Source organism: Nostoc sp. CMAA1605, assembly GCF_021596505.1.
In the GTDB taxonomy this organism is placed as follows: Bacteria; Cyanobacteriota; Cyanobacteriia; order Cyanobacteriales; family Nostocaceae; genus Trichormus.
In genome coordinates, this window is record NZ_PJIZ01000001.1 from 1 (window position 1) to 185,829 (window position 185,829).

Sequence of the window (185,829 nt, forward strand, 5' to 3'; positions counted from 1 at the left end):
CTGGGACATTAAGTCACCAAGAAAAATTGCTTTAGTGAAGCTTACAGGACTACCTGCACAACGCTGGACACCACAAACTATCAAAACGAAAGATTTATCTTGTTATCAAGGTTTAGTTTTAATTGATAACCAAGGAACAACCAGTCAACTACTGACATCTGTAGAGCAAGCAGGCATACCGATAGTAGCCGTAATCGACCATCACAGCTTACAAGCCGAACTCAAGTCAGAGTTTGTGGATGTGCGTCCTTATGTACGTGCTACAGCCACAATTTTTACACAGTATCTGCAATCTGGGTTATTGGCTTTAGATAGTAGCATTAGTCAACACGTCAAATGCGCTACGGCTTTGATGCACGGTTTACGCTCAGACACGAATCGCCTGATGCAAGCCCAAGAAGAAGACTTTATGGCAGCAGCTTATCTAAGCCGATTTTATGATGCCCAACTGCTGAATGCAATTCTTCAGGCTAACCGTTCTAAGCGGGTGATGGATGTGATTGAGCGATCGCTGAAAAATCGGATCGTCCAAAATAACTTTTCCATTGCTGGTGTTGGGTACTTACGCTATGATGACCGCGACGCTATCCCCCAAGCAGCAGATTTTCTAGTGACAGAAGAAAACGTGCATACTGCTGTAGTTTACGGCATTGTTCACGACGAAGATGATGAACTAGAAGTAGTCATTGGTTCGTTGAGAACAACTAAACTCACCCTTGACCCTGATGAATTTATTAAAGAAGCCTTTGGACAAGATAGCACCGGGCGATTTTTTGGTGGTGGGAGAACGGGTGCTGGCGGCTTTGAAATTCCGATGGGTTTCTTATCTGGTGGTAATGAAAATTCTGCTTATGCCAGAATGAAATGGGAAGTATTTGACGCGCAAATTAAGCAGAAATTGCTGAAATTGGTGAACCCTAAAGATAATCCCATTCAGTCAGAGTAGGTTTTGTACTCAAGTAATCATAATCAAGAAACAAAATCCATTAAAACTGATTTCAATCAAGTAAATACTGAGCTTTAACTCAGTCAAACCTGAGCCAAGAAATTTATTTCTTGGCTTTTTATGTATGGTGTTCTTGCCTATAATTTGGTATAAAGTTCGTATAAGACCATTTATGCCTGAAATTTCAGAAATCAGTTATGAAAAGTTATGTAAGTTTTCTAGCTATCATTAAAATATCAATTTAGAATGTCAATAATATATTTACCTTTTGAATTTATTATTCCCAGAAGGCCAGTTGCGATACAAGTAAAAAATCAGAAAAAACTTCAGGCATGGAAGAATTTTGTGCGTTCTGAAGCTCAAAAAGTTTGGAAAGGTAGTAGTCCAATTTAAGACCTTAATCTACAGTTGACGCTAGTTTATTTTTGTGATGATTATCCCCCCGACACCGATAATATTATCAAGCCAATTCAAGATGCACTTGTAGGCTTAGTTTTTGAAGATGATAATTTGATATCAGATGTAGACAGCCATCGTCGTTTTATGTCTGATCCGATTGATTTGATAAGTTTACCTTCTTTATTGCAGAATGGTGTCCTCATCGGTGAAGAGTGTGTTTATGTAAAAGTTAGTGAATCTCAACCATTGGAAAAATACTTATGACTAATAATACTAAAACTCTACATGATGAAAAAATTATATCTCTAGCAAATAAGTATGTTCGTGAGGGTTTTCAGGTTTTAATTGAACCTAAAACAGATCAATTACCCTTTGATTTGGGTAATTACCAACCAGATATTATTGCTACTAAAGATAACACAGGTTTTGTAATTGAAATAAAAACCAGCCTTAGTAGAATTTCTGTGGAAAGGTTAAAGGCTGTAGCAGAGGAAGTTAGTAAGCATCCGGGTTGGCGTTTTTTATTAGTAAGTCTTGAAGATATAGAAGCAAAATTATTACCTGGAACAACACAAAAACTTCCTTCATGGCAAGAGCTAACAGACCGTTTTATTCAGACTCATAATCTCATTGAAAACGATGCAATTGAACCAGCATTTCTTTTTCTGTGGAGTATTTTTGAGGGGGCTTTAAGAAAGCGAGCAGTCGATGCGTCAATACCTATAGAACAGTTTCCAATTATAGGTTTACTAAGACAAATGTACTCTTTAGGAGAGTTGTCAATTTCTCAATTTGATCTTGTTCAAGATTGTTTGAAAATTAGGAATCGTCTAGCACATGGATATATAGAAACATTAAACTTAAAAGTTGTGCATGATTTTGATAATTTAGTTGGTGAATTATTAGAAGAATGGAGAAATGAAAGTAAGAGAAACTAGAAATGTTGTTAATTTACATCGGGTGCGACTGTGGAAGTTTATCTGATTCGTCATGGCATAGCCGAAGAACAACAGGCGGGAATTAAAGATGAGGAACGCCAACTGACCAAAGAAGGAAGACAAAAAACTGAGAAAGTAGCCCAGCGATTAGTAAAACTGGGTTTGCAGTTTGATTTGGTTGTCACTAGTCCTTTAGTACGCGCTAGACAAACCGCCGAAATTCTCCTAGAAGTAGGATTGAGTTCTCAGATGGAGGAATCAAACCATCTAGCTCCCAATGGTCATATTTCCAGTTGGTTAGATTACTGGTTGCAACCCAAAAATTTTGCCCCAAACACCCAATTAGCCGTAGTAGGACATGAACCTTGTTTGAGTAATTGGGCAGAAATTCTGCTATGGGGGGAAGTCAAAAGCGTCTTAGTCCTCAAAAAAGCAGGTATGATCGGAGTAAAACTGCCAGAAAATGGTTCACCTGTGGGTAGAAGTCAGATGTTTTGGTTGACACCTCCCAGGTACTTACTATAACAGTTTGGCAATAATTTGTTAAAGAATTGTTGTTAGCTAGGTTACTGTTATGGCAACCATCATTTCTGGTAAGTTAGCGTGTCGGATATTTCATTAAGCAAATGGTGTTGCCATGATGGTGTGCGAATACAAGCCTGGTTTAGAAGGCATTCCCGCCGCCCAATCGAGTATCAGTTATGTAGATGGGCAGAAGGGAATACTTGAGTATCGTGGCATTCGGATTGAGGAACTAGCAGCTAAAAGTACGTTCTTGGAAACTGCTTACCTTTTAATCTGGGGAAAATTACCCACGAAAGATGAATTACAAGCATTTGAGGAAGAAGTCCGCCTCCACAGGCGAATTAAGTATCGCATTCGGGATATGATGAAATGTTTTCCCGAAAGCGGTCATCCGATGGATGCGCTGCAAGCCTCTGCTGCGGCTTTAGGCTTGTTCTACTCCCTACGGGATTTACATAATCCTGCCTATATTCGGGATTCTGTGGTGCGCCTCATCGCGACAATTCCCACGATGGTGGCAGCATTTCAGTTGATGCGGAAAGGTAATGACCCCGTTAAACCCCGCGATGACTTAGATTATTCTGCCAATTTTCTCTACATGCTCAACGAGAAAGAACCGGATGAATTAGCAGCGAAAATCTTTGATGTCTGCTTGATTCTCCATGTTGAGCATACGATGAATGCTTCTACCTTTAGTGCTAGGGTGACAGCTTCCACTTTAACCGACCCTTATGCGGTGGTTGCTAGTGCTGTCGGAACTTTAGGCGGCCCGCTTCATGGTGGTGCTAACGAAGAAGTCATTCAAATGTTGGAAGAAATTGGCTCTGTGGAAAATGTCCGTCCTTATGTTGAGGAACGGTTACAAAATAAACAGAAGCTCATGGGCTTTGGTCATCGTGTCTACAAAGTGAAAGACCCCAGAGCTATTATTCTGCAAGACTTAGCCGAGCAATTATTTGCTAAGTTTGGCGCAGATAAATACTACGACATTGCCCAAGAAATGGAACGGGTGGTGGAAGAGAAGTTGGGTCACAAAGGAATTTATCCTAATGTTGACTTTTACTCTGGTTTGGTGTATAGAAAGATGGGGATTCCCACAGATTTGTTTACACCAATATTTGCGATCGCGCGTGTGGCTGGTTGGCTAGCCCACTGGAAAGAACAGCTAGCAGAAAACCGGATTTTCCGTCCTACTCAGGTTTATAATGGTCATCACGATATGCCTTACACACCCCTCAACCAACGCTAAAGAGGCAGAGGGGCTTCAGAAGTAGGGCGCAGGGGGAAAATTACTGAGCGACTTTGCCACACTCCTGCATGAAGGCACTTAGGACGATTGATTCCATTGTCAATCACTTCACTACAATCTCAGGTTGGTAAATATCAACCTTGTGACAATGGAAAACTGTTGCTAAAAGAAAGGGGTAGTAAGTCCAAAGGTAAGAGGTAAAAGGCAAAAGAAAGAAATCTTTTACCCTTTTACTTTTTACTTTTGCCTTTTTTTATGCTCTATCTCCCAAGACATAGCAAATCTCAATCCTAGCTATAAGTAGAAGTTCTTGTGTAGCTACAGAAGCCAAAAACCATCGGGCGATATACTAGGCATGGGTATTGGCAAAAAATATTAACTCAGGTGTCATCTCAACAGAGAGATAAATGGGTGTTATTTCAATTATTAGTTTAACTAATGATTGTGCAGCACCATGACTTGATGACTTAAAGAGCAGAAACATGAATTCAGGAATTGACCTCCAAGGAACTTTTATTAAATCCTTGATGGATTTAGGACTCCCACAGGGGGCAGCTAAAGCAATTTGGATGCCTCTACCCATGATCCTGATGCTCATTGGGGCAACAGTGGGTGTACTTGTTTGTGTTTGGTTAGAACGGAAGATTTCCGCCGCCGCACAACAGCGAATTGGCCCCGAATACATCGGGCCTTTGGGCTTATTAGCTCCCGTCGCCGACGGTTTGAAGCTGGTATTTAAAGAAGATATCGTACCAGCACAAGCTGACCCTTGGTTATTTACCCTCGGCCCCATTCTCGTTGTGTTGCCAGTGTTTCTGTCTTATTTAATTGTTCCGTTTGGACAGAATATTGTCATCACCAATATTGGGACAGGGATATTCCTGTGGATTGCTTTATCGAGCATTCAACCGATTGGGTTATTGATGGCTGGTTACGCCTCCAACAATAAATACTCCCTCTTGGGTGGCTTGAGAGCAGCCGCGCAATCAATTAGTTATGAAATTCCCTTGGCGTTGAGTGTGTTAGCGATCGTGATGATGTCTAACAGCCTCAGCACTGTGGATATCGTCAACCAACAGTCCGGCTATGGTCTTTTGGGTTGGAACATTTGGCGACAACCTTTGGGCTTTCTCATTTTCTGGATTGCGGCTTTAGCTGAATGCGAACGCTTACCCTTTGACTTACCAGAAGCTGAAGAAGAACTAGTTGCAGGTTATCAAACCGAATACTCTGGGATGAAATTCGCCCTGTTTTATCTCAGTTCTTACGTCAACCTAGTGCTTTCTGCATTATTGGTGGCAGTTTTGTACTTGGGTGGTTGGGATTCTCCCATTCCTATCAATGTTTTAGCAGGCTGGTTAGGAATTACTGAAGTCAATCCCATACTTGAAGTAGTTAATGCTGCTTTGGGTATCATCATGACTCTAATCAAAGCTTACTTCCTTATCTTCATTGCCATTCTCTTACGCTGGACAGTACCACGGGTACGGATTGACCAGTTGCTAGATTTGGGATGGAAATTTTTATTACCAGTGGGATTAGTAAATCTACTAGTAACCGCAGCCTTGAAACTGGCCTTTCCCGTCGCCTTCGGTGGTTAGTCCAATTTGAGATTTGAGATTTTAGATTTATGCCAAAATCTAAAATCCAAAATCCAAAATTCCCAAGAGAGAGAGACAAAATGCTAAAGTTCCTCAAACAAGTTGTTGATTACGGCAAAGAAGCGATACAAGCTGGCCGTTACATCGGTCAAGGATTATCCGTCACCTTTGACCATATGCGCCGCCGTCCGGTCACTGTACAGTACCCCTACGAAAAACTCATCCCTGGTGAAAGATTTCGCGGTCGGATTCACTATGAATTTGATAAGTGTATCGCCTGTGAAGTGTGTGTGCGCGTTTGTCCCATTAACTTACCTGTAGTTGACTGGGAATTTGACAAAGCTACCAAAAAGAAAAAGCTCAAGCACTACAGTATTGACTTCGGGGTTTGTATTTTCTGCGGTAACTGCGTGGAGTATTGTCCTACAAACTGTCTTTCCATGACAGAAGAGTACGAGTTAGCCGCCTACGATCGCCATGAACTCAACTATGATAATGTGGCGTTAGGTCGTCTGCCCTACAAAGTTACAAATGACCCAATGGTCACACCATTACGCGAATTGGTTTACCTACCTAAAGGCGTTCTCGACCCCCACGATCTACCCGCCGATGCACCCCGCGCTGGCGCACGTCCAGAAGACCTAGTAGAACAAGTGGAAAAATGAGATTAGTTCAGAGTCAAGAGTCAAAAGTCCATAGTGTTTTACCTATTGACTGTTGACTATTGACTATTGACTATTTGACTATTGACTATTAACTGAGGACAAAAAACAGTGAATCTAGCGGAAGGAGTACAACTTGTTACCTTCGGCATACTGGCCGTAATGATGATTGGAACAGCCCTTGGTGTGGTGCTAGCATCCAGCATTGTTTATTCTGCCTTTATGTTGGGAGGAGTGTTTATCAGCATCGCGGGTTTGTACCTGTTGTTGAATGGTGATTTTGTCGCCGCCGCCCAAGTGCTGATTTACGTGGGAGCAGTCAACGTGCTGATTTTGTTTGCCATTATGTTGGTGAACAAACGCCAGAATTTTACTCCCTTCCCCAGTGCTGGCGTAAGAAAAATTCTGACTGCGATCGTTGCTGTCGGTTTGTTCGCGCTATTAAGCACAATGGTATTAGCTACACCTTGGGCTTACTCCACTACTCCAGTAACTGGAGAAAGCACCATTGTGTTGATTGGTGAGCATTTCTTCTCTGACTTTTTATTACCTTTTGAATTGGCTTCGGTATTGCTGTTAATGGCAATGGTCGGAGCGATTATTTTGGCGCGTCGTGAGTATTTGCCAGAAGTCACCCCTTCAGAATTGCCTCAAACAGTGTTGACTTTACCAGAACGTCCCAGAGAACTTGTCGGGGCTGGTAGCGATACTCAAGAATAAATACAAGCCAGATTGTTCAAAAGGGATACGAGAACCGATGCAACTCCAATATTTTTTGTTACTTGCAGCCGCTTTATTCTGCATTGGCATTTATGGCTTAATTACCAGCCGTAACGCCGTCAGAGTATTAATGTCTATCGAATTACTGCTGAATGCTGTTAATTTGAATTTAATGGCATTTTCCAACTTTCTTGACTCAACATTAATTAAGGGTCAAGTATTCACAGTGTTTGTGATTACTGTGGCCGCTGCTGAAGCGGCGGTAGGTTTAGCGATCGTGCTTGCCATTTATCGTAACCGTGATACCGTCGATATGGAGCAGTTTAATCTCCTGAAGTGGTAATTGCGTGTGCAACTCAAGCAGATAATCATTGCTTATAAAGCGCGAGACTCCCAGAGCAAACGCTGGGCAGAAATTTGTGCTAAACAGCTAGAAAGTCGCAATTGTCAGGTCTTAATGGGGCCAAGCGGGCCAAAAGATAATCCTTATCCGGTATTTTTGGCTTCCGCAGGACAACCAATTGATCTGGCAATTGTCCTCGGTGGTGATGGCACAGTCCTTACTAGTGCCAGACATTTAGCACCGGCTGGTATCCCAATTTTGGGAGTCAATGTCGGTGGTCATTTAGGGTTTTTAACTGAATCGGTAGAAGAATTTCAAGATACGGAAGCAGTTTGGGATCGGCTGTTTGAAGACAGGTATGCTATTCAACGGCGGATGATGTTACAAGCCGCAGTGTATGAAGGACATCACACAAATTTAGAACCTGTAACGGAACGCTTTTTGGGGTTGAATGAATTTTGTGTCAAACCTGCTTCTGCCGATCGCATGATCACCTCTATCTTAGAAATGGAAATTGATGGGGAAGTCGTAGATCAATATGTGGGTGATGGGCTGATTGTTTCGACTCCCACAGGTTCTACAGGTTATACTGTCTCTGCTAATGGGCCAATCATGCACGATGGTATGGAAGCAATTACCATCACGCCTATTTGTCCGATGAGTCTTTCTAGTCGTCCTCTGGTTTTACCCGCAGGTTCTGTTGTGAGTATTTGGCCTTTAGGTGACTATGAGTTGACGACGAAATTATGGATGGATGGAGTCTTAGCAACCTCAATTTGGCCTGGACATCGCGTTGACATCCGTATGGCTGATTGTCTGGCTAAATTTATTATCCTAAGAGAGAACAACTCTTACTATCAGACGCTACGAGAGAAATTACTCTGGGCAGGTACTAGGGTTCGCTACACTAATAATCATCAAAATTGAGGATATCTGCCCAGTAATTTAACTACTAATCTCTGTTTTAATTTATCTTACCCCTAGTCATCAAACTGGGGGTTTTGTGATTTAGTCAATAGTCAATAGTCAATAGTCATTAGTCATTAGTCATTAGTCATTAGTCATTAGTCATTATTCATTAGTCATTAGTTTTTCCCCCCTTCTACCTTGTCTACCTTGTCTACCTTGTCTCCCCAATCCCTAGTTATGTAAGCTTGATATTAGACCAATTCTGTATCCTATTGCCAGATTTTTTAGGAATTTAAGCTCATAATAAACCTACGTTGAATCAAAAATGTCCAACAGGTGGTATGCTACCTGCTACAAATGAAACAAACATATCAAATTCTCTTCAATTTCACTTGTTACCTGTCACCTGTCACCTTTGTTTTTTAAGAGACAGATGGAAATTTCATACAGATATATCGATTATTCACTTAGCAATCCTTCTGCTTTTAAAGATTTTCCTATCCTAGAAACTGATAAGTACATACTGAAAATTGCTTTAACGCCTCACGAATTAGAATCTATTTTTCGTTTGCGATTTGAAGTATTTAATTTAGAGTTAGGTTTAGGTTTTTCTTGTTCCCAATTAACACAGATGGATGAAGATCAATTTGATAGCATTTGTCATCATTTGATGTTAATTTGTAAAGCCACTGGTAAAACTGTTGGTACTTACAGAATGCAAACTTATAAAATGGCATCTCAAGGATTAGGATTTGATGCTGCTGATATTTTTAATCTTCAGACAATTCCTGACAGTGTATTACAAGCATCTGTAGAAATTGGACGTGCCTGTATCGCCAAAGAATATCGCAATATCCAGTCGCTTTTATTACTTTGGGAAGGATTAGCTAAATATCTCATTTGGAGTGGTAGTGAATATTTTTTTGGCTGCTCTTCATTACTTACACAATGCACCTGGGAAGCAGCTTGTGTCTATGATTATTTTCAAAAAAATGATTTGATGCACAAAACTATTTTAGTTTATCCTCACTCACAATATTGCCTGAATTTACCCCAAATTCATAATCATAGATGCCATGTGGAAATTCCAAAAATTGTCCAGGCTTATTTGAGTATTGGTGCTAAAATCTGTAGCCTGCCAGCACTTGACCATAATTTTAAAACTATTGATTTTCTAACTATATCTAGAATCCAAGATTTTACACACTTGCATTCATTGCCTTAATATTCACTGTATACTGATACTGTTTGTAGATATGAATATCGAAAACAGTCATAAAAATGTCATCTAAAAAATTAATTAATCGTTTTACACAGTTATCTTTTGATTCTCCCTGGTTGATTATAATTATTTTTTCTGTGCTGGGTTTAGTAGGAATAATCAACCATGCAATGTGGAGAGATGAACTAAATCCTTGGTTAATTGTGAGAGATAGCACATCCTTTGAAGAATTAATTAATAATATTCGCTACGAAGGTCATCCTGCTCTCTGGTACTTTTCTTTGGCTGTAATCAGGATGATTGCTGATACTCCTGTAATCATGCAGATTTTTCATTTAAGCATCACAATTTTAGCTGTCATACTTTTTTGGTTATACAGTCCTTTTAATTATCAGCAAAAATTGATTTTTACATTTGGATATTTTCCTTTTTATGAGTATTTGTTAATTTCGAGAAATTATGCGTTCAGTTTGCTGTTTGTTTTCGCTTTCTGTGCTGTTTTTCCATCCAGAAAGAAGACTTATCTTTATTTAGCAATTTTATTAGGGTTACTGGCTAATAGTAGTGCTTATGCTCTATTAGTTGCGTTATCATTATCATTAACTTTATTGGTAGAGTTTTGCTTTGATAGAGAACATCGTCAGCAATACATACATCAAAGTCAGAGATATGATTTGTTTTTGAGCATTAGCATTATTATAGTTGCTTTTATTTTATCCATTTTAACTATTACTCCGCCATCTGATAGTTATCTTCACGGAGGTTTAGATAATGGATGGTTATTGCAATTAGACTTTAGGCATTTTTTAAGAAGTATCAGCAGATTATTTGGTACTTATTTTCTGATTGTTCCCCACAAAAGATGGCTGGATTTAATAGTTTGTAGTTTGATTGTTATATTTATTTGTGTCTTGACTGTAATAAGATTATCGAAAAAACCATTTTCTGTATTTTTATTTATTACGGGTAATTTGATACTGTTAACATTTACTTACTTAAGATTTGCTGGACATACTAGACATTTTGGGCATTTCTATTTAGTTTTAATAGCTGCATTATGGCTGGGCAGATATTACCATGAATCTGATTTTATTATCAATAAGTTTCGGATTACAGAAAGATTGTTTATGTGGGGTCACAAATGGCAAAATCTCGCCTTAATGCTGATTTTGTATGCCCAACTGCTAGGAGGAATATACGGTTTTGCTAGAGATATAATTATACCTTTTTCTGCCAGTCGTGAGACTGCAAATTATATCAAAAAAGAGAAATTAAATGATGAATTTATTTTTGCTAGTCGGGATGCAAACATGGCTGCATTATCTGGGTATCTTAACCGTAAATTGTATTATCCTGAGTTGCAAGATTTAGGTAGTTACACATTATTTAAATCGGGACGTAAACCAGTTGGACAGGGGGAAATATTAGCTCAGATTAATGAGGTATTGAAAAATCCAACTAACAAAAACCGAATTTTATTGGTTTTAAATAAAAAGCTGACTTTCAACCATGAAAATTTACAGGTTGTTTCTATTAAGAGTTTTGAAAGATCATGGGTGGATAGTGAAAGATATCATCTCTATTGGGTGTCTGAAGTAAATTATTAACAGAAGCATTAATTTTTGCTGTAGTTGTAGCACTGGGGAAAAACAAGGCCAAACCCCTATCTAGCTGGTATCATACACCTAATTTCTCTATAAGAGTGCAAGCTATTATGTATGGGAAACCATGCGCCATACATATTGAGGTTTTGCATGAAAGTAGCAGTCTTCAGCACCAAAGCTTATGATAAACAGTTTTTAGAAGCTGCAAATTATCCCCAAAAACATGAATTGGTGTTTTTTGAACCTCGGCTGAGTCAAGATACCGCTATCCTAGCCGCCGGTTTTCCGGCGGTTTGTGTATTTGTCCATGACCAAGTTGATGCACCAACGCTAGAAATTTTAGCCGCCAGAGGTACGCGCTTAATTGCGCTGCGTTGTGCTGGGTTCAACAATGTAGACTTAAAAGCCGCCGCCACGTTAGGAATTACCGTGGTACGTGTTCCAGCCTATTCACCCTATGGTGTAGCAGAACACGCTGCGGGATTAATTTTGAGCTTAAATCGCAAAATTCACCGTGCTTATAACCGTGTTAGAGAAGGTAATTTTTCCTTAGAAGGACTACTGGGATTTAACTTAAATGAACGGACTGTGGGGATAATTGGTACTGGTAAAATCGGTTTGATTTTGGGAAAAATCATGAGGGGGTTTGGTTGTCACCTACTGGCTTATGATATGTATAAAAATTCTGATTTAGAGGTATTGGGTGGCAAGTATGTAGAGTTGCCAGAATTATTTGCTAACTCTGACATTATTTCTTTGCATTGCCCCTTAACACCAGAAACTCATCATCTCATTAATGCTGATGCGATCGCACAAATGAAATCTGGTGTTATGTTAATTAACACCAGTCGCGGTGCGCTAATTAACACTCAAGCCGTAATTGAAGGACTCAAGACAGGTAAAATCGGTTCTCTGGGGGTAGATGTCTACGAACAGGAATCAGAATTATTTTTCGAGGATTTGTCTGATGAAATCATTCAGGATGATGTCTTTCAACGCCTAACAACATTTCCTAACGTACTAATTACCGGACACCAAGCATTTTTCACAGAAGAAGCCTTGCGTAATATTGCAGACACAACACTAGCCAATATTACAGATGTTGAACAAGGCCGCACCTGTGCCAATGAACTACACACACCACCGGAAATAGGGAATAAGGTTTTGGTAAGTTAATCTTTGAAAATAGGGAATTGGGCATTGGGCATTGGGAATTGGGCATTGGGAATTGGGCATTGGGCATTGGGCATTGGGCATAGGTATAAAATCTACCTTGTCTCCCAGTCCCCAGTCCCTAGTCCCCATTCCCCTAATTACTCGCTTCATTGGCGATAATGCCAACCAAATTCAAGCGATTTAAAATTTCCACTGCTTGAGTAACTTCGGTTTGAGTGACCCAACCTACACGCCCTACCATCATAATGCCGTTACACAAAGAAGCGACGATTCTGGCATCCACTGTACCTAAAATGGCTGGCGCATCGATTAATACTAAGTCATAACTTTGCTCGAATAACTCGATAAGTTCCTTCATACGCTGAGAACTCAGCAATTTTACAGGATCTTCTGGCGGAGAACCAGCAGTCAAAATATCGATGGAGGGGTGAATAGGCTGAATATAGTCGTGGACATTTTCATTAGTCTCATCAACTAGTAAAAGAGATAGTCCCCATTCGTTGGGTAGTTGGAGAATTTTGTGGAGTTTAGGCGATCGCAAGTTAGCATCAATTAATAATACCCTTTGGTGCATATGTGCAGCACTGGCAGCTAAACCTAAAGCTAAAGTCGTGCGTCCCTCTCCTGGTAATGCAGAAGTTAACATCAAAGAATTAAAAGGAAAAGGATGCTTCAAGATTTGGGTATTTTGATACACCATATCTAGGGTTTCGTGACAAGGTAGCCAGGAGTTAGTTTCTACTAGAGGCGGTTTTGTGTTGCGTCGCCAGTTCCAAGCTAAACTCGGTAGTCGCTTTTCCATTGCATGGGATGCAAGTTTCGGTACAGAACCTAATAATCTCAGGTTGCTGATTCGTTGTAAATCTTGGGGTGAACTAATGACACGATGACGCATTCCCCAAATTAGTGCAATACCTATACCCAAAATAGGCCCCATCACCATACCCCCAAACACTAGCCACAGTTTGTCATAACTGTTATATGTTGCTAAAGTTGGTGTTTCTAAAAATTGCCAGTCAAAGCCTGTTTGAGTGATTTTTAAGCCGACAAACTGTTGTGTTTGTAGTAATTGTTCCAAAGCTTGACGTTGAGTTTCTACTTCTGGTAAGAGACGTTGGTATTCTGTAATTAAGCTGGGATATTTCTTTAACTCTGTACTAATTCGCTGTTCTGAGAAAACTAAGTTTTTTTCCTGATTTTTTAATTTATCAGCAGTTGCTTTTAATTGGTTTAACTCTTCTACTATCTGCCCTTGTGTTAATGCTGCTGCTTTTGTAGTATCGATTTTTAATTGCTTTTTCTCCTGTTGCAAGAGTTGTAACTGATGTTGATATTGCTGTTTGAGACTGACGATAATCGGCGAGTTATCTGTATAACGTAACTGTTCCTGTGCTAATGCTTGTTCAGTTTTCTGCACTTCACTTAACAGCATTTGATAACGAGTTGATTCACCCAAATTAGCATCAATCAGTGATTGTTGAGTTGAGGTGGCTAATATCTGTTCTAAATTTTGCTGACGTTCTTGGACATTTTGTAACTCTGTGCGAGTTGTTTGTAATTGTTTTTGAATATCCGTTAATGATTTCAACAGAATTTGACTTTGTGATTGGGGATCTAATAAGTTGTGCTTTTTGCGGAAATTCTCTAAATTGCGTTCAGCTTGTCTAACCTGTTTTTGTAGTAGTGGTATACGGGTATTAACAAAAGCTAATCCTTTATTGAGACGTTCTTGCTGCTGTTCGAGATTATAATCTTGATAAACTTTTTGTAAGGCTAATAATACTTTTTGGGCTTTAACAGGATCACTATTCTGAAAAGAGACTTCAAATACTGGACTAACTAGCTGATTAGCTCCTCTTTTCTTTTCTATTTGTGTAACTTGCAAAGGTGAATTAAGTCCGTCACTTGATGTGCCTTTAATGTCATTTACAGTAATATTAGGATAAGTAGAACGGAGTAAAGTTACTGCTTTTTCTAGCAAGTTAGAACTCAGCATCAGATTTTTCTGAGCAGCGTAGTAATCAATCACCTGGGGCTGAGGATTCGCTTGCTGATTAACGCTATTATTGGGAATATTAGTTAATTCTATACCTTCATACACATTAGAATTTACTAAAATTTGCATATAGCTTTTGTAGTTAGTCTTAGTCATGACAGCCATGAGGCTAGTAACAGACATGACAATACAAGAAACTCCCAAGACTACAAACCGCCGCCGCAGTAAGATTTTAGATATATGTCTAAATCTGGCTTGTTTTTGGAATGAGTTAGTAACAAATTCCTCTTGATTTAAACTTACTTTAGACATTAGTAAAATCCTCAAGTGTTGTGAAAACTTGAACCGTTATTTTTTATGTATATGCAATTTTCCATACCAATTTTTAGGATATTGGCATGGAGAATATAGAGCCTAAAATAATCTGCTCCTTGATGTCAATGTTCTGTGCAAGCCTTTAATGTATCCTTATTAAAGATGCACAAGTTATTTTTTAGTTTCTCTGGAGTTGATATTTTTAGCAGTATTTATAGTTATTAATGTTTCTCGTCAACTCTCAAATTTGTTAAATAATGATTGGATATCTAAAGGACTATGCAGAAATATGAAAACTAAATTCATTGGTAGTGTTGTTTTCAATACCAACAAAGATGAATCTAAGTTTACTATGAACCTCAAAATGCTGAAATAATGGCTATTTTACTGGCATCTAGCTCTAGAAAAATAATCACTGTTAAATATATGGATGTTTGTACATTCACAATTTAGTGAATAAATATACTTTGTATACAAAATAAAATCATAAATAACCATTAACTAAATATAAATGTATAATATGGTTCTACCTATTGGGTAACTTCTGGTAAGAAATCAAAAGACTCTTGACTTATTTATCATTTAATTGGCAGGAGAAAATTAAGCTTAGATAAAATTATCTACTACTTTCCGGTTATTTCCTCAGAATTGTTTATGGCGGAAATAGTATTTAAGTATACTATTTCGGAGTGCGATCGCTATCTTTGGGTGGAATAAATTAGAAAATTACAGTGTGTTATTTAACGACATACCACGTTGATAGATTGCATAAGCGTAATCTGTCCATGTACCTTGTCCCCAATAGCGGAAACAACTTGTTTGCAGTAACAAATTATGTAACAGTGCTTGGCGATATTCAGCTTTTTTAGTCACAGATATTTCTGAAGATGATTGCAATAATTGATCAAATTTTTGATGAAATACACTACTTAATTCATACATGGGAGATAACACATTTTCATAACCCTTTACCCAACTGATATGATTTGTCCAAGATGCCCCATCCATGTGAAAGTTTGGGTTATTTTGCTTTAATTCCTGAATCGCATTTTCTACTGCTTCAGGCTGACTATTGTCGGGTTCTACTCTTTGCCATATTTGATATTGTCCTACTGGCTGACACATAGGAAAATCGGCAGATTTACAGCCAGCAGACTCAATTAATTCTAAATATTCCGTACCACACACACCCACAACCCCTGATTTACCGCCACCGTGATTTACCATATCCCACCAAGCTTGTTTAAAAGCACTGGGAAATTCATTCATCATCACGCCACCATTTTCACCGTCACCAATTTGGCTAACTATAGGTGGTATAAATACATCACCTAATTGTTGTGGGGATAAGGTTTTAGCTTCATAATAAGGCTGCATTTGACCAACTAATTTTGTATCTGAACCTTGAGTTTTAATTAAGGCTGTAATACTAATAGTTTCCCCATAGGAATTACGCGCAATTAAACGATGTGGTAAATGTTTATGAGTGAGTACATGACCATCAATTGTTTCTACGGAATGTTCTTGTACTAGTAACCAACGATAACCACATTCTTTTAAAGCTTTGACAAATGCAAATAAAGTATCAGGATGATTTGGTAAGTGCATTTCTGGTGGCGAAAATCCCTTAACTCGTGCCAATGCTTCCCAACCAAAAATTGCTGCAAAATGTTGTTGCCAAGCTAATATATGTAATTTAATATCGGGAATCGGGGTAGAAGGTACGACAGCATGACCCCACATTGTTCCTAACCATTCTACATAGGGTTGATAGATGTTATCGCAGGTAATCCGCTTGAGATTATCGATAATATCATCGCGTCCCATTTGTCTGAGTCCCCACAGCAGATTACCAGAATAATCCAGCATGACACGGGGATTGCAACCTTGATGGACAAGTTCAGGAATGAAATCCCCCATACGGCTGTAGCAATAAGCAAAAGGTGCGGCGTTGTGGTTGTCGCCTTCATGGGGATGTTCAAACATATATTGCAGATTGCTAATGAGTTTACCATCATGACCAGCCGGAATTGTGGGTTGGTGCATATGTAACGCGATCGCAAATACTGCATTGATATTCTCTAACTTCAAGTTGGTTTTTGGTAAAAACACAGGTGCGTCATGGTTAACCACATTCATCACCTCTGGTTCCCAACCGCAAATATTCGGTAAGCCATCAATGATTTCTGGTGGTAGGGTGTGAGGAAAATTCAGCATCACTGATAACTCCGAAATTAGAGAATATCTAATTATCTAACGAAGATGCTCAGGAGTGGAGAGTGCTGAGTTTTGAGTGCTGAGTTGTGAGTTCAACCCCATAGTTAAAACCAGGGAAGTGAAATAAGAACGTACTTTTTCTTGCAATACGCCTCTTGTAGCCGCAAGACTTCTGTTTACTTGTTACTCAACACCGGCTAAACGCCGCGCTTCCGCTAACAGCACTCCTTACTCAGCACTCAGCACTCAGCACTCAGCACTCGTTACTCTCTTACACCCCTATACTTTACGTGCAGAAACGAAAGCCAACATATTTCTAGATAGCGATAAATCAGCAACACGCTGGATTTTCGCCAACCAGCTTGGTTTTTCTGATGTTTGCGCTGTTGGTGGTGCAGCTATTTTTAAAACAATTTCCAGCAACCAAGGTGCTAAACGTTGACACCATACAGCTAGGTGACTTTGCCATCCTACTATGATTTCTGGGGAATCTTTTTCTAGTCCGGTGACTAGTGCTTTGGCGACTTGCTGGGGAGTCATGGGGATCACCCAGCGAAATAATTGCAAGTCGCGCACCATGTCTGTGTCGGTGAGGGTGGGTAATAAGGCTTTGACTTGAATGTTGTATTCTGCTAGTTCTTGGCGCAAAGCTTGGGTAAAGCCTAAGATGGCGAATTTTGTGGCTGAATAGGTAGCCATCGTTGGTGCGGCGACTTTCCCCATTAAGCTGGAAACGTTGATAATTGTCCCCTGTCTTTGGCTAGCCATACGTTTGGCGATGAGACTGGTGAGGGTATACATTCCTAATAAATTGACTGAGAGTTCTTCTTGTACCTGGGGGAGTTTGGAACGTAAAAAGGAATTTTGGTATGCAACCCCAGCACAGTTTACCAGCAGGTGAATTGGGCCATAAGTGCGCCACAATTGCGCTATGGCGATATTTACTTCTGTAGCTTGGGTTAAATCAATCGCTAAAACTGTGGCTTGAACACCCATCGCTTCGATTTCTTGAGCTAATTCTCTCAACTTTTGGCGATCGCGCGCCACTAAAATTAATCTTTGTATTCCTTGTTCTGCTAATTCTAATGCGATCGCTCTTCCAATACCACGGGAAGCTCCCGTCACTAGAGCTACTTTACCTTGAATCTTCATCGGTTTTCACCTCCAAATTCTGAGCCTTACCCCAGTTCTGCATTCATCAATCAGCGCAAATCTCAATCCCCAGGGAAGACAAATTATCAGTTACATTTCTATTAACAACAGCAATCAACCTGTAGCAACGACGTATTTTTGAATTAATCTGCGTTTTTCATAACTTGCAGATTGTAGATTGCAAATCAATTGTTCCCACAATTGGCTAAACGGATACGGCTCATAGCTTTACCTCTCTTTAATTCGGAGCGTTCATCAGCATCGTTGCTGATACACACGTTAGCAATTAAATCAATGACTTGCAATATTTTTTAATAAGTATTTCTTAATACTTGTTTACAATGTATATATAAACTACTCAAAATTCAATAAGTTTTTATAAATACTATTTCAAAAATATTGTGATCCCCTGACAATAAATTCCAAGAGTCAGAAATACACAAAATTGTCATACATAAAACAAAAAAAAGACATATATTTTAGGAACAAAATTTCTCCAATTGTCGTCAGCAATTGTACTGAATTTGGTCAATAGTCAATAGTCAATAGTCAATAGTCATTAGTCATTAGTCATTAGTTATTAGTTATTACTCAGCAACGGCTAAACGCCGCGCTACCGCTAACAGCACTCACTACTTTTGCTTGACTACTTGATTTAACTCGTCTGTAGTTAATGACTGTAAAAGACTAAGATTTAAAGGTGGTTGACTAATATATTGAGCGTAGGAAGGCTGTAAATAAGAACGATATTCAGCACGATTCAAAAGATTAGCTTTTAAAAAAGCTACACTCAAAGCATTAAGATAAGAATAAGCTGTATTACGTTCAGGGCCTAACAAGCCATTAGGGACGGGTAAAACATTACTCTCTTGGGGAGATTCACCAATAAAGGTGAAATGAGTGCCATTTTCAACTAAAAATAAATATTTATTAGGATTAGGTAATTCAGTAAAAGGGCGAATTTGTTCTGGCAAAGGTGGGGCAAAAATATCTTGAGTACCTGCGATAAACATTGTCGGTAGTTTCACTTGACTAATCCCACTATCACCGAACACAGCACTATTAATCGGATTAATAGCAATAATCGCCTTGATACGATTATCCTGCAATTGATAACTATCTAAATTTAATTCGTTGGCTTGACATTGCAAAATCAACGATAAATTTAAATAAGAATTATCAGGTAAACAATTCTTATTCAGATTATCAAAGTTAATTTGCGCCCCAGCCAAAGCTAAAATAGTGTAACCGCCAAACGATTGGCCTATAGCCCCAATTTTCTCAAAATCTAGTTTTCCTCTCAGCTTGGGATCAGCTTGTTCCATACGCTGGAGTTCATCTAATAAAAATTTGATATCTAAAGGTCTATCAATAAATTCTCTGGGTGCTGGTGGTTCTGCTAAACCGGAAAAGTATTTTTGAAAGCGGCTAGCATTACTACCAGGATGTTCTATTACCGCAACAGCAAAACCGTAGGATGCTAAATGTTGAGCTAAATAGGCGAATGTGTAGCGGTCGGAAGCGACACCATGAGAAATCACAATGAGGGGAAAAGGTGGTTGGGTGTTATTCTCTGCCGTGGCTATGGGTAAGTATAAATCTAAAGGTAAACGGCGATCGCGCCCAGGATCAATTAAATTAAACTGACTAACTTGCCAGCGCAAATTTCCAGGCTTTCTTAAATCTGGTAACTTGGAAAAATCAACCTCAGAGGAGGTAGACTGCCTTAATGATTCTTTTTGCAAAGCTGCTACAACTTTATCCCTAGTTTTGAGTAGCTGTGACAAATCATCAACTATTTTCACCGCTTCTGTAAAATTTAGTCGCACATCATTACTAGGAAACTTCCGCAGCAAATTGGTAATTGATAAACCCTCTGATGAAGCCGCCGATAAAATTAAAGCCGAACGCAAAGCGTAAAAACCATTCTTCCGAGAGTCAGTTAACAACAATTCCCCTATTCGTTGTAAAACCTCTTCTCCCACGGGAGAGTAAGTAACTTGGGATACGAGAGTTGGTGTAACATTGAAACGTATTTGCAGCAGTTCCCGTAATTGTGCTAGTTGTTCAGGCGTAGCGCGTTCAGCATAAAATCTGAGATTCCTATCTATCTTCCCTTCCTTGGCAAAAGTTTCTAAAGAACTAACAGGTAAAGAGAATTCTCCAAAAGGAGGATAAAAGAAACTAATGCGTTCAGCCGCAATTCCAGGGTTAGCAGTTAAAAACGTAGATAATAACCCCAAAGTGAGGTACTTTAACATTCTTTTCATCAGAAAAACCCACTGTTGACTTTATCTTTGCAAGTTTGGGACTAGGAGAAAGCAAAACAAGAACTAGGCTGCATTCCTACTTAATTTAAGTTTAGATATTTAAAATCGGCTATAAGCATCATAAAGCAAGTGCTTACATTCATAAATCTGCTATTTGTAGCATAAATCAAATATTTGCCTGCAAGTATTCATACTTACGGATATATTGCAGTTGAACCCGATAAACTCAATCAGGAGTGCAATAATAGGTTATAGATAGCAAAGTACAGAATATGACTGTTAATAGTTGCGCCAGTTGTGCTGTTGTCCTCAACCAACAGCAAGAAGAAAATATTGCTCATCAACACCAATGTCAGGATGAGCCAATTCAACAAAACCAAAATATAACTCAAGCTAAGACTGTAGTAGAAAATGGCAAGGTTGTAGTTAAAGCAGCACAACCATCAGGCGATGAGACTTTGAATAATGCTTAGTTTAATTGTTTCAAATGCACATCATCAGCCGGAAAAAGCTACGAGAATTTAGTCAAGCACACGCTGATTCCGGTGAACCTCTTGATAACTGGTATATAACTGCGAGTCAAGCCACCTGGGTAAATCTATTAGAAGTTCAAACTGTTTATCCTCAAGCTGAAGCAGTAAGTAATTTTACAGTTTTTAATATTAAAGGGAATAAATACCGCTTAATTACCAGTATCAACTATGAGCGACAGATAATATATATAAAATATGTCTTAACTCATGCCGAATACGACAAAGACAAATGGAAAAATGACCCTTACTTTTGACTCCAAAGTTTACAGTCAGTTATTGTCTGAGTATCAACCTCGAATCATTAAGACAGAAGCCGAAAACGAACATTTTTTAGCAATTGTAGAAGAATTGCTGTCTCGTTCTCATCTGACACCTGAAGAAAATACCTTGTTAGAGCTATTAGTGAGACTAATTGAAGATTTTGAAGACCAGCATTATCAAATAAATTTATCCACTCCTCATTCAAGGCTATTACATTTGATGGAAGCTAGAGATTTAACAGCAGCTAATTTAGTAGAAATTCTCGGCTCTGAAGAAATTGTAAATCAAGTGATTAATGATCAAACTAGATTCACTCAGCAACAAGCTGAAGCTTTAGGAAAGTTTTTTCATGTTAATGTAAAGTTGTTTTTAGACTAGGCGATCGCTTAATCTTGATCAATCGGTTTTATATTTATATTTTCTCACATATATTGATAATTTTGTCCTTGAATAAGAATTCAGAATACCCTTTCAGGTAATCAATCTAAGTTAGTCATAACAAGGAAGTAGTGGATTCAGCAGCCCTATTAGTGGACTATTATAAATTTTATTATTGAAGTATTAAAAAATGTAAATATTAATAATTAATTGATTTTCAGTAAAAATACTGAAACAGTTATTAAGTGGCTAGATTTAAACTTGGTTGTTGAAAGTTTTGGCAAATAAAAACATTGTTTAAATAGCAACAACTATTTTAAGTTGATGCTTGATTTTTGCAGTCAATATACTATCAAAAATTCACTAATAACAGTGTTTTAATTATCTGCTTTAAGCAGAAAATATCCAAAAATTGCTAGGAGCTAATCATGTATCCAGTCAGAATATTATCTATTGATGGTGGTGGAATTCGTGGGATAATACCCTTAAAAATTTTAGAGTATATTGAAAGTAAAACAGGTAAACAAATTCATCAACTGTTTAATATATTTGGTGGGACATCGACGGGAGGCATCATTACACTTGGTTTAAATGTCATCAACCCTGCAACTAAAAGAATATATAAAGCAGAGGAACTGATGAAATTTTATACACAGGATGCTGATCAAATATTTTGCTCTTGGAATCATGGTAGTGGGCCTGGTTGGTTTTCGTCTCAATATTCTCCTGAAAACATTGAGAATTACCTACAGAAAAAATTCGGTAAAACTACAATTTTGAGAGAGTTACCAACAACAGAAGATTGTGATGTAACAGTTTATAGTTATGATCTCAAAAGCAATCAACCGTTCTATTTTAATAACCGTGATAAAGTGAACGGTTCTTTTTTTGTTTGGCAAGCGGCTAGAGCTACATCAGCAGCACCAACGTTTTTTCCGGCTTTCAGGTTGAAAAGTGAAGAAATGGATTGCCTATTAACTGATGGAGGCGTTTACATCAATAACCCATCACTCAATCTTCTGATTCGTGCCAGAAAACAGTTTCCCCATATTAAGAGACAGAGCCAACTTTTAGTTTCTCTTGGAACGGGTCAATTTAGCCCATCTAGAGAAGATTTAGAGAATTCTGGCTTAGGTAATATTGGCAACATTTGGCACGTAGATAATGGTTGGGGCAAAGCTATTTTTAATATTGCCTCAATGGGAACTTCTGCTGAGTCCGAGTCCCAAATATTTGAACTTCTAGAATACGTAGATCCTCACGTACTCCACGACGAAGAAGCGTATGAACAAAGATATTACCGATTTCAGAAACACTTTAAGAAAGATGTGCCTATGGATGGTAAGACGAAGGAAGAACTTAAACGTCTCATGCAGTTAGGAGATGAACTTGTTCAAGAAAGAAAGGATGAACTTGATCAGTTATGTGCAACCCTAATCACACCTTTAGAAATTAGTGACTCAGATATTTTAAACACACAGTTTGCCTACGTTTAGGGCAGCAAAATCATCATAAAGCGAACACTTTTTTAATTTAAAAAAGTGTTCGCTTTTTAATGAGGTAATGTCATGTCTGTTTCATCAATTACGATATGTAATTGTGAGTACAACGGAGTGGAATAAAGCGATCGCCTCTAACTCTGCGATTACTTCACTTCGCTTATTGCTGGATACTGCTGTAAAACTTGCTGTAAATATTGCCCAGTATAAGACCGAGAATTTTTAGCAACTTCCTCCGGTGTTCCCACAGCTATTACTTCTCCACCTTTATCGCCACCTTCTGGCCCCAAATCTATCACCCAGTCAGCACAGCGAATCACATCTAAATTATGTTCAATTAGTAAAACAGAATTACCTTTATCTACCAATCTTTGCAACACATCTAATAATTTATGCACATCATAAAATGATAAACCTGTGGTCGGTTCATCGATTAAATAAATCGTCTTACCTGTAGCACGACGTGCTAATTCTGTGGCTAATTTCACCCTTTGCGCTTCACCACCAGATAAAGTAGTGGCGGGTTGTCCTAACTGCACATAACCCAAACCAACATCAACTAATGTTTGTAGACGATTAACAGCTTTAGGGATGTTTTGGAAAAACTCTAAGCTTTCTTCCGCCGTCATATTCAAAACATCAGAAATTGACTTATTCTTATACTTCACCTGCAAAGTTTCGCGGTTATATCTCGCACCTTTACACACTTCACACTGGACATAAACATCAGGTAGAAAATTCATTTCAATGACATTGACACCCTGTCCGCCGCAAGCTTCACAACGTCCACCTTTGACGTTAAAAGAAAATTGTCCTGGTTTATAACCTCTGGTTTTAGCTTCTACGGTTTGTGAAAATACCTCTCGAATGACATCAAAAACCCCTGTATAAGTTGCGGGGTTAGAACGGGGTGTGCGTCCAATGGGAGATTGATCAATAACGATTGCTTTATCAATACTATTTAATCCTTGAATTTTTTCAACATCTTTTGGTAAAGGTACTTTTTTAGTTAAATGATGTTGTAATGATGGGTAAAGTAATTCATTAATTAAGGTCGATTTACCAGAACCAGAAACACCAGTGACCACTACAAGTTTACCTAAAGGAATTTCCACATCAATATTTCTTAAATTGTTGCGATGGGCATTTTTAATAATTAAGCTGCGTCCATTCCCTTCGCGGCGTTCTTTGGGGGTGTGAATGACTTTTTTTCCTGATAAATATGCACCTGTTAATGATTCTTCTGAAGTGAGTAATGATTGTAAATCACCTTGGGCGATAATATTACCACCATGAATTCCCGCACCAGGGCCGATATCAACTATATAGTCGGCGGCGCGGATGGTTTCTTCGTCGTGTTCTACGACAATTAAAGTATTACCTAAATCGCGTAATTTAGTTAAAGTTTTCAGCAATCTGCTGTTATCTCTTTGATGCAAACCAATACTTGGTTCGTCTAAAACGTAGAGAACTCCTGTTAAGCCAGAACCGATTTGTGTAGCTAGGCGAATGCGTTGCGATTCACCGCCAGAAAGGGTCATGGCGGCTCTATCTAAACTGAGATAATCTAAACCGACATCTAATAAAAATTGCAATCTAGCTCTAATTTCTCTTAAGACTAAATCAGCAATTTTCATTTGGCGATCGCTCAATTTTAAATGATTAATCCTTTCCAGACAATCCCGAATCGATACACCAGTCAAATCTAAAATATTGTATTGTCCTAATCTCACCGCTAAAGCTTCCGGTTTTAATCTTTTACCGCCGCAAACTTCACAGGGTTGATCAACTAAATACTGCTCTAATTTTTGCTTAATTAACTCCGAACCACCTTCATATTGTCGCTGCAAAATGGGAATTGCACCTTTATATTGGGGTGTTTTTTGGTCTTTACTAGTTTCCGTTTCCCCATACAGAATAATTTGCTGCTGTTGGGGTGTTAACTTACTCCAATTTGTTTGTAATTCAAACCCATGATTACTACCCAAACTATAAAGTAGTTCTAGATAATAAGAATTTTCCTTATCTGACCAAGGCGCGATCGCAGCGTATACTGGAGCTTCAGGATCAGGTACTACCAAATCCGGCGAAAATCTCCGCAACGTCCCCAAACCGTGACAGTTCGGACAAGCACCATAAGGGGAATTAAACGAGAATAAGCGCGGTGATAATTCATCCATCACCGCGCCGTGTTCTGGACAAGCAAAGTTTTCGGAGAAGACTAATTCTTGTTCTTCTTCAGTAGAATCATCACTATTGGGACTGACAAGAATTCTAGCAATACCACCAGATTGTTTCAGGCACGTAGACAAAGAATCTACCAAACGTTCCTGAATATCAGGCTTCTTCACCAATCGGTCAATTACCAACTCAATATTATGAGTATAATTTTTATCTAATTCAATAGAATCTGACAGTTCCCGAATTTCCCCATTGATGCGGACACGCACAAACCCTTGGGAAGCCAAACTAGATAATAACTTGCGGTGAGTTCCTTTTTTACCCCGCACCACAGGGGCGAGAATTTGGAACTTAGTGCGGTCTGGTAGTTCCATAATGCGATCGCACATTTCGTCTATAGTTTGAGGTGCAATAGAGCGATCGCATATGGGACAATGGGGTTCACCAGCTCGACCATACAATAACCGCAGATAATCGTAAATTTCCGTTACCGTCCCCACCGTAGAACGGGGGTTATGAGAAGTTGATTTCTGGTCAATGGAAATCGCCGGACTTAAACCTTCAATCGCTTCGACATCTGGCTTATCTAATTGTCCCAAAAACTGGCGAGCGTAAGCACTTAGAGATTCTACATAACGCCGTTGACCTTCCGCGAAAATCGTATCAAACGCCAAAGACGATTTACCCGAACCTGAGACACCAGTAAACACGATCAGGCGATCGCGTGGCAATTCTAAGTCAATATTCTTCAGATTATGCTGTCTTGCGCCGCGAATCCGAATTGTATTCTGGGGGTTAGAGTTGGGGTAGGGAAGGTGTCCATTTAAGGATGCGGCTAGCTTGTGATCTGACATATTGACAGGCCAAATAATGAGAGGCAGCGTGAAACAGTTCTTAATAATACTATCTTTATTAAGCTTTGTTATCACTACACCCATAGCAGTACAATAATACTACTTTGCTTCACATTTGAGCTAATTACACCTGAACCTGTTGGTAGTAAGGACTTCAGTCCTTGGAATATTCAGGACTAAAGTCCTGACTACAAACTACCATCTGCTAACTTGGAAGCATCATGATCAACCATCCTCCTGAGAAGGCTTTGGCTTTTAAACGGGCAATAAACAGTTATCTAATTTGCTATGGGTCTAAATACTCTGCTACTGCTGCTAAATCTTCCATTGCCCGATTCAGACGATTTAGCATTGCTTGGGCTACTTCCGGTTGAGTGCTAATGGTTTCTAGTTTTTCTTTTAGATGACAATCTAGGGCTTCTATCCACAATGACAATTGTGTATGACGAACTGCTGTAAGTAGCCCCATATTTCTTAACACAGCCAAATGAAACCCTAATTGGTCTTGTCCACCGTAGCCCAAGTATCCGTTCCACAGTTCCAACTTTTCGGGAGTAAATTCTGCATACTGGTCGAAGGTAATACCAGCCGGCTCTAGTTGTGGTTGTGGCAGTGGAGGTTGAGGGTTAGTCATAGTAAGACACCTGTTGATTTTGCTAAAACCCTATCTAAATAGGATAGACGCATTCTGCACGGGATGCCTGCGGTGTTCTCGTTGCCATCGCCTATGATTTTTCTTAGAGGAAATTGGTAGTGTGCGATCGCTAATTCCTTCTAATTTCCTGCCAAGAACACTTGAAACAAGTCTGATATTTTCGCCTTGAGTGCTGAAATCGCCTCTTCTAAAGTTTCACAAGGGTCTGTATTGACTAGATGAGCGTCCCCCACATCAGCACTTGACCATAGATAGCTGTGTAGTCCTACCGTTAAACATCCTTGCCATTGATCCTCATGATTAGTATCAAGTGTGATAAAAAACCGCCGTGGTATTATTAGTTCTTCGGTTTTAATTTCAAACTCTCCCCATACCGAGAATCCAAAATACTCACCGTTTTTTTCATTGTTGTATTCCCAGTTGGTGAAGTTGGGAAAAGCAACTTTAACCCGTTCTAAAACTTGTTGGATTTCTGGTTGTGTTAGTAGCATCATTTTTTCCTCTTGTGATTTTGCAAATGGACGATTGGGTAAGTCCACGCTTGAAAATCCGGTTTGTGCTATCCCCAGAGGGTTTACAGCTATATCGCCCAGATGGTAAACGGTTCTTATCTTATTAGAAATCTCTCAACAGGCAGAACAGGAACGCCAACTTGCTGAACAGGCAGAACAAGCTAGATGCAATGCGATACCGCAACTATGACAAATGGGTTTAAATTTAGAGCAAATTGCCCAAGCGTTGAGTTTATCACTTGAAGAAGTAAAGGCGATCGCCAATAAGTAAGATTGATTTCATACATATCCATTACATGGGTAGAGACGTTGTCTACAACGTCTCTAGGGACTTCCAGATAAAAAAATATCCAAACTGTAGGGTGCGTCAGTATGAATAATCTCTTGGTATAGTTAGGTTTTATCGCACTGACGCACCCTACTAAGCCGTTTATTGGCGATAATTTATTTTTTGGTGTTACCCTACAAAAACCGATAAACATCAATAAAAAGTATCAAAAGATTCAACATATTTGTAATTTTCTTAATAACACATAAAATCAATGTTAAAAATTACTCATCAAAATGTAAGTTCTGTTAACCTTGCCTAGAGGTCATTACTGTAATTATTTGATTTGTATTGTAGATTGCTGCCAGTGTAGTCAATAGCTAATCACACTTATTTTTCCAGATCCAACTGGAAAAATTTGTCATGAGTAAGATGACCTTCAAAGCGCAAATAACTACACTGACATAGAACAGAAATTCGGCAAAATTATTGTGTAATGGAGTTGAAGATGACTTTAGCAAGTCCTCCACAGACAAAGCCTTTAACCGATGCAGAATTGCATAAAATGAATGCCTACTGGCGGGCGGCGAATTATTTGTCAGTAGGGCAAATATATTTATTAGACAACCCTCTGCTGAAAGAACCTCTCACCTTAAAACACGTTAAACCTAGACTATTGGGACATTGGGGAACAACCCCAGGTTTGAATTTTATCTACGTTCATCTCAATAGAATCATTAAAAAGTATGACCTGAATATGATCTACATTGCTGGCCCTGGTCATGGAGGGCCGGGACTGGTAGCCAATACATATTTAGAAGGAACATACAGTGAATATTACCCCAACATCTCCCAAGATACGGAGGGGATGAAAAAGCTGTTTAAACAATTCTCCTTCCCTGGTGGTATTCCCAGTCACGTAGCACCGGAAACCCCTGGTTCGATTCATGAAGGGGGAGAATTAGGTTATGCCTTAGTTCATGCCTATGGTGCGGCGTTTGACAACCCTGATTTAATTGTGGCGGCGGTTGTAGGGGATGGGGAGGCAGAAACCGGTGCTTTAGCCACTAGCTGGCATTCTAACAAGTTTCTCAACCCCGCTACTGATGGGGCGGTGCTACCGATTTTACATTTAAATGGGTATAAAATAGCGAATCCTACGGTCTTGGCGCGGTTGAGTTACGAGGAACTAGAAAGCCTATTTGTTGGTTATGGGTATAAACCTTACTTTGTGGAAGGTTCAGATCCCGCCGATGTACATCAGCAAATGGCAGCAACCTTAGATACCATCACTAACGAAATTCGGAATATTCAACGAGAAGCCCGTGTGCATGGGTTTACCAAACGACCCATGTGGCCGATGATTGTCCTGAGAACCCCCAAAGGTTGGACAGGGCCAAAAGAAGTAGACGGGAAAAAGACAGAAGATTATTGGCGATCGCATCAAGTCCCCTTTGGTGATTTAGCGAATAAACCCCACCACATCCAACTCCTCGAAGACTGGATGAAGAGTTACAAACCCGAAGAACTCTTTGATGCTAACGGCAGATTAATTCCTGAACTGGCAGAACTTGCCCCCACAGGCGATCGGCGCATGGGTGACAATCCCCATGCTAACGGCGGTATCTTGTTGCGTGACTTGAAGATGCCCAACTTCCAAGATTATGCAGTCAACGTTCCCCAACCAGGAAGAGTCATTGCTGAAGCCACCCAAGTCACCGGCAAATTCCTGCGGGATGTGATGGAACTCAACTTAGATAGCAAAAACTTCCGCGTGTTCGGCCCTGACGAAACCGCCTCAAACCGTATCAATGCCGTCTTAGAAGTCACAAACCGGACTTGGGTAGCCCAAACCCTCCCAGAAGATGACCATCTTTCCCCCGACGGACGAGTCATGGAAATCCTCAGTGAGACTTGCTGTCAAGGCTGGTTAGAAGGATATCTGCTGACAGGTCGTCACGGTTTCTTCTCTTGCTATGAAGCATTTATCCACATCATTGACTCGATGTTCAATCAACACGCCAAATGGTTGAAAACAACTCGTCATATACCTTGGCGTAGACCCATAGCATCCCTCAACTATCTCCTCACCTCCCACGTTTGGCGACAAGACCATAACGGCTTTTCTCACCAAGACCCTGGTTTTATCGACCATGTGATGAACAAAAAAGCCGAAATCATTCGCGTTTATCTCCCACCCGATGCCAACACCCTCTTATCGGTGACAGACCACTGTTTAAGAAGCCGTCAATATATCAACGTCATCGTGGCAGGGAAGCAACCAGCATTGCAATACCTAGATATGGATGCAGCCATCAAACACTGCACCAAAGGCATTAGTATTTGGGAATGGGCAAGTAATGACCAAGGTGGTGAACCAGATGTAGTCATGGGTTGTGCTGGCGATGTCCCCACCTTAGAAACCCTAGCTGCTGTGGATATTTTGCGGCAAAACTTCCCTGACTTAAAAGTGCGGGTAGTCAACGTTGTAGATTTGATGACCTTACAACCCCAAACAGAACATCCCCACGGTTTAACAGCCAAAGAATTTGACACCATCTTTACTACAGATAAACCCATTATCTTTGCCTTTCATGGCTATCCCTGGTTAATTCATCGTCTCACCTACCGCCACACCAACCATAAAAACCTCCATGTGCGCGGTTACAAAGAAGAAGGAACTACCACTACCCCCTTCGATATGGTTGTCTTGAATGATTTAGACCGCTTCCATTTAGTTATGGATGTAATCGATCGCGTCCCCAAACTAGGGTACAAAGCAGCTTACGTCAAGCAACACCTCCAAGACAAACTCATCGAACATAAACACTACATCGATAAATACGGTGAAGATATGCCAGAAATTCGGGACTGGCAGTGGCCGTATTAAGAGGCAGGGGGGCAGGGGGCAGGGGGCAGGGGAGACAAGGAAGACAAGGAAGACAAGGGAGGCAGGGGGAAATTCAATGCCCGATGCCCTATTCCCCATTCCCAATGCCCCATTCCCCATTCCCAAAACCTTAAAATATGCCAAGCAAATGAGCTTTTGGCAGCCAGGACTGTCACGATCAGCTCAGTCATACTAAAATTCACCCGGCTAAATCCAATTTTGCGGCTAGGGTAAAACGTTTTTGCGCCTTAAGTTTGAGGCGTTAATCAGGGTGCATCATACTAATTCGCCAAAATCAAGATTCAATCTACATTTTTGAATTTTGAATTTATGTTTCAAGGAGGTTTGTTTTGGCAAAGTTAAAAGTAGGCATCAATGGATTTGGCCGTATCGGTCGGTTGGTGTTTCGGGCTGGTATTAACAATCCTGATATTGAGTTTGTCGGGATTAATGACCTTGTACCACCAGATAACCTAGCTTACTTGTTAAAGTACGATTCTACTCACGGTAAGTATCACGGTCAGGTGGAAGCTAGAGAAGATGGCATCATTGTTGATGGACGCTTCATTCCCTGTGTTTCCGTGAGAAATCCGGCTGAATTGCCCTGGGGTAAATTAGGCGCGGATTATGTTGTGGAATCAACTGGATTATTTACTGACTACGAAGGCGCATCTAAACACCTACAAGCAGGTGCAAAGCGCGTAATTATTTCTGCACCCACCAAGGAGCCAGAAAGAGTTAAGACACTGTTAGTAGGCGTTAACCATGAAACTTTTGATCCCAGTAAGGATCTAATTGTTTCTAATGCTAGCTGTACTACAAACTGTCTAGCTCCCGTCGCTAAAGTGATTAATGATAACTTTGGTTTAGCAGAAGGCTTAATGACCACAGTCCATGCCATGACTGCTACCCAACCCACAGTAGACGGCCCCAGTAAGAAAGACTGGCGCGGTGGTCGTGGTGCAGCCCAAAATATTATTCCCTCTTCCACAGGTGCAGCTAAAGCTGTGGCTTTGGTGTTACCAGAACTCAAAGGTAAGTTGACTGGGATGGCTTTCCGAGTCCCTACCCCTGATGTGTCTGTAGTGGATTTAACCTTCAAAACCGAGAAAGCCACCAGCTACAAAGAAATTTGTGCTGCCATGAAAGCTGCGGCTGAAGGAAAACTGGCTGGAGTTTTGGGTTACACCGACGAAGAAGTTGTATCTACAGATTTTCAAGGCGATCGCCACTCCAGTATTTTTGACGCAGGTGCTGGTATCGAATTAAACTCCAACTTCTTCAAAGTGGTCGCCTGGTATGACAACGAATGGGGCTATTCTAACCGTGTAGTTGACCTAATGTTGTCAATGGCACAGAAAGAGCAATTGGCCGCAGTTTAAGAAGAGAACAGGGCGAGGAAGAAGCAGGGGAGCGGAGGTGCAGGGAGCAGAGGAGAAAAAATCCCCCTGCCCCTGCCCTCTGCCCCCTGCCCTCTGCCCCAGTCCCCAATCCCAAACTCCTCACACATATGCGTCGAACAAAAATTATCTGTACTGTAGGGCCTGCTACCTCTGCACCAGACAGACTACAAGCATTGGTAGAAGCCGGGATGAATGTGGCGCGGTTGAATTTTTCCCACGGGGCTTATGAGTTTCATGCCCAAACGGCTCAATATATCAGGCAAATCAGTGCTGATGAGCAAAGACCTGTGGCTTTGTTGCAGGATTTATGTGGGCCGAAAATTCGGTTGGGAACTTTACCCCCAGACGGTTTGACGGTGGAAGCTGGTGATCAAGTCACTTTTGTTTTGAAGGAGAAGGGTGACAATATCCACGAATTACCCTTACCTTTGCCGACTTTGTTCGCAATGGTACGACCAGGAGAGCCAATCTTAATTAATGACGGTCGGGTCAAAATGATGGTATGCGATCGCGATGCCGATCGCATTCATGCTTTGGTCAAAACTGGTGGGGTTATTTCTACCCGCAAAGGGGTCAACCTGCCTGTAACTCGCTTACCTGTCAGTTCCATCACAGAAAAAGACTTACATGATTTGCGTTTTGGTATGGAATTGGGTGTTGATTGGGTGGCGGTTTCTTTTGTGCAGTCTCCCCATGATTTAGAACCAGCCAAACGGATGATTGAATCGGCGGGATTGTCGATTCGGGTAATTGCTAAAATTGAACGTCCAGAAGCAGTAGAACAAATTGATTCTATTATTGCTGCTGCCGATGGGATTATGATTGCCCGTGGGGATTTAGGGGTAGAAATGCCCATTCACCAAGTCCCCTTGATCCAAAAAGATATCATTCGCCGTTGTAATCAGGCAGGTAAGCCAGTAATTACCGCCACCCAAATGCTAGAGTCCATGATTAGCGCACCTGACCCCACCCGCGCTGAAGCTACTGACGTAGCAAATTCTATCCTCGATGGTACAGATGCCGTCATGCTTTCTGGCGAAACTGCTGTCGGACAGTATCCCATAGCAGCCGTGCAGGTAATGAATGATATCGCGATCGCCACAGAAAAATCATTACAGGAGGGTAGTAAACACTGTTGGACTCATGACGCTGGGAGTTTAAGCGTTACCGAATCCGTAGCGGAAGCCGTCTGTCGCATCGCCTATGAAACCGGCGCACGGGCGATTTTGTGTAACACCTCATCAGGAAGTACGGCTAAACTTGTTTCCAAATACCGCCCCAGCACCCCAATTTTTGCCTTCACTCCTGAAGAAACTAGCTATCATCAGTTAGCTTTATCTTGGGGTGTTGAACCCTTACTCATCCCGCCTGTTTACAATGCTGAAGAAATGTTTACGAATGTAGTCAGCACCGTCCTGAGAACAGGCTTAGTCCATGAAGGAGATAAGGTAGTTATTACCTCTGGAGTGCCAATTGGTAAATCAGGAACAACTAGTTTAATTAAAGTGCATTCTATCGGACAACCAATCACTGCTTAACAGCCTAGAATTAGGCTGAGGCTTCCGGCGATCGGCAAGAGTTAAGAAAAATTGCCAAAATCAGAATTGTTAAGCAGAAAAATGGGTGTAAAGAAGAGGGGAAGTGTAGATCCTTATTTGAAGAAGTAGAGGGCGGATGAGGCAGGGGGGCAGGGGGCAGGGGGCAGGGGGAAAAATTTTATACCCTATGCCCGATGCCCGATGCCCTATGCCCAAAGCACAGATCAACAACAATCATGGAGTATCTTATGTCTAAAAATTTACTGGAACAATTGCGGACAATGACCGTTGTGGTGGCAGATACAGGTGATATCCAAGCCATTGAAAAGTTTAAACCCCAAGATGCTACTACCAATCCCTCTTTGATTACGGCAGCAGCTAAAATGCCGGAATATCAAGACATTGTGGATCAGACTTTACTGCAAGCTAAAAAAGATGCAGGTGCAGGTGCTAGCCAAAGTCAAATCGTGACTTTGGCTTTTGACCGTTTAGCGGTTTCCTTCGGTCTGAAGATTCTACAAATTATCCCTGGTCGTGTGTCTACAGAAGTAGATGCGCGTTTGTCCTACGACACTGAAGCTACTGTTACTAAAGCACGAGAATTAATTGCTCAGTACAAAGCTGCTGGAATTACTCCAGAACGCGTTTTAATTAAAATCGCTTCTACCTGGGAAGGGATTAAAGCGGCAGAAATTCTAGAAAAAGAAGGCATTCACTGTAACTTAACTTTACTGTTTGGTTTGCATCAGGCGATCGCCTGTGCTGAAGCTGGTGTCACCTTAATTTCTCCCTTCGTTGGACGCATTCTCGACTGGTACAAAAAAGAAACAGGTAGAGATAGCTATCCTTCTGCGGAAGACCCCGGCGTATTGTCAGTTACTACAATCTACAACTACTACAAAAAATTTGGCTATAAAACCGAAGTTATGGGCGCAAGCTTCCGTAATATCGGCGAAATCACTGAACTAGCTGGTTGCGATTTATTGACCATTTCTCCCTCTTTGTTGGGTGAATTACAAGCTACTATCGGCGACTTACCCCGCAAACTAGAAACAGCAAAAGCAGCTACTTCTGATATTCAAAAGATATCCATTGACAAGGCTACGTTCGAGCAAATGCACGCTGCTGACCGCATGGCTTACGACAAACTTGACGAAGGTATCAAAGGCTTTACCAAAGCACTAGAAGATTTAGAAAAACTCTTAGCAGACAGACTCACTGCTTTAGAAGGAGTAGTAGCTAGCCATTAAGCTACTCATACCATTTCACGAAAAACCTGATACAGACGTAAACCCTGAAAGTTTTGCTGCATCTAAGTTTTTTAATTGCGAATTGCGTTAGCGTAGCGGGACGTTAGTCCATTGCGAATTGTGAATTGGTATCACCGTTGGTGAGAAAATGTTCTGTTAAAGATTATTTTCAGTGATTTCATACAAGTAGAGACATTGCATAGCAACGTCTCTATTTTTATGGAAAAAGCACTGATCGATAAAAGTTGTAAACTCTCTCTTGCGCTCTATCCCTGGGAATATCAATAGCGTCTATCGTATCGCCGACGGATGTATTGCCGTCTGGCTCTTTCATGTCGCCGGATGTATTGCCGTCTGGCTCTTTCGTGTCGCCGGATGTATTGCCGTCTGGCTCTTTCGTGCCGCCGGATATACTGCCGTCGATCATATCGGCGAGCTATGAGTAACTCGTCGTTACTAACGCTAACAACATTTTCCCCTGTATCCAAACTTGATGTTTGCAGAGAATTATCCAGAGAAGTAGTTTTAGCTTCAGCAATTGAGGATGGATAAGCAAAAGCACATAATAATAATGCGATCGCAGATAGCTTTTTGAAACTGTTCACCTGATTTTTCCTTGGTTACAAAAAGATTAAGTATCACACTTAATAAAAAAGAGACTATTAAAGTGTGCATGGATAATCTTCTGCCGATAGAGAGATACTTACGCAATTGTCAAGGTGAATTTTTCTGAAGTTTAATGCTGATTTAGGGATTTTCTCCCATATATTTCTTCATAATTTGCGTAAAATCCACATTGCCACCACTGATAATAATACCGACCCTCATTTGGGAGGCTGTAATTACACCTTCTAACAAAGCGGCGGCGGCTAATACGCCAGTGGGTTCAACAACAATTTTCATTCGTTCCCACAGGAAAAACATGGTGCGAACAATTGCGGCTTCTGAGACTGTCACCATGTCATCAACGTATTGCAATACTAAAGGGAATGTAATTTTACCTAAGCAGGGAGTCCGCGCACCGTCGGCGATGGTATCGGGATTGTGGACAGTTTGCAAGGTTTTACTATAGAAAGAACGGGTAGCATCGTCAGCCAGTGCTGGTTCTACCCCAATAACGCGCACATTGGGTAACAGGGTTTTCGCCACGATCGCACTCCCAGAAATCAATCCCCCACCACCACAACACACTAACAATAAATCTAGTTCGCCTACTTCTTGAATCAGTTCTAAGGTGGCTGTACCTTGTCCGGCGATCACATGGGGATGATCGTAAGGAGGAATTAAACTTAAACCGCGATCGCTGCTCAAATTTCGCGCTAATTCTTCACGGTTCGTAGTTTGACGATTATATAAAATTACCTCTGCGCCATAACTGCGAGTGGCTATTTGCTTCACTAGGGGCGCATCATCGGGCATTACAATTGTAGTTGGGATATTCAGTAATTTTCCGGCTAGGGCGATCGCTTGTCCGTGATTTCCCGATGAAAATGTCAGTACACCTTGTTGTTTTTGTGCTGAAGATAGTTGTGCCAAGGCATTATACGCACCCCTAAATTTAAACGAGCCAGTGCGTTGAAAATTTTCACACTTGAAGAACACGCGGCTATTAGTGTGTTCATTGATGGTTTGAGAAGTGTGTATTGGTGTGCGGTGAGCAATACCAGCCAGTCGTCGTTGTGCTGTCAGTACATCATTGATGCTGAGAATATCAGAGTTAGACATCACTAAGCCTGCTCGCGGAAAATTGGGAATTGAGAGTTGGGCATCGGGAATTGGGCATCGGGCATTGAATTTCTCCCCTTGCCTCCCCTGCCTCCTGCCCCCTGCCCCCTGCCCCCTGCCCCCTGCCTACGCAATGATAGTATATCTTCTAGTAGGAGTTCCCTGAGTGCGCGTAGACGAAATGAGCCGCAAATTCTCTTCGTTCAGGCTAAATATACCTAAATCAGCCTCAATTGGGAATTTTGAATATAGAACTTACGCAACGCCGCTCATGTCATTGCAACCGGAACGAATTGTAGGGAAGCAATCCCAGTGTCAAGGGAGATTACTAACCTGCGGGAACACTTTGTGAACGCGATCGCTCGTAATGACGAAGTTATGTTATTTTTGCGTCAGTCTTGGAATAGTTTTGTCCCAGGCTGATTAAAAGTTAAAACGGTATTATTCTCAGTGTTTATTTGTGGATTTTTTCCCAAAGGGGATGGACGATGTACTTGAGCAAATAAACTGAGAGTAAATGTTAAAATCCCCGCTAATAAAAGTCTTTCCATCATAATTTTCACTCCCCACACAACCAAATAATAAATTATACTTATGTTGTAGTTCAGCATAATTTATCTTTATTTAAATAATGCGATCGCCCCAGACAACAGCTAAGGGGTTACTGATTTTGAATCAGCACATTAATTTATATTTAAATAATATTTGTGATGTATGATGCTAGTTAAGGCGGAAATTACGCAAAAATATTTTTTTCTGAACACCATATAAAATAACCCCAGTCTCTTGATGAGAATGGGGTTATAGGTTTTTACAGATGTGATTTTTAACCAGGTAAAGATAAGCCTGTGACAGCAATTACACCAGCAATTACACTAGCAACCAGGGAAGATAGAGCCGTACCGAATAACCACCAAGCTGCACTAGCAACTGTGTTTCTGGTGGCTTCAGCTTGCTGTTTAGCTTGCTGTTGAACTGCTTTGATGCGTCTTTGGGTTTCCTGCTGAATTTTTTCGGCGCGTTGCAGTACGCTATCTCTGGCGGCTTCGATTTGGTTGATAATGCGGTTAGCGTCTTCTGGGGAAATATCCTCGCGAGAACTGAGGATGGCAACTAGGGTATCACGGTTGAATTGACTAAGGCGATCGCCCAAAGCGGCAAATCCCACTTGTGGATCATCAAACAATTTTATAAAGTCTTGTCTAATCCCCTCATAGCTGAGTTCTGGACGTTCCAAGGAGTCGAGATACTGACGAATCTTCGCAAAGATTTGGTCAATTGCTGACTGGAATCTTTGTTGGACTTGTTGGATTTGCTGAACAATTGAGTTTCGTACAGACTCGATTTGCTCAACAATGCGGTTGGCTTCCTCTTCGGAGATATCTTCCCTTTGGGATAGCAACGCCACCATTGTGGAACGGTCAAATTTAGACAAGCGATCGCTGAAATTTTCCACTCCCAAACGAGGATCTTGCAAAAGCAATCTTAAATCTCGTTTGATACCTTCAGGATTGAGTTCGTCTTTATTGGTTTGACGCAGATAGTTTTCCAGATTGGTGACAAAATCTCCCACCCTTTGAGTAGTCCGCTTTGCTAAACTGCGGGGTGTTCTGATCATGTTGCCAATTGCCTCTTGTACTTGGTCAATGGTGCGATTAACTTGCTCTTCAGTTAAATTTCCCCGTTGAGTCAGGAGTTTAACTAAAGTTTCGCGGTCAACCTGCGCCAATCTTTCCCGCAAAGCTTCTACACCCTCCTGTGGCTGAGTCAGTAAGGTTTCTAAATCCTGTCTTATACCTTCAGGGTTGAGTTCTTCTAGGTTAGTATCCCTCAGATAATCACCAATAGCAGCAATAGTGCGATCGTATTGTTCTCTAGCTTGCTCTAATGCTGCTTGTGGTGCGTGTAAAACGTTATCTCTGACAGACTCTAGCTGATCAATAATTTGATTGATTTGCTCTTCATCCAAATCTTGACGCTGACTCAGAAGTTGGACAAATGTATCGCGATCGAACTGCGATAAACGGGAGCTAATTTGCCTAATTCCTCCTTGGGGATCTGCCAACAATGCTTGAAAATCACGTCGAATACCTTCAGGATTTAACTCATCTTTGTTGGTATTGCGGAGATAATCTTCTACCTTTTGCCATAGTTGATTCACTCTAGCTGTGGCTTGTTCTTGCTGGTCTCTAGATTGATTAGAGATATCATTGCATATACCTTCTAATTGACCCACAATCTTATTAGCTTCCTCTTCGCTAAAATCTTGCCGTTGCACAAGGATCTGCACAAAGGCTTCCCGGTCAAATCCTTGTAAGAGGGTGCTAAAATCTATCGATTGATTATCTAATTCCGTTAACAGGTTGGTAAAGTCTTGCTGAATCGCCTCTGGGTTGAGTTGTTCTTTTCCGGTTGCACGTAAATAATTTTCGATGCGGAGGCGGATTTGTTGACCTTTTTCCACCTTTTCAGATTGCTGCACAGTTTCTAGAACTTCTTGACGGATACTATCCATCTGTTGCGCTATTTCTGTGACTCTGGCTTCACTGATATCACCTCGTTGTTTTAGCCAGTTGCTAAAGTCACTTGGCTGGAGTTGTTCTAATTGCTGACGCACATTTGTCGGATCTGCTTGGGGGTCATAGATAACTTCCGCAAATTCATCTCTAATAGTGATGCGGTTGAAATGCCAAGGGAAAGAATTCAGGATATAGTCTTTAACATCTGATTTGATGGTATTGTCTGTTGGTGTAGGGAATCTAGTGATAACTTGCTCGGTGGCTTGCTCTCTGAGTTGCTGGATTTCGTGGGTGATTTTCTCTACATCGATATCTTGCACCTTTTCTTTTAACTTTTGCAATTGATGGGTGATTTTTTCCACATCGATGTCAGTAACATCAACTCGCTCTAAAACAGCAGGGATAGCAGCAGTTACCCCATATTGTATAGCCTGTTTCAATACACCATTTCTACCATTACCATTGCTGCTTCTGGCAGTAACTAATTGCTGTAATCTTTCACCTAATTTTTCTGAATTTAATTCTTCAGGAGTAGCAGATTTTAGCAAATTAATTACTTGTTCTGTAGGATTTTGACGAGTAGAAGTTTGTTGCCAAGCAGCGTTTAATTGGTCGGCAATCTGATTGATATTCTCCTGAGATAAATTTGTGTTCTTGCTAATCAAATCTACAAAAGTTTGGCGATTAATATTCTTGAGTAAATCACCATCTGCTAGCGATCGCCAATCAATATCACTGAGAATTTTATCAAATTGATGGCGAATTTCCGTTAAATCTAATTTGGGGAATGGTAAAGATGCTAAAGAATTTTGCAAAGTATTGGTAATACTTTCGGCATCTAAACCAGCAGTTAATTCTCTTCTGACTGCGGCTGTAATTTCTTGTGCTGTGGAAACTGCTTGTTGCTGTGTAGCAGCAGCACCAATGGCTGTAGTTGCTGTTCCCATCAAGGATTGTAAACCAGAATTAATGCTGCTGATGAGCGAACCAAGTAAAGAGCCGACGGCAAAAGAACCCAACCAAGCTACCAATAAGAAATAGGTAGACCAAATGACAACGCCAAGAATAGCTCCTAACAACGCACTGCTAATTAAAGTCAGTTTCACTGCTAAAAAGCAAGCGGTAAATAACGCCATACTAGCGGTAATGATACCCCATGTACCAACTTTAGCTTCAACTTTACGAATTTTTCTACCCAGGCTTTCTGATTCATCGTCATCATCGATATCAGTTCCTAAAGTTGATATTCTAGCGGCTACTGAAAGGTTAGTTAATAATAATTGGAAGGCAACTGCCATTAACGTACCAGCTATTAAGGCTACTATAAACTTAGAAGCTGAAAGACCAAAAAATGGTTCTACTGGTACTATGACATCTGGTAATCTTGTCGTAGGTGTGATTCCGAAAGATAGCCAAGACTGTGTAAAAATACCTGTCAAAATTTGCCACATCGTATTCTTCTCTTCTACACAATAGATTCAAGGTCTATCCCTCAGTCTAAGTATCAGTTGTCTAGAGATTTCACCTTCTGGAGTAGGAATTTAAATTATCTCAGGTTAGAGGTTTTTGAATAGTAGTATTGCCAGATGATCCTAATCTTTATAAGTTTTATTTAAAGTGTCAAAAAAGATACTAATTAATTTTTGTTACGTCATCTAAATATATATTTAGTACGTTTATTTGCTCTATCAAATCTTTATTAGTGATGAATATTGTCAATAATAATTATGCAGACAATATTCTCTATATCTCTTGATAGAACCAGAAATTATCTCGCCAGATTGATGAAAAACAAATTTAAAAATGGTTAATTGAAAGTATTGATATCAAACTTTTCTCTATTTGTGAATGGATTTTTTTATCAGTAATTATTGTGTTGATTATCGGAGCAATTCAGACATGGTTGTAGGTATACATAGACGTTCTGTAGGTGTGTTTTCTCATCGTCGGGATGCAGAAGCAGCACTACATGAACTCAAGCAGTCTGGCTTTCCTATGGATCGAGTTTCAGTGATTGCACAAAGTGCAGACAGAGATGATGAGATTGCTGGTACTCCCGTGCAGGAGAAAGTCGGCAATAAAGCTGACGAAGGTGCAGCAACCGGAGCAATTTCGGGGGGAGTTTTAGGTGGTTTAGGTGGTTTGTTAGTTGGTCTTGGGACTTTAGCAATTCCGGGAATTGGCCCCATCATGCTAGCGGGTGCAACTGCCACTACCCTAGCCACTACCCTAGCCGGAGCAGGGATTGGTGCTGTGGCTGGTGGTTTACTAGGTGCATTAATTGGTTTGGGTATTCCTGAAGAACGCGCACGAGTTTATGAAGAGAGGGTGCGGCGGGGGCATTATTTAGTAATTATCGATGGCACAGATGCAGAAATTGCTCAGGCACAGGCTATTTTACATCGGCGTGGCGTTGAAGATTACGGTGTTTATGACTATCCCCATGAACAACGTTCTACTACAGATGTCGGCACTCGCAAGTATGCGATCGGTTATTTTCCGCAATTGGCAGATGCTGAAGCGGCAATTAACGATTTGCGGAGTGCCGGCTTCCCTCTGACTCAACTCTCTTTAATCCATCGCGAACCCTTACAGCGTCCTTCTTTGACCGGTATTGACGTAACTAACTGCTTTGACCCCAATCGTTGGCGGTTGCCTCACGATCGCACCAGTTTCTACAATGAGCGCATCAATCATGGCGACTATATAGTTGCAGTCAGTGGTACAGATGCAGAACTTCAACGTGCAGCTGCCATCCTGAATCGCCACAACATTCACCAGTGGCAAATTTTTGAGCCAGATGCTCATACTACTGTCCCCGTACACACAAGAAAACGCTCAATTGGTGTATTCCCTCATCGTCGAGACGCAGAACTCGCATTAGCTGAGTTGCGGAATGCAGGTTTCCCAATGAACCAGGTTTCTTTGATTGCAAAAGATAGCGACAGTCATCGAACACCAGGTACAGGTAATAAAGCCGATGAAGGAGCTAAAGCAGGAGCTGCTACAGGCGGAGTTTTAGGCGGTTTAGGCGGTTTATTAGTTGGTTTAGGTGCCTTAGCTCTTCCTGGTATCGGCCCAGTCATTGCCGGTGGTGCAGTCGCCACCGCTTTGGCGACGACTTTAGCAGGTGGCGCAATTGGTGCAGCCGCCGGAGGAATCGTTGGCGGGTTAGTGGGTTTAGGAATTCCCGAAAACCGCGCCAAAGTTTATAGCGATCGCTTCCAAAGAGGTGATTACTTGATTATTGTCGATGGTACAGAAACGCAAATCCAGCAAGCTGAAGCTATTCTCAGACATCGAGGTATTGAAGAGTTCGCCGTGTTTGATGCCACCGATGTCGATAGAGAACACACCCGTCAAGACTTGAATCGCTCCAGAAACGAAGACATCGTGCGGACTGACTACCCAGTCACAGGCGATCGTCAAGATCCTGCGGTAGTAATTATCGACCATCGAGAAGGACAAATCTAACGAAAACACAGGAGAGGGGTGTAAGGGTGTGGGGGTTTAAGGGTTTAAGGGAAAGAATTTTAGATTGAAATCCAAAATTGAATTCCCCAGTCCCCAGTCCCTATTCCCCAATCCCCAATCCCCAAATTCACATCCAGAAGTAAAGACATGAAGAAGTTAACTCCTTTTATCATTAGTTGTGTTCTAGTAGTTGGCACAGCAGCCTGTCAAGATACAGCCAAAACCACTGTAAATGCACCAGCACCCGACGAGAAACCAACAGCACCCACTGCACAGGTGACACAAGAAGCTCAACAAGACGCGCAAAGTGAACTCCGCAGGAGACAACTGAATGAAGATATTCGCGCCCGTGAACAGCGTAATAATGCGACTGGTGGAGATCAGGAAAGAGCCGGAGGTGATCTGGCTAGTGAAGTGCGGTCAAAACTAGAGGCTAACATCCCTAATGGTCAATTAACAGTTAATGCTAAGGAAGATGGTACGGTGACAGTTTCAGGAACCGTGAACAACCAAGAACAGTTAGCTAAAATTGAACCATTGGCAAAGGAAATTAAGGGTGTCACACAAGTAATTGTTAATGCTACTGTCGCGCCACCAAACAGCTAGATTGACTTTGTGCAGATTTTCCAAACGTAAGCAAGTGTAAATAAATATAGCTAATCATTAAAATAGTCAGTAGTTAACCCAGCTACTGGCTTATCTTGATTGACATTTGACAACGCTCATGATTATGTTTATTTACATCATGCCCACTTAGAATAATTGTTTTGATTACCACAATAGAAAAACTATGGAAACCGAACAACAACAACCGGAATCCTTAAATGCCACTCTACCACAAGGCGCGATCGCACTAGCTAGCCCAGAGAATGGTCAGATTCAAAAGCTCCCTTCAGCTAGTAATACTAATGCTGAGTGGCAGCAAACAGCCAAGCAAGTAGCTGATACTCTAGGACAGCTACCCGATTATTTAGGAAGTTTCTATCAACAATATAAACAACCCATATTCATTGCCCTCATTATCTTATCAGTGGTAGTGACCTTAAGGGTATTACTGGCTTTAATTGATGCCATCAACGATATCCCTCTGTTATCACCCATTTTTGAAGTAATTGGCATTAGTTATTCTGCTTGGTTTGTTTTCCGTTATCTCATCAAATCTTCCACTCGCCAAGAGCTATTCGCCGAAATTAACTCATTGAAAAACCAACTTTTCGGTAACTAGATTCTATTAAAAATTCAGGAGTTAGAATCATCAAAATCCTGTCACCTGAATTTCTCAAATACTGTAGCAATCCTAATTTAAAATTGAAGCATTGCTTAAATTAAGAAGCCCAGTTTGATTAATTAACTGGGTTTTTTGTTTGTCTATTATCTTGAATTGTTAATTGTGAATTAGAGTGTACCACTGTGTGGCAGTCAGCCAAGCCTAGCGTCTTGTTGAGAAGCGATTTGAGTTTCAAACCTATTTGTTGTTTCCTGTTATATCTCTCAAGATAGAAAAGAATGATACATATTTGTCTAGTGATCACTCCTAAAGATAGTAGATTTATAGTTTTCAAAAGCATAATCTAGTTCTCGAAGTTTTAACAATCTTTTTAACGAGGATAGATTTATGACTAATGAAAAAAATAGAGCAATTGATTCACATGAGCGTGTAGAAGTAGACACATACGACAGAGGTATTGTACCTGCGGAAACTGCTGCTCGTAGAGAAAGGGAAGGAGATTTATACAAAACACTTCCCACAGAAGAAAGAGAAGCAGACGCGCCTACAGATGATCAAACAAATGCTCAAAGCATCCGCACTACAGACGGCTATACAGTAGACAAAGAAGGGTTATTAAATAACTACGCTATCGAACCGGAAATGTATTATGAAGTTCCTGGTGATGCTGCGGCTGTAACGGAACAAGATACCGCTAAGAGAATGGAAGAGTTAGCAGAAGTTAATGAAGACAAAGAAGGCGAATTAACTGAAAAAGATGATGTTAGAGGGAAAGGAACAGGTTTCATCTAAATCAGACTGTAAGTAGAACGACTTGAAAAAACCAAACTATGTGAAGTAATGTAAAAAGATTGGAATCTAGTTCGTAGTAAGGACTTCAGTCCTTATCAGAGGACTAAAGTCCTCTCTTCGAGACGCTTGCGCGTAGCTTGCTTCCCCGCAGGAGTACACTACAAACCTTGAATTATTTACACCGTTCTACTTAATCATTAGTAGCATTCAATTCACACCTGCCAACCCCACAGATTTAATCTGGGGGGTTTGTGTTTAGTGGTGAGTGATGAGTAATGAGTAATGAGTAAAAATCCCAATCCCCAATTCCCAATCCCCAATTCCCAATCCCCAATTCCCAATCCCATTAAGCTTTGTGCTGAGACGCTTGAGTGCGGAGCTACTCTAGGTTAGAGTGCTATTTCCTCATCATTCAACGCTATGATTGGAAGTAGTGATGCTTACTAGAAGACGTTTTCAAAAATTATCTTTTTTGAGCCTGTTCTTATCTACCCTCAAAGGTTGTGGCAATGTAGACAGAACAGATATCAAAGTCAATTCCGTGGCTACCAATCCTGAACTATTTATTCTCTGGGAAAGGGGATATCTAGCTGAAGAGAACCAGGGTATTTTGGAACTAGTCGCAGAATGGCAGCAAAATACTGGTAAAAGGGTAAATTTAAAGTTAGTTTCCGATGATTTTATTGAACAATCATTATTAGAGGCTTGGAAGAATCCCTACAATCTCAATGCGCCTGATATTGTATTTTCAATTACTTTTAATCAAATTATTGCACCTATACTGGCATGGGAAGATAAACTGCTTGATCTGTCTGACTTGATTCATCCCATCGCCTCTAATTTTCAACCTCATGTCTTACCCCAGGTTCTTTATCGCAACCAAGTGCGGGGCGATCGCGGTTACTATGCCTTACCGATTGGGCAATCAGATGCTTATATCCATTACTGGAAAGACTTACTGGCTGAGATAGGATATACGGAAGCCGATATTCCCCAAACATGGGATAGATTTTGGGAGTTTTGGCAAACGGCTCACAAACAGTTGCGATCGCGCCAATATCAAGAATTATACGGTTTGGGTTTGTGTATGTCTGCAAACGGTTTCGATACTATTGCCGCCTTTCAGCTGTTCTTGGATGCTAATAACGTGGCGATCGGCACCCATGAACAAGGTCTGATGATTGGAAATACTGACAACAGGCAGAAGTTAATCCATGTTATTACTGAATTCGTCGAATTTTACCGACAAGGATATGTGCCTCCAGATACCATTGAATGGTCAGGTTCAGGTAATAATATTGCTTTTCTCAACCGTAAAATTTTGATGACTCTTAACATGACTTTATCTATTCCCAAATCACAAAAATTAGAAAACAGTCAATATAATCGCAATGCTGCACAGCGATACCGAAATATTGGCACATTAGCAGGTTATCCCCAAAAACTAGACGGTACAACTTTGCAAGCTCCGAGAGTCCTCAATCAGATTATTGCTCTCAAACACCAACGACCATCTCAACAAACCTGGGAGTTTCTGCAATATTTACTCAAACCAGATAATCTCCAGCGATTAGTTCACGGATTTAATGGCCGAATTTTACCAACTATGCCACAACTGTTAAACAATCCTCTATGGCAAGACGCTTCTGATCCTCATTCCGCAGCAGCCCTCGCTATCTACAATCGCCCTCGACTACCAGAGGATGACAAATTGCACCCTGTCTTCAGTCAAATTTATATGCAACAACTTTGGGCGCAAATCATTCAGAAAACGCTGAAAAATCAGGCTTCACCCACCCAAGCTGCTGATTGGGGCATTATGCAGATCCGCAAAATTTGGGAACGCTTCGAGAACCGACTATGAGCATTTGGAATCGTAAAAGTTTACTGTATCAATTAGTCTATAGATTTTCCGTGATTTCTTGGGTTACGACCGGATTAGTTGCTGTTGGTGCTTCTTGGTATTCTCGCCAAAATTTACGGGGAGAAGTGGTCAGTCGCCTGAATGATTCCTTGGATTTTAAGTCTAAGGAGTTGGACTATTGGGTTAACAATCAATTGCGGGATGTACTTCACTTAGCACAACAAACTGAAATTCGCGAGGCTGTACCAAAATTAATCGAACGGCAGAATTCCCAGGCTCGAAAAATAGCTTATGATCGCTTACAAAAGTACCTTGATCAAACAGCGTTCGTTAAGCCGAATCTCCGCAATATTTGCATTACCGAAAATAGTGGCTATATAGTTTTCTGCTCAGGTTCTTCAACTCAAGATGAGCAATATTTACCTTTAGGCTATCCTATTACTTATCTGACACAAAAAAATTTAACTTCCGTTACACCGAATTTTTATTTAAATCAAGAGCGACAACCAGCTATCACGATCGCCACTCCTTTAAAAGATAGTTCAGGAATTCAGATGGGGGCTTTGGTAATTAATCTGAGTCTCACAGAACTGCAAAATATGTTGTTAGAAAGCACTATTAAAACTGAGACTCAAGCTATTTATTTAGTAGGAGAATCTAACTTAAATGCCGTTGTTTTTCTCAACACGGCAAGTGATAAGTTTCGCAAGGGGCAAAATTTACCTTCAGATTTAACACTCAAAAGCACAGCGATTGATCGGGCGATCGCTCAAAAAAATGGCGTGGCTGATTACTACAATCAATATGGTGTGTCTGTCATCGGCGTATATCGTTGGTTGCCTAAGTATAGTGTGGGCTTCGTGGCCGAAATCAGTCATGAGGAAGCATTTAAACCTGCTAATCGCTTGGGATTAAGCTTTGCTTTGTTCGGTTGTATTACTTCTTTTCTCTTAATGTTGGCTATTTACTTTCTGTCTCGACAAATTACTGAACCGATTCAAAACATTAGTCAGGCGGCTAAACGTTTAACCCAGGGAGATTTAAATCAATATGTCCCGGTGATTACTCAAAATGAAGTCGGGATTCTCGCCCAGACTTTTAACACTATGGCCGAGCAAATCAAATTAGATCGGGAAAATTTAGAACTACGGGTGGCAGAACGTACATTTGAATTAGCGGTTGCCAAAAGTCAAGCGGAGTCGGCTAACCAAGCTAAAAGTGAGTTTCTAGCGAATATGAGTCATGAATTGCGGACTCCCTTGAATGTGATTCTTGGTACTTGCGAAGTGTTGCTAGAAGAAGTTTTTGGGAGAATCAACGAAGGTCAAGAAAATTCTTTATTGTTGATCGAAAACAGTGGACGACACTTGTTAGCAATTATTAACGATATTTTGGATGTTTCTAAAATCGAAGCTGGTTGTCTAGAATTGGAAATTTCCACTGTCTCGATTACACATCTTTGTGAGTCTAGTGTGGCATTAGTCAGACAACAAGCCATCAAAAAAGAAATTCAACTATCAACTATTCAATCAAGCAACTACGAGCATATTGCTGTGGACGAACAGAGGATGCGTCAGTTACTGATGAATCTCCTCACTAACGCCGTCAAGTTCACCCCTACGGGTGGAGAGGTGGCTTTGGAGGTTCGTTTTGGGACTATTGCACTACCGAACTTAGAGGTGGATGTTGTCTTTGCAGGTAATCAACCATCACCTGATGAGGAATTTCTGTATTTTTCCGTGAGCGATACTGGTATTGGGATTCCGAAATCTTTTCAAGATAAACTGTTTCAGCCCTTCGTTCAAGTTGACAGCAAACTTAACCGCCACTATGAAGGTACTGGCTTAGGACTAACCTTAGTGAAACAAATTGCCGAATTGCATGGTGGTTCAGCGATTGTACAGAGTGAGTTGGGAAAGGGTAGTTGTTTTAGTGTCTATTTACCCCGTACTTGTTTGGTGCTAGACCAGTCGATGTCAAATCAGGATATTACATCAGAACCGCTAGCCGAAATGGCAACAGATATACCAGAAGCAGAAACCGATGATCCTTTGGTGTTGTTAGCTGAAGATAACGAAGCTAATGTCCTAGCGATTTCTTACTACCTGACAGCTAAGGGCTTCCGGCTGATTGTGGCGCAAGATGGCAAAGATGCGATCGCCATTGCCCAAAGCCGACACCCTGATATCATTCTCATGGACATTCAAATGCCAGGATTAGATGGTATAGAGGCGATTAAACGCATCCGTGCAGATAGTCAACTAGCCCATATCCCCATTATTGCCTTGACGGCTTTAGCCATGCCCAGCGATCGCGAACGTTGTCTTGAGGCTGGAGCAGACGAATATCTTGCTAAACCAGTGAAACTCAAACAATTGCAAACTACCATACAACAATTTTTGAATATATCTCAACACCGTGAACCATAGGGGTGTAAGGGGGTAAGGGTGTAGGGGTATAGGGGTATAGGGGAAAATCACTTGATTAACGCCACTTCTCATTCCAATCACCTGTCACATCAATACCACCAGGAACAGGTGTTAATTTTAATGAACCCCAATCAAAGTTATTACAAATTGTGCCGAAGTTAGTACCGCAAAGATCACCAGCACCATAACCAGCAGAAGAACGTGTTCCTAAATGGGAATAGGTAGCACCTTCCCAATTACCATTACCAAACCAGGTGGTGTTTTTGATTCCGACACGCAACACACAACGCAAACCATCACCATTGCGGCTGTCTGAAAGGTCAGAAACTTGATATTGATCAAAATATCCACCACAGGTTCTTGCTCTGGGTAAGGGGTTGTAATTAGTGGTGTTAACTAATCGCCATTCTTCATTCCACGCACCAGTGACACGAATTCTTGCACCACCACTTAAAACCTGCACATTTAAATTCCCAGGGAAGTTACCGTTAAAACCTTCTCCATTACCATGAATATCTGACGCAAAACCGACAAGATTACTACCTCTGTAGATGGCTTGTCCGACGTGGCGGTAAGTTGTCCCTCCCCAATTTCCTTCGCCGTACCAAGCTAATCTAGGAATTCTTGTCCCTGGTTTACCTGCGCTCAATTTGACACAACGAATACCAACACCTTGATTTCCATTCAGAGATCGCACAATATAAGTACGCAGATGCGACCCGCAATTAAAATTTGCAGTTTGAACTAGTTTAAAGTTTTGTAATGTTGGTACTTGGGCTAGCGCAGTAGTTGCCGTAGTTAAGGCCACCATACTACCTAGTGTTAAAGATTTAAGTCCTAAGCGAAACATGATTCTTGTTCCATGTAGTAAAGTTTGTTGAGGTGTTGTTGAACACCTTCTGTTGTCCTATTAGGTCGGCCTCTAGTTTTTTATGCAACCTCGGCAAAGCATTATTGAAATTTTTTCAACTTTTGTGCAGTTTGATGCCGATCGCTTCAGTCGGTGGGCGACGGAATCACGTTTGCGTCGCAGTATCCAAAGTTGTCTCCAGCAAACTCCCAAGGAAACTTCGGAATATTTTTGGGCATTGTACTGGTATAAGTTTTGGCAAGTGCCGGAAACTCAACCTTTAGCCAAGCAACATCTGACGGCTTATTTGCAAGAACCTTGTTATTGGACTTCCCAAAAAACCGCCGCCAGTTTTACCAGTACACAGTACAAACTTTCTGACTGTTTTCAAGTGGCGATCGCCCAAGTTGATCGAGTCCTCAAAGGCTTTAATCCCAGTCAATCTAGCACTCTGAAAAACTACGCCAGTATTATTTTCGGGAGTGCAATTCGGGAAACACTCCGCCAACGTCAGGAAGTTGATATCTGCACTGATTGGGGTTTATTACGCAAAATCAGCCAAAAGCGATTAGAGGAATCTTTGCAAAATGCTGGTTTATCCCCAAGCAAAATTCACAGTTACATCCAGGCTTGGAATTGCTTCAAAACTCTGTATGTCCCGACAAAAGCCGCTAATTCTCGCCAATTATCCCGCCCAGATGATGCCACCTGGGAAGCGATCGCTCAAGCCTACAATGCCCAAAATACACCATCAGTCAGCCCCAAAACCCTAGAAGAGTGGTTATTGTATGCGGCTAAAGCGATACGCAAGTATCTTTATCCCACTCCTGATTCATTAAATGCTACTAAGGGCGGTGATGATTCCTCGGAGATTTTAGATAATCTTCCTGGTACAGAACAACCATCTTTAATGCAAGAAATCATTGCCCAAGAAGAAGAACAGGCAAGGAATTCGCAGAAAACAGAAGTTAATCAAGTATTAATTAAAGCAGTATCTCAATTAGATTCGCAATTGCAAGAAATTTTACTTTTATACTACGGACAAAAAGCCAATCAGGATGCGATCGCGCAACAATTAGACATCAAACAGTACACTGTTTCACGACGACTGAGTAAAGCCAAGGAGAATTTATTGCGATCGCTGGCTAGCTGGAGTCAGGACACACTGCATATTTCTCTCACACCGGACATACTCAAAGGTATGAGTACATTAATAGAAGACTGGTTACAGAATTACTACAATGTCTCGCCACCCTAAACCATGCTAAAACTGTCGCAAACTCATTATTAAGATTTATAGATTTTTACCTCGGTTTGCCAAGGGGTGAATCATTCAAAATCTTCTTAATGAGTAAATTTTGAATTTTCAATTTTGAATTGATCCCCCGGAGTATGTACCATGACTGCTAACCCCACCATCTTTACCTTTGCTGACTCAACGGGCTTGATTTTAGAAATCCCTAATCATCGCCAAAATCTAGCTAGTCAGTCTTTTTCACATCCTATTGCTTGGTATCAAGCCTATTTAAATGAAAATTGCTTGAGTGCAGTCTTGCCGTGGTTGCAGGAAGATTTTACACGCCAAGCAAAGGTATGGCCTTCTACCAATTCTCTAGCCAGCATTTGGGAACTGGTAAATGGAACTGCCGTAAATATAGACGTATCTAGATTTATCTTAGTTCCCAGTGAGACTATTGACTTAAGTGAATTACGTGTACCTCAAGAGTGGGTAGATTTACCAAGTTGGGTAGGGGATTATTATTTAGCAGTGCAAGTAGATACGGATGCAGGTTATGTGCGGGTGTGGGGTTACTGTACCCATGCACAATTGAAAACTCAGGGCAAATATGATCCCAGCGATCGCACTTATACTTTAGATGCGAGTAACTTAACAACTGACATGAGTGTGTTATCTGTGGAATTACAATTTTGTTCCCAGACAGCTACACGCACTCAACTAGCAACCTTACCCAGTATTCCCGTTACCCAAGCCCAAAACTTAATTACCCGCTTAGGAAATCCCGAAGTCATCACCCCTCGGTTAGCCGTCCCTTTTGAATTGTGGGGAGGACTAATAGAACATAGCGGATGGCGAACCAACCTCTATGAACGCCGCATCGGCTTACCAGAACAGCGTTCAGTGCTGCAATGGTTGCAAGCAGGCGTTTCCCAGACAGCCGAGGCGATGGGTTGGGGGAGATTGAACTTACAATTAAGTGCGGCTGGGGCGCGGAGTGTCGAAGGAGTACAACCTGGAATCACACTATCTCGCAGATTAGCGATCGCAGGACAAACCTACGAACTCTCAATTTCCCCCCAAGGCGAACCCGAAGCACCATCTTGGCGGTTCGAGTTACGCAACGCCACAGTCGGCGCAGTCATCCCCGGCGGCTTTAAACTCCGACTCCTCACCGAAGACTTACAACCATTCCCCAACAATGAAGATATAGCCACAACCGCCGTCGAGCAACTTTTCGTAGAAGTCGCCCTCGAAGCTGGCGAAGGCATAGTGTGGGAAGTCGAACCACTTCCAGAAAATTATGACCGAGAAATTTTAAAATTCTAAGCTGTTGGGGGCTTTTTTTATTGATAATGTGGATAAACATCATTTCTCTATCCACATGAGATTACGAGCTATGGGAGAAAAACACAACCAACAAATGCGAGTCTGGGCTATGTTGTGTCATCTCTCAGCATTGTTAGCTTGGATACTATTATTTGGTTTAATTTTAATCGGTATTCCTTTATTTTTACCATTGAACATCGCCGCCCCTCTCATGATTTGGCGACTGAGAAAAATTAAATATCCTTGGGTAGACTTTCAAGGTAGAGAATCATTAAATTTTCAAATTACCTTAACGTTTTATATCGTCGTTGTCATCATGATTTCTCTGTTGCTAGTGCTAGCCAGTTGTGGTATTGCAGTAACTACTAACGGCGAAATTAATCAAGTAGACACAGTTTTAGACAGCTTATTATTTATTTGGATGACCTTTATTATCGCCCTATTTTTAATCCAATTATTCCTAGTTACATTTGCCGCCACCAAAGCATACAACGGCGAACATTACCGCTATCCCTGCACCATGAGAATCTTAAGGTAAATTCCTTTTCCTCCTCCTTTGTCCCTTTGCGTCTTTGCGCCTTTGCGTGAGATAATCATACTCCTATGATACTCAGCATAAATTTCTAACTAAAAAAATTCATGGAACTAAAAGATAAAATAGGTGTAGCAATTGTTGGTACAGGATTTGGTCAAAAAGTCCACATCCCCGCATTGCAAGCCCATCATCGCACAGAAATAACTGCGATTTATCACCGCGATATTAATAAAGCCCAAACCATCGCCACAGCGAATAACATCCCCCAAGCCTGCGACACACTTACAGATATTCTCGCTTTACCAAAAGTCCAAGCAGTCAGCATTTCCACACCACCATTTCTGCACTACGAAATGGCAAAACAAGTATTACAAGCAGGTAAACATTTACTACTAGAAAAACCAGTAACTTTAAACGTCACCGAAGCTAAAGAACTGTATCAATTAGCCCAACAAAAAAATCTCATCGCCACAGTAGATTTTGAATTTCGTTTTGTTCCCGCATGGCAATTTTTTGCAGAATTATTAACATCAGGTTACGTTGGCAACCCACGCTTAATTAAAATTGATTGGTTGGGTTCATCTCGTGCTGACACTTCCCGCCCTTGGAATTGGTATTCATCTCAAGAAAAAGGTGGCGGTGCATTAGGTTCTTTGGGTTCTCATGCGTTTGATTATATCTACTGGCTATTTGGTGCAGTCAAAAGATTAAACGCCCATTTAACTACAGCTATTCCCACACGGGTTGAACCTGCGACTGGGGAATTAAAACCTGTAGAAACTGATGATACCTGTCTCATCTCCTTAGAATTAGCTAATGGAACACCCTGTCAAGTTGCGATTAGCGCAGTGGTTCATGCTCCCCGTACCCATTGGGTAGAAGTATATGGCGATCGCGGTACTCTAGTTATAGGCAGTGACAACCAAAAAGATTACATACATGGGTTTAAAGTTTGGGGTTCTCAGCCAGGTAAACCCCTGGAAGAAATCGAAATTCCCCCAAGATTTTTATTTCCCCAACACTATGCTGATGGACGCATTTGTGCATTTTTGCGAGTAGTTAATCAATGGGTACAAGGAATTGATACTCAACAGCAAACTATCCCATCATTAAAAGAAGGGGTATACTCACAATTATTAATGGATTTATCCCATCAATCTCATCAAAATTCCACTTGGGTAAATGTCCCAAGTTTAGACGAAACTATTAATCATATCTAAATCCAAATAATATCTCCATGTAGAGAAGACGCGTCTAACCACAGGGGTAAATTCAGTTCTCTCAAATAATTAAAGCAAGCAAAAAGTTGCTGAGGTTTACCCCACAAGTCTAAATCAAACCAACCATCATTTTGCTGATTAGCTGATAGTGATGCAGCAATAATATTGACAGTGATGCTGAAGCGAGAAACTAATTCAAAAATCACTGGTGTCTGATAATAATCCTTCAAAATACAAAGTTGTAACCGCAGACGGTGAGATTGTCCAATATAATCTCCATAACTTTGGTAAACAGGAGTACCTGTAGTCAGGGTAAATGGCGAAGACTGTTGTTGATTAATCTGGGATGGAGAGTCAGGAAACTCTTGATAACTCAACTTATGTTGTACATTACCAGCAATACCCAGTTCGATTAAATCGACTCCCAAATTTTGTAAATACAGCAGGCTATTACAAATATTTTCGGAATTTCCTTGCAGTTCTAAGTCAAACCAACCGTAATTTTCATCTGCTGCCAACATTGCTGCTTTAATATTCACAGTCACACCATAGCGTGATATTAACCGCGAAATTATCGGTTGTTGTCGATAATGTTGGGGTATCCGAATACGGCTATCTACAGGGGTGGTTGGGGATGATTTATGACTGAACATAGAAATATTCAATATAAATATATGTTTTTAGTGTTATTTAATGTTTAAAACTTGTCGAGCAACTTTGAGTTTTTTCCAAAGCGATTTGATTTGTTGATAAGCATCATCCAAAGATATTTTTCCTCCAGTTTGTAAACTACATATATAGTTAACTCTTTGAGAAAAATCTTGCAATTGATGGTTAAAACTTATGTATTCGGGGCTAATCTGCCCATAATAAGGACTACGATTATATAAAAATTCATTTAGTTCGTTGTCCGAAGATTTTTGTTCCATAAATATGCACTCTCCCTATGATGAACGAGTGAAGTTGGAAATAAATTAGTAGATGGATAATATACCCATCTACTACTAGTAATAGTTAGGAGACAACCGCACAGGAATACTTCAATGTCAAATACAAAGGAACTTAAATTACAGTAACTTGATTGGATTACCGTAGATTAATGCTACTCTCAAAGTATTGCATATGTAAGTAAGTAAATCAATACCTTAAACAAAAAAATACTGTAAGTCCATACACTTACAGTATTTGCAGATCATGAGTGAACAATCAACTAATTTTGGATTTTAGATTTTTCCTGGGGCTTGTACCCAAAAAATTCAAAATCCAAAATCCAAAATCCAAAATCTAAAATTCGGCGGGTTAACTATTTCCTATCCTTAAGAAAAGATGCGACTTCAGCCGGAGTAGGTTGAGAAGCGATCGCACCTGGTTTGGTAGTAGTTAATGCACCCACTGCACTAGCGTAAGTAATAATACTTTTGACGGTATCAGCATCACCAAGGCTATGGATACCTTTTTGACTGAGTTGATGGATAAATCCGGCTAAAAAGCTATCACCTGCGCCAGTAGTATCAGCCACAGGAACGTCAAAAGCAGGTAATTTACCTTCATTTTCACCTAAGCAATAGGCGCAACCATGCTCACCGTCTGTCACTAATACCCCTTCAATCGAGCCTAGACGGTAAGTGATTGCACCAGGGTCAGCAGTATCAAATAGCCATTCTGCCTCTTCCTTGGAGAGTTTCAAGAAATCGACGCGTTTAAATGTATCGTTGATTTTTTGGCGGGCGATATTTTCATCTTGCCAAAATACCGGCCGCCAATTGACATCTAGCACAATCTTTAAATCATACTGTTCAGCCAATGCTAAAGCGCGATTGATGGCTTTTTCACTTTCAGGATAGGCTAATTCCAAAGTACCTAAAACCAGAAACTCTGCATCTCGAAACAGTGACTCTGGTAATTGCTTGGCTTGTAAGCGTGTATCAGCAAATTCTGAAGTGTCATATTTACCAAAGCCAGCAAAAGTGCGATCGCCAGTTAAACTTCTTACCACATAAACTTGGCGTGTGGGCGCACTAGCATGACGTTGTATACCCGTTGTCTCTACACCTACTTCTTGTAGTAGCTGCACTAGTGCATTCCCTGGTTCATCTTCTCCAACACAACCCACAAATCCAGTAGGAGTTCCCAACTTCACCAAAGCACAGGCCACATTCGCTGGCGCGCCACCAGGGTAAGGAGTCCATGATTGCACTTCTTCCAGCTTTAGCCCTAACTGATCAGCTAAACAATCAAATAAAATTTCACCAAGGCACAAAACACGGGGACTACTCATCTCAATCTTAGCCTTACAAAAGGACTGCAATCTCATTCTAGATTTTCGCAGTGTTCTTGCTAAAAGGGATTGGGTATTGGGGACTGGGGACTGGGGACTGGGGAAATCTTAACTAGTAACATCAAATTCCAAGCTCTATTTCCTGTTCCCTATCAATAAATAACCAGTATAATCAATAACATAGTTCTGTTTTGGCTACGTGTTTACAGATAAGAATAATGCAGTATTTTTAATTAAAAAAGTAGTGCTATTTAATATAAGTGCTGTAGAATTGGCGAAATTATCGTCAAACTCAAAAAGGAAAAAAATATTGTCAATCGTATTGCAGCTAACACTTGAAATGCCTACAGCCAAAAGAATCTTCTAGAATTAAGAAGAGTGATTAAGTACATATACCAAGGGAGGATAGAAAACTCATGGCTGGTGGCGAGTCTCAGACCCCTGTTAGTCTGTCAGACAGAGAACTGCAAATTATCGACTTAGTGGCCGCTGGCTTAACTAACCAAGAAATTGCAGCGAAACTGGAAATTAGCAAGCGCACAGTTGATAACCATATCAGCAACATTCTCGACAAAACCCGAACTGAAAACCGAGTGGCTCTAGTTCGCTGGGCCTTACAGTGGGGTAAGGTCTGCTTGAATGATGTCAATTGTTGTCCTCTACCAACCCCAGACGAATAAACCGATTGCAGACACTCTCAAGTGCATCTAGCATGGCAATTAATTTCGTCTGGCTACAGCAAGGCTGATTTTGACTGCTTATTGTTTTCTCCTCACGCAATATTTTGTGAATCTCTAGCGCAAGTCTCACACAAGTCAAAATCTAGCAGAAGGTAAAACTTGGCTGTTTAGTTATTGTGGGTGGCTGTTTTTCCCCGTTGGTACAGTTTTGTAACTAACTGTACTAACGGGTAATTTTGGCATATCAGAATTTATAAGGGGTGTAAGGGTTTAGGGGTGTGGGGGTTTAGGGGAAGAAAAAGAGTTTCTTCATATTTCGCTTGTGGTAGTTGCGCGAGTGGAAGGCTTGGAATTGTCAAAAAATATTGAGACAATCATCAACAAAATTTAGCAACAATCCTTTGCCTCAGACGCTACATTGGTAAGAAATCTATATTGCTCCATCATCTTGAGGGGCGGTGTTTTTATGAATACTTCTGCTTCTTCTGTTGGTAGTTCGTCTCCCTTTGATTTTTTGAGTTTTGATTTTACAACCCCTCAACCCAGACAAGATGCTGATTTACTTCAGCAGCTATCTTTTGTCCCTGGGTTGAAAGAGATTCTAATGCTGCGTCAAGTCCATGCTTTAGAACACGCTACTGTTTGGGTGTTAAGCGAAGTCAAAAATACTCATTCTCCGACTGGAAGACCAAGCAAAATTCAAATTGATGATGAGTTATTGGGTGGGCTATCTACAGACCAAGGGTTTTATCTCTATGGCGAGGTGAATATCAGTGATTTGCGTCGCGCAGTAACTCTGGCTCTTCACCGCCTGACTCACGGCGAATGGGATTTGGCTGTACATCCCCGTTGTGGGACAAATTTGTCGGTAGCGATGTTATTAACTGCTAGCCTGGCGGTGGGTGTGAATTTGATGTTACCATTCCGACCGATAGAGCAATTGATTGGGTTAGGCTTGGCAGCAACTACAGCCTCAGAGCTGGCTCCTGATTTGGGTGCGATCGCTCAAAAATATCTTACCACTGCGATTCCCTTTAACTTAGCTGTAGAAAATATTACAATCTCCCGTGATGTGTGGGGTCGTCAAGGTCATTTTGTCAAAGTAAACTGGCGAGAGTAAGAAGAAGGTAAAAGGTAAAAGAGAAAAGGTAACAGAAGATTGAATTAGTGTAATGCGAAAACTTTACTTTTTAGTTCCTGGAACTGGGGGCAAATTTGCTTGTGGTGGGTTGTGGGCAGAGTTGAAAGCGTTTAAACTGGCTCAACAAGTCTGTATTGCTGAAGTGGTGACTTATCGCCAACGAGAACCAGATAAACCCTTTTTAGATGACTTGCTGCAAGAGCCAAATTTAGATAACGCCATTTTTGTGATTAGCTGGGGATTTGATATCGCTCAATTAGCAAAAAAACTCCAGCAACACAATGTTGTTTATCATGCCCATAGTGCAGGTTATAAATTTAGTTTACCTGCTAGCATCCCGATTATTACTGTCAGCCGGAATACCCTGGGATATTGGGGACAAAAAGCACCTAATTCTCTAATTTATTACTTGCCGAATGAAATTAGTTATGAATTTAAAAACTTGCACTTAGAACGAGATATTGATGTTTTAGTACAAGCTAGAAAATCTTCAGAATATTTACTCAAACAACTGATTCCGGCTTTACAACAAAAATGTCAAGTCCAGGTAGTTGATTCCTATGTAGAAGATTTACCAGGACTATTTAATCGAGCCAAAGTTTATCTTTACGACTCGGCGGAATATTGGGCGCAACAGAATGTTAGTGAAGGTTTTGGGTTGCAACCAATGGAAGCAATGGCTTGTGGTTGTCAGGTTTTTTCTAGTATCAATGGTGGACTTTCAGATTATTTAGACCCTGGATTTAATTGCTATAAAATAGCTGGATATTCTCAAGAATATGATGTAGATAGAATTTTCAAGGTGATAAATGCGGCTATATCACCTAATTTATCTGAAGAATTTTTCGCCGAGTACCGACCAGAAAATATTATTAAGCGTTGGCAAGTAATTATTGAGGAATTAAACGCATTTTTCAACCACAAAAAAAATTATCCTGGTAATATTACCAGTTTAACTAGAGGGCGTTTATTGAATCTATCTATCCAGAGAATTAAAAATAAATTTCGCAAAAAATATTTTCAGGGTTTATAAATATCACCATAACGAATACTGGCTTGAATACTGGTTGCTTGGGGATGTTGATTCATTTATCAGTCGATGTTTAGTTTGAGAAACTAAACATCGACTTTAAGTATAACGACTTGAAAAAACTAAACTATATAAATAATGTAAAAATACTAGTATTTAGTTCGTAGTAAGGACTTTAGTCCTTTTTTGTTCGTGGAGCATCTGTCTACGACACGCTACGCGAACGGAGAGAGAACTAAAGTTCTCACTACAAACCTTTAATCATTTACCCTGTTCTACTTATTCATGGTTTAGGAATGCGATCGCACTGTGTTTAAATCGATATATCGTAGTAGCTTTGCTTTTTCGATTTCACCGTGAAGCAGTAACATGGAATAAATTTATATATCAATCCATTATCAGTCACTTCAATTTTATTTAAATATTTAATAAAAAAATAATTAACTGTCTTAACTGTCTTAACTGCCTTAACTGTTCTTGCACCCATATTAAATTATTGATATACACTAAATCACTGAAAGTTTTCTCAAAATCGTTTTTGTAAAAATATTAGCCTAAATTTTATTAGCTAATATTTTTCTAGCGTTTTGTAAAGTAGTATTTCATAAATTTAGCAAGGAAATAATCAATGTCATATAAAGTTACAGGCAAAGTTTATGAGGCGGAAACTGGTTTAGGAATACCTCATCTAATTATTCAAGCTTTCGATAAGGACTTACTGAAGAATGATAGTTTAGGGGAAACAATAACAGATAGCCAAGGCAAATTTGAAATCAATTATACCGAAAAAGACTTCAAAGAATTATTTGAAGGTGAACCAGATGTATATCTTGTGATCAAGACAGGCGATCGCATCAATACTTTATATAACGGAGAAAAGAATATTCGTCATGGAGCCAAGCGACATGAATACTTTGAAGTAGGGATTCCTAAATCAGCTTTGGTTAACCAAAGCAAAGATGATCAACAACTGTTAAAAGTTCTTTTTGGTGTTGCTTGGTTAGATGGAGTTCTCGAACCAGGAGAAAAACTATATCTACAGCAAGTAGCACATCAAAAAAGACTGGCAGATGATCCAGAAATCCAAACTTTATTAGCTGGAAAACCAGTCGAGCCTCAAGAAGCTTACACCTATTTACAAGCATATTTAGGGACTAATCCTAGTGATGAAGATTATGATGAACTCTGTCAATCACTAGAAACACTAGTCGCTCTTGATTCTATAGTCGAAGGTATTGAAACAGAATTTTTAGCAAGCATACCCAAAAAAGCAGCTCGTCAAGTCGCTCTCAAGCAACGCCTAGCAGGTGCTTTTCTCGACTCTCAATTTATGGCGAAGGTGGCTAAACCACAACTTAAAACTAGCCAATCAATACAGAAAAAAGGCTTTTTAGCAGAAATACCTTTCAACGTCATCAATAAGTTAGTTGACACAATTGAACCTCCAGAAATGAGAGGATTACAAACTACTTTATCTAGGTCATTTTTACAAGATAACTTTGCTCCAGTCCACGAGGAAATTACCGCCGATAATTTACCAGTAATTGGTCAAATTCCCCAAGAATTATCAGGTCTATTTTTACGTATTTCGCCTAATCCTCAATTTTTCCCCGTGGGGCTGTATCACTGGTTTGATGGCGATGGGATGTTACATGGGGTAAATATCAAAAATGGTCAAGCTAGTTATCGTAATCGCTATGTTCAGACTGAGACGCTGAAAATTGAAAAAAAAGAAGGGAAAGCAATCTGGCCAGGTTTACTGAATATCCCCAGGTTTGACTCTCCCTATGGAATTATGATGAAAAATTCTGCCAATACATCTGTAATTTGGCACGCTGGGAAACTATTAACCTTGTTTGAAGCAGGATTACCCCATCAGATTCGAGTTCCAGATTTAGAAACCGTTGGTACTTACACTTTCAAAGATAAACTCACCTGTTCTTTTACAGCGCATCCTAAAGTAGATCCCGTCACGGGAGAAATGATATTTTTCGGCTGTTCTTACATAACTCCGCCTTACCTCTACTACGGTGTAGTCACAGCAGAAGGTGAAATTAATCGCATTGAGGCGATAGATTTACCAAATCCCATCATGATGCACGACTTTGCCATCACTGAAAATTACTCAGTATTCCTAGATTTACCCTTCCTCTTCCAAATCGGAAAAGTGATGAAAGGCGAAATTCCTCTACATTTTGATAGGAACAAAAAAAGTCGTATCGGTATTATTCCACGTCATGGTAACAACAAATCTATACGCTGGTTTGAGATCCCAACTTGTATGGTTTATCATACCGCAAATGCTTACGAAGAAGGGGACGATATAGTTCTGTTAGGTCTGCGGATGCCTTCCACTAATCTGTTAATCCCTAGTGATTCTACAGAAATGGGACAGAGTTCTGATTGTGAGATAGCAAAAATGTGTCGTTGGCGGATTAACCTCACAACAGGAGCTGTCACCGAAAAATTACTTGATGATCAAATTACGGAATTTCCCCGCATCAATGATAATTTCATAGGGCGCAAAATGCGTTATATTTATGCCGGACAAGCTGCAATTTATGCTGGTAGACCCCTGTTTGATTGTGTGAGAAAATATGATTTAGAAAAAGAGACAGCTGAAAGCTATTTCTTTGGCAGAGGGCGTTTTGGCGGTGAGTGTGTATTTGCGCCTCGTCCTGGAGCGACTGTTGAAGATGATGGTTGGGTGATTACCTATATTCACGATACGATTACCAACAAGTCAGAATTGCTAATTCTCAATGCACAAAATATCACCTCCGAGCCTGTAGCACGGGTTATGCTCCCTCAGCGTGTACCCTATGGTTTCCACTGTGGCTGGGTTTCTGAGGAACAAATGGCAAGTCAGAAAATTTGATGTAACTTAGAGGATGTTCCATCTCATCACCTGCTTTCTACACCTGTAAAAGAGGGAGAAAGCAGGTGAATTCGATAAACAGATTTTATTTACTAAATTGCTATGAGTCTCCCATTGTTTTCTGTACTCAGTATTAGACCTGAATCTTGACATTAAGTTTAATAGAATATCTCCACTAACAAGAATGACAAACTTTGATATAAATAGCAGAATAACAAATACTAGTAACGGAATTTTTATTGCTTGCCTTATTTTAGGATTGTGGTCAACAAGCCTAATTATATTATTGTCTTTAGATATTGCTAAAACTCAAATTATATTCATCGCTTTAGCCGTAGTTTGGCAGACATTTTTATATACAGGATTATTTATTACTGCCCATGATGCCATGCACGGTGTAGTTTTTCCTCAAAATCCCAAAGTCAACAATTGGATAGGTAGAATATGCGTGCTATTTTACGCTCTATTTTCTTATCAAGAGCTATTAAGAAAACATGGCTTACATCACCGCTATTCTAGCACCGAAGATGATCCTGATTTTTATGAAAATCAATATCAAAACTTTTTTGCTTGGTATTTTAACTTTGTAAAATCTTACTGGAGTTGGCAACAACATCTGGGATTGATATGTGCATATATTGTTCCTAGATATGTTTTTCATATATCTGATGCTAATTTAATTGTATTTTGGGTAATACCATCTATTTTTAGTTCAATACAATTATTTTATTTCGGCACATTTCTACCCCACAGAAGGCTTGAGGAAGGATATACCAGTGTACATCAGACAAGAAGTATCCCATTACCTACTTTTTGGTCATTTATAGCTTGTTACCATTTTGGCTATCACAAAGAACATCATGAACATCCGAATGTTCCTTGGTGGAGATTACCGGATGTTTACAAAGGGAACTAGATAAAGTTAGGACTTACGCAAAAAGATGATTTATTGAGAATGGGTGTAATTTTGTAGGGTTATAAGGGTTTTGAACATCCATAAGCGTAAGTCAACTATAAAGACTACCAGTTAACGACAGCTTGCGCGATCGCATCTTTAGCTGCTATCAAGGATTGTTGACGTGCATCATCCCCCATGCTCAAATTCTCAGCGTGGATAAAAGTCACATCTGTTAAACCGATGAAACCTAAAATGGCGCGGAGATAGGGTTCTTGATAATCATAGGGTGCAAAGGGTGTTCCTGGGGAAAATGCACCACCACGAGAGGTAATAACTAAGACCTTTTTGCTACTAGGAATTAAACCTTGATAACCATTTTCGTCTACGGCAAAAGTACGACCAACGCGGACGATTTGATCAATGTAGGCTTTGAGAGTAGAGGGAATATTTAAGTTATACATCGGTACGCCAAAAACACAGCGATCGGCCGTGAGAATTTCATCAATGAGGCTATCAGATAGCTGGATAGCTTGATTTAACTCTGGAGTACGTGCATCTTGGGGTGTAAAAGCAGCCGCAATCCAAGATTCATCAACATGGGGGACAGGATTACGCCCTAAATCTCGGTAGGTGATGGTATCACCAGGATGAGCATTTTTCCAAGCGGCAACAAATTCATGGGATAGTGTGCGTGAAATAGAACGTTCGCCACGGGGACTAGTATCAATGTGGAGGATATTCGCCATAACAAATTACTCTAAATTTAGGAATTAGATGTGGTTTTTCGCACATTAGCTTCGCAATACCACCAATTGGTCTTGCTGGTTATTCAGGATAACAGTTTACAAGTTAATGTCGCAATATTAACGGGGACTGGGGAAGGCCAAATCAACGCTATGCTGTTAATTTTTTCATCGTGTTAGGGACATTAGCGCGTTGTGAATTGCTAGGGTTTGCGGTTTTCAACTAGACGGAAAAAATTACTTTATGAAATTTTTATACTAACTTCGTAATTTCCCTGTTTACGCAAAGATTTCATCAAAATTTGGAGCTCCATCTCCGAAAAATTACGAATTCACTTTATTAGTTGGGTATATAGCTATAGACCTTAGAAGCTACCCAACGCCATGAAGCGATCGCATCTTGTTAAATTGACGATGATAGTTTTCTTTTCTCTCGGCAGTGTCGGTGTTGTCGGTGGTAGTTTCTTTCTCAGAAGGGCGTTTAGTAGCAGTAGCCAAAGTCAAGTCATCACTGACGTATCGCGTTATCAAGAAATTCGCCAGCAACTTTGGCAAAATCAAGACGCAATTAAGCATTTCCCCGCAGAAATACCGAAAGACACCAAGAATTTACGTATTGCCTATTCTCCTGGTGTGTCTCAAGCTAGTATCTTCTTTCAAGCTAGACTCAAACAATCACCAGCAGAAATTCAAAAATTACAGCAACATTACAGAAAACTAGCTAAACATCAATATCGCGGTGGTAACAGTAACGACCATACAATCTTTCCCAATGGTGTACCCACAACTTTTTTCTACACCAGTGACTCTGGCGGTGATTCATTTCCCTCCACCTATGAAATACTAGTCTTAAATGCCCAAGATAAAGGTACACCGGGATTTAAGTGGAATCACGGTAATAGTTACGGTGTAGCTATTGACAACACATCTTCAGAAATTATTTATTGGTCAGAAGAGTGGTAGTCAATCAAGAGGACAAGGGGCAGGGGGTAGAGGGATACAATTGTACAGGCGATCGCACTCCACATTCCCAAAGGCGATCGCTGATTCTATGATGACACGGTTAGCGATCGCCTGGTTTTCTAGATGAGCGATTGTAACGTAAAAATTTCTAGAGCGATCGCCTGTAGAAAAATATGAACATGATTTATAGGACTAGGATTTGATTTCTGAAAAAACTCCGTACATCTGAAGGGACATAAAATCAAACATAGTATTTCGGAGAAACCACTCAAACATCCACTTTAAATGGCGAAATGTTGGAATTAAAGCACAAAAGCGTCGAATCCAGGTTTTCGCTTGTAACCAAATATCCTCTATAGGATTTTGCGATGGACAATTAGGAGCAAAACGAATGCAATGAATTTTCCATTTTTCTGGCGGTAAACCTTGATTTATCTCGCCTAAAAAGTCTTGAACTAAATGTGAACGATGATAAGAAGCACCATCCCAAATAAGAAGCAATCTTTGGTCGGGAGACTGGTCTAATAAATAACGTAAATAATCAATCGTATTCTTTGAATTACCAGCATTATATGCTTTCAAGAGTAGCTTTCCGTCGAGATAATCAACTGCACCATAATATGTCTGCTTATCTCGTTCATTAACGACTTCAATTGCTATCTCTTGGTCAGTTCTTCCCCAAACATAACCAGTTACGTCTCCCCATAATAAATGACACTCATCTATTAGTAATACTCTCAGCTTTCGTGCTTCTATCTCCTCTCTGTTGCTTGCCAGCAATGTTTCAATTTGTTTTTTTTTGCCGCCACCACCTCTTGATCAGCCTTTGGATTCAAGCCTGTAGTCTTTTTCCAACTAATTCCTGCTGCTTCAAATAAATCATAGTAACTTCGTTTCGATTCGTAGATGACATCATATTCAAATGCTAATTTATATTCCAGTTCACCCAGCTCCCAAATTTCTTTAGTTTGCAACCAACTTAATACTTGGAGGAACTGTTCATCACTCAAATAACTTTTTCTGCCTTTATAGTTTAAGCGCAAACCCAAAATTCCATTTTCCTGGTAAGCTTGCTTCCAGCTTGTTATTGAACCAACTGACACATCTAAAATTGTTTGAATTTCTTCATACTTGTAACCTTGATAAACTAGTTTTACTGCCAAAGCTTTTCTTACTTCACGAGCATCTGGATGACTATCTATAAATTCTTGTAGTTCTGCGATCACTACGTCCGCCGCAGGTATCGCCATTTCTAGATGCTGGTTTATCATTGTTCTTTATTAGACAGGTCTCTCTGACCGTATTATCTCGCAGTTTTTTTCAGAAATCAAATATGATTCCTATAGAAGCTAGCCAAAACAACTTCTGTGGTCTTGGTACAACTGGGGGTGGAGTCAAAGGAGCTTCTTTCCCTGACGCAAGAACAGGAGTCAAAGCTCACATTCAACACCTCAAAGCATACGCTAGTGAAGATCCTGTTTTATCACCTATTGTTGATCCTCGTTTCAATCTGGTTAAAAGGGGTATTGCTGTTTTAGTTACTGATTTAAGCGGACTTTGGGCAGTAGACAAAAATTATGGCGATAAAATCTTAGCAGTCAGAAGACGACTTTTTGAAATTTTTTAATATATCATCAGCCTATAAACCTGTATTAGTGCAGACAGGCAAGAGGAGGTATCTTGCTGATCGAAAATTGGGCAGACGTTAGGTTTGCCCAATTTAAATGCTGAACAGCTTATACCCTCAATCCAGTCTTCAACTTCTTGGTACAACTCGTGGAGGCGGTCTAAATTCTCCTCGCTAGTTTCCCAATAACCCTGACCATTCACTTCCAACAATGTGGAAACTATCTTGCGGAAAGAATGGGGGTTAATGTTCATCAAGCATTTCTGTATTTCTGCATTTTCTTCTAAACCAGAGCTATAACTTGCTCATATTCTTCTTTATGGCTTTGCAAAGCATCCCAAATATCAACCTTTTGCTGAAGATTGAGCCAAAGTCTTGGCCCGTTTCCTAAAGCTTTACCAAGACGGATTGCTATATCTACCGTAATTGCTCTTTGACCATTAATAATTTCATTAACTATTTGATTAGATACTCCTAAAATTTCTGCAAATTTTGTAGTATTAATATCTAAATCATCTAAAATATCTGCAATTACTTCACCAGGATGTATTGGTCTTACTAATCTATCTTGAGTAATATCTTGCCAGTTATTCATAATCAATGTCCGACTATTTAATATCTTACTAACATTCTAGATTAGTGATAATCTTCAAGATTTACATCATAAGCATCACCATCTTCAAAGCTAAAAGTTATACGCCAGTTTCCCGATACCTTAACTGCCCAAGTGCCTTTCCTATCTCCTTTTAATTCGTGCAAGTCATAACCTGGTAATCTAATATCTTCCACGATTAAGGCTGCATCTATAACTTCCAGTCTAATTCTAATTTTCTTTTCTAAGTTCGCTGGAACTCCTTTATTAGAATTTTCTCTGAATAGATTTTCTAAAGCTTTACTTTTAAACGTTTGAATCATCGATTTGCTGATTTTATCTTAGCAATTTAAATCATTCATAGCGATGTCTTAGATTTAAAAATAATGGCAGGCAATACGCCTGCCATTGAATGCTATTCTATACCCTCAATGCGGTCTTCAACTTCTTGGTACAACTCGCGGAGGCGGTCTAAATTCTCCTCGCTAGTTTCCCAATAACCGCGACCATTCACTTCCAACAATGTGGATACCATCTTGCGGAAAGAATGGGGGTTGAGGTTCATCAAACGTTTTTGCATTTCTTCATCTTTGATGAAGGTTTCGTTCGCATCCTCATAAATCCAGTTGTCAACTGCGCCAGCTGTTGCACTCCAACCCATTGTGTTTACCAACCGCTTGGAGAGTTCGCGTACGCCTTCGTAACCGTGAGACAGCATACCTTCATACCACTTGGGATTTAATAGTTTGGTACGGGCATCTAAGCGCACGGTTTCGGATAATGTGCGGACTTGGGCGTTGGCTGTGGTGGTGTCTGCAATGTAAGATGCTGGTGTTTTGCCATCACCACGCAGACTTGACACAACCTTGGTGGGGTCTGAGTCGAAGTAGTGGGAAACGTCCGTTAAACTAATCTCGGAAGAATCCAGGTTTTGGAATGTCACCTCAGCAGTTTTTAAGGTGCTTTCAAAAATCTGGCGAGATTGTTCCATCATCCCAGGGTTGTCTGCACTGAAGGCGAAGGATTTACGGGTGAGGTACATTTCTTGTAACTCGGCTTCGCTTTCCCAAGTGCTGTTTTCTACTGCTAAGTTGATATTTGACGAGTAAGAACCGGACGCGTTAGAGAATACGCGGGTGGCTGCTTGTCTGAGGTTAATTCCTAAATCTTCAGCTTGTTGTAGGGCGTGTTTGCGGACAAAGTTCATTTCTGTAGGTTCATCCGCTTCCGCCGCCATTTTCACGGCTTGGTCTAGTAGGTTCATCTGGTTGATGAACAAGTCGCGGAATACACCAGAACAGTTAATTACAACGTCAATTCTGGGTCTTCCCAATTCTTCTAAGGGAATTAATTCCAACTTGTTCACCCGTCCCAAAGCATCGGGAACCGGACGTACACCAACCATCCACATGATTTGGGCTAAAGATTCGCCGTAGGTTTTGATGTTATCTGTTCCCCAGAGAACACAGGCGATGGTTTCTGGCCAATTACCGTTGTTTTCGGCTTTATTTCTTGCCAAAAGTCTATCTACGACAATCTTAGCTGATTGGACAGCCGCAGCCGTGGGGATAGATTGGGGATCGAGGGCGTGGATATTCTTACCTGTGGGTAATACATCGGGGTTGCGGATGGGGTCGCCACCGGGGCCGGGAAGAATGTATTCGCCTTCTAAGCCTTTGAGTAATGCGCCGAGTTCGTTGTCTGCACAAACTTGTTGCAAGCAGAACTCTAAATACTCGAACAGGGGTTTCAATGCGGAAGCATCAACTTTGGGATAACCTGCTTTGTGCAGTGCTTCTACCCAAGGTTCTTTTTTACCCATGTTGAAGAAATTCAACTTGGAAACTAAAGAAACCCGTCCTTCTGCGTCGGTTTGTTCTTGTACCAAGGCGCGAACGGCGGCGCGAGTTGCTAGGATGATGTCTTGCAACAGTTGGACATCTTCTAATACGCCTTTGTCGCTGTTTTGGTAAATCTCGTCAATGTTGCGTCCCACGCTGTTGGCGATGATGCGGGGTAAGCTTTGAATTTCTTCTTCTTGACGGTCTAAGCTGGCGATATTAACTAGAGTGGCAATTGCTTCCTCTGCACTTGGCGGTTTACCAATGACGTGCAAACCACAAGGTAATAACCGCGATTCAATTTCCATTAACTTGCGGTAGACGCTGCCGACAATATTATCCCTTTCTTCTGGGGTCATGTCTTTGGCATCAATTTCGGGCAAGTCGATGTCTTTATCTAGGTTCACCATCCGGCATTTATCCATGATGGTGTTAACGATGGGGATACCGCGACCGCTATCCTTTAAGGTTTGGTAAGAACCAATTAATTCGCTGAGTTCTTTCAAACCTTTATACAAACCTGCATTTTCTGCCGGTGGTGTGAGGTAAGAAATTGTCTCGGCGTAACTGCGGCGTTTAGCAATTGTCGCTTCGCTGGGGTTGTTAGCTGCGTAGTAGTACAGGTTGGGAATTGTGCCGATTAAGTTATCAGGGTAGCATTCGCCAGACATACCCATTTGCTTACCGGGCATGAATTCCAATGAACCGTGAGTACCAAAGTGCAGTACAGCATCAGCACCCCAAATTCTTTCTAGGTAAGTGTAGTAAGCTGCAAAACCGTGGTGAGGGCTGGCGGAACGGGAGAACAACAACCGCATGGGGTCGCCTTCATAACCGAATGTTGGCTGTACACCAATGAAGACGTTACCGAATTGCTTACCGTAAATTAATAAGTTTTGTCCGTCGCTGTTGAGGTGTCCTGGTGGTGGCCCCCAGTTTTCTTCTAAGCGTTGGGAATATGGTGTCAGTTCTTCGTATTCGGGGACTGACATTTTGTAAGCAATGTTGAGTTCGGGGCTGGCGTACTGTGCTTGTGCGTCGTGGATGACTTGTTCCATCAACTCTTTCGCGTTTTCTGGTAAGTCCTGTACGTCGTAGCCGTTGTTTCTCAACGCCTGCATGACTTCGTAGATAGAACCGAATACATCGAGGTAGGCGGCTGTACCGACGTTACCTTTATCGGGGGGGAAGCTGAAAACGGTGATGGCGACTTTTTTGTTGAGTTTGGGCTTGCGGCGGAGGTTAGCCCATTTTAAAGCGCGTTGGGCTACGGCTTCGATGCGGTCTTGGAGTGCGATCGCCTTCCCGGTTGCCCCATCTCTACCCGATAATATAATCGGTTCAATTGCCCCATCCAGTTCAGGAATCGCAATTTGCAATGCTACCTGAATCGGATGTAAGCCTAAATCGCTATCTAGCCACTCTTCAGTAGTTTGGAATACTAAAGGCAATGCCACCATGTAGGGACGATTCAGGCGTTTAAGTGATTCAATTGCCTTGGGATGGTCTTGTCTAGCTGGCCCACCTACCAACGCAAAACCTGTTAAAGATATTACCGCATCTACTAACGGGGTTTTGGTTGTGGGTTCGTAGAAGTAAGCATCTACAGGCTTGGAGAAATCCAAACCACCAGCAAATACTGGTAATACTTTTGCACCCAGTGATTCTAATTCCTGCACCATTGCTACATAGTGAGCATCATCCCCAGTAACTAGGTGTGTGCGTTGTAATACTAACCCAACACAGGGAGCTAAAGGATCTTTTAAATCACTGGATATGTCCTTACGGACTGTGTACCAGTTGAGGTACTCTCTGACATCCTCAAACATTGTGGGTGCTAAGGGATGCCAAATACCCATGTCTGGGTAAACTACTGGTGGTTGATATGCCAGAGATGCCGAATTTTGTTTATCTACAGATTTAAATACATATTTATCGGCTAGCATCAGCAAGAAGTTTTCCAGGTTGTCTGGTGAACCTCCCAGCCAATACTGAAAGCTCAACATAAAATTGCGAGCATCTTGGGCTTTGTCCATTGGTAAATACTTCAGCACTTGCGGCAGGGTTCGCAATAGCTTTAGCATCCCATCTTGGAATCCAGCACCGGATTTTTCCTTGCGTTTCTTCATGAATTGTGCGATCGCACTCTTCGATTGACCCAACTGTGCCAAGGAGAAACTGCCCATTTTATTCAGGCGCATGACCTCTGGCATAGAGGGAAACACAACAGCTACATCCAAGCGATCGCGGTGTGGTTCTACTGCTGTAACAACTTTCTGTGCTAAGTCTTCGATGAAAATCAATGAGGCAATAAAAATATTGGCACTCTCAATATCCCGCTTGAACTCTTCGTAGTTCTCAGGATCTCTGAGTTCCTCAATCAAATAACCACTGATTTCAATCGCCAGGTTGGGATTGTTTGAGTTAATCGTGCGAACCGCTTGCGACAGTGCGCTCTGGTACTGGGACTCAAGCACGACATAGACCACCTTAATGAAGTTACGTCCGCCCAGGTTATCAGGCGCAATGTGTCTAATGGTGGACTTGACGTGGGTGAACATGCTTCCTCGGCTCCTTTGATGCGTGTTCTCTACAGGAATTTCTTTGCGGCTAAGTTGCCTACAAAGTTTAACGATTTTGTTCGGCAATAAGAGTTTTTTATCAGAAAAACCTTACCAAATGCGGATTTTGTCGCTTAACTGACATAAATCGATATAAAAATCGCAAACTTTGTTAACAAACATTAATAGATAATAAAAGCAATTGCTCACTTAATGTAACAAAAACTTAATAATTTTCGATATATTCTGGCAAATTTGTACTTTTGAGGCGTGATATATCCAAATATATAAATAGTGATTTTTGTCAAGTATTATCTGGGAAATTCAGGCAATGAGAATGAAGAGGTCAGGATTCGCGTAGTGTTTCCCCATATTTTTATAGTAGTGCGAAATCAAGAGCGATCGCCTGACTAAACCAGTAACATAAAATCAGATGTACCCAAGGGAGAAGGTGAGATGACTGCTCAAGTTGTAGATACCACCTCAGCATTAATTGCCAAGGTGCAAACTCTAGCACCAGAACAGCAACAGCAGGTCTTAGATTTTGTGGAATTTTTAATGCAAAAATATACTCAACCTGAAAAAACCCAAGAAACTCCTCAGCAAAGGGTACTGGGATTGCATGAAGGTCAAATTTGGATGAGTGATGATTTTAATGATCCTTTACCTGATGAATTTTGGATGGGTGAAGGTGCAGTATGAAATTATTGTTAGACACTCACGTACTTATTTGGTCAGTAGGAGAGCCAAAAAAACTATCTGACAATGTTAGAAACCTATTAATGGATACTAACAACTCTTGGTTAGTTAGTATAGCTAGTATTTGGGAATTACAAATTAAATATCAGCTTGGCAAACTCAATTTACAATTATCCTTACCTAATTTAATTGAAACTCAAAAGCAAGTAAACAATCTCAACATATTACCAATAGAGTTGGAACATAATCTATGCTCTTGATGGGCTACCAAATCATCATCGTGACCCTTTCGACAGAATTTTGATAGCTCAGTCAATATTTGAGAAAATACCTTTGTTAAGTGTAGATACAGTATTTGATTTATACCCAATCCAAAGGATTTGGTAGGATAACTGGCTTATTCAAAGGAATTGTAAAAGCCAGCTATCAACAAAAGTTAGCGGGGAAGTTTAACTTAGATAAGGTAAAATTCTGAATGTATTAGACTTTCCTTCCATAGCTAAGACTACAAAGTTATTGTTAATCATCACCTTTAGAAAATTGATATACTGTTATTGCAGCTGCTAAACCTAAAACAGCAGGTGCAGCAACCGCCGCACCAACAGCAGCAGTTCCACCTATTGCAACAGCAGCAAACGTTCCAGCAATTCCGCCGATAGTTGATGCAACTTTTCCAGCTTGTCTAGCGTTTTTTCTAGCTTCACGCTCTTTATGTGGTAAGTGTTCGTCATCTTCCATCATTTTGTTAACAACTATATCGGTTGCAATTCCACTCACTAAACCACCAGCACCAGAAATACTACCTGCAACACGACCTGCTACACTTGGTGCTTGCTTTATTCCTATATTTACCAAAGCTTTCGATATCGGATTTAATGATTGTTTAGCAACTTCAGTCGCGGCTTTAGTTACTAATTTAGTTCCGGCACTAATAGCAACTACCCCAAAAAGTCCTTCTGTACGTGCGACAGCTTGATTTACTTGTTCACTTCTATAATTACCTGTCTTACAGTAGTAAGCAAAATGTTCGCAGTTATTCCAAACAACATCGTATTTATGTTCACCTAACTTACTGATTGCTCTTTGCACTACAACTTCCGAAGTATAGGAATCCGCTTTGATTCCTGAAATTATTTGCGTAGGGAGGGAACAGGGAACAGGGAACAGGGAACAGGTAAGAAGGAACAAAAGTGTACGGAGTTTTTTTCAGAAATCAAATATGAGTCCTATATCACATTTTTCGTACTGAAAAACCTGAATTTTTTCGCCTTTAGCAAACTTCTTTTTACTGACACGGCAGATAATTTTACCGTCATAATGAATAACTGCACCGTCCCCATAATCTATTCCATGATGATACGTCATACCTCCAGTCATCATCATCTTGCAGTAGATGTGATCTCCCTTTGCCATAAGTGACCCCACTATATTCAGCTACAAAGAATGTATTACTTTGTACTCAGAATATTTGAGTTTGAAGCATCACGTCAGTCGTAAAAACACGAAAAATTTTAGATGAAGCAGTGACAGTAAAGCTAAAGATAACGTGAACCTGCCTGTTTATTATGTCTGTCGACATAGTGAATGCCGTTTGTTAGGAAGTTCACGTTAGGTTAGATAAAATTGGTATATTTACAGCAATTTTGCAGTAAGCGAGGTACACCATTATCAAGGTAATTAGTATTTAGATTTTGACTAAACCTCTTGCACCATCCAAACCAACATTCCTAATAGCATTTCGATTGGCAGATAGAAGTCAATATAAAACATGATCAATTAAATATTTAATATGACTGAATTTCAGTATTTCCTATTTGAACTTGAAGTTTTTGAACTTGTTCGATAGTTAAATCAGTAACTTCAACAATTAATGCGATCGCAAAACCTTTCATTAACATATTTCTGGCAATTTCCTGGGCTTTTTGTTCTAAACCTTGTTTAAAACCTTCTTGAAACCATTCTTGCCAAATATCTTGAACAATAACCGATTCAAGCATAAAGTTACTGGGGTTGATTGCCTTCTGTTTGAGCCTGTAATTTTTGCAACTGTTCAATAGTTAAACCTGTGGCATCGACAATTATTTCCAGACTAATACCTTGATTAATCAGTTTGATGGCAACATCTTGAGCTTTTTGTTCAATACCTTGTTCAATCCCCTGTTCAATACCTTGTTCAATACCTTGTTCAACCCCTTTTTCAAAGCCCTCTTTAATACCTTCTTGTAAAATATCTTGATAAATTACAGATTCGCGCATAATATCACTCCGCAAAATTCTTTTAATCACGTCCTTATTTAATACTAGCCCAGATAACACGGCTGTTGATGCAGCAAGATTACTGCGGATGAGGGTATCCTCAATTGCTTCAATAACTTGAGCCACTTCTTCTAAGGTTCGCGTTTGATTATCGGTTTGGCTTAAAGTTGCAAACGGTAGCAAACCTGGGTAATTGAAAAATATTTCTGTTGGCTGTTCCCACAGTCGAATTACGTCAAATCTGTGCCAGCTATTTTCTAAAATAAATTCTGTTTGATAAACTAGCTCAGAATCGCTTGGTTGTAAATAAATTACCACCTGACGCATTTTTTTCTGGGGAAATTTGCGATACCCGCGTAAGCGATAATCACTCATACGAAAGGGAATATCGACTTTTGGTCTGGTTTGAAATTCAAGATGGAGAACGATTTCATCGGACTGTAACAAAATTAGTGCGTCTGCCCGTATGGGTTCGAGGGATAATTCCGATGGGCTTAGTTGAGTTAGTGCAATTGGCTCATTCAGTAGCCAAGTTGCAAAGTCACTAGAAAATGATTCAGCAAGGAACTTACAAACGTTATCATACATAGGTTGTAATTTTATCAGTACGCTCTTACGTCCGTAATTTTTTATATAAATGTTTACTGTTAACTTATGAATTTACTAGATATTCTTATTCTCTCCAATGGCCCAGGGGAAGTAACGACTTGGGTACGTCCAGTAGTGAAAGCTTTGCGAGACAAGTTAGGAAATAACCGTGATGAGGTGAGGATTTCTGTAGTTTTATCACCTTGTCCCAATGCTAGCGGTAAAGAAGCAGCGATCGCCCTTTCTTATCCTGAAGTAGACCGAGTACAATCAGCAGAGCATTTTTGGCAATTTTTACTCTGGGGTAAAACTGTAGAAAATTGGGATTGGAGCGATCGCGGTATCATTATATTTTTAGGTGGCGATCAAATTTTCCCTGTCATCATCGGTAAAAAACTGGGATATCGTACAGTAGTTTACGCCGAATGGGAAGCCAGATGGCATAACTTCATTGACCGTTTTGCAGTCATGAACCCACAAGTTTCCGCCAAAGCCTCCCCCAAATACGCCGATAAATTTACAGTCGTCGGCGACATAATGCTAGAAGCCCAAAAACAACTCAATACTACCCATTCCCCATTACCCATTCCCCATTACCCAATCATAGGTCTGTTACCTGGGTCAAAAGCCGCAAAATTAACCCAAGGCGTACCCCTAATGCTCAAAATTGCTGAATATATCCACAGCAAAAGACCTGAGATGAAATTTGTCATTCCCGTTGCGCCAACCTTAGATTTACAAACTCTAGCCAGCTTTGCAGATCCCCAAAAAAACCCTTTTGCCGAAACTTTTCGATTTTCTGGTGCTTCCTTAGTTGTCTCAGAACCAAGTGGTAACTACCCTGTGTTGCAAACCAGTCAAGGAGTCAATGTAGAGTTACACCAAGAAAATCCTGCCTATGATTTACTATCCCGTTGTTGTATTTGTTTAACCACAGTCGGAGCAAACACCGCCGAATTAGGGGCTTTGGGTGTACCCATGCTAGTGTTATTACCCACACAACAACTTGATGCTATGCGTTCTTGGGATGGTTTACCAGGGTTGCTGGCAAATTTACCAGGTTTCGGTTCTACTTTTGCCAAAATCATCAACTGGCTATTTCTCAGACGCAAAGGTTTATTGGCATGGCCAAACATCTGGGCAAAAGCCGAAATAGTACCCGAAATCGTTGGAAAACTCCAAGCCAATGATATCGGGGAAATGGTTCTAAACTTGATAGATCATCCAGAAAAATTAGAAGCAATGAGAATCAAGCTACGCCAAGCCAGAGGTGAAAGCGGTGCAGCCCAAAAAATAGCCCATATTGTTAGTGAGGAAATTGGGCATTGGGAATAGGGCATTGGGCATTGGGCATTGGGTATGGAAGTAACATACTAATGACTAATGACTAATGACTAATGACTATTGACTAATCAGATTGTCCATCTCTGCGCCCTAGTTCGTAAATTCCAGAACCCATGCAGGCGAGGATGCCCATACTAATTGCCCAACTGCGTCCTAAACTAATTTCTACACCCCAGTTACATAAAGCCCCAATGACCAAAAACGGCACAATGCTAAACAGTGAGGCGTAGAAGGCGTTTTGTGATTCTCTGGCTTTGCGGGTTTTTTCAAATTCTTTTTCACTAGTGTAAAGCGATCGCTCGGCAAAATTGAACCAGCGGCCTAGTTGTTCTATTACCCACTCACTCACGGGGGAAAATCCTAAATATAACGCCAAAGACCACAAACTTGCTCCAGCGATCGCAACTGTATCTATCTCAAAACTAAAAGGTAGTATCTCGGTCAGCATGGCTTTGGTGCTTCCTGCAAATGGTTCGATTGATGCTAGATATCATGATCAATCGACTTATTCAGCAATTTTAAGCATAAAAGTTAACAAGATTTTGGCAACTTGGCAACTATCCCATAGGTAATCTTTCCCTTGACTGCTGCAAAATCATCTATGATTACCTAAATTTATTCGTGAATATACGTGATGTTTCAGTATAATATTTTATTAATTTTAATCTTCAGCAGCAATTAAACGTAAAAACAACGACTTTTCTTGTCCAAATGATTTGACTACAAAAATTCCCTAAGCATCTCAATTCCCCATTCTCTATTCCCTGCCGACACAAATAATTCAGGAATTAAATTTGATTTTTATACGTATACACGTAAAATTCTGATTAAAAAATCTATAATTTTTGGTTATTAACAGTTTTTTGATGGCAATTAAGCAGTTATTAAACAAATCAACAGCAAAAGTTTGACACTCCAAACCCATATATATTAATCTATTTGACTGAATAAGTTAATTTACGTAAGTATATACTCACAGTGTAAATCTGATAATTCAAATAAAAATGAGTTTTTCAGGAAAAAAGCAATTTTTAATTTAGATTTATCCGAGTATTTACGAAAAATAAATCTCAATAATATAGGAATGGCTGAAGGAACATAATAATGAGTAAGCAGCAGGCAAAAGTAATATTGGGAACAGCAACACTGTCAATTTTAAGTATCAGTATTTTTAGCTGCATGACTCTATTACCTCAAGAAGAAATTGCCAGAGCAAGAGAGGTAAAATCCAACACTATAGCCACAGGTAATGGTTGGTCAGCAGCATCTTTTCCTGTAGAAAACTTTCAAGCCTATACCTCTGCATTTGGCTACCGTCGTTCAGCAACAGGCGGGAATAATTGGGAATTTCACAATGGTTTAGATATAGCTGCACCACAAGGTAGTTATATTCGTAACTGGTGGGGTGGCACAGTGATTAAAGTGAGCGATCGCGGTGCTTGTGGTACTCACATCGTGATTAAATCTGGACAATGGGAACACACCTATTGTCATATGGAAGGTTCTGTAGAAACCTCTAACGGTCGGCAGTACATGATTGATAGAGCCGGCGGCATCCAAATCTGGGAAGGTCAAACAATCCCCACAGGGGTGAGAATTGGTAGAATCGGGATGACCGGACGCACCACCGGGCCGCATCTCCACTGGGTAATGAAGTACGCCAATAACTATGTTGATCCGGCAATGGTGTTAAGGGAAATGTTCGTCCAACAGCAAATCGCCAGAGGTAAGGACGCTTCCAACTAAATAGGCAAGGGGGCAGGGGTGCAGGGGTGCAGGGGGCAGGGGGCAGGGGGCAGGGGAGATAAAGAAAATTTCAAATCAGGTTGCCCTTATTTTTGAAGTAATTGAGTAATAAAAAATACTCATTACTTATTACTTATTACTCATTACTTATTACTCATTACTCATTACTCATTACTCATTACTCATTACTCATTACTCATTACTCAGCACTCATCACTCAGCACTGTTTTAAATATGGCGAATCGCTAAAATGAATATAGTAACTGGGTATACAGAAATTTGAGTTGTAGTCCTGTCTACTTGATATTCCGGGGGATTTGAGTACAGCTTAATATATCTCAAAATATCTCACTCAAATCGTATCAAAGTCTTACATATTAAGTTTTTTGTAGCGAGTACAAAAATTCTGAACCCTGGGGTGATAAATACTAGTCCCCCATATCTAAAATACTTGTACCCATACCCCAAAATAAATTTTTGGTTGTTGTCTGTGGCGGGTTGGAGGGGTTGAGTATAAACGTAATTAATCCAATAAATCCAATCAAGATGGGGTGTACTGTCCTGTTGGGGGTCGCCTGATATAAGCATAAAAATAGCACAAGGCTCTTTTACCCACGCAGTACCAATGCAACAGTCCTTAGATGGTATCGACAATCCACCTGATAAAACCAAAACTTCCTGGTTGCAGGATCTCTTCTCTGGCAATTTGTTTGAGCCATTGTTGAGTGATTTTCGGATAATTTTTGAACGAGATCCCGCCGCACGTAATTGGCTGGAAGTGGTGTTCTGTTATCCTGGTTTGCACGCTATCTGTTTACATCGTCTCGCTCACTGGTTACACCTGCGGAATGTGGTGTTCTTCCCTCGCTTCATTTCTCATCTGGCGCGGTTTCTCACCGGCATCGAAATTCACCCAGGTGCAAGGATTGGTAAAGGTGTGTTCATCGACCACGGGATGGGGGTTGTGATTGGTGAAACGGCGATTGTGGGGGACTACACCCTAATTTATCAAGGTGTGACTCTAGGCGGTACTGGCAAGGAAAGCGGTAAACGCCATCCGACTGTCGGCAGTCATGTTGTTGTGGGGACTGGTGCCAAGGTTTTAGGTAATATTCAAATTGGCGATCGCGTCAGAATTGGTGCAGGTTCAGTTGTATTACGCGATGTTCCCCCAGACTCTACAGTAGTAGGGATTCCAGGACGGATTATTTCTCGTAAGGAAAAGAATAATTTATGTCCTCTGGATCACGCCAAGTTACCTGACGTAGAAGCAAATGTAATTCGTTCGCTATTAACGCGAATTGAGCAACTAGAACAAAAACTGCAAACTCTCTCTAGCCAATCAGAATATAGGCAGGGGGCAGGGAGCAGGGAGCCAGGGCGAAAGATTCTCAGTTCCTTGGCTAGTGAAGATACTAACCCCTAGATTTATGTATAGTATTCTCTCCCTGCACCCTGCACTCCTCCCCTTGTCCTCTTCTATGACTAAGGATAAATAATCATGTTGCGAGGTGATTATATATTGCAGATACCATTTGGCGATCGCTGGCAGATTTATTATCGGTTACAGGAGTTGATGATCCCGTGTTCCTGTCATCCCGATGGCTCATTGCGGGTGCAAGTTAATAGCTGCTTGACAGCAGTTCTAGTTCGCAGTACAGTTATGCAATTTCTAGCTTCTCGCCCAGAGTTACTGGACTGGCTAGAGCGTTGTTGGGATTGCAACTATGAATCGTTTTAAGTGCTGGGTGCTGAGTTAAGAGTGCTGGGTGCTAAGAAGGTCTGACAAAAAACTTACAAAATAAGCATTTTTATTAGGGATTTTTAATTTTGGATTTTGCATTAGGAGTGAAACAACGTGACTACTCACAACAAAGATGTAGAACTGCTAGATTTTTTACATAATGAACTTGCACTTTCCCATAAAGATATTGCTATAGCTCTCAAACACCGTGAACTTGATCCTGCACCTTTACCGATGTTACTTTGGCAATATGGTTTAGTAAATTTAGAAGAATTGGAGAAAATTCTAGATTGGTTACATAATAACATTTGAATAACTTGGATTAAATAGTCATAAAATCATAATTTTTCTTAGAGATGATTGTAAAAATAATATATTTATAATTTCGTCATTAAGTTATATTGGTTTTTAATTTAATAACTGAAAATACTAACTTAAAAAAATTAATATTTTTACGCAAAAATAAAATCCGCATCATATATAGTTATATGTCAATACAGTTCAGATAAGCATTTTGAAATTTTACTGTTCTCTTTTCCCTGTTTCCCTTTCTCCACAGGAAAACTTGCTCAACTGAACCATATTGAAATGTAATATTTAAATCACTTTCAGCACCGCAAATAAATTGAGAAAAATATTGAGCAATTGTCCCAGAATGTCAAGCATTAGCGGATAATTGCTAATATTTATATATGGCAAAAAATTAGTTAAAGAATATGTATTTTTTGCAAATTTTTTATTAAATGATACATGGTTTTTGTCTACTGTCATACAGATATGTTGTTATTGTTTAGGTAATATTTAGAAATGATGAAGATGAATTATTAAAGGTAAAAGTTAACTGCATTTACTGTTCAATCTTCGCCAGATATTTCTAGCATTTACCAATACCACAAATTGTATAAAATTGTGCCTTTAATTCTTGAAAGTATATTAAGAGAAATTGCTAAGAGGGATGTTTGAGATGACTAAAATTATCATTAACGACACGACATTACGAGACGGTGAACAAGCCGCAGGTGTAGCATTTACCCTAGAAGAAAAAGTGGCGATCGCTAAATTTCTCGATAGTATTGGTGTACCCGAATTAGAAGTGGGGATACCTGCAATGGGTGAGGAGGAGATGCGTGCAATTTCCGCCATTTCTAATTTAGGTTTACGAGCTGAACTGTTGGCGTGGAATCGCGCCGTCATGTCAGATATTAAAGCTTCTATTGCCTGTGGAATGAAGCGCGTACATATCGCCATTCCCGTTTCCGGTATTCAAATCGCCGCGAAATTCCACGGACAATGGCGGGTAAGTCTGCAAAGACTCAAAGACTGTATTAGCTTTGCAGTTGATCAAGGTCTTTGGGTTGCAGTCGGCGGGGAAGATTCCTCCAGAGCTGATGAAAACTTCCTCTTGGATGTTGCATTGTCAGCCGAAGAATGGGGTGCGTCACGTTTTCGTTTCTGCGATACCGTGGGAGTTCTTGATCCTTTCAGCACCTATGGGGAAGTAAAGCAGTTAGTTTCGGCTTTATCAATTCCCGTAGAAATTCATACCCACAATGATTTCGGTATGGCTACAGCCAACGCTTTAGCAGGAATTAAAGCTGGAGCCGCATCTGTAAATACTACAGTTATCGGTATGGGTGAGCGAGCTGGTAACGCAGCTTTAGAAGAAGTAGTCATGGCCATTAAACGCATCTATGGCGTAGATATGGGAATTGACACCCCCAGGTTGTTGGAATTGTCCCAACTGGTAGCGGCTGCTTCTGGTGCTAGCGTACCACCTTGGAAAGCGATCGTTGGTGAAAATACCTTTGCTCACGAGTCAGGAATTCATGCTCATGGTGTTATGCAAAACCCTGACACCTACGAACCCTTTGCACCGGAAGAAGTCGGTTGGGAACGCCGCTTAGTCGTAGGTAAACATTCTGGACGACATTTGGTATCTAGCTTACTCAAACAGCATGGGATTACTCTCAACGCTGAAGAAACCCAAGCTGTTTTAGAAGCAGTTCGCCAACAGTCAGTCCAGAAAAAACGCAGTTTAACTACAGAAGAACTGCTGAACTTGGTAAAAGAACAGAGGTATTCTCATGCAGCGCGATGAATACGAATTGGACTCAGAACCGGCGTTTGACTTAGGAGAAAAAGTCAGACTTCGCAAACAAATTAAGAATGATGGCACATTTCCAGGTCGGGATCTTGGGGAGATTTTAGCAAAAAAAGGAGAAATTGGCTACGTAGCAAGTATAGGAACTTTTTTACAACGTTCTTATATTTATGCCGTGCATTTTTTAGAGAAAGGAATCATTATTGGCTGTCGGGAAAAAGAACTAGAATCTGCTGAGGAAAACCATGAAAGTGATGTTACGGATGGATAATGTGGGCAACTTAACAGTCTACGTTCCCAAAAAAGATTTAGAGGAAATAGTTGTTAAACAAACAGATGGTGCTGAAGGCAAGATTCTGACTTTAGCAAATGGTTGGGAATTAGAATTTCCAGAAATACCAGATGCGAGTAATTTACCTAAAACCTTAGAAGCTAAAAGACTGGCGTAAATGGTCATGGGGCATAGGGCATGGGAGTACAACCTCTCATACCAATTCACAATTCGCAATTCGCAATTCGCAATGGACTAGCGTCCCGCTACGCTAACGCAATTCGCAATTGATAAATCCTGACTTGACAAGGTTTTCTGGGTTTGGATCTGTATCAGAATTTTAGTGAATTGGTATCACCCCTACACCCCTACACCCCTACACCCCTATCCCCTACTCCCTTTCTCATACTGAACATGGGTGACAAATTTTTGCAGTTATCAGAGTTTAATCTTGAGGGTAATTTCTTGGGTTTTATGGGCAATAAACCCAAGAAAATTAAATACTTGAGTTTGGCTATTCCCTCTGGAGATGTGTTAATTAAACTACCGAAAAAATTACGCTCTTGTTTAAGCTCATCTCTCAACATAGGTGAGCGCATTAATATTTATGGGGTCGGTAAATTACACCGATACAAAGGGACAATTAAACTCAAAGCTTATGAAGTCACTAAGATTAGTGATGAGTCAGTTCCCCATTCCCACGCAGACTTACCAACGCAACCATCAGCGAAAATTATGGTGTGTCAAAAAGCGGGTTGCATAAAAAGAGGTGGTCAAGGGTTATTATCTGAGCTAGAACAAACTTTGTGCGATCGCGGTTTACTTGACAAAGTGACTATCGAACACACCAGTTGTCAGAAACGCTGTAGCAGTGCGCCCAACTGTATTTTAATGCTGGGTAAAAAGAAATACAAGAAGAACTGTCCGCAAGCGATCGCTTCACTCCTAGAAAGCTATCTCACCACAAGGGAATAAAACAACTTTCGTGCAGAGTCATTTCACCATAGTCCGGTATCCACGCTACCCAGGTGTTTGGAGACTCCTGACAGAGTAACTTAGCTTCATCACCACTATATTCACTAGGGAGATGAAGCAACTTTACCCAAGTCTCATTGATAGGAGTGATGTGATCATCACAATTTATGCCAGATAAGGGTCTGAATGGAAATACAGGATAAGTTTCCGTAACTAGCATCGTTTCTAGCCCTCTCACAAAAGTCATTTATCAAGCTATTGACTCCACCAAGTACATACAGGGTATAAATCAAATTACTTCTGTATTCAGTTTTACAAAAAATAGATTTTATAGTTAATTTTCGCCAATAAATTTACAAATCCTCATGCAAAGATCCCCGACTGTTGCCTACAGTCGAGGATCTTTGCGGTTTAGTTAAAGTTTTGTAACTCCAATCCGCAATCCCCAATCCCCTGCCTTTATCTATGATTTCCTCTAATATTCATTGATTTTTGACTATTGAATAGATTTTTGCTGATGCTCAGGTGCGGTAAAGATTTATTTGGAGAAGTTAACAAAGTTTAATAGAATGGTTTTATTCACACATAAGTATTTTTGCTCATTGCCATGATAGCTGATGGATTTCCTTGGCTAACCGCGATTATTCTGCTGCCACTCGTTGCTTCCCTAGCCATTCCCGTGTTGCCTGACAAAGACGGCAAACTGGTGCGATGGTATGCCCTGGGTGTTGGTATCGCGGACTTTGTTTTGATGTGCTACGCCTTTTGGGCAAATTACGATACCAACAGTGCAACTTTTCAGCTTGCGGAAAAATATGCCTGGGTACCTCAGTTGGGCTTTAGCTGGGCTGTTTCTGTTGATGGTATCTCCATGCCGCTTGTACTGTTGGCAGGATTTGTCACCACACTTTCCATGCTGGCGGCTTGGCAGGTGAACCTGAAACCACGCCTGTTCTATTTCTTAATGCTGGTGTTGTATGCAGCACAAATTGGTGTATTTGTGGCTCAAGACGCGCTGCTATTCTTCATCATGTGGGAATTAGAACTAGTTCCTGTGTATCTTTTAGTATCAATTTGGGGTGGTCAAAAACGTCGCTACGCTGCTACAAAGTTCTTACTCTACACCGCAGCCGCTTCGATTTTTATTCTGGTAGCTGGGCTAGCAATGGCTCTCTACGGTGACAACACCACCTTTGATATTGTGGAACTGGGTGCGAAGAATTACCCCTTAGCTTTAGAATTACTACTTTACGCTGGATTATTAATTGCTTTCGGTGTCAAACTGGCGATTTTCCCCTTGCACACTTGGCTACCTGATGCCCACGGTGAAGCTTCTGCACCTGTATCCATGATTTTGGCGGGTGTACTTTTAAAAATGGGTGGATATGGATTAATTCGCTTTAATTTAGAAATATTTTCTGATGCCCATATCTACTTTGCTCCTGTTTTAGCTACTCTTGGTGTCATCAATATTATCTACGGGGCGTTAAATTCCTTTGCTCAAACCCACATGAAACGCCGCCTCGCCTATTCCTCTGTATCTCACATGGGTTTCGTGCTGTTGGGTATCGCTTCTTTCACCGATGTGGGTGTAAGTGGTGCAATGCTGCAAATGCTGTCTCACGGTTTAATTGCGGCGGTGTTATTCTTCCTAGCTGGGGTTACTTATGACCGTACCCACACAATGGCGATGGACAGTTTAGGTGGTATTGGTCAATTAATGCCGAAAGTGTTTGCTTTATTCACCGCCGGTGCGATGGCTTCCTTAGCACTCCCTGGAATGAGTGGATTTGTCAGTGAACTTCAGGTATTTGTCGGGATTACTACCAGTGACATTTACAGTTCAACTTTCTGCACTGTGATGGTTTTCCTAGCTGCTGTAGGTGTGATTTTGACTCCGATTTATCTGTTATCAATGTTGAGAGAGGTATTTTACGGAACTGGTGCAGAATTATCCTGCAACATTAACAACTCAGCTTACGAAAACCAGGAAGATGAAGGGACAGTCTGCTTTGGTACAGATTGTTTGTTACCAAGCCAAGCAGTGTATAGAGACGCTACTACTAGAGAAGTGTTTATTGCTGCTTCCTTCTTGGTGTTGATTATTGGGATTGGTGTTTATCCTAAGTTAGCTACTAATATCTATGATGTGAAAACAGTAGCTGTGAACACTCAGGTACGGCAATCTTATACTCAAATTGCCCAAACCAATCCTCGGATATATGCCCAAGATTTCTTATCTCCTCAAATCAGCGAACCTGAAATTATGGCTGTTTCCGGGATTGTGAAGTAAGAGTCATCCTCTGGATAATATTAAGCGATCGCCTCGCCATGAAGCGATCGCTTTTTCTTTTGTCTCCAAAAAATTTGACAAAACACCGCATTTACACAGTTTATTCGGGTGTTAAAACTATTTTTTATCTGGAAGTCCCTAACAGTCATCGTTCAACACTTGCACTATTCCCTGCTTTCTGTACATCAAATATAAAATTTTACTTATTTTTAACCTTGTGTTAAATTTTTAATAAACTTGACTAAATCTAGAGACTTACCGTAATTAAGCTTTATTTATAAACAGGAATTTGGCAATGGGAGAAATGATCATTACCCCTAACGATTGGCCACACATAGCATTTAGACTAGCTCTAGCTTTGGTAGTTGGGTGCATGATTGGATTCAATCGTCAACAAGGCGGTAGACCAGCCGGCATGAGAACCTTTATGTTAGTCAGTATGGGTGCAGCCTTATTTGTGATGATTCCTTTACAGGCTGAAGGTGATAGTCCCTATGCAGCCACTAACGCTTTAAGCCGAACCATTCAGGGTGTAGCTACTGGAGTAGGATTTCTCGGAGCAGGATTGATTTTACAAGAATCTCCTAGAAAGTCCGACAAGCCGAAAGTCCGTGGGTTGACAACAGCCGCCCGTGTATGGACTGCGGCTGGTTTAGGTGCGGCCATAGGCTGTGGTTTGTGGCAAATGGGATTAATCGGAGGATTACTCACGTTGATTACCCTAAGTGGTGTCAAACGCCTAAATCGTTCTTTCGCAACATTAGAGAATCAGGTTAAAAGCACTAATACCAGAGATTTCATAATCAATGATGATGACGATTAATGCTCAATTCTTTAGGTGTTCTCACCATTTTTGAAACCGATAAGTAGAAAGACTTGAAAAAATCAAACTATGTGAAGTAATGTAAAAAAATTGGCATCTAGTTCGTAGTAAGGACTTCAGTCCTTATGAGAGGACTAAAGTCCTCACTACAAGCCTTGAATTATCTACACTGTTCTACTTACTAAACTGTGATGATGACTATTGTCTCGAACTTCTGAAGGCTGATGGCCAAATAAAAGCACTTGGAAAAAATTACAGCGAACTAAGAAATAATAATGAGTTGGGATAGGTAGTATTGTTTCGAGATTTGGGAACAGGCTAAGAATCTAGGTTTTGAATCCAAAATCCAAAATTGGTATAACTCTCCATTGCCAAATAACCTTCAAATTCGCCAGAAATGAATCTCGACTAATGACCCAGGACTTGAAAATCTTGAGGAGTGAGCGACACAACAATGTTATCAATCTCTACTTGGATGAGCCAACGGTTGTTTGATTGACCATCTGCAAGTGACTCTCGTCCGCAAATCACGCCAAACTTCCCAGCTACGTATGCTGGACGTAGAATCAAAACTTTGTCTCCGATTTGAATACTTTTGGGAATTTGCAAAAGTTCTCCTATAAATTTGGATGCTGAGGATACTAGGTGTACTTTCTCATTTTATTTTAATTAAACATAATACTTTTAATAATCTTCTCTTAACCAAAATGTATATTGGTTTCCTGACTTTCTCTGCTTCCACATCTTCCAGCCTCCACATCGAAACCATAAAAGTTGTAGAACTCAAAAGTTGATAAACCTGACCTCTTCACACATCTCATCATGAAGAGTTTCGTTGCGTAAGTCTTGATCGCGTATAGTAAAGGGCGTATTCGTAAACTTAGGGTGGCAATGCTGAAGTTTTACTACAATCCCATTTCTGTGAATGCTCGTCGCGTTTGGGTGGCATTATTAGAAAAACAAATTCCCTTTGAACCCTGTTTGGTAAATCTGGATGGGGATCAATTTCAAGCTAGTTTCACTACAATTAATCCCTTGCAGCGTGTACCCGTAATTGTGGATGAGGGATTTCGGGTAGTGGAATCTCTGGCGATTTTAGATTATTTAGAGGCGAAATATCCCCACCCATCCTTAATGCCGAGTCAAGCCCAAGCGATCGCTACAGTACGGATGGTAGAAATGGTTACACTCAATGAGCTACAGCCTGCTACCATGCTATTAACAAGGCAATTAGTAGATTTAGACACTAACCCCCAAAAACTAGAGTCTTCCCAAAAACAAGTCGCCACCGTCTTACAGTTTTACGAAAATTTATTAGGTGATAAGACTTACTTTGCTGGCGAAGATTTTACACTAGCAGAAGTAGTGGCAGGCACGCTCATTCCATCTTTAGAGATGTTTGGTGTTAATTTTGATACCTATCCCCGTCTATCAGCATGGCTTCAAAGACTGGAAGCACGGGATAGCTGGCAAAAAACTACTCCCAGCATGGGTGCTGTATTAGCTGCCATACCCAACATCAAAGCCATCATAGAACGCAGGACTTAGGAGCTTATAACAATTCGCAGTTCGCAGTTCGCAATTCGCAATTCGCAATTCGCAATGAACTAACGTCCCGCTACGATAACGCAATTCGCAACGATGCTCCCTCCCTGCTACGCTAACGCAATTGAGGAATTGTGACTTGACAAGGGTTTTTGGATTTGGATTTGTATCAGCAACTTTAGTGAATTGGTATGAAGACTGATATTAATTCCAAATTCAAAATTGGGGATTGGGTATAGCTTATGTTTGTCTAAGCTAATCGTCATTTAAATGGCATCATTTTCATACTGGCAAAAGCTGTAAACCCTCTCCCTTGCCCCCTGCCCCCTGCCCCCCTGCTTCCTTACTCCCCAACGCCCGGTAATTTGGGATGCTGGGTGGAATATTTAGCTACCAAGTTAGAAATCTCTGGGTTATACAGTCGCAGATAATTCCAATAGTTACCAAATACTTGTCGGACGTAGTTTCTGGTTTCATCAAAAGGAATGGTTTCGACAAACTCATCTTGGTCTTGGTTGGGGAGAGTTTGCAACCATCGGGAAACGTTGCCGGGGCCAGCATTGTAACTGGCGATCGCTAACATGGAATTATTGTTATATTGCTCATGGGTATAATTCAAATACCACGTCCCCAACATAATATTGTCGTTGGGGTTTTCTAAATCGATGGTTTTGCTATCTACCTGAATTTTTGAAGCTATCCATTTACCTGTATCTGGCATCACCTGCATTAACCCAGTCGCGCCCACCACAGATTTAATTTTCGGCTCAAACCGTGATTCTTGACGCATCAATGCTGTCACTAGTAATGGGTTGAGTTGCCGTTGGGCTGACCATTTCTCAATTGTTTGCAAGTAGGGGAAAGGATAACGGGCTTGCCAATAGGTGATCTGTTGGCTCAATTGCTGATACTCGGCTTGTTCTTCTGGGGTTTCTCGGTCTTCTAATTTAGAGATTAAATTAATCCCAGAAAGATTTTCACCCCGTGCTAGCCGCATCAATCCTTCTGTAAATTGTTCGGCGACTGTCGGTTGTTGTTTGTTGACATATTCTGTTTCCCATTGCAGCCAAGCATCCCTGTCTTGTCCCAAAAGATACAATTCCTTAAAGGTATCAGAACCTGCGGTGGGGACAGGACGTTGATGGGGAACTACTTCTGGTTGGAGTTGACGGACGTTATTAAAGTCGCCGACGTTCAAACCCAGCATATTCGCAGATCGCCAAGCATAATAAGATTGGGGAAACTGGCTAACTACATACTCATAGGCGGTTTTTGCTTCTTCGTCTTTGCCCAACTTAGTCGCCCATTTACCCACCCAAAATCCGGCTCTGGGAGCTAAGATACTATCTGGGTTTTCGGTGACAATTGGTCTTGCCCACTTCCAGGCGGTGACGTAATCTCTGGCTTTGGCTTTTTCTTGGGCAATCTTCCAACGATATTCTGCGGCTTCGTCGGACTTGCCATACTGAGTAATCAGTTGTTGCCAAGCTTGTTGGGCTGATTTCTCATCTTTGAGGGCTTGGAAAATTTGCGCCTTTTTGACTAAAGCTTGACTAGCTTGTTCGGGAAATTGAGCGATGACACGGTTAAGATAGGGTAAAGCGTCTTTGTTGTTGGTTGCCATCTCTGCTAACCGCAACCAACCAAAACCAGTTTCCTTGGCTTCTGGGAACTGCTTGACTAGTTGATTATAAATTGCGATCGCTTTTGCTTTGTCTTTCCCGCCTACTTGTAATCCCCGTGCTTGGCGGTAGAGGTTACGGGCAGTTTTGGGGGCGTTAGCATAAGCCGCCGCCGCTTTGGTAAATTGATTATTTTCCCAATAGGCTGTACCAATAGTTTCCCAGTCTGCTGGTTTTAAACCCGACTCTTTGACGAGTTGATCTAATACTCCTACGGTTCCTGGCTGATTGTAGGCATATTTAGCCAAAATTAACTGTAATTGGGGCTGATTGGGATTTTCTTGCAGACGCTTTCTGATGATTTCCCAGGTGAGGGGATGGGAAGGAAATTGCGCGATCGCCATATCATGGAGTTTGGGTTGAGCAATCAAATACTTGGCTTTTACCGCCGCCGCTTCCTGGGGATATTTTTTAAGTACCTGTTGTCTTAAATCAGAAGCTTTACCATCTGCACCGAGAAGATCCTGCGCTTGGGCTTGTCTGAGTAAAATATAGGGAGCTAGAACAGGGTAATCTTTTTCTAACCCTGTCAACAGTTCCACAGCTTTTTGTCCTTGTTTAGTTTCTATGTAATCACTCGCCAGCAGATAACGCGCCCGTTCTCTATCTGGCGAACGGCCATTTTGGGCAATCTGGGCTAATTTAGTGGCTCTTTCTGCTGGAGATTGTGATATTAGTGGGAACACAGCAGACTTGACTTGGCTAGACGCAGATAGCTGATCTGACTGAGCCTGTGAAAGATTCAGCCATTGTCCCAAAGATTTGCCAATCTCCGGTGCTGATACCATTGCCCCAGCAGAAAAGGCAAATAGTGCTGCGCCAGCAATCAAGGTAATATGTTTTTGTTGTAGTTTCTTCAGCATGGATACTCGCTGAAAGGTGCCGATAAATTTCCTGCAACTCTAGCATTACTTGCCATAAGTGTAATCACCTCTTCACTAGAGATTTCCCCGTTTCGGAAAAATCTGTCAGATTATCGATGTTAGCAGTTTTAAAGATGATAGTTCACCTAATGGGGACTGGGGACTGGGGACTGGGGACTGGGGAATAGGGAATAGGGAATAGGGAATAGGGAAACACCCACCCAATGCCCAATGCCCAATGCCGGGTGAACGAAATTTTGTGTGGGATTTCTAGCTACGTATCCAAAAAAATTACCCTCCACACTCCCCACACCTTTTTTCGCTCACCCCCCAATGCCCCATGCCCAATGCCCAATGCCCAATGCCCCATGCCCAACAGAATACTTCCCTTAACTAATTCCCTTCAGCTTACGGGTAGTATCAACTAAACTTTGAGCGAACTGGTCAAATCTTTGAGACAATTTTTCATCCAAGATTTTACCGTCGGGACTAAACGCAGCATAAGCTTGGCCGATCGCAATTTGTTCTGGAATTACCCAACCGTGTACCCAACGCATAATCAACCGCAGATCATTTAAAGCGTTACTGTTCGATTGTCCACCCAATACACTGAGTAATCCTGTTACTTTTCCAGAAAGTTCCTCAAAACTCATTAAATCCAAGGCATTTTTAATTACACCACTGACACCACCATGATATTCAGGTGTAGCTAAAACTAAGCCATCGCTATTGCGAACAGTATCACGTAATTTCTGCACATCTGGATATTCTAAATATTCTTTAGCTCCAGTACAAAACGGTAATTGCAACTGTCGTAAATCGAGAATTTCTACATCTGCACCTATAGCCTCAAGCCTTTGTGCTGCTACTTGTAAAGCCAACTGGGTGTAGGAGTTGGGTCTTAAACTACCGCCTATGCCAACAATTTTCACCATAATTCACCCATTATTAAGTAATTCTAAAAAACCGAAGTCATTACGACTATGTTAACAATCTTAACGATTTATCGTACCACCGTCAAATTACTGAGGTATTGTTTATTGTTGTCCGGGCAAGTTTAACCAAAATATCTGTGTTCAAAGGTGAATATCTACCAAAACCCATCCCCGTTAGCAGTTGGCTTAGTTCATTACGCCTTTGAAAGTATTTCCCCTACACCCCCACACCCTTAAACCCCCACACCCTCCTTTGAGAGTTAGACTAGATTAAATAAGTAGTAATTTCCAGTTATTAGGATTTTTGCTAAAAGAGAAGTCAGGAAAATATGCTCGGCTTATGGCATCAGACAAAGGGTAATTTTTATGAAAAATTTTGGTAAGAAAACATTGATGAAACAGCAATCACCAAAGCGCGCTGTGTGGGCTAGTGCGCTAGCAGCTAGTCTGATCATGTTGCCGAGTATGTTTGGCGGTAGTCCGGTTTTGGCACAGAAGGCAGAACGCGAACCCTTAACTTATGGACAGTTGCTCCAAAAAATCAAGCAAAATCAAGTTAAAGAAGTAGAATTGGATGAAACTGAACAATTAGCACACGTTTATTTAAAAGATCAAAAGCCAAATTCCCCACCCATCAAGGTGACGCTTCTACAGGACAATAAAGAGTTAATTAATCAACTCAGGGAAAATAATGTTGAGTTTGGGGAAAAAGTCTTCTCTGCCAATAGTAGAGCAGTGGGGGGATTATTCCTCAATCTGCTGTGGATTTTACCCTTAGTGGCTTTAATGCTGCTGTTTTTGCGTCGTTCTACCAATGCTTCTAGCCAAGCCTTAAACTTTGGGAAATCTAGGGCGCGTTTCCAAATGGAAGCGAAAACCGGAGTGAAATTTGACGATGTAGCGGGTATAGAAGAAGCCAAAGAAGAACTGCAAGAAGTGGTGACTTTCTTAAAGCAGCCAGAAAGATTTACGGCTGTCGGCGCACGTATTCCCAAAGGTGTATTGTTGATAGGTTCTCCAGGAACAGGTAAAACTTTACTGGCGAAGGCGATCGCAGGGGAAGCTGGTGTACCATTCTTTAGTATCTCCGGTTCAGAATTCGTAGAAATGTTTGTGGGTGTGGGTGCTTCCCGTGTCCGCGACTTATTCAAGAAAGCCAAAGAAAATGCCCCTTGTCTAATATTCATTGATGAAATTGACGCAGTAGGTAGACAACGGGGTACAGGTATCGGTGGCGGTAACGATGAAAGAGAACAAACCCTCAACCAGTTACTCACCGAAATGGATGGTTTTGAAGGTAACACAGGCATCATTATTATTGCTGCTACCAACCGTCCCGATGTCTTAGATGCAGCCTTGTTACGTCCAGGACGTTTTGATAGACAGGTATTAGTTTACCCACCTGATATCAAAGGCCGCTTAGAAATTTTGCAAGTCCACGCACGCAATAAAAAACTTGACCCCAGCGTATCACTAGATGTGATTGCTCGCCGTACCCCAGGATTTACCGGTGCAGACTTAGCCAACCTCCTCAATGAAGCCGCCATCCTCACCGCCAGAAGACGCAAAGAAGCCATCACCATGCTAGAAATCGATGATGCCATAGACAGAGTTGTGGCCGGGATGGAAAGGACACCCTTGGTGGACAGTAAAAACAAACGTTTAGTTGCTTACCACGAAGTCGGACACGCCTTAGTTGGGACTTTATTAAAAGACCATGACCCCGTACAAAAAGTTACCATCATGCCACGGGGACAAGCGTTAGGATTAACCTGGTTTACTCCCAATGAAGAACAAGGGTTAAAGTCTCGTTCCCAAATCAAAGCCGAAATTACCTCCACTTTAGGAGGTCGCGCCGCCGAAGAAATTGTATTTGGCAAACCAGAAGTCACAAACGGCGCAAGCAGCGATTTGCAACACGTAACAGCAATGGCACGGCAAATGGTGACGCGCTTTGGGATGTCTGAATTAGGTTTATTATCCCTAGAAAATCAGAACAATGAAGTATTTTTAGGTCGCGACTGGATGAATAAATCAGAATACTCCGAGGAAATTGCCGCCAGAATTGATTCACAAGTCCGCGAAATTGTCAATGAATGTTATCAAAAAGCCAAAGAAATCTTGCAAGAAAACCGGACACTATTAGAATATCTCTCAGATTTGTTGGCAGATCAAGAAACCATTGATGGCGAATTATTCCGCAAAATTGTGCTGGAAAACAACACACAAGTTACTAGTGATGAATTAACTCAAGTTGTGAGTTATTAGTAAATAGTCAATAGGGGCGGGTTTTGTGAGAGATTAACACTCTCAAACAGATATTTTAGTCAAACCCGCCCTTATACTAATTTTGGATTTTGGATTTGAGATTTTGGATTAAAAACCTAGATTCTTAGACTGTTCCAGAATCTCGAAATAATACTACCTACCTATCCCAATTGGGTATTACAACCGTCAAATCACTCTAGTTTGGCGGTAAGTAACCATATATTCATGCTACTTGAAATGAATTTCCTAATGTTCTCGGTTCTGGCAAAGATTCACCATTTTCTAAAGCTGACTCAATCAACATTTCTAAAACTTCCTGAGCATTTTTCAACGCTTCCTCATAGGTATCTCCATGAGTACAAGGCTGCATCAGATTAGTAAATTCAGGTAACAAAACCACATAACATTGATCTTCTTCAGACCATTGAATAATAACTGTATATTTCATTCTTCTGTCTCCTCCCCTGCTGCCATTTTCTGTAATTCTGCAAGTGCTTGATTAACTTGTTTCTCTAAATAAGGTTTAGCATCACTTCCATCTTTGCCAGCGATGATAATAGCTTGAGATAATAGGGGATGTATCCATTTACTATGACTTCCCTTTGCAGGTTTATAAGTAAACCCTGCTTCCAGCAATAAGCTTTTGAGTTCTCTAATTTTCTTGGGCATAAACTCAGCTTACATTGCCATAGGTGTTTGATAACATTTGACAGGCACACAGGCTTGTGCTTATTCCTTTGTGTGATTAATTGTCTGTTTCTCAATTGTGGCACAAATAATCATCAGTTCTACCAGCAATAGCCCAACCCAAGAAAGCTTCAGAAATTTTGCGGTATCTACTCAGAGTAATTTGTATTTAAGCGATAATACATACACTTGCCTATAAAAGCACAGTTATGACCTGCTGCCTAAATCCAGCTTGCCACAACCCACCCCATCCCGACGGTGTAAATTTCTGTTCTAACTGCGGTGTTCCCTTAATCGTGTTGAGAAACCGCTATCGCCCAATCAAAACATTAGGTGGTGGAGGATTTGGGAAAACTTATTTAGCAGAAGATGTAGACAAATTAAACGAACATTGCGTCATCAAGCAATTTGCACCGCAAGTACAGGGAACAGGCGCACTCAACAAAGCCACAGAATTATTTGAGCAAGAAGCCAAACGACTGCAACAGTTAGGCAAACATCCGCAAATTCCCACACTGTTAGCTTATTTCAATGAAGATAATCGCCTTTATTTAGTGCAGGAGTTCATCGACGGGCAGAATTTATTAAAAGAATTACGAAATCAGGGAAATTTCGCAGAGAAGCAAGTTAGAGAGTTATTGCAGGATTTATTGGATATTCTCAAAACAGTTCATCAACAAAAAGTCATTCACCGCGATATCAAACCAGAGAATATCATTCGTGACAGCAATGGGAAGTTGGTACTGATTGATTTTGGTGCATCCAAACAACTGACAGCAACGGTAATGACTTCACAAGGAACAACCATTGGTTCTTTTGGTTATGCACCACTAGAACAAATGCAGGGAGGTGAAGCGTACCCAGCCAGTGATTTATATAGCGTCGGTGCAACTTGTTTTCACCTGTTGAGTGGGATTCATCCTTGGGAATTGTGGAAGCGTCAAGGTTATGGTTGGGTTGGCAGTTGGAGACAGCATTTACCGCAAACAATCAGTGAAGAATTTGGGCAAATACTAGATAAGTTACTCCAAGAAGAACACCAGCAGCGTTATCAGTCGGCTCAAGAAGTTTTAGAAGCTTTAAATCCACCACCGCCACCACCAGTAACCCCAATTCAAACGTTAATTACAACTCCACCATTAGCATCACCTCCAGCACTACCAACCCAACCTGTAATTACAACCTCAGCATCACCATTTCCTGTTACAGTACCTTCTCAACCGCCAATCTTAACCCCACCAGTAAAACCGAAAGCACCGCCACAAAAGCCTTTCGCTTCAAATACCAAACTCAAAAAAAGATTACTCGCAGGTGTGGCTATTACTCTGGGGGGATTAGTATTAACCCAGTTCATTGGTTATGTTCGCCATACCTTATTTCCAAGTAATCCCATATCTTTAACCGCTAGCGAAGATAGTGATGTTTTCTTAACAAGAACTCTTAGAGGGCATTCTGGGAAGGTTAGTTCCGTTGGCATTAGCCAAGATGGTAAAACCCTTGTCAGTGGTAGTTATGACAAAACTATCAAACTGTGGAATCTGGCAACAGGAGAAGAAATCCGCACTCTCACAGGGCATTCTAAATCGGTTAATTCCGTCGCCATCAGCCCAGATGGCAACACCCTTGCCAGTGGTGGTGGTGAAGGCAATGCCATCAAACTGTGGAATATGGCAACCGGAGAGGAAAACCGCCCCCTCACAGGAGGGTACTTTAACTCGGTTAATTCCATCGCTATCAGCCCAGATGGCAAAACCCTTGCCAGTGCTAATGATGGCGACACCATCGAACTGTGGAATCTGGCAACCGGAAAGCAAATCCGCACCCTCAAAGGGCATCCTGAAAATCTTCTTTCCATCGCATCGTTTAATTCCGTCGCCATCAGCCCAGATGGTAAAACCCTTGCCAGTGGTAGTGATGACAACACCATCAAACTGTGGAATTTGGCAACCGGAGAGCTAATCCTCACTCTGAGAGAGCTTTTTGGCTTTGTTCGTTCCGTCGCCATCAGCCCAGATGGCAAAATCCTCGCCAGTGGTAGTTCGGACAACACCATCAAACTATGGAATTTATCAACCGGAGAATTAATCCGCACCCTCAGAGGGCATTCTTCCTCGGTTTATTCCGTCGCCATCAGCCCAGATGGCAAAACTCTTGCCAGTGGTAGTGCTGACAGTACCATCAAACTGTGGAATCTGGCAACAGGAGAAGAAATCCGCACCCTCAAAGGGCATTCTTACTCGGTTTATTCCGTCGCCATCAGCCCAGATAGCAAAACCCTTGTCAGTGGTAGTGAGGACAACACCATCAAAATTTGGCGGCTAGAGTAACGTAGGGTATGTGACGGCAACGATAACATTTAAAACATCACCCATATATTCAAATTGCCGTCACGCACCAAGCAAACATGGGTAATATCAATCATGATAAAATCGCCCTAGCCAAAAATCAGCTAAAACCTTTGCGTGAAAACAGACAGCATCTTTTATCGCCTATTCCAACAATTCCCCAGTATCTTCTTTGAACTCATTGACAACCCTCCCGAAACTGCCAACATCTATCAATTTGCTGCCGTAGAAATCAAACAAACAGCCTTTAGAATTGACGGTGTATTTCTCCCCATCCAAGATGACACCAAGCCGATTTATTTTGTAGAAGTCCAATTTCAAGCAGATGCAGATATTTACCTGCGCCTGATTTCCGAAATTACCCTATACTTACGCCAAAACAAACGCCAAAATCCTTGGCGGGGAGTAGTAATTTATCCTTACAGACAGATAGACACAGCACCAAAAGCAGATTTCCTCGAATTATTTGCGAGTCAACGCATCAGGGTAATTTACCTAGAGGAACTAGGTGAAACGACATCACTACCCATAGGCATTGCTACGATAAAATTAGTAATTGAGGCGGAAGATACAGCCATTAACACAGCTAAGGAATTAATCAACCGCACCCAACAATCACAAAATTTACAACTGCCACAAAAACAGTTACTAGAATTAATAGAGACAATCTTAGTTTATAAATTTCCGCAAATGAGTCGCCAGGAGATAGAAGCAATGTTTGGTTTAAGTGAGTTGAAACAAACACGGGTTTATCAAGAAGCTTTAGAAGAAGGTGAACAAAAAGGCAAACTAGAAGGTAAACTAGAAGGCAAACTAGAAGGCAAACAGGAAGCCAAATTAGAAGCTATACCTAAACTGTTAGCACTCGGTTTAACCGTGGAACAAATAGCACAGGCGTTAGACTTAGATGTTACACAAGTCCAGCAAGTAGCAGGTTTATAAATTTCCGCAAATGAGTCGCCAGGAGATAGAAGCAATGTTTGGTTTAAGTGATTTAAAACAAACACGGGTTTATCAAGAAGCTTTAGAAGAAGGCAAACTGGAAGGCAAATTAGAAGCCAAATTAGAAGGTAAACAGGAAGCCAAATTAGAAGCTATACCTAAACTGTTAGCACTGAGTTTAACTGTAGAACAGATAGCACAAGCTTTAGACTTAGATGTCATACAAGTCCAGCAAGCAATTCCAAATAAATAATTATATTAAATCTCAAAAACCCGACTATTCACAAAGGTCGGGTTTATTTTTGTTCATGAATACAGTCAATTACAAAGGATTTTTATTTTTCTTGTCTTTCTCACATCCTCACCAAATAAATACTCAATTTCTCATATCATCAGGTATTTAAACCTAGAATAAAAACAGAAAAAAAGTTGAAATTAATGCAAAAAATCTGCATTAATAATCTTGCTTTAGAGATTTGATAAAGCTTGATATATAAGAGTTACAAACATTATTGACCATGATTTTTAATTAATAATTAAAAAAATATAAATTGCATTTTTATCTAAAAAAAATGATATGTTGGATACAGAATTGAATTTCGCACGTATCTGGAGTAGTACAACGTAATCTACTCCAGTTTTTCCCTCCTAAATCCCTTGTAAATCAAGACTTTCAGCAGGAATTCAGGAGGGTTTGAGTACAAAATTGTATAGTCACAAATCAGCCCAAACAGCCCTCAAACCTTTGCTGCGATTGGGTTACATATGAGTACAACTAAATCCTGAACCCCTTTCCATAAATACTCGTACCCCAATTAGAAAATACTAGAACCTCTACCCAAAAATATTTTTTTTAATTCTTGTAAACCTGTCAAAATCGTGCTTGTAGATTTTGAGTATTCCCCTAATAAATCCAATAAATTCTATTCCAGAGTGTTGCGTTGTGACTGTCAAAGACGACTGCTATAAATCTTATATCGCCAATCACTTAACGCTTCTACACAAAACAAAAGCGAAAAGTGAGTGGAGGGATGAGATAGCACTATGCCTTCACGAATAGAAGTCGCGGCTGGACACACATTCTACCAACAAATCAAAGTTGACACACACCAGCCGAAACCCCAGGACTTCATAACCTGCCATACTGAGCGAAACACCTTAAATAAGTGTAATAGCGATCGCTACAGCTAAAACTGTTGCGGGCAGTGTGACAGCCTCGACTTCATTCTTCATCTCCCACAGTGGCAGCTAGTCCACCGACCTTTGCGAAATTCAATGACACCACCAGTTACAGGCTCTTCCGTTACTGAATCGACACCTACCCAAGCAAAATCAGGTGGTTGCGGATGCAACAGCAACAGCAGCGCCACCGTGGAAATGGATGAAAAGCTCAAAGAACGTATTGCTAAACATCCTTGCTATAGCGAAGAAGCTCATCATCATTACGCCAGGATGCACGTTGCAGTAGCTCCCGCCTGTAACATTCAGTGCAACTACTGTAATCGTAAATATGACTGCGCTAACGAAAGTCGTCCTGGAGTAGTCAGCGAACTACTCACACCCGAAGAAGCCGCCCACAAAGTTCTAGTTATCGCCGGTAAAATTCCTCAAATGACCGTTTTAGGAATTGCTGGCCCTGGCGATCCTTTAGCGAATCCAGAAAAGACTTTTCGCACCTTTGAGTTGATTGCAGACAAAGCCCCAGACATTAAGCTGTGTCTCTCAACCAATGGTTTGATGCTTTCCGAACATATTGATCGTATTAAACAACTGAATATAGATCACGTTACAATTACTTTCAACACTATTGACCCTGAAATCGGCGCGCAGATTTATTCCTGGGTTCATTACAAACGCAAACGTTACAGAGGCATAGAAGGCGCGAAACTTCTTCTAGAAAAGCAACTCGAAGGCTTACAAGCCCTCAAAGAAGCTGATATCTTGTGCAAAGTTAACTCCGTGATGATTCCCGGCATTAACGACCAACACCTAGTGGAAGTCAACCAAGTCATTCGGGAAAACGGTGCATTTCTGCACAACATCATGCCCCTAATTTCTGCACCAGAACACGGTACATACTTCGGCTTAACCGGTCAACGCGGCCCCACACAAAAAGAACTTAAGTCAGTTCAAGACCAATGTGCCGGCAACATGAAAATGATGCGCCATTGCCGCCAGTGCCGTGCCGATGCTGTAGGCTTATTAGGAGAAGACCGTAGCCAAGAATTTACCAAAGATAAATTCCTGGAAATGCCCGCAGAATACCACTTCGACAAACGCCAAGAAGTCCACGCAGGTATTGAGAAATTTAGAGAAGAACTCAAAACCGCCAAAGAAAAAGTATTAGCTAACAAACAGCAAGCTGCCAATAGTCCCAAAATTCTAGTTGCAGTCGCCACCAAAGGCGGCGGCTTAGTTAACCAACACTTCGGTCACGCTAAAGAATTCCAAGTCTACGAAGTGGATGGGACTGAAGTTCGGTTCATCAGTCACCGTAAGGTAGACCATTATTGTCAAGGTGGATACGGCGAAGCTGCCACATTTGACAATATTGTGAAAACAATCGCAGATTGCAAAGCAGTTTTAGTTGCCAAAATTGGCGAATCCCCCAAAGAAAAACTGCTCCAAGCTGGCATACAGACTGTAGAAGCTTACGACGTGATTGAGAAAGTTGCTCTAGAGTTTCACGAACAATACGTCAAGGAAGGAAATAAGGACTAGGAACTAGGGACTAGGGACTGGGTAAGATGTTTTCCCAGTACCCAGTACCCAATACTTCGACAAGCTCAGTACAAGTCCCCAGTACCCAATCCCCAATCCCCAATCCCCATCAAGGAGAATAGTCATGGCTTACACAATCACTGGCCAATGTATTTCCTGCAAGCTTTGTCTGTCTGTATGTCCCACTGATGCAATCAAAGTTGGTGAAGACGGTAAGCGGTGGATTGACCCCGAATTATGCACAAATTGTGTTGGCAGCATTCACACTGTCCCACAATGTAAAGCTGGTTGTCCCACCTGTGATGGTTGCGTTAAAGTGCCTAGCGATTATTGGGAAAGTTGGTTTGCTAAATATAACCGAGTTATAGCGAAATTGACAAAAAAACAAGACTATTGGGAACGTTGGTTTAATTGTTATTCTTAGAAATATTCACTATCAAACAATAAAAAAGGCTGATTACGCCAGGTTTAATCAAAGTGAGTTCGCCGAATTTAAAAAATTCCTCGCCAAACCTCCCCTGCTGCAAGGCTATCTGGTCAGGATTCCTCAATTGCGTTAGCGCAGCCTCTCGTAGAGAAGAGAAGTCCATTGCAAATTGGTATGATCACCCTTTCACGCAGCCAAAAACTATAGACATTGTGTAGCGATCGCTAACTTTATTATTTTATAGTATTTATGTACTATATTTAGAGGTGGTTTCCCTGAATAGTGCATCAATAGCAAACTTCTCCAATTGTCCATCCAAAAGTGATGGACTACTATATATTTGCTGGTAGTGGTAAAAATTAATCTTCACTGTAGAAACTACCAATTAAAGCCAATTTCCTACTAAGACAAAACCTGACCAAAAATAAGGCCGATTATCTTTTTTTAATAAAGCTAATTGAGCCTGCTGAAGTGCTTTAGCTCTGCTTCTTCCCTTTTTTAATTCCTGATAAAAATAATTCATGATTTCACTAGTGGAAAAATCATCTATTGACCATAAACTTGCTAATGTGCTTTCGGCTCCTGTTCTGACGGTGATTCCGGCTAATCCTAAAGTGGCTTGTCTATCGCCTGTAGCAGTTTCGCACGAACTTAGAACTAGTAACTCAATAGGATTAGAGCCATTGAAACTAGTTGGTTGCAGTAGGTCAACTAAATCTTCTATCTTGAGTAGTTTATCCCAAGTGAGAATAAAGGTTTGATCAGGGTTAGAACTAAATTGGCTGTGGGTTGCTAGATGAACTACAGAAAAATCGGATGATCGCAGTTTGTTTTCGATGTTAATTATCGTAAAGTTATTATTGAGCAGCTTTTCACTTCGGGGTATTTCTGTCTGAATATTATCTAACTCTTTTTTAACATTAATCAGAGGAGAAAATTCTTGCCCAGCAATAGAGCGTTTTTCACTGACTCCTGCTGCTAACACTTTTATGGGGGAATTGCGTAGAGGTTGAGCCTCAAAAAGTTGTAAAGTCGGTGCTATGGCGATCGCATACTTTTCGATGAGGTATTTTTGTTGTTCTCTATCATATAATACTGACATAGGAATACTACGCAGATTGCCATCTAAGACAAAGACTAAAGTTTCTATGTTGTGAGACTTTAAATCTGTTTCTATAGGACGAATTAACCAATCATAGACTTGTTGGGATAAAATTTTAACTTGGAATGTTCTAGTTACATTAGACAAATATTGTTGTAAGTTAATTATCGTTGTTTCTACATTTTCTTGTGATATGGAAGTTTCATAATAACGCAGTTCTTTTTGTTGGGGTAATTTTAGAATAGTTGCTAATTTATTTTCTAGAATAATAGGATAAATAATAGCTGCTTTTACATCGCTTTTTTCGATAATTTGATCAATTTCAATTCGAGGTTTTAAACAAGGCTCTTGTAAAAAGTTTTCTATTTCGGCTAACTGCAAAGACTCTATTGTATTTCGGGCTTGCTTCAGATTGTTATTTACATTTAACTCAGCAGTCTCTTGATTTAATAAGAGTAGATAAACTAGTTGACGATAAACTGGTTCAACCTTTTCCCGAAAAGAAAACTGTAGCTGGGAGTTCATCGCAGCCAGATCCAGACGCAGAGATTGCAAAGTATCAATAGCTGCATGATAAGCGGCGATCGCCTCTTTAATATTCCCCTGGGCTTTGAGAATATATCCTAGTTGCCATTGCCACTGGTAGGCCATATCATTAGCCGAGATGGCTTGCGCCTGTAAAAGTGCTTTTTGTGTCAAAACTAAAGCTTCTGAGTATTGCTGGTTCTGTGCATAAAGCCAAGCCAGATATCCAACAGCATAGGATTCAGCACGTTGATTACCCAGGATTTTTGCTTGTTGCCAAGCTATTGTCAACTGTTGGGCAATATCTTTCACATCAACAGTCTTGCTAGGGGAATATTGGTTAACACAAATGAGACTTTGAGCAAAATTAATGTGGTTAAAAACTGTGTTTTGCTCAACAGGTAATTCTTTTAGCTGTGACTCAATTTGAGGAATTAAATTTTGTGCTGTTGTTAGCTGATTAATTCTAATTAATAAACTCAAATGATTTAATTTCGCTTGCACCGAAATTTGACTAGATATGGTTTTATCTGCTGCTTGCTGATACAGCAAATTAGCTTGCTGATAAAATGTAATTTCCTCACTATTTGTAGCTTGTTCTCCACAACTTAAGGGACTAGAGTTTTGTTTATTGATTCTGCCTGTTTGAATCTGTATTCTTTCCCCTAATATTCTTTGAGCATTACCCAGACTCAACCAGGCCAAACTTTCCATTGTGGGTGATGATAGCTCTTGAGCAACTTGTAAACTGATGTTTAAAACTTTTATAGACAAATCTGGACGGTTCAGTTTTTGCAATACATCTCCCAAACTCTGCAAACCATTAGCCATAATGAGGGATTTTTTTTGGTTTGCCAAATTTTGTAACCATGAATTATTTTGTGAAACGTTACGCTCTTGGACTAATTTTCGGCAATCTGGCTGGTTGATGTCAAAAGCCTGTAATATTTGATTGCAAGCTTTGAGATCCATTCCATTAGCTTGTAGGGCTTCAGCGACATTAATTAAATTTTGGAATTCACCTTCCTGATTACCTATTTTTTTATAAGCATGAGCAGCCTGTTGCCAAATATTGGCGGCTGCATCAAATTGACCAGATTCGTAAAGAGTTTTTCCTTCCACTTCCAGTCTTTGGGCATCTATTAGAGGTGTTTTGGCAATTGTTGAATTAGGTAATAAACCAGAAAAAATTACAGATAAAATAATACCTAAACAGACAAATATAATTGCTTTTAGTCGCTGAGATAATCTGTATTGCCAATTAGTTTTTCTAGGAAGCATGACATTTACTATAGTTAGTTTTAAGTGTAGAAGTGTGAATAGTAGGACTAACACTCAAAATTATCTGCCCTTGGTCATTTAAACTCCAAGTATTAGCCTCTAATGTCGGAGTAAGCGGGAGAGGTTGATTTGATTGAGTTGTAGTGAGAGGATTTGTAGAAATTGCGATCGCCGGCACACGTAAAGCATTAGTAGGCTGTGGTGGTATACCTCCTCGTCCTGTAATGATAAATTGGTTTTGAGATTGCCTACTTGCCACGGTTGAAGCTGCACACCCTTGAGTAATCAGCCTGCTAGCATCAACTACATTTGTAGGTAAAGCCACTAACTCATTACTGATATCTGCATTTGGAGTATTAATAATAATTTCACCGTTGAGTTGGGGGTTTTGTTGGGAAAAGGCAGTGATATCGCTGCGCTTAGTTAGGTTTTCACTTGTTTCGATGCCAAAAATCCCCTGTGCATTAATCCGAATCAAGCCACCTTTACCTACAAAGGCATTGGCGGTAATATCGCTATTTTCATTGGGAACAGCGACTAAAAATTTGGTGTTAATGTCAATATTGCCGCCATTTCCGCCTGTGGTTTGTTGTCCGGCGGTGGTGGAAATGCTGCTATGATCTCTGAGTAGCAGTAAGTCTCGTACCTGCAATTGAATATTCCCACCTTCGCTGCTGAATGTATCTGCCAATAACCGCGATCGCCCTTGTAGAGTTAGATAATTAGTTGTAATTTTTAAATCCCCTACATTCGCCTGTTCATTTTTTCTGGGAGCAGTATTAGCAACAGACACACTAGCACCATTAGTTAATGTTATCTGATTAGTATTAATTACAATTGAGCCAGAATTACCTGTGGCAATTGGTGGCAGTCCTAAAATAGCTTGCAGAAAATCAGGCGGAGTCACAATATCAGAGCTAATTCGACTATTGAGAAATGTTGTACTGACAGGACTAAAATCGAAAGTACCGGAATTAACAATTTCAACAGATTCTTTGGCATTAATTGTGATGTCACCTGCATTACCACTAGAATATCCACTAGAGAGAATTGCACCGCCGTTTTTGAGTTGAAGGATGGGGGTATTAACAAGAATTTGTCCTCCGTTACCCTCTCCAAAAGAGTTGGAAACAATTGCACTATTGGAAATCACCGCATTAGAATTACCCTCGATATTAATTAGCTTTGTGGCATTGATAATCAGATGACTAGCATTTCCTTTACCCAATGTGGAATTTGTAATCTGTGCGCCATCTCGAATTTCTAAAATATTAGTTGATACTGTCAACTTGCCCGATAAACCATTGTTAAAGGTTGCCGTTGTAATTGCACTCAAATCAGTAGCATCAACAGCAGAATTACCCCTCATACCGATAAAATCATTAGCTTGAATATTAATATCCCCACTATCTGCTGTACTAAAGGTTTGGGCAACAATAGTACCGCCATCATTCAGTAACAAACGAGGTACGGAAATGTTAATATTTCCTCCTCTGCCATTACCTAATGATTGAGTAGCAATGCGGCTAGAAACTGCTGGATTTGTACCACTGATCACTAATGATTGAGTGCCAATGACTTGTATATCAGCACTGGGTTCTTCACCCAGGGATTGTCCCACAATCATTGAGCCGTCTTGTAAAGTGATATTTCTACCCCTTAACTGGACTACACCTGACTTAATCCCACTAACATCTACTAAAGCCGCAGATTGCAGTTGAATATCTCCCAATTCGGTTTTAGGTGTTCTATTAATAGTTGAGAATTCATTTCCTTGTCCCAGAATCAATTCACCATTACTCAAAGCTATTAAATCAACTTGGCCAGAATCAGCAATGAGTAAACCACCATCAAGGCTGATGTTTCTTGCTACTAAAGCTAAGGTACGTCCTGTAGGGACTTGTAAACCTGTATGTTTTGCTGCTTGTCTATTGAGTAAAGATAAACCTACTCTGGTGATATTGTGTCCCGAACCTTGCACATGAATTTCTCCTGAATTAGCTCCCAGTTGTAATCCAATTGGTGTGCTAATATTGAGAAGGGATGCAGTAGATTTTTCTGTACTAAATTGCGAACCGTCGGCAAATTTTACACTAGATGCTGTCGAAGCAATAAAAGAACCATTAATATTAATCTGGGCATTACTTCCGAAAATAATCCCACTAGGATTGATGAAGAAAAAATTGACTGAATTGTTGTGATTCATCGTCTGAATCAAGCCGTCTAGATGGGAAATACTACCCCCAGTCACCCGACTGAAAATTGTTGAGACATTGGGTGTATGTCCTAAATCAAAGGTAGCAGATCCACTTGTGGGAATAGAAAACTGACTAAAACTGTGGAATAAATTGTTATTGACTACAGTGCCATTTTCAATGATGAAATCTTGAGCATTGGTAGAATTGATAGTTGTGTTGAGTGTTCCATCAGAAACTACCTGTGCTTTAGCGCAGCTAGACCAGAAAAGCATTGTTCCTAAAATCAGCAGCAGTCCATGTACTGAACCTAACAAAATCAAGCTTGATTTCATCACTCAATCGCCATGTTATTTAATAGGGATACTTAATAAAATTAGAAATAAAGCTAGCTGGTCTTCTAAGAACTATTTTGACATTTATTGTCATTTTTTCTCCAAGTGGAAGCGTAAGCAGTGGGACTAACACTCAAAATTATCTGCCCTTGGTCATTTAAACTCCAAGTATTAGCCTCTAATGTGGGATTCACAGGAAGAGGTTGATGTGATTGAGTTGTGGTGAGAGAATTTGTAGAAATTGCGATCGCCGGCACACGTAAAGCATGATTAGGCTGTGGTGGTATACCTCCTCGCCCTGTAATGGTAAATTGGCTTTGAGATTGCCTGTTAGCCACGGTTGAAGCTGCACACCCTTGAGTAATCAGCCTGCTAGCATCAACTACATTTGTAGGTAAAGCTACTAACTCATTGTTGATATCTGCATTCGGCGTATTGATAATAATTTCACCGTTGAGTTGGGGGTTTTGTTGAGAAAATGCAGTGATATCACTGAGTTTAGTTAATATTTCGCGCTCTTCGATACCGAAAATTCCCTGTGTGTTAATTCTGATTAAACCACCTTTACCCGCAAAGGCATTGGCGGTAATGTCGCTATTTTCATCGGCAACAGCGACTAAAAACTTACTGTTGATGTCAATATTGCCGCCATTTCCACCTGTTTCTTGAAGTCCGGCGGTGGTGGAAATGCTACTATTATTCCTGAGTAGTAGTAAGTCTCGTACCTGCAATTGAATATTACCACCTTCACTGCTGAATGTATCGGCTAATAACTGCGATCGCCCCCGCAGAGTCAGAGAATTAGTTTTTATACTCAAGTCTCCGGCATTACCTTGGCTTTGACTATTCACAGAAATTTCGGCATCATTACTCAAATTAACAAACTTAGATGTTTCTATTTGAATATTTCCCCCCTTTCCTTGCCCTAATGTACTGGCACTCAGGTTAGCTCCCTGGTTTAAATTTAGTGACTCTGCTTTGAGATGAATATTGCCACCATTTCCAATAGCTATATTTCCTACTTTAGAGGTAATTTCACTAGTAAAGCCATTTGTGTCTTTACCATCTAAATTAACAGCACCTTTCACATCTATAAAAATACTACCTGCATTGCCTTTGCCAAAGGTAGAACTACCCAAAAAACTCCCCCTTGTTATGCTCAGGGAGTCTGCTGTGATTTTTATATCCCCACCATCTCCAATTGCTTGTTTTCCTACGTCAGAACCAATTATGCCCATATCAAGCTTGACAGCATCTTGAACATTTATAAAAATATTGCCCGATTTTCCTTGCCCAAAGGTAGTAGTATTAATAAAACTATTTCCTGTTATTGTCAGGGAGTCTGCGCTCATATGAATGTCGCCCCCATTTCCCACGGCTTGTGGTACTACTTGAGAGGTAATGTAAGCATAAGTATTAGGAATATTTAATCTGGGTTCACCATCTAAGAGAATAGCACCTTTAACATCTATAAAAATACTGCCAGAATTTCCTTTGCTCCATGTAGAGCTACTGATATTAGCACCCTGCGTCATGGTGAGAGACTCGGCTTTGATGTGAATCTCTCCACCATTGCCAGTTCCTGTTTCTGTTACTAAAGACCTAATAGTGCTGGAAAAGTTATATCCGTTTTCTTCGCCACCATAGAGGTTGATTGCACCATTAACATCTATAAAAATATTGCCAGCATTTCCCTGCCCCAAACTACGGCTGCCTAAAAAGCCTCCTTTGTCCATTGTAAGAGAATCTGCTTTGAGGTGAATTTCTCCACCATTGCCAATTGCTGTGCGTGCTATTCCAACACCAAAGTAAGAATACGACTCAATGTTGTCAGATGATAATAATACAGGCCCACTAACATTTGCGTAGATACTACCACTATTGGCGATGCCAAGACTACGTGTACTGAAAAAACTTGCACCAGTCACATCAAGTGAGCCTGCTTGAAGATTGATATTGCCACTAATTCCTGTAGCATTCACTTCGATTTGGTTAACGACAGCACTCTTTTGACTTAAAGATATAGCCTGTGTAGCATTTAAACTAATATCTCCTGCCTTTGCCTCTGCTGTACCCAATCCTGTTGTAATCCCGGCTAAAACCAGACTTTCTTCACTTATATCAATATTGTGACCAGTGAGAGCGATCGCACCACCACCATCAGCTGCTACATTCACAATCGCTCCATTCCTCAGAGAAATATCACCCCGTGCGATTTCCTGGGGAAATGTCAAGGAAATATGATTACCATCCACTTCTAAGCCAATTTCCCCTACACTAGCTACACTAGCTAACTCCACCCGTCCACCCAAAGCATTTATTTCGCCTGTATTCAATATATTTCCCCCCACTAATAACAGGCTTTTTCCATCACCTACGCTTAATCCAAACAGGGGATTTTGCGATTTATCCTCTCCGACTGCAACTATCGACCTATTTTCAATTGCCCCTGCACCAATTTGGTTAAAAAATAAGGCTGATGGTTTAACAGTTAAAAGTGGAACTGCTTGGGGAGATGAAGCACTGAAAAATCCTTGTTCGCCAAATTTAATACTATTAGCTGATGTGGCGACAAATGAACCACGAATATCTAAACTTGCATCTGCACCAAATATAATCCCATTGGGATTGAGCAAAAATAGGTTGGCATTGCCTAATACCCCCAACTTGCCCAAGATTTCCGAACGATTACTTCCTGTCACTCTCGCTAAAATATTTTCAATCCCTGTGGGATTGGCAAAATACACAGTTTTTCCCTCGCTGACATGAAATTCACGGAAACTATGAAACAGGTTCATCCCGCGCACACTTCCACCCGTGATTCCTTCTTGTGCAACCCCATTGAAGTTGTTGATGATTTGGGATTTTTCTGTTCCCAAGCTATCATCCGGTACTATCTGACTTTGGGCTAGAGTGTGTTCTGCCATTGAAATGATGATCATTTCTAACAAAGCTAGGCAGATCCCTAATTTTAATTTTCTTAGGTCATCCCAGCTACTATGAATCTCCTGGAATAAAGTTAGCTGATCTCTTCGCCAAGTTTTTCTAAGCACCATGACAGCCACCATAATTTGTGCCAAAAGTAGAAGCGTAAGCAGTAGGACTGACGCTCAAAATGATTTGTCCTTGGTCATTTAGACTTAAAGTATTAGCCTCTAATGGGGGAGTAAAAGGGAGGGGTTGATTTAATTGAATTGTGGTTAGAGGATTTGCAGAAATAGCGATCGCCGGCACACGTAAAGCATGATTAGGCTGTGGTGGTATACCTCCTCGCCCTGTAATGGTAAATTGGCTTTGAGATTGCCTGTTAGCCACAGTTGAAACTGCACATCCTTGAGTAATCAGCCTGCTAGCATCAACTACATTTGTAGGTAAAGCTACTAACTCATTGTTGATATCTGCATTCGGCGTATTGATAATAATTTCACCGTTGAGTTGGGGGTTTTGTTGGGAAAAGGCAGTGATATCACTGAGGTTAGTTAATGTTTCACTTCTTTCAATACCGAAAATTCCCTGTGTGTTAATTCTGATTAAACCACCTTTACCTGCAAAGGCATTGGCGATGATATCACTATTTTCATTGGGAAGAGTGACTAAAAATTTGGTGTTAATGTCAATATTGCCGCCATTGCCGCCAGCTTCTTGAAGCCCGGCGGTGGTGGAAATGCTGCTATTATCTCTAAGCAGTAGTAAATCTCTTATCTGCAATTGAATATTACCACCTTCGCTGCTGAATGTATCTGCTAATAACTGCGATCGCCCCCCCAGAGTTAGAGAGTTAGTTTTTATTCCCACATCACCTGCATTACCTTGGCTTTGGCTATTCACAGAAATTTCGGCATCATTACTCAAATTGACAAACTTAGATGTCTCTATCTGAATATTTCCCCCTTTCCCTTGCCCTGCTGTACTGGCACTTAGGTTAGCTCGCCGGGTTAAATTGAGAGACTCTGCTTTGAGATCAATATTGCCACTATTACCAACTGCCCTCTCTTCAGATTTTGTCGTGATCCCACTAGGTGAGTTACTCTGAGTCTCACCATCGATGTTAATCACACCGCCCACATCTACATAGATATTTCCTGCATTTCCTTGTGCAAAAGTGCTTGTACTCAAACTACCTCCTTGTGCAAGATTCAAGGAGTTTGCCTTTAGATGAATCTCTCCTCCACTTCCAACTGCTGATGGTGCTATTACTTGAGTTCTAATTCCACTAGAAAAGCCAGTGCTATCCTCACCACTTATTTTCACAGAATCCTTGACATCAACAAAAATATTGCCGCCATTACCTCTGCCAAAAGTGCTGCTACTAAGACCAGCCCCTTGAGTTAAAGTTAGGGACTCCGCTTTGAGATGAATATCACCACTATTTCCCACGGCTGGTGGTGCTACTTGACTAACAATACCACTGGGAAATTCTAGACTTTCACCATCGAAGATCGCCGCACCTTGAATATCAACGAAGATATTGCCACTATTTCCTCGTCCAAAGGTGCTGTTAATAATGGAACTGCCCTGTAAGAGTGTGAGAGATTCTGCTTTGAGATGAATATCTCCACTATTTCCCTCGGCTCCTGGTGCTACCTGAGTTGTGATGACACTAGCAAGTACGCGATCAATTGTACTATTATCACTCTTCTTCAGAGTTATAGCACCTTTAACATCAACGAAGATATTGCCACTATTGCCTGTTCCCAGGTTAAAGCTACTGATCTGACTGTTATCAATTAAATTGAGAGAGTCTGCTTGGATATTAATATTACCGCTATTACCTATTGCCCAGTTAGAGCTATTGATCCGGCTGTTATCACTTAAATTGAGAGAGTCTACTTGGATATTGATATTACCGCTATTGCCTGTGCCAAAGTTAGGGGTATTGATGCGGTTACCATTAAGTGAACCATCAATTAAATTGAGCGAGCCTGCTTGGATATTGATATTACCGCCATTACCTGTAGCATTCACTCCGACTTGGTTGATGATGCGACTAGATTGACTCAACGATATAGCTTGTGTAGCCTTTAAATTAATATCCCCAGCTTGTGTGGCTGGTGTTCCTAAACTTGCGCCAATACCTGCATTGAGCAAGCTATCTTCTTTTAACTCAATATTGTTACCAGTGAGAGCGATCGCACCTCCACCACCAGATGCTACATTCACAATCGCCCCATTCCTCAGTGAAATATCACCCCGTACCAGTCCTTGGGGAAATGTCAAGGATAGCTTGTTACCATCAATACTTAACCCGACTTCCCCCACACTGGCTACACTGCCTAACTCCACCCGTCCACCCAAAGCATTTAACCGCCCAGCATTCAGCACCTTTCCCCCCACTAACAGCAAGCTATTGCCATCAGCTACCCTCAAACCCAATACACGATTATTTGTTTGATTCACTCCTGCTGCTGCGATGGAACTATTTTCAATTGCCCCTGCACCAATTTGGTTAAACAATAAAGCTGATGGTTGGATTGTCAAAAGTGGAACTGGTTGTGGTGATGAAGCACTAAACAATCCTTGTTCGCCAAATTTAATACTATTAGCTGATGTGGCAACAAATGAACCACGAATATCTAAACTTGCACCTGAGCCAAATATAATCCCATTGGGATTGAGCAAAAATAGGTTGGCATTGCCTAATACCCCTAACTTGCCCAAGATTTCCGAACGATTACTTCCTGTCACTCTCGCTAAAATATTTTCAATCCCCGTGGGATTGGCGAAATACACAGTTTTTCCCTCGCTGACATGAAATTCACGGAAACTATGAAACAGGTTCATCCCGCGCACACTTCCACCCGTGATTCCTTCTTGTGCAACCCCATTGAAGTTGTTGATGATTTGGGATTTTTCTGTTCCCAAGCTATCATCTGGTACTATCTGACTTTGGGCTAGAGTGTGTTCTGACAAGAAAATGATAATCGTTTTTAAAAAAGCCAAACAGATCGTTAACGGTAATTTTGTTTGACAATGCCAACCACTATCAGTCATCGTAGAAGCCAAAACTTAATGCAAGGTGAGTTAAAAACTGAGTTTCGTTGTGATTGTATGATAGCAAGAGAACCATTTAGGTTAAATTTAGTTAAAAAAGCCCTAAAATAGTGAAAAATTAGGGATTACTGAATGCCGGTCTAAACAAGATGATACTTTTGAATTACCATCATCTTCTCAATTCAGCAACACCGCAGATGCTTCATTGTAAATAAACTGAGATTTCCTCCAAGCTTGGGGTGTAGTCTGATGATTCTGGCGAAACTGTCGGAAGAAATGTCCTTCATGTTGATAGCCGACGGCTTCAGCAATCTGACTTACCGACAAATCACTTTCCTTGAGCAGATTACGTGCTGCTAACATCCTACGTTCAACAATCCAGTGATTGACTGTTTTTCCGGTATGACGACGCACCAAATTAGTTAAGTAAGCCGGACAGTAACCGACTGCTGTGGCTACATCACACAAGCTAATCGGTTGATGATAATTCTCCTCAATAAAGTTAAACACCTGATTTAATAGCGCGTTTCCAGGAAATGCTAACAAGGGATATTTTGGTTTTTCCTCCTGACTGGAGATGCTTGGGAATATTGGCGTTGGGGAAGTTTCTGAAACAACTGTTTGTGACTTAATGTGGCAAATCAATAGATAACTATATTTTTTGCCCTCAGATTCTATGGAAGTAACAGTGATTTCCAATGACAGGTTACAACCGTCTTGTCTTTGGTATTGAGTATTAAAGGATGTCTGATGTTGCTGTTTGTCAGTATGCCAAAAATTTGCCCAAACATTGAGTAAAAAATCTAGGTTGAGGTCTTGTATACCCATAGATACCAACTGTTCACGGGAATTCCCCACTAACTGACAAACAGCTTGATTAACGTATAAAACTTTGGCATTGGGTTTTGCAATTGGCTCTATCCAGAAAATTGGTTCTGGTACACGCTCCATCAAAAACTGAGTAAAGCGTAGTTCTTCTGGTTGTAATTTTAGTGTTAATGGAGGATTACTGGACTCAGCCATACAAATGGTAGCCACCATATTTCAACCTCATTGAAACTATATAGACTGCGCGAGAATATAGAGAAACACTCACTAACAACAGATGTTGGGCATTGATGGTAAAAATTTAGACCTGTAATGTCAGCTTGTCACACCAATTCAGAATTCAGAATTCAGAAAGTGAGACTCAGCATAACTTTTAGCAGTTGCATCTGCATCAACTTTTGCGTGAATTGGTATCAGGTAGTCTATTCAAGTTCATTGATTGTGTTTAAGCGCGTACAGTGCAAACATCTGAACTAAAATTCAGCTTTACTATCAGCACTATGATTAAAATCATACGTCAGTAGTGGTAATTTCAGTCATGAACTTTTTATTAACTTAGTTAATGTAAATACTAGTAAACCAAGATTAAGTTCAGTTTATCCCTTTACAAAGCTTTACAAAACTTTACATAATTGTGTCTTGTATTTACAGGTAATAACCCGATAAAAAGTAGAAATATAGGCGACAAATACACTTCTCGACGCAGGTTTTTGCCGATATCATCGGTGTTTCACATTCTGACTGAGATCAGTCAATTACGTAAATTAGTCCTGTTGCAAGATGATAGTCATCTAGAGATTGCATCACTTGATCTAAGTTGATGACAATCAATTTCAGCCTGATTGTGTGTACTGATCTGAGATGTTAGGATTGTAATAGAGGTAAAATCTCTAAATTTATCTAACAAAGTTAATATCAACGACATCTGTAAATTTTGCATTTGCGTATATTCTTAAATCTCAATGAATGTGGAAGAAGTCATCCAAACCATAGATCACATCTTTTTGACTAATACCGGTCAACACTTAAAAGATGTGGAATCCATCATCCTCAGAGGAGCATGGCAAGCCAAAACCTATGAACAGATTGCAGATACCTGTGATTACAGTTTGGGTTACATCAAACAAGTGGCAGCTCCTAAGCTGTGGAAATTATTATCAGATGTTTTAGGGGAAGACATCAGTAAAACTAATTTCCGATTCATCCTAGAAAGGTTGTGGCAAGAGCTATCCACAGTTAATCTCAACCAGACAGCATTTAGAGAATCTGTGAGTGAACCAACCCTAAAAACCTCACGAAATCGGGGTGAAATACCAGAAATCGGCGTTTTCTATGGACGCACTCCAGAGCTTACCACCTTAAAAGAGTGGTTAGTCAATCAACAGTGTCGGCTAGTAGCAGTTGTGGGTATGGGGGGAGTTGGCAAGACAACATTAGCCGCAAAATGTGTTCAACAAATACAAACAGAATTTGATTTGATTATTTGGCGAGATTTACGCCAAGATCCATTACTTAGCCAATTGCTGACGGAAATCAGCCCACTTATAGAATCACAGCAGAATTATCTAATTGCACAAGACATTGATGCTCAAATTACCGAATTTATTAATTTTCTCCGCCAATATCGTTGTCTTGTTATTTTAGATGCAACTACTAATATTCAGCAAAGTAGCAATACGGTTGGACATTATCGAGAAGGTTTTGAAATTTACGGTAAATTCTTAAAAAGATTAGGGCAAGAATATCATCGTAGTTCTGTGATGTGGATAGGACGGGAGAAACCCAAGGAAATTGCCTTGATGGCAGGAGAAAATTGTCCGGTGCGCTCCTTATCTCTACAAGGTTTAGACTCATCAGGCAAGGAAATATTTCAAGAGAAAAAGTTATTAGATCCAGATACTTGGGATGACTTGATTCAGCTTTATAGAGGTAATCCTTTAGCTTTGAAAATTGTTGCTAATACTATTCAAGAATTATTTGGGGGTAAGGTTTCTGCCTTCTTGAAACAAGAGACGATAGTTTTTGGTGAACTGAACGATATTTTAGACGAACAGTTTGAGTATCTATCAGATTTAGAGCAGGAAATTCTCTACTGGTTAGCAATTGAGTGTCAACCAATTTCTCTATCGCAATTACGTGGAGATATTGTAGCCCCCGTCACCCAAGCAGAATTAATGGAAGCGATAGAATCACTTTTGCGGCGATCGCTGATTGAAAGAACCGTAGTGGAAGAAGATGTCCTGTTTTCGCTCCAGCAGCCTGTGGTGTCGCAATATGTAATTAATCAGATTTGTGAGCGCGTTTGTCAAGAGATTCGGGAATTTGGTAGACACCAAAAAATTGAAACAATAGAGGTTTTGCGAATTCTATCTTTAGTGCAGCAAAAACAGAAAGATGCAGTTATTCAAGAAATGCAAGTCCGCTTAGTTCTGAAACCCATTAAAAACCAACTATATAAAATATTCAAAGATGAAAGCTTAATTGAATCATACCTTACCAAAATCCTCTCCCTTTTGCAAGGAAAAACTCCCTTGTTTGTGGGCTATGCCAAAAGTAATGTTAATAATCTGCTGCTAGAACTTAAATCTGATTTGAGTAACGTCAGTTATCGATAATAATGTTCCCCGTTAATACTCCCACTAAATATAAAACGTTGAAATATGAGCTACTGTATCAACCCCTGGTGTCTTAATCGGGAAAATCCTGACGGTCAAGAATTTTGCCAGAGTTGTGGATCTAGCTTAATTATTAATGAGCGTTATCGGGTGATTAAGCCATTAAGAGAATTGCATCAAAATCACCATACAGAAATATTTGAAATAGATAATTTGGGTACAACTAAAGTTCTCAAAGTTTTAACTAGCAATCGGCGACGTTTGATTGAAATGTTTGAACAGGAGGCTAGAGTTCTCCGACATTTGAAATATTTAAGTGTACCTCAAATTGATACCTGTTTTCAGTTTTCTCCTAAAGATAGGCATGAACAATTGTATTGCTTAGTCATGGAGAAAATCCCAGGAGAGAATCTAGCTCATTGGTTAGAGAAACATGGTAAATTATCTGAAGAATTAGCCATTGATTGGTTGATGCAGTTAACTAAGTTACTAGTGGAACTCCATCAAGAAAAAGTTTTACACCGAGATATTAAGCCATCAAATATAATGATTCGTCCTGATGGTCAACTAGTGTTTATTGACTTTGGTGCAGCCAGACAAGTGACTGTAACTTATGCAGAAAAGCTGGATGGCGGTGATATTACTAGAGTTTATTCCTTGGGATACACAGCACCAGAGCAATTACAAGGTCAAGCTAGTTATCAATCAGATTATTTTGCGCTTGGACGGACTTTTGTTAATTTATTAACTGGCATACACCCCAACGATTTGCCGAAGGAACCACACACAAACCAAATAATTTGGCGAGAGCAAGCACCCCAGATTTCGTCAGGTTTAGCCAATTTCATTGATAACCTGATGATTCCCGCACCCCATGAACGTCTTCTCAACCCCCAGTCGATCTTAGAACAAATTCAGAGTAACCAAAGCCAAGAACTGCAAATTAGTGAATTAAGTGCAGGTAAAAAAAATCTCTCCTTGTGCGGTGGTAAAACTTTAGCAGTTAATAATTTAACTAATATTTGGCGCAATCTGTGTAAAGCGATCGCTGTCAGTGTGGCGATCGCCTGTTGCATTATCGGAGTAAGATATTTTGGTATCCTCCAGCCCTGGGAATTGCACAGTTTCGATCGCCTGATGGCACTACGCCCCATTGAAAAACCAGATTCGCGTCTGCTACTTGTGACTATTGATGAAGCGGATATTCAATATCAAAACAGTTTAGGAATGCAGATTCGATGGTCTTTATCTGATCAAGCACTGCTGCAACTGATCGAAAAATTAGAGCCATATCAACCCAGAACCATCGGCTTAGATATTTATCGTGATTTCCCCGTGAGTTCTGACTATCCCCAATTAGCAAATTATCTCCGCACAGACACACGCTTTTTTGCTCCTTGCAAAGTAGCAGCACCCAAAGATGATGAGCCACATTCTGTTCCACCACCACCAGAAGTTCCAGAATCCCGTTTAGGTTTTAGTGATTTTGTCGCCGATGATGGGGAAGTAGCCCGCCGCCATCTCTTACATTTAACTCCTCCAGCTAATTCTGCTTGCACCGCACAATACGCCTTTAGTTTGCAAACAGCACTACACTATCTAGCTAATCAAGGAATTAATGCCCATGTAAATAGTGATGGACAATTACAGATAGGCAAAGTAATCTTCCCACAATTAAAAACCCACAGCAGTGGTTATCAAAATATTGATGCTTCTGGTTATCAGATACTACTGAATTATCGTTCTCTGGTTTCTCCCAAAGATATTGCCCAGCAATTATCTCTGAGAGAGATTCTGGAAAATCGCGTGACTCCAGAATTGATTGACAAGCTCAAAAATCGTGTAGTGCTTATAGGTGTGACTGCTCCTAGTACCGTTGATCAGTGGAAAACTCCCTACACCGCTACAGCCATTCGTTCTCAGAAAAATATACCAGGAATATTCATTCAAGCTCAAGCGATCGCCCAGATTTTCAGTGCAGTTTTAGACAATAGACCCTTAATCTGGTGGTGGCCTAGTTGGCTAGAAACAATATGGATGATCGGCTGGTCATTGTTAGCTGGGATACTAGCTTTGTGTATTCGTCGCCCTTTATATTTAGGAGTAGCGATAGCGATCGCACTTTTGTTACTTTTTGGTATTTGCTATCTCACATTTATCAATGCTGGATGGATACCAATCATTCCACCCGCACTTTTAATGATTACTGTCCCAGCCATAGTTGTTTGGTGGAATTCCACACATCGCTAATACTTATTTAATAAAAATTTTGGGTTGAGATTATGGCTTTAACAAAACTGCTTCTACCATTGCTCAGGTTGAGATATTTCGTTGTTTTCGGAATGCTTTGTCTCGTAAGTTCCCCCTTACCTCTACAAGCCTCACCAACAAAATTACACACACTATATGCCAATAATCAGCAAAATTTGTTTACACCGCCACAGTTCCCAGATAATGGTGCGCCTGTTGGTCGTCGTAGGGGTGGAACTAGCCGCAACGACTGTCCAGCACTCAATATTCCCCTGACAGCTCTTGTTCCTGGCCAAGAAAAACTAGATAATTTTCAAGGCTCTACATCTTTTTTAGCTGCAACTATTTCTGAATATCCTACCTTTTGGGTATATATTCCTGACTTACCTAGTAATATTCGCCATGGAGAATTCATCTTACAGAATGAAATTGGAGAAGATATTTATCGAACATCCTTAAAACTGCCTTCAATATCAGGAGTTATCAATATTAATCTGCCATCTGAACCCCGATATTCCCTAAAATTAGGACAGAAGTATCATTGGTATTTTAAAATTTATTGTGGGCTAGAAAATTCAGAAAGTAAGTATTTCTATGTTGATGCTTGGATAGAAAGAATTGCACTTACAAAAAACATTGACCGCGAAATAAAATCTATTAAATCTCATAAATATCTAGCCTATTTCCATCAGAAAATTTGGTACGATGCCATTACAGAATTAGGACAACTACTTCAGACTAATTCCCAAAATAATACTCTCAAAACCGATTGGGCAGAAATTTTAAAATCAATAGATTTGTCAGATATTGCTCAAGAACCCGTCTTAACAACGGAATCAAAAAAGTAAAATACTATACCTAAAATCCATAAATTTGCACTTAAAAATGATGTAGAGACGTTGCATACAATGTCTCTACAGTCCCAAATAAAGCACATCTATGGCTACGCCAGGCGAGCTATATTAAGAAACAGTATTAAGAGCATAAAAGTCAATAGAGATTACTCTTATCTTTTAGGTACTTTTTTTGCTATGTATAGTTTGATTCCTAATTGCCCAAAATAATACCAAATTAAGATAAGTAGTATTATTTTGAACTACTGGAATAGTCTATTAATCTATGCTCTCAATGTAAAATCGGTATAAGTACCGTGAAAAACAACAAAAATGTGAGTCTTAGAAAAAAATCTGATATTGAGATAAATATCAGCGCATTTTATATTTAAAAACATCAATAAAAATCACCTAGACTAAATATTTTTTAGTTAAAGATGAAATACCTATGATTTTCATCGGAAATTACTTATTAATAGGATTTGGTTTGTAGTTAGGACTTTAGTCCTGAGTTGAAAACTGAAGTTTTTACTACGAACCTTGAATCTTTCTTAGTAAATGATTGTTTGAAAAAGTTTACTATATCTCTCTAATGAAAGTAATTTCTCGCTTATTTTACATACCTAGCTGGACAATAGCCACTAAAATTTCTGTGGCGTTAATATCGGCAGTTTTCATCCCCATGAGCTTCACAGCATATTACAATCTACGAGAAAGCTTGGAGCGTATAGAGGCTGCTGAATATCGTAAGCTAGAGCTACTAGCCACTAATACTGCTAGTCGCCTCGATCAAATGCTCATTGATATTCAACGTCTGGTAATTCAAGTCAGTGGCGATCTCAATGTCGTGGAGTTTCTATCTGCTAATACAGTAGAAAGGCAAAAAACATTGAGTCTTAAACTACAAAAAACTCTCAACAATATTCATGATGCCAATCCAGATTTTGATGCTGCATATATTTTAGATGACAACGGTAAATGTGTTGCGGCGACTGACCCCATATTTATCAATCAAAACTATGCCTTTCGGCAATACTATAAGTCTGCTATCCAGGGAAAATCTTATATATCTAGTATCCTGATAGGAAAAACAACCAAAAGACCAGGGTTATACTTTTCCGCTCCTGTCAAATCAGAAACGGGCAAAATTTTAGGAGTTGTGGTACTCAAAATTAAGGGAGAAGGTATTTGGACAATTGTTAATTCATTAAAGCCGGCCAATCAGAGTTATTCTTTTCTCATTGATCAAGATGGTTTAATTATTTCCCATCCAGACCAATCTACTTTATATAAAAGTATTTTTCCTGTTTCATCAGATAAAGCTCAACAACTATTATCCAATTGGGGAAATATTTTACCATCTATAAATAGTCTGAATATTCCAGAATTAAAAGCTATAGTTAGGGCTAAAGATACTGGTCATACTAGTTATTATTCCCCAATTGAAAAGCAACACATGATTGTAGGCTTTGCCCCCATGAAAGTAGAACCGTGGGTATTAGGTATAAGTCAATCTAGAGAACAGTTTGAAGCTCCTTTATATCATCTCATACTATTTAATATCAGTAGCGTGATCATTGTGGGAGGAATCACCACAATTGTTGCTCTGTGGTTAAGTTCTCGAATTGCTCGGCCGATTCGCGCCCTGACAGCAGCAGCACAAGCACTAGAAAAAGAAACGTTTAATCAGGAAGCACATCATATTTTAGTGCAAACTGCTCATAGCCAAGATGACATCGGTCAATTAGTACGTGTCTATATCAATATGTCTGAAACGGTTAGGACACGCAATCAGAATTTGAAAATGCAAGTCAAAGAACTAAGAATAGAAATCGACGAAACTAAAAGAAATAGATATGTGGAGGAAATTACTGGTAATGAACATTTTGAAAGTATCCAGAAAAAAATTGCCAAGATTAAACAAGGCACAATAGTGGCTAGTGAAACTGAGATTGGTTACTATAACCGCCTGCACAATCAGGTGCAATCTCTCAAGCAGCGAACATCTGTAAACATCACGCAAAAATTGCCTAATTAACATAGAAACTTCTATGTTTCTGCATTAAAAATTTTGCATATTTACCAGGGGGTGATACCTATGACATTTGATGATGAATTGATATCTCGTGAAGAGGTATTAGCAGGTTTACCGGCTAGACGAGCCAATACAATTTTATTTTTAATTGAGAGCCGAACAGCCCAACTAGCAGCGCGATCGCGTGTAGAATTTTCCTTAGCACCCCAATCTGCTCATGAACGCGATTTAGCCTTTCTAGAAGCATTTGCTTTAGGTAATGCACCACCAATCCGCCCGACTATTCAGCAACTAGAACGTTACGCTAGTGAGTGGGCTTCTTTAGTTCCAGCAAATCCCCGACTCAAAGCCGCGATCGCCCAAGCCTTGGGACAGAAGTATAATTTTACCTATCAAGCCATACCGCAGATTCGCACCATCTTAGGTCTTGATGAAAAAGCCGTACAAACAGCCTATTCTCGGCTGTATAGAACATCACTATTCAACATCTTTGCATCCCACACTACATTGATCGAAGAATTGCGCTGGATGTTGAAAGATGTATCACAAAAAATTGAATCTGTACCACCTTTCTGGCTGGCCTTTTTACTCACCATCGCCTTGGGTTTACCCCAAGCCTTTTTAGCCTTACCCATCGCTGTAGTTGATATTGGGCCATTACCGACAGTGGCCTTTTTGTTAATTATCGGTGCAATTAACGTTGTTACAATGGCTTGTATGGCTGAAGCCTTCGGTCGTAGCAGTGATTTTCGTTATGGTCATCCCTTCATCAAACAATTAGTCGCCAATTATTTAGGCGGCGCAGGTTCATTCATACTTTCTGTAGCAGTTGGGATTCGAGTATTTTTCATCGCCTTGGCTTGTTACATTGGTTTGTCAACAACTATGGCCAATCTGACTCAAATCCCTCCAGAAATTTGGGCTGTATTACTATTTGTGGCGGGTTCATATTTGCTAACTCGCCAATCTTTAAATTTCACAGTCTCCCTGTTGGTATTTCTCGCCGCGATTAATATTGGGTTACTTTTGATACTGTCACTATTGACATTGCGTCACATCAATTTAGAAAACTTGCTATATGTCAACTTGCCTTTTTTAAATAATCAACCTTTCCAACCCTGGATATTACAAAGAATTTTTGGTGTGGGTTTGATGTTGTATTTTGGTCATGTCTATGTAGGAGAATGTGCCAAAGTTGTCCTACCGCGTGATCCTAGTGCCTCATCGTTAATTTGGGGTAGTGTATGGGGAACAGCATTCTTAACTGTAATTTTTTGCCTTTGGGTGCTGGTTGTCAATGGTGCGATCGCACCAGAATTATTAGCCCAACAATCAGGAACGGCTCTAGAAGCCCTAGCTATTCAAGTCGGCTCCATCGTTCCTATCTTGGGAGCAATTTTAGTTACCTTGTTGTTGGGAATGGCTTGGCTACGTAGTTCCAGCCTTTTAGTCAACCTAGCCAAAGAATGGATACCTACCCCATCTCTTCCCGTCTTGATGTTACCCCGTCAAGGAGGAATGTTAAGATTCCAGCCTTCTTGTAATTCTACGGATATTGCTTGTATCGGTATCACCTATTTGGGAATTATAGACAATCAACCCAAGTTCCAAATAGATATCCAGTTACAAGGCCACATCTACCATGTAGAAATTGCAGTCAACGAACATTGGGACATCAAAGAGTTATTTACTCAATACCCAGACATCAACCATTCAAATATTCGCCTGATGTTTGATATCCAATCAGCTAACCATGATCGTGTATATCTGCAAATTACTTCGCCAATGAGCCTTAACTACGAAGCTAGTTTGGAAGTGAAACACAGTCTCACGACAGATCAAACCAAAAAAACAGAAACTCACTTTTGGTTACACCTCTTCAAGCAGCGTCGTTTGTTATTATCCATCAGTCCATTAATTTTAGTTTTTGTCCTGACTGAGTGGCTATTCCTCGCCGGTACGCAATCTTTCACAAATATACTCGCTTTTGCTGGCGTACTAGGTAACTCCCTTGTAGGTGGAATTTTCCCAATTTTGTTGTTGATTTCTAGTAGGAAAAAAGGAGAACTAATACCTGCTGTAGTCTTTAAGATTCTCAATCATCCCCTGTTTAGTGTGGGCATATATAGCATTTTTCTGGGTATTTTGTTGATTCACGGCTTATTCATCTGGCAACATCCTCTGGCGCGAATCAGCGCATTCAGCATTGCCTTATTATCACTGGGTGCAACTGTGGTTATGCAATTGTATGGTGCTTTTGCTTCCCGCGTAGTTGTAGAACTGCGACAAGAACAGCAACCACAAGGAAATTCAGTCTTTACAATTACGGCTGGTGGTAAACCAAAAATAGCAGACATACTTTTAGGATATGCAGAGGGTGAGGTACACCAAAAAGCCAACAAAATTGATATTCCCTCACTCTCATCTTTACGCTATGCCATTTTTTGCTTTCCAACTAAGGGAGAAAAAGAAATGAAAGTCTGGACAGATAAGAATAACGATGAACATAAATCTCAGCACTTACCAACATTTGTAGAAGTCGAGAGTGGTAATCAAAAAATGCAGTTTGACTGGAAATTATCTAATGGCAAAGTCCTGCTACCACTAATTAGCAATCAATGCTGGTTGAAATTTACATTCCCAGAGCGATCGCCATCTTAACAAACGATACAACCCATATTGTGATTTAGGTAAGTCTTTCTTTCTTCTTCCCCAGTCCCCAGTCCCCAATAAACAACAAAAAGGTCAATTATGTCCAAAATCATATCTATTCACTCCTTCCGTGGCGGCACAGGCAAATCAAATACTATTGCTAATATCGCCGCCACTATGGCCATCCAGGGAAAACGGGTAGCAATCATCGATACAGATATCCAATCTCCTGGAGTTCACATCATTTTCGGACTCAACGAACACAAAATTGAATATTCTCTCAATGACTATTTATGGGGACGCTGTGAGATGAAAGATGCTGCCTATGATGTAACTCATACTCTCATCAATAGACAACAATCTTCCACTCAAATCAAGGGTAATTTATACTTAGTTCCTTCTAGTATTAAAGCTGGTGAAATTTCCCGAATTATCCGTGAGGGATATGATGTAGTCAGACTCAATGATGGCTTTCAAGAACTTATCGTCAGTCTCAATTTAGACTATCTTTTTATTGATACCCATCCTGGATTAAACGAAGAAACCTTAATTTCTATCGGCATTTCTCATGTACTGATCATTGTCCTCCGTCCAGATCAACAAGATTTTCAAGGTACTGCTGTCACAGTAGATGTAGCTCGTAAGTTGCGCGTCCCCAAAATGTTACTTGTGATTAATAAAGCATTATCAAGTTTGAATTTCCCCGACTTACAGCAACAAGTAGAGAGCATCTATAATGTTTCCGTATCTGGGATTTTACCTCTTTCTGAAGATATGGCAGAATTAGGGAGCAAAGATATTTTTGCTGTGCAGTATCCTGAGCATCCTATTAGTCAAACTGTGCAGAAAATTGCTGCCCAAATTGCTGATGTTGCTGCTTAATTTAATATGAATAATCAAACGCAATTTCGTGCGGATGTACTCGCTGCCTATGGTGCTAGTAGCTCAGAAATAGATGAGTTACTAGCATACAACCATAATGTATTTTATCAAGACAAATTAAAGCATCCTTTTACATTTCCCTTACCATCTGAGGCGCATATTACTACTTGGGAAGAATACGCAACAGCAGCCAATACTCTCGGCGCATTCGCCGTTCTCCAGCAACGATTAGTACAGTTACAATTCCCCATTCTTGAAGGTATCAGCACAACGCCAGCATATAGAAATGTCACCCGTAAAGGTACATTTGTTGATAATTGTCCAGAGGCGACTGGTTTAGTGTTGACTCAACCAGACAAACTGCACTTAGAAATATATCCTAGTTTGGCGGGGAAAATTCCTGTTTTACTACCTGGAAACCGGGAGGATTTTGTGACTTTAGTCCAAGCTTTAACACAGCGTAATGAACCCAAAGAAATTCCAGCATCAATGGGAGCTTGTATTGTCAGTGGGTTTAACAATTGGGATAGAATTCATCGCTATCGCCAACAATGGGAACAACAAAATCCTCATCAATGCTCAAAAAATGATTGGACATTAGAATTTCAACGCCTGATTCCCCAAAAAGAACTTTATCAAGATAGATTCATTATTTTGAGTAACAGTCCTTACAGCAATATTCCAGCCCAAGAAATTGGTGTAGAAGAAACTACTTGGCAAAGTATATCTCTAAAAATTCGCTTGGAACACGAATGTACTCATTATTTAACAAATCGTTTATTTAAATCAATGCGAAACAATGCCTTTGATGAGCTAATTGCTGATTATAGAGGCATTGTAGCTGCCATAGGATATTATCGAGCCGACTGGTTTTTACATTTTATGGGCTTAGAATCATTTCCTGAATATCGAGAAGGAGGTAGGCTGCAAAACTATCGAGGACAACCGCCTCTTTCTGATGGTGCTTTCAAAATTCTCCAATCATTGTTGCAAGCAGCAGCATTTAATTTACAGCGTTTTGATGCAGAATATATTAATGATTTAGCAACTCCATATCGCCAAATGCAATTATTAGTTGCATTATCTTATTTGACTTTAGAAGAGTTAGCCGATCCTGGCTTTAATTCACTAATTCAACGATTGCTAGACAAAGCATAATTTTTCTGAATTGCCAATTCAATGTGTTCTCTGGTTGTTTTTTACCGCACTTGTATACAAGGATAGTCTAACCATGACAGAAGTTTTACTCAAAGAGTTAAGTAATAGCGATATTAATTGGATAGTTGCTAATAGCTATCATCAGGAGTTGCCATCTGGTAGTTTACTCATGCCAGAGGGAAAATCTAGCGATTGTTTGTATATTTTACTAGATGGTACATTAACAGTTAATATTACTCAATCTGAGAATAATCCTTTGCATCGAGCTTTTACAGCTATTGATAGTGATATCAACTCAGATTGGGAAATTTCAAGAGTATCTAGGGGTGAAGTAGTCGGGGAAGTTCCTTTTGTAAGCCAGAGTTCTAACATCACTACAATTAAGGCTCTAGAAAAATCATTAGTGATGTCAATTCCTCAAGAAAAGTTAGCTGTAAAATTGCAGCAAGATGCTAGTTTTGCGGCTCGCTTTTACCGAGCGATCGCTATTATGTATGCAGACAGACTGCAAAAACTAATCACTCAACTCGGTAGACGCAAATTAACACAAGCCAAGTCTTTAAAAGACGTACTATTTGTTTTAGCTGAATTACACGATAGTGACATTGATTGGTTAATGGCTTGTGGTATTACCCAAAAAGTTGCAGCAGGTCAAACACTCATTTATGAAAATAGTCCCGTCGATGCGCTATATATTATTTTGAGGGGAAAAATGTCTATGTCTGTCTCGGAAGATGATCGCAATCCTTTATTGCGTGCTTTTTCTGCGATTGAGGGTAAAGAAATCATTGGCAGAGAGATAGCCAAATTATCCAAAGGGGAAATATTAGGAGAAACACCGTTTATTGATAGTCGCCTCCCTTGGGCGACAGTGAAAGTAATTGAAGATTCTCTAATTTTGGCAATACCCAAACAGCAATTAGCAGTAAAATTACAACAAGATATAGGATTTTCATCTCGTTTTTACCGCGTCATTTCTATTTTATCAGCCAACAGATTGCAGGAAATCATGAGTAGAATTGGCTATGGTAGGAGAGTTTATAGTGCAGGTTTACCATTAAGTAATAATTTTGAATATGAGGATGAAATCAATATTAGTGTTTTAGATAAAATGTCTCTAGCTAGTAAAAGATTTGATTGGATGATTTCACGAATGAGCATTGCTTAAGTATCTGCTGCTCTTGGGCTTTTGAGTCTTTGTAGTGAGTCATCAGTATTCATTTAACCCCAGGTAAATTTAATCAACATATAATAATTTTGCTAGGGTTTAAACAGTTATAAATCCTAGCATAGCCTATTTCTATATTTTTGCTGCCACCCATTTATTTGGTGAATACTTCACAAAAAGAGCGAGTTCTATCTAAATATTGTGCATTTGCTCAGGCAATACTTTTTTATATTCTTGGGTCTATAGCAACTAAATTCTGTCTTTTCATTAAAAAAATACATCATAATTTTTAGTTCAAAATCTCTCGATTAACACAAATACCAATGTTAGAGCAGAAGCGTCGCATATTTCGCCAAGAATCTGTAGAGCGTCTATCTTCTCCTGAAAGATTAGACCAACTTATGCAGGTAGTCAGCCCCAAAAGTTGGCTACCTCTGATAGCTTTAAGCTCTTTGGTGGGAGTAGCTATTGTTTGGAGTATTTATGGACGTATTCCCATCACAATTGAAGGGCGAGGAGTATTAATTTATCCGCGTAAAGTAGTACCTCTACAATCAAAAAATTCAGGACAATTAACAAATGTCAATTTTAAAGTTGGTGACTCGATTAAAAAAGGACAGGTATTAGCAATTATTGACCAATCTGATCTACGTCAGCAACTCGAACAACAAAAAGCTAAACTAGCACAACTAGAATCACAAGACCAAGCAGCTAACTCTATATTTAAACAACGTTTAGCACAGGATGCACAGTCAATTCAACAACAACGTCAATATCTCCAACAACGCATTCGGGAACTTCAAACCCTTACACCTGTTCTCAAAACTAGAGATAATACCTCTCTTGAACAACAGCGCAAAAGTTTAAAACAAAACCTCCAACGCTACCAAGCTTTGAGTCCAGTTTTTCGGCGCAGAATGGAAATACGCCAAAATTTATTTAAACAAGAAGGGGTATTTTCAGCCGATGAAGCTTTGCAAGCAGAACAGGAATATCTAGAGAATTTGCAAAGGATTTCTGACATCGAAACCCAATTAAAAGCACTCGATGTCACAGAGACTCAAAAACAAAAAGAATATGGTGAAAATATATCAACTATTTCTGATTTACAATCCCAATTAAAAAAACTAGATAGTGAGCAAGCTTCTCAAGCACAACAAGACCTAGAAAATACTAATAATCGCAAAAAAGAAATTCAAGAAGTTAAACGAGAGATAGCTAAACTGCAACTACAAGTAGGTGATAATAGCAAAATTATTAGCCAATATAATGGGCGAGTTTTAGAAACCACAGTGGCACAAGGTCAAGTAATTAATGCTGGTACTCGTTTAGCGAATATAGAAGTGGAAAACCCTGATAGTAAGTTAGTAAGTTTAGCTTATTTTTCAGTGGCAGAAGGTAAAAAAATTCAATCAGGAATGCCAATTCAAATCACTCCTGAAACGGTGAAACGAGAAAGATTTGGCGGCATTGTCGGGAAGGTGATTAATATTTCCAATTTCCCCACTACCAAAGAAGCGGCAATTAATGAAGTAGGTAATTCCGAAGTAGTTGAGGGTTTAGTATCACAAAAAAACGAAGGATTTATCCAAGTATTTTCTGAGATACAAAATGATGCTCAAACCTTCAGTGGCTACAAATGGTCTTCATCTAAAGGGCCACAGATGAAGATTTCTTCTGGAACTACTACCATTGTGCGTGTTCAGGTCGAAGAACGCGCTCCCATTACGTTTGTATTACCTATTTTGAGGTCGTTCAGTGGCATCTACTAACCCAACTATAGGTCTACCTACGAATTTTTGGCAGTATCTACAGAAACTACTGCCTCAAAGAAGCAAGCGGGTGAAAACACCAACCCTTTTGCAAATGGAAGCAGTTGAATGTGGTGCTGCGGCTTTAGGAATTATCTTAGGTTACTTTGGTCGGATTGTGCCATTGCCGGAATTGCGGCGGGAGTGTGGTGTTTCCCGTGATGGTAGTAAAGCATCGAATGTGTTGAAAGCTGCTAGAAATTATGGTTTAGAGGCTAAGGGTTTAAGAAAGGAACTAGATAAACTCCCAGACCTCAATCCCCCTTATATTATCTTTTGGGACTTTAACCACTTTTTGGTAGTAGAAGGATGGAGCAACCAGAGAGTGTATCTGAATGACCCCGCTACAGGCCCCCGTAGTGTATCTTGGCAAGAATTTGACGAAGGTTATACGGGTGTAGTGTTGGTGATGGAACCAGGCGCAGAGTTCCAAAAAGGCGGACGTAAACCCAGTATGATTGGGTCTTTGTGGGAGAGACTACGGGGGTCAACCAGTGCTTTAGTTTACTGCATTGTGGCAGGATTTTCTTTAACTTTGGTGGGGATGGCTGTACCAGTATTTAGCCAAATATTTGTTGATGAAATTCTTGTAGAACAAAGATTAGATTGGCTGAATCCCTTGCTTTTGGGAATGTCTGTGGCTGCTGTTCTGCAAGGCTTACTGACATTGCTGCGTCTACAATATCTACGTCGTTTAAAAATTAAATTGTCGGTGGGGATGTCCAGCCGCTTTCTCTGGCATTTGTTGCGCCTACCAGTAGGGTTTTATGCCCAACGCTTTGCCGGAGAAATCACCAGTCGCATCAGTCTCAATGACCAAGTGGCTAATGTGATTTCAGGACAGTTGACGACCACAATTATTGATGCTGTGATGGTGGTTTTCTATGCCCTGATTATGCTGCAATATGATTGGCTATTAACTTTGATTGTCATCAGTTTAGCGATCGCTAACATTTTCACCTTGCGTTTAGTCTCTCGTCAACGGGTAGACCTGAATCAAAAATTAATGCTAGATTTTGGCAAGGCGGAAGGTGTTTCGATTGCGGCTCTCCAAGGTATCGAAACCCTGAAAGCATCAGGCTTAGAATCTGATTTCTTTTCTCGCTGGTCGGGCTATTACACCAAGGCCATCAATAGCCAACAACAAATGGATGTCACCAACCAATTATTTTCTATTCTACCTACACTCTTAGAAGCTATTTCTAGTTTGTTATTGTTAGTAATTGGTGGTTTGCGAGTCATGGATGGACATCTCAGCATTGGGATGCTGGTAGCTTTTCAAGGCTTAGTAGGCAGTTTTCAAGCACCAGTCGCCAGCCTATTGAATTTTGGTAGCACCTTACAAGAATTAGAAGGTAATTTAGTTCGTTTAGATGATGTTTTAGATAACCCGACTGATACAGCGATCGCCCAAAGAAACTTAGTTCATGAAAAAGCAGGGGAGCAGGGAGCAAGGGAGCAAGGGAGCTTTCACCCACAGGGGATATTGGCGAAGTTGAACTTACTTCGGTTCTCACCTTTATTTCCCCCAGCCCCCAGCCCCCAGCCCCCTGCCTCTTCTCAAGTTATCGAGCCATTATCTTATTTTTCAGCCTTGCCCAGATTACAGGGATATGTAGAATTACGTAACCTTACCTTTGGCTATAGTCGCCTAGAACCGCCTTTAATCGAAAATTTTAATCTTTCTCTCAAACCAGGACAAAGAGTGGCTTTAGTCGGTGGGAGTGGTTCTGGTAAGTCTACCATTGCCAAACTCGTCAGTGGACTTTACCAACCTTGGGCGGGAGAAATTTTGTTTGACGAACAACTAAAAGAACAAATTCCCCACCAATTATTAACTAATTCTGTGGCAATGGTAGAACAGGATATTTTGTTATTTGGTGGAACAGTTAGGGATAATTTAACGCTTTGGGATCGTACTATATCCGACAAAAACTTAAAACGAGCTTGTCAAGATGCCGCCATTGATGATGTGATTTTAGCTCTCAATGGTGGATATGACGCAGAACTGATGGAAGGTGCGGCGAATTTAAGCGGTGGTCAACGACAACGCCTAGAAATTGCCCGTGCTTTGGTGAATAATCCCTCAATCCTGATTATGGATGAAGCCACCAGTGCCTTAGATGCGGAGACAGAACGGATTATTGACGAAAATCTGCGGCGACGGGGATGCACCTGTATTATCGTGGCACACCGATTAAGTACGATTCGAGACTGTGATGAAATTATTGTCCTAGAACGAGGCAAGGTAGTGCAAAGAGGTACTCATCAGCAATTGTGGCAGAAGGAAGGTGTGTACTCGCGGTTAATCCGCACAGAAGGGGAAGCCTTGGAGGAGGAATGAGTCAATTCAAAATTCAAAATTCAAAATTCAAAATTAAAGCTGTTTTTACCTAATTTCTTTACGTTCCTTGTGGGACGCGCCCGCCATTCCACTCGCTTTTAAACCTAACTTTTTCCAATAAAGATGCAGCAAAAAAGAGTTGATAAATTTGCCATACATGGTCAAACTTATATCCTGCAAGGTAATGAGCCGATACTATTAGATGATCCTGCTAGAGTTTGGGTAATTCAATCTGGCTCTATGGCCTTATTTGCGATCGCCTTTAAAAATGGGGTAATCACAGGAAATCGGCGTTATTTATTCAGTCTCTCTCAAGGACAAGCCTTATTCGGCACTAAGGCCATGAACGGTCAACAGCAAATTTTAGCTGTACCGATGGGAGAAGCGGAATTACTACAACTACATCCAGAATGTTTTCCCGAATTAGTTGCTCATGGTGATATTAGAGCCGTGGACTGGGTAGAAAGTTGGCTTTGGGAACTTAGTAATGTGTTATCTGGGGTAACTATCCCAGCCATTGAGGTGGTATCCCAGGGAGAAATGCGGTTTTCTTTGTTGGATGGTCAAACTTTCCAAGGGGAAGCCGAGACGATCTGTTGGGTGAAGATTCAGCAAGGGACTGTTCGTTTATTAGGTTTGCCGGAATTAACGCTGACACCTGCAATGGGTTATTTTCCCCTGACTGACAAAATGTGGCTAGAAGCTGCGAGAGAGGTTCAACTCACCACCCTGAAAATCCGTGAATTTGTGAGTGCAGACCAACTCTTGACTGCTTTGTCTGTAATGCACATTCAATTACTGCAATGTGTGGAGTTTTTCGACCGACAAGAAGCAGAAGCAGAAATGATGCGATTGCGCGATCGCCAGCGTCTCAATAGTCAAGTAACTTCCCAAGCGTTAGGAGAGTTAGCATCAACTGTCAATCCTCAAGATGGCAATTTTTTCTTAGAAGGTACACCCTTGTTAGTGGCGGCTGGTGCTGTTGGTAAAGCAATGGGTGTAAAAATTTCGCCTCCCGCCCGTTCGGAGAACCTCAAACGAGTCAAAGAGCCTTTAGAAGCTATTGTCCGCGCCTCTCGGATTCGGATGCGCCGAGTTTTATTAAGAGACAACTGGTGGGAAAAGGACTGTGGGGCATTAGTCGCCTATACAGAGGCAGATAATCGACCAGTAGCCCTCTTACCAGTTTCTACCACTAGCTATGAATTATTTGATCCAGTTGACCATAGCCGCACTAAAGTAGATGAAAGTATAGCGATGACACTTGCGCCTGTCTCCTATATGTTTTATCGTTCTTTCCCCGATCAGGTACTTAACACCTACAATGTGATTTTATTTGCCCTGAAAGGACGGAAACTTGATGTTTTCCTGACTGTACTAACAGGGGTAGCTGTGACACTGTTAGGGATGCTCACACCCCAAGCCACTGCTATTATTATGGATAATGCCATCCCCGATAGCGATCGCGGTTTGTTACTCCAAATCGGAATGGGGCTATTAGTCGCAGCATTAGGCACAGTATTATTTCAAATAACTCAGAATTTTGCACTTTTACGCATTGAAACCACCGCCGCCACAGCTACAGAGGTGGCTGTGTGGGATCGACTGATGAACCTACCAGTATCTTTTTTCCGCAAATATACAACAGGGGATCTACATTCAAGAGCATCATCCGTCGGTGAAATCAGTCGTCAACTCAGCGCGAATACAATTATCAAACTAATTACCAGTTTCTTTGCTTTATTCTATTTAGGGCAATTATTTAACTACAACTTTCAGTTAGCCTTACTTGCGGTTGCTGTAGCTGTAATTACCAGTGCAGTCACCATCCTTTCCGGTATCCTCCTTGTTGGTAAAGTACATCCTTTACTCGAACTACAGGGCAATATTTTCGGACAAACAGTACAAATCATCAATGGTATTTCTAAACTACATATTGCAGGAGCAGAAGAACGCGCCTTTGCTTCTTGGAGTAAAAACTACACCCGTCAACTCAAACTAACTCTCAGTACACAACAAGTAGAAGATGCTGTAGTTCTTTTTAATACAGTCATGCCTATATTTACCTCTGGAGTCCTTTTTTGGTTAACCATCAACCAATTGAAAGCGGCTCAGACTTCAGGCACCATAGCTATTACCATCGGTACATTTTTGGCATTCAACACAGCTTTTGAACAATTTGTGAGCGGTACTACAAATCTCAGTAATGTCGTCACTGAAATTGTCCAAATTACTCCCCACTGGCAACGTACACAACCCATTTTGCAAGCTGTCCCCGAAGTAGATTTAACCAAGGCTGACCCAGGAAAATTAGTCGGCAAAATAGTTGTAGATCATGTAATGTTTCGCTATCGTCCAGATGGGCCATTAATCTTAGATGATGTAAGTATCTCTGCACAACCAGGAGAATTTATTGCCCTCGTTGGAGGTTCTGGAAGCGGTAAATCAACCATATTTCGATTATTACTTGGGTTTGAAACTCCAGAAAGTGGCGGTATTTACTACGATGGACAAGACTTATCTGGCTTGGATGTCGAAGCAGTCCGGCGACAGTTGGGTGTGGTTTTACAAAACGGTCGTCTAAATGCAGGCTCTATTTTTGAAAATATCGCCGGTGGCGCAAATATTACCTTTGATGAAGCTTGGGAAGCCGCGAAAATGTCCGGCTTCGCTGATGATGTAGCCGCTATGCCAATGGAAATGCACACCGTAGTGAGTGAAGGAGGTGGTAATCTTTCTGGAGGACAACGCCAACGCTTACTCATAGCGCGCGCTTTAGTATTAAAACCTCGCATTCTGCTATTTGATGAAGCTACCAGCGCACTCGATAACAAAACCCAAGCAATTGTCAGTGAAAGTTTAGACAAAATGCAGGTAACGAGAATAGTTATTGCTCACCGACTCAGCACAATTCGCAATGCTCATCGCATCTATGTACTCCAAGCAGGACGAATTGTACAGCAGGGAAGTTTTCAGGAACTAGCTTCTGTTGACGGACTATTTGCTCAATTAATGGCTCGGCAAATGGCTTAGTTCTTTACTCAAAACAAATCATAACCATAGAGGTATAAAATGAAAATTCAGATGATTGGTCATGCTTCCTTATTTGTAGAAACACAAGATTGTAGAATCATGATAGACCCCGTACTTTGGGATAGATTTTGTGAATCAACAAATAGTATCTGTCCTCAAAGGGAAATGATTTATGAGCAAATTCCTGATTTTGATGTATTAGTAATTTCCCACCGACATTTAGATCATTTCGATATTCGTTCTCTTGCTTATCTTCCTAAAAATGTTGATGTTTTTATTCCCAAAGATAAGTTAATCGAAAATTGTCTGCGTCAATTAGGATATTCTCACATCTATACTTTAAGCGACTTTAGTGAAGTCAAGATTGGTTCTACTACCCTCCTAGCTACACGTTCAGAAAATCGCGTGCCTGAATATGGCATGGTACTTGCTGACCCATCAGGAGTTTTCTGGAATCAAGTAGACTCATTAGTAAATGCCAAAACTATTAGTTTTGTCAAATCTCAATACCCAACAATAGACTTTTTGTTGGCAAGCTGGCAACCAATGTTAGAAACTGAGTATCAACATAATCAAAGCTTTTCATTCCCATTTTCTGGTTATAGCCATATTCTGCAATTAATTGGCTTGATTCAACCAAAAGCTATTGCTCCTGGTGCTAATGGCTTTAAATTTATAGATGGTTCAGCTTGGTTAAATAAAGTTGTCTTTCCAGTCACCCAAGAGCAATTTTGTCACGATATCAAAAGAGTTTGTCCAGCCACAGAAAATATCTTTGCTCTTCAGCCAGGAGATATTTGTGCAATTGAAAATGGTAAATCTACTTATCTAACCGCTCAGTCACAATTTGTCAAAACAGTTAAAGATGATAGAGAAGTCTTATCTTTTGCACCTGTGACAGTAAACGGCGAAATGATTGACAGTAATCCCAATAACTATGCTATCGATGAAATGAAACAAACCATTGAAGAAGAGGTTTGTGTTAACTTACCTAAGTTCTTTATGGAACATAAACAAGATTTATTCGCTGAATATTTCCATTGGGAAGTTAAATATCAACTAGAGATAGTATTTCCCGATAGTTCTCAAACATGGTATTTTGATTTTACTGAAGATACTATCCAATGCCGAACAGGTTCTACTCCCTTAGCTAACCTGTTTAATCTCATCACCGCTTCCAGCTTCTATGCAGTGTTGAAATCTGATAAAACCTGGGATTATCCCGGTACTGGTGGATACTTACGAGCATTTGAAAAATTATATATGGTCAGCACTCATGGTGCTATGCGACCCGATATTAAATCACTCAATATCTCTCCTTTAACCATGAAGTTTCCCCACGAGGAAGTTTTTACCAAGGCTTTAAATAAACAAGTAGATAAATGGTTAAAAGAGTATGGCAACAATCAATTAAGTAGTAAAAAAGAATCAAAAATCATGAAGTTAGGCAATGCTTTCATTCTCATGTTTGAGCAAAGTAATAATGAACAGCAATTGGTAGAAGCTCCAGTATAAAACATAGTAAGTGTAAGTGGGTTTGATTCAAGTTGTTTCTGTAGTCCAGTAGGGTGTGTGAGGTGTAAGCCGTAACGCACCAAAAGCCTTTGTGGTAATTGCTGTAACCTCGCTGTTACACACCCTACGCATCTACGTATATGTTCAAAAATGATGTAAGAAAACCCAACTCGTCACAATTCAAAATTCAAAATTAATAACGTGAAATTCCGCATAGCTTTTAGCGTTTGCATCTGTATAAAATTTTTGTGAATTGGTATCACGTATCTAGAATGTTTCTAGAATTTAAAATATGAGTAGTTGTACACTAGAAAATTACCTGCAAGTTGTTTACCCTCATCTTTCTCCTGAATTGGTTTCTCCCACAGCTTTAGCTTACATTCACCCAATAGCAAAGATTTTTCCGTCCTCATCCGAGGGTTTATTTGAGTGTCGTCTAGGTGCGAATAAATCCAATGTAGACTTTTCAGTGCTGGCTACAAATTCAGAGAGAAATCATCATGGCTTGGAAAAAGTCAATTTGTTGGTGAATTTACCAGATAAATTTTCTGCAAATCCTATATGGAAACGCATTCAAAATTTCTGTTATGCTTGCGATCAGCCAAATTCCATCTTATCTAGAAATATAGACAATATTTGGCTAGAATTTGATATTGAAGAACATCCGCAACTTTTACCAACTCCTAGCTTGTTCTTAGGTTTAAAGGAACTAGACTCAGAACAATGTAGCAATCAAATCTCTAGTATTAGCACTGAACAGTTACAAACAGTAAAAACCGCTCTGTATATATTATTCAATGATGATGTTTTACCTGTAATTGAAAATAATTTAGGTATTTGTGTAAATTATTTACCACAAGACTCTCAGATACTTTATGTAGGAGCCATGTTTTCTCGTCAGTTAGAGGCTGTTAGAGTTAATATTAGTGGGATTCCTGCTGAATCTTTTGAAGATTACCTCAGTCAAATTGGTTGGAGATATTCAATTAAACCTATTCAGCAGATAATTCGGTCACTGGCTAAAATTGCAGATGCGGTAATTCTCAATATCGACATAGGAACTAGTATTTTTCCGAAGATAGGGTTAGAGTGCCTATTAAACAATAAAAGTACCAGGTGTGAACCGAAATGGCAATTACTGTTAGATTGTTTAGTAGAACATAAATTATGTACACCAGAAAAATATGATGCTGTTCTCAATTGGTCTGGGTATTCTCATGAAAAGGATTATCCAAATTTATGGTCAGATACTTTTAGTAATGTATCTCGATTACTTGGAGACAAGTGGCATAGCATTTGTTTTAGAAATTTAAACCATATAAAAATAAATTATCATCCAGATGGAGATTTAGAGGCTAAAGGATATTTAGCGTTTGGTCACACTTTTGTTTGCAAATGACAGATTTATCAAATTTTATTAACATATAGTTAACTGATAATTAACTCAAGCTTCTATACCTAAATTCTTATAGAATTTAGGTATATTTTATTTAATTGTTATCAATAATCTATCTATAAAATGTGCATTTACGTCAAATGATTGTGCATTATTCTCATTTTATGAACACGATATTATTTAATCATCGACTTAGACCACCAGCAAGAATTCAACTACAAGAAGCTGTGAAATCGGTTATTGCTAAGGAATGATCAATTAACGGCATGATTTCATAAATATTGCAGGCATAAACTTAAGCAAAAATCAACAACCCAGCATTTTTAATAGTTGATTAATTCTCAGTTTAGGTCAATTTTGACTCCATATTTCTGATGAAGCTGAAGATTAATCAAGCAAAGCAGAATTTATGAGGGTGGCTAATACTTTCTTTTACTCAGGAGCAATTTTATGTCAGAACAACAATTTTCCCGTGAAGAGTTCAACTCAAATATTGCTGCTAAAGCATGGCAAGATGCTGCATTTAGAAAAGAGTTATTATCTAATCCTAAAGCAGTTATTGCCAGAGAATTAGGAACAACTCTACCTAGCAATTTGCAAATTCATGTATTTGAAGAAGATAACAACAATATCTACTTGGTAATTCCCCCAGTACCAAGTGTAGATGAAGAATTGAGCGAAGAAGCTCTAGAACAAGTTGCTGGTGGTTATATCGCTTCCAAAAAGAAAAACAAATTCTTTTTGATTGCCTAATCATAGCTTACAACAATGGCTGATCTCTTCTACTAATTTACCTTGAATCAGGAGCAATTTTATGTCAGAACAACAATTTTCTCGTGAAGAGTTTAACTCAAATATTGCTGCTAAAGCATGGCAAGATGCTGCATTTAGAAAAGAGTTATTGTCTAATCCTAAAGCAGTTATCGCCAGAGAATTAGGAACCACATTGCCTAGCAATTTGCAAATTCATGTATTTGAAGAAGATAACAACAATATCTACTTGGTAATTCCCCCAGTACCAAGTGTAGATGAAGAATTGAGCGAAGAAGCTCTAGAACAAGTCGCTGGCGGTTATATCGCTTCCAAAAAGAAAAACAAATTCTTTTTGATTGCCTAATCATAGCTTATAAGAGTAGTGAATAAATTTTGTACATTTCACCTCTCTTCTAGTATCTAGGAAACTCAAGAGATATATTGAAAGAATATCTATTTGCTAAAAATTTTACCATAAATTGGTTAGCGGTGGCTTTCATATTCTTCTATATATCTCTTTTCTCTAAATACTTTAATCATCTTTTTCTAGCTTGATTTAATTTGGTGATAATTATGCGATCGCTATTTTTTAAACTTCTTTTTTACTTATAAAAATATCAATAATTAAACTAAAAATTCTGAAATTGTTTATATAATTATCAGCCTTTATGCAAACTCAAACCCTAACTCAACAGCTATCAACAGACTTACTTCCTCCCGCTTTTGATATTGAGCAATACTGCACAGATTACCACGATAGCTTTCAAACTATTGATCAGGTTGATCCGCAACTCCTAAGTAAATTTAGTCAAGTTAAGCGGTTTCAGGAACGTTGGGAAGCAGATAGTAAATTTCGGGAACAAGTCGTTGAAGATCCTTACAGTGCATTTTTGCGCTATGGGTTGAAACTAAATCCTGAAGATGTCAGACCAAAATGGGATAAAAACTGTAAAAATATATCAGATTTTCCACTCCTAAAACTAAGTCAGGCATTTTTTGACCGCTTAGATAAAGTAACAGATATCGATTCTGAGGTTAGTCACTTAAATATTCGTGCATGGCGGGAAAGACAAATTGCACGTACAGCCAGCCAATTTAACTTAGCTTTTCACAAAGTAATTCAACACATTCCCGTCTGTTTTGAATTGAGCAAGGGTTGTTCTGTGGGATGTCGATTCTGTGCTGTGTCTGCACTGAAATTTAGTGATATTTTCTTATACACTCCAGAAAATGCTCAATTATGGCGCGGCGTGCTAGAAGTGATGACAGGCTTTTTAGGTTCTGCGGCTGGGAAAGGTTTTTGCTATTGGGCTACTGATCCTCTAGATAACCCAGATTATGAAAAGTTTTGCTATGATTTTCACGCCATTACTGGTTCTCTCCCGCAGATGACGACTGCTCAACCTCTAAAAAATGTTGAGCAAACACGGGCAATTTTAAAACAATCAAGAGAGAAAAAGGGTATCTGCAATCGCTTTTCAATTCTGTCTTTGAAGATGTTGGATAAAGTTTATCAAGCGTTTAGCGATGAAGAATTGTTGAATGTGCAGATGAATTTTCTCAATGAAGAGGCAGAAAACGCTGTTAAAGCTCATGCAGGGAGACAACGACAAGCAAATCTGCAAAAAGGTGAAGGGGATGAAGAGGCTCACAGACAAGGAACAATTGCTTGTGTGTCAGGATTTTTATTTAATATGGTGGAGCGCAGTGTTAAGCTGATTAGCCCTTGTAATGCTGATGAACGCTGGCCATTGGGTTATATGGTTTATGATCAAGGCACTTTTGTTGATGCTGATGACCTGAAGATTTTGATTGAAAGGATGATTCAGGATAATATGCCACGAATCTTAAGACCTAGCGATTTGATTCGGTTCCGGCGTGATTTGAATTATCAAACTCTGGTGGATGGTTTTCAACTTTCAACTCGCATTAAAACTTTTAAATTCCACCATGATGTGTTGTGGCAGGAGTTAGGTGCTTTAATTCACCACGGTCAGTATACCACCGCAGAGATTACAGAGTTGTTAGCTCTTAAAGGAGTGACACCCGCAAGAATATCTTGTTATCTGAATGTTTTGTTTGAGCGCGGAGTGTTAGATTCTGAGCCTCAACCGCAAGAGGGGTAAGGCCGGGAATACATATTTTCACGCTAATACAAGTTTCTAGACTCGATTTTGCAGGGGATTTCTCCTGCAATTTTAGTGGGTAAATCGCAATTGATTGGGTAGCGATCGCCCACTTTCTCAAACTACTCACTAGCTATGATGATCATCGGAAAGATTTGGCATGGAAACTAGATATCATCAGTCAAATAAACCAAATAACTACAAAATTGTCAACTCTCTAAATACTCAGTTTGACAATTTTAGTCACACAGAAACACCACAACGTCTGCATTACTTTTTTGAAAACCGATGTGATGTTAGTCCTGATGCGGTGGCTTTGATATGCGATACTGAGTTGCTCACCTATGAAGAACTTGATGTACGAGCCAATCAGTTAGCCCATTACTTAGTCAGTCAAGGTATCAATCAAGGGACAGAATTGGCATTCTGCTGGAACGCTCAATTAATACCTATGTGACGTTGCTGGCTATACTTAAGAGTGGCGCAGCTTTCATCCCTCTAGATGGGTCTTTTCCCCAAGATAGAATCACCTTTATTGCAGAAAACGCATCCCTGAATTTACTGATTAGCACCAGAAAATTCAGTGAACTAACTGCTGGAGTTGGCTGTCAAGTATTGATGTTGGATGCTGTAACCGAAGATATTGCCAAACAGCCGAAAACGCGGATTTTGTTGTCAGATGCACAAGACGAACTCTGTTACATTATCTATACTTCCGGCTCGACTGGCAGACCTAAAGGTGTGGCTGTCAATCACTCTAATATATGCAGCTTTATCTCTATTTGTACACCAATCTATGGCGTAAAAAGTTGCGATCGCATTTATCAAGGAATCATCATCGCCTTTGATTTCTCCATTGAGGAAATTTGGCCTACCTTCGCTGTGGGAGCTACTTTAATTGTCGCCCCTAACGATCATCGCAAAATCGGCTCAGACTTGGCTGATTTCTTGATTGAACAGCAGGTAACAATGCTCTACTGTGTTCCTACCCTCCTAGCAACAGTAGATAAAGATGTCCCCTCCATCCATACTTTAATAGTTGGTGGTGAAGCCTGTCCCCAGGACTTAGTGAAGCGTTGGAGTATTGGCGGACGGCGGATGCTAAATACTTACGGGCCTACTGAAACAACAGTTACAGCCCTGTGGACGGAATTAGTTCCAGACAAACCAGTAACTATCGGTAAACCCCTACCATACTACAGCGTTTATATTCTCGATGAGTCTTTACAAGAAGTTCCACCAGGTGAGATTGGAGAAATCTGCATTGGGGGAATTGGTGTCACCCAGGGTTATGTAAATCTTCCCGAAAAAACTGCTGCTAAGTTTATCCCCAACCCCTTTGCGTTAGGTGAGCAAGAAGAAAAACTATATCGTAGTGGTGATTTAGGTCGATTTACACCAGATGGTGAAATAGAATATTTAGGGCGCATTGACCATCAAGTCAAGATTCGGGGTTATCGTATTGAACTGACAGAAATTGAAGCAGTTTTACTAGAGGATCAAGAAGTAGAGAATGCTATTGTCTCTCTGGTATCTATTAATGATGCAGATAAAGAATTAGTTGCTTATATCACGCTACATATTCCTGTAGCTGATGCGGAAACTCTAAAATATCGCCTGTATAACTCCCTGAGTAACCGTCTGCCTAACTACATGGTGCCAGCATTCATAGAAATCTTGGATGCTATTCCCACATTACCCAATGGTAAAGCCGACCGTTCTCAGCTACCAATTCCCACTACCAAGAGAGTCAGTAAAAACTCTTGTTTATATGTGCCACCAGCTACAGAGCTTGAACAAGAACTAGCTAATGCTTGGGGTCAGATTTTTGCAAATGACAATATTTCTGTTGAAGAAGACTTCTTTGCGGATTTAGGTGGTCATTCTCTGTTTGCGGCGCGGATCATCTCTAACTTAAGACAGCAACCAGCATTACAGCATCTTTCCATTGCTGATTTATATTCCCACACAACTATTAGATCCCTTGCCAATCACATTGAGAGCATCCAAAAACAACACACTGCATCTGCTCAGTTAAGTCCACGTACAGTTAGACATCATAGCAACTTGCGAGTTTGGTTGAGTGGCAGCATACAAATAGTTATGCTCTATCTCGTCTTTATTGTTTTCGGAATGCCATTCATCTTACTATTAGGGAATTTCAATGAATGGTCATCACCACTACAAGTCTTGATTGAAATCAGCGAATTTGCTTTGATGTGGTTTGTAATTAGTCTCACACTCCCCATCATTGCTAAATGGTTGCTCATTGGTAAGTTTCGCCCTGGTCGTTACCCGTTGTGGGGCTGGTATTATTGCCGTTGGTGGCTAGTGAGAAAGATTATAGATGTTGCCCCACTTGACTATCTAGCGGGTTCACCTCTCATGCCTTTATATATGCGGTTATTGGGTGGAAAGATTGGTGAAGGCTGTCACATCGGCACGAAAGATTTACATCTACCTGATTTAATCACAATTGAAGACGGAGTGAGCATCGGCTATGGTGTCCAGGTACAGCCTTTTATAGTGGAAGATGGATGGTTATACCAAGCATCTATAAAGATTGGAGCTAATAGCTTTATTGGGACTAATTCAGTAGTCATGCTTGGTAGTCATGTAGGTCGGGGAGTGCAGTTAGATGAACAGTCTTTGGTAGCACAAAACCAAGTAATTCCAGATTATCAGGTCTGGGCTGGCTCACCCTCCCAACCAACTACCGATGCTGATCCGATTTTGCAGGAAATGAACCATCGCAAAACTCCCTCGGTGCAATTGTCGCCAAGACTTTGGATGGGTTTTGTCGCTGGATTTATCTTGTTTAATGCTTTACCGTTCATCATATTCATTCCAGGTTTAATCTTGGAATATGCTGTATCCCAAGGAAAACTACTCAACGGTCTTTTATATACACCCATTGCCGGTTTATTGTATGGACTGACAACCTGTGCTGTAGTCGCCTTGGGTAAATGGTTGGTAATGCCCAATACTCGTCCTGGCATTTTTCCCGAAAATTCTGGTTTTGGTCTGCGTAAGTGGCTGGCTGACAAGTTTATGTTTACGAGTTTGTCACTAACTAACACCCTCTACGCCACCCTTTATACTATGCCTTGGCTGCGTCTGTTGGGGGCGAAAGTAGGGCCGAGATCAGAAGTTTCCACTGTATCGCAGATTGATCCTAACTTGCTGAGATTGGGTAGTGAAAGTTTTGTCGCTGACTTTGCAACGATTGGGGCAGCTAAATATTACAATGGCTTTTTCGCCTTGGGAGCTACTGAAATTGGTAGTCGTTCCTTTGTGGGTAACGCGGCTTTAGTCCCTAGCAGCACATATCTGGGTGATCATAGCTTAATTGGGGTGTTGTCTGTGCCACCGAAAAAACCAGTGTCTTCTGGTTCATCATGGCTGGGTTCACCAGCAATTTTCCTCCCACGTCGTCAGCAAGATGAGTGTTTTGATGAAAGAGTAACTTTCCGTCCACCGCTAAAACTGGTTATGGGTCGCCTTGCTATTGAGTTTGTGCGAATTGTTCTACCCCTAACCCTCATATATGTGCTGTTCATCGAGAATTCTATGGGGTTATTTTGGCTAACATCAGCAGTCTCAACACCAATGCTGATAGTTTTGTCACCAGCATTATTTATGGGGTCTGCGTTTTTAGTAACTCTATTTGTAGCGATGTTGAAATGGGTGGTAGTTGGACGCTATCGACCGCGTGTAGAGCCTTTGTGGTCTATTTTTGTACGACGTACAGAGTTTATCACTGGCTTATACGAAACTGTCGCTGTACCATTTTTACTCAGATGGTTGACTGGTACACCATTAATAGCACCGATTTTAGGTTTATTTGGGGCAAAAATAGGTCGCAGAGTTTACATGGAGACTACGTATTTAACCGAGTTTGATTTAGTGCGGGTTGCTGATGATGCGGCGATCGCTAATTTAGTATCTCTGCAAACTCACTTGTTTGAAGACCGCGTGATGAAAATGTCCAAATTAAGAATTGGTCGCGGTTGCAGTATTGGGCCTCGCGCTATAGTTCTGTATGACTCGGAAATGGAAGCTGGAGCAAAATTAGATGCTTTATCTCTAGTGATGAAGGGTGAAATGCTACCATTTCAGAGCCATTGGCAAGGTATTCCATCTCGCGCAGTTAACTAAGGCTGACTCACTTTTATAAATGATGTAGAGACGTTGCACCCAACGTCTCTACAGTCCAGAACAAAGCACTAGCATATTTTTTCTGTAGGGTGTGTGACGCTGCGAAAGTATTTAAACGTAGTCATGAAACTTATAGCGTCACGCACCAAGCATTAATTACGATACTTGCGTAATTCCTGATTTTTAGAAATTTTATCAATTAATCTTGGACAAAATCAGCAAAATTGAGTAATAAAATAAGTCATTTCTGGCTAAAAATGCTGTAGTGAATCCTCAAAATAGTGCATTTAGTTGTTTTTTATTAAAGAGTATTATGCAGTAGTAGGTAAAACCCAGGAATCGATAACCCTATTTTGGTAATGGAAAATCAATTATAATCCATTACCAACAATTTCTTAAATTAATCACCATCTGATTTTATTCCTCCTCTCTAAATCAAGTTCTGTCAAAATTCAAAATCATTGACAGGATTTTTCTTAATTAATTGATAATTTAAAGACAGCAATTTTGATGATTGCTCAAATTTTAAGACCTTTGAATTAAATAATCATAAGTCAATTTCCTCCACGAATATAACTTTAATAAAGCTAAAGGGATTGATGATGTGCTACAGCCATTTAAATTATTAGGTTACACAATGACACTATCAGAATTAATTAAACCACGATTTTTTCAGGGTGTAGCGTTATTTTCCGCATTTACAATTATCAGTATTCCTACTACAGTAGGAGCATCCGAGCAGAACTTTAATCATAATCAACAATTTGAACTCTTACAAACTGAGATTACACAACAGGATCTCAAAAACATTGAGGAGTTAGTTAGTATCGCTGAACGTAATTCTGCCGACATACTAGACGCACAAGCAGCCAGAGGTTTAAGTCCTTTTAATGATGTGATGAGTATTAGTTTCTCTGGAACGACATACGGATCATTTGACAATTATCAAGAGTTTTACATTGGGATTACAGTTAACCCTATTAGGCTCTTAACTGCTACTCAACAATCATCTGTTCTCAAAGCTCGTTGGCTAGAAGCAAAACGTCAAAAAAGAGTTGCTATAGTCCAGCATTACATTGAATATCTACAAGCACGTCAAGCTGCAAAAATTGCAGCTTACCAAATGCAAAAGTTTTCTGATAATTCAAGTATTGCCAGTGTTAATATGCAGCCTCAACAGCAGATTAATCATATTGGCAATGCAGATTATGTTGCTGCTGTCACAGAAAGACTCAATACAAATACACGGGAACGAATAGCTTTAGAACAATTAGCTGCGAGTGTCGGTTTATCACCACAGGCAACAACTACCATTATTAATAAACCATAAATTACATTGTTTTATTAAAGTTTTCGATCATTCAAAAATAAAATCTATATGCAGAACTACTCTACTTTAATCAATTTAACATCTAACAATCAGAATGAGACTAATATCTCAATAACCACACAAGACCTACTAGAAATTGTCGAAAAATCTAGCAGCATTTGGGAAAGGCTGGATGGACGTTTTATCACTGAAGATGCTGAAACAGATCAAGAGTTAATTCAAACTCGTTTAGATAAATGGTGTCAATTTATAGCTAAAGGAGATGAGCAAAAATTTAGCCAACGTCTAGCTGTTGATAAACTAGATATTAATATTGTTCGACCTGCTTTAGATAAGGTTAGTCTCATAGACCATACTGAATTACCCAAGTGGACTGACACATTAAAGCAAGCAATGATAGTTGCTGGCTCTATTGCTGGGGAAATTTTTGATGAGACGAATTCAGCAAAATATTCTTATATAGATATCCAAAATCCCCTGCCATTTCAAGAAATACTTATACCATTTATTGAAGTAGCCAAACAAAAATTAATTGCTCGTTTAGGTTGTCGCAAGCCATTATTATCTCATGATGCTCAAGCTCAAATAGAGCGTAATCTTATCAATAAATTGAGTGATCTTTTAGCTGAATGCTTAAATGTTGAATTTACATTATTTCGTTCTTATCGTAGTTCTGGACTAAATCACCTGATCCAGAAATTGCAAGGAAATTTTGCTAATTACAAGTATCAGAACTTTGTCAAAAAAATACTAGATAATCAACTATTATCCTTTTTTAAGGAATATAGTGTTGCAGCTAGATTGGCAGCGACAGTTACGGATTTATGGGTAGAAACTGTAGAAGAATTTCTCCTAAGATTGGCTTCAGACTGGGATGAAATTACACAAAATTTCTCACCAGATCAAGAACTTGAACAAGTAATCAATATTGAAGGTGGACTTTCCGATCCTCATAATCGTGGGCGTTCAGTAATGATAGTGCAGTTTGCTTCTGGACTAAAATTAGTCTACAAACCAAAAGACTTAGGTTTAGAACAGGCTTATTTTGAATTTCTGAATTGGATAAATCAACAGGGAATCACTTTCCCTTTAAAGTTACTGAAAATTCTCAACTGTTCTACTCACGGTTGGATGGAATTTGTTGAGGCGTTACCTTGTGAAAATCAACAAGCTGTGAATCGCTATTATCAGCGTGCAGGGATGGTATTGTGTATTGCCTACGTTTTAAGGGGAACAGATTTTCATTATGAGAACATCATTGCATCTGGAGAACAACCAGTTCTCATAGATTTAGAAACTCTCCTTAATCCCGAAATCACGAATCAGGATATTGATGATGCGGTATCCAAATTAAGATATAAACTAGGCAATTCCGTATCTGCTACAGCTTTATTACCAGGAGCGTGTATTCCTGTTGGGCAAACTAGTAATCTCGCAATAGACATAGGTGGACTAAAAGACGCAAGTGAAGATAGTCTTCCTTTATTAAAATTTGTCTGGAATTACATTAATACCGATGGGATGGTAATGGAGGTACAAGAAGATACCAATCATGACTTGAAAAAGCCAAAAAACCAACCTTTTGGCAATGCTATTGATACCTCTTTGAAAAACCATAGTCAAGAATTAATAGATGGTTTTCAGCAAATGTATGGATTTTTCCGAAAATATCAAGAGGATTTATTAGCAGAAGATAGTCCGATCAAGCTATTTAAAAATCATAAATTACGTATTGTCTTGCGGAATACGCAACTTTACTTCAATATATTGTCTAACTCCTTGCGTTGTCAGTATCTTCGAGATGGTGTAGAACGTAGTATTCAGCTAGATGTTATCAGCAAAGGATTTATTTCTCTATCAGATGAGCAACATCCTTTATGGAGAATCATCGCACCGGAAAAACAGGCTTTAGAACAACTAGATATTCCCTATGTTACTGGAAATGCCAACAGCAAAGCTATCACCATTAATTCAGAAACAACTATTGATAATTTTTTCGAGGTTTGTGGTTATGATGCCGTTATTCAGCGTTTACAGCAACTGAGTGACGAAGATTTAGTCCACCAAATTAAGATTATTAACGCTGCACTCTACTCTAATCTGAGTGTAGAGGATTTGTGTAGTTCCGTGTTGGAGACACCAAATCTGAGTGTTAGGGAAAACACTGTTATTTCTTTAACAAACGATACTATTTTAGAGCAGGCGATCGCCATCGGTAAAGAAATCCAGCAACAAGCGATTTTTAGTGATGCTCAAGATGCGGCTTGGGCAGGAATGAAATACCAGAGTAATATTCAAAAGTTTCAACTGTTGCCCCTCGATTTTAGTTTATATGATGGCAATTGTGGTATAGCTCTATTTTTGGCAGCATTAGCAAATGTCACCAATCAGTCAGAGTTTAAGGAACTAGCATTAGGATCTATATATTTATTACGCCAAGCTTTAATAGAAAAAGACCCATCTTTTCAGGAAATTATGATTAAAAATATGGGTCTTGGCGGTGCTAGAGGTGTAGCCTCTATAGTTTATACTCTGGTACAAATTTCAGAATTTTTAGGTGAAACAAAGTTAATTGATGATGCTAAAAAAATAGCCTCTTGGCTCACACTAGATACAACTGCTGACAACCAAATGCCAGGCATATTAGATGGTACTGCTAGTATTATTCTGAGTCTATTAGCTTTATATGAAGTTACTAAAGAACCAGAAACTCTAGTACAAGCCACTAACTGGGGTCAGCATTTGTTAGATTTACGGCAAAATGCAAATAGCGTTGATCAAGTATGGCTAAACTCTAACGAAGAAGCAGAGGTATTGATAGGATTTTCTCAAGGTATAGCGGGTATTGCTTATACATTATTGCGCTTGTATGCAGCTACTCAAAATGTAGTGTTTTTATCAGCAGCACAAGCAGCTATTAGCTACGAGCAGAATTATCTCACTGAAAAAGGTGATTTACTAGATATTAGTAGCTTATCATTGTCGTCTATTAATAGTTGGTGTCATGGTTTAGCTGGAATTACTCTTGCTCGTCTAGGAACTTTCAGAATTCTGAATACAAATGAAATTTCCCAAGAGATAGATAATAATTTGTCAAAAGTTCTCAAAGGCAACTTAGAGCCATTAGATAGCCTCTGCTGTGGTAGTTTTGGATATCTAGAAGTATTGTTATTAGCATCTGAGCAATTAGAGCGTCCAGAACTTTTAGAAACTGCACGTCAAAAGATAGTTTTAGCCTTGCACAGAAAACAGCAAAATAGGTCTTTTCAACTGCTTCCTAAATTATCTCCAGATGTTTATCATCCAGGCTTTGCTCAAGGAAAGGCTGGTATTGGCTATGCTTTGCTAAGATTTCTATATCCTCAAAGATTACCATCTGTACTATTATGGCAATAATATTACAGCAGTAAAAAAAAGCAAGTTACGTAACAGGTAACTTGCTTTTTGTATGGGTTCGAGTTTGATCAACAACTCGATTACTAATTTTTTCCTTGACGAACTAGCCGGAATAATTCTCTAGCAGGTAAATTCTTAATATCAATATTATACCGAACCATATCAGAATATAAATTGAGGTAATCAATCTCTTTAGGAGAAAGTTTGCCTTGCTGCACTGCTGCGATCGCCTGATCAATTTCCTCTCTGTTTGTCACCCCCATCAAAACAACATCTACACAGTTTTGTGATAAGGAATAACGATAAAAATCAGGTATATCAGGCCGCCAACACCACTCAGGCAATGTTGGATGTGGGATTATATGTTCCCCTATAGATTTAAAAGTCACGATTCCTGAACGTTGTGGATCTTCTGGATCTAAGTTTGCAAAGATTTTTTTCTGTGCTGTTCTGTGCGCTGGATTATTTCTCACCATCATCACATCTAAATAAGGGTGGTTCAGCCATGCTTGAGCATGATTGAGATTGTGAAATGATGCACCTATATAACGAACAGCACCCATTTTTTTCAGCCGTTCAGATACCCCGTAAGTCTCTTCTACAAATCTTTGGTATACTGTGTTTGGCCCTCTTAAGTGCGGAGAATGCTCTAAGCAATCTTGGATCACTACAGCATCGCGATCGCCAACCCAGCCCCAAAATAATACATCGATATAATCAATTCCCAATTCTTCAAATTGGTCAATCAAAATACCAAATAAAGATTCTGGACTCTTAATATAAGTCACCGTCGCTAAAACTACTTTTTCCCGCACAGAAGAACCACGCCCACACAGTTGACGTAGAGCATCTGCCATATTTATATAAGTATAATGATGCAAATCACTTGAATAGAAAAAGTAGTTAATTCCTTGCTCAAACGCATAAATTGTATCTTCACTAGAAATACCACCTCCACCACCTATACCCAAACAACTGACTGTTAAATCAGTACGCCCTAGCTGGCGATAAAAAGGCAAACTAGGATGACTGTTAGCGGATAAATAATTATCAGATTTAACTACAGAAATTAGTTGTTGCATAAACTTGATTCACTGCCATCACTTTTTAGTTAAAAAGAGGGGGGAGTTGATTGACAATTCCCCCAATATATAGACATTTACGATGTTATAGAAGTTGTGCTTCTTGCATTCATGGTCAAGGATTGAACATGGACTTAAAGTAGGATAATTTAAGGCTATTTACAAATGTTAAATCTGATTATTTTATGCCTAATATATGATAAAATTAATAACAGATTAACCTTTGTCACTAACCTAACAAAAATTATCCTAGAAATCATGAATTAGCAAGTTTATTAGCCTTTGGTATACAGAGCTGAAACGTAGCTTGCACTTACTGCGGATGCACCCAGTCCTGAAGAATAGACTTTATGGGAAAGCTTTTTAGTATCTTTTGATGGATTCAATACCCTAGAAACAGCTCTGCTAATAGCAGAAACACTAGCACCAGCAAGCAATTCTAGTTCTTCCGCAGAAATATCAGCTAACTCTTCTGCTTCAAACTGCGGACGCATAGGCAGAACAAAATACAAGTTTGTTGGAGTTTCTTCCAGAACTTGTACACTCACTTCTGCGGGTATTTCTACATCAAATTCCCGTGCGATTACCGCTTTAGGATTTTCGAGTAACTCTTGCTTGTAAGCGTCACTCTTCCAAGCTCTAGCAATGATTTTTGCTTCTAGATTTTCTTGGTTATTTTCTAGAATTTGTTCTTGTTCGTTCATTTTATTTTCCTTAGTTCGATGATGGATTGAGTAATTAGCTTTGCAGAATATGGGCGATAGCTTTTGATAATTTTTGTAGTGAAGTTATATCAAGAACTATCTGAACAATTGCATTTTTTATCTTTTTCCACCGCCACCAACACCTGCGGAAACACCTGCGGAAACCACTGATGCTCCCGTGTATTGAACGGATTTGTTGTTTGACACGGCTCTTGTAGCGTTTGATACAGCATTTGATGCTTGTTTTGACCAGTTCTTGGTAATAGCAACAGAGATAGAAACAGCTCTACTAATAGCAGCAGCACTAGCACCAGCGAGCATTTCTAGTTCTTCCTCAGAAACATCAGCTAACTCTCCTGCTTCAAACTGCGGACGCATAGGTAGTACAAAATACAAGTTTGTTGGAGTTTCTTCCAGAACTTGTACACTCACTTCTGCGGGTAATTCCACATTAAATTCCCGTGCGATCACTGCTTTAGGATTTTCGAGTAACTCTTGCTTATAAGCGTCATTCTTCCAAGCTCTAGCAATGATTTTTGCTTCTAGATTTTCTTGGCTATTTTCTAGGATTTGTTCTTGTTCGCTCATTTTTTTTCTCCTTAGTTCAATAATGGATGGATTAGTGAAATTTTGTGGGTCTTATGGTGATAAGTCTGAAAAGCAGTTACATACTTTTCTATGAAGTACAAAAGAAGCAGATAATGCTGGATAAATTACCTTCTTCTGACATCTCTAGCTATTTCGCTTGCCGTCTCTGGCTATATCGTCTTAACTGGTCAACAGAAACTGAAAAGAGGGCTGAAAATACACCTTTGGACAATTCTATTTTGCCATTGAGACCTCCAGCTACCTGCGCCAGTTCTTCCTCAGAAATATCGGCTAACTCTCCTGCTTCAAACTGCGGACGCATAGGTAGTACAAAATACAAGTTTGTTGGGGTTTCTTCCAGAACTTGTACACTCACTTCTGTGGGTAATTCCACATTAAATTCCCGTGCGATTACCGCTTTAGGATTTTCGAGTAACTCTTGCCTATAAGCATCATTCTTCCAAGCTCTAGCAATGATTTTTGCTTCTAGATTTTCTTGGCTAGTTTCTAGTATTTGTTCTTGTTCGCTCATTGTTCTGCCTTTTTGGATTAATTTTAGTCAACTGTGAGCAGTTACACTTTTAACTCATGTATTTTTGACTAATGCAGACATATTTGCATATGAATCAAGCGAGAAAGTGCTGTATTGAACCCTACTTCACATAAACTAGTTAATGTAGTTCAATATTCAGATGATATGAAACAGGAATTTAGATAGCTATGCAGATTTTATAGTAGTGACTCTCAATTTTTTATTTGTAATTTCAACTGCTTGTAGAATTAACTATATGCCAAAAAGTATCATATGTTAAACAGTTTTATATTAGTTGTCAATATGTAATTACTAGCATTCATAAATAAAGATTGAACATTTACAACATTGAATAATAACTTTAATCTGAAATTAATGACAGATGAATATTGCCATGAAATAGGAGAATCAATCATGACTATAAACTCTGAAAGCTCCAATACAGAAAGCTTAGAAGAGCGCATGGTTGCTAAGGCGGTAGAAAATTCTGCTTATAGACAACGTTTATTGAGCAATCCTAAAGCAGTTTTAGAAGAAGAATTAGGTTCTGAGTTACCACAAGATGTATCATTTGAGGTTTTGCAGCAAAGTCCACAACAAATCTATTTAGTGCTGCCAATTGATATTGATGAAATTATTCGGGATGGTATGCTCTCTCATGAAGAACTGGAAACTATTGCCGGAGGAAGTATATCAGCTATATCAAAGTTAACTGCTAATGTCAGTGTTTTTGCGAGCATAGACTACGTTTCTAGAAAAGCATGGGATAAATGGAAAAGTAAAAAATAGCCTCGCTTTTAAATAGCACAATTGTTAGTGAGATTTGTTGACAGTAGTCAATATCTAAAATAAAAGAGTTTGCGAATTAACTTCTCTACAGCTTATCAGACATCTTGCACTTGTGTCGAAAACCAGGTTTTAATTATTAACCTGATTTTGCTTGTTGGCAAGGGTAGAAGATAGGAATTGCAGCACAAAAAGTATCTAATGGAGAATGAATCATGACTACAAATCCTCAAGCATTAAACCCTGAAAGTTTGCAGGATCACATTATTGCTAAAGCGATAGAAGATCCCGCTTACAAACAACGCTTATTAAGTGATACTAAAGCGGTTTTAGCAGAAGAGTTAGGTGCTGAGTTACCAGAAGATTTATCAGTTGAGGTTTTACAGCAGAGTTCAAAACAACTCTATTTAGTATTACCAGTTGATATTGATGAACTAGTTCGTGATGGGATTATTTCTCAATCAGAACTAGGGTCTGTTGCAGGAGCATCTTTAATATCAGCAGTATCAAGGTTAATTCGTGATGGAGCTGCTAGTGCGGCTATCTTTGCATCCATTGAGTATTCTCTTAAAAAAGCTAAGAGTAAGAGGTAAGATTTTCGCCATCCTGTCAGAAATGTTTAGACCTTTGCCTTTCTTTATATTTTAGTCAGAGATGAAGTTTAAATTTAATTCGGCAAAGGTTATATTCTCCAATTTCATCATTTATTATGGCTACAAACTCCAAACCATCAACTCCTGAAAGTTGGCAAGATCATATCATTGCTAAGGCAATAGAAGACCCTGCTTACAAACAACGCTTATTAAGCGATGCTAAAGCGGTTTTGGCAGAAGAATTAGGTACTGAGTTACCAGAAGATTTATCAATTGAGGTTCTACAACAGAGTTCAAAACAACTCTATTTAGTATTACCAGTTGATATTGATGAACTAGTTCATGATGGTATAATTTCTCAGTCAGAACTAGAGGCTGTTGCAGGGGCATCGATATTCGCAGTCTCAAAGTTAATTGTCAAGACAGCCGCTCAAGTATCTGTTTTTGCATCTTTTGAGTATTCCATTAAACAAAATCGGAAAAAGTAAAAAAGTTGCAATTATCCCTGAGAGTTTTTGAAAGGTTCATTGATAATTTTTCCTAGCAAAAATTTTGAGATTCTCCTATTTTTTATAAAACCATAGCAATCCTATTTGATTTCTGAACAGATTCGTATGGGAGGAAAATTGCAATGTGGTTTTTTTCCCGCAATATCTCCAAATCAAGCCATGAATCTTTCGGTGCGTCACGGCTTACTACATATACTTAGATTTTTTCAGAAATCAAATCGGATTGCTACAGTCTTAGGAGATATCAATAAATCTTGTATCTCTCAAAACGTTTGTAGTAACTCCCTCAACTCAAACTTTTGATAATTACTGGAGACTAAATCATGAACACAAACCATCAAGAATTTGACATTGAAGAATTTAAAAATAAACTAATTGCTAAGGCAATGGAAGACTCTGTGTACAAACAACGGTTGTTAACCAATGCCAAAGCAGTCGTTGAAGAAGAACTAGGTACAAGTTTACCATCTGACTTGAATATTCAGGTCGTACAACAAAGTCCAAAGCAACTTTATCTGTTGTTACCACCAGAAGAAGATGAAGAACTGAGCGAACAGGAATTAGAAGCTGTAGCTGGTGGTGGATACATAAAATTTGTGAAAAAGACTATAAAAAAAGCTGTTGATCCTTGGACTTAGAGAATTTAATCATTCGTGCAAAAAGTCCAATCAGTGATTTTGTCTACCACAACCTTTTGATGATTGTTATATCTTTCTGAATCTGCACGTTATGAATACTAACTAGCAAAGAAAGAATAGCTATCAAAATTCAAGTTCATTTACCAATGGAGAATCAATCATGTCTACAAATTCTGAAGCATTAAATCCCCAACAGATTCAAGAGCGCGTCATTGCTAAAGCAATGGAGGACTCTATATATAAGCAACGCTTATTGAATGACCCTAAAGCAGTTTTGGAAGAAGAACTAGGTGAAAAACTGCCAGCAGATTTAACAATTCAAGTTTTACAACAAAGTCCCAAAAATCTCTATTTGTTGTTGCCAATTGATATCGATGAACTAGTTCGCGATGGAATGCTTTCTGAGTCTGAACTAGAGGCTGTAGCTGGAGGATTCATCATTACAATTGCTACTCCCTATGCGGTTAAACAATCTCCCAAAATTTCAAAAGCAATTAAGGGTTTGTTTAAGTAATCATTCACGATAATTCCCCTAAACTATTTTGATAAATATTTAGGGGAATGTGAAAAAGTCATCGAGTGAGGGGAGATTGTAAATCTGATAGACAATCGTTTGTAATTTCTGCTCTATCTCCTCCTTTACGTTGAGAAATAATTCACACATTAGTAGATTTCTAGCAATTTAATCAGTTGAAAACTTTGATAATTACTGGAGAGTAAATCATGAATACAAATCATCAAGAATTTGACATTGAAGAATTTAAAAATAAACTAATTACTAAGGCAATGGAAGACTCCGAGTATAAACAACGCTTGTTAACTAACGCCAAAGCAGTCGTCGAAGAAGAACTAGGTACAAGTTTACCTTCAGATTTGAGTATTCAAGCTGTACAACAAACTCCGAAGCAACTTTATCTGTTATTACCACCAGAAATTGATGAAACTATTAGCGATGAAGAATTAGAGGCTGTTGCTGGTGGTGGTTATAGTAAAGCACTTGGAAAAATAGCACTTAAGGTTTCCCAAGCATTTAGATGATTAGCACTTAAAGTTTTCCAAGCATTTTTTCAAACATAAACCTGTTTCAAAATTGTCCCAGCTAAGTATAATCTCAAATCACACCTGAAATTTTGTCTGGCTGTTGTACATACAATGCACAACAGTTCAGACAGTTTTATCAAAATATCAGTAAACTTAATATAAAAAGCTAATTTTGCTTATAGTATTTAGTGAATTAGAACCCATTTAAATTGAAAGTTTTGGTAACATTTATTATTCATTTTTTTTAAAAAAATATTTTATGGAATTTACTCACGAACAATTAATTAGTATTTTAGAAAAATCTAGTACATTATCTGAACGTCTTAGTTCTAAGTTTGTAGTTAGTGAGTTAAAAAACTTAGATGATTTAGTGAGTGATAAACTTCAAAAGTGGTGCGAAGCTGTTGCTAATGGAGACAATCAGAAATTTGAAAATCGTCTAGCTTGGGATGGTTTAACTTTAGAAGATGCGCGTCGTGCTGTTGCGCCTGTATATTTAGTTGATAGAGTTAATTTACCAGCTTGGACTAAAACATTAAATGAAGCTGTGAAAACTGCTAAAGTTGCTTTTTCAGAAGGTGTAGAGTATCTCTGCATTGATGCTGAAGAACCAATTCCCTTTGAAGAACTATTCTTGCCATTTGTTTATATAGCTAGACAAAAATTAACTACAAGCACCGGACAAAATTATCACCAGCTTTCAGACAATGCTCATGGCTTATTAGAACGAAGATTACTGATTGCTTTGTCTGAAATAGCTGCTCACGCTGTGGAGTTAAAATTTTCTAGTTTTCGTGCAACTAGACAATCTGCTCTTTCTTATATACTAAGACAGTCTGATAATCATGTAAAGCGCGATCGCTATACAGAATTCATCCAACAAATGTTTAATCAGGATGGACTCATTGCTTTTTTATTAGAATACCCTGTGATAGCTAGGCTATTAGCCATCACCATCGATTTTTGGGTTGATGCTATTAGTAAATTTTTATCACATTTAGCCGCAGACTATATAGAAATTCAGCAATTCTTCCAGCCTGATGTTGATTTAGGAAAGGTTGTAGAAGTTAACTCTAATCTTTCCGATCCTCATAACAATCATCATACTGTTATAATTCTGACCTTTGCTTGTGGCTCAAAATTAGTATATAAACCCAAGGGTTTACATATAGATGAAGCCTACTTCAATTTCCTATCTTGGTTTAACCAACAAGAAGCCGATTTAGCATTTAAGTGTTTAAAAATCTTAAATCGCCCCCATCATGGTTGGGTTGAATTTGTCGAATATTCACCTTGTGAAGATGAAGCAGCAATCAGACGTTTTTATCAAAGGACTGGAGTCTTATTAGGTTTATTATATATTTTGCAAGGTAATGATTGCCATTTAGAAAATCTGATTGCTTGTGGGGAACATCCAGTCATCATTGATTTAGAAACAGTAATGCACCCCACGGTAAAAGAAGAAAAAGATTTTCATCAATCTCCTAATGCACTTGAACTAGCTCTCCGATTCATTCTACAAAATTCTGTATTGCAGACTCATTTACTACCACAATGGCACGTAGCTCTGGGTGGAAAATTAGTTTATGACTTTAGTCCATTAGTAGTCAATGATCAAGAAAATAGCCAATACGATACCCCTATTTTTCTGGATATTAACACTGATCAAATGCGCCTTAAGTATGAGGCAGTTTCTATAGATTTGAGTGAAAATCATCTTCCTGCATTGGGGGAAACAAAGGTTTCTCCAGATAATTATGTAGAAGATTTAATCATTGGTTTCCGCAAAATATATATTTTCTTAATTAAGCACAGAGAACTCTTATTAAGTAATAAGAGTCCTTTATTAAACTTTGCTCATCAACGAATTAGGCTGCTATTTCGGGGAACTCAAGCTTATGCTTCTATATTAAATAATGCTCAAAGAGCCGAATATTTGAAAGATGGAGTTGACCGCAATATCAAGTTGGAAATTCTAAGTCGAGCTTATGTAAATGAAAAAAATAAACCTTCATTTTGGCCATTATTAACACAAGAATTGCAATCAATGCTCCAGATGGATATTCCCTACTTTAGTGCATTTACTGATAGTGAGTGTGTACTTTCGGGATTATCCTCTGTGCCGATTACAGATTGCCTAATGCCTACTTTACCACGGGCGATCGCTCAAATTAAAGCCCTTGATGAAACTGATTTGAGCAGACAAATAGAAGTAATTCGCGGGGCTTTTAATAGTAGTATTATTAAACCATTTACAGATAATTTGACTACAAATGCAGAAAATACGCAACTAATTGGCGGAAACCTGATCAATTTGAGTCAAGAAGAAGCTTTAAAGCAAGCGATCGCCATTGCTAATAAAATTCAATCACAGGCCTTTTATACAGAGAATGACGCTGCTTGGATTGGCTTGGAATACATTCCAAAATTTCAACGCTTTCAGTTAAAAGCACTTGGCTATCATTTATATGATGGTAGTTGTGGAATTGCCTTATTCTTAGCCGCATTATGGGCAGTTACCAAGGATGAACAGTATCGTCAGTTTGCGCTTAAGGGCTTGCAACCATTGCGGCAATATTTAATTAAGTCTAGTGCAGATAATTCTACAGAATTAACCGAAGATATAGATGTTGGTATCTGCACAGGATTAGGTTCACTTATCTATGGATTAGTGCAGATTAGTAATTTGCTAAATGAACCAAATTTGTTCAATGACGCTCAAAAATTTGCTAGTTTAATCACACCAGAAGTCATTAGTAAAGACCAAGATTTAAATATAAGTTCTGGTTCGGCGGGTGCGTTGTTAGCACTCCTCGCCTTGCACAAGGCTACAGGGGAACAAATATATTTAGAACAGGCTATTAGCTGCGGAAATCATCTATTAAAGCAGGGAATTAGCAGTGATGCAGGAATTACAGCTTGGAATACTACAGAGAAGAAACTGTTAGTCGGCTTTGTTGATGGTGCGGCTGGTATTGCCTATGCCTTGCTCAGATTATATGATATTACACTGGATGGTAATTTTTTGTTAGGTGCAAAAGAGGCGATCGCCTATGAACGTAGTCTTCTTCTTGCCGAAACCAATAATGACAATCATTCCTTTCCCCTGGGCTGGAGTCATGGTACTGCGGGTATTGTTTTAGCCCGTTTGGGTAGTTTGACGATATTCGATGATAAAGAAATTCGTCAAGAAATCATTAGTGGTTTAAATACCATCCAAAATAGTAATTTCAATATAGTTGATAGACTCTCTTGTGGCAATTTTGGGCTTATTGATGTTCTCATCGAAGCTGCAACTAGGTTTTCAGAGCCGCATTTATTAGCAGATGCACAAAAATTAGCTGTATCTATTGTCCATAAAGCCAAAGAAAATGGTCATTTCCATTTATTTTCTCCACATCACCAAGATATGTATAATCCTGGCTTTTTCAATGGTATGGCTGGAATTGGCTATGAATTATTGAGACTAAGTTATCCACAATTGTTACCTACAATCTTACTGTTCGATTAAATTAATTGTAAGGATTGAGGCACAGGGAAAAACATAATGACATCCGGTGCAATATTTAGCGTTTATTTTTACAGCCGGAAAACCAAATGCTGTGCTGATGCTAACAAGCTACATCCCTTTACGGGTGAAGTCCATCTCAAATCTAAAATTGATTGACTAATTGATTCAGACATTTCGTTTACGAGTATTTGACCATACCTAGACTCGCTAGGGGTAAAGCTAGCCAAACTCCAAAGCTATTTGTTAAATTGGCGTTGCATAAATGCGGGATGAATTAAGATTTTTTAACAAAGTAAAATACTGACTCTTTGCACCTACTCTGCAATTTCTGCATTAGGGGTATCAAGAAAAGTAAATCATCTTCTTAATCATACTGTTTCTTGATAAAGATACACTTTATTTTGTACTGTAGAGACGTTTCATACAACGTCTCTACATGATTTATTGGACTTCATAGAAAATTGGTATCAGCAACGCCAGTTTTCTCAAATTAGATATCGAACAATTTTTATTCCACACGAATGGCTTGCAATGAACAAAAAATATTTTAAGTTTCGCTATTCTAAAATTAGCTAATAATGATACTTATGATTTACGAATCTTGGTCACAAGTTGTAATTCGCACAGTTATTGAATGGGAAAAACGTAAAGCCGAGATAAAATCTACACCTGCTATTCCAGAACAAAAAACAAAGTCCAAAAATAAGACCGCCTAATAATAAATGATACTCAATAGCTGTTACAAGGTTGCCATCTACACATATTTTTCAATGCAGCTATTGAGTATTCACATATATATCTTGGTCATTTTTTAATCCAGCGTTTTCAACCGCTATTCTGCTTCTGCTCCTAAGACAACCCCTTCATATAGTAGAGCGATCGCAAATTCAAATTCAATGCTAGATAGAGTAATCACATCTCCCTCAGTGTAGGGGTAGTAAAGCCACATTCTGCCCTCTCCTCGACAGTAGCGTTCTACGGAGATGGTTTCTGAATCTATTAGTAAATATTCTTGCAAAGAAGGGATTTTCAGGTAATTGGTGAATTTTTCGCCCCTATCTTTACCGCTTGTCCCAGGGGAGAGAACTTCGACAATAATTTTTGGGTTTTGGATAAATTTACGAGCATTAAGGTCTTGAGGGTCACAGCTGACAATCACATCAGGATAATAGTAGGGACTTTGAGGCTTAACTTGCACTTTCACGTCTGACACATTCACTCGACAACCTCTAGCACGTAAATGTGGGCGTAAAGCTGTGTATAAATTAAGTGCAATGTCATTGTGGGGGATTGTACCACCCGTCATTGCAAAAACTTCGCCGTTAACGTATTCGTAGCGGATTTCTTGCTGAGGTTCCCATTCGAGATATTCCTCGATGGTCATTTTTGGCGGTTGTTGGGAGATGGCTACCATAGCACGATGTTTCCAGTTTGTTTTGATTCTAGCGAATAGGGTAGGATGATTTTCTGGTTGTAATGTAACAGTGCGATCGCAACATTGGCTAGTAACGATACTCAATGGCTGTAACAAAATTTCCATCTACGGAGATTTTTTTCACGCAACCATTGAGAATTACTCGTTTATCTTGGGCATTTAGTCCTTGCCAGTAGCTTTTATGAGCAAAAGCCTGGATAATTCTTTCCTTAGCAATCAGAGATTGTTTAGCGATATTATTGGTTGCACCCAGTGCGATCGCAATTTGTTCTTTGAGGTCATTTTTGATTTGTTCAATCGCTGAACTTGGTGGTAATGTTTCCAAAGTATTCAGCGATGCGCGGAGAGTTTTTACTTCTGGGGATTCTTCTATAATGGGTTCCTCATCTGTTTCCACTAAGTTGGCTAATCGTTCGGCTTCTTGTGCTAATAAATCCATTACTTGGATATCTAATATTTTTGATGAAATCATATTTTTATGATGACAAGTGCCAGCTTTATACAACCGACACTGATAATAGTAGATAGCTTGTCCGTTCTTATCTACTCGTTTAGCGTGGCGAGTCATTGAGCCACCACAATGAGTGCATTTCAGTAAATTAGAAAAGGGGTTGACTTCACTATCTTCTCTAGCATTCCATCGGTTATTACGATTACCTCGAATAATCTGTTTTATACGCTCGTGTTCGTCATAGGTGATAATCGCCTCATCATCGTGAGTTCCCCATTTCACTTTCCATTCATCAAAATTTTTGCGTTTTCCCTTGGATTTAACGTAAGTATCAAACGGCAGTCCCCCAGCGTAAACAGGGTTGACTAATAATGCTTTTAAACCTGGGATTGACCATCTTAAACCAGACCACGGATAACGCAGGGGATGATTAGTTTTTTTGGGAGTAAATACAATTTTATCTAAATCATCATCGCTGACAATTTGTGTAGATTTTTCTAACTTATGCCAATTTAAAGCTTTTGTTTCTATACCAAAATCTGAGTGTAGTTTACGCACCGTCGCCGCAACTGAACCACACTCAAAAAAAGTTTTAAAAATATACCGAGCTACATCAGATACAGTTAATTCCTTGCGTCCTTCTAGTAAACAAACACATGGTGATTCATCGCGGACATATTTATCTTTATTGATACGGTATCCCAAGGGCGCAACTCGGTGGCTTTTTCCTTGAGTTACCCGATGACGACGTTCACTTTTCAATCTTTCTGTTACCATTCTGACTTCAAATTTGGCAGCAGCAAGTAACATATCAATTGTTAATTCCCCGCCGAGACTATCAGGGTCAACTCCTTGATCTAGTGCGATTAATTTAATCCCTCTAGATCGTAATACCTCCAACAATGAATAAAACAACCGCGATGATGAACCAATCCGGTCAATCCGAGTGAATTGCAATGACTTTACCTTACCTGTTGGAGATGTCTGCAAATCATTAATTAATTGTTGTAGTCCTTCCCTGACTTCGGTAGTCCGTGATTGAATATCCCAGTATACCTTTGCACAGCCAGCATTCTGCAAGCGTTCGATTTGTTTACGCAACGCACCTTTATCTGCTTGCTGCTCCTCAGAACTAACTCTGGCATAACCCCAACTTTCCATAACAACCCATAGACACAACCTTTATTATATTTGATAGCTATAACTTCTATTCTCAGAAATATTCCGAACAATTACAAAAGCATCAGGGTGAAATCTTAGGGGTATAAACATGAGTGTTATTTATCTGGATAATAATGCTACCACTAAGGTAGACCCAGCAGTTGTAGAGGCTATCATGCCCTACCTGACTGAATATTACGGTAATCCTTCTAGTATGCACACCTTTGGCGGGCAACTTGGGAAGGCAGTGAGAACAGCGAGAGAACAAGTTGCAGCCCTAGTGGGTGCTGATGAATCGGAAATTGTCTTTACAAGTTGTGGAACTGAAGGTGATAATGCTGCTATTCGCGCCGCCTTGTTAGCCCAACCCGAAAAACGCCACATCATCACCACCCAAGTTGAACACCCCGCAGTCCTCAATGTCTGCAAACAATTAGAAACCCAAGGCTATAGTGTTACATATCTGTCTGTAAATCGTCAGGGGCAATTGGATCTAGATGAACTAGAAGCCTCATTAACAGGTAACACTGCCCTGGTAACGATTATGTATGCCAACAACGAGACGGGAACTGTATTCCCCATTGAGCAGATTGGGATGCGGGTAAAGGACAAGGGCGCGATTTTCCATGTAGACGCAGTGCAAGCAGTAGGTAAGATACCTCTGAACATGAAGACCAGCACCATAGATATGTTAACTATGTCTGGTCACAAAATTCACGCTCCCAAAGGCATTGGTGCATTATATGTGCGCCGTGGCGTGAGATTCCGTCCCTTGCTGCTTGGTGGACACCAAGAAAGAGGCCGACGCGCAGGTACAGAGAATGTACCAGGAATTGTGGGCTTAGGGAAAGCCGCAGAATTGGAATTACTACACATAGAAACAGCGATTAAGAAAGAAACAAGGCTGCGCGATCGCCTAGAACAAACCTTACTCGCTAAGATTCCTGAGTGTGAAGTTAATGGTGACATTACGCAGAGATTGCCTAACACCACTAACATCGGATTTAAATACATTGAAGGTGAAGCAATCCTGCTCTTATTAAATAAATATGGCATCTGTGCCTCCTCTGGTTCGGCTTGTACCTCTGGGTCACTCGAACCGTCCCACGTCCTCCGGGCAATGGGTTTACCATACACCACCCTCCACGGTTCGATTCGCTTCAGTCTTTGCCGCTACACTACGGAAGCACAAATCGATCGCGTCATCGAAGTCATGCCCGAAATTGTCGAACGCCTCCGCGCTCTCTCGCCCTTCAAAAATGACGAAGCGGGTTGGCTACAAGCACAAGAACAAACATTGGCTCATCGTTAATTAGGGAATGGGGAATGGGGAATGGGGAATAGGGAATGGGGAATAGGGAATAGGGAATAGGGAATGGGGAATGGGGAATAGGGAATAGAAATAATTACCGATGCCCGATGCCCGATGCCCAATGCCCGATGCCCGATGCCCGATGCCCGATGCCCAATGCCCAATGCCCATTACAGTAATCCAAAATCCAAAATCTAAAATCCAAAATAGGCCATGTGGGACTACACAGATAAAGTATTAGAACTGTTTTATGATCCCAAGAATCAGGGAGTCATCGAAGAAAACGGCGAACCTGGCGTGAAGGTTGCCACCGGTGAAGTAGGGAGTATTGCTTGTGGTGATGCGCTGAGATTGCACATCAAAGTTGAAGTCGCAACTGATAAAATTCTGGACTCTCGCTTCCAAACTTTTGGCTGCACCAGTGCGATCGCTTCTTCAAGTGCCTTAACCGAAATGATTAAGGGTCTGACTTTAGATGAAGCTCTGAAAGTAACAAATAAAGACATTGCTAATTACCTCGGTGGCTTGCCAGAAGCCAAAATGCACTGCTCTGTGATGGGGCAAGAAGCTCTAGAAGCTGCTATCTATAACTATCGTGGCATTCCTCTAGCTGCCCACGATGACGATGATGAAGGGGCGTTAGTTTGCACTTGCTTTGGTGTTAGTGAAAACAAAGTTCGTCGCGTCGTTATCGAAAATAACCTTACCAGTGCGGAACAAGTAACAAATTACATCAAAGCTGGTGGCGGATGCGGTTCCTGTCTCGCTAAGATTGATGATATCATTAAAGATGTAAAGGAAAAGAACGCCGTAACGAATCTCAACACAAATAGCGTAACTCCAGCGAAAGAAATACCTATTTCTGGGCAAAAACGACCCTTAACCAACGTCCAAAAGATTGCCCTCATCCAAAAAGTATTAGATGAAGAAGTTAGACCCGTCTTGATAGCCGATGGTGGAGACGTAGAACTCTACGATTTAGACGGTGATATTGTCAAAGTAGTGCTGCAAGGCGCGTGTGGTTCTTGTGCCAGCTCTACAGCCACATTAAAGATAGCAGTTGAATCAAGATTACGCGATCGCGTCAGCCCCACTCTAGTAGTAGAAGCAGTCTAGTCAAAAGTCATTAGTGAAAAATCAATAACTCTGGACTATTGACTCAGCACCCAGCACTCATTACTCAGAACTCTATTACAACTACATAACGAACGATCATGAGTACAAATTCTAGCTTGTTTTCCGTAGAGCGATCGCCCCCCTTCGGCGACGTTCTACCAAACCTCACAGCCATAGCTCAACAGGCGTGAGATCCAAACACAAAGACCGACCAACTAACCAACACTAGCAGGAAAAGAGAACAATGACTGACGAAAACATTAGACAGATAGCTTTCTACGGTAAAGGCGGTATCGGTAAATCTACCACCTCCCAAAACACCCTCGCAGCTATGGCAGAAATGGGTCAACGCATTATGATCGTAGGATGCGACCCTAAAGCTGACTCTACCCGTTTGATGCTCCACTCCAAAGCTCAAACCACCGTATTACACTTGGCTGCTGAACGCGGTGCAGTAGAAGATTTAGAACTCCACGAAGTAATGCTGACCGGTTTCCGTGGCGTTAAGTGCGTAGAATCTGGTGGTCCAGAACCCGGTGTAGGTTGCGCCGGTCGTGGTATCATCACCGCTATTAACTTCTTGGAAGAAAACGGTGCTTACCAAGACCTAGACTTCGTATCTTACGACGTATTAGGTGACGTTGTGTGCGGTGGTTTCGCTATGCCTATCCGTGAAGGTAAAGCACAAGAAATCTACATCGTTACCTCTGGTGAAATGATGGCGATGTACGCTGCAAACAACATCGCTCGCGGTATTTTGAAATATGCTCACTCCGGCGGTGTACGCTTAGGTGGTTTGATCTGTAACAGCCGTAAAGTTGACCGCGAAGACGAATTAATCATGAACTTGGCTGAACGTTTGAACACCCAAATGATTCACTTCGTACCTCGCGACAACATCGTTCAACACGCTGAATTGCGTCGGATGACCGTTAACGAATACGCACCAGACAGCAACCAAGGTCAAGAGTACCGCGCATTAGCTAAGAAGATCATCAACAACGACAAACTCACCATTCCTACCCCAATGGAAATGGATGAATTAGAAGCTCTGTTGATCGAATACGGTCTATTAGACGACGACACCAAGCACGCTGAAATCATCGGTAAGCCTGCTACAGCTAAATAGGTTATGCCGTAATTAGGAGACACGGAGAAAGGAAGATGCGGAAGTAATTCCCCTTCCCACTCTCCCTTCCCCACTTCTCCCTCTCCCTTCTCCCTATATCCGTTCTATTTCTCCATTCGTAAGAGTCATTGAGGCAGACTATGACACCTCCAGAAAACCAGAATCTTTTAGATGAAAATAAAGAACTTATTAAAGAAGTTCTCCAAGCTTATCCCGAAAAATCTCGCAAAAAACGCGAAAAACACCTCAACGTTCACGAAGAAGGCAAATCTGACTGCGGCGTTAAGTCTAACATCAAATCCGTTCCTGGTGTAATGACCGCTCGTGGTTGTGCTTATGCAGGTTCTAAAGGTGTGGTTTGGGGTCCTATTAAGGACATGATTCACATCAGCCACGGGCCTGTAGGTTGCGGTTACTGGTCTTGGTCTGGTCGTCGTAACTACTACGTAGGTGTAACCGGTATCAACTCCTTTGGTACTATGCACTTTACCTCCGACTTCCAAGAACGCGACATCGTATTCGGTGGTGACAAAAAACTCGTTAAACTCATTGAAGAACTCGACGTTTTGTTCCCTCTCAACCGTGGTGTTTCCATTCAATCTGAATGTCCCATCGGTCTAATTGGGGATGACATCGAAGCTGTTGCTAAGAAAACTTCTAAGCAAATTGGTAAGCCAGTTATCCCCTTACGTTGCGAAGGTTTCCGTGGTGTATCTCAGTCTTTAGGACACCACATCGCTAACGACGCTATCCGTGACTGGATCTTCCCACAATTTGACAAGGCTAAGAAAGAAAACAAAATTGACTTCGAGCCAAGCCCCTATGACGTAGCATTAATCGGTGACTACAACATCGGTGGTGACGCTTGGGCAAGCCGGATGCTGTTGGAAGAAATGGGCTTACGTGTAGTAGCTCAGTGGTCTGGTGATGGTACACTCAACGAGTTAATCCAAGGGCCTGCTGCTAAGTTAGTTCTGATCCACTGCTACCGTTCTATGAACTACATCTGCCGTAGCTTGGAAGAAGCTTACGGTATGCCTTGGATGGAGTTCAACTTCTTCGGCCCCACCAAGATTGCTGCTTCTTTACGTGAAATCGCAGCTAAATTTGATTCCAAGATTCAAGAAAACGCTGAGAAGGTAATTGCTAAGTACACACCAGTAATGAATGCTGTACTTGAGAAGTACCGTCCTCGCCTCGAAGGTAACACTGTAATGTTGTACGTAGGTGGTCTACGTCCTCGTCACGTTGTTCCCGCCTTTGAAGACTTGGGTATCAAAGTTGTTGGTACAGGTTACGAGTTCGCTCACAACGACGACTACAAACGTACCACCCACTACATCGATAACGCCACCATCATTTACGATGACGTTACCGCATACGAATTTGAAGAGTTCGTTAAAGCTAAGAAGCCTGATTTAATCGCTTCTGGTATTAAAGAGAAGTACGTCTTCCAAAAGATGGGTCTTCCCTTCCGTCAAATGCACTCTTGGGATTACTCCGAACCTAGCGATGGGGTGCAAATGTCAGGTGGGGTAATGTTTTTTGTTGGCGGGAGAAAAAAGAGTCTATTTTTAGCCTAAATGCAGGTTGTAGGGTTATCTGAGAACAATATATTTTTCCGACTTAAGACAATATAACTCTTGTAGGGTCTGGTTTGTGGGTTTCGTTAGGTTTTGATGATATTAAAACTGTAAAGTGAAAGACTATATTAACTGAGACTTTTTAGATTAATTTGGAGCAAGCTCCTTTTAAGTTCAAAAACAATCAGAAGTCATCTTCACTATGTGCATAATTTATTTCGATATCGTCGGATTCTGTGTAAAATGGAACATCATCAATTGATAATTCTGATATCGTTTGATTTGTACATAATATCGAATAATATGTACATTCTGTACCTATCTCAGTTTGAAAACGTTTAGAAAATTCCTTTGCTATTTTTTCATTCAATGTCATAGACGTATATTTATTCAAGCATGGTATATCTATTAAATATCTACCCCATCGAGTAATTTTAACTTTTCCAAGTAAAACTAAAGCTCTTGCTATTTTAGAAAAATTTTCTCTAAGGCAAGGGAAAGAAATTCCTGGGCTTTCTAAAATTCCATCATCGATATTACCAAAATTAATTTTCTCTACTTTTTCTGAGAGATAATTGATTCTAGCCTCAATTTCTCTTAGTTCTGTTTCAGGAATGGAGTAATAATCATTAATATTAATCGTATTTTTTGTAATATAAGTTTCTACATCATGCAGAGTTTTAATTTCGTCGATTGACTCTTGAATATTGTTTAGATGAAGTATATAAGTAAATAGGTTTTTCCGAATCTGTCCACTATCAATCTGCCACAGAATATCTCTCAATAATTTTGTTGATTGATATGTATTTTTAACAATAAAACCAATATCAGATAACATACTATTATCTATATTTAATCCATGAAAATCAATTCTACCTGTTTCTCCTTGCTCATAAAGGTCATTTGCTTCATCTGGATTTAAGGAATCTATATCTACATATCGATATTGGTAGTTTGGCCATCGCCATTCACGTTCATGAGTCCAATCAATTGGCCGAGGTTCACGACTTAAATTAAAGCTGACATAGCGATACATTTCATCATTAGAAAATGGCTTATTGGTTAAAAACCTTCCTTTAAGTTCTTCATCCCAATATGTGGAACTTGTGCATGAAGTACCATATATGACAGGTCTAGCTCCAATTTTAAACATCTGCTTTTTATCAAAAATGATAGCATAAGAGCTTATTTTTTCATTTCTTTGACATCTCTCAATACTACTAATGACAAATTCCTTTAAAGGCATTTCCGTAAAACATACCGCAGGATAAGAGCCATAAATTGTTCTTTCGCCATTACGATAAGACCAAGTTGACAGTAGTTGCCTTTGACGCAAAATTCGTCGTAAAAGAAAGAATGGTGAAATAACTGTATCTTCCACTCCTTCATTTAAGTTAAACTCATGGGGAAACATCTCACCCATACTATCTTTATGTAAATCTATTTCACGAACAAAATGGATTAATTTATTTGATAAATCTGTGCGTAAAGTTTTCATTACTCATCTATGTAAATAAAATATATTCCGTAGTTAATATAACATCCTAAAACGATAGTAACAAAGATGATTTAATTGCTTTTATGAGCAATGAGAGCGCACGAAGCACCCACTGTAAGCGATCGCACTTCACAAATATGATTGAATTAGCTTGATGGGCTGGCGATACCTATGGTAAGCTGCGCTAACGCGTTCATGGCTAAAGCTAGCGATACCTACGGTAAGCTACGCTAACGCACCCAATAAACATCATGCAATTACCTTGATTCAATAGGCGATCGCTACAGTAAGCTACACTAAAACATAAAAGATACTGTGTAGGCGATCGCCTGATTAATTAAACCCTCATGCAGTTCTGTAGGGTGCGTCAGATTGGGTAAACTATTTCATCATTAAAATTAGTTAATGCTGACGCACCCTACTTGCTATTGGTTGCTAGTTTCGTCTAAAGCTTTCCGTATTGCATCTCTGCAAAACTGTGCGGGGTCATCTTGTGCTTGTACCGCTTGTTTCATTGATTCGGTGACGCGAAAACTGAGATTAGCTGTCATCGGTTCTTCACCTTTCCGTATTCCTGGTTCTAAATTTTCAGGTGTTCCTTTGGGGTTAGGCATTTATATATAAATATAAATATCGGTTGAATTGATTGTATGCAATCGATTAGACTTTTTAATCGGTGGTCTATGTGTCTGGAAAACTGTAAACCACCGATACCACTTTTAAAAAGGGCAATACTATTTTATGGTGTTTTCACGTCAAGAGTTGGAATTGTTAACGATTCCAGAATTAAGCCTATTGGTTAAACGGTACGGATTACGACCTACGGGAACAGGTGGACAAAAGACAAGTTACCTCACTACCCTGATGGCGTTTCCAGCTTTAGCCCTGCAACAGTTAGAGGAAAGAAGAGGGTTAATCCGTCCTACCTTTGACCAATTACAGATCATGACTGAGATTCTAGATCAAATGGGAACACTCACACCGGAACAGTCAGCATTGTTGAGGGTGACTTTTGAGGGTAGACGTATGGAATACCCGAAAAGATATGACCAAGAGAAATTACTAAACTTGTACAAAGTTAGGAATCATTTATCTGAAGTGATTGAACTATTGGGGATTATGTAATATCTCTGAAATGTCTTTTGTTGTCTATTTTTCTTGGTTATCCAAAGATTGATAGCACAAAAGACACACAATCGGCGATCGCTACGGTAAGATATGCTAACACATAGAATACACAATGTAGGCGATCGCAATTTACCCATTGATGAGGTTTGCACCGGTAAGACTGAGCTGACTTTGCTGATATTTTTATCTGTAAAGGAGGAAACATAGACAAAGTGTTTTTTCCTCCTGAATCTTTTTGATGAAATAATTACCTATTTTACTTTTGCTTTAGCATTATGTGTGCGTCCGTGTCCTCTTAAAGCATCGAGTTTATTTTTGATAGGCTCAAATCTGTATATAGGCAATAACCAACGTCCAACTAAACTCATACCCAAATACATTGGTGAACGAGTTGAGAGATAAGCTCGGCGTTCGAGTGAACAAGGTTTTGAGCTATAAGTTTGCGTACCCAATGGAGCATATTCTGGATCATGCCAATAATTAGTTTTGCGAATCGGATCAAGTTTATGATTGCGTACTCCCGCTACTTGATGCAAATGTCGAGGAAAGATGCTAAGACATGGATTTAAGACTTTAAAGCCTGCCTCAATTGCTCGTTGAGCTATGAATAAATCGCAGCCTTGAATACCGAGTTGATAATTATTTTTAAAGGGAGCTAGTGGAGTTCTAAAAATCCAACAGTCATGCGCGCCAGCCGCAGCAATATGGAAAAGTTTCCAACCACCATCTTTGGTTGGTTCATATCGAGATAGAGTCCAAAATTCTTCTTTAGTAATATCTTCAGCACGTTCTAAAGCACTGTTCTCATCAAAATAAATATCACCATTAACAATAATGCCTACTTTATCGTTTCCCCAATTATTTGCCACTTCGATCAACTCAGCATAAGTAGAACGATGATGCACAGGAATGATTTCTAGTTTGTCGTGGTAAAATCCATCCAAGTAACCATAATCTGAATCTTCTTTTAGTTCTAAAAAAACCTTCACCGCCTCAATGTAAGGATGTGCAAGGTTTTTCTCCAGACAAGTTAAAAATTCTTGAGCGCGCTCAGGCTTACATTGCGTGTAGAGTGTAGTTAGTAAAATGGCCATGTAGTTCTCACTAAAATTAATGATAGTCAGGTGATATTGGTTGCTTAGGGATGCAAAAAGATAAATCTATTAAATCTTCACTTTTATGTTCCTGCAACCCAAAATACTAACTGTAGCAAATTCTTATCACAAAGCTTTGGGAAATTGCTGGTTTTTATGTTAAAAATTATACAAAATCTCGCTCTATACGTAAATCCAATCTGAAATCTCACATCTCGACTAAAGCCTGGGTTGCATATTTATAAACTTGATTATCCTCTCCCGGTTGTAAAAGCAGTTCTCGGAATTTTAGTTTAGATAGTTAAACATGGTTAATATTTGCCAATATCTAAATCAAAATTGCTATCCTAAACTATGAAGTGATTCCAATGGTTTATAGTGACTTTACTTTAACTAAGTATGATGAAATAGTATACCCAGGCTGACGCACCTCAGATTAGTGGTAGTTAAAATTTTTGCGCTTAAAATGAAATAATACTGAGATAATATACTGAACTATGTCTAATTACCGCAGAGTCATAACCTCTGGGGGTACTTTCTTTTTTACACAGGTAACTTACCAAAGAATCCCTTGGTTGTGTAGCGATATAGGAAGAGAAAATTTGAGAAATGCTATTAGGCGAGTTCAGCAACTTTATTCTTTCTCTCTTGATGCGATCGCTCTTCTAGCAGAACATATTGATTGCTTGATGACGCACCCTACTTGCTTAGATGTCGAGCGATTACCCAAGCCTTCCATCAGAACTCTAGAGTAATTACGAATACTCAGTAATAAGCAATAGAGTTATGATCTTATGAAGAGTAAGTTTTTCCGCGACACTAGATTTGTATCAAACGAAATACCAATGCCTTTGGTGATTTAGTTGTTCAAAATTAAAAGATAGGATTAACTTCACTCATCATATCAAACTTATATGGAAGCATAAAGTAATGCTCAGAACTTTTGTCTCTTTTGATCCATCAACAATTGATTTTGATGTACTACAAAAAATATATTCTACAAACAATCAACTCCGAGAAGTGGAGCAAAATATCTGTGTTTTTGAGTTTGATTCAATAACGTTTACTCATGTCTTAATGTTATTAGGACAAAATCCAGATAGATTTGGTTTTAATCTTTTTTTGTACATTAATACAGTAGTTCCCTTATTTAATGGTTCTACTATATCTGCTAATGGATTCATAGTTATTGGTCAAGGCTCTACAGAATTTAAAAAACGTTTGTCTGAAGATTTAGGAGTTGCAATATCATCTTTACTTATGAATCAATCTTTTGATATTAGATGGGAAACTATTACTCAAATACCTCAAAATAGAAAATTATCAAAAAAAACTCCTGATTTTTTGGGGTTCAATATAAATGACGAAAGATATATTTATGAATCAAAAGGAACAACCCTGCCGCAAAATGTTGAAAGTGCCATGACTAAGGCACTAGAGCAATCTAAAAACTATCCAGAAACCGCTATAGGAAAATTTGCCATAGTTTCTTACTTTCCAACAGGAGATAAAATTATACCGCCATTTACATTTATTGCAGATCCTCCAATTTCTAATATTTTTCTACCCGAAAGAAGTAACTCAATACTATTACATTACACGTATGTTCTCCGCTTTGTTGGCTTAGACATTACTTTACAAGTCTATGAAACTTTGCTCAGAGAAAAATTTAGATTGGATATACAAGATGAGCGAGAAAGAGTTTTGGATAGATTTCCAAGAAATCTGGGTCTTCAACGTTTTTTAGATCCAGTCATACAAACTTTTGAACAAGAAAGACTAACAAAAGAATCCTTTACATGGAGAAATAGAACTTATCTTGGCAGATATTTAGATATTCCTGAGCGCAGAACTCGCCTATTCATGGGTGTTCATATAGAGACTATAGAGCAGATTATTCGACTCGATACCAACATCCAGGAGATTCAAAATATAAGAGTTAGAGAGGATGAAGAAGAAATTAGTATTTTTTCTGATGGAACAATATTTAGACTTCAAACATTTGATACTGATAATCAGCGTTTTTCTACTAAATTTCTGAAATAATTACCTACTAGATTGCTTACTAATAGAGTGCAACACAGCACATCAATTACCTCGCAAATTTAACTATGCTTATAAACTAACTCCATTTTTAACTTCTCAATTTCCAGTTTCAATCTCTCATTCTCCATCCTTAACTTAGCATTCTCTTCTCTAATCACCTCAATTTCATTCCTCTTAGTCAAAGCCTGATTAATCGCCAACTTACGCATATCTAGCGAGAACCAACGCTGATAGGTTTGCGTGTGAACTTGCACACTATGCCCTAAATTATCAGCCGCAGCTTTGATTGGTATACCTAAAATGTGCGCTCGAATTGCCCAGGCGTGACGTAAATCATAAGGCTTGAAATCTAACCCTATTTTGCGAAACCACCAACTAATTCGCTGTGTTAATGCTGTTATTTCTGCATGATTACTATTATCTTTTTTACTAATTGCTGTTGCCAACATCTCTAAATATTTTGGATTTCTTAAATCAAATTCCTCAATCCATTCTTTATGTAAAGGTAATGCTTGCCTTTCACCTGTTTTACACTCTTTATCTACCTTCCAAGTCAAGTCTACATTTTCTGAACTTAACCACCAATCAATATTAGGGTTAATAAAAATTTCTCTGGGACGTAAACCAAATACAGCTAACATTCCATACGTCCAACGCCAGAGTTGCCAGCTATCTTTGACATCTTGATTAACTTGATTACCTCTGGTGTTTAAATACTCTTCAAATTTGCTAATTCCTGTGATGATTTCTGCATCTGTGGGGAGGTTACGAGAATTGCAATCGGGCATTTTGGAATATTGAGATAAATCAATCTCAATGTTGAATGTTTGACAAAATGCTGATATGGCTCTAGCAGCATTATATTTAGCCCATTCTTTATCGATTTTTTCTATTGAATTAATCAAATTTTCCGCAGTGGCTAAATCTTGAGGATTAGTGTATCTCTGGGTGCGGGAAAAATAATAGAAAAAGGTATGTTCGCTTTTTGTGGTGCGTTTATGGGTTTTAAAATACTCTTCTGCAAATTTTTCTAATAAATCACCTATGGTTTTTACATCTTTTTTAGTGGCTTCTTTACCTAAATATTTATCATTCCATTCAAAGGTTTTACGAGCAATTAACTTACCTAATTCATAGGCTTCTTCCTCGGACGTTTTGAGTCCGTCTAAATTGGCAGGAATATTTAAACTGAGATTGTATTGCTTTCTCCCAGTTCCTTTTGTGTCCTGATCTCCAGGTTTAATTGGTAACGTCGCCCTTAATTGCAGACTTCCATTTGATTCCCGAATTGAGACTTTGGTCTTTGCAGACTTCAAACGCAGATTTACCTTTTCTAGTTCCTGTAACACTTTTGCTCTCATATGCTCTCTTTGCTGCTGTGCTTGCAGACTTGAGCCGAGAAAGCTGCCGTCGGTAGATGAAAGTGGCTCTAAGTCTGCAAATGCTTGTTGATATTTGTCTTGACCCTGATTTTGCATTGCTGTGGTATTAGCCTATATTTAGCCTAAAAATTAATTTGTTTTGGATGAACAATGTTCATGAATAACACTGTTTACCGCAAACAATAAGCCGTTAAAAGCAATTAAACCACAAAAAGGATTACTCCGGCCCTTATCACGGTTATGACGGATTTGCTATCTTCGCTCGTGATATGGATCTTGCCCTCAATAGCCCAACTTGGGACTTGATTGGCGCACCTTGGAAGAAAACCGCTACAAAAGCTAAGGCTGCTGCCTAGTTCCAAGAAATAGACGGATAGCCTGGGGTGTCTGCGCCCCAGGAAACGAGGGAGGAATGGTGAATGCTGAATGCTGGATGAAGTGTCATTCATTATTCATGATTCATCACTCGTAACTCCCTTCAGGGGAGTAAGCCACCCAGGCTATTGCGAAACATCACTTACTAAACCAACCAGCAAGCGTAGAGAGACAGACAAATGCCACAGAATCCAGACAGAATTGTAGACCACGTTGATCTATTCAAACAGCCAGAATACACAGAACTGTTTGAAAACAAGAGAAAGAACTTTGAAGGCGCACATCCTCCTGAAGAAGTTGAAAGAGTTTCTGAATGGACAAAATCTTGGGACTACCGGGAAAAGAACTTTGCTCGTGAAGCTTTAACCGTTAACCCCGCTAAAGGTTGTCAACCCGTAGGCGCAATGTTCGCTGCTTTGGGTTTTGAAGGTACTTTACCTTTCGTTCAAGGTTCTCAAGGTTGCGTTGCTTACTTCCGTACACACCTCAGCCGTCACTACAAAGAGCCTTGCTCCGCAGTTTCTTCTTCTATGACAGAAGACGCAGCAGTATTCGGTGGTTTGAACAACATGATTGAAGGTATGCAAGTTGCATACCAATTGTACAAGCCCAAGATGATTGCTGTTTGCACCACCTGTATGGCTGAAGTTATCGGTGATGACTTAGGTGCATTCATCACCAACTCTAAGAACGCTGGTTCTATTCCTCAAGACTTCCCCGTTCCCTTTGCTCACACACCTAGCTTCGTTGGTTCTCACACCACTGGCTACGACAACATGATGAAGGGTATTCTGTCTAACCTGACAGAAGGTAAGAAGAAAGCTACCAGCAATGGCAAAATCAACTTCATTCCTGGTTTTGATACCTATGTTGGTAACAACCGCGAATTGAAGCGGATGCTAGGTGTAATGGGTGTTGACTACACCATTCTGTCTGATAGCAGCGACTACTTTGATTCACCAAACAACGGTGAGTACGAAATGTACCCAGGTGGTACAAAGCTGGAAGATGCGGCTGATTCTATCAACGCTAAAGCTACTGTTGCTCTCCAAGCTTACACCACACCTAAGACCCGCGAATACATTAAAACCCAATGGAAGCAAGAAACCAAAGTTCTGCGTCCCTTCGGTGTTAAAGGTACTGACGAGTTCTTGACTGCTATCTCTGAATTGACCGGTAAAGCTATTCCTGAAGAATTGGAAATCGAACGCGGTCGTTTGGTTGATGCTATCACCGACTCCTACGCTTGGATTCATGGTAAGAAGTTCGCTATCTACGGCGATCCCGACTTGATTATCTCTATCACCAGCTTCTTGTTAGAGATGGGTGCTGAACCAGTACACATCCTCTGCAACAATGGCGATGAGACCTTCAAGAAAGAAATGGAAGCAATCCTCGCTGCTAGCCCCTTCGGTAAAGAAGCTAAAGTTTGGATTCAAAAAGACTTGTGGCACTTCCGTTCCTTGTTGTTCACCGAGCCTGTAGACTTCTTCGTCGGTAACTCCTACGGTAAGTACCTGTGGCGCGATACTAAGATCCCAATGGTTCGTATTGGTTATCCTATCTTTGACCGTCACCACTTACACCGCTATTCTACCCTTGGCTACCAAGGTGGTCTAAACATTCTTAATTGGGTTGTTAACACCATTCTGGATGAAATGGATCGTAGCAGCAACATCACTGGTAAGACCGACATCTCCTTCGACTTGATTCGCTAGAACTTGGTTTTGGCGTTCCAAGAGAAGTAAATCAGGTGATTGATTAAAAACTGGGGACTGGGGAATAGGGATTAAAACCCGAAACCCCCTCCCCAGTAACCAATAGCTAAGTTTCAATTGTTCGTCACTCTATTCTGAAGTATCTACTATGTCCACAACTCACACTCACCATCATCACCCTAATTTTCATCCACCTAACTATAAAAAACCTGGCGCGTTTGATGTTCTTCGTCCTTTGCGTCGTTTGGTTGATAATTTTCCGGTTAAAAATTCTCGTTTCGCTCATGTCATATGTCAGGTAATTCCTTGCTGTTGTCCCTTTGAGCGAAATATTAATTTATTGGGGCGGACTATTCATATTCCAGCTCTGTGTAAGCTTAATCCTCTGTATGACGAGTTTGTAGGATTGCGTTTTCGGGCTTTGTCTTATCTGGCTGATGAATGTGGAGAGGATGTTACTAAGTATATTTGCTAGAGGCTAATAGCCGTATTTCTTGCAAAGGTCTAGTTTATGAAAATGCGACTACAAATAAGTTTTTAAACGCAGAGGGTCGCGGAGGTTAGCGCGGAGAGAAGTATGAGCGGCGGCTTCCGCCGATCATAACTTCGGTGGGTACGCGGAGGATTTCGCGGGGTTGGAGAGGATTTTTGCAGGAAGTTTATTATGAACGGTCATCAGTGATGAGGTTGGTAGTTGAGAACTGAATTACTGATGACTGATAACTCAAAATTAAAATGTCGATCGCGTGCGAGAAGAGAGCATGAACACCCAAAGAAAAATTAATGAGTTGCTCAACCAACCTGGATGTGAGCATAATCAGGAGAAACACGGTGCAAAGAAGAATAAGTCTTGTAGTCAACAAGCGCAACCAGGGGCGGCTCAAGGGGGTTGTGCTTTTGATGGGGCGATGATTGCGCTTGTGCCTATTGTCGATGCGGCTCATTTGGTTCACGGGCCGATCGCCTGCGCTGGTAATTCTTGGGGTAGTCGTGGTAGTCTCTCTTCTGGCCCACAATTATATAAAATGGGCTTCACTACCGATATGTCAGAAAATGATGTGATCTTCGGTGGTGAGAAGAAGCTATATAAGGCAATTCTAGAAATTCATAAACGCTACCAACCCACTGCGGTATTTGTCTACGCTACTTGTGTGACAGCTTTGATTGGTGATGATATCAATGCTGTTTGCAAAACTGCGGCGGAAAAAATTGGTACTCCTGTTATCCCTGTATTTGCTCCTGGGTTTATTGGTAGTAAGAACCTCGGAAACCGTTTTGGCGGGGAAGCTTTATTAGATTATGTTGTCGGGACAGCAGAACCGGAGTTTACCACCCCCTATGATATAAACTTAATCGGCGAGTATAACATCGCTGGGGAAATGTGGGGAGTCCTGCCGTTACTTGAAAAATTGGGTATTCGCGTCCTGTCAAAAATTACAGGCGATGCTCGATTTGAAGAAATCCGCTATGCCCACCGCGCCAAGCTGAACGTGATGATTTGTTCGCGGGCGTTGCTCAATATGGCGAAAAAGATGGAGGAACAATACGGCATCCCCTACATTGAAGAGTCTTTTTATGGCATCGATGATATGAATCGATGTCTGCGTAATATTGCCGCCAAATTGGGCGACCCTGATTTACAAGCACGTACTGAACAGTTGATTGCGTCAGAGATGGCGACTCTAGATTTGGCACTTGCTCCTTACCGCGATCGCCTCAGAGGTAAGCGAGTTGTATTATATACAGGTGGTGTTAAGAGTTGGTCGATTATCTCGGCAGCGAAGGACTTAGGCATAGAAGTAGTTGCTACCAGTACAAGAAAGAGTACGGAAGAAGATAAGGCAAAAATCAAGAAGTTGATAGGTACTGATGGCATCATGCTAGAGAAAGGCAACGCCAAAGAACTCCTACAACTAGTAAAAGATACACAAGCAGATATGTTAATTGCCGGTGGTCGTAACCAATACACCGCCCTCAAAGCCCGGATTCCCTTCCTCGATATCAACCAAGAACGTCATCATCCCTACGCTGGCTATGTAGGTATGTTAGAGATGGCGCGGGAACTCTACGAAGCCCTCTACAGCCCAATTTGGGAACAAATCCGTAAGCCCGCACCTTGGGATGAAGATATGGGGACATGGGCAAACGAATATACCAGAAATCAAAATCGCGTTTTTGAGGGATTGGGGATTGGGGATTAGGGAATGGGCATAGGGCATGGGGCATAGGGCATAGGGCATGGAATTTTTCTCCCCCTGCCTCCCCTGCTCCCCCTGCCTCCCCTGCTCCCCCTGCCCCCCTGCTTCCCTATCTACCCAGGAGTTAATCTAAATGGCAGTCGTTACCGTTCCCGAAAAATCAGTTGCAGTTAATCCTCTCAAGCAAAGTCAAGCTTTGGGTGCGTCGTTGGCTTTTTTGGGATTGAGGGGGATGATTCCTCTGTTCCACGGTTCGCAAGGTTGTACAGCCTTCGCCAAGGTGGTGTTAGTTCGTCACTTTCGGGAAGCGATTCCCCTCGCTACAACAGCGATGACAGAAGTAACGACTATTCTTGGTGGGGAAGAGAACGTAGAACAGGCGATTTTGACCTTAGTTGAGAAATCCAATCCTGAAATCATTGGTTTGTGTAGCACTGGACTCACAGAAACCAGAGGCGATGATATTGAGAGATTCCTTAAGGATATCCGTGATCGCCATCCAGAACTCGCTCACATTCCCGTAGTCTTTGCACCGACACCCGATTTTAAAGGCGCGTTGCAAGATGGTTTTGCGGCAGCTGTGGAAAGCATAGTGAAACAAATTCCCCAAGCTGGGGCAATTAGAAGCGAACAAGTGACAATTTTAGCTGGTTCTGCCTTCACCCCAGGGGATTTGCAAGAAATTAAAGAAATTGTCACCTCTTTCGGATTAATCCCCATCTTTGTACCTGACATTGGCGCATCATTAGATGGACATTTAGAAGACGGTTACACTGCTATCACCGCCAGTGGTACGAGTGTGGCGCAACTCAAAGCCGTCGGTTGTTCCGCCTTTACTATTGCCTTGGGTGAAAGTATGCGGGGTGCAGCCAAAATTCTGGAACAACGGTTTGGCATTCCTTACGAAGTGTTTAGCGAACTGACTGGACTAGAACCAGTAGACGAGTTTTTGCAAGCATTAGCCATTCTCAGCAGTAACCCCGTACCTGAAAAATATCGCCGTCAACGTCGCCAATTGCAAGATGCAATGTTAGACACGCACTTTTACTTTGGTGCGAAGCGAGTATCCTTAGCATTAGAACCGGACTTACTGTGGTCAACAGTGCGCTTTCTGCAATCGATGGGGACGCAAATTCATGCAGCCGTGACCACAACACGCTCACCCCTATTAGAAAAACTCCCCATCAAGAGCGTGACTATTGGAGATTTAGAAGACTTAGAAGAATTGGCAGTTGGATCTGACCTGCTGATTGGTAATTCTAACGTAGCTGCGATCGCTAAACGTCTTTCCATCCCTCTTTATCGCCTTGGTATACCTATTTATGACCGTTTAGGCAATGGTCTATTCACAAAAGTAGGCTATCGCGGCTCAATGGAAGTCTTATTTGGCATCGGCAATCTATTTTTAGAAGCAGAAGAACAACGAGTGAAACATTTGTGGGGACTAGGGACTGGGGACTAGGGACTGGGGACTAGGGACTAGGGACTGGGGACTGGGGACTGGGGACTAGGAAAATTTTCTCAACAGTATTTCCTAATGCCCAATACCTAATACCCAATACCCAATACCCAATACCCAATCCCCAATGCCCAATCCCCAGTACCCGATCCCCAGTACCCAATACCCAATCCCCAATAGCAGGAGAATGAAAGTGAAAATTGCCTTTACAACTACCGACCACGTACATATTAACGCTCACTTTGGTTGGGCGAGAGAAATTGATGTCTATGAAATCGATGCTGAAGGATATCAATTTTTAGAAACATTGAACTTTGAGGGCGACTTACAACAAGATGGTAATGATGATAAAATCACACCAAAACTAGACGCATTAGTTGATTGTGCCATTGTATATGTCACAGCAATTGGTGGTACTGCTGCCGCTAAATTAATTAAAAAAGGTGTCACCCCAGTCAAGGCACGTTCTGAACAAGAAGAAATCAAAGAACTCCTGACAAAATTAGTCCAAACCTTAAAAGGTAATCCTCCCCCTTGGTTGCGGAAAGCATTGCAACCCAAAACCACAAACTTTGCAGATGAACTAGAAGACGAAGCAACAGTATGAGCGCAGAAAATAGTGTCAACGATCCCGCTACAAATGTAGTTGCCACCTCACCCTTTCTCAAAACATTAGTATTACAAATTCGCGGACAAGATGCTTACGGCGTTTACCGTAGTTGGTCAGACGAACTACTACTAAAACCCTTCATTGTTCCCAAGAAAAAGAAACGGGAAATTTCTGTAGAAGGTGAGGTTGATGCCGTCACCCAAGCGCGAATTATGTCATTTTTCCGCGCTATAGCTGCCAGAATCGAGCAAGAAACCGGCTTAATTTCCCAAGTAGTAGTTGACCTAAGTCACGAAGGCTTTGGCTGGGCTTTAGTCTTTTCCGGTCGCTTATTACTTACCGTCAAAACCCTCCGCGACGCTCACCGCTTTGGTTTTGAATCCCTAGAACAACTAGCAGAAGAAGGCGAAAAATTCGTCACCAAAGGACTAGACTTAGCCACCCGCTTCCGCGAAGTTAGCAAACTATAGAAGTGCTGAGTTATGAGTGCTGAGTGCTGAGTTACATAGCCTTTCTCTCATAACTCTTGCATAAAGACTAAGTCACCTTCGCGCACTTCTTTGCGTCTTTGCGCCTACCCTACGGGAACGCCTTACGGCGAATGCGCGAACCTTAAAAACCCATTCATCCCCGCCCAAATATTGATGCAATTACCCCCCAATGCAAGTAGAAAACACCAGCATTGAAGAACTCAGAAATAAAATCAAACGCCTCAACAGCAAAGCCGGACAAATGAAAATGGATTTGCACGACTTAGCAGAAGGCTTACCCACAAATTACACACAATTAATGGAAGTTGCAGCCGCAACTTATGAAATTTATCATCAGCTTGATGAACTCAAAAAATATCTCAAGCAATTGGAGCAAGGCAAATGACTAAAACTATTGAAGAATTCAAAAAACTTACCGACGCAGAAGAATATTTTAAATTCTTTGAACTAGAATATGACCCCAAACTTGTTAATGTAAATCGTTTACATATTCTAAAAAAATTCTCACAATTCATCAGTGAAATTGATAGCAATTCCGAACTAAGTAACGAAGAAAAATTAAACCAATACTCACTAGCACTGCAACAGGCTTATCAGACTTTTTTGGAATCTTCACCCCAAGAACAAAAACTGTTCAAGGTATTCAAAGACAAGCCAAAAAATGTAATCACGCTGACAGAACTAACGTCTGATTAGGAGGTATAAAGTGATCAACCTAACGCCTACCGAGTTAGAACGTTATAGTCGCCAAATGATGCTCCCCAATTTTGGCGAAGTAGCTCAGAAGCGTCTGAAGTCGGCGACGGTTTTAGTGACTGGTGTGGGAGGATTAGGCGGTACGGCTGCGCTTTACCTAGCAGTAGCAGGCGTTGGGCGGTTAATCCTAGTCCGAGGCGGTGATCTGCGGATGGACGATATGAATCGTCAGATTTTGATGACGGATGATTGGGTAGGTAAACCGAGGGTTTTCAAAGCCAAAGAAACCCTACAGGCGATCAATCCTGATATCCAAATCGAAGCAGTTCACGACTACATAACACCGGAAAATGTAGATGAGTTAGTGCAGTCTGCGGATATGGCTCTGGATTGCGCTCACAATTTTACAGAGCGTGATTTATTGAATGCAGCCTGTGTACGCTGGCGAAAGCCAATGGTGGAAGCAGCGATGAACGGGATGGAGGCTTATTTAACTACCATTATTCCTGGTGTGACTCCTTGTCTGTCCTGTTTCTTCCCAGAAAAGCCTGAGTGGGATCGGCGTGGTTTTTCTGTGCTGGGTGCGGTGTCTGGAACACTGGCTTGTTTAACAGCACTAGAAGCCGTCAAGTTGATTACTGGGTTTAGTCAGCCTCTGTTGTCGCAATTACTCACCATTGATTTTAACCGCATGGAGTTTGCTAAGAGGCGTTCTCAACGCGATCGCTCTTGTCCAGTATGCGGCAATAACGCACCTTGGCGATATGCTCAATCCAATTCAATGGAAACAAGTAGCAATTGCACACATACTTAACTACCCATCACCCATCACCCATTACTCAGCACTAAAAATCAATCGCTACAAATCAGGAGTTTCGATGACCGTTACTTTAACAGAAAAAGCAGAATTTCGTCTGCGGGCATTCTTGCGCGGTTCAGCTGCTGACACTGATGAGACAACTACTAAAGGTGTCCGCGTCTCTATCAAAGACGGTGGTTGCAGTGGCTATGAATATGGAATGGAAATCACCAGCCAACCCCAGCCAGATGATATTGTCATCCAACAAGGTAAAGTACCAGTTTATATAGATGCAAAAAGCGCACCTTTATTAGAAGGACTAGTGATTGATTTTGTTGAGGGTGTGGTGGAAAGCGGCTTTAAGTTCACTAATCCCAATGCAACTAGTACCTGTGGTTGTGGTAAATCCTTCAAAGCTGGTGATTGCTCCCCTGAAGGCGTACCTTGCAGCTAAAAAGTTTCCCTTAAACAAAATAGACACTTGCTTGTATTTATCTCGCAACAAAAGCGGTGTCTTTCTCCGCCCCCATTCTCGAAGCATTAAGGGAGATTTATTTACTTCGAGAAACTAGTCCCATCCGATAAATCTTGAGGAGAACCGGAAAATGGCAACATATCAAGTTAGATTGATCAGCAAAAAAGAAAACATCGACACCACAATTGAAATTGACGAAGATACCACAATTTTGGATGGTGCAGAAGAAAACGGTATTGAATTACCTTTCTCTTGCCATTCAGGTTCTTGCTCTAGCTGTGTGGGTAAAGTCGTAGAAGGTGAAATCAACCAAGATGATCAAATCTTCTTAGATGACGAACAAGTAGGCAAAGGATTCGCTTTATTGTGCGTTACCTATCCTCGTTCTAACTGCACAATTAAAACCCACCAAGAACCTTATCTTGCTTAATCAATGGCTGTAGTCGCTACTATTTACATCTGTTGAAAACATATATCTATCAGGATGAAGTGTTAATTTCATCCTGATTCTTTATCTAGAAGAAATATTACAGCTTGAATTTTTGCAGGGGATACCAATGTTTACTCCATTTAGTGTGGCTGGTAGCTCTTTAGAATTGCTTCAACTAGGAGAAAAAGGTATAGTTACTTTTTGCCAAGTTCCGGATCAGACGCTTCTGAAGAAACTGAAATTACTAGGTTTAACAACAGGTACATCTATTACTGTTGTACAAAAGTTTCCCGTAATATTAATCAAAGTCGGTAGCATTTTACTAGAAATCGATAAAGAATTGGCGCGCACTATTTATGTGCGGATAATTTAATTATTTGGTAGTCAAGACTAAAGTCCTACGACACTGTGCTGTTGCTCAAGTACAGTGTCGCTGGGCAAAATTTGGATTTTCAGAATGGGTTTAATCAATAGCCACTATCACATCCGAAGATTTGATCAGAGCATAAGCTTGCTTACCTTCAGTTAGTTGTAACTTGTCGGCGGATGATTTGGTGATAATAGAAACTATCTCTACACCAGGTGCAAGTTCTAAAGTTATCTCTGTATTTATCGCACCTGGAACAACTTTTTTAACCGTCGTTTTGAGAAAATTACGCGCACTAACTTCCATATATTATTGAGTTTTGAGCGTTTACATCTGACAGAATACCAACTTTTTAGGTAACAGATAATCAATTTTAGATTCTCTTAAGAATCCTACTAGAGATAAATTTAACAATAGTGCAGCATAATATTTACCTAATTAGATAGCTGCATTACTTACAAAATATTTGTATTCTCACAGTATTAATCATATTTTTATTGACACATGGTGAGATTAAATATAGCTAAAATAGGCTATTTTGTATCTACAAAAACCAAGAAATGGCATAATACAATACAAAAACAAAAATGGTGGTTTTTTTCGTAATTTTTAAGCGGTTTTAATCAATATACACGGGAATATTTATAAAGGTTCATGATCCGAACTTATCAGAGTGATAATATATAAGTAAGCTAAATTGTTGCTAGTGAACTGAAACTTCAGCAAAAAGCCACAACAGGGTGATTTCAGACATTCCTACCTTAATACTGGTCAATCACATCAATTTCATAGCAAGCCAGAGAGCTGCAATTAGGTAGAAACTGCGTAAATCTTTGCTGAAAAACACCAGAATAATTAAGGTGTGAAATAGTTAGATAACTGCATCACAGGTATGTCTATATTACCTAAAACGTTTTTCTCAAGGTAGCAAATAAATTAACTACCAATTTACAGGTAATCGGTTAATTTTGCCGCCTACGCAAAAATAGTTTTGGCAAAATTGTAGCAGTTTAGCAATAATTTCCTTCCTTGCAAACATAAGGAGCAGTAATTATGAGAGCCAAACAAATTATGACTCAAGATGTAGCTACAATTAGCAGTTCCGCAACTGTAGCAGAAGCAGTCAGACTCTTAAGGCTCAAAGGACTGCGTGCGTTAATCGTAGAACCTCGTCATAGTGCTGATGCTTACGGTATCGTGACTGTGGCTGATATTGCAGGTAAGGTTGTTGCTTATGGTAAAGATCCTGAAAAAGTTCATGTTTACGAAGTTATGAGTAAACCCTGCATCGTGATTGATCCTGATCTCGATGTGGAATATGTAGCACGATTATTAACCAATACTAATGTGTGGTGCGCGCCTGTAATTCGTGGCGAATTATTGGGTGTAATTTCTGTAACTGATATTGTCAGCAAGGATGACTTTATTGCTAAACCAAAACTGGTATTCTTGCGGAAAGAACTACACAGAGCTGTTTCTGATGCGCGTGCAATTTCTGCTAACTATGGCCCAGATTCTAAACGGGCGATAGAAGCGTGGGATTTTGTAGACGAACTCGAAACTGAAGCTTGTTATTATGGCTTACCTAAACCAGAGAAATCTACTAGAGAAATATTTGCAGAAAAACCACTGTTTGCTACTGTCTAAAGGTAAGAGTAAAGGCAATAAGTAAAAGATAGAGTTACTTATTTACTGACTTTTCACACTTTAGAGCCTGAGTTTACAACTCTTAGCGACAGAATTCTATAGCATTGTGTTTAGAGATGGTGGGCAATGCCCACCATTACCTATTATTGCGTAAATTGTTTGTTGATACAAAAATATGATGAATAAAAAAAGTAACCCTAATTTGAGTGCAGAAATTCAGCAATGGTTAACTGCAAAAGGTTACGACATAGCACATTTAAATCAAGCTGGCGAAAATGGTGATACGGCTTTGATTAGAGCGACACGTGAGGGGATATTTACAATTGTCGAAGAGTTAATCAAGGCTGGGGCTAACATTCATGCTAGAAATCATGATGGAAATAATGCTTTGTGGTTTGCTTGTTTTGGTAATCACTACGATTTAATTGATTTTTTACTGGCTCATAAAATTAATATTGATAATCAAAATGATAATGGTGCAACTGTGGCAATGTATGCTGCATCATCAGGCAAAGCGGAAGTGTTGAAATTGCTTTTACAATACCATCCTAACTTAAATTTAAAAAATTTGGATGACTATAAAGCCATAGATTTTGCTAGCACAATAGAAGTTTTGAGGATTTTGAAAAATGCTGCAAAATAATTTTTCGAGTCGCAGCTATCATGAAAATACCAAGCATTCATACTTATCGGTGCAGCTTGATCCAAATTATGTTGATGCTGCAACTCAACCAATTGCATTTAAAGTTTATCCCAAGTTCTATAGAAGAGTGAAATTAAATCTCAACAATAAAATTCACTCTTTCATTTGGTTAACTAGTGCTGTTACTTTGGAAAAATTGTATAAAAATACTGCCTATAAACTACGGGTAAATCCATCAGCAGGCGCGTTGTACCCTACTGAGGTATATGTACAAATTCGCGGAATGCCAGAAATAGTGGATGGAATTTATCATTTAGAAGTTGAGAATAATTGTCTAACACTCATCTATGAATTAATTGATGATGGGTTAGAGAGCTATATTATACCGGGCAAAAGTATAAGCGGATTCATTTTTTTAATTAGTTCTGTTTATTATAGGTCTAGCTGGAAATATAAAAACAGGAGCATAAGATATTGTCTGTTGGATAGCGGACACCATTTAGGTGCTGTTGCAGCATCGGCTTATCTCCATGAACGTAATCTCCAGTTGATTTTTGATTTTGATAAACTCGCTCTCAATACAGTATTAGGATTTGAGAATAAAGAGTTTATTACAGCTTGTGCTGTATCTGGTGAGGCACAGGCGAAAAATGTGAGAAAACTGAGGCTAAAAGTTCCTTTTGTTTGTGGTACAGATTATTTTGAAGCTAATCAATTTATTGAAGATAGCTATCA

161 protein-coding genes and 4 pseudogenes are annotated in these 185,829 nt (G+C 40.1%); 112 read left to right on the top strand and 53 right to left on the bottom strand.

From position 1 onward, the window contains the following. From CV014_RS00005 to CV014_RS00065, 13 genes and pseudogenes are all read left to right on the top strand, one after another. Nucleotides 1–946, top strand: a pseudogene (locus CV014_RS00005) (DHH family phosphoesterase); the annotation flags it as partial. Between the two features lie 408 nt (nt 947–1,354). Further along, a complete protein-coding gene (locus tag CV014_RS00010) occupies nt 1,355–1,609 on the top strand; it encodes a RusA family crossover junction endodeoxyribonuclease (RefSeq protein ID WP_236140141.1) in 255 nt (84 codons plus the stop codon). Next, on the top strand, nt 1,606–2,283 hold the full coding sequence (locus CV014_RS00015) for a hypothetical protein (protein ID WP_236140142.1): 678 nt from the start codon (nt 1,606–1,608) through the stop codon (nt 2,281–2,283). Before CV014_RS00010 ends, CV014_RS00015 begins: the two co-directional genes overlap by 4 nt. A gap of 30 nt (nt 2,284–2,313) precedes the next feature. Next, nucleotides 2,314–2,808 carry a phosphohistidine phosphatase SixA gene (sixA, locus tag CV014_RS00020; protein WP_236140143.1) on the top strand — a complete coding sequence of 165 codons (495 nt, stop codon included), beginning with the start codon at nt 2,314–2,316 and terminating at the stop codon, nt 2,806–2,808. Nucleotides 2,809–2,920: 112 nt separating this feature from the next. Next, the gene (locus tag CV014_RS00025) at nt 2,921–4,057 is read left to right on the top strand and encodes a citrate synthase (protein ID WP_236140144.1); all 1,137 of its coding nucleotides are present in this window, start codon (nt 2,921–2,923) and stop codon (nt 4,055–4,057) included. Nucleotides 4,058–4,539: 482 nt separating this feature from the next. Next, a complete protein-coding gene (gene nuoH / locus CV014_RS00030) occupies nt 4,540–5,658 on the top strand; it encodes an NADH-quinone oxidoreductase subunit NuoH (protein ID WP_103140348.1) in 1,119 nt (372 codons plus the stop codon). An 80-nt stretch (nt 5,659–5,738) separates the two neighbouring features. After that, the gene (gene ndhI / locus CV014_RS00035) at nt 5,739–6,323 is read left to right on the top strand and encodes an NAD(P)H-quinone oxidoreductase subunit I (protein WP_103140349.1); all 585 of its coding nucleotides are present in this window, start codon (nt 5,739–5,741) and stop codon (nt 6,321–6,323) included. 108 nt (nt 6,324–6,431) lie between these two features. After that, nucleotides 6,432–7,040 carry an NADH-quinone oxidoreductase subunit J gene (locus tag CV014_RS00040; protein WP_236140145.1) on the top strand — a complete coding sequence of 203 codons (609 nt, stop codon included), beginning with the start codon at nt 6,432–6,434 and terminating at the stop codon, nt 7,038–7,040. 37 nt (nt 7,041–7,077) lie between these two features. After that, nucleotides 7,078–7,383, top strand: a complete 306-nt coding sequence (nuoK, locus tag CV014_RS00045; protein ID WP_006199065.1) for an NADH-quinone oxidoreductase subunit NuoK — start codon at nt 7,078–7,080, stop codon at nt 7,381–7,383. Nucleotides 7,384–7,389: 6 nt separating this feature from the next. Continuing rightward, entirely contained in the window at nt 7,390–8,310 is a 921-nt protein-coding gene (locus tag CV014_RS00050) for an NAD(+) kinase (protein WP_236140146.1), read from the top strand. A 415-nt stretch (nt 8,311–8,725) separates the two neighbouring features. Then, the gene (locus CV014_RS00055) at nt 8,726–9,517 is read left to right on the top strand and encodes a GNAT family N-acetyltransferase (protein WP_236140147.1); all 792 of its coding nucleotides are present in this window, start codon (nt 8,726–8,728) and stop codon (nt 9,515–9,517) included. A 56-nt stretch (nt 9,518–9,573) separates the two neighbouring features. After that, the gene (locus tag CV014_RS00060) at nt 9,574–11,121 is read left to right on the top strand and encodes a hypothetical protein (RefSeq protein WP_236140148.1); all 1,548 of its coding nucleotides are present in this window, start codon (nt 9,574–9,576) and stop codon (nt 11,119–11,121) included. A gap of 147 nt (nt 11,122–11,268) precedes the next feature. Then, nucleotides 11,269–12,294 (top strand): 2-hydroxyacid dehydrogenase, encoded by a 1,026-nt coding sequence (locus CV014_RS00065; protein WP_236140149.1) that lies wholly within the window; start codon nt 11,269–11,271, stop codon nt 12,292–12,294. Here CV014_RS00065 and CV014_RS00070 read toward each other — a convergent pair. The 5 genes from CV014_RS00070 to CV014_RS00090 all read right to left on the bottom strand — a co-directional run bounded on the left by CV014_RS00070 (nt 12,250) and on the right by CV014_RS00090 (nt 20,244). Continuing rightward, nucleotides 12,250–12,423 (bottom strand): hypothetical protein, encoded by a 174-nt coding sequence (locus CV014_RS00070; RefSeq protein ID WP_236140150.1) that lies wholly within the window; start codon nt 12,421–12,423, stop codon nt 12,250–12,252. The genes CV014_RS00065 and CV014_RS00070 overlap by 45 nt on opposite strands. 4 nt (nt 12,424–12,427) lie before the next feature. Further along, complete coding sequence (locus CV014_RS00075) at nt 12,428–14,602, bottom strand: GumC family protein (RefSeq protein ID WP_236140151.1); 2,175 nt, start codon at nt 14,600–14,602, stop codon at nt 12,428–12,430. Between the two features lie 729 nt (nt 14,603–15,331). After that, on the bottom strand, nt 15,332–16,822 hold the full coding sequence (locus CV014_RS00080; RefSeq protein ID WP_236140152.1) for a glycosyl hydrolase family 57: 1,491 nt from the start codon (nt 16,820–16,822) through the stop codon (nt 15,332–15,334). Nucleotides 16,823–17,101: 279 nt separating this feature from the next. Next, nucleotides 17,102–17,974 carry an SDR family NAD(P)-dependent oxidoreductase gene (locus tag CV014_RS00085; protein WP_236140153.1) on the bottom strand — a complete coding sequence of 291 codons (873 nt, stop codon included), beginning with the start codon at nt 17,972–17,974 and terminating at the stop codon, nt 17,102–17,104. A gap of 632 nt (nt 17,975–18,606) precedes the next feature. After that, a complete protein-coding gene (locus tag CV014_RS00090) occupies nt 18,607–20,244 on the bottom strand; it encodes an alpha/beta hydrolase (RefSeq protein WP_236140154.1) in 1,638 nt (545 codons plus the stop codon). 272 nt (nt 20,245–20,516) lie between these two features. Between CV014_RS00090 and CV014_RS00095 the strand changes: the two genes are divergently transcribed. The 4 genes from CV014_RS00095 (at nt 20,517) to CV014_RS00110 (ending at nt 22,912) form a co-directional block, all read left to right on the top strand. Continuing rightward, nucleotides 20,517–20,717, top strand: coding sequence for a hypothetical protein (locus CV014_RS00095; RefSeq protein WP_236140155.1), 201 nt, complete (start codon nt 20,517–20,519; stop codon nt 20,715–20,717). Nucleotides 20,718–20,731: 14 nt separating this feature from the next. Continuing rightward, the gene (locus tag CV014_RS00100) at nt 20,732–21,031 is read left to right on the top strand and encodes a type II toxin-antitoxin system HigB family toxin (RefSeq protein WP_236140156.1); all 300 of its coding nucleotides are present in this window, start codon (nt 20,732–20,734) and stop codon (nt 21,029–21,031) included. Next, entirely contained in the window at nt 21,015–21,416 is a 402-nt protein-coding gene (locus CV014_RS00105) for a helix-turn-helix domain-containing protein (RefSeq protein ID WP_236140157.1), read from the top strand. Before CV014_RS00100 ends, CV014_RS00105 begins: the two co-directional genes overlap by 17 nt. Nucleotides 21,417–21,844: 428 nt before the next feature. Continuing rightward, nucleotides 21,845–22,912, top strand: a complete 1,068-nt coding sequence (locus CV014_RS00110; protein ID WP_236140158.1) for a patatin-like phospholipase family protein — start codon at nt 21,845–21,847, stop codon at nt 22,910–22,912. Nucleotides 22,913–23,061: 149 nt separating this feature from the next. On the opposite strand, the gene uvrA is transcribed toward CV014_RS00110, so the two are convergent. The 3 genes from uvrA to CV014_RS00125 form a co-directional block, all read right to left on the bottom strand. After that, nucleotides 23,062–25,950 (bottom strand): excinuclease ABC subunit UvrA, encoded by a 2,889-nt coding sequence (gene uvrA / locus CV014_RS00115; RefSeq protein WP_236140159.1) that lies wholly within the window; start codon nt 25,948–25,950, stop codon nt 23,062–23,064. Between the two features lie 286 nt (nt 25,951–26,236). Continuing rightward, on the bottom strand, nt 26,237–26,584 hold the full coding sequence (locus CV014_RS00120; protein ID WP_236140160.1) for a hypothetical protein: 348 nt from the start codon (nt 26,582–26,584) through the stop codon (nt 26,237–26,239). A 140-nt stretch (nt 26,585–26,724) separates the two neighbouring features. Then, nucleotides 26,725–27,099, bottom strand: coding sequence for a hypothetical protein (locus tag CV014_RS00125; protein WP_236140161.1), 375 nt, complete (start codon nt 27,097–27,099; stop codon nt 26,725–26,727). 794 nt (nt 27,100–27,893) lie between these two features. On the opposite strand from CV014_RS00125, the gene CV014_RS00130 reads away from it, so the two are divergent. The 4 genes from CV014_RS00130 (at nt 27,894) to CV014_RS00145 (ending at nt 34,466) form a co-directional block, all read left to right on the top strand. Next, entirely contained in the window at nt 27,894–30,275 is a 2,382-nt protein-coding gene (locus CV014_RS00130) for a phosphoketolase family protein (RefSeq protein WP_236140162.1), read from the top strand. 350 nt (nt 30,276–30,625) lie between these two features. Beyond that, the gene (gene gap, locus CV014_RS00135) at nt 30,626–31,657 is read left to right on the top strand and encodes a type I glyceraldehyde-3-phosphate dehydrogenase (protein WP_236140163.1); all 1,032 of its coding nucleotides are present in this window, start codon (nt 30,626–30,628) and stop codon (nt 31,655–31,657) included. A 128-nt stretch (nt 31,658–31,785) separates the two neighbouring features. After that, a complete protein-coding gene (gene pyk / locus CV014_RS00140) occupies nt 31,786–33,216 on the top strand; it encodes a pyruvate kinase (RefSeq protein WP_236140164.1) in 1,431 nt (476 codons plus the stop codon). Between the two features lie 248 nt (nt 33,217–33,464). Further along, nucleotides 33,465–34,466, top strand: a complete 1,002-nt coding sequence (locus CV014_RS00145; protein WP_236140165.1) for a transaldolase — start codon at nt 33,465–33,467, stop codon at nt 34,464–34,466. A 281-nt stretch (nt 34,467–34,747) separates the two neighbouring features. On the opposite strand, the gene CV014_RS00150 is transcribed toward CV014_RS00145, so the two are convergent. The 4 genes from CV014_RS00150 to CV014_RS00165 form a co-directional block, all read right to left on the bottom strand. Next, nucleotides 34,748–35,071, bottom strand: a complete 324-nt coding sequence (locus CV014_RS00150; protein ID WP_236140166.1) for a hypothetical protein — start codon at nt 35,069–35,071, stop codon at nt 34,748–34,750. 142 nt (nt 35,072–35,213) lie between these two features. Beyond that, nucleotides 35,214–36,191, bottom strand: coding sequence for a threo-3-hydroxy-L-aspartate ammonia-lyase (locus CV014_RS00155; RefSeq protein WP_236140167.1), 978 nt, complete (start codon nt 36,189–36,191; stop codon nt 35,214–35,216). A 392-nt stretch (nt 36,192–36,583) separates the two neighbouring features. After that, nucleotides 36,584–36,745, bottom strand: a complete 162-nt coding sequence (locus tag CV014_RS00160) for a hypothetical protein (protein WP_236140168.1) — start codon at nt 36,743–36,745, stop codon at nt 36,584–36,586. Nucleotides 36,746–37,017: 272 nt separating this feature from the next. Continuing rightward, the gene (locus CV014_RS00165) at nt 37,018–40,161 is read right to left on the bottom strand and encodes an MFS transporter (protein WP_236140169.1); all 3,144 of its coding nucleotides are present in this window, start codon (nt 40,159–40,161) and stop codon (nt 37,018–37,020) included. 448 nt (nt 40,162–40,609) lie between these two features. Here CV014_RS00165 and CV014_RS00170 point away from each other — a divergent pair, with 448 nt between their 5' ends. From CV014_RS00170 to CV014_RS00185, 4 genes are all read left to right on the top strand, one after another. Next, nucleotides 40,610–42,184 (top strand): general stress protein, encoded by a 1,575-nt coding sequence (locus CV014_RS00170; protein ID WP_236140170.1) that lies wholly within the window; start codon nt 40,610–40,612, stop codon nt 42,182–42,184. Between the two features lie 147 nt (nt 42,185–42,331). Further along, nucleotides 42,332–42,790, top strand: a complete 459-nt coding sequence (locus CV014_RS00175; protein ID WP_236140171.1) for a BON domain-containing protein — start codon at nt 42,332–42,334, stop codon at nt 42,788–42,790. Between the two features lie 184 nt (nt 42,791–42,974). Beyond that, nucleotides 42,975–43,409, top strand: coding sequence for a CAAD domain-containing protein (locus tag CV014_RS00180; RefSeq protein WP_236140172.1), 435 nt, complete (start codon nt 42,975–42,977; stop codon nt 43,407–43,409). Between the two features lie 390 nt (nt 43,410–43,799). Then, nucleotides 43,800–44,204: a hypothetical protein gene (locus CV014_RS00185; RefSeq protein ID WP_236140173.1), complete on the top strand. Its 405-nt coding sequence runs from the start codon at nt 43,800–43,802 to the stop codon at nt 44,202–44,204. Nucleotides 44,205–44,416: 212 nt separating this feature from the next. On the opposite strand, the gene CV014_RS29795 is transcribed toward CV014_RS00185, so the two are convergent. After that, nucleotides 44,417–44,545 (bottom strand): hypothetical protein, encoded by a 129-nt coding sequence (locus CV014_RS29795; RefSeq protein ID WP_268964427.1) that lies wholly within the window; start codon nt 44,543–44,545, stop codon nt 44,417–44,419. A 95-nt stretch (nt 44,546–44,640) separates the two neighbouring features. Between CV014_RS29795 and CV014_RS00190 the strand changes: the two genes are divergently transcribed. Together CV014_RS00190 and CV014_RS00195 are read left to right on the top strand one after the other, a co-directional pair. Then, the gene (locus CV014_RS00190; RefSeq protein ID WP_236140174.1) at nt 44,641–46,068 is read left to right on the top strand and encodes an ABC transporter substrate-binding protein; all 1,428 of its coding nucleotides are present in this window, start codon (nt 44,641–44,643) and stop codon (nt 46,066–46,068) included. After that, nucleotides 46,065–48,497, top strand: a complete 2,433-nt coding sequence (locus tag CV014_RS00195; RefSeq protein WP_236140175.1) for a hybrid sensor histidine kinase/response regulator — start codon at nt 46,065–46,067, stop codon at nt 48,495–48,497. The genes CV014_RS00190 and CV014_RS00195 overlap by 4 nt, the downstream gene beginning before the upstream one ends. Before the next feature lie 55 nt (nt 48,498–48,552). Here CV014_RS00195 and CV014_RS00200 read toward each other — a convergent pair whose 3' ends face one another. Then, nucleotides 48,553–49,347 (bottom strand): hypothetical protein, encoded by a 795-nt coding sequence (locus CV014_RS00200; RefSeq protein ID WP_236140176.1) that lies wholly within the window; start codon nt 49,345–49,347, stop codon nt 48,553–48,555. 82 nt (nt 49,348–49,429) lie between these two features. Between CV014_RS00200 and CV014_RS00205 the strand changes: the two genes are divergently transcribed. The 4 genes from CV014_RS00205 to CV014_RS00220 all read left to right on the top strand — a co-directional run bounded on the left by CV014_RS00205 (nt 49,430) and on the right by CV014_RS00220 (nt 53,668). After that, the gene (locus tag CV014_RS00205) at nt 49,430–50,605 is read left to right on the top strand and encodes a sigma-70 family RNA polymerase sigma factor (protein ID WP_236140177.1); all 1,176 of its coding nucleotides are present in this window, start codon (nt 49,430–49,432) and stop codon (nt 50,603–50,605) included. A 141-nt stretch (nt 50,606–50,746) separates the two neighbouring features. Next, nucleotides 50,747–51,913: a DUF1822 family protein gene (locus CV014_RS00210; RefSeq protein ID WP_236140178.1), complete on the top strand. Its 1,167-nt coding sequence runs from the start codon at nt 50,747–50,749 to the stop codon at nt 51,911–51,913. 70 nt (nt 51,914–51,983) lie between these two features. Further along, nucleotides 51,984–52,451 carry a DUF4870 domain-containing protein gene (locus tag CV014_RS00215; protein WP_236140179.1) on the top strand — a complete coding sequence of 156 codons (468 nt, stop codon included), beginning with the start codon at nt 51,984–51,986 and terminating at the stop codon, nt 52,449–52,451. A 101-nt stretch (nt 52,452–52,552) separates the two neighbouring features. Beyond that, nucleotides 52,553–53,668, top strand: a complete 1,116-nt coding sequence (locus CV014_RS00220; protein ID WP_236140180.1) for a Gfo/Idh/MocA family protein — start codon at nt 52,553–52,555, stop codon at nt 53,666–53,668. Here the strand turns inward: CV014_RS00220 and CV014_RS00225 are convergent. The 3 genes from CV014_RS00225 to CV014_RS00235 form a co-directional block, all read right to left on the bottom strand. Continuing rightward, a complete protein-coding gene (locus CV014_RS00225) occupies nt 53,665–54,321 on the bottom strand; it encodes an NIL domain-containing protein (protein WP_236140181.1) in 657 nt (218 codons plus the stop codon). The two genes, CV014_RS00220 and CV014_RS00225, sit on opposite strands and share 4 nt — an antisense overlap. A 33-nt stretch (nt 54,322–54,354) precedes the next feature. Continuing rightward, nucleotides 54,355–54,597 (bottom strand): DUF7219 family protein, encoded by a 243-nt coding sequence (locus CV014_RS00230; protein WP_236140182.1) that lies wholly within the window; start codon nt 54,595–54,597, stop codon nt 54,355–54,357. A gap of 374 nt (nt 54,598–54,971) precedes the next feature. Then, nucleotides 54,972–55,946 carry a carbohydrate kinase family protein gene (locus CV014_RS00235; RefSeq protein ID WP_236140183.1) on the bottom strand — a complete coding sequence of 325 codons (975 nt, stop codon included), beginning with the start codon at nt 55,944–55,946 and terminating at the stop codon, nt 54,972–54,974. Between the two features lie 416 nt (nt 55,947–56,362). On the opposite strand from CV014_RS00235, the gene CV014_RS00240 reads away from it, so the two are divergent. The 5 genes from CV014_RS00240 (at nt 56,363) to crtW (ending at nt 62,591) form a co-directional block, all read left to right on the top strand. Further along, nucleotides 56,363–56,626 carry a helix-turn-helix domain-containing protein gene (locus tag CV014_RS00240; protein ID WP_103140383.1) on the top strand — a complete coding sequence of 88 codons (264 nt, stop codon included), beginning with the start codon at nt 56,363–56,365 and terminating at the stop codon, nt 56,624–56,626. A gap of 466 nt (nt 56,627–57,092) precedes the next feature. Continuing rightward, nucleotides 57,093–57,746, top strand: coding sequence for a DUF6391 domain-containing protein (locus CV014_RS00245; protein WP_236140184.1), 654 nt, complete (start codon nt 57,093–57,095; stop codon nt 57,744–57,746). A 52-nt stretch (nt 57,747–57,798) separates the two neighbouring features. After that, a complete protein-coding gene (locus CV014_RS00250; RefSeq protein ID WP_236140185.1) occupies nt 57,799–58,800 on the top strand; it encodes a glycosyltransferase in 1,002 nt (333 codons plus the stop codon). Between the two features lie 625 nt (nt 58,801–59,425). Then, nucleotides 59,426–61,675 (top strand): carotenoid oxygenase family protein, encoded by a 2,250-nt coding sequence (locus tag CV014_RS30315; protein WP_329608309.1) that lies wholly within the window; start codon nt 59,426–59,428, stop codon nt 61,673–61,675. A gap of 184 nt (nt 61,676–61,859) precedes the next feature. Next, the gene (gene crtW / locus CV014_RS00260) at nt 61,860–62,591 is read left to right on the top strand and encodes a beta-carotene ketolase CrtW (protein ID WP_339391051.1); all 732 of its coding nucleotides are present in this window, start codon (nt 61,860–61,862) and stop codon (nt 62,589–62,591) included. A 104-nt stretch (nt 62,592–62,695) separates the two neighbouring features. Here the strand turns inward: crtW and CV014_RS00265 are convergent, their stop codons facing one another. Then, nucleotides 62,696–63,319: an FMN-dependent NADH-azoreductase gene (locus CV014_RS00265; RefSeq protein WP_236140187.1), complete on the bottom strand. Its 624-nt coding sequence runs from the start codon at nt 63,317–63,319 to the stop codon at nt 62,696–62,698. Nucleotides 63,320–63,700: 381 nt separating this feature from the next. On the opposite strand from CV014_RS00265, the gene CV014_RS00270 reads away from it, so the two are divergent. After that, the gene (locus CV014_RS00270) at nt 63,701–64,279 is read left to right on the top strand and encodes a hypothetical protein (RefSeq protein WP_236140188.1); all 579 of its coding nucleotides are present in this window, start codon (nt 63,701–63,703) and stop codon (nt 64,277–64,279) included. After that, nucleotides 64,233–64,406: a hypothetical protein gene (locus CV014_RS00275; protein ID WP_236140189.1), complete on the top strand. Its 174-nt coding sequence runs from the start codon at nt 64,233–64,235 to the stop codon at nt 64,404–64,406. The genes CV014_RS00270 and CV014_RS00275 overlap by 47 nt, the downstream gene beginning before the upstream one ends. 65 nt (nt 64,407–64,471) lie before the next feature. On the opposite strand, the gene CV014_RS00280 is transcribed toward CV014_RS00275, so the two are convergent. Beyond that, nucleotides 64,472–65,550 (bottom strand): IS630 family transposase gene (locus CV014_RS00280; protein WP_236140190.1). Its coding sequence is split into 2 segments (ribosomal slippage): nt 64,472–65,082 and nt 65,082–65,550, totalling 1,080 coding nucleotides; the frame shifts between segments, so codons are not numbered across the junction. Between the two features lie 62 nt (nt 65,551–65,612). On the opposite strand from CV014_RS00280, the gene CV014_RS00285 reads away from it, so the two are divergent. Beyond that, complete coding sequence (locus tag CV014_RS00285) at nt 65,613–65,906, top strand: hypothetical protein (RefSeq protein ID WP_236140191.1); 294 nt, start codon at nt 65,613–65,615, stop codon at nt 65,904–65,906. Nucleotides 65,907–66,016: 110 nt separating this feature from the next. Here the strand turns inward: CV014_RS00285 and CV014_RS30545 are convergent. From CV014_RS30545 to CV014_RS00300, 4 genes and pseudogenes are all read right to left on the bottom strand, one after another. Beyond that, nucleotides 66,017–66,187 (bottom strand): annotated as a pseudogene (locus CV014_RS30545) (cobaltochelatase subunit CobN); the annotation flags it as partial. Nucleotides 66,188–66,189: 2 nt separating this feature from the next. Further along, entirely contained in the window at nt 66,190–66,501 is a 312-nt protein-coding gene (locus CV014_RS00290; protein ID WP_236140192.1) for a HigA family addiction module antitoxin, read from the bottom strand. A gap of 41 nt (nt 66,502–66,542) precedes the next feature. Further along, on the bottom strand, nt 66,543–66,821 hold the full coding sequence (locus CV014_RS00295; RefSeq protein WP_236140193.1) for a type II toxin-antitoxin system RelE/ParE family toxin: 279 nt from the start codon (nt 66,819–66,821) through the stop codon (nt 66,543–66,545). A 92-nt stretch (nt 66,822–66,913) separates the two neighbouring features. Then, a complete protein-coding gene (locus tag CV014_RS00300) occupies nt 66,914–70,900 on the bottom strand; it encodes a magnesium chelatase subunit H (protein WP_236140194.1) in 3,987 nt (1,328 codons plus the stop codon). Nucleotides 70,901–71,356: 456 nt separating this feature from the next. Between CV014_RS00300 and vapB the strand changes: the two genes are divergently transcribed. Next, nucleotides 71,357–71,602, top strand: coding sequence for a type II toxin-antitoxin system VapB family antitoxin (vapB, locus tag CV014_RS00305; protein ID WP_236140195.1), 246 nt, complete (start codon nt 71,357–71,359; stop codon nt 71,600–71,602). Further along, nucleotides 71,599–71,859: a type II toxin-antitoxin system VapC family toxin gene (locus CV014_RS00310; protein WP_329608310.1), complete on the top strand. Its 261-nt coding sequence runs from the start codon at nt 71,599–71,601 to the stop codon at nt 71,857–71,859. Before vapB ends, CV014_RS00310 begins: the two co-directional genes overlap by 4 nt. A gap of 259 nt (nt 71,860–72,118) precedes the next feature. On the opposite strand, the gene CV014_RS00315 is transcribed toward CV014_RS00310, so the two are convergent. From CV014_RS00315 to CV014_RS00330, 4 genes are all read right to left on the bottom strand, one after another. Then, nucleotides 72,119–72,787, bottom strand: a complete 669-nt coding sequence (locus CV014_RS00315) for a lecithin retinol acyltransferase family protein (protein ID WP_268964428.1) — start codon at nt 72,785–72,787, stop codon at nt 72,119–72,121. A gap of 18 nt (nt 72,788–72,805) precedes the next feature. Then, nucleotides 72,806–73,012, bottom strand: coding sequence for a lecithin retinol acyltransferase family protein (locus tag CV014_RS00320; RefSeq protein WP_236140197.1), 207 nt, complete (start codon nt 73,010–73,012; stop codon nt 72,806–72,808). A gap of 371 nt (nt 73,013–73,383) precedes the next feature. Beyond that, entirely contained in the window at nt 73,384–73,596 is a 213-nt protein-coding gene (locus tag CV014_RS00325; RefSeq protein ID WP_236140198.1) for a hypothetical protein, read from the bottom strand. A gap of 4 nt (nt 73,597–73,600) precedes the next feature. Then, the gene (locus tag CV014_RS00330) at nt 73,601–74,443 is read right to left on the bottom strand and encodes an Rpn family recombination-promoting nuclease/putative transposase (RefSeq protein ID WP_236140199.1); all 843 of its coding nucleotides are present in this window, start codon (nt 74,441–74,443) and stop codon (nt 73,601–73,603) included. Nucleotides 74,444–74,509: 66 nt separating this feature from the next. On the opposite strand from CV014_RS00330, the gene CV014_RS00335 reads away from it, so the two are divergent. Then, nucleotides 74,510–75,778: a lipid-A-disaccharide synthase gene (locus CV014_RS00335; RefSeq protein ID WP_236140200.1), complete on the top strand. Its 1,269-nt coding sequence runs from the start codon at nt 74,510–74,512 to the stop codon at nt 75,776–75,778. A gap of 73 nt (nt 75,779–75,851) precedes the next feature. Here the strand turns inward: CV014_RS00335 and CV014_RS00340 are convergent, their stop codons facing one another. Next, nucleotides 75,852–76,235: a hypothetical protein gene (locus CV014_RS00340; protein ID WP_236140201.1), complete on the bottom strand. Its 384-nt coding sequence runs from the start codon at nt 76,233–76,235 to the stop codon at nt 75,852–75,854. Between the two features lie 656 nt (nt 76,236–76,891). Here CV014_RS00340 and CV014_RS00345 point away from each other — a divergent pair. From CV014_RS00345 to CV014_RS00385, 9 genes are all read left to right on the top strand, one after another. Continuing rightward, nucleotides 76,892–77,533, top strand: a complete 642-nt coding sequence (locus tag CV014_RS00345) for a M23 family metallopeptidase (protein WP_236140202.1) — start codon at nt 76,892–76,894, stop codon at nt 77,531–77,533. Between the two features lie 625 nt (nt 77,534–78,158). Beyond that, entirely contained in the window at nt 78,159–78,959 is an 801-nt protein-coding gene (cysE, locus tag CV014_RS00350) for a serine O-acetyltransferase (protein WP_236140203.1), read from the top strand. 75 nt (nt 78,960–79,034) lie between these two features. Next, complete coding sequence (locus CV014_RS00355; RefSeq protein ID WP_236140204.1) at nt 79,035–79,274, top strand: Asr1405/Asl0597 family protein; 240 nt, start codon at nt 79,035–79,037, stop codon at nt 79,272–79,274. Between the two features lie 117 nt (nt 79,275–79,391). Next, entirely contained in the window at nt 79,392–79,589 is a 198-nt protein-coding gene (locus CV014_RS00360; protein ID WP_103135357.1) for a DUF2949 domain-containing protein, read from the top strand. A gap of 652 nt (nt 79,590–80,241) precedes the next feature. Further along, nucleotides 80,242–81,375 carry a homocitrate synthase gene (gene nifV / locus CV014_RS00365; protein WP_236140205.1) on the top strand — a complete coding sequence of 378 codons (1,134 nt, stop codon included), beginning with the start codon at nt 80,242–80,244 and terminating at the stop codon, nt 81,373–81,375. Next, nucleotides 81,362–81,649, top strand: coding sequence for a nitrogen fixation protein NifZ (locus CV014_RS00370; protein WP_236140206.1), 288 nt, complete (start codon nt 81,362–81,364; stop codon nt 81,647–81,649). The genes nifV and CV014_RS00370 overlap by 14 nt, the downstream gene beginning before the upstream one ends. After that, nucleotides 81,624–81,827, top strand: coding sequence for a putative nitrogen fixation protein NifT (gene nifT / locus CV014_RS00375; protein WP_236140207.1), 204 nt, complete (start codon nt 81,624–81,626; stop codon nt 81,825–81,827). The genes CV014_RS00370 and nifT overlap by 26 nt, the downstream gene beginning before the upstream one ends. A gap of 236 nt (nt 81,828–82,063) precedes the next feature. Continuing rightward, nucleotides 82,064–82,624 (top strand): (2Fe-2S) ferredoxin domain-containing protein, encoded by a 561-nt coding sequence (locus tag CV014_RS00380; protein ID WP_236140208.1) that lies wholly within the window; start codon nt 82,064–82,066, stop codon nt 82,622–82,624. Between the two features lie 607 nt (nt 82,625–83,231). After that, nucleotides 83,232–84,917, top strand: a complete 1,686-nt coding sequence (locus tag CV014_RS00385) for an NAD(P)H-quinone oxidoreductase subunit 4 (RefSeq protein ID WP_236140285.1) — start codon at nt 83,232–83,234, stop codon at nt 84,915–84,917. Nucleotides 84,918–84,937: 20 nt separating this feature from the next. Here the strand turns inward: CV014_RS00385 and CV014_RS29800 are convergent, their stop codons facing one another. Continuing rightward, nucleotides 84,938–85,066 carry a hypothetical protein gene (locus CV014_RS29800; RefSeq protein WP_268964429.1) on the bottom strand — a complete coding sequence of 43 codons (129 nt, stop codon included), beginning with the start codon at nt 85,064–85,066 and terminating at the stop codon, nt 84,938–84,940. Between the two features lie 146 nt (nt 85,067–85,212). On the opposite strand from CV014_RS29800, the gene CV014_RS00390 reads away from it, so the two are divergent. Next, nucleotides 85,213–85,740 (top strand): MgtC/SapB family protein, encoded by a 528-nt coding sequence (locus tag CV014_RS00390; RefSeq protein WP_236140209.1) that lies wholly within the window; start codon nt 85,213–85,215, stop codon nt 85,738–85,740. Nucleotides 85,741–86,148: 408 nt separating this feature from the next. On the opposite strand, the gene CV014_RS00395 is transcribed toward CV014_RS00390, so the two are convergent. Further along, a complete protein-coding gene (locus CV014_RS00395) occupies nt 86,149–86,349 on the bottom strand; it encodes a hypothetical protein (protein ID WP_236140210.1) in 201 nt (66 codons plus the stop codon). A 282-nt stretch (nt 86,350–86,631) separates the two neighbouring features. Here CV014_RS00395 and CV014_RS00400 point away from each other — a divergent pair, with 282 nt between their 5' ends. Continuing rightward, entirely contained in the window at nt 86,632–87,288 is a 657-nt protein-coding gene (locus CV014_RS00400) for a glutathione S-transferase family protein (RefSeq protein ID WP_236140211.1), read from the top strand. 340 nt (nt 87,289–87,628) lie between these two features. On the opposite strand, the gene CV014_RS00405 is transcribed toward CV014_RS00400, so the two are convergent. Continuing rightward, nucleotides 87,629–89,830: a lytic transglycosylase domain-containing protein gene (locus tag CV014_RS00405; RefSeq protein ID WP_236140212.1), complete on the bottom strand. Its 2,202-nt coding sequence runs from the start codon at nt 89,828–89,830 to the stop codon at nt 87,629–87,631. 224 nt (nt 89,831–90,054) lie between these two features. On the opposite strand from CV014_RS00405, the gene CV014_RS00410 reads away from it, so the two are divergent. Then, the gene (locus CV014_RS00410; RefSeq protein ID WP_236140213.1) at nt 90,055–90,258 is read left to right on the top strand and encodes a hypothetical protein; all 204 of its coding nucleotides are present in this window, start codon (nt 90,055–90,057) and stop codon (nt 90,256–90,258) included. Here the strand turns inward: CV014_RS00410 and CV014_RS00415 are convergent. Further along, nucleotides 90,220–90,765, bottom strand: a complete 546-nt coding sequence (locus CV014_RS00415) for an NADPH-dependent FMN reductase (protein ID WP_103135367.1) — start codon at nt 90,763–90,765, stop codon at nt 90,220–90,222. The genes CV014_RS00410 and CV014_RS00415 overlap by 39 nt on opposite strands. A gap of 366 nt (nt 90,766–91,131) precedes the next feature. Here CV014_RS00415 and ftsH point away from each other — a divergent pair, with 366 nt between their 5' ends. Beyond that, nucleotides 91,132–93,033 carry an ATP-dependent zinc metalloprotease FtsH gene (gene ftsH / locus CV014_RS00420; protein WP_236140214.1) on the top strand — a complete coding sequence of 634 codons (1,902 nt, stop codon included), beginning with the start codon at nt 91,132–91,134 and terminating at the stop codon, nt 93,031–93,033. Nucleotides 93,034–93,256: 223 nt separating this feature from the next. Here the strand turns inward: ftsH and CV014_RS00425 are convergent, their stop codons facing one another. Further along, nucleotides 93,257–93,481 carry a type II toxin-antitoxin system HicB family antitoxin gene (locus tag CV014_RS00425; RefSeq protein ID WP_236140215.1) on the bottom strand — a complete coding sequence of 75 codons (225 nt, stop codon included), beginning with the start codon at nt 93,479–93,481 and terminating at the stop codon, nt 93,257–93,259. Beyond that, nucleotides 93,478–93,702, bottom strand: coding sequence for a type II toxin-antitoxin system HicA family toxin (locus CV014_RS00430; RefSeq protein ID WP_236140216.1), 225 nt, complete (start codon nt 93,700–93,702; stop codon nt 93,478–93,480). Before CV014_RS00430 ends, CV014_RS00425 begins: the two co-directional genes overlap by 4 nt. Nucleotides 93,703–93,929: 227 nt before the next feature. Between CV014_RS00430 and CV014_RS00435 the strand changes: the two genes are divergently transcribed. The 6 genes from CV014_RS00435 (at nt 93,930) to CV014_RS00460 (ending at nt 100,152) form a co-directional block, all read left to right on the top strand. Then, nucleotides 93,930–96,047 carry a serine/threonine-protein kinase gene (locus CV014_RS00435; protein ID WP_236140217.1) on the top strand — a complete coding sequence of 706 codons (2,118 nt, stop codon included), beginning with the start codon at nt 93,930–93,932 and terminating at the stop codon, nt 96,045–96,047. 135 nt (nt 96,048–96,182) lie between these two features. Then, the gene (locus CV014_RS00440; RefSeq protein WP_236140218.1) at nt 96,183–97,007 is read left to right on the top strand and encodes an Rpn family recombination-promoting nuclease/putative transposase; all 825 of its coding nucleotides are present in this window, start codon (nt 96,183–96,185) and stop codon (nt 97,005–97,007) included. A 10-nt stretch (nt 97,008–97,017) separates the two neighbouring features. Then, on the top strand, nt 97,018–97,260 hold the full coding sequence (locus CV014_RS00445; RefSeq protein WP_236140219.1) for a hypothetical protein: 243 nt from the start codon (nt 97,018–97,020) through the stop codon (nt 97,258–97,260). A 791-nt stretch (nt 97,261–98,051) separates the two neighbouring features. Continuing rightward, complete coding sequence (locus CV014_RS00450) at nt 98,052–98,198, top strand: hypothetical protein (protein ID WP_236140220.1); 147 nt, start codon at nt 98,052–98,054, stop codon at nt 98,196–98,198. Between the two features lie 84 nt (nt 98,199–98,282). Then, nucleotides 98,283–99,728, top strand: a complete 1,446-nt coding sequence (nifB, locus tag CV014_RS00455; RefSeq protein ID WP_236140221.1) for a nitrogenase cofactor biosynthesis protein NifB — start codon at nt 98,283–98,285, stop codon at nt 99,726–99,728. A 124-nt stretch (nt 99,729–99,852) separates the two neighbouring features. Next, on the top strand, nt 99,853–100,152 hold the full coding sequence (locus CV014_RS00460) for a 4Fe-4S binding protein (protein ID WP_236140222.1): 300 nt from the start codon (nt 99,853–99,855) through the stop codon (nt 100,150–100,152). A gap of 388 nt (nt 100,153–100,540) precedes the next feature. Here CV014_RS00460 and CV014_RS00465 read toward each other — a convergent pair whose 3' ends face one another. The 5 genes from CV014_RS00465 to CV014_RS00485 form a co-directional block, all read right to left on the bottom strand. Further along, nucleotides 100,541–103,063 (bottom strand): CHAT domain-containing protein, encoded by a 2,523-nt coding sequence (locus CV014_RS00465; protein WP_236140223.1) that lies wholly within the window; start codon nt 103,061–103,063, stop codon nt 100,541–100,543. After that, on the bottom strand, nt 103,053–105,593 hold the full coding sequence (locus CV014_RS00470; protein WP_236140224.1) for a two-partner secretion domain-containing protein: 2,541 nt from the start codon (nt 105,591–105,593) through the stop codon (nt 103,053–103,055). Before CV014_RS00470 ends, CV014_RS00465 begins: the two co-directional genes overlap by 11 nt. Nucleotides 105,594–105,658: 65 nt before the next feature. Then, complete coding sequence (locus CV014_RS00475; protein WP_236140225.1) at nt 105,659–108,520, bottom strand: two-partner secretion domain-containing protein; 2,862 nt, start codon at nt 108,518–108,520, stop codon at nt 105,659–105,661. A gap of 118 nt (nt 108,521–108,638) precedes the next feature. Then, nucleotides 108,639–111,503, bottom strand: a complete 2,865-nt coding sequence (locus CV014_RS00480) for a two-partner secretion domain-containing protein (protein WP_236140226.1) — start codon at nt 111,501–111,503, stop codon at nt 108,639–108,641. Nucleotides 111,504–111,761: 258 nt separating this feature from the next. Continuing rightward, nucleotides 111,762–112,625: a helix-turn-helix domain-containing protein gene (locus CV014_RS00485; RefSeq protein WP_236140227.1), complete on the bottom strand. Its 864-nt coding sequence runs from the start codon at nt 112,623–112,625 to the stop codon at nt 111,762–111,764. A 749-nt stretch (nt 112,626–113,374) separates the two neighbouring features. Between CV014_RS00485 and CV014_RS00490 the strand changes: the two genes are divergently transcribed. The 20 genes and pseudogenes from CV014_RS00490 (at nt 113,375) to CV014_RS00585 (ending at nt 147,867) form a co-directional block, all read left to right on the top strand. Further along, nucleotides 113,375–115,027, top strand: coding sequence for an NB-ARC domain-containing protein (locus tag CV014_RS00490; RefSeq protein ID WP_236140228.1), 1,653 nt, complete (start codon nt 113,375–113,377; stop codon nt 115,025–115,027). 45 nt (nt 115,028–115,072) lie between these two features. Continuing rightward, nucleotides 115,073–117,277 carry a CHASE2 domain-containing protein gene (locus CV014_RS00495; protein ID WP_236140229.1) on the top strand — a complete coding sequence of 735 codons (2,205 nt, stop codon included), beginning with the start codon at nt 115,073–115,075 and terminating at the stop codon, nt 117,275–117,277. 32 nt (nt 117,278–117,309) lie between these two features. Then, nucleotides 117,310–118,125: a DUF928 domain-containing protein gene (locus CV014_RS00500; RefSeq protein ID WP_236140230.1), complete on the top strand. Its 816-nt coding sequence runs from the start codon at nt 117,310–117,312 to the stop codon at nt 118,123–118,125. Nucleotides 118,126–118,702: 577 nt separating this feature from the next. Then, nucleotides 118,703–120,148, top strand: a complete 1,446-nt coding sequence (locus CV014_RS00505; RefSeq protein WP_236140231.1) for a HAMP domain-containing protein — start codon at nt 118,703–118,705, stop codon at nt 120,146–120,148. Nucleotides 120,149–120,208: 60 nt separating this feature from the next. Further along, a complete protein-coding gene (locus CV014_RS00510) occupies nt 120,209–122,806 on the top strand; it encodes a hypothetical protein (protein ID WP_236140232.1) in 2,598 nt (865 codons plus the stop codon). A 90-nt stretch (nt 122,807–122,896) separates the two neighbouring features. Next, a complete protein-coding gene (locus CV014_RS00515) occupies nt 122,897–123,679 on the top strand; it encodes a MinD/ParA family ATP-binding protein (RefSeq protein ID WP_236140233.1) in 783 nt (260 codons plus the stop codon). A gap of 6 nt (nt 123,680–123,685) precedes the next feature. After that, nucleotides 123,686–124,837, top strand: coding sequence for a DUF7005 family protein (locus CV014_RS00520; protein WP_236140234.1), 1,152 nt, complete (start codon nt 123,686–123,688; stop codon nt 124,835–124,837). Between the two features lie 73 nt (nt 124,838–124,910). Then, nucleotides 124,911–126,005, top strand: a complete 1,095-nt coding sequence (locus tag CV014_RS00525) for a cyclic nucleotide-binding domain-containing protein (RefSeq protein WP_236140235.1) — start codon at nt 124,911–124,913, stop codon at nt 126,003–126,005. Nucleotides 126,006–126,328: 323 nt separating this feature from the next. Next, entirely contained in the window at nt 126,329–127,777 is a 1,449-nt protein-coding gene (locus CV014_RS00530; protein WP_236140236.1) for an NHLP bacteriocin system secretion protein, read from the top strand. Next, nucleotides 127,764–130,160: an NHLP family bacteriocin export ABC transporter peptidase/permease/ATPase subunit gene (locus CV014_RS00535; RefSeq protein ID WP_236140237.1), complete on the top strand. Its 2,397-nt coding sequence runs from the start codon at nt 127,764–127,766 to the stop codon at nt 130,158–130,160. The genes CV014_RS00530 and CV014_RS00535 overlap by 14 nt, the downstream gene beginning before the upstream one ends. Before the next feature lie 123 nt (nt 130,161–130,283). Then, nucleotides 130,284–133,193 (top strand): NHLP bacteriocin export ABC transporter permease/ATPase subunit, encoded by a 2,910-nt coding sequence (locus CV014_RS00540; protein WP_236140238.1) that lies wholly within the window; start codon nt 130,284–130,286, stop codon nt 133,191–133,193. A 39-nt stretch (nt 133,194–133,232) separates the two neighbouring features. After that, complete coding sequence (locus tag CV014_RS00545; RefSeq protein ID WP_236140239.1) at nt 133,233–134,708, top strand: MBL fold metallo-hydrolase; 1,476 nt, start codon at nt 133,233–133,235, stop codon at nt 134,706–134,708. Between the two features lie 292 nt (nt 134,709–135,000). After that, nucleotides 135,001–136,107: a hypothetical protein gene (locus tag CV014_RS00550; protein WP_236140240.1), complete on the top strand. Its 1,107-nt coding sequence runs from the start codon at nt 135,001–135,003 to the stop codon at nt 136,105–136,107. A gap of 447 nt (nt 136,108–136,554) precedes the next feature. After that, nucleotides 136,555–136,857 (top strand): NHLP leader peptide family RiPP precursor, encoded by a 303-nt coding sequence (locus CV014_RS00555; RefSeq protein ID WP_236140241.1) that lies wholly within the window; start codon nt 136,555–136,557, stop codon nt 136,855–136,857. A gap of 61 nt (nt 136,858–136,918) precedes the next feature. Next, nucleotides 136,919–137,221 carry an NHLP leader peptide family RiPP precursor gene (locus CV014_RS00560; RefSeq protein ID WP_236140241.1) on the top strand — a complete coding sequence of 101 codons (303 nt, stop codon included), beginning with the start codon at nt 136,919–136,921 and terminating at the stop codon, nt 137,219–137,221. Nucleotides 137,222–137,525: 304 nt separating this feature from the next. After that, nucleotides 137,526–138,983, top strand: a complete 1,458-nt coding sequence (locus tag CV014_RS00565; protein WP_236140242.1) for a radical SAM family RiPP maturation amino acid epimerase — start codon at nt 137,526–137,528, stop codon at nt 138,981–138,983. A gap of 160 nt (nt 138,984–139,143) precedes the next feature. Beyond that, a pseudogene (locus tag CV014_RS00570) lies at nt 139,144–140,633 on the top strand (amino acid adenylation domain-containing protein); the annotation flags it as partial. Continuing rightward, a complete protein-coding gene (locus tag CV014_RS00575; protein WP_339391053.1) occupies nt 140,625–143,141 on the top strand; it encodes a Pls/PosA family non-ribosomal peptide synthetase in 2,517 nt (838 codons plus the stop codon). The pseudogene CV014_RS00570 and the gene CV014_RS00575, both read left to right, overlap by 9 nt. Nucleotides 143,142–143,778: 637 nt before the next feature. Further along, nucleotides 143,779–144,471 carry a hypothetical protein gene (locus CV014_RS00580; protein WP_236140243.1) on the top strand — a complete coding sequence of 231 codons (693 nt, stop codon included), beginning with the start codon at nt 143,779–143,781 and terminating at the stop codon, nt 144,469–144,471. A gap of 48 nt (nt 144,472–144,519) precedes the next feature. Then, a complete protein-coding gene (locus tag CV014_RS00585) occupies nt 144,520–147,867 on the top strand; it encodes a type 2 lanthipeptide synthetase LanM family protein (protein ID WP_236140244.1) in 3,348 nt (1,115 codons plus the stop codon). Between the two features lie 83 nt (nt 147,868–147,950). Here the strand turns inward: CV014_RS00585 and CV014_RS00590 are convergent, their stop codons facing one another. From CV014_RS00590 to CV014_RS00605, 4 genes are all read right to left on the bottom strand, one after another. Further along, entirely contained in the window at nt 147,951–148,949 is a 999-nt protein-coding gene (locus CV014_RS00590) for an aldo/keto reductase (RefSeq protein WP_236140245.1), read from the bottom strand. A 275-nt stretch (nt 148,950–149,224) separates the two neighbouring features. After that, on the bottom strand, nt 149,225–149,653 hold the full coding sequence (locus CV014_RS00595; RefSeq protein WP_236140246.1) for an NHLP leader peptide family RiPP precursor: 429 nt from the start codon (nt 149,651–149,653) through the stop codon (nt 149,225–149,227). Nucleotides 149,654–149,770: 117 nt separating this feature from the next. After that, nucleotides 149,771–150,241, bottom strand: coding sequence for an NHLP leader peptide family RiPP precursor (locus CV014_RS00600; protein ID WP_236140247.1), 471 nt, complete (start codon nt 150,239–150,241; stop codon nt 149,771–149,773). Nucleotides 150,242–150,389: 148 nt separating this feature from the next. Beyond that, entirely contained in the window at nt 150,390–150,773 is a 384-nt protein-coding gene (locus CV014_RS00605) for an NHLP leader peptide family RiPP precursor (protein WP_236140248.1), read from the bottom strand. 414 nt (nt 150,774–151,187) lie between these two features. Here CV014_RS00605 and CV014_RS00610 point away from each other — a divergent pair, with 414 nt between their 5' ends. From CV014_RS00610 to CV014_RS29805, 8 genes are all read left to right on the top strand, one after another. Beyond that, nucleotides 151,188–151,562 carry an NHLP leader peptide family RiPP precursor gene (locus CV014_RS00610; RefSeq protein WP_236140249.1) on the top strand — a complete coding sequence of 125 codons (375 nt, stop codon included), beginning with the start codon at nt 151,188–151,190 and terminating at the stop codon, nt 151,560–151,562. 212 nt (nt 151,563–151,774) lie between these two features. Further along, nucleotides 151,775–152,152, top strand: a complete 378-nt coding sequence (locus CV014_RS00615) for an NHLP leader peptide family RiPP precursor (RefSeq protein WP_236140250.1) — start codon at nt 151,775–151,777, stop codon at nt 152,150–152,152. Between the two features lie 116 nt (nt 152,153–152,268). Beyond that, the gene (locus CV014_RS00620; RefSeq protein ID WP_236140251.1) at nt 152,269–152,640 is read left to right on the top strand and encodes an NHLP leader peptide family RiPP precursor; all 372 of its coding nucleotides are present in this window, start codon (nt 152,269–152,271) and stop codon (nt 152,638–152,640) included. Between the two features lie 344 nt (nt 152,641–152,984). Continuing rightward, a complete protein-coding gene (locus CV014_RS00625) occupies nt 152,985–153,299 on the top strand; it encodes an NHLP leader peptide family RiPP precursor (protein WP_236140252.1) in 315 nt (104 codons plus the stop codon). 160 nt (nt 153,300–153,459) lie between these two features. Further along, a complete protein-coding gene (locus CV014_RS00630; protein ID WP_236140253.1) occupies nt 153,460–153,813 on the top strand; it encodes an NHLP leader peptide family RiPP precursor in 354 nt (117 codons plus the stop codon). A gap of 209 nt (nt 153,814–154,022) precedes the next feature. After that, nucleotides 154,023–154,337, top strand: a complete 315-nt coding sequence (locus CV014_RS00635; RefSeq protein ID WP_236140254.1) for an NHLP leader peptide family RiPP precursor — start codon at nt 154,023–154,025, stop codon at nt 154,335–154,337. A 262-nt stretch (nt 154,338–154,599) separates the two neighbouring features. After that, nucleotides 154,600–157,851 carry a type 2 lanthipeptide synthetase LanM family protein gene (locus CV014_RS00640; RefSeq protein WP_236140255.1) on the top strand — a complete coding sequence of 1,084 codons (3,252 nt, stop codon included), beginning with the start codon at nt 154,600–154,602 and terminating at the stop codon, nt 157,849–157,851. Between the two features lie 587 nt (nt 157,852–158,438). Further along, nucleotides 158,439–158,567, top strand: coding sequence for a hypothetical protein (locus tag CV014_RS29805; RefSeq protein ID WP_268964430.1), 129 nt, complete (start codon nt 158,439–158,441; stop codon nt 158,565–158,567). 116 nt (nt 158,568–158,683) lie between these two features. Here CV014_RS29805 and CV014_RS00645 read toward each other — a convergent pair whose 3' ends face one another. Together CV014_RS00645 and xisF are read right to left on the bottom strand one after the other, a co-directional pair. After that, the gene (locus CV014_RS00645; protein WP_236140287.1) at nt 158,684–159,265 is read right to left on the bottom strand and encodes a Uma2 family endonuclease; all 582 of its coding nucleotides are present in this window, start codon (nt 159,263–159,265) and stop codon (nt 158,684–158,686) included. Between the two features lie 88 nt (nt 159,266–159,353). Further along, nucleotides 159,354–160,898 carry a fdxN element excision recombinase XisF gene (gene xisF / locus CV014_RS00650; protein ID WP_236140256.1) on the bottom strand — a complete coding sequence of 515 codons (1,545 nt, stop codon included), beginning with the start codon at nt 160,896–160,898 and terminating at the stop codon, nt 159,354–159,356. Between the two features lie 109 nt (nt 160,899–161,007). On the opposite strand from xisF, the gene nifS reads away from it, so the two are divergent. Beyond that, a complete protein-coding gene (nifS, locus tag CV014_RS00655; RefSeq protein ID WP_236140257.1) occupies nt 161,008–162,210 on the top strand; it encodes a cysteine desulfurase NifS in 1,203 nt (400 codons plus the stop codon). On the opposite strand, the gene CV014_RS00660 is transcribed toward nifS, so the two are convergent. Continuing rightward, nucleotides 162,211–162,381 carry a hypothetical protein gene (locus CV014_RS00660; RefSeq protein WP_236140258.1) on the bottom strand — a complete coding sequence of 57 codons (171 nt, stop codon included), beginning with the start codon at nt 162,379–162,381 and terminating at the stop codon, nt 162,211–162,213. Nucleotides 162,382–162,423: 42 nt separating this feature from the next. Between CV014_RS00660 and nifU the strand changes: the two genes are divergently transcribed. From nifU to nifD, 3 genes are all read left to right on the top strand, one after another. Beyond that, the gene (gene nifU / locus CV014_RS00665) at nt 162,424–163,326 is read left to right on the top strand and encodes a Fe-S cluster assembly protein NifU (protein ID WP_236140259.1); all 903 of its coding nucleotides are present in this window, start codon (nt 162,424–162,426) and stop codon (nt 163,324–163,326) included. 244 nt (nt 163,327–163,570) lie between these two features. Further along, on the top strand, nt 163,571–164,455 hold the full coding sequence (nifH, locus tag CV014_RS00670; RefSeq protein WP_236140260.1) for a nitrogenase iron protein: 885 nt from the start codon (nt 163,571–163,573) through the stop codon (nt 164,453–164,455). A 140-nt stretch (nt 164,456–164,595) separates the two neighbouring features. Then, nucleotides 164,596–166,038, top strand: coding sequence for a nitrogenase molybdenum-iron protein alpha chain (gene nifD / locus CV014_RS00675; RefSeq protein WP_236140261.1), 1,443 nt, complete (start codon nt 164,596–164,598; stop codon nt 166,036–166,038). A gap of 184 nt (nt 166,039–166,222) precedes the next feature. On the opposite strand, the gene CV014_RS00680 is transcribed toward nifD, so the two are convergent. Continuing rightward, nucleotides 166,223–167,536: a DUF4427 domain-containing protein gene (locus CV014_RS00680; RefSeq protein WP_236140262.1), complete on the bottom strand. Its 1,314-nt coding sequence runs from the start codon at nt 167,534–167,536 to the stop codon at nt 166,223–166,225. Nucleotides 167,537–167,961: 425 nt separating this feature from the next. Next, nucleotides 167,962–168,150 carry a hypothetical protein gene (locus CV014_RS00685; RefSeq protein ID WP_236140263.1) on the bottom strand — a complete coding sequence of 63 codons (189 nt, stop codon included), beginning with the start codon at nt 168,148–168,150 and terminating at the stop codon, nt 167,962–167,964. Nucleotides 168,151–168,277: 127 nt separating this feature from the next. On the opposite strand from CV014_RS00685, the gene CV014_RS00690 reads away from it, so the two are divergent. Beyond that, complete coding sequence (locus CV014_RS00690) at nt 168,278–168,661, top strand: hypothetical protein (protein ID WP_236140264.1); 384 nt, start codon at nt 168,278–168,280, stop codon at nt 168,659–168,661. A gap of 37 nt (nt 168,662–168,698) precedes the next feature. Here the strand turns inward: CV014_RS00690 and CV014_RS00695 are convergent, their stop codons facing one another. After that, nucleotides 168,699–168,875 (bottom strand): hypothetical protein, encoded by a 177-nt coding sequence (locus tag CV014_RS00695; protein WP_236140265.1) that lies wholly within the window; start codon nt 168,873–168,875, stop codon nt 168,699–168,701. Nucleotides 168,876–168,915: 40 nt separating this feature from the next. Beyond that, nucleotides 168,916–169,758, bottom strand: coding sequence for a hypothetical protein (locus CV014_RS00700; RefSeq protein WP_236140266.1), 843 nt, complete (start codon nt 169,756–169,758; stop codon nt 168,916–168,918). Nucleotides 169,759–170,255: 497 nt separating this feature from the next. On the opposite strand from CV014_RS00700, the gene CV014_RS00705 reads away from it, so the two are divergent. Both CV014_RS00705 and CV014_RS00710 read left to right on the top strand, forming a co-directional pair. Beyond that, nucleotides 170,256–170,513 (top strand): hypothetical protein, encoded by a 258-nt coding sequence (locus CV014_RS00705; protein WP_236140267.1) that lies wholly within the window; start codon nt 170,256–170,258, stop codon nt 170,511–170,513. Nucleotides 170,514–170,688: 175 nt separating this feature from the next. Next, nucleotides 170,689–171,804, top strand: coding sequence for a hypothetical protein (locus tag CV014_RS00710; RefSeq protein ID WP_236140268.1), 1,116 nt, complete (start codon nt 170,689–170,691; stop codon nt 171,802–171,804). A gap of 59 nt (nt 171,805–171,863) precedes the next feature. On the opposite strand, the gene CV014_RS00715 is transcribed toward CV014_RS00710, so the two are convergent. Further along, nucleotides 171,864–173,282, bottom strand: a complete 1,419-nt coding sequence (locus CV014_RS00715) for a site-specific integrase (RefSeq protein ID WP_236140269.1) — start codon at nt 173,280–173,282, stop codon at nt 171,864–171,866. Nucleotides 173,283–173,392: 110 nt separating this feature from the next. Between CV014_RS00715 and CV014_RS30550 the strand changes: the two are divergent. The 5 genes and pseudogenes from CV014_RS30550 to nifN all read left to right on the top strand — a co-directional run. Beyond that, nucleotides 173,393–173,542 (top strand): annotated as a pseudogene (locus CV014_RS30550) (nitrogenase molybdenum-iron protein subunit alpha); the annotation flags it as partial. A 198-nt stretch (nt 173,543–173,740) separates the two neighbouring features. Further along, a complete protein-coding gene (gene nifK / locus CV014_RS00720; protein WP_236140270.1) occupies nt 173,741–175,279 on the top strand; it encodes a nitrogenase molybdenum-iron protein subunit beta in 1,539 nt (512 codons plus the stop codon). Nucleotides 175,280–175,427: 148 nt separating this feature from the next. Further along, nucleotides 175,428–175,754 carry a Mo-dependent nitrogenase C-terminal domain-containing protein gene (locus tag CV014_RS00725; protein WP_236140271.1) on the top strand — a complete coding sequence of 109 codons (327 nt, stop codon included), beginning with the start codon at nt 175,428–175,430 and terminating at the stop codon, nt 175,752–175,754. Nucleotides 175,755–176,040: 286 nt separating this feature from the next. Further along, complete coding sequence (nifE, locus tag CV014_RS00730; RefSeq protein WP_236140272.1) at nt 176,041–177,480, top strand: nitrogenase iron-molybdenum cofactor biosynthesis protein NifE; 1,440 nt, start codon at nt 176,041–176,043, stop codon at nt 177,478–177,480. Nucleotides 177,481–177,610: 130 nt separating this feature from the next. Next, nucleotides 177,611–178,939: a nitrogenase iron-molybdenum cofactor biosynthesis protein NifN gene (gene nifN, locus CV014_RS00735; RefSeq protein WP_236140273.1), complete on the top strand. Its 1,329-nt coding sequence runs from the start codon at nt 177,611–177,613 to the stop codon at nt 178,937–178,939. A 10-nt stretch (nt 178,940–178,949) separates the two neighbouring features. Here the strand turns inward: nifN and CV014_RS00740 are convergent, their stop codons facing one another. Beyond that, on the bottom strand, nt 178,950–179,099 hold the full coding sequence (locus CV014_RS00740) for a hypothetical protein (protein WP_236140274.1): 150 nt from the start codon (nt 179,097–179,099) through the stop codon (nt 178,950–178,952). A 30-nt stretch (nt 179,100–179,129) separates the two neighbouring features. Between CV014_RS00740 and nifX the strand changes: the two genes are divergently transcribed. From nifX to CV014_RS00780, 8 genes are all read left to right on the top strand, one after another. Next, nucleotides 179,130–179,543, top strand: coding sequence for a nitrogen fixation protein NifX (gene nifX, locus CV014_RS00745; protein WP_236140275.1), 414 nt, complete (start codon nt 179,130–179,132; stop codon nt 179,541–179,543). Further along, the gene (locus CV014_RS00750; RefSeq protein WP_236140276.1) at nt 179,540–180,016 is read left to right on the top strand and encodes a NifX-associated nitrogen fixation protein; all 477 of its coding nucleotides are present in this window, start codon (nt 179,540–179,542) and stop codon (nt 180,014–180,016) included. Before nifX ends, CV014_RS00750 begins: the two co-directional genes overlap by 4 nt. A gap of 190 nt (nt 180,017–180,206) precedes the next feature. After that, entirely contained in the window at nt 180,207–180,422 is a 216-nt protein-coding gene (locus CV014_RS00755; RefSeq protein ID WP_236140277.1) for a CCE_0567 family metalloprotein, read from the top strand. After that, nucleotides 180,419–180,733, top strand: a complete 315-nt coding sequence (gene nifW / locus CV014_RS00760; RefSeq protein ID WP_236140278.1) for a nitrogenase-stabilizing/protective protein NifW — start codon at nt 180,419–180,421, stop codon at nt 180,731–180,733. The genes CV014_RS00755 and nifW overlap by 4 nt, the downstream gene beginning before the upstream one ends. Before the next feature lie 10 nt (nt 180,734–180,743). Next, complete coding sequence (locus tag CV014_RS00765; protein ID WP_236140279.1) at nt 180,744–181,547, top strand: HesA/MoeB/ThiF family protein; 804 nt, start codon at nt 180,744–180,746, stop codon at nt 181,545–181,547. Between the two features lie 64 nt (nt 181,548–181,611). Next, on the top strand, nt 181,612–181,986 hold the full coding sequence (locus CV014_RS00770) for a HesB/IscA family protein (protein WP_103135408.1): 375 nt from the start codon (nt 181,612–181,614) through the stop codon (nt 181,984–181,986). A gap of 151 nt (nt 181,987–182,137) precedes the next feature. Continuing rightward, nucleotides 182,138–182,437, top strand: coding sequence for a 2Fe-2S iron-sulfur cluster-binding protein (locus CV014_RS00775; RefSeq protein ID WP_103135409.1), 300 nt, complete (start codon nt 182,138–182,140; stop codon nt 182,435–182,437). Nucleotides 182,438–182,564: 127 nt separating this feature from the next. Further along, nucleotides 182,565–182,810, top strand: coding sequence for a FeoA domain-containing protein (locus CV014_RS00780; protein ID WP_236140280.1), 246 nt, complete (start codon nt 182,565–182,567; stop codon nt 182,808–182,810). Nucleotides 182,811–182,900: 90 nt separating this feature from the next. On the opposite strand, the gene CV014_RS00785 is transcribed toward CV014_RS00780, so the two are convergent. Continuing rightward, nucleotides 182,901–183,110: a TOBE domain-containing protein gene (locus CV014_RS00785; RefSeq protein ID WP_236140281.1), complete on the bottom strand. Its 210-nt coding sequence runs from the start codon at nt 183,108–183,110 to the stop codon at nt 182,901–182,903. 747 nt (nt 183,111–183,857) lie between these two features. Between CV014_RS00785 and CV014_RS00790 the strand changes: the two genes are divergently transcribed. The 3 genes from CV014_RS00790 to CV014_RS00800 form a co-directional block, all read left to right on the top strand. After that, on the top strand, nt 183,858–184,451 hold the full coding sequence (locus CV014_RS00790; protein WP_236140282.1) for a CBS domain-containing protein: 594 nt from the start codon (nt 183,858–183,860) through the stop codon (nt 184,449–184,451). 178 nt (nt 184,452–184,629) lie between these two features. Further along, on the top strand, nt 184,630–185,094 hold the full coding sequence (locus CV014_RS00795) for an ankyrin repeat domain-containing protein (RefSeq protein WP_236140288.1): 465 nt from the start codon (nt 184,630–184,632) through the stop codon (nt 185,092–185,094). Then, nucleotides 185,081–185,829: SagB/ThcOx family dehydrogenase (locus CV014_RS00800; protein ID WP_236140283.1), on the top strand; the 749-nt coding region annotated here is incomplete at its 3' end. The genes CV014_RS00795 and CV014_RS00800, both read left to right, overlap by 14 nt.

Coding starts and splice junctions, on each gene's coding strand:
- CV014_RS00170 (WP_236140170.1), top strand. CDS start 40,610: ATGGTTGTAGGTATACATAGACGTTCTGTAGGTGTGTTTTCTCATCGT.
- CV014_RS00565 (WP_236140242.1), top strand. CDS start 137,526: ATGCAAACTCAAACCCTAACTCAACAGCTATCAACAGACTTACTTCCT.
- CV014_RS00130 (WP_236140162.1), top strand. CDS start 27,894: ATGACTTTAGCAAGTCCTCCACAGACAAAGCCTTTAACCGATGCAGAA.
- CV014_RS00560 (WP_236140241.1), top strand. CDS start 136,919: ATGTCAGAACAACAATTTTCTCGTGAAGAGTTTAACTCAAATATTGCT.
- CV014_RS00750 (WP_236140276.1), top strand. CDS start 179,540: ATGAGCGCAGAAAATAGTGTCAACGATCCCGCTACAAATGTAGTTGCC.
- xisF (WP_236140256.1), bottom strand. CDS start 160,898: ATGGAAAGTTGGGGTTATGCCAGAGTTAGTTCTGAGGAGCAGCAAGCA.
- CV014_RS00635 (WP_236140254.1), top strand. CDS start 154,023: ATGAATACAAATCATCAAGAATTTGACATTGAAGAATTTAAAAATAAA.
- CV014_RS00185 (WP_236140173.1), top strand. CDS start 43,800: ATGACTAATGAAAAAAATAGAGCAATTGATTCACATGAGCGTGTAGAA.
- CV014_RS00070 (WP_236140150.1), bottom strand. CDS start 12,423: ATGGGGACTAGGGACTGGGGACTGGGAGACAAGGTAGATTTTATACCT.
- CV014_RS00400 (WP_236140211.1), top strand. CDS start 86,632: ATGCTGAAGTTTTACTACAATCCCATTTCTGTGAATGCTCGTCGCGTT.
- CV014_RS00120 (WP_236140160.1), bottom strand. CDS start 26,584: ATGACTAACCCTCAACCTCCACTGCCACAACCACAACTAGAGCCGGCT.
- CV014_RS00540 (WP_236140238.1), top strand. CDS start 130,284: ATGCAGCAAAAAAGAGTTGATAAATTTGCCATACATGGTCAAACTTAT.
- CV014_RS00055 (WP_236140147.1), top strand. CDS start 8,726: ATGGAAATTTCATACAGATATATCGATTATTCACTTAGCAATCCTTCT.
- CV014_RS00790 (WP_236140282.1), top strand. CDS start 183,858: ATGAGAGCCAAACAAATTATGACTCAAGATGTAGCTACAATTAGCAGT.
- CV014_RS00470 (WP_236140224.1), bottom strand. CDS start 105,593: ATGAAATCAAGCTTGATTTTGTTAGGTTCAGTACATGGACTGCTGCTG.
- CV014_RS00105 (WP_236140157.1), top strand. CDS start 21,015: ATGACCCTTACTTTTGACTCCAAAGTTTACAGTCAGTTATTGTCTGAG.
- CV014_RS00385 (WP_236140285.1), top strand. CDS start 83,232: ATGATAGCTGATGGATTTCCTTGGCTAACCGCGATTATTCTGCTGCCA.
- CV014_RS00330 (WP_236140199.1), bottom strand. CDS start 74,443: ATGTATGATAACGTTTGTAAGTTCCTTGCTGAATCATTTTCTAGTGAC.
- CV014_RS00595 (WP_236140246.1), bottom strand. CDS start 149,653: ATGAACGAACAAGAACAAATTCTAGAAAATAACCAAGAAAATCTAGAA.
- CV014_RS00490 (WP_236140228.1), top strand. CDS start 113,375: ATGAATGTGGAAGAAGTCATCCAAACCATAGATCACATCTTTTTGACT.
- CV014_RS00190 (WP_236140174.1), top strand. CDS start 44,641: ATGCTTACTAGAAGACGTTTTCAAAAATTATCTTTTTTGAGCCTGTTC.
- CV014_RS00610 (WP_236140249.1), top strand. CDS start 151,188: ATGACTATAAACTCTGAAAGCTCCAATACAGAAAGCTTAGAAGAGCGC.
- CV014_RS00295 (WP_236140193.1), bottom strand. CDS start 66,821: ATGATTCAAACGTTTAAAAGTAAAGCTTTAGAAAATCTATTCAGAGAA.
- CV014_RS00495 (WP_236140229.1), top strand. CDS start 115,073: ATGAGCTACTGTATCAACCCCTGGTGTCTTAATCGGGAAAATCCTGAC.
- nifH (WP_236140260.1), top strand. CDS start 163,571: ATGACTGACGAAAACATTAGACAGATAGCTTTCTACGGTAAAGGCGGT.
- CV014_RS00620 (WP_236140251.1), top strand. CDS start 152,269: ATGGCTACAAACTCCAAACCATCAACTCCTGAAAGTTGGCAAGATCAT.
- CV014_RS00485 (WP_236140227.1), bottom strand. CDS start 112,625: ATGGTGGCTACCATTTGTATGGCTGAGTCCAGTAATCCTCCATTAACA.
- nifW (WP_236140278.1), top strand. CDS start 180,419: ATGACTAAAACTATTGAAGAATTCAAAAAACTTACCGACGCAGAAGAA.
- CV014_RS00435 (WP_236140217.1), top strand. CDS start 93,930: ATGACCTGCTGCCTAAATCCAGCTTGCCACAACCCACCCCATCCCGAC.
- CV014_RS00285 (WP_236140191.1), top strand. CDS start 65,613: ATGATTCCTATAGAAGCTAGCCAAAACAACTTCTGTGGTCTTGGTACA.
- CV014_RS00200 (WP_236140176.1), bottom strand. CDS start 49,347: ATGTTTCGCTTAGGACTTAAATCTTTAACACTAGGTAGTATGGTGGCC.
- CV014_RS00390 (WP_236140209.1), top strand. CDS start 85,213: ATGGGAGAAATGATCATTACCCCTAACGATTGGCCACACATAGCATTT.
- CV014_RS00465 (WP_236140223.1), bottom strand. CDS start 103,063: ATGCTTCCTAGAAAAACTAATTGGCAATACAGATTATCTCAGCGACTA.
- CV014_RS00640 (WP_236140255.1), top strand. CDS start 154,600: ATGGAATTTACTCACGAACAATTAATTAGTATTTTAGAAAAATCTAGT.
- CV014_RS00370 (WP_236140206.1), top strand. CDS start 81,362: ATGCAGCGCGATGAATACGAATTGGACTCAGAACCGGCGTTTGACTTA.
- CV014_RS00405 (WP_236140212.1), bottom strand. CDS start 89,830: ATGCTGAAGAAACTACAACAAAAACATATTACCTTGATTGCTGGCGCA.
- CV014_RS00220 (WP_236140180.1), top strand. CDS start 52,553: ATGGAACTAAAAGATAAAATAGGTGTAGCAATTGTTGGTACAGGATTT.
- CV014_RS00770 (WP_103135408.1), top strand. CDS start 181,612: ATGACCGTTACTTTAACAGAAAAAGCAGAATTTCGTCTGCGGGCATTC.
- ftsH (WP_236140214.1), top strand. CDS start 91,132: ATGAAAAATTTTGGTAAGAAAACATTGATGAAACAGCAATCACCAAAG.
- CV014_RS00380 (WP_236140208.1), top strand. CDS start 82,064: ATGGGTGACAAATTTTTGCAGTTATCAGAGTTTAATCTTGAGGGTAAT.
- CV014_RS00600 (WP_236140247.1), bottom strand. CDS start 150,241: ATGAGCGAACAAGAACAAATCCTAGAAAATAGCCAAGAAAATCTAGAA.
- CV014_RS00205 (WP_236140177.1), top strand. CDS start 49,430: ATGCAACCTCGGCAAAGCATTATTGAAATTTTTTCAACTTTTGTGCAG.
- CV014_RS00325 (WP_236140198.1), bottom strand. CDS start 73,596: ATGCTTGAATCGGTTATTGTTCAAGATATTTGGCAAGAATGGTTTCAA.
- CV014_RS00290 (WP_236140192.1), bottom strand. CDS start 66,501: ATGAATAACTGGCAAGATATTACTCAAGATAGATTAGTAAGACCAATA.
- CV014_RS00705 (WP_236140267.1), top strand. CDS start 170,256: ATGTCTAATTACCGCAGAGTCATAACCTCTGGGGGTACTTTCTTTTTT.
- nuoH (WP_103140348.1), top strand. CDS start 4,540: ATGAATTCAGGAATTGACCTCCAAGGAACTTTTATTAAATCCTTGATG.
- CV014_RS00090 (WP_236140154.1), bottom strand. CDS start 20,244: ATGAAAAGAATGTTAAAGTACCTCACTTTGGGGTTATTATCTACGTTT.
- nifV (WP_236140205.1), top strand. CDS start 80,242: ATGACTAAAATTATCATTAACGACACGACATTACGAGACGGTGAACAA.
- CV014_RS00450 (WP_236140220.1), top strand. CDS start 98,052: ATGCCTTCACGAATAGAAGTCGCGGCTGGACACACATTCTACCAACAA.
- CV014_RS00445 (WP_236140219.1), top strand. CDS start 97,018: ATGAGTCGCCAGGAGATAGAAGCAATGTTTGGTTTAAGTGATTTAAAA.
- CV014_RS00505 (WP_236140231.1), top strand. CDS start 118,703: ATGAAAGTAATTTCTCGCTTATTTTACATACCTAGCTGGACAATAGCC.
- CV014_RS00430 (WP_236140216.1), bottom strand. CDS start 93,702: ATGCCCAAGAAAATTAGAGAACTCAAAAGCTTATTGCTGGAAGCAGGG.
- CV014_RS00475 (WP_236140225.1), bottom strand. CDS start 108,520: ATGGCAGAACACACTCTAGCCCAAAGTCAGATAGTACCGGATGATAGC.
- CV014_RS00725 (WP_236140271.1), top strand. CDS start 175,428: ATGTCCACAACTCACACTCACCATCATCACCCTAATTTTCATCCACCT.
- CV014_RS00300 (WP_236140194.1), bottom strand. CDS start 70,900: ATGTTCACCCACGTCAAGTCCACCATTAGACACATTGCGCCTGATAAC.
- CV014_RS00585 (WP_236140244.1), top strand. CDS start 144,520: ATGCAGAACTACTCTACTTTAATCAATTTAACATCTAACAATCAGAAT.
- CV014_RS00700 (WP_236140266.1), bottom strand. CDS start 169,758: ATGGCCATTTTACTAACTACACTCTACACGCAATGTAAGCCTGAGCGC.
- CV014_RS00065 (WP_236140149.1), top strand. CDS start 11,269: ATGAAAGTAGCAGTCTTCAGCACCAAAGCTTATGATAAACAGTTTTTA.
- cysE (WP_236140203.1), top strand. CDS start 78,159: ATGCAACAGTCCTTAGATGGTATCGACAATCCACCTGATAAAACCAAA.
- uvrA (WP_236140159.1), bottom strand. CDS start 25,950: ATGTCAGATCACAAGCTAGCCGCATCCTTAAATGGACACCTTCCCTAC.
- CV014_RS00355 (WP_236140204.1), top strand. CDS start 79,035: ATGTTGCGAGGTGATTATATATTGCAGATACCATTTGGCGATCGCTGG.
- CV014_RS00195 (WP_236140175.1), top strand. CDS start 46,065: ATGAGCATTTGGAATCGTAAAAGTTTACTGTATCAATTAGTCTATAGA.
- nuoK (WP_006199065.1), top strand. CDS start 7,078: ATGCAACTCCAATATTTTTTGTTACTTGCAGCCGCTTTATTCTGCATT.
- CV014_RS00075 (WP_236140151.1), bottom strand. CDS start 14,602: ATGTCTAAAGTAAGTTTAAATCAAGAGGAATTTGTTACTAACTCATTC.
- pyk (WP_236140164.1), top strand. CDS start 31,786: ATGCGTCGAACAAAAATTATCTGTACTGTAGGGCCTGCTACCTCTGCA.
- CV014_RS00550 (WP_236140240.1), top strand. CDS start 135,001: ATGAGTAGTTGTACACTAGAAAATTACCTGCAAGTTGTTTACCCTCAT.
- nifN (WP_236140273.1), top strand. CDS start 177,611: ATGGCAGTCGTTACCGTTCCCGAAAAATCAGTTGCAGTTAATCCTCTC.
- CV014_RS29800 (WP_268964429.1), bottom strand. CDS start 85,066: ATGACTGTTAGGGACTTCCAGATAAAAAATAGTTTTAACACCCGAATA.
- CV014_RS00215 (WP_236140179.1), top strand. CDS start 51,984: ATGGGAGAAAAACACAACCAACAAATGCGAGTCTGGGCTATGTTGTGT.
- CV014_RS00795 (WP_236140288.1), top strand. CDS start 184,630: ATGAATAAAAAAAGTAACCCTAATTTGAGTGCAGAAATTCAGCAATGG.
- CV014_RS00175 (WP_236140171.1), top strand. CDS start 42,332: ATGAAGAAGTTAACTCCTTTTATCATTAGTTGTGTTCTAGTAGTTGGC.
- nifD (WP_236140261.1), top strand. CDS start 164,596: ATGACACCTCCAGAAAACCAGAATCTTTTAGATGAAAATAAAGAACTT.
- CV014_RS00250 (WP_236140185.1), top strand. CDS start 57,799: ATGCGAAAACTTTACTTTTTAGTTCCTGGAACTGGGGGCAAATTTGCT.
- CV014_RS00160 (WP_236140168.1), bottom strand. CDS start 36,745: ATGATGGAAAGACTTTTATTAGCGGGGATTTTAACATTTACTCTCAGT.
- CV014_RS00755 (WP_236140277.1), top strand. CDS start 180,207: ATGCAAGTAGAAAACACCAGCATTGAAGAACTCAGAAATAAAATCAAA.
- CV014_RS00025 (WP_236140144.1), top strand. CDS start 2,921: ATGATGGTGTGCGAATACAAGCCTGGTTTAGAAGGCATTCCCGCCGCC.
- CV014_RS00225 (WP_236140181.1), bottom strand. CDS start 54,321: ATGTTCAGTCATAAATCATCCCCAACCACCCCTGTAGATAGCCGTATT.
- CV014_RS00100 (WP_236140156.1), top strand. CDS start 20,732: ATGCACATCATCAGCCGGAAAAAGCTACGAGAATTTAGTCAAGCACAC.
- CV014_RS00095 (WP_236140155.1), top strand. CDS start 20,517: ATGACTGTTAATAGTTGCGCCAGTTGTGCTGTTGTCCTCAACCAACAG.
- CV014_RS00410 (WP_236140213.1), top strand. CDS start 90,055: ATGCCCAATGCCCAATGCCGGGTGAACGAAATTTTGTGTGGGATTTCT.
- CV014_RS00265 (WP_236140187.1), bottom strand. CDS start 63,319: ATGGCGAATATCCTCCACATTGATACTAGTCCCCGTGGCGAACGTTCT.
- CV014_RS00680 (WP_236140262.1), bottom strand. CDS start 167,536: ATGAAAACTTTACGCACAGATTTATCAAATAAATTAATCCATTTTGTT.
- CV014_RS00270 (WP_236140188.1), top strand. CDS start 63,701: ATGAAGCGATCGCATCTTGTTAAATTGACGATGATAGTTTTCTTTTCT.
- CV014_RS00145 (WP_236140165.1), top strand. CDS start 33,465: ATGTCTAAAAATTTACTGGAACAATTGCGGACAATGACCGTTGTGGTG.
- CV014_RS00645 (WP_236140287.1), bottom strand. CDS start 159,265: ATGGTAGCCATCTCCCAACAACCGCCAAAAATGACCATCGAGGAATAT.
- CV014_RS00345 (WP_236140202.1), top strand. CDS start 76,892: ATGAGTAAGCAGCAGGCAAAAGTAATATTGGGAACAGCAACACTGTCA.
- CV014_RS00785 (WP_236140281.1), bottom strand. CDS start 183,110: ATGGAAGTTAGTGCGCGTAATTTTCTCAAAACGACGGTTAAAAAAGTT.
- CV014_RS00715 (WP_236140269.1), bottom strand. CDS start 173,282: ATGCAAAATCAGGGTCAAGACAAATATCAACAAGCATTTGCAGACTTA.
- CV014_RS00520 (WP_236140234.1), top strand. CDS start 123,686: ATGAATAATCAAACGCAATTTCGTGCGGATGTACTCGCTGCCTATGGT.
- CV014_RS00245 (WP_236140184.1), top strand. CDS start 57,093: ATGAATACTTCTGCTTCTTCTGTTGGTAGTTCGTCTCCCTTTGATTTT.
- CV014_RS00555 (WP_236140241.1), top strand. CDS start 136,555: ATGTCAGAACAACAATTTTCCCGTGAAGAGTTCAACTCAAATATTGCT.
- CV014_RS00320 (WP_236140197.1), bottom strand. CDS start 73,012: ATGGCAAAGGGAGATCACATCTACTGCAAGATGATGATGACTGGAGGT.
- CV014_RS00085 (WP_236140153.1), bottom strand. CDS start 17,974: ATGAAGATTCAAGGTAAAGTAGCTCTAGTGACGGGAGCTTCCCGTGGT.
- CV014_RS00340 (WP_236140201.1), bottom strand. CDS start 76,235: ATGCTGACCGAGATACTACCTTTTAGTTTTGAGATAGATACAGTTGCG.
- CV014_RS00625 (WP_236140252.1), top strand. CDS start 152,985: ATGAACACAAACCATCAAGAATTTGACATTGAAGAATTTAAAAATAAA.
- nifB (WP_236140221.1), top strand. CDS start 98,283: ATGACACCACCAGTTACAGGCTCTTCCGTTACTGAATCGACACCTACC.
- CV014_RS00605 (WP_236140248.1), bottom strand. CDS start 150,773: ATGAGCGAACAAGAACAAATACTAGAAACTAGCCAAGAAAATCTAGAA.
- CV014_RS00165 (WP_236140169.1), bottom strand. CDS start 40,161: ATGTGGCAAATTTTGACAGGTATTTTTACACAGTCTTGGCTATCTTTC.
- CV014_RS00155 (WP_236140167.1), bottom strand. CDS start 36,191: ATGTCTAACTCTGATATTCTCAGCATCAATGATGTACTGACAGCACAA.
- CV014_RS00590 (WP_236140245.1), bottom strand. CDS start 148,949: ATGCAACAACTAATTTCTGTAGTTAAATCTGATAATTATTTATCCGCT.
- CV014_RS00080 (WP_236140152.1), bottom strand. CDS start 16,822: ATGCTGAATTTTCCTCACACCCTACCACCAGAAATCATTGATGGCTTA.
- CV014_RS00460 (WP_236140222.1), top strand. CDS start 99,853: ATGGCTTACACAATCACTGGCCAATGTATTTCCTGCAAGCTTTGTCTG.
- CV014_RS00500 (WP_236140230.1), top strand. CDS start 117,310: ATGGCTTTAACAAAACTGCTTCTACCATTGCTCAGGTTGAGATATTTC.
- CV014_RS00710 (WP_236140268.1), top strand. CDS start 170,689: ATGCTCAGAACTTTTGTCTCTTTTGATCCATCAACAATTGATTTTGAT.
- CV014_RS00690 (WP_236140264.1), top strand. CDS start 168,278: ATGGTGTTTTCACGTCAAGAGTTGGAATTGTTAACGATTCCAGAATTA.
- CV014_RS00240 (WP_103140383.1), top strand. CDS start 56,363: ATGGCTGGTGGCGAGTCTCAGACCCCTGTTAGTCTGTCAGACAGAGAA.
- CV014_RS00110 (WP_236140158.1), top strand. CDS start 21,845: ATGTATCCAGTCAGAATATTATCTATTGATGGTGGTGGAATTCGTGGG.
- CV014_RS00125 (WP_236140161.1), bottom strand. CDS start 27,099: ATGATGCTACTAACACAACCAGAAATCCAACAAGTTTTAGAACGGGTT.
- CV014_RS00310 (WP_329608310.1), top strand. CDS start 71,599: ATGAAATTATTGTTAGACACTCACGTACTTATTTGGTCAGTAGGAGAG.
- CV014_RS00425 (WP_236140215.1), bottom strand. CDS start 93,481: ATGAAATATACAGTTATTATTCAATGGTCTGAAGAAGATCAATGTTAT.
- CV014_RS00780 (WP_236140280.1), top strand. CDS start 182,565: ATGTTTACTCCATTTAGTGTGGCTGGTAGCTCTTTAGAATTGCTTCAA.
- nifT (WP_236140207.1), top strand. CDS start 81,624: ATGAAAGTGATGTTACGGATGGATAATGTGGGCAACTTAACAGTCTAC.
- CV014_RS29805 (WP_268964430.1), top strand. CDS start 158,439: ATGATTTACGAATCTTGGTCACAAGTTGTAATTCGCACAGTTATTGAA.
- CV014_RS00515 (WP_236140233.1), top strand. CDS start 122,897: ATGTCCAAAATCATATCTATTCACTCCTTCCGTGGCGGCACAGGCAAA.
- CV014_RS00685 (WP_236140263.1), bottom strand. CDS start 168,150: ATGCCTAACCCCAAAGGAACACCTGAAAATTTAGAACCAGGAATACGG.
- CV014_RS00180 (WP_236140172.1), top strand. CDS start 42,975: ATGGAAACCGAACAACAACAACCGGAATCCTTAAATGCCACTCTACCA.
- vapB (WP_236140195.1), top strand. CDS start 71,357: ATGACTGCTCAAGTTGTAGATACCACCTCAGCATTAATTGCCAAGGTG.
- CV014_RS00615 (WP_236140250.1), top strand. CDS start 151,775: ATGACTACAAATCCTCAAGCATTAAACCCTGAAAGTTTGCAGGATCAC.
- CV014_RS30315 (WP_329608309.1), top strand. CDS start 59,426: ATGTCATATAAAGTTACAGGCAAAGTTTATGAGGCGGAAACTGGTTTA.
- CV014_RS00415 (WP_103135367.1), bottom strand. CDS start 90,765: ATGGTGAAAATTGTTGGCATAGGCGGTAGTTTAAGACCCAACTCCTAC.
- CV014_RS00530 (WP_236140236.1), top strand. CDS start 126,329: ATGTTAGAGCAGAAGCGTCGCATATTTCGCCAAGAATCTGTAGAGCGT.
- CV014_RS00335 (WP_236140200.1), top strand. CDS start 74,510: ATGAATTTACTAGATATTCTTATTCTCTCCAATGGCCCAGGGGAAGTA.
- CV014_RS00580 (WP_236140243.1), top strand. CDS start 143,779: ATGACACTATCAGAATTAATTAAACCACGATTTTTTCAGGGTGTAGCG.
- nifU (WP_236140259.1), top strand. CDS start 162,424: ATGTGGGACTACACAGATAAAGTATTAGAACTGTTTTATGATCCCAAG.
- nifK (WP_236140270.1), top strand. CDS start 173,741: ATGCCACAGAATCCAGACAGAATTGTAGACCACGTTGATCTATTCAAA.
- CV014_RS00235 (WP_236140183.1), bottom strand. CDS start 55,946: ATGAGTAGTCCCCGTGTTTTGTGCCTTGGTGAAATTTTATTTGATTGT.
- CV014_RS00060 (WP_236140148.1), top strand. CDS start 9,574: ATGTCATCTAAAAAATTAATTAATCGTTTTACACAGTTATCTTTTGAT.
- CV014_RS00525 (WP_236140235.1), top strand. CDS start 124,911: ATGACAGAAGTTTTACTCAAAGAGTTAAGTAATAGCGATATTAATTGG.
- CV014_RS00510 (WP_236140232.1), top strand. CDS start 120,209: ATGACATTTGATGATGAATTGATATCTCGTGAAGAGGTATTAGCAGGT.
- CV014_RS00210 (WP_236140178.1), top strand. CDS start 50,747: ATGACTGCTAACCCCACCATCTTTACCTTTGCTGACTCAACGGGCTTG.
- nifE (WP_236140272.1), top strand. CDS start 176,041: ATGAACACCCAAAGAAAAATTAATGAGTTGCTCAACCAACCTGGATGT.
- CV014_RS00015 (WP_236140142.1), top strand. CDS start 1,606: ATGACTAATAATACTAAAACTCTACATGATGAAAAAATTATATCTCTA.
- crtW (WP_339391051.1), top strand. CDS start 61,860: ATGACAAACTTTGATATAAATAGCAGAATAACAAATACTAGTAACGGA.
- CV014_RS00660 (WP_236140258.1), bottom strand. CDS start 162,381: ATGGGCATTGGGCATTGGGCATCGGGCATCGGGCATCGGGCATCGGGC.
- CV014_RS00230 (WP_236140182.1), bottom strand. CDS start 54,597: ATGGAACAAAAATCTTCGGACAACGAACTAAATGAATTTTTATATAAT.
- nifS (WP_236140257.1), top strand. CDS start 161,008: ATGAGTGTTATTTATCTGGATAATAATGCTACCACTAAGGTAGACCCA.
- CV014_RS00775 (WP_103135409.1), top strand. CDS start 182,138: ATGGCAACATATCAAGTTAGATTGATCAGCAAAAAAGAAAACATCGAC.
- CV014_RS00545 (WP_236140239.1), top strand. CDS start 133,233: ATGAAAATTCAGATGATTGGTCATGCTTCCTTATTTGTAGAAACACAA.
- ndhI (WP_103140349.1), top strand. CDS start 5,739: ATGCTAAAGTTCCTCAAACAAGTTGTTGATTACGGCAAAGAAGCGATA.
- CV014_RS00630 (WP_236140253.1), top strand. CDS start 153,460: ATGTCTACAAATTCTGAAGCATTAAATCCCCAACAGATTCAAGAGCGC.